Here is a 173,028-nt window from a genome sequence, read left to right as displayed (position 1 = left end):
GTGCTCCGCACGACGGTCGCCCACTGACGTGCTCCGCACGACGGTCGCCCACTGACGTGCTCCGCACGACGGTCGCCCACTGAACGTGCCCCGGGCGACGTCCGTTTGCGGTACAAGGAAACCGTCGGAGTCCCGGGCAGTGTGAGTCTTACCCCTGGTATCGAGCGGTGGGTGCAGATGCCGTGATCAGTAGCCGGTCCTGACCGCGTTGATACAGAGTCGACCGAACTTCGCACCCTGTCGCATTCATGATGGTGTGCGACGTCTCGGGCACGTTCTGGGGGCACACGGCCATCACCAGCATGTCGGCTGGCAGCGAGGCGAGTCGGCTTCGCAGCTCTCCAACCGTCATCGGCGTCGACTCGTGTTCAACCCAGGTGGGATCGCTCATGTCGCCACCTTGCACCAACAACCAGCAGAGGGAACCAGCGGCCTGCCGAGGGTTGTCCCGATTGACGCCGCCCCGACGAGCGAGACAAAAATCACCAGCGTGTGCCGCCTCCTTTGCGGGTGCCCGGTGAACAGAGGTTGACGTCGATCGATCAGTGCTTGCTCCGGGCGTCCTTGGCCACCCAGTCCTCGACCGCCTGGACTGGACACGACGGCCGTTGCCCACGACTCAACTCCTCACGATGGCGCACTCGAGAACCTCTCGAAGGATTTGCTCGGCGCTCTCCTCAGCGCTGAGGGCGGAGGTGTCAAACCACCAGCCGAGGTCGCCGAACCCGCCGCGCATCGCGGCCCGCAGCTCGTCGTACCCCTCGAAGAAGAACTGTTCCTCCGGCGAACGGATCTGGTTGCGGTACCGACACGTCTCGCTACCCGGATCTAGGACGACGAGCAGAAGACGGTGAGGTACCAGCGCTCGGCGGAAAGTCTCGAGCTGCTCACCGTCCGGTAGGACGATGTCGATGACGGGAGTGAATCCGGCAGCGGCGAAGTTTCCCGACAGAGCGCACAGGTTCGCGTTGAGGAGCCGAACTTGCCGGGCTGCCTCATCCGCCGGCTCACCGAGAGGCCAGACGTAGCCGCTCACGACCAGCGTGCTGACGAAGTACGCGTCGAGGAGTGCCGACCGTGAGAGCTGCTGAGCGACCAGTCGCGACACCGTGGACTTGCCGGCGCCGGGCGCCCCCGTGATGAGGACGCACGCTTGACCACCGTCGAGGCCCCGTCCGTCCCTGGGCAAGTCCGCACTCACCCGAGGACCGTACTGCCGACCCACCTGACGTGGCCCCGCACGAGGGTCCAATCGCGGTGACGGTCCGGCACACTCAACTTGTGTCTACCAACTTCGCCCACCACGGCTCGGACGGCGACTACTTCGCCGCCCACGTCGAGACCGACATGTAGAACTCTCACGTCGATCGACCGACGATGCTCAGCCTGATCGGTGACGTCGCCGGGCAGCGGATCCTCGACGCCGGATGCGGCGCGGGCCACTACGCCCGTGCGCTGGTCGAGCGTGGCGCTTCCGTCCTCGGCATCGACGGCAGCGCCACACTGGTCAGCCACAGCCGAGCCCGGCCCGGGAACCGGGCCGAGGTGCGTCAGCACGACCTCGACGAGGGTCGTCGTGCCGTGCGGCTGGCACCAACCCGTCCTTTGTCGCGTGCCGATCCACTGTTCAGCTCGACGAAACCCACCTGGCGACGGTTGAGCCTGAACCGTCCGAGAAGGATGAGCTGCCGGCCGTTACGGTCTGCACCTCAGGAGCGGCCGGACCGACGCCGCCTGCCGAGGCCTTGTACAGCGGCCTGCTCGATGGAGAGCTTGGGCGGGTGATCGGGATAGACCTCGTCAAGATCACTCTGGCCATCGCGAACGAGGCGATAGGGTTTCAGTAGGGTCCGCGTCAGCTTTCGAATTCGCGATTTCAACCAAGCCACGAGCTTCTCCCGTCGGTTGCCTCTCAGGCAGCGTAGACCCGCCCCCCTCTTGGAGAAGCGACGAATGCGCCGACGGGGGGTGGCAGCAGTCCATCTCCGGCTACGTTGGTCTGGTGCTCCCGACGAAGCGGCTCGTGGTCGTGGCAGCCGTCGTCCCCGCGATCCTGGCACTTCCTCTGGCGGGCTGCTCCCACCCTTCGCGTGCGGACCGCCAGCCGCAACTCATCATCGAGCCGACGGCGACCGACCTCGACCGGCCTGTGACGATCCGGGTCGCAGGGCTGGCCCCAGCCGAGATAGCGACGCTGCAGCTCACATCGACAGACGGAACCGGGACCGTGTGGGCGAGCCACGCCGACTATGTCGCCGACCAGCACGGCACAGTCGACGTCACTACGGCCGCCGCGACGAACGGCACGTACTCCGGCACCGACCCCATGGGGCTGGTCACCTCGATGCAGCCCACCACCACCCCCGCCGGCTACCGATGGCCCAGGACTCCGAGCCCGTTCACCGCGACGGTCACCGCGGCCGGAAAGACCGCGACCTCGGCCTTCACCCGGACGCTGGTCCACCCCGGCACCACGATCGAGTACATCCAGCCGACCGTCGCGGCGAAGGGCTTCTCCGGGCTTTACGCCACCAGAACAGCCGAGAAGAAGACCAGGCACCCGGCCGTCTTGTTGATCGGTGGCTCCGAGGGCGGCAACGACGAGCAGGTCACCGCGGCAGCGTTCACCTTGCACGGCATGTCCGCGCTCAGCATCGCCTACTTCGGCGCACCCGGACTGCCGAAGACCCTGTCCAAGATCCCGCTCGAGTATTTCGCCAACGCCCTGACCTGGCTGCGCTCCCAGCCCGGCGTCGACCCCGATCGAGTGTGGGTTGCCGGCACCTCCCGTGGCTCAGAAGCCGCCCAGCTGCTCGCCGTCTACTATCCGGGCCTAGTGCACGGCGTCATCGCAGGCTCGCCGTCCAACGTCATCAACTGCAGCTACCCGACCGGCCAGAAGCCCTGCGACGGCGCCGCCTGGACCTACCACGGCAAACCCTTGCCCTACAGCTCTGACTTCAACAACCCCACCCCGAGCGACAACCCAGAAGCAGTGATACCGGTGGAACGCATCCATGGCCCAATGATCATCGTCTGCGGCGGAGCCGACCAGGTGTGGCGCTCCTGCCTGCTGAGCCGAGCCATCCTCAGCCGGCGCAAGACCCATCACACGACCTACACCGACCACCTCTACTCCTACACCGACGCCGGACACGGCATCGGCAACCTGCTCCCCGACAGCATCGCCACCCCGCTGCCCGAGCTCGAGGGGAACACGCAAACCGCCAACGACCAACCCCTACAGAACCTCTGGACCAAGATCACCGGCGTCCTCGGGTCGAGCTGAAGACCGGCACTCGAGCACTCCCACCGCTCCCGAACAAGCCGCCCTACGGCCGATCTCGGTCACGTAAGGCATTGAACCGATGGTGCCGGTGAAGGTGATGCTCACGGCGCTCTGGCTGAGTCCCACGAGTGGTCTCTCGAGCACCGATCACCGGAACGGCTCGTTCACACCAGCTGCGCCCGCACGGGGTCTTCCATTGATCGTGCCCCGCACGACGGTCGTCCACTGAACGTGCCCCGCACGCCGGTCGTCCACTGAACGTGCTCCACACGAGGGTCGGCCAACGGCGACAATCCGTGCCACCCAAGGCGGAGGGTCAGGGAGCAGCTCGCGCCGGTCGATCAACGATGTGGGCTACGAGCTGGTCGGGCAGTGGGGCCATGCCTGGGCCGCCGGCGGTGAGCCAGGAAGACAGGATCTCGAGCTGTGTGCTGTCCACCAGGCCGAACCACACCGGACGGGCGCCCGCCGCCCGCGCTTGCGGGGAGGGGTGCACGACGACCACGTTGGCCTCCTCGCACGGGCCCAGGCACTCCGACTGCCTCCAGGCGAGGCCGTGCTCGTCGGTGAGCTCAGACAGGCGAGCGAGCTGAGCGGCGTGGTCGACGTCAGGGCGCGCCTTCTTGGTGCCGCAGCAGCAGCCGCGGCAGATCGTCAGACGCACCCGCGGCTCACCGGCCTCGTCCCACCCGGTGAGGTCGTGTTCGGTTTCACGACAGCCACCTCACATCGTGGGCAGCGTGAGCAGGTCACCGGTCCAGCGTCCGTCGGCGCGTGCTTGCAGGCTCTTCGTCCCGACCCGGTCGGCGGCGGTGACGGCGACCTCGAGTCGGCGCCCCTCGTGATCGACGACGACGGTGCTGCCGTCGTGCTCGATGAAGGTGACGAATTGGGCGACGGTGTTGCGGTGCAGCATCCCGTCGACCTTGCCGGTCCACCAGAGAGCCGAGGGCTTCACGTGCCCGGGGCCGCCGACGAGCTCGACACCGCGCAGCACCACCTCGACCTCCGCCCCTGCAGCGATTGCCATGGCGATCGCGTCAATGCTCGAGTTAGTGGGCACGGGCGTCGACTTCGTAGGAGGTGTTGATGGACTCGAAGAAGTTGACCAGCTGCAGGGTGTCGTTGGCGGTGGCCATCCACTTCGCGGGGTTCGCGACGCCGTAGGCGGGGTCGAAGCCGAGCTCCTCGAGGCGGCGGTCAGCGAGGTACTTCACGTAGGTGTTGATGTAGTCGGCGTTGAGCCCGAGGATCCCGTGCGGGAGCAGGTCGCGGTTGTAAGCCTCTTCCATGGTCACGGCGTCGATGATCATCGCGCGGATCTCGTCGGCGAAGTCCTCGTCGGCGACCTCGGGGTTCTCCTCGAGGACGGTGAGGATCAGATTCATCCCGAACTTCAGGTGCAGGCTCTCGTCGCGCACGATCCAGTCGATGAGCGACGCGAAGTTGCGCAGCAGGTTCCGCTGGCGGAATGACAGCGCGACCATGAAGCCGGAGTAGAACCAGATCCCCTCGAGGATCACGTTGTAGGCGACGAGGTTGCGCACGAAGTCGCGCTTGCCTTCGACGGTGGTGATGTCGAGAGTCTGCTCGGTCATCCGACGGATGTAGCGGACCTCGAACTCCTCTTTCGCAGCCATGGAGGCCACGGTGACGTGCGACTCGTAGGCGGCGGTGCGGTCGATGGGGAAGGTCTCGAGGACGTACTCGAAGGCCATGCAGTGGTTGGCCTCCTCCCACATCTGCTTGGCGAGGTAGAGGTGGGTCTCGGCGGCGTTGACGTAGGGGTAGACGCCGAAGGCGAGGGCCTTGTTGACGAGCAGCTCGTTGGGGTTGAAGTAGCTCATCAGGTGGGTGAGGGCGTGGCGCTCCTCCTCGCTCATCCGCCCGAAGTCGGCGAGGTCCTCGCCGAGCTGGACCTCGTGGGGGAACCAGGTGTTGGCCACGGCCTGGTTGTAGAGGTCGTAGGCCCAGGGATAGGTGACGGGCTTGAGCAGCAGGCCCTCGGTGATGCCGGAGCCGAGGATGCCCGTACGGGTCGAGGTCGGGGCGGGTGCGGTGGTCGTCATGGAAGTGTCCTTGGGAGGTCGGGGCGACAGGCTGTTCGCAGGCGGCGTGGGCTACTGGCAGGAGTCGCACTGCAGCCGCTCCATCGGGTCGACCGGGCACGCCGCTCCACCGACCGGATCGAGTTCGAGAGCCGGCGAGGCCGGGACGGGGACCAGCGCGGCCGGCTGCGCCACCGCGGTGACCGCGGCTGCGGCGGGAACGCTGGTCCGGGCGGCGCCAAACCCGCGTCTTGTCGGAGTCGTGCCGGTGGTGGGCTGGATCTGCTCGGCCTTGTTGACCTTGACGGTCGACTGTTCGGCGGTGTGCCGGGGCTTCATGTGCAGGTAGTAGGTGGTCTTGACGCCCATCTCCCAGGCGGCGGCGTAGAGGTCGGCCATGGAGGAGACGTCGCGGTCGGCGAGGTAGATGTTGCGGCTGATGGCCTGGTCGATCCACTTCTGCGCCCGCGCGGCGACGTGCAGGAACGCGTACGGGCTGAGCTGGAACGACGTCTGGTAGACGGCCTTCAGGTCTGCGGGGACGGCGTCGATGTCGGTGAGGTCGCCCTGGCGGGCGAGCAGGTCGTCGCGGACCTGCTCCCACAGTCCGAGGGCGTTGAGGTCGGCGACGAGGTTGCGGTTGACCTCGAGGAACTTCCCCGACGCGGTAGCCCTGCTGAAGATCTGGCTGAACTGCGGGTCGATGCCCGGGGTGGTCCCGGCGACCAGCCCGATCGACGCGGTCGGCGCGATGGCCAGCAGGGTGGCGTTGCGCATCCCGCCGGCGACCTTGATGCGCAGCGCCTCCCAGTTCAACCGGCTCGTGCGGTCGACCTTCACGGGCGTGCCGCGGTCGGCCTCGAGCGCCTCGAGGGTGTCGACCGGCACCCGGCCGCGTGACCAGCCGGACCCGGCGAAGTTCGGGTAGGCGCCGCGCTCGCGGGCCAGGTCGGCGGAGGCGTCGATGGCATGGAAGCTGATGAACTCCATCAACTCGTCGATCAGCGCGTACGCCTGCTCGCTGGCGTAGGACCAGCCGAGCCGTTCGACGACGTCGGTGAAGCCCATGACTCCGAGCCCGACGGCGCGGTTGCACTCGTTCGAGCGCTCCGACTCCGGCACCGAGGACAGCGTGATGTCGATGAGGTTGTCGAGCTGCCGCACCGCGGAGCGGGCCGAGGTGCGCAGCCGGTCCCAGTCGATGGTCGGACGTGCCGAGGGGTCAGCGTCGAGGGCCGGCACGAGGTGGGTGGAGAGGTTGATCGAGGCGAGGTTGCAGACGGCGACGTTGTCGCGGTCCTGCGGCAGGCAGACCTCGGTGCACAGGTTCGACAGGTGGATGGTGCCGGTGTTGTCGTTCAGGGCGCGGGTGTTGATCGTGTCCTTCCACGTCAGCCATGGATGCGACGTCGTCTGCAGCGAGATCAGGATCGCCTGGTACTGCTCGCGGGCGCGGATCTTGGTGAACCGGCGCAGTTGACCGGCCTCGGCCATCGCGACGTACTCGGCGTAGCGACGCGAGAACGCCTTCCCGTAGAGCTCGACGAGATCGGGGGTCTCGAGGGGGTCGAACAGGTACCAGTCGGCGTCGGCGGCGACGCGGTGCATGAACTCGTCGGAGATCCAGACCGCGGTGTTCGCGGTCCGGGTGCGGCGGTAGGGGTCGCCCGAGTTCTGCCGCAGGTCCAGGAACTGGGCGAAGTCGAGGTGCCAGTTCTCCATGTAGAAGCACAGCGCGCCGAACTTCTTCCCACCCCGCGACACCGCCCGTAGCGTCGAGTCGATCGTGTGCATGAACGGGATCGGACCGGTCGAGGTGGTGCCGTTGGACCGGATCGGCGATCCCTCGGATCGCAGTCTGCTCACCGACAGCCCGATGCCGCCGGTGCCCTTGGTCAGCCACATGACGTCGCGCACGGTCTTGCCGATGTGCTCGATGTCGTCCTCCATCTGCACCACGAAGCAGTTCGACAGCTGCGCATACGAGGTGCCGGCGTTGACCAGCGTCGAGCCGGCCGCGAGGTACTCCAGGCGTGACATCGAGTCGTAGAAGCGCAGCGCCGCCTCGGTCGGGTGGTCCTCGTTCAGCGCGAGGCCCATCGCCACCCGCATCCAGAAGAACTGTGGCACCTCGAGCGGGCGGCGCACCCCGCGGGCGTCGGGCGCCTCGGTGACGAAGTAGCGGGTCCGCATCGTCTGCACCCCGACGTAGCGCAGCAGGTCGTCGCGCGTCGGGTCGAGCGCCGCGGCAAGCCGGTCGAGGTCGAACACCTCGAACAACCGGGTGTCCAGCAGGCCGCGGGCGACGCCGCGCTCGACGTAGCCGGCGAAGAACTCCTGGTGCAGCTGCCGGACCGCGTCCGCGTCCGCCTCCCCGAACAGGTCGTGGGTCTGACCGAACACTGCCTTGTGCAGCGTCTTCACCAGCAGTCTCGCGGCGATCGTGTCGAAGGCCGGGTCCTCCTTCACGTTGCCCAGCGCGACCTGGATCACCGCCTCGTCGAGCTGCTCGGTCGTCATCCGATCGAACAGCACGATCTCCAGCTCCGAGGCGATCTGCGTCGCCCGCGTCACCGCGTCGTCCAAGCCCCGCGCGGCCGCCTCGATCGAGCGGGCGACCTCGTAGCCGTCGTACGGCTCCAACGAACCGTCCCGCTTCGTCACCCGAACCGTCGTGCTGCTCGTGCTGGTGGTGGTGGTGGTCATGTCGTGCTCCCTCGCGTCGAGACCGACGCCGACACCCAGGTACGCCAAAGGGATGGAGCAGCAGCCCGACCGAGGGTCGGGTCCGCGGTCCAGCCCTCCCACGAGGCTGCCGACGAACACCTCAGAACCACTCCGAGGCGGCAGCGGGCAGGTCTTCGGACTCGTGGGCAAGACCCTGAACTCAGGGCCGGACCTACCGGCCGTCGCTTCCCAGGACTTGTGCCCCAGTGCTTCTGACGGCTTTCGTTCCCACTCACCGCTGCGGGGCAGTCCCGGACTCACACCGGGTTCCCTCTTACGACAACCGCCCTGGCTGGGCAGCCGAACCAGCTACCAGAGCACCATATATGGAAACCACGCGGTTGTAACTACCTAGATGTGGTGTCGCTGTACCCGTTGAGTGCCCCCGCGCGGCGCCCTACACGCGCACGCGCCGTTCTCGGCTGCCTGATATGGCTGACGCCGCGACGAGCCCACCGAGACCGAACCTCTCCTCCAGCCCATACGGAGACGTCCTTTTCTCACTAGAAGGGGTAAGCGCAGGGAGTGAGACATCGGCGGCCCACCCACGGGTGCCCGGTAGCCGGTCCTCCACTGAACGTGCCCCGCACGAGGGTCGTCCACTGGGTCGTGCTCCGCACGGGAGTCGTCATGGGACCTACGAGGGTGCACGGAGGACTGCCGGTTGATCGGGTTTCGTAATACGATATGAGGGTGGATGTGACTGAGACGATCAACGGGGTTCCCGTCACGGAGGAGCAGATTGCCGCCTGGGCTGCGGAGGCCGACGCCGGCTACAACGCCCAGGACCTGAAGAGGCGTGGGCGCGGCAGACCCGGTCGAGGCGCCGAGCCGTCGCAAGTCGTCGCTCTGCGGCTTACGGCTACCGAGCTCGCAGAACTCGACGCTCGAGCTACACGTGAGGGAAAGTCTCGATCCGAGGTCATCCGCGAGGCATTGGCGACATCGGCTGCGTGAGGGTCCACAGGTCCGCTCTCAAGCACGGAGTACAAGAGCGCGACGCCATCCAGGCTGCGAGCTGGCCCCTCTGGATCGAGGACCTCGACGACGACACTCCGCTCGACAACTTCGGCTCGGTTTCGACAGCGTCGGCCGTCTCCTGGAGACGGTCGTTCTCGTCTTCGACAGCGGCAACGAACTCGTCATCCACGCCATGAAGGCCCGCCCTCAGATGTACGACCTCTTGCCGTAGAGGCCTCGCCCCAACACCTCGGAGCATTGCGCGACGAATCCTTGCGTGCCCCGCACGAGGGTCGTCCACTGGTCGTGCTCCCGCACGAGGATGGCCGCTTTCGGTCCCATCCGCCGAGTCGGAACCTGAGCGCGCCCTTGCAGCGATCGGACTGGGCCTTCGAGCCATTCCGACGACGAGACTGTGGGCTTGCAGTGGTCCATGTAGCTACAGCAACCACTTCGTCACCGACATCTGCCTCTACTCGGACAGAACGCCCCATCTGGGTCACTTGCCGAGTGGTGCTGTAGGTCCCGAGATCGGACAGCTCGACAGGTGCTTCGCTTGGATGACGGTCAGTTTCGGCTGCTTGCCCCGGAGGTGGCCCTCAGCTCTTACGACCTGCATCCTTTCCCGGGTTCGCATCCGGATCAGGTCGGACTCGAACTCGGCGACCATCGCCAACACGTTAAACAGCAGCCGTCCGACCGGGTCGGACGGGTCGTGGACCGAGCCGCCCATGCTGAGCGGGACGCTCTTTGCGGTCAGCTCAGCCAAGATGTCGCGGGCGTCGGGCCACCGGGCCAGCCGGTCCAGCTTGGTCACCACGAGAGTGTCACCGGCACGGCACGCGGCGAGCGCAAGCTCGAGCCCGGGCCGGTCGCGGTTGGTGCCGGTCAGGCCGTGGTCGACGTAGATGCGGTCGTCACCGACACCAAGGACGCGGAGCGCGTCTCGTTGCGTGGTGAGATCTTGGCTTTCGGTCGAGACTGGGGCGTAGCCCCCAAGAAGTGTGTTCATCTCACGGGGATGACCTGGTCCGCTCCCGCGGTCAAAATCAAGCCCGCAAACCACCAGCGGTACCCAACCAGCGACCGCAGAAGGGTCGGCCACTGGCTCGCGTCCCCCGCACCAGGGTCCGTCTCTGACGTGCTTCCCACGAGGGACGGCCTGCGGTACTTGTAGTCCGCATATTGCGCTGCGAGCCGGTCAAGGAAGGGGCCGGAGCTTGAAGATCAAGATGCCGAGGTACCTATTCATCCATGCTTGCTTGTGGGGATACCGCTGGCGGGCGTCTTCTGGCAGCTGCGGCTCGGCGGCACTCTCGAGCCATAGACCGGCGGCGCTGAACTCGTTGAGCAGATCCGAGATCGTGTAGGGACGCTTGCTAAGTGTGATCTGGTCGTTCCAGCCGTTGGAGTAGGAGTAGTCGGCGCTGGAAAAGTACTCCTCGCCGAGTGACGTTCCGTTTTTCTCGGCCCGCTCGACGGCGTAGCGGATGGGCTGTGTCCTGCTAAGGAGGATGAATCCGTCCTTGGCCAGCATCTTCCGCGCCGATCGGAGGGTGCGGACAGGGTCGGTGGAGTAGCCGAAGGACTGAAGGAACAAGATCCGGTCGAAGGTGCGGCCGGCCAACTCAGAGACGGAGCCGAGCTCAGACAGGTCGCCTTTAACCAGGCTCAAACCGGCTGTTGGTGTGAGGAAGTTGTCGCTGATGTCGAGGCCCACACAGTTGAGGGCGCCGTCCTCGACGAGTTCGATGAGCTTGCCGCCGTTGCCGCAGCCCACGTCGAGCACCGACTTGCTGGTGACGTCGCCGAGGAGTCTGCGTTGCGCCGGCCACTCCGTCAGCCGATCCAACGAGTCCTCACGGGCCCTCGCACGCTCGTAGTCCGAAGCGAGTCTCGACCAGGCTAGTGCCTGATCTCGGACTTCGCTGTCGGTCGAAATACCCAGATCCTCCGCGCCTCCCGCTGTCACCCGACGAAGGTAGCCCCCGTCGCTGCGAGGTCGGGTGCGGCGATTCGCAATCCACGGGTCGTCGCGTCCTGCTCGCGACTACTGCCCTCCGGTCGAGCGCGGGTACGCGTCGCGCGCCCGAGCGCTTCCAGCGACTGTGTCTCGAGCCTTCCACAGCTGGCCGTTACCGCACTGGTCGCGCTGGACGCCGACCCGCACGTGCACGTGAGCACCTGGTTGGTCGTTCTCGCAGAACGGTCGCTCTGCGTGCTCCGCACGAGCGTCGTCCACTCAACGTGCTCCGCGCGACGGTCGTCCCTTGAACGTGCTTCGCACGAGGGTCGGGTACCGGGTGCGACCTGTGCATCTTCTGGTCGAGCGGGAGGATTCGTCATCGGCTCTCATCATCGCGTCGACGGCGGTCGGCCGCCACAATCTGAGCGCTGCTGGCTCGAGACCTGGCTGGAGACGCTGCAGCAGCGAGTCGAGCACGACGACGCACCGTTACACCCGGCGCTGATCGACCTGGGAGACCTGATCGACGCCAACCCGATGGTTCGGATGTACGTCGAGCGGATGCTCAGTGAGGAGCCTCAAGGCAAGCCCTAGAGCCGTCGGCACCTCCACAACGTGCCGCAGCTCCTCCGGCTGATGAATGGTGTTCTGCGCTCGGCGCCGAGTTCAGCGCGGAGGCGATGGTCATCACGCCGCTCAACGCTGTCCTGGATTGGGCGATGGGCACAACTGCGGGCTTCGCCGCATTCCGCGACCCGCAGGTCAACGCGGCGCTGAAGAAGGTGTTGCGTGCCTGGTGCGAATTCCTCGATGGCCCCGCGTCCCTCTACGTGCTCAACGACTCGGAGTCAGGCTGGATGGCCCAGGCCGCGCGAGAGGCGGTCGGCATGGAGCAGTACGAACACGACCCGGACGCGGAGCACTGAGGTTTCATGTCCTGGAATGACTTCTTTACACGACGCTTCCACGAGGGCGAGCCACCGGTCGCCGCGCCCAGGGACGACAGGGTCATCGTCAGCCCGTGCGAGTCGACACCGTACGGGATCAGCGCCGACGTCCGGCGGCAGGACCAGTTATGGGTCAAGAATCAGTCGTATTCACTACTGGACATGCTGGCCGGCGACCCGTCTGTCGATGACCTCGTGGGCGGCACCGTCTACCAGGCCGCAGGTCGTCCTGGGCTACCACCTCGCCAAAGGCGAGGAGTTGGGCTGCTTCCAGTTCGGCGGGTCGACCTACTGCCTCGTCCTCGGCCCCGGGTCGTCGACCAGCTCGCCCTGAGTGCGGTACCACAGCCTCACGATCCCGACGCGCCGCTGGTGAAGGTATGTACGCAGATCCTCCGAGCCAGCTGATTCCCGGCCGGAGGCTGGGCTGGCGCACCGAGACCGCAATGACGACGAAGCTCGTCCCCGACGCCTTCCAGCAGGCCACCTGGACCCGCGGAATCGCTGAAGCTTCGACCGCTGGCGTGCCGGCGATAGGCTGAGGACTGCCGGAGGTACTTCGTGTGAGGTCAGTCAAACACTTGCCGTCCGGGATGTACGACTATCCCGGTCTTGTCCTCGAACCAGAAACTCGGTCCCCATGAACACCCGCCACGCATCTCGTGCCCCGTTTGCGGCCACACTGCCTTCTCACCGGCCACTGCCCGCGGGCGGCTGGCTGGGAGCTGCTTCTCCCGTTCTTCCTGTGGCTCTGGAGGTGCCGCCGCCGGTCCCGCAGCTCGGCTTCTCCAGGTTGCTGGTTCGCCCGGTCGGCGTGAGAGGTCCGGTGTGACGGGCGTCGACTTGGCGGCGGCCCGCGGCAACATGCTGCTGGACCGGTTGGGGAATGCCGAGCTGGCCGAGCTGCTCGCGGAGGCTGCCGAGGTCGAGCTGGTCCTCGGCGCCGTCTTGTACCAGCCGGGCCGGCGCGTCGAAGCCGTCCACTTCCCCCTGAGTGGGGTGATCTCGCTCGTCACCGACCTCGGCGAAGGAGATGTTGTCGAGGCGGCCACCGTGGGCGATGAAGGAATGTCGGGGATCTCGGTGTACCTCGGCGCGGGCGCCCCTACCGAACGTGCGTCGGTTCAGGTGGCCGGTCGTGCCGTCACCCTGAGCGCCGATGCGTTCGGTCGGGCCGCCGCCGCCGTGGACGGTCCGCTGTACGCGACGATGCGCCGCTACACCCAGGCCCTGTTCATCCAGCTCGTCCGCAACGCCGGCTGCAACCGTGTCCACACCGTCCGCCAGCGCACGGCCCGCTGGCTGTTGACCACTCAGGATCGGATGCACTCGCCCACGTTCGAGCTTACGCAGCACTTCCTCGCCCAGATGCTGGCCGTGCGACGGGCCTCGGTCAGCGGAGAAGCTCGCAGCCTCGCCGCCGACGGCTGCATCACCTACGTCCGTGGCGTGCTCACCGTCTTGGACCGGGCGCAGCTGGAGTCCTACGCCTGTACCTGCTACCAGGTCGTCCGTGACGCCACCGAGCAGGCTCTCCACCCCCCGAACCGCTTGCGGTGACTCCGGTCCAACCGACCGCCGGAGACCGCTCCAGGCGGGCTTCGCCTTGTCTTATGTACGGTAAGGAACACACGGTGAAGGCTGGGGAACGCGGGCCGCGCCAACCGGGAGGAGCGGCTCGTTGAGCTCCAGGAGACCACCGCGCATCGCATGCGCTCCTCGGCTGCCGCCCTCCCCGACAGCCAGCGGATGCGTGCCCGGGCTGACCGGCTCAGCGACCGAGCCCGCACCTACCGCCGCCGAGCCCAGCGGCTCCGCGATACCGGCACGGTTGAGCTCGACGAGGAGACCGCCTAGCGACCCGGAGGCGCCTCACCAGCCAGTCGACGTCAGCGCCGCCATCTGACAGGCCTCGAATGTCCGGTAGCGGACATGTCCGCTACCGGACATAACTGAACCCTTGTACCCAGTCAGGCCGCCGTTCTAACCTCATCGTGTTGTCGGAGGCCATGAACCCCCGAGCATGGTCTCCGACACACCAGATCGAGTCTGCGGTTACCTGAACCCCCGAGCAGGTAACCGCAGACTTTTCTTCGCTACCCCAAGGTCGTGCCGTCAGGTGTCGGGGAAGCCCCCGGCGCACTCGGGAGGAATCGATGGGTTATGGCCCTACGGTCGTAGTGCACAAGCCCTACCTTCAGGTACTCGACCGGGTGCGGAGCGCGTTGGCGGAGCAACACGTCACGATCCTTACCGAGACCGACGTCAGCAGGCTTCTCGGCGACCGGCTGGGCGTAGAGATGCCGCCTCAGACCGCGCTCGGAGTGTCCACGCCAGCTCTGCTTCGCGCCGCGCTCGAGGTCGAACCGTCGATCGGGCTGTTGGTTCCCAGCACCATCGTGGTCCGCGCCGAAACCGCCTACGTCACCGTCGTCGAAGCCGCTAACCCTCGGCTGCTGGTCGCCACCACAGGTGACCCAGTCCTCGAACCGGTGGCCACCGACATCACCGCTCGCCTGGCCGCCGCCTTCGGCCTCCTGGCGCAACCCATCGAGTCGTTCCGCTTAGCTGCCCCGGCTTCGATTCTCGGTAGCGGAGGTCACGGGGAGTAAGTACCACCGACGACTGCCAGATCCTCGCAGCGAGACGCGGAGGCAGGCGGCCGCTCGTGGAGACGTTGGCCACCGCCTCGGCAAGGCGGACCGGTTCGGGTGGAACGCCGCCATGTCGGGTGACGCTCGTTGCGGGCTCCGCCGTGCCCTCCACCAGCCCTCCCGAGCGTCCTCCCCTGGTCGTGCGCCTCACGAGGGTCGGCTTACGCCCATCCCGGTCGGGGTCACGAGAACGCGGTCCGATGCGTATGCACCCAGGCAATCTCGGCGGCGTTTCGATTCAACGCACCATCGGCCACCCACGAGCGTTGCGGCTCCTGACCCGCCTGAGCCAGCTCGAGCATCCGGTCTGAGGTTGCTCTGATGGCCGCCGTGACGGCGTCGGCGATGTCGAACTGACGAAGGTTGCCGTAAGCGTCGGCGAAAGCCTGCACGCGCCTGCGACGGTCGGGCACCACGGAGAAGTGATGCCAGTCGAGCACGAACTCGTCGCGGCGTAGCGGCCCGAACCAGTGGAGGGCATAAGCGACATCGTTCACCCGGGGCGCCGGATGCAGGTAGTCCCAGTCGATGAGTCCGACAGCTTCCTGGTCCCGCCAGACGAAGTTCCAGGGACCCGGGTCCCCGTGACAGAAGCCGATGTCGTCGCCAGCCACGGGAGGTGCACCCCAGACTGCGTCCGCAGGTGGGGTCCAATCGAGCCCAGCATCATGGACGGTGCGCAATAGCCGAGCTGCGGAGACGAGGCCTTGCTCGCCATGCTGGTGAAACCACCCCTCACCGCCTGACGCCCCGTCGATGTGGCGCAGCGTCTCCACACCGTCGCCAAGACCGATGGGTTCTGGGACGCACTCAGGCCCCTTGCCGCGAAGATGACGGAGGAAGCTATGAGCGGTTTCACTGCCCGCCGACGCCGGGCGCGTGACGACGCCAGCGTCAATAGTCACCGGACGGGCCTCGACGTTAGCCAACGTGGCGCGCCCCGCTGCGTCCATCGCGGCCTGTGCATCGGCGTCCACCTGCTGACCATCACACGCCTCAGCTGTCAGCAGCAACCAGTCGGCGCCCCGCAAACCCGCTGCCGACACCGAGCCGGCCGGGGGGCTGGTGCACGAGTAGCTGACATCTGGTCTGTGGTGCCCAGGGCCACCGCTGGAGCAGGAGCAGCCTCCCCTACCATCCGCTGCTCTAGCAGCTGGCGCTACAGGCTCCTGGTGACGAGTCGAAGCAGGTTACTGCGTGAGGTGATGGTCGAGACGGGTACCACCCAGTCTGAACTGTCCCGGCTCAGCGGCGTGCGTCAACCGAGCATCAGCGGCTTCCTGTCGGATCGCGTCCACCTGAGCGACGAGCAGCTCGACCGGCTCCTGTCCTGCGTGGGCCGCCGCCTCGAGGTCGTCCGTCGACGCGTCGTTCCCAACTCACCCGCTCCGAGACCCGGTCATGGCAGCACCACCGCAGACTCTCCACGCAACTCAACCGCAGCAGCTTCGAGCAGTGGCAGCCAACAATGGACCGCAACCTGGACAGCCTCCGAGATCGGATGACCGGTCAGCCGCACGAGCGCAACCTCCAACGGTGGCGCGAGCTGGTCGACAGCAGCGACTTGCCAGGACTCCATCGCGTCCTGACCGGTCTCGATCGCGGCTCGATCGAGATGCGCGAGGTCTCCCCTCTGTCCGGCCTCCTTCCTGACGAGGTGCGCCGCGACGTGCTGCGACTGGCCGGCTGATGCGGCGAGAGCAACTGGAGCACGCCATCCGTACGGCCTGCCAGATCCTCGGCCATCCTGAAGTCATCGTGGTTGGCTCGCGCGCCATCCTCGGCCGTAAGGGGCGGGCTGGATCGGGCCGGAGTAATCCTCGGACGGAGCACCTGCCTCAACGGCAAGAGTGCAGATCCGCCGCGGTGACCAGGCGACCTTTGGCTCGGGCTTGGTACGGCATGCGCCCAGGCCTTCTCGACGATGCTCTCAACGGCCACGACGGTGTAACAGGTGGTGTAACACCACCAGCGCGTGCACCGGGACCCGAAAGAAGGTGTTCACGCTCACAAACGAACGTGTGGGGGCCACGCCAGGCGGGTCGATCTCCCCGCCACGGAAGAGGTCACTGTTCGATACCAGTATCGCCCACCATGGCGTCGCCGAGATCGGCCCTGGCGCGGAGTCACGGCGGTCGATCAGCGGGGACGTTGGCTGCGCACGAATCCCGTCTCGTAGGCGACGACAACAGCCTGCACGCGGTCGCGGACGACCAGCTTGGTCAGGATCCGGGCGACGTGGGTCTTGACGGTCGTCTCCGCGACCACTAGCTCCATGGCGATCTCCTGGTTGGACAGGCCACGGGCGAGCAGGCGGAGCACGTCGAGCTCGCGGGCCGTGAGCGGCGCGAGCCGGGCCGGAATGCCGGGCGTGCTGACGGGCTCGGCGAACCGCTCCACCAGCCGTTGGGTGATGGACGGCTCGATCAGGGAGTCCCCGGTGGCGGCGGCCCGGACGGCGGCGACCAGGCGGGACGAGGGGGCGTCCTTCAGCAGGAAGCCGGCGGCGCCGGCGCGGAGGGCCCGGTACACGTACTCGTTCTGGCCGAAGGTAGTGAGCACGACGACAGTCGGCGGGCTGGGCCGCCGGAGGATCTGCTCCGTCGCGGCCAGGCCGTCGAGCTCGGGCATCCGGATGTCCATCAGCACGACGTCCGGCTTCGCGAGGGCCGCCTGCCGGACTGCCTCGACGCCATTCGTCGCCTCGGCGACCACCTCGAGATCGCCCTCGGACTCCAAGATCACCCGGAAGCCGGTTCGGACCAGCTCCTGGTCGTCGGCGATGAGGACCCTGATCACCCGCTCATTCTGTCGGTTCTCCACCTCGTGCGGCTCCTCCTCGAGGATGACGCGACGCCCCGAGCTCATCCTCGCTGCCGACGCCGACGACAGGCCCGGTCCGCGAGCGTGAGAGGAGCAACGGAGCCAACCGGGTTCCGGCTCGAGAGGAACAGAGATGGACACCACCAAGAACATCAGGCCCCTGGACTACGTGCTCACCGCAGCCATGGTCGCGCTCGGCGTCTTCATCGGGGTCGAGAACGTCACCGCCGGCCCCAACGCCGACGTGGCGCACCCGCTCGACTCGCACTCACCGCTGATCGTCGCGGTCTTCATCGTCGCCGCCCTGCCGATCCTCTGGCGGCGTCGCCACATCCTGGCCGCGGTCGGCGTGTCGACGGTCGTGCTGGCCATCAGCCTGCCGGCGTTCGGCTGGATCACCCGCTGCGGGTTCGCGTTGCCCCTGTCGGTCGCGATGGCCTACGCGGTGGCGCGCTTCGCCGGCAGCCGGCGCCACCAGGTCGTCGGCCTGGTCGGCATCCTCGCTCACCAGGTCCTCACGCTGGTGCACGACTCCTCCACCGGCGGCTTGAACGCTCTCGCGATCTCGGTGCCCGCGGCCGCGATCTGCTACGGCACCGGACTTCTCGTGCAGCGTGGCGCGAGGAGCACCGCGGAACCTACGCTGAGCAGCGCCGAGCATGTCCACGCCTGAGAGGTCGAGCGATGCGTGAGGGCTGTCGCAGGGTCTTCCAGGGCGTCCGTCCGGTCGACGGCGTCATCGCGGGGGCCCTGACCACTCTGGCGGTCTGGCTGATGGTCGAGAACGTCCGCATCTCCGACCAGCAGCTGGCCGCCGCCATCACCGACGGCAGCATGGTGCATCCGATGTCGTCCCACTCCTGGTTGATGCTGCCGGTCTTCCTCCTCGCCGCCCTGCCGGTGCTGTGGTGGCGCCGCAGCGTCGTCGCGGCCACCGGCATCGCCCTCGCCGTGATGGTGCTGCATGACGGGGTCTTCGGTTGGGTGACCCGGTGCGGCGCCGGACTGCCGCTGGCGTTCGTCCTGGCCTACCTCGGGGCGGTTGCCCTGGAGCGCGGCCGGGCGGCGGTGGTGCTGGTGCTCGCCAGCCTGCTGACCGCCGCAGTCCTGGTGGTCGACTCGACGACCGGCTTCGGAGCGTTCGTCCTGGCCTTCCCGATCGTGCTGATCGTCTTCGCGGTGGGCCGCGCGGTACGCCACCGAACGGTCCTGAGCGCCGAGCTGACCGCTCGGACAGCCCAGCTGCGGCAGCTGCGGGACGAGCGGGTGGCCCTTGAGGTCGCCGACGACCGGGCCCGGCTGTCCCGGCAGCTCGACGAGCTGCTGCAGGAACGCCTCGGCCAGCTGGCGACGGCGGCCGAGTCGGGCCAGCAGCTGAAGCCCGGCCAGGCCCGCGCGCTGCTGGAGTCGATCGAGACCGACGGACGCGCGACCCTTGACGAGATGCGGGAGATCGTCGGCCTGCTGCGAGGCGGTGACGTCGCGCTCGCCCCGGCGCCCACCGTGACCCATCTCGACGCGGTGCTGGCTCGGCACACCCGCGCGGACTCCCGGCTGAGCGTGACCGGTGACCCACGCTCCCTGCCCGCGACGGTCGAGCTGTCGGCCTACCGGATCGTCGAGCACCTGGTCGACGTGCTGGCCGACGAGCCCAGCTCCCGCATCGACGTCGGGTTGCGCTTCGACGACCACGCCCTCGAGATCCGGGTCCGGGGGCCGGTGGACCGCTCAGCCGACCTCAAGGCCGCGGTGGCGCGGGCCCGCGAGCGCACGACGTTCCTCGGCGGCTCGCTTGAGGTGAAGGTCAGCCGGGGCCAGGCCAGCGCCCTGGCCCAGCTCCCGGTGCTGGGCTAGCTGTGGCCAGGCTGGCCCCCCTCGAGCGGACGGGGATCGCGCTGGCGGTGCTCCTTCTCGTGGTGCTGCCGACGGCGCTGCATGGATGGCCGACGACGCTGCCCGGCAACCTGTTCGCCGCGCTGGTGGCGGGCGCCGGGCTGGCGCTGGTGGGCTGGCGCAGACCGCGTACCGCCTCGGTGACCGCGCTCGGCCTGCTGCTCGCCGCTAGCGCGGTCGGCGGCTACTTCCCCGACTCGGCGCTGCCGATCTACTCGGTCGCCTTCGCCGTGCTCGCGCTCGGCTGGTCCAGGCGAGCGGCGTGGGTGGTGGCCGCCTGCGGCGCCGCCTACGTGCTGGCGTTCTCCGTCCTGACCGCGATGGACAGCTGGGTGGCGGCGATCATCTTCACGCTGCCCCCTTTCGCCACCGGCACCGCGCTCCGGCTGCGCAGAGAGACCGCCGATGAGCTGGCGGCGCGGCTGCTCGAGCTCGAGGAGGAGCGGGAGCTGTTCGCCGAGATCGCCCTGAGGCACGAGCGGACGCGGATCGCCAGCGAGCTGCACGACATCGTCGGGCACGCCATCAGCGTGATGGTGATCCAGGCGGCCGCCGGGCAGCGCCTCGTGGACGCCGAGCCGGAGCGCGCCCGGGCCGCGTTCGCCGCCATCTCGGAGTCGGCGCGGCAGGGCAGCCTGGACCTGGAACGGCTCATCGACCTGCTGTCGCGCAGCGACGGTCTCGATGATGGCGGGCTCGAGGGGGGCGCTCCCGACCTCTCCGTCGTGGACGAGGTGGTCACCCGCGCGAGCCGCAGCGGGCTGAGCGTCAGCTGCCGGTTTGACGGCGACCGCGACCGGGTCCCGGCGCCGGTCGCGCACCTGGCCTTCCGGGTGGTGCAGGAGAGCCTGACCAACGCGCTCCGTTACGCCCCGGGCGCCGACGTGCGGATCGTGATCAGCGTCGACGACTGCGACCGTGGTCTGGCCGTCCGGGTCGAGAACGACGCCGGCGAGCAGCGCGGCGGCTCGCTCATCGGGACCGGCCGGGGCCTCATTGGACTGCGGCAGCGGATCCGCCGGGTGGGCGGGCAGTTCAGTGCTGGCGCCACCGGCGCCGGCGGGTGGGTGGTCGAGGCCCGGCTGCCGGGACCGGTCTGACCGGCGGGCGCCGGGCCAGGTCCCGTCGGCAGGCTCGATACTGGGTCCCGTCTTTTCCCACGAGCAACGAAGCTGAGGTCCCGACATGCGTGGCGTCTACCTGCCCGGCAATTCCACCACCGAGCTCCGCGAGCTGGCCGACCCCGAGCCTGGACCCGGCCAGGTGCTGCTGGCGATGCGGGCCTCGACGGTCTGCGGCTCCGACATCCGGGCGATCTACCGCGAGCACCTCCAGGGCGATCCGGCGGAGATGTACCAGGGCGTCGTCGCCGGCCACGAGCCGGCCGGTCAGGTCGTGGCGGTCGGCCCGGGCGCGGTCCGGATCGCCGTCGGGGACCGGGTCTGCCTCTACCACATCAGCGGCTGCGGCCAGTGCGACGACTGTGTCCGCGGGTACCAGATCAGCTGCTCGTCGCCCCGGCGGGCGGCGTACGGCTGGCAGCGCGACGGCGGCCACGCCGACCTGATCCTGGCCGAGGAGCGGGACTGCATCGTGCTGCCCGACGTCGTCACCTTCCTCGACGGCGCCTGCGTGGCCTGCGGCTTCGGCACCGCGTACGAGGGTCTGCTCCGCGCGGCGGTCAGCGGTCGGGACGCCCTCGCCGTGGTCGGGCTGGGGCCGGTCGGGCTGGCCGCCGGCCTGCTGGGCGGCAAGCTCGGGGCCACCCCGCGCGTCGGCTTCGACCCCAGTCCGGAGCGCCGGGACCTCGCCGTCCGGCTCGGCGCGGTCGACGCCGCCTTCGCTGCCGACCGGGTCGATGACGCCCGGACGGCGCTCGGTGGCGGCGCGCACGTCGCCATCGACTGCTCGGGCAGCGAACCCGGACGGGGCACCGCCGTCGCCGTGACCCGCGCGCGGGGCCGGGTGGTGCTCGTGGGTGAGGGCAACGGGATGACCGTGCCCGAGGTCAGCCCGACGTTGATCCACCCGTCGATCACGATCATCGGGTCCTGGGTCACCAGCCTCGAGCACATGCGCGAGCTGGTCGAGCGCCTCCCTTACTGGGACCTGCACCCGGAGGTGGTGGTCTCAGACACCTTCGGCCTCGCCGACGCCGGGGCCGCGTACGCCCTGGCCGATGCCGGCAGATCGGGCAAGATCGCGCTGGTTCCGTGAGCTCGGGTCAGCAGGATCGATCCTGACGGGTAGTCGCGTCAGGATCGATCCACGTGGGTTGCGGTCAGCTCGCGGCGGTCTTCACAGCCCTCCGCAGCAGCGTCGCGATGGTCGTGGCCGCCGCGCCGGCAGCGCTGGTCACGGCGTACTCCGTCGGCCAGAGGTTTCCGTCGTCCAGCCGCGCCACGTCACTGAAGCCGAGCGTCGCGTACCGGACGCCGAACTTGGCGGCCGGCTTGAAGAAGCACACCAGCCTGCCGTCCCCGTCGACGTAGGCGGGGAACCCGTACCAGGTCTTCGGGCGCAGGTCGGGCGCGGCCTCGCCGACGAGGGTGTGCACCCGTTCCGCGAGCACGCGGTCCCCGTCCGCCATGGCGGCGATCGCGTCGAGGCATGCCTGGGCCTCGTCCGCCTTCTTCGCGCCGACGCGGCCCGAGGACCGCAGCTCATCGGCTCGGGCCTTCATGGCGGCCTTCTCGGCGGCGCTGAAGCCGGTGCTGTTCGTGGTGCCCATGGCGACCTCTTCTCCTGCTGCGGTTGCTGGTACTCCTTCGACGGGCTGGCCGCCCTGGATGTGACGGCTCGGCCGGTCCCGAGGACCGCGGGTAGCGTGGCGACGGTGACCGTGTCCGAGCCCGACCCCGAGACCGAACCCGCCCCCCGACGACTCCCCCGGGGCGGTGACCTCGCCGTGGTGGGTGGGCGGATCGTGCCGGTGGTGGGCGAGGTGGTCGAGTCGGGCACCGTCCTAGTCCTTGGCGGGGTGGTCGCCGCGGTCGGCGCCGACGTCGACGTGCCCGAGGGGTTGCAGGTCATCCGGGCCGAGGGCTCGTGGGTGCTGCCGGGCTTCGTCGAGTCCCACGCCCACGTCGGGGTGCACGAGGAGGGGCTTGGCTGGGCCGGCTCCGACGGCAACGAGCTGACCGACCCGGCTGGGGCGCGCTTCCGGGCTCTGGACGGGATCAACCCCGCCGACGAAGGCTTCCGGGACGCCCTGGCCGGCGGGATCACCGCGGTGGTGGTCAAGCCCGGCTCCGGCAACCCGATCGGCGGCCAGACCGTCGCCCTCAAGACGTGGGGCCGGATGGTCGACGAGATGGTCCTCGCCGAGCCGTGCAGCGTGAAGTCGGCGCTCGGGGAGAACCCGAAGCGGGTGTACGGGGAGAAGAAGCAGACCCCGTCCACCCGGCTGGGCGTCGCCTCGGTCATCCGGGACGCCCTGCGTGACGCCCAGGACTACGCGGCTCGGCGAGCGGCCGCCGCGGCCGAGGGCAAGCCGTTTGACCGGGACTCCAACGCCGAGGTGCTGGTCCGGGTGCTGGACGGCGAGCTGCCCTGGTGCCAGCACTGCCACCGGTCCGACGACATCGCCACCGCGATCCGGCTGGCGGAGGAGTTCGGCTACCGGCTGGTGGTCAACCACGGCACGGAGGGCCACCTGCTGGCCGACGTGCTGGCCGAGCGGCACATCCCCGTCATCATCGGGCCGCTGTTCACCTCGCGCAGCAAGGTGGAGGTCAACCTCCGCGACCTGCGCAATCCCGGCCTGCTCGACCGCGCCGGCGTGACCATCGCCATCACCACCGACCATCCGGTCGTCCCGATCAACTTCCTCGTCTACCAGGCGATCCTGGCCGTCAAGGAGGGTCTGGACCGCGGAGCCGCCCTGCGGGCGCTCACCATCAACCCGGCCCGGATCCTCGGCCTGGACGCCCGGGTCGGCTCGCTGGAGGTGGGCAAGGACGGCGACCTGGTGATCTGGGACGGCGACCCGCTGGACATCATGAGCCGGGCCCGCACCGTCGTCGTCGAGGGTCGGCGGGTCTACGACTTCGACGAATCGCTCGGCCGCGGGGTCACCGTCGACCCCTATCGTCGCGCGGGCGCCTGACCTTATCGGCGTCCGGCCCTGAGAAACTCATTCCAGTTCGGGACCGAGGTCGGGCCCACCGCCTGAACGGCCGTGGCCGGCTCGAACTGGACTGAATTTCTCAGGGAGTCAGCCCGGTAGCTCCAGCGCCGACGCGAGGGGGACCCCCGGCCGGTAGGCCAGGTGGGTGAAGCTCGGGGCGTCGAGGACGGTGAGATCGGCCGGGGCGCCGACGACGAGGCGTCCGACGTCGGTCCGGCGCAGCGACGCCGCGGCGGTCGCCGTCGCGGCGAACAGCGCCTGGGCCGGGGTCATCCCCAGCTCGCGGACGGCAAGAGCGATCACGAAGGGCATCGAGCTCGACGCGCAGGTCCCGGGGTTCCAGTCCGTGGCCAGGGCCACCGGGACGCCGGCCGCCAGCAGCCGGGCCGCGTCGGGGTAGGGAGAGCGGGTGCTGAACTCGACACCCGGCAACAGGGTGGCGACCGTGGTGGCGCGGGCGTCGGCGAGCGCCCCCACGTCGGCGTCGCTCAGGTGGGTGCAGTGGTCGACGCTGGCCGCGCCGAGCTCGACGGCCAGCCGGACGCCGGGACCCGGGGCGAGCTGGTTGCCGTGCACCCGCAGCCCCAGGCCGGCGGCGGCCCCGGCGGTCAGCACGGCTCGCGCCTCGTCCTCGTCGAAGGCGTGCGGCGAGGCCGGCTCGCAGAAGACGTCCACCCAGCGCGCGTACGGGGCGGCGGCGGCCAGCATCTCGCCCGTGACCAGGGTGAGGTAGTCCGCGCGGTCCGCGCCCGCCGGGACGACATGGGCGCCGAGGAACGTGGTCTCGCTGGTGACCTCGCCGGCCAGCCGCAGGGCCCGGACCTCCTCGGTCACGCTCAGGCCGTAGCCGCTCTTGATCTCCACCGTCGTCGTGCCCTGGCGGCGCAGCTCGGCGACCCGATGGGCGAGCAGCCGGCGCAGCTCGTCCTCGCCCGCGGCCCGGGTGGCTTCGACGGTGCTCGCGATGCCGCCGCCGTCATAGGACTCACCCCCCATCCGGGCGACGAACTCCGCGCTCCGGTCACCGGCGAAGATGAGGTGGGTGTGGGCGTCGACGAACCCGGGGACGACGCTGCGGCCCTCGAGGTCGATCCGCCGGTCGCACGCCGGGGCCTGCGAGGCGGGGCCGATCCAGCCGATCAGCCCGTCCTCGGCCACCAGCGCGGAGCGGTCCCGCCGGCCGAGGCCGTCCGGCCCGGTGCCGTCGCAGGTGATGAGCTCGGCCATACCGGTGACGAGGGTGCTCAGCACCGCTCCTCCCACAGGTCGCCCAGCGCGGCCGCGAGCAGCCGGGCGGGGTCGCCCAGCCGGTGCCGTCCGTCGCGGACCACCGTCTCACCGGCGACGACGACCCGGTCGACGTCGGCGCCCGTCGCGGCGAAGATGATCTGCTCCGGCTCGGCCCCGACGGTCCGGACGGAGTCGCCGCGGACCACGACGAAGTCGGCCGAGGCACCGACGGCCAGCCGCCCGTCCCCGTCGCGGCCCAGGCTGGCGTAGCCATTCGCGGACCCCGCGGTGACCAGCTCGGCCGGAGTGAAGCAGCCCCGTCGGCCGGAGGAGAGCCGCTCGTTCAGCTCAAGCCCCCGCAGCTCCTCGAACGGGTCGACCACGGCGTGGCTGTCCGACCCCAGGCTGACCGGGCTGCCGGCCCGGGCCAGCGCGGACGCCGGGCCGAGGCCGTCGGCCAGGTCGCGTTCGGTGGTCGGGCAGAAGCAGGCGGTGACCGTCGCGTCGCCGAGCAGAGTCACGTCGCCGTCGGTGGGGTGGGTGGCGTGCACGGCCGTGGTCTGCGGGCCGAGCAGCCCCGCGTCGGCCAGCAACCGGGTGGGGGTGGCGCCGTAGCAGGCCAGCGCGGCCGCGTTCTCGGCAAGTTGCTCGCTGAGGTGGACATGCAGCGGGCCGTCGGTCCGGACTGCAGCCAGCTCGGTTAGGGCGCGCGGTGAAACGGCCCGGACCGAGTGCGCGGCCGCGCCCACGACGACGTCGCCCCGGGGTGCGAAGTCCGCCACCCGTTCGGCCCAGCCGTCGACCGAGCCGTCGGAGAACCGTCGCTGCACCTCGTCCAGCGGCAGGTGGCCGTCGGGCCCCAGACCGCCGCTGAGGTAGCAGACGTCGAGCACGGTGAGCCGGATCCCGGCCTCGGCCGCCGCCTGCACCAGGGCCGCACCCATCGCGTTCGGGTCGGCGTACGGGCGGCCGTCCGGGCCGTGGTGCAGGTAGTGGAACTCCCCCACGGCCGTCCAACCGGCGAGCACCATCTCCGCGAAGGTGGCCCGGGCCAGCGCCAGGTAGCGGTCCGGGTCGAGCCGGCGGGCGACCGCGTACATCTGGTCCCGCCAGGTCCAGAAGCTCCCACCCCCGGAGTGGGTCCGGCCGCGCAGCGCCCGGTGGAACGCGTGGCTGTGCCCGTTGGCCAAGCCGGGCAGGGCGACCCCGTGCAGCATCTCGTCGCCGGGCTCGGCAGGGCCGACCTCGACCGAGGTGAACCGACCGTTCGCCACCACCAGCCGCACCCCGGCCCGGCACCCGTCCGGCAGCCAGGCGTGCTCGACCCAATAGGCCTGCGGCATCAGCCCTCCCGCAGCGGGATCCGCACCCCGTGGTCGGCGGCGACCTGTTCGGCGCGCTCGTAGCCGGCGTCGACGTGCCGGATGACGCCCATCTCCGGGTCGTTGCGCAGCACCCGGGCCAGCTTCTGCGCCGCGAGCGGGGTCCCGTCGGCCACCGAGACCTGACCGGCGTGCAGCGACCGGCCGATACCGACGCCGCCGCCGTGGTGGATCGAGACCCACGTGGCGCCGGAGGCGGTGTTGACCAGCGCGTTCAGCAGCGGCCAGTCCGCGATCGCGTCGGAGCCGTCGAGCATCGACTCGGTCTCCCGGTACGGGCTGGCCACCGAACCCGCGTCCAGGTGGTCCCGGCCGATGACGATCGGCGCGCTCACCGCGCCGGAGGCCACCAGGTCGTTGAAGGCCAGGCCGGCCCGGTCCCGCTCGCCGTGGCCGAGCCAGCAGATCCGGGCGGGCAGCCCCTGGAACGCGATCTTCTCCCGCGCGCCGCGCATCCACTTCTGCAACCGGTCCTGGTCGGGGAACAGGTCCATCACGGCCCGGTCGGTGACGTCGATGTCGCGAGGGTCGCCCGACAGCGCAGCCCAGCGGAACGGCCCACGGCCCTCGCAGAAGAGCGGCCGGATGTAGGCCGGGACGAAGCCCGGGAAGTCGAACGCGCGGGCGTAGCCACCCTGGCGGGCCTCGTCGCGGATCGAGTTGCCGTAGTCGAAGACCTCGGCGCCCGCGTCCTGGAAGCCCACCATCGCCTCGACGTGGCGGGCCATCGAGTCCCGGGCCATCTCGGTGAACTCGGCCGGCTTGGCCGCCGCCATCTCGGCCCAGTCGGCCAGCTCGACCCCGACCGGCAGGTAGGCCAGCGGGTCGTGGGCGCTGGTCTGGTCGGTGACGATGTCGATGGCCACGCCGCGGCGCAGCAGCTCGGGGAAGACCTCGGCACAGTTGCCGACGACCCCGATCGAGCGGGCCTCTCGAGCGTCCTTGGCGGCGAGGGCCAGCGCGACCGCAGAGTCCAGGTCGTCGGCGACCTCGTCCAGGTAGCGGTGCTGGCGGCGCCGTTCGAGCCGGGCGCGGTCGACGTCCACGATCAGGCAGACACCGTCGTTCATGGTGACCGCGAGCGGCTGCGCACCGCCCATCCCGCCGCAGCCGCCGGTCAGGGTGAGCGTGCCGGCCAGGCTGCCGCCGAAGCGGAGCTCGGCGACGGCGGCGAAGGTCTCGTACGTGCCCTGGACGATGCCCTGGGTGCCGATGTAGATCCACGAACCGGCCGTCATCTGGCCGTACATGGTGAGGCCCAGCTGCTCGAGCCGACGGAACTCCGGCCAGGTGGCCCAGTCCCCCACCAGGTTCGAGTTGGCCAGGATCACCCGGGGCGCCCACTCGTGGGTCTGCATCACCCCGACAGGCCGGCCGGACTGCACCAGCATCGTCTCGTCCGGCGCGAGGGTGGTGAGCGTACGCACCATCGCGTCGTAGGAGCGCCAGTCCCGGGCGGCGCGACCGGTGCCGCCGTAGACCACCAGGTCGTCGGGGCGCTCGGCGTTCTCGGGGTCGAGGTTGTTCATCAGCATCCGCAGCGGAGCCTCGGTCTGCCAGGACCGGGCGGTCAGCGCGGTGCCGCGGGGAGCGCGGACAGGTCGGGCGCCTTCCATGGTGGATCTCCTTCGCTGGTGGTGGGTCGGGGTTCGGTTACTTCAGGGGGCCCGTGACGGCCTCGACGGCGGCGAGCAGACCGCCGGTGGCGACGAGCTGGACGCAGGTCTCGATCTCAGGGGCCAGCCAGCGGTCGGGACCGGGGCCCTCGACCCCGGCGGCGCGGAGGGCGGCGACCGCCGCCGCCGTCGCGGGGGCGGGAACCAGCGGCGAGCGCAGGTCCAGGGCGCGGGCGGCGACCATCAGCTCGATCCCCAGCACCCGGGTCAGCCCGTCGACGGCCCGGCGCAGCTTGCGGGCCGCGGACCAGCCCATCGAGACGTGGTCCTCCTGCATCGCCGAGCTGGGGATGGAGTCGACCGAGGCCGGGACGGCCAGCCTCTTCAGCTCCGAGACCACCGCAGCCTGGGTGTACTGGGCGATCATCAGCCCGGAGTCGACGCCGGGGTCGTGGGCGAGGAAGGGCGGCAGCCCGTTGCTACGGGCAGCGTCCAGGTGCCGGTCGGTCCTCCGCTCGGCGATCGAGGAGAGGTCGGCGACGGCGATGGCGAGGAAGTCGAGCACGTAGCCGACGGGCGCGCCGTGGAAGTTGCCGTTGGACTCGACCCGACCGTCGAGGGTGACCACCGGGTTGTCGACCGCCGAGCACAGCTCGACGTCCGCCACCCGTGCCGCGTGGTCGACGGTGTCGCGGACCGCCCCCGCCACCTGGGGCGAGCAGCGCAGCGAGTACGCGTCCTGGACGCGGGTGCAGCCGCCTGGCTGTCCGGGCACCAGCCGGTGGCTCTCCCGGATCGGGCTGCCGCTGAGCAGGGTGCGCAGGTTGGCGGCCGAGGCCACCTGGCCGGGATGGGGCCGCAGCCGCTGCAGGTCGGCGGCGAAGACGTCGTCAGTGCCGAGCAGCGCCTCGACGCTCATCGCCGCGGTGATGTCGGCCACCCGCAGCAGGGCCCGGAGGTCCGCGATGGCGAGGACGAGCATGCCGAGCATCCCGTCGGTGCCGTTGATCAGCGCCAGCCCCTCCTTCTCGGCGAGGACGACCGGTCTCAGACCCGCCTCAGCCAGCGCCTCCGCGGCGGGCCGCCGGCGGCCGGACGCGTCCCGCACCTCGCCCTCACCGGTGAGCACGAGGGCACAGTGGGCCAACGGCGCGAGGTCGCCGGAGCAGCCGAGACTGCCGTGCTCGTGGACCACGGGCGTCACTCCCGAGTTCAGCAGGTCGACGTAGGCCGTCAGGGTCCCGACCCGGACGCCGGTGCGGCCGGTAGCCAGGGTCGCGGTCCGCAGCACCATCAGGGCACGGACGACCTCGCGCTCGACCTCCGGGCCGGAACCGGCCGCGTGCGAGCGGACCAGGCTGCGCTGCAACGCGAGCCGCTGGCCGACGGCGATGTGCCGGGTGGCCAGGGCGCCGAACCCGGTGGAGACGCCGTAGTGCGGGTTGACGTCCTCGGCCAGGGCCTCGACGATCTTCCGGCTCGCGGCCACCTCGGCGCGGCTGTCCACCGAAAGGGTGACCCGAGCATCGTGCCGGGCCACCGCGACGACGTCCGCCGGTGCGACCCCGCCGGTGCCGATCTCGATCTCGAGCTGCTCCATGCCTCCCATCGAACCGCCGGCCGGAGCCCCGCCGCCAGGTCCGCCGCCCGGAATCTGTCCCGCCAGTGAGACAGTGATCACGTGCCGGACTCTCCCGCCGCTGCTCGGGCCCTCCAGCTGCTGACCCTGCTCGGCGGTCAGGCCGAGCCCCTCGCCGCGTCCCGGATCGCCACCGACCTCGGGCTGGCCCGCTCCACGACCTACCGGCTGCTCGCGGTCCTGGCCGACCAGGGGTACGTCAGCTACCTCCCCGAGAGCCGTACCTACGGGCTCGGCGTGGCCGCGTACGAGCTGGGCTCGGCCTACTCGAGGCAGGCGCCGCTGGCCCGGATCGCCCGTCCGCTGGTCCGACGGCTGGTCGACCGGACGGGAGTCAACGCCCACCTGGCGGTCCTCTCGGGCCGCGACGTGCTCTACGTGATCGAGGAGCGGGCACCCGGCCGGCCGGCTCTGGTCACCGACGTCGGTGTCCGCCTGCCGGCGCCGGTGACGGCCAGCGGTCTGGCCCTGCTCGCGGCGCTCCCGACGGCTCAGGTGCGGGCCCTCTTCCCCGACGCCAGCGCCCTCACAGGGTCGGCCGCTGGTGCCGCTACCGCGTCGAGCCCGGCGACCCCGACGGCCCTGCGTCGGCTGCTGGTCGACGTCCGGCGTCGGGGTCATGCGGTGGAGCAGGGCTCGGTGACCAGCGGCCTCTCCTCGGTCGGGCGGGCGGCGCTGGACCACACCGGCCACCCCGTCGCCGCCGTCGCCGCCACCTACCCGGACGATGCGACGGATGGACCGGCTCGAGCCGAGCTGGTCCGGGCGGTCACCGGAGCGGCCGAGCAGTTGACCCGTCGGCTCAGCCTCCGCACGCACTGAACGGTGTGCGCGGGTCACTCGAGCCACCTCACAAACTTGTGACGATCTTGTGACCAGGCTGAGAGCGGTTTCAGGTATCGCGCTCGCTCCGTCCCCCTCTAGGTTTCCGATGTCGACCGGCACCGGCGCGTGCCGGAACGAACTGGTCGACCAGATCTGGAAGGTGTCTCGATGACCCGAGCTCGGTTACGGAGCCGCAGGACCGTCGCAGCAGGGAGCGCCCTGCTGCTGGCCGTCCTGGGCGGCTCCCTTGCCGCCCCCGCCCACGCCGCACCCGTCACCCCGCGGGTGGTCCCCGACTGTCCGCAGACCGTGCCGGTGGGCTCGGTGACGACGGGCATGGTCGGTCAGGGCCTCACGGTGGTGACGGGGACGACACCCTCACCGTTCAAGGTCGAGGTGCTGGGCGTGATGAAGAACGGCATCGGCGCCGGCCGCGACCTGATCATGATCAAGGTCTCCGACCTCCCGGGTGAGCACGTGATCGACCAGGGAGCCGGTATCTGGGCCGGCATGTCGGGCTCACCGGTGTACGTGGACGGCAAGCTGTTGGGCGCGGTCTCGTACGGCTTCACCCTGGCACCCTCCCCCATCGGCGGACTCACCCCCGCCGCCGACATGGCTCCCCTGCTCGACCTCGGCGGAGCCGCCGCGCGGCGGCCCGCCCAGCAGACCAACGCCAGGCTCAAGCTGTCGACCGCGGCGCGCAAGCAGCTGGCGGCGAAGGCCGGCACGTCGACCCCCAAGGGCACGCTGCAGCCCATCGTCACCCCCTTGGGCGTGAGCGGACTCTCCTCCGGTCGCGTCGACCGGCTGCAGTCGGACCTGACCAGTGCGGGTCGGACCTACAAGGCCTACGCGGCGGGAGGCCACTCCGGGTCCGCCGCGGGCGGCACGCCCACGGAACGGCCGGAGGCCGGCGGCAACTTCTCCTACAGCATCTCCTCGGGTGACGTCGACGCCTTCGGGACCGGCACCACCACGCTGGTCTGCGGTGACCAGGCCCTCGCCTTCGGTCACCCGATCGACCTGGCCGGACCGGTCAGCTACACCGCGAACAACGCCGACTCCCTGGCCATCGTCCAGGACAACACCTTCGGGTCGTTCAAGATGGCCAACCTCGGCGCGCCGATCGGGACGCTCGACCAGGACCGCACCGAAGGCGTCCGGGCTGACCTGACCAAGACCCCGGACACCACCACGGTGACCACCGTGACCGAGAACCGGGACACCCGCGCCTCCCGCACCGGGACCACGCAGGTCTCCGACCCGAAGTCACTCTCGGGCCTGCTGCCCTACATCGTCTTCGCCGGCCAGGACGCCGTCTTCGATGAGTGGAACGACGGCATCGCGAGCAGCAACTGGACGATCAGCGGCACGCGGGCCGGCGGGAAGCCCTTCTCGCTCAGCCGGGCCAACTCGTGGGCCTCGCGCGACGACGTGACGATTTCCCCGGCGATCGACGTCGCGTCGGCGGTCGACCAGCTCGTCAACAACGACTACGAAGCCGTCACCATCGACAACATCAGCTTCGCCTCCACCATGAAGACCAAGTACCGCCAGCGTCACATCACCGTCATGTCGGTCTCGGTGAACGGGGGCAAGTTCACCCAGGCGAAGCGGCTCAACCTCCAGGTGGGCGACACGCTGAAGATCCACGTCGGGATGAAGGAGTACCGGGGCACCGGTACCCACTTCCTGACGCTCGGCATGACCGTGCCGAAGAAGGCCCGCGGCCAGGTCGCGAGCCTGTCGGTGATCGGCGGTGCGGCGCTGAGCGACTTCGGTGACTTCGACGAGGAGGGGTGCCTGTTCGACGACGAGTGTGGAGACTCCGACAGCGCAAACGGGTCGCTGAACAAGGTCATCTCCTCGATCAAGTCGGCTCCCCGCAACAACGCCGTGGTCGCCGAGCTCAGCTACGACGACGACGACGAGGGCTCGACCGTCACGGCCGCCAAGACCAGCAAGCTGGACACGCTGACCGTCACCGGCGGCCGCGACATCCTGGTCCGGGTGCGCTGACCGGCTGACCCGCTCGACCTGCTGCGCCTCGTCCCTTTCCGGGGCGAGGCGCAGCGTCGTTCGGTCGACGTGTCGGGCGCTCATCCCGGTAGGGTGAGCGTTCCCGGCGCACTGCGGCGTCCGGACCGACCAGCTGTGCTCCGGAGCCCCCTGCCGATGGCGACCTTGAGTGACGTGGCCCTGCGGGCCGGCGTCTCCGTCAGCGCGGTGTCGCGGGTGTTGAGCGACGCCCCGGAGGCGCGGGTCAGCCCGCAGACCCGCGAACGCATCCGTGCGGCAGCGCGCGAGCTCAACTACCGGCCCAACTTCGCCGGTCGGGCGCTGAAGTTCTCCCGCACCGACGTCATCGCGCTGGTGGCGCCCGACCTGACGAACGCCTTCCTGACCGAGCTGGTGCTGGGCGTGGAGGAGGAGGCGGCGCGCTGCGGCTACATGCTGCTGCTCGGCCGATCCGAGGACCTCAAGCCGGGCGGGGAGATGGTGAGCCGGCTGGTCGGGGAGGGACGGGTGGACGGGATGCTCGTCCAGGTCGGGGACACCAGCCGGCTCGAGGACCTGCAGGAGCTGGTCGACGCGGACCTGCCGGTGGTGTTCATCAACTCGGTCGAGGCGGGCCACGCCAGCGGCGTCGTCCTCGACGACGAGCGCGGGGCCGGCATGGCCACCCAGCACCTGCTGGAGCTCGGGCACCGCGACATCGGCCTGCTGGGCGGGCTGCCGCACACCTGGACCGCCCGCCGCCGACGCGCCGGCTTCCTGGCCACGATGCGGGCCGCCGGGGTTCCCGCCGCCCGGAACTGGATGACCACGCTCGGCTACACCGCGCAGCAGGGCCGCGACGCGCTGCGCCGGGTGATGACCCGCCCCGCCGCCCCGACCGCGCTCGTGGTGGCGAACGTGAACGCGGCCATCGGAGCGCTGCAGGAGGCGCGTCGGCTGGGCCTGGACGTCCCCGGCGACCTCTCGGTCGTGGCCGTGCACGACGCCTGGACCGCCGAGAACACCTGGCCCCCGTTGACCGCGGTGAAGATGCCGATGCACCAGCTGGGCCAGGCGGCCGTCCGGGCCCTGTACAACCGGCTGCACGCCCTCCCCGTCGAGGACCACGTGGTCGCCGACCCCGCTCCCCGGTTGATGCTGCGGGAGTCCACCCGCTTCCTCAGCGCTCCCTGAGGGGTCGGCTCACCAGGAGTGGGCCTGCGGCGAGCGACCCTTGCCGATCTTGCGGCCCCGGTTGATGTCGAAGATGTCGTCCAGGCGGGCCATCGCGGACTCGTCCAGCGCCAGCGCGGCCGCCCGGTCCAGGCCGTCGAGCTGCTGAGGAGTGCGGACGCCGACGATCGCCGAGCTGACGGCCGGGTGCTGCAGGACCCAGGCGGTGGCCACGACATGCTCCGGCTCCCCGATCTCGCGGCAGAGCGCCGAGAAGTCGACGAACTGGGAGTTGCCCGAGCCGAGGGAGATCCCGTACTCCTCCTCGACCTGGCGGGTCCGGGACCCGTCGAAGGACTGCGTCTTGCCCGTCAGCAGGCCACCGCCCAACGGCATGTAGACGATCACGCCGACGCCGAACGCCTGGGCCGCGGGCAGCACCTCCATCTCCGGCACCCGGCTGAGGAGGTTGTACTGGGTCTGCTCGGAGACGAAGCCGGTGAAGCCGCGCTGCCACGCCTGCAGCTGGGCCCGCGCCAGGCCCCAGCCGGAGTAGTTGCTCGAGCCGGCGTAGAGCACCGAGCCGTCGGCGACGACCCGCTCGTAGGTCCCCCACAGCTCCTCCGCCGAGACCTGCTCGTCGATGTGGTGGATCTGGTAGAGGTCGACGCGGTCGGTCCGCAGCCGGCGCAGTGAGTCGGCCAGGTGCTTGCGCACCTTGTAGGCCGAGAATCCCTGCTCGGCCCGGGCGGCACCCAGGTCTCCCATCGGGTGGTAGACCTTCGTGGCCAGCACGATCTCGTCCCGCACCCCCGGACGGGCGGCGAGCCAGCTCCCGATGATCTCCTCCGAGCGCCCCCGGCCGGCGTCCCCGCCGTAGACGTTGGCGGTGTCGATGAAGGTGATGCCCATCTCGACCGCCCGGTCCAGGATGGCGTGCGACTCCTCCTCCGTGGCTTTCGGGCCGAAGTGCATCGTGCCCAGGCAGATGCGGCTCACGCTCATCGCCGAACGGCCGAGCTTGGTGTACTCCATCGGGGGTCCTCCTCGTCGAGGTCGACGGTCCGACCATGCCGCGTTCACCCCAAACCGGCAGTCCTCGGACCTTTGCGCCCCCATTCTTGCCTCGGAGCGAGGTCAAGATCAAGCGTTTGCTCTTGGTCCCTCCGGCTGCAGCGTTGGAAGAGAAATTGCTCGAGGGTCAGTCCTTGACACGGGGGCAGGAGCGGGTCAACGATCAGACCTACGAGGTCTGACGTGTGTCCCACGTCACCTTCGCGCCGCCCACCCGGTCGGCGAGGACAACGCTGTCTGCCGAGGAGTGCTGTGCGAATCTCTCGTCTCACCAAGATCGTGTCGGCGGCCGCGGCCACCGTCCTGCTGGCTGCCTGTGGTAGCGGAAGCGGGGGTGGTGGGGGCACCAGCTCCACCGGCTCCGGTGACCAGCCCGTCGAGCTGACCTGGTTCATGTGGTCGGGCTCGGACGTCGAGAAGAACGCCTGGCTCCACGTCGGCGACATGGTCACGGCGAAGTACCCGAACATCAAGATCAAGTTCGAGACCACGCCGTTCAACGACTTCTGGACCAAGCTCACCACCCAGGCGGCCAGCGGTGGTGCCGCCTGCATCATCGGCCTGCAGGGCCAGCGCGCCCCCCAGTTCGGCAGCCTGCTGGTGCCGCTGGACGACTACATGGCCAAGGAAGGCGTCAAAGCCGCCGACTACGTGCCGAGCATCACCCAGGGCCTGCAGTACGACGGCAAGCAGGTCGCGCTCCCCTACGACGTCGGTCCGTTCGTCGTCTTCTACAACAAGGACGCCTTCAAGGCCGCCGGCCTCAAAGAGCCCAAGCAGGGCTGGACGCAGGAGGAGTTCCTGGCCGACGCCAAGGCCCTGACCAAGGCCCCGAAGTACGGGTTCTGGGCCCAGAGCGACATCAGCGCCGTGATGCCGTTCGTACTGAGCTCCTCCGGCAAGGCCGCCGTCAACGACGCCGGCAAGCTCGACGTGAACAACCCGGAGTGGAAGGCCAGCGTGCAGATGTACACCGACCTGGTGAGCAAGGACAAGGTCTCCCCGCAGATTCCCAGCGCGAACTCCTCCAGCGCGTCGGCCAACCAGTTCCTCGCCGGCAACGCCTACATGTCCCTCGACGGACCCTGGGACCTGATCAACGCCCGGGCCCAGGCCAAGTTCAAGGTCGGCATCGCCCCGATGCCGACCGGCGCAACCGGTTCCAAGACCTGGTCCGACGGCTCCGGCTTCGGCGTCACCCAGAGCTGCAAGAACCCCGACGAGGCGTTCAAGGCAATCAGTGTCATCACGGGCAGCGAGGCCGAGCAGTACCTCGGTACCCAGGGCAGGGCGTACCCGGCGCTGATCTCGGCGCAGGAGTCCTGGTACAAGGGCAACAACACCGAGGACGTGAAGCCCGTCATGGACTACGCCCTGGAGAACTCGGTGCCCTTCAGGACCACCGAGACCTGGCAGCAGGTCACCACCGTCTACGCCAAGCAGGCCGTGGCCACCTACAACGGCCAGGGCACCGTCGATGACCTGCTGAGCCAGACCCAGCAGCAGGGCGACTCCTGATCGACCCCCTCGCCCCTGAGCTCGTCGACGGCCTCTCGACGAGCTCGGGGCGGGGGGGCAGCCTTTTCCGGCCGTCAGTGAGAGGACCTCGTCCATGGCTCTACCCGTCAGCACCATCTCCACGGCTGGCACCGCGAGTGCGGCCCAGATCAGGCGCGGGCGCCGGGGGGACGGCGCTGCTGCCGCAGGGTTCCTGTCCCCCAGCCTGATCGGGCTGCTGGTCTTCACCACGTTCCCGATCCTGGCGTCCCTGGCCCTCAGCTTCTACAACTGGCCGGTCCTGGGCCGGCACACGTTCGTCGGCCTGAAGAACTTCCAGACCCTGCTGCACAAGCCCGAGTTCCTGACCGCGATCGGCAACACCTTGCTGTTCGTGGTGCTCTACGTCCCGCTGAACATCGTGATCTCGCTCGGCCTGGCCGTCTGGATCAGTCCGCGGATCAAGGGCCGCGGCTTCTACCGCACCCTCTTCTTCATCCCGGCCGTCACCCCGGTGGTGGCCAACGCAGCGATCTTCTCCCTCATCCTCTCCCCCAACGGCCTGATCGACTCACTGTCGCAGACCTGGCTGCACCGGCAGGCCCCGAACTTCCTCGGCTCCACGACGTGGGCGATGTCTGCGGTGGTGCTGTTGAGCATCTGGCAGGGCTTCGGCTACAACATGCTGGTCTTCTCCGCCGCCCTGGACGCCGTGCCGCAGACGCTGAGCGAGCAGGCGTCCCTGGACGGCGCCGGCAACCTCGCCCGCTTCTTCCGGATCATCCTGCCGCTGCTCACGCCCTCGATCTTCTTCGCCGTGGTGCTGACCCTCATCTCGTCGTTCCAGGTGTTCACGCAGGCCTACGTGCTGACCGGCGGCGGACCGGGTAACAGCACCACCACGATGGTGGTCTACCTGTACGAGCAGGGTTTCCAGTTCTTCAAGCTGGGCCTGGCCTCAGCCATCGCCTGGGTGCTCTTCGTGATCATCCTGGTGATCACCATCTTCCAGTTCATCGGCCAGAGAAGGTGGGTCAACTATGACCAGTGACGTCGTCCCCGTCGGGGTGCGGGACCTGCCACCGTCGGAACAGACCAGCCCTGCGCCGGTGGACCGACCCCGTCGTCGTCGCGGGCGGGCGTCGCTGGTGGTCTCCCAGAGCCTGCTGACCGTGGTCGCGATCGTGTTCCTGCTGCCGCTCATCTGGATGGTGCTGTCGGCGTTGAAGGGCAGCGCGGAGGTCTTCACGGTGCCCCCGAAGCCGTTCGGCGAGCACATCATGTTCGGCAACTTCCGTGAGGCCTGGAACTACCTGCCGTTCGGTCGCTTCATCCTCAACACCCTCTTCGTCGCCGGGGTCGGCACCTTGATCACCCTGGTGGCCTCGGCGATGTCGGCGTACGCCTTTGCGCGGCTGCACTTCCGGATGCGCGAGCAGCTCTTCGTGCTCTACCTCAGCACGCTGATCGTGCCGCAGGAGGTGATCGTCATCCCGATGTTCTTGATCATGCAGCAGCTGGGCTGGGTCAACTCCTACAAGGCGCTGATCTTGCCGTGGGCCTTCACCGCGTTCGGAACCTTCCTGCTGCGTCAGTTCTTCCTGACCATCCCCATCGAGCTCGAGGAGGCGGCCAAGATCGACGGCGCCGGCCACGTGCGCATCCTGACCAGCATCATCGTGCCCATCGCCGCTCCGGCCTTTGCCGTGCTCGCTGTCTTCACCTTCATCAGCTTCTGGAACAGCTTCCTGTGGCCGTTGATCATCATCAACGACACCAACCAGATGACGGTCCCGCTGGGGCTGCAGCTCTTTCTCGGCCAGCAGGGTCAGCGCTGGGAGCTGCTGATGGCGGCCGCCACGATCTCGATGGTCCCCACGGTCCTGCTCGTGCTGGCGCTGCAGAAGTACCTGGTCCGCGGGATCGCGCTCTCCGGTCTGGGCGGGCGATGACCCTCGACCCGGCGTTGGAGCCCCCCGTCTCCCGCTGGCCCCTGCACGCCGCGCTGCCCCCGTTCCGGGCTCCCTCACGGCGGACCCGGACCAGCGTGACCGATGACGCGATCACCCGGATCCGGCACATGATCCTGACCGGTGAGCTGGCTCCGGGGGACAAGCTGCCGCCCGAGTCCGACCTCGCGGCCGAGCTCGGACTGTCCCGGACCTCGCTGCGGGAAGCCGTCCGCGCCCTCACCCTGCTGGGGGTGATCGACACCCGCCAGGGCGACGCCAGCTACATCACCAACCTCGGCCCCGAGCTGCTCCTCAACGCGCTCGGCCTGGCCATGGACCTCCAGCGCGAGGACACCATGGCCGACCTGGTCGGTGTCCGCCGCATCCTCGAGCCCTCGGCGACCGCCATGGCCGCCAGCCGGATCACCGGTCCAGAGCTCGACCACCTGCGGACGCTGATCCGGCCCGAGCTCAGCGAGGAACAGGCCCGGGAGGCCGTCGAGCTGGACTGGGAGTTCCACCACGCGATCGCCCGCGCCTCCGGCAACGAGCTGCTGGTGGCCCTGCTGGACGGCCTGACCGCCCCCACGATGCGGATGCGGACGTGGCGGGGGCTGTCGGTGCCGGGGATCATCGAGCGCACCGTCGCCGAGCACGAGGCCATCGTCGGGGCGCTGGAGGACGGCGACGTCGAGCTGGCCCGGGCGACCGCCACGGTGCACGTCGCCGGCGTCGAGGCCTGGGTCCGCGCCCTGCCCCCCGGCTGGAGCACCCAGGCCGCGGCCGAGGTATCGATCCAGACCACCCGTTTCCACCGAGGCGAAGGAGCCCGATGACCTCACCGACCACGACCCCGCCCGAGACCGACATCTGGGCAGACGTCTCACGCCCGCTGCCGGCCTGGGTGCCCGAGGCCAAGCTCGGCATCTTCATCCACTGGGGCGCCTACTCCGTACCGGCGTGGGCCGAGCCCAGCGGTGCGCTGGGGGCGGTACCCGAGGAAGAGTGGTTCGCCCACAACGCCTACGCGGAGTGGTACGGCAACACCATCCGGATCCCGGGCAGCCCCGCGGCCGAGCACCACCGGGAGACCTACGGGGACGCACCCTACGACGACTTCCTGGACGCCTGGAAGGTTTCGAGGTTCGACCCGGCGGCCTGGGCGCAGCTCTTCGCCGACGCCGGAGCCGCGTACGTGATCCCGACCACCAAGCACCACGACGGCATCGCGCTGTGGGACGCCCCGGGCACCGGGACCCGCAACACCGTGCACCGCGGCCCGCGGCAGGACCTGGTGGGCGCACTTGCCGACGCCGTCCGGGCCGAGGGGATGCACTTCGGGGTCTACTACTCCGGCGGCCTCGACTGGAGCGTCAGCTCGTTCGGCCCGCACACCACCGGCGCCGAGGTGAGCGGGCTGAGGCCGAACGACGCCGCCTACAACGCCTACGCGTTGCTGCACGTGCGCGACCTGATGCAGCGGTACTCCCCCGACGTGCTGTGGAACGACATCAACTGGCCCGACTCGGGCAAGCGCACGGGCGCGTGGTCGTTGCACGAGCTCTTCACCGACTTCTACGCCGCCAACCCCGACGGGGTGGTGAACGACCGCTGGGGCGAGACGCACGCGGACTACCGCACCAGTGAGTACGAGCACGGCACCGACATCGAGACCGGCACGAACTGGGAGCAGTGCCGAGGCCTCGGCTTCTCCTTCGGCTACAACCAGCTCGAGGACACCGATGTCGTGCTGTCCGGTCACCAGCTGGCGCGGCTCCTCGGCGACGTGGTCTCCCGCGGCGGCCGGCTGCTGCTCAACGTCGGCCCGACGGCCGAGGGCGAGATCCCGGCGATCCAGCAGGAGTCGCTGCGCTCCCTCGGCCGCTGGATGGCCGCAGTGGGCACGACCGTCCGCTCCGCCTCGCGCTGGGACTCCCCCGCCGCACCGGCCGGAGACGACCCCTGGGTGCGCTGGCTCTCCACGCCCGACCACCTCGTCGCGCTGGTCGACCAGATCGGCACCACCCCGCTCGCCCTGCCCGCGGACAGGGCGGCCCTCGACCGGGCCGAGGTGCTCTACGGGACGGGCTCGGTGACCCGCTCCGACGCCGGACTCGAGGTGCGCATCGACGAGCTCGCCGACGGCCCCGCGGTGGTCATCATCCCCTGGTGACCCCTCCCCCGACTTGTCAGCGTCGAGGATTGCTCGGGCGACCGCCGGCCCTGACAGGTCGGTGGCCGGCGGTGGGGGCGTCGGGGCGCAGCAGGCCCTCGGACCGCAGCTCCTCCCAGACCCCGACGGGGACGTCGCGGGCGTAGTGGTCGAGGTTGGTCCTCACCTCGCCGGCGGTGCGCATGCCCAGCGTGACGTTCACGACGGCCGGGTGGGCCAAGGGGAACGCGATGGCCGCAGCCGGAAGCGTCGTCGCGTGCCGTCCGCAGACCGCGGCGATCCGACGGGCCCGGTCCAGCAGCGCAGGCGGCGCGGGCGCGTAGTCATAGGCGGCGCCGGCGGCCGGCTCGGCGCGGGCCAGCAGGCCGGAGTTGAAGACGCCGACGGCCACCACGGACTTGCCGAGCTCGGTGGCGGCCGGCAGCACGTCGTCGAGCCCGGACTGGTCGAGCAGGGTGTAGCGACCGGCCAGCATCACCACGTCCGCGGCGGTCTCGCGCAGGAACCTGGTGAGCATGGCCGTGCTGTTCATCCCCGCCCCGATGGCCCCGACCACTCCCGCGTCGCGGAGCTCGGCCAGGGCCGGCATCGCCTCGTCGGCCGCCTGCGGCCAGTACTCGTCCGGGTCGTGCACGTAGACCACGTCCAGCCGGTCCAGGCCGGTGCGGGCCAGCGTGTCCTCGATCGAGCGCCGGACGCCGTCCCGGCTGTAGTCGCGGACCCGGCGCAGGTCGCCCGGCACTTCGAAGATGTCGTCGTCCCGGCCCGTGGGGTGCTCGTTGGCCACCAGCAGCCGACCCACCTTGGACGACACGACACACTCGGCGCGGGGGCGGCCGCGCAGCCCCCGGCCCAGCCGCCGCTCCGACAGGCCCAGCCCATAGTGCGGTGCGGTGTCGAAGTAGCGGAGACCGCCGTCCCAGGCTGCCGTCACGGCCTCGGTCGCCACCTCCTCGGGAGTGGCGGTGTACAGGTTGCCGATCACCGCGGCACCGAAGCCCAGCTCGGTCAGGGCGACCCCGGTCCCCCGGATCGGACGGCGGCGCAGGACGGTCTTCGGCGACTCGGTCATGCACTCATCCTAGGGTGCGCAAACGTTTGCCTTGGACCGGTGCCGCGCCCTAGACTTCCCCAGCACGCTCGACGACGAGGAGAACCCATGACGGACCAGCAGGACCTGGAACGGATCGCGGCCGTGATCGAGACCGGGCCGTACAGCGACACCTGGGAGTCGTTGGCGGCGTATGAGGTGCCGCGCTGGTTCGCCGAGGCCAAGTTCGGCATCTTCCTGCACTGGGGCGTCTACTCCGTGCCCGCCTTCGGCAACGAGTGGTACGCGCGTCACATGTACGTGGAGGGCCGCCCCGAGTTCGAGCACCATCGCGCCACCTACGGCTCGCAGGACGAGTTCGGCTACGCCGATTTCATCCCCTCCTTCACCGCCGACGCGTACGACCCCGACGCCTGGGCCCAGCTCTTCCGCGAGGCGGGCGCCCAGTTCGTGGTCCCGGTCGCCGAGCACCACGACGGCTTCGCCATGTACGACTCCGGCCGCAGCCGCTGGAAGGCCACGGCGATGGGCCCGCAGCGCGACGTCCTGGGTGAGCTGGCGGAGTCGGTCCGGCGCCAGTCGATGGTCTTCGGGGCCTCGAGCCACCGGGCCGAGCACTGGTGGTTCATGAACGGCGGCACGCTGAGCCCCTCCGACGTGCTGAACCCCGCGACGGCTGACTTCTACGGGCCGGCCCAGTCCCAGGCCATGCAGCCCAACGACCAGTTCCTGATCGACTGGTTCCTGCGCACGATCGAGATCATCGACACCTTCGAGCCGCAGGTGCTGTGGTTCGACTGGTGGATCGAGCAGCCGGCCTTCGAGCCCTGGCTGCGCAAGATCGCGGCCTACTACTACAACCAGGCCGTCCGCTGGCACCGCGGCGTGGTCATCCAGTACAAGTACGAGGCGTTCCGGCCCGGTACCGCCGTGTACGACATCGAGCGGGGCGCGCTGGGCGGCATCCACCCGACGGTCTGGCAGAACGACACCTCGGTCTCGCGGAACTCGTGGTCCTGGATCGAGGACCACGACTACAAGAGCGCGGACGAGATCCTCGCCGAGCTGGTCGACGTGGTCAGCAAGAACGGCGTGCTGCTCCTGAACCTCGGACCGAAGCCCGACGGCACCATCGCCGAGCCCGAGCAGCAGCTGCTGCAGACGATCGGCCGCTGGCTGGGCGTCCACGGCGAGGCGATCTACGGCACCCGGCCCTGGCAGATCGCGGCCGAGGGGCCGACCGAGCAGCGCAGCGGCTACTTCACCGACTCCTCCGCCACCCGCTACACCGCGTCGGACTTCCGCTTCACCTCCCGCAAGGGCGTCGAGGGCGAGTTCCTGTACGCGACCGCGCTCGACTGGCCGGCCGACGGACAGCTCCGGGTGGCCAGCTTCGGCAGCAACGCCGGCCTGGTCGGCGGCGCAGTCGCGGACGTGACCGTGCTGGGCCACTCGGGCGAGCTCGCCTGGTCCGTCGATCCCGACGCCCTGCACGTCACCCTGCCCGCCGACCGGCCCAGCAGCTTCGGCGTCACCGTCCGCGTCGAGGTCGCCCCCGCCGAGCCCGGCAAGCGCCGCACCGGCTTCCACCTCTGACCCGGGCGCTTCGCGGGCCACGCCACGCGCCTTGACACGCTCAGGGCGCGGAGTGGCGACCGCTCAGGCCGACGACGGCCGCGCCGACGAGGCTGATGAGCACCGCGAGCCAGGTGGTCCAGGACGGAGAGGAGGGGTCGGTGAGCAGGCTCAGGACGGCGGCGGTCAGCACCTGGCCGGCCACCGCGAAGACGCCGACCACGAGCACGCCGTGGATCCGGACGGTGACGCTGGAGGCCCAGATGAAGCCGATGCCGCAGAGCCCTCCGAGGTAGAGCCACGGCCGGGCGGGCAGCCCGCTGACCCGGCCGGGCAGAGCCAGGGTGACCAGGAGGAACACCAGCAGCCCCAGGGTGCCGACGAAGAAGTTGTTCCAGGTGGTGACCCAGGAGCCGAACCGGGAGGCGACCCGGCCGTTCATCCCCTGCTGCAGGCTGTTGGCCGCGCCGGCGACCAGCGGGAGGGCGGCGAGGACCACGAAGACCGCGGTCAGCGGCAGCGCGCTGAGCATGCCGGCACCGGAGACGGCCACCGCCAGCACGGCCATGGCGGCACCCACCAGCCGACCCGCGCTCAGCTGCGCCGGTGCGTTCGGACCCCAGCCGCGGTGGTCGACCAGCAGCGCCATCACCGCCTGGCCGGCCACGAAGCAGAGCACGAAGAACGTGATGCCCAGTGCCCTGGCCGCGATGCCCTGGGACGCGACGAAGAACGCACCACCCAGCCCGCCGACCACCAGCCAGAGCGGCACCCGGCGTCCGACGACCGCCCGCAGCAGGTCCACCACGCCGCGTCCGATGGACCGCCGGGCCAGGGCCAGCACCGTCAGCACCACCAGCCCGCCGCCGAAGCTGATCACCGCCGCCAGCGCCACCGCCCGCAGCCCGGTGCCGAGCCGGCCGGCGAGGTCGCCGTTGACCTCCGACTGCAGCGCGATCAGGGCACCGCTGCCCAGCATCATCGGCAGTGTGACCCACCACCGCAGCGGCTGGGCCGGCGACGCAGCGCTCGACGGCAGCTGCCCCGAGGCGGGCGGACGGGCGGCCGGCGCGTGCGACATCGAGCGGGCTCCTGGAAGGACGGAGGGGTCGGCTCGCCGATGGGCCGAAGGGCTCCCCCATGCTCGCAGAACGTCGAGCCTGGCTCTGCCTGGTGCTCGCCGAACCGCGGGCGCGGCCCCGCAGGTCTCAGCCGGCGACGTAGCCCTCGAGCTGGTCGCGCTCGAACTGCAGCTGGGAGATCTGGGACTTGACCAGGTCCCCGATGCTGACGATGCCCGCCAGCTCGTGCTGGTCATCCAGCACCGGCAGGTGGCGGATCCGCCGGTCGGTCATCTCGTTCATCAGCAGCTCGACGGTGTCCGCCGCCGAGCAGCTGTGGACGTCGGTGGTCATGATCGCCGCGACCGAACCCGTCAGGAAGTCGGTGCCGTGGCTCAGCCGCCGGATCACGTCGCGCTCGGAGACGATGCCGGCGATCGTCCGGCCGTCCGTGGACACCACCACGGCACCCAGGTTGCGACGGTCCAGCAGAGCGACGAGGTCGGCGACCGAGGACTCCGGCCGGACGGAGACCACGTCGGAACCCTTGACGCTCAAGATGTCCTGGATCCTCATCGCCGCCTCCCGCTCCGAGGCTAGCCCTCAGGCGCCCCGCCGGACAGCCCTTCCCGGCCTCAGCCGGCCTCGGGCGTGACGGCCCGCTGGGCGTCGACCAGCCCGTACCCGTCCAGCGCGGTGTAGCCGGCGCCCAGCTTGTTGACCAGCACCACGGTGATCTTCTTGCCCTTGGTCGGGTAGGCCGCGAACTTCATGCCCTTCGGCGATCCCGTACCGGCCGGCAGGAAGGTCTCCCCGCCCAGCTCGTCGGCCCCGTTGCCCTCGCGTGAGGAGCCGAGGCCGGAGACCACGAGATCCCGGTCGACCCCGAACTGGAGGGTCTGGCCGCGCTTGATCCCTTTGCTGAAGGTGACCAGCATCCGGTGGTACTGGCCCTTGGCGGTGCCGCCGGGGGCGGAGTACGTCGCCTTCACGGTGCTGCTCGTGAGCCCGCCGGCGGTGGCCCCGACCGTGAAGGGGAAGCCGTCACCGGAGAACGACGGCCGGCCGTCGAACTTCCGCGGGTCGAACACGATGCCCGCCGACGTGGAGCCGCTGTTCCCGAGCGCCGTGGGGCTGGCGCCCTCGCCGTAGAAGCGGATCGCCCGCAACGGCACCTTGCCGGTGTAGCTGATGGTGAAGAAGCGCCGGTCGTACAGCGAGCCGGCCACCAGGCTGGACTCCGAGCCCTGCGCACCCGACGCGCTGACGGTCAAGCCGCCCACTGTCCCGGCGGAGTGGTTCGGGTCGAGGTCGTGGGGGTAGGCGGACTTCTCCAGCCGGGTGCGCATCGCGGTCGGCCGGACCGACTCGGGGCCGCCGGCCTTCTCCAGCACCAGGGCCGCGATGGCCGCGGCGTGCGGAGCCGCCGCGCTGGTACCGAAGAAGTTCGGCCGCGAGTCGGCGTCCCGAGGGCTGTCCTGGCCGAAGAAGGTCGTGTTACCGCCGTCCGCGCTGGCGATCTGGGGTACCCGGCGACGCTGGAGCTTGTCGTAGCGCTGCCCCTCGGAGTCGAAGAACACGGCCAGGTTGCCGCCGGCGGAGGTGTAGTACTCGGGCAGGTACGGCCGGAACGGGTCGTACGCGGCCACCGCGGTGGCGCCCTTGGCCGCAGGGTGGCCGAAGATGGCCGGCGCGAGCGGGTTCACGTACTCGTTGAGGTAGGCGTCCCCGAACAGCACGGTCCGCAGCCGGGTCGCGCCGACCTTGCCGGTGCCGGAGCGGGAGATGACCATCTGGATGTCGGTCGTCTCGTCGAAACCGCTGAGCGCGGCCAGCTCCGCCGGGCGCCCGCTGAGGGTGTTGAGGTCGGCGGAGGCGAAAAGGAAGTTGCCGTCCTGGTCGAAGAACAGCGCGTTGTAGTCGGTGCTCACCTTCGACGCCGAGATGACCGGCCGGACGTCGACGGTGAAGTCGCCGGTGGCGTCGGCGTAGCCGGAGACCGTGATCGTGTAGGTCCCCGCCTGGGTCAGCTTGGCGCCCAGCACCTCCGGCGACGAGCCGGTGTCGACCGTGCCGAGCTCGGTGCCGTCGGGCGCGCTGACCGTCAGGACCAGGTCGGTGCTGCCCGAGGGGATGGCGTCGGTGCGGAACTCGACGGTCTTGCCCACCTGGTCACGGGTGGCGGTGAAGGACAGCTCGGGCGCCGGGTCGTCCGCGGTGACCGCCCCGGTGCCGGTGAAGATCGGAGCCCCGTACCGCGCTCCGTCGAGGTCGGTCGGGTCGTCCCACTGCAGGTCGACCGAGCCGCCGGCCGCGCCGATCCGCAGCGTCTGGGCCACGTCGACGCCGGTGCCCACGTGCATGTCCTGCAGCCCGCCGCTGTAGTAGGAGGGGTCGACGTCGGAGAAGTCCAGGTTCGTCCCCTTCAGCCCCTGCGAGAGCGAGACGAGGTGGCTGGTCCCCGACCAGGCCTGCTGCTCACCGGCGTTGCCGGCGGCGCTGAAGTACTGGACACCCTCGGCGGCCACGTGGTCGATCGCGTCGTTGAGGACGGAGTCGGAGTACATCGGCTCGTCCAGGTAGGTGATGTCGTCGACGAGGACGTCGGCGCCGCAGCGGCCCGACTTGTCGGCGAGCAGGCGCACGTTGTCGGCAAAGCCCACCAGACCCGTGTACGCCGTGGCGAAGCACAGCTTCGCGGCCGGCGCGACGTCGTGGACGATCTGCAGCATGCCGCGACCCTCGTCGTAGACGGGGCTGCTCTCGTCATCCGGGGTGTCCTCCAGCACGACGACCGGCTGGGGACTGTCCGCGTTGCCGGTACCCGGGAGGTCGCCCGAGGCGACGTCGTCGGCCGCATGGATGGTCAGCGGCTGGCCCCCGACGTCGGTGGTCGCGGTGTCGTAGGAGTCGGAGAGGGCGCCGACGGTGATGCCCGCACCCTTCACCCCGGTGGCCTGGACCTTGTCCACCTGCTGCAACGCCACCCCCTGGGAGGTCACGGCACCGGCCCGTACCTGCGGCCTGACGGCCTGGGCCAGCGTCCCCGTTCCGTCCAGGGCGGCCAGTGCGGACACCGCGTCCAGGGCGACGAAGCCCTCCAGGGTGCCCCGGCTGCGGTCGACGGCCTGCACCTGCAGACCCAGGGCCGAGGCGCGGCGACGGAAGTCGGCGCGGTCGACGCCGGCCTGCGGCGTGAGGTCGACGAGCACCCGGCCGTCCGCGTCACGGATGGTGAGGGCGTCCTGGTCCAGGTGAGGTCCGGGGACCGCCCGCCGGCTCGTCGCACCGGCCCGCTGCACGAGCCGGCCGAGACCGTTGCCCAGGGCGCGGTCCGCACTCTTGCCGGTCGTCGGACCGAGGGGCGCCGCCTCCGTCCGCGTCGCCGGGACGACGGCCGAGAAGCCCACCGCCACCACGAACACCATGGCACCTGTTGTCCAGCGTCGAGACCGCAAGGTCACGTCCCATCGTCGAGTTCGGTACGGCGTCGGACCCCCGGCCGCCCCCACGGGACGGTAATACCTGAAGCAGCTCCGGCCCTACTCGGGGACGGTCACGTTTGGGTGTCGGCGGCACCCGGCAGAGTGGGCGGGTGCCCAGCCCCGACCTCGCGGAGTCCGCCGTCCTGCTGGTGCTCGGCGTGTCGTGGCCAGACCGGCAGGCCCACCTCAGCGTGCAGGAGCTCGACACGGGTAGGACCGCCGGCTGCCTCTGAAGGATCGACGCCTGGGTTTCACCACGGTGTCGGCCGGCCCCTGGTGCACCGGCTGGTACGACCTCGACGGGGCTGGTCGTCGGCCGTGCCCCGGCCGCCGGCCGGCCGTCGGCTCGCGCCAGTGCGCCGACTGCGCGCTGCGCGACCAGTTCCGCTTCGTGCACCACGGCCACACCGGCGGCTACGTGCCGGCCGCGCTCGAGCCGGTGCTGGCCGCACCGCACCTGCTGTACCTCGCGACGTTCGCGGACGGCTTCACCAAGGTCGGCACCGCGGCGGAGCACCGCCGGACGGGCCGGATCGACGAGCAGGGCGCCGTCCTCGCCAGCTACGTGGCCGCGACGACCGACGGCCGGGTGGTCCGGGAGGCGGAGGACCTGGTCACCGCCGAGCTCGACGTCCCGCAGCACCGACGCCGGGCCGCCAAGGTCGCCGCGCTGGCCCGGCCGGCCGAGCGGGCGCGCGTCCGGACGCGGCACGCCGAGACGGTGCAGCAGGTGTCGGCCCTGCTCGCCCGCGCCGGCCTCGGCCCTGGGCTCATGCCCCTGGACGAGCCGTGGACCCCGCCGTCCGACATGGGGGTGCTGGCCGGCATGCCGCCCCAGGGCAGCTGGGTGGAGTACCCGTCCGACCTGCGCAGCGGCGGTCACGGCCTGCTGGTGGAGGCCTGCGCCGGGTCCGCCGTGCTGGCCCGGACCCGCCCCGGGCCCGACGCCGGCCGCTACCTGGTCGACCTCGGCCGGCTGACCGGCGCGCGGATCGTGCCGGGCGACGTCGACTCGCCCGAGACCGAGGTCCAGGAGCCGCTGTTCTGAGCGTCGCCCCTCAGACCTGCGCCCTGCCCTCCCCCAGGGTCCGACGCCACCCGCGCCCGGCGTCGAGGACGAAGGACAGGGTGACCATGCCGACGGCCAGGACCAGGTGCAGCACGTTGTCCGCGTCGTCGAAGGGGACGAAGTTGGCGGCCGACTGGTACTCCACGACGATGCCGTACAGGAACAGCGCGAGGTAGACGAGTCCGCCGTAGAGCAGGAAGTTGCGCGCGGCCAGCGGCGTCCGGGCGAGGACCAGCCCGGCGACACCGAAGACCAGGTGCACCACGTTGTGCAGCACCGACACTTGGAAGACGCCGAAGAGCTGGGCCCCGGACATGTGCGAGGCGAACTGCAGCTGGGAGTAGCCGGTCGTCACGCCGGGCACGAGGCCGAGCACCCCGACGAGCAGGAAGACCAGCCCGACCAGGACCGACCCTCGCTGCACCGGCGCCCGGCCGGCCTTGACGCCGCTCGCGGCTCGGTTGTTCTGCGTGGTCATCGTCATCCCTCTCTCGTTGCTCCCCCGGTCTCGACGAGTCGGACCCGGGCTGCCCTGGGTTCCCGGTGGAGCCACTCCAGGGATGCGTACCCGAGCTGTTGCAGTTTGACACAAGCGACTACTGACGCGAGAGTAGTCCGGTGTCGTCCATCCGCCTCTTCGTGCTCGACACCCTCGAGCGCCACGGCGAGGTGCACGGCCACCAGCTGCGGCTGCTGGCCGAGCAGGAGCACGTCCACCTCTGGACCGACATCTCGGTCGGCGCGCTCTACGGGGCGATCAAGCGGCTGGCGGCCGAGGGACTGGTCGCCGAGGTGCGCACCGAGCGTCCAGGCTCCTACCCCGAGCGTCAGGTGTACGGCATCACCGACGCCGGTCGGACGTCGCTGGCCGAGCTGCGGCGCAGCACGGCTGAGCACGTCGCGTTCAAGCCGGACCCGTTCGACCTCGCGCTCAGCCGTCCCGACCCTGACCGGCTCGACGAGCTCGCCGGCGTGGTGGCGGGCCGGCTGGAGGCCCTGCAGGCACTGCTGGCCGAGACCCGGCGCAACAACGAACGCGCCCGGCCCTACCTGAGCACCGGCGAGGCGCACGCCATGGCGCACCGTGAGCACCGCCTCACCGCCGAGATCCGGTGGCACCACCAGCTGCTCGCCGACATGCCCGACGTCGTCGCCGACGAACGGGCCCGCGCCCTCTCCCCCGAGACCCTTCCCACCGCTGCACTCCCGAAGGACATCCGATGACCAACCAGACCCGGGTGGCGCCGACCACCGCCGCCCCGCGCCGCTCACGCGTCGATCCCCGCCGTTCCTGGCAGGCCCTGGCCGTGCTGCTGGCCGGCATGTTCATCGCCCTGCTGGACACGACGATCGTCAACGTCGCCCTGCCCACCATCCGCACCAGCCTGGACGCGTCGGAGTCGACGCTCTCCTGGATCATCTCGGGCTACGCGCTGGCCTTCGGCCTGGCCCTGATCCCGGCCGGCCGGCTCGGGGACCGGCTGGGCCACAAGTGGGTCTTCTTCACCGGCGTGGCGCTGTTCACCCTGGCCAGCGCGGCCTGCGGGCTGGCCCAGTCCGACACCCAGCTGGTCGTGTTCCGGATCGTGCAGGGGCTGGCCGGCGGCATCTTCGTGCCCGCGGTGACGGCGTTCATCCAGCTGCTGTTCCCCGGCCGGGCCCGCGGCAAGGCGTTCGCGGTGATGGGTGCGGTCCTCGGTGTCTCGTCGGCCCTCGGTCCCATCGTCGGCGGCCTGATCATCGAGGCGTTCGGCAACACCAGCGGTTGGCGGCTCGTCTTCGGGGTCAACCTGCCGATCGGCGTCGCCACCCTGATCGCGGCCGCGCTGCTGCTGCCGTCCCGGGACGAGGTGCCGACGTCCGCACCCACCGGGATCGACCTGGTCGGGCTGCTGCTGCTCAGCGCCGGACTGGTCGCCCTGCTGGTGCCGCTGATCGAGGGCCAGGACAAGGGGTGGCCGCTGTGGACCTACCTGACGCTGGCGGGCGCGGCCGTGCTGCTCGTGGGCTTCGCCCTCTGGGAGATCGGCTACACCCGGCGGGGCGGCAGCGCGCTCGTGCCGCCGCACCTGTTCAGCCACGCGGCGTTCACCGGCGGCGTGGTGCTGGCCCTGGTCTACTTCGCGGCGTTCACCAGCATCTTCTTCACCATCTCGCTGCTGTGGCAGAGCGGGCTGGGCCACACCGCGCTGCAGTCGGGCGTCGTCTCGATCCCCTTCGCCATCGGCAGCATCATCGCGTCGTCCTCGAGCAACCGGCTGAGCGAGCGGCTCGGCCGCAACGTGCTGGTCATCGGCACCGCGATGCTGCTCATCGGCCTGGTCTGGGTGTGGCTGCTGCTGCGGAACACCTCGCCGTCCGACCTGAGCCACTGGGACCTGCTGCTGCCGTTGTTCGTCGCCGGGCTCGGCAACGGCGCGTTCATCGCGCCCAACGCGCAGTTCATCATCGCCACGGTCGACCGCTCCGAGGCCGGTGCCGCCAGCGGCGTGGTCTCCACCGTGCAGCGGGTCGGCAGTGCGGTGGGCATCGCGATCATCGGCAGCGTCCTCTTCGGCTCGCTCGTCGTCCGTGGTCCCGGGGCGGACGCCCTGGCCACCGGCTTCGTCGACGCGGCCGCCAAGGCCATGGCCGTGAGCTGCGCCTTCGCCCTGGCCGCGCTGCTGCTGGTCTTCGCCCTGCCGAAGCGCACCACGGCCGGCGGCCCGCCGGTCCCCCGCGGGGAGTGAGCGGGGGCGCACCTAGCCGTAGGTTGTTCAGCATCATGTCCGAGCATCCTGCCACCCTGGCCCGCGTCGGATCGCTCGACCTCACCTGGGCCGGCGGCGGTCCGGTCGAGGGGCCGGTCGACGAACGCGACGCCGACGGGTACGCCGACCTGCGGACCTACGCCACCATCGGCGACGGCCGCACGATCGCGCTGGTCGCCCGCGACGGGCGGATCGACTGGCTACCGCTGCCCGACGTCAGCTCCGTCGCGGCCTTCGGAGCCCTGCTCGACGCCGAGAACGGCGGTAACATCGGGCTCTGCCCGACGACGGCGTTCTCCGCCGGCCGCCGGTACGTCCCGGGGACGAACGTCCTCGAGACCACCTTCACCACCGCCACCGGCTCGGTCCGGGTGACCGACTCCCTGAACACCGGCGTCGCCGGGCGGCTGCCGTGGGCTGAGCTGGGGCGCCGGATCGAGGGCGTGGACGGCGAGGTGGAGCTGCGCGCCGAGGTCGCCCCGGGCACCTTCTTCAACCAGGCGTCGCCCTGGGTGCACAGCACCGTGCACGGCAAGGTCCTCCGCGTGGACGGGCTGACGCTGGCCGTCCGCACGCTCGCGGACGCCGGTGTCGAGGTCGACGACCGCCGGATTGGCGCGACCTTCCGCACCTCTCCGGGCTCCCGGCACCTGCTGGGCCTGGTCGCCACCGAGCGCGAGGCGCTCACCCTCGTCGAGCCGGAGGCGATCGACGAGGGGATCGACCGCACCGTTGCGAACTGGCGTGCCTGGAGCGGCACCTTCTCCTGGGACGGGCCGTGGCAGCCGGCGGTCGAGCGCAGCGCGATGGTGTTGAAGCAGCTGATCTACGCCCCGACCGGCGCGCTCGCCGCGGCCGCCACCACCTCGCTGCCGGAGTCGCTCGCCGGCGGCAAGAACTGGGACTACCGCTTCGCCTGGATCCGGGACACGGCGTACGCCCTGACGGCCCTGTTCCGGTTCGGCGTCCGCGAGGAGACCCACAGCGCGATCAGCTGGCTGCTCCGCACCATGCGGGAGTTCTCCGACGAGCCGGCGGTCTTCTACACCCTGGGCGGTGGTCTCGCGACCGACCAGCCCACCCAACGGGACTCACCCGGATGGCGCGGCCTCGGCCCCGTCGTCCGGGGCAACGGGGCCCGTGACCAGCTGCAGCTGGGGGTGTTCGGCGACGTCTTCAGCATCGTCCAGCTCTACGTCGACCACGGCAACGTCCTCGACGACGAGAGCGGCCGGCTGCTGACCCTGATCGCCGACCGGGCCTGCGACCGCTGGCGCAGCCGCGACTCCGGTATGTGGGAGCTGCCCGAGCTCCAGCACTTCACCACCTCCAAGCTCGGCTGCTGGCAGGCCCTGCACCAGGCGGCACACCTGTCCGAGATCGGCCAGCTGCCCGGATCGGCCGACCGCTGGCGCAGCGAGGCCGAGGAGATCCGCGCCTGGGTCGACCGTCACGCCTGGTCTGAGGAGCTCGGCGGCTACGAGTGGTACCCGGGTAGCGGCAAGCTCGACGCCTCGATCCTGCTGCACGCGATCAGCGGCTTCGACCGCGGCGAGCGCATGTCGGCCACCCTCGACGCCGTGCGCCGCGAGCTCGGCGCAGGACCGCACCTCTACCGCTACTCCGGGGCCGCCGACGAGGAAGGGGTCTTCGTCGCCTGCTCGTACTGGATGGTCTCGGCCCTGCAGCTCGTCGGCCGCGAGCAGGAGGCCGCTGAGTTGATGGAGGAGCTGATGGCGGCCCCGAACGACGTCGGTCTGCTCGCGGAGATGATCGAGCCGGAGTCCGGCGCCTTCCTCGGCAACCTGCCCCAAGCCCTCAGCCACCTCGCCCTGCTGAACGCCGCCATCACCGTGCATACGGGCAACCGGTGATCGGCCCCGCTCACCGTCTCAATCAGCGGACACGATTCTCATCAACTGAGATTTCAATTTGATCCGGGGAGTCGGACGGCCGACTCTGGCAGGGTGCCCACGTCCGAGTTCCTGCGCGCCCGTCCCCGTCCGGTGCGCGCAGCAGCGGGACGACCGTCGGGGCTGACGGCTCGACGCTTCATCGACCTCAGCCTGACCGCCTCCATGATCTGTCGACGCGGTTGCCGCTGAGAGCCTGCAACGGCCGAGGCCCGTGCCCCAGACGCACGAGCCGCGCCACCCCGACGGAAAGACATCGATGAGCCCCGACAGCCCCGCCTCACCCGCAGCCCGCGCTTCGACTGCGCCGCGCGCCAAGACGCGACGGGTCAAGGGTGAGGGCCAGTGGGCCCTCGGTTACCGGGAGCCCCTGAACGCGAACGAGCAGTCCAAGAAGGACGACTCGCCCCTCAACGTCCGGGCCCGGATCGAGAACATCTACGCCCACCGCGGCTTCGCCTCGATCGACCCGGGTGACCTCCGCGGACGGTTCCGCTGGTACGGCCTCTACACCCAGCGCAAGCCGGGGATCGACGGCGGCAAGACCGCCACCCTGGAGCCGCACGAGCTGGACGACGAGTACTTCATGCTGCGGGTCCGGATCGACGGTGGCGCGCTGACCACCGAGCAGCTGCGCGTGATCGGCCAGATCTCGGTGGACTTCGCGCGCGGCACGGCCGATGTGACCGACCGGCAGAACGTGCAGCTGCACTGGATCCGGATCGAGGACGTGCCCGAGATCTGGCGCCGGCTCGAGGCCGTCGGACTCAGCACCACCGAGGCCTGCGGTGACTGTCCGCGGGTCATCCTGGGCTCGCCGGTCGCGGGCATCGCCGCGGACGAGATCATCGACCCCACGCCGGCCATCCGCGACATCGCGGAGCGCTACATCGGCGACCCGCAGTACGCGAACCTGCCGCGCAAGTTCAAGACCGCCATCACCGGCGTGCCCGGCCAGGACGTGGTGCCCGAGGTCAACGACATCGCCTTCGTCGGCGTCGAGCACCCCGAGCACGGTCCCGGCTTCGACCTGTGGGTCGGGGGCGGGCTCTCCACCAACCCGATGCTGGCCGTCCGGCTCGGCGCCTGGGTCCCCCGCGAGGAGGTGGCCGAGGTCTGGGCCGGGGTCTGTGGGCTGTTCCGCGACTACGGCTACCGCCGGCTGCGTACCCGGGCCCGGATCAAGTTCCTGGTGGCCGACTGGGGCCCGGAAAAGTTCCGGCAGGTCCTCGAGGACGAGTACCTGCACCGCGCGCTGGTCGAGGGACCTGCGCCCGCGGTGCCCACGGTGACCGGTGACCACGTCGGGGTGAACCGGCAGAAGGACGGTCGCTGGTTCGTCGGCCTGGCCGCCGCGGCCGGTCGCACCAACGGCGCCGACCTGCTCCGGCTGGCCGAGATCGCCGAGGCCCACGGGTCCACCCGGATCCGGACGACGCCGATGCAGAAGCTGCTCGTCCTGGACCTCGAGGAGGACCGGCTGGAGTCCCTGCAGGCCGCCTGCGAGACCGTCGGTCTCTCCGCCCGGCCCGATGGCTGGCGCCGTTCCGTGATGGCCTGCACCGGGATCGAGTTCTGCAAGCTGGCCATCGTGGAGACCAAGGCCCGGGCCGTCCGCCTGGTCGACGAGCTCGAGACCCGGCTCGGCGCCATCGAGTCCCCGATCACCGTGCACCTGAACGGCTGCCCCAACTCCTGCGCCCGGATCCAGGTCGCCGACATCGGGCTCAAGGGTCAGCTCGTCCCCGGCCCGGGCGGCCAGCAGGTCGAGGGCTTCCAGGTCCACCTGGGTGGCGGACTCGGCATGGACGCCGGCTTCGGCCGCAAGCTGCGCGGCCACAAGGTGACCGCCGACGAGCTGCCCGGCTACGTCGAGCGCCTGGCGAAGACCTTCGTCGCCGAGCGCGGCGACGGGGAGCGCTTCGCCCAGTGGGTGGCCCGCGCCGACGAGTCGGTGCTGTCATGACCGCCGCCCCACCCCCGGGGGCCGGCCATCAAGAACGCCAGGCCGTCATGCACTGCCCGTACTGCGCGGAGGAGACGTTGTTCCCGCGGGAGCAAGGCTGGGAATGCCGGAGCTGCCTGCGGGCGTTCTCCGTCACGTTCCTCGGTCTGGTGACGGGCCGGGGCCAGACGCAGGAGGCTCACCCATGAGCACCACCCTCGACCTGTCCGACGTGGCGGTCCAGGCCAACCACGACCTCGAGGGCGCGACCGCGCTGGAGATCATGGGCTGGGCCTACGAGCAGTTCGGCTCCGGCCTGGTCGTCACCTCCTCGATGGCCGACACCGTGATGGTCTCCCTCGCCGAGCGCGTGGCCCCGGGGATCGACGTCGTCTTTCTCGACACCGGCTACCACTTCGTGGAGACCATCGGCACCCGCGACGCCGTCGCGGCCGTTCACCACGTCAACCTGATCAACGTCACCGCCGAGCAGACTCCTGCCGAGCAGGACGCGACCTGGGGTCGTGACCTCTTCGCCCGCGACCCCGACCAGTGCTGCGCCTTGCGCAAGGTCGCCCCGCTGGGCCGGGCGCTCGAGCCGTACGCCGCCTGGGCCACCGGCCTCCGCCGCGCCGACTCCGCGTCCCGCGCGAACACCCCCATCGTGTCCTGGGACGCCCGTCGGCACCTGATCAAGGTCGCACCCATCGCCACCTGGAGTGACGCCGACGTGGCCGACTACATCGAGACCAACGCCCTGATGGTCAACCCGCTCCTCGACGACGGCTACGCCTCCATCGGCTGCGAGCCGTGCACCCGGCGCAGCGTGGGCGGCGACGTCCGCTCCGGCCGCTGGGCCGGCCTGGGCAAGACCGAGTGTGGGATCCACCTGTGAGCGCCACGACCGCGACGGCCGCCCCCGCATCGGGTGTCGAGACCCGGCCCGGGGCCACCCTCTGGTTCACCGGTCTGCCGTCGGCGGGCAAGTCGACCATCGCGCACGCTCTGGCGGAGCGGCTGCGCGCCGACGGACACCGCGTCCAGGTCCTGGACGGCGACGAGGTCCGGCCGCACCTGTCCGCCGGTCTGGGCTTCAGCCGCACCGACCGGGACATCAACGTCGCGCGGATCGGCTGGGTCGCGCGGCTGCTGGCCGGTCACGGCGTGGTCGTGCTGGTGCCGGTGATCGCCCCCTACGCGGCTGCCCGCGACGGCGTCCGGGCCGCGCACGCGCAGGCCGGCGTGCCCTTCGCGGAGGTCTACGTCTCCACGGCGCTCTCGGTGGCCGAGGACCGCGACGTCAAGGGTCTCTACGCCCGCGCCCGGGCCGGTGAGATCAGCGGCATGACCGGGGTCGACGACCCCTACGAAGCACCGGCGAGTCCCGAGCTGGTGCTGGACACCGCACAGATCGACCTCGACGCCGCCGTCGAGCAGGCCGACGCCCTGCTGTCCGCCCTTGGGGCGACCCGCAGCCGAGAGGACCAGCGATGACGAACCCCGCCCCCGAAGCGGGTCTGGCCCCCGATGTCCTGCGGCCGCTGAGCGAGCTGCAGGCGCTGGAGTCCGAGTCCATCCACATCATCCGCGAGGTCGCGGCGACCTTCCGGGCGCCGGTGATGCTCTTCTCCGGCGGCAAGGACTCTGTCGTCATGCTGCACCTGGCGGCGAAGGCGTTCTGGCCGGCGCCGATCCCGTTCACCCTGCTCCACGTGGACACCGGCCACAACTTCCCCGAGGTGCTGGACTACCGCGACCAGGCCACGGCCTTCTACGGCGCGAGACTCGCGGTGGCCTCGGTCCAGGACTACATCGACGACGGCCGGCTGCGCGAACGCCCGGACGGCCAGCGCAACCCGCTGCAGACCGTGCCGCTGCTCGACGGGATCACCAACGGCAAGCACGATGCGGTTTTCGGCGGCGGGCGACGTGACGAGGAGCGGGCCCGGGCCAAGGAGCGCGTCTACTCCCTGCGCGACGAGTTCGGCCAGTGGGACCCGCGCAACCAGCGCCCCGAGCTCTGGTCGCTCTACAACGGCCGGCACCTGCCCGGCGAGCACGTCCGGGTGTTCCCGCTCTCGAACTGGACCGAGCTCGACGTCTGGGACTACATCGAGGCCGAGAAGATCGCGCTGCCGTCGATCTACTACGCCCACGAGCGCGAGGTGATGCTGCGGGACGGCATGTGGATCGCGGTCACCCCGGTCACGCCGGTCACCGACGTCGACGAGGTGGAGCGCCGTTCGGTGCGCTACCGCACGGTCGGCGACATGAGCTGCACCGCGGCCGTGCTGTCCGACGCCACCACCGTGGCCGACGTGATCACCGAGGTCGGCCTCAGTGTGCTGACCGAGCGCGGAGCGACGCGGGCCGACGACCGGCTCAGCGAGGCCGCCATGGAGGACCGCAAGCGAGAGGGCTACTTCTGATGACCACGGTTCCCGGCCTTCGACAAGCTCAGGGCGGTCCGGGGCTGCGTCCCCGCGTCGGCCGCTGGGTCACCCCCAGCGGCAGCGGCCGTCGGACGCTGCTGCGGCTGGCCACCGCCGGCTCCGTCGACGACGGCAAGTCCACCCTGGTGGGCCGGCTGCTCTTCGACACCGACTCCGTGCTCACCGACACCCTCGACCACGTCGAGCAGGTCAGCCGCCGCAAGGGTCTGGCCACCGCCGACCTGGCGCTGCTCACCGACGGCCTGCGCGCCGAACGCGAGCAGGGCATCACCATCGACGTCGCCTACCGCTACTTCCACACCCCGGCGCGCAAGTTCATCCTGGCCGACTGCCCCGGGCACGTGCAGTACACCCGTAACACCGTCACCGGCTCGTCCACCGCGGACGTGATCGTGCTGCTGGTGGACGCGCGCAAGGGCGTCGTCGAGCAGACGCGCCGGCACCTGGCCGTCGCCTCGCTGCTGCGGGTGCCGCACGTGGTGCTGGTGGTCAACAAGATCGACCTGGTCGACTACTCCCAGGAGGTGTTCGACCGGATCGCCACCGACTTCGCGGTCCTGGCCCGCAGCCTCGGCGTCGGCGACAGCCACTGCATCCCGGTCTCGGCGACCGAAGGCGACAACGTCGTCCGCCGGTCGTCCCGGACGCCCTGGTACGAGGGCCCGACGGTGCTCGGCTACCTGGAGACCGTGGACGACACCCCGGTCGCGGTCGGCGCGGACTTCCGCTTCCCCGTCCAGTACGTGATCCGGCCGCAGCAGGCGGCGCTGGCCCCCTGGGCCGCCTCGGCGCCCGCCGTGGACGGCGACTACCGCGGTTACGCGGGCAAGGTCGAGTCGGGTCGGGTGCGCGTGGGCGACGAGGTCGTGGTGCTCCCCCGCGGCTCGCACACCACGGTGGTGGCCATCGACACCGCCGACGGCCCGCTGCAGGTCGCGGTCGCCGGGCAGTCGGTGACGCTGCGCCTGGACCACGACATCGACGCCTCCCGCGGAGACATCTTCGCCGCCACCGACGCCCCGCCGGCGCCGGTGCGGGAGCTGACCGGCACGGTCTGCTGGCTGGCCGAGCGCGAACTCACGGTGGGCGCCCGCGTGCTCGTGCAGCACGGGACCTCGCTGACGAAGGCCATCGTCCGCGACATCGACGGCGCGCTGGACCTCGGCGACACCGGGGTGCCGACCTGGCAGCCGGCGACCCGGCTGGGGCTGAACGACATCGGCCGCGTCCGGGTGGCGCTGGCCGCGGCCCTGCCCGTCGACCCGTACCGCGAGCACCGGACCACCGGCGCGTTCCTTCTCGTCGACGAGGCCGACGGCTGGACCCTCGGCGCCGGCATGGCCGGCGCCTCCGCGATCTCCGGCAGCGTCACCACCTCAAGCAACGCCACCACTCCCGAGAGGCTCCGCCCATGACCGCGCTCGATGGTCGCGCTCCGCGCTCCAGGGCCCTGAGCTCCGCCCGATCTCAGTCGTTCGTCCCGATTCCGGACGACCGGCTCCCGCGCCCGATGAGCCAAGCGCGTCGCCTGGAATCGCTCCTCACTCCCGAGAGGCTCCGCCCATGACCGCACCAGCACTCGTGCTCCTCGGCTACGGCAGCAGCGATCCCCGGGTCGCCCGCGTCAGCCAGCGGATCAAGGCCGCGCTGCTGGAGATCCGGCCGACGCTGGATATCGAGGTCGCGTTCCTCGACCACGGCACGCCCAGCGCGCCGCAGGTGGTGTCCCAGCTGGCGCTGCGCGGGGCGAGCGAGGTCGTGCTGGTCCCGCTGCTGCTGTCCGACGCGTTCCACGCCGCGCTCGAGGTGCCGGCCGTGGTAGCCGCCGTCCGTGCGGCGCACCCCGGTCTCCGGGTTCTCGCGTCCCGGCCGATCGGACCCGAGGCGTCGCTGCTCTCGGTGATCGACCGCCGGCTGCGCGACGCCCTGCGGTCACGCCGGATCAGCGAGCTCGACGGCCTCGTCTTCTCCGCCGCCGGCAGCCACGATGTCCGCAGCAACGCCATCGTCGCGCGCCGCGCCCGCCAGTGGGCCACCCACCACCGGCTGCCGTGCGTCACCGCGTTCGCCGTCGCCTCCGGCCCCACGACGGCCGAGGCCATCCGAACGCTGCGCGGCCAGGGCCGTCGCCACATCGCCGTCGGCAGCTGGTTCCTCGCCCCGGGGCTGCTCTTCACCCATCAGGCCGAACTGGCCTACGAGGCCGGCGCCGTCGCCGTCGCCGATCCGATGGGTGCCGAGCCCGAGATCGCCGAGGTCGCCCTGGTCCGCTACGTCGTCGCGGCCATGGAGCTCGTCGAGCTCGGCGAAGACGCGGATACCGAGGTCGAGGAGCTGCCCGCCCGCCATCTCTCGGTGGTCAGCGCCTGACGCCGCTGCTCGCTACGGGTGGTCAGGTCGCCGCGAGGCGGACCTTCTCAGCGGCGACGTCGAAGCCGGCGGGGGGCCACGCGAGGTCGAGGGCGCGCAGGTGCTCGACCAGCAGCTGGGCCACGGCCCAGTTGCGGTACCACTTCCGGTCCGAGGGGACGACGAACCAGGGTGCGCGCTGGGTGCTGCAGCGCTCCAGCACGGCCTCGTAGGCCTCGACGTAGGCGAGCCACTTGCTGCGCTCGTCGACGTCGCCCGGGTTGTACTTCCAGAACTTCGTCGGGTCGTCGAGCCGGGCGGCGAGCCGCTCCTTCTGGGTGGCGCTGGAGATGTGCAGGAAGCACTTGATCACCGTGGTGCCCGCAGCGACGAGCCCGTCCTCCCAGGCGTTGATCTCCTCGTAGCGCTTCGACCAGACCGACTCCTTCACCAGCGAGTTGACCCGGACGGTCAACACGTCCTCGTACTGGGAGCGGTCGAAGATGCCGATCATGCCGGGGGCCGGCAGCTCGCGCTCGATCCGCCACAGGTACGGGTGGGCCCGCTCCTCCTCGTTCGGGGCCTTGAACGCCTTGATGTGCACGCCTTGCGGGTCGACCATCCCGATCGCGTGCCGGATCACGCCACCTTTGCCGGAGGTGTCCATGCCCTGCAGCACGACGAGCACCTTGGGCGCGTCGACCTCTCCCGAGCGGCCGGCCGCGTACAGCCGCTCCTGCAGGTCCGAGAGCTCAGGCTCCAGGGCCGCCGTCCGGGCCTCGGCGTCGGACTTGCCACCCTCGAAGCCCGTCGTCGCCGCGCTGTCCAGCTCGCCGAGGTGCACCGTCCCCGCGGGCAGCCGCAACAGCTCGCTCAGCGGTTGGGTGACGGGTACGGGTCCGGCCTTCGAGCTCTTCTTCGCCATGCGGTGATTGTGCCAGGGTGAGGCGGTGCCCAGGCCCTCGATCCAGCTGCTCTACTCCGTCGACGACCCCTCCGCCCGAGGCGAGCTCAGCGATGACGACCTCGTCCGGCTCTACCGCTATCCCGGCGACGGCCGTCGGCGGCTGCGGACGAACTTCGTGTCCTCCCTCGACGGCTCGGTCCAGGGGCCTGACGGCCGCTCCGGCGGCCTCGGCACCGCAAGCGACTCCTACGTCTTCGCCCTCCACCGGGCACTCGCCGACGCCGTCGTGGTGGGCGCCAGCACCGTCCGGGAGGAGAGCTACCGCTCCATCGACCTGCAGCCCTGGCAGTCCGAGCTGCGGGAACGGCTGGGCCTGGCGCCCTACCCCGCGCTGGTGATCATCTCCGGCCGGGCGCAGCTCGATCCCGTGATCGCCCAACCAGAGCAGGGAGAAGGCGGCCCTGTCATGATCATCACCACCTCCGGCAAGCCTGAAGATGATCTTGCTCCTCTTCGGGACGCCGGCATCGAGGTCGTCGAGTCGGGCTCGACGGTCGAGCTCGCGGCGGCGCTGCAGGTGCTCGGAGCCCGGGGCTGGTCACGACTGCTGTGCGAGGGCGGCCCGGGCCTGCACCGCGACCTGCTCGCCGCCGGGCTGGTGGACGAGCTGTCGCTGACCCTGGCTCCGGTGGCGGTCGGCGGTCAGGGGATGCGTTCGACCAGCGGCGACGCCCTGGACCCGCCGCGGTCGTTCGACCCGACCTTCGTCCTGGGCGGCGAGGACGGGACTCTCTTCACCAGCTACCGAAGCCGGGACTGACCGGTGACCGCAGCCCCCGAACGCCATGACCTCCTCGACCAGCTGACCCGTGCCGTCGCTTCCGTCGACGCCCTGGTGGCCGGCGTCCGGCCGGAGCAGTGGTCGGCGCCGACCCCGTGCTCGGAGTGGACGGTCCGCCGGCTGGTCGGGCACCTGAGCGGGATGAACCGGGTCTTCGTCGCCCTGCTCGCCGGGCAGCGACCGCCGCGGCCAGGAGAGGCCCCCGAGGACGCCGACCCGGTCGCGGCCTTCCGGACCTCAGCGGCGTCCCTCCAGACGGCGTTCGCGGCGCCGGGCACGCTCGAGCGCACCTTCGCCGGTCCGATGGGTTCCGCGACCGGTGCGGAACGGCTGCAGATCCGGCTCTACGACCTGCTGGCCCACGGCTGGGACCTCGCTGTCGCGACCGGACAGCCCGTCGCGATGCCCGAGGACGTGGCTGAGCACGCGCTCACCTTCGTCCGGGGCCAGCTGAGCGACGACGCCCGCCCCGGACGGTTCGACGCCGCCCGACCCGTCGCCGACGACGCGCCGGCCATCAACCGGCTGGTGGCGTTCCTGGGTCGGGCGGTATCGGCCTAGGCCCGGCCGGCTCGGGGCCAGACGATGCCGGTGAACGAGGCGGAGAAGGCGTCGTGGCTGCGCCGGATGGACTCGAGCTCCGGGAGCGTGCTGTGGTCCTGCTCGAGGAACAGGTAGTCCAGGTGGGGCAGCGCCGCCGCGGCGTCGACGATGTCCTGGATGGGCAGCATCCCGGTCCCGATCTCGGTGAAGCAGCGGGTGTCCTTGCGCTCGTCGAAGACCCCCATGTCGATGTCCTCCGTCCGCGACACGACGCCGTCGAAGAGGTCGAGCGGCTGCGGCGAGTGCTCGGGGAAGTCCTTCTGGTGCAGCAGGATGACCCGCTCGGGAAAGCGCCTCATCCAGTCCACCGGGTTCTGGCCGCCGCGGTACATCCAGTAGGTGTCGAGCTCGAGGAAGACCAGGGCCGGGTCCGTGTGCTGCAGGATCAGGTCGTAGACGTAGTCGTCCCCGCAGCGCTGGAACTCCTGGAAGTGGTTGTGGTAGTAGAACCGCATGCCGCGCTCCCGGGCCAAGGCGCCCACCTGGTTGAAGACCTCGCAGCGCCGCAGGACGAAGTCCCGGTCCCCGTAGGGGTAGAACTCGATGTCGCAGCCGACCTGGGTGTTCCCCAGCTCGGCCTGGTAGTCCAGCGCCCGCGGCAGGATGTCGAGGTGCAGCGGGTTGAGGTGGCAGCCGACGATGGACAGGCCCAGCTGGTCGAGCTGGTGGCGGAGCTCGGGCGCCCGGACCCCGAAGCCGACGCCGGGGTCCTCCCTCGCGCGGTGGTTCGCCGCCTCGAGCCGGGTGAACCCCGCCTCGGCGAGCTGGGTCAACGTGCCCCAAGGATCGCCGGCCAGGGCCCGGCGGACCGAGTAGAGCTGCAGACCGACCCGCACGTCCATCCTGGCCACCTCTCCTCGTCGGGTCCGGTGGGGACGGGCGCCTCCAGCGTGGTGCCCCCAGTGTTGCGGGCCCCGCCCGGGAGGGCTACAGCAGGTTCTCGGCCACCCTCGCCGCCCGCTCGTAGGCCTGCTTCTCGGTCCAGGACGCCAACGCGTCCCGCCGCGCCGTCTCCCGGATGCGCGCGGCGATCTCGCGTCGGATCCGCTCCTCGAACTGGCGGACGTCGTCCCCGACCGCGTAGTCGAAGTCACGGGTGCTGGCGGACTCGCCGTCCGGACCGTGTGCGGCCCGCTCGAGGGTCATGAGGGCTCCTGGGGTACTCGCGGAGCTGGCTGCCCCCGCGCGTCCAGCCTGGCCTCTCGGCGTCGTCGCTCGATCTGGTTCTGCTCACGATCGACTCAGGATCTCCTCAGGTCTGTCACGCGCACCGCCCTGCTCGACGGCGCCAGCCTCGGGCGCGGACCGGGATCGCCTGGCTCCCGGGCGTCCAGTTGAGGATACTGGACCGTTCCATGAAGTCCTCGGTGCTGATGTCGCCGCGGGCGAAGCGCTCGGCCAGGATGACCTTGGCGGCCTCCTCGGGCGAGCGGTGGGTGCCGAAGGCCGGCAGCTGGAGCCTGCCCTGGCGGTGGAGGACGAACAGCGTCAGCGCGGCGAGCGCGAGCAGCATCCCGAAGCCGCCGAAGAAGGGCAGCAGGGACAGGCCGCCGCCCATGCCGTAGGGAACGTGACCATCGTGAGGAGGCATGCGGTCGGGACCTCTCGGGAGGGGCCGCTGGTCAGCGGCGACGGGGGTGGGTCGGGTCGGTCGAACCGGTTCTCGGTCCGTCCGACCGGTCGTGGTCACCATCCTGGTCGCGGCAGCGCGTTCACACATCGGCTCAGCTGCTGACCGGCGGCTGCGCCCGCCGGCGTAGCCGCCCTACGCCCGTGGGCGTAGCGGCGCTCACAGGCGCTGCACACCTGCAGGCCCTGACCAGAGGATGACGCGAGAGTCTGCGTCGGGTTCCGGGCGGTCCTGCGGTGACCGCTCCCCGTCAGTCCCGACGCCCGGCCTCCGGCGGCTCCGCCTCGTCCAGCTGTTCGCTCTCCCGGGTCGCGGCGGTCATCCGGCTGGGCTGGACCCGCGCCGGTTCGCCCGGCATCTTCGGGTAGTCGGGCGGGTAGGGCATCTCTGCGCCGCCGTACCGACCCGTGCCCAGGTCGCGCACGTCCCTCTCGTACAGCTCGAGCGCACCGTCCAGCCGGCCGGGCGGGCTGTCGTACATGGACGCCCAGACGTCGCCGACCTCAGCGAAACGGGCCAGCATCGTGGGGATGGTGAAGTCCTCGGGGTGGGCCTCAGCCAGCTCGTCCCAGGTGAGCGGGGCCGACACCACGGCGGTCGGCGTGGGCCGGATCGAGTAGGCCGAGGCGATGGTCCGGTCGCGCGCCATCTGGTTGAAGTCGACGAAGATCCGCTCCCCGCGCTCCTCCTTCCACCAGTTCACCGTCACGTGGTCCGGCATCCGGCGGGCCAGCTCGCGGCCGACGGCGATCACGGCGTGCCGGGCCTCGACGAAGCCGTGCTCGGGCTCGACCGGAACGAAGACGTGGACGCCCCGGCCGCCGCTGGTCTTGCAGTGGCCGGTCAGACCCACCTCAGCCAGCACCGCACGCAGCTCGTACGCGGCCCGGACGGCGTCGGCGAAGGTGGTGCCGGGCTGGGGGTCCAGGTCGATCCGCAGCTGGTCGACCCGGTCGGCGTCGGCGCGGGTGACCGGCCACGGGTGGTAGCGCAGCGTGCCCAGGTTGGCCATCCAGACCACCGTGGCCAGCTCGGTGGCACAGACCTCGTCCGCCGTCCGCCCGGACGGGAACGCGACGGTCATCGTCTCCACCCACTCCGGCATGCCCCGCGCCGGCGCCCGCTTCTGGTAGAACGCCTCGTGGTGGGAGTCGGTGCGGGTGCTCAGCGTCACGTCCGGGCGGTAGCCGCCCGGCCAGCGCTCCATGGTGACGGGCCGGTCGCGCAGGGCGTAGAAGATGCCGTCCCCTACCGCCAGCACGTACTCGACCACGTCGCGCTTGGTCAGTCCGACCTCGGGAAAGTACAGCTTGTCCGGGCTGGTGACCCGGACCGTGCGGCCGCCCACCTCGATCTCCAGCGCAGGGGTCGGCATGGGGCGAGCATAGTGAACGACAACCGGAACAACGGGCCGCGGGACCGACGTTGCCTGTGCAGACATCCGAGGAGGAAACATGACTGACGTGACGAGCAACAACCCCGCCGGACAGGTCGGCAAGGTGGTCAAGTCCGAGGACCAGTGGCGCGCCCAGCTGAGCCGCCAGGAGTACCACGTGCTGCGCGAGGCGGGTACCGAGCGGGCCTTCACCGGTGAGTACACCGACACCAAGACCGAGGGGGTCTACTCCTGCCGGGCCTGCGGGGCCGAGCTGTTCCGCAGCACCACCAAGTTCGACTCGCACTGCGGCTGGCCGTCCTTCTACGCACCGCTGGCCGAGGACCGCGTCCGCTACATCGAGGACCGCTCCATGTTCATGAAGCGGGTCGAGGTGCGCTGCGCCACCTGCGACAGCCACCTGGGCCACGTCTTCGACGACGGCTACGGCACCCCCACCGGCCAGCGCTACTGCATCAACTCGGTCAGCCTGAAGCTGGAGCCGGCCGCGGGCTGAGCCCCGACAGGCTCAGGGAACGACTACCAGAGGGCGACGATGTCGGCGAGGTCGCGGCGGCGTCCGGTGTAGAAGGGAACTTCTTCGCGGGTGTGCCGCCGGGCCTCGGCGGCACGCAGGGCCCGCATCAGGTCGACGATGCGGTGCAGCTCGGGTGCCTCGAAGGCCAGGATCCACTCGTAGTCCCCCAGAGCGAACGAGGAGACGGTGTTCGCCCGGACGTCGGGGTAGGGCCGGGCCAGCATGCCGTGCTCGGCGAGCATCTGACGCCGCTCGGCGTCCGGCAGCAGGTACCACTCGTAGGAGCGGACGAAGGGGTAGACGCAGAGGTAGGACTGCGCCTCCTCATCGGCCATGAAGGCCGGCACGTGCCCCTTGTTGAACTCCGCCGGCCGGTGCAACGCCAGCTGCGACCAGACCGGCTCGAGGTGCGCGCCCAACGAGGAGCCGCGCAGGGCGTGGTAGGCGTCCTGCAAGGTGTCCGAGGACGGCGCGTGCCACCAGACCATCAGGTCGGCGTCGGCGCGCAGGCCGGCGACGTCGTACCAGCCGCGGACCACGAGGTCGGCCTCCGCGCCCACCTTCTCGACCGCCCGCACAGCGTCGACGGCGTGGTCCGCCGCAGGACCCTCGACCGTGCCGGTCCGGCGGAACACCGACCACATGGTGTAGCGGATGGTGTCGTTGATCTCCCGCGCCTTCATCTCCTGCTTCCTTCCAGTTGATCGTGCTCACTGACCTGTTGATCATGGTCGGCGCGACCAAGATCAGCGATGATCTTGGTCGCCGCCGCGTCCGCAGACGCCAGACAGGCGGCGATTCCCACCCCGTCGAGCGCCGCTCCGGCCACGGCGAGACCCGGCAGCCCCGCCAGCTCCCCGAGCAGCGCCGCGACGAGCTCGCGGTGGCCGACCAGGTACTGCGGCAGGCCACCGCCCCACCGGGTCAGCCTGGCCCCGAGCAGCGTGACCCCGGACCAGCCGGGCAGCGTCCGCGCCTCGGCGAACGTCCGCCCCGTCAGCGCGCGGTCACCGAGCTGCAGCAGCTCAGCCTCACCGGAGCGCCCGACGCTGGCCCGGACCACGGCGACCCCGCTCCCCCACACCTGCTCGGTCTGGCGCCGGACCCAGTCCCACTTGACCGAGGAGTGGGTCAGCGCCTTGATCGTGGGCAGCTGGCCGGGCGGCACCAGCACGCCGGAGCTCGTCGTCGCCAGGCCGCGGACGACCAGCGTCACCACCGCCACGGACGCGTACGGAATGGCACCGTACGCCGCCGCCGACGGCACCAGGCCAGCAGCCAGCCGGCCGGCGGGGCCGGCGGGGACGGCCAGCAGCACCGCGTCCGCGGTGAGGGTCTGCGGCTCCGCCGCCGAGCCCGTCACCAGCCGCCAGGACCCGTCGGCGTCGCGTCGGAGCTCTCGTACGGCCGACCCGGGCCGGAGCCCCACCCCGCGCCGCTCCAGGTCCGTCACCAGCGCCGTGACCAGGCCGGACACCCCGCCGACCAGCCCGGCGAACACCGGCGTCGTGACGCCGGGACGCAGCCCGGCCCGCGCGTGTTCGAGCAGCGAGCCGCCGGCCCGGGCCCGCGCGAAGAGGTCGGGCGCCACGGCGGCGAAGGACAGCTCGCGCGGACGTCCGGCGTAGACGCCACCGAGCAGAGGTTCGAGGAGCCGGTCGGTGACCTCGGCGCCGAAGCGCTCGTCGACGTACGCCCCGATGGCCAGGTCACCGGTCAGGGGCGGCGCCGGCCGTTCCGGCTCGGCCGCGGCGTAGGCCAGGCCCTCGGGCGACAGCAGCCCGGCCAGCGCCGGGACGTCGACCGGAACGCCCTGCAGCGACGGCGGCATGGCCACGAGCCGGCCGCCGACCAGCAGCTGGGGCTTGGCGGAGGTCGGGTGCACCTGCTGCGGGGTCAGCCCCAGCTCGGCCACCAGCGCAACGGCTTCCGGGCGCCGGGCCAGCATCGACTCCGCCCCCGTGTCCAGCCCGAGCTCGACGCCGGCTTCGCCGAGAACCGTCCGGTCGAGCTTGCCGCCCCAGCGGGGCGACTGCTCCAGCACGGTGACGCCGGCGCCGGCCAACGCCAGGCGGCGAGCCGCGGCGAGTCCGGTGACCCCGCCGCCCACCACGACGACGCTGGTCACGGCGACCCTCGCCCGTCCGCGGGCTGCGCGCCGGCCTCGCGCCGCAGCTTCGGCCCCTCCTCGTGCACCAGGTCGACGATTCGTCCGAGCACGGCCGGGTCGGCGTCCGGCGGCACCCCGTGACCCAGGTTGAAGATGTGGCCCGGCGCGAGGGCGCCCGAGCGGACCACCGCACGGACCCGCTCGGCGAGCACCGGCCACGGGGCGCCGAGCAGCGCGGGGTCGAGGTTGCCCTGCACCGCGTAGGCGGGCCCGATCCGCCGGCTGGCCTCGGACAGCGGCAGCCGCCAGTCCACCCCGACGACGTCGGCGCCGGCCGCGCCCATCAGCGGCAGCAGCTCGGCGGTGCCCACGCCGAAGTGGATCCGCGGCACACCCAGCTCGGCCATCCGCTGCAGCACCCGGGCCGCGTACGGCTGGGCGTAGCGGCCGTAGTCCTCGGCGGAGAGGCTGCCGGCCCAGGAGTCGAAGAGCTGGACCGCACTCGCGCCCGCCGCGACCTGGGCGGCGAGGAAGCCGGCGGAGATGTCTGCGAGCCGGCGGCACAGGGCGTCCCACAGCTCGGGATCGCCGACCATCAGCGACTTCGTCCGGGCGTAGTCCTTGCTCGGCCCGCCCTCGACCAGGTAGCTGGCCAGGGTGAAGGGCGCTCCGGCGAAGCCGATCAGCGGCACCTCCCCCAGCTCGCGGACCAGGATCTGCACCGCTTCGGTGACGTAGCCGACGTCGGTGGGCTCGACCGGCCGCAGGGCGGCGAGATCGGCCTCGCCGGCGAACCGGTGGGCCATCACGGGTCCGCGGCCGGGCACGATGTCCAGCTCCACCCCGACCGCGAGCAGCGGCACCATGATGTCGGAGTAGAAGATGGCCGCGTCCACACCGTAGCGGCGCAGTGGTTGCAGGGTGATCTCGGCCACGAGATCGGGCCGCGCGCAGCTCTCGAGCATGGGAATGCCCTCGCGCACGCGGCGGTACTCGGGCAGCGAGCGACCGGCCTGCCGCATGAACCAGACCGGCACCCGGTCCTGGAGCTGCTGGCGCCGGGCCGCGGCGAGGAAAGGCGACGACGCCGGGCTCAGGCGGGCGGAGCCGGGGTCGAGGAGCACGCCCCGAATCCTGTCACGGCCGGCGAAACCGGCGCGTCGGCGCGTCGGCGCGGTCGGTCGGGAGGCTGAGCATAGTCTCATCGGGTGGCGGCCCGTAGCGATGTGGTTCCTGCTCCGGACGCCTTTCGGCGGGCCGTGCAGGAGCTCATGACGGCGCCCTGGCGGCCCGAGCTGGTGGTGGAGGAGATGCCGGCGCCGACCCGGATCTCCCCCTTCGCGGCGGCCGTCACCGCCGAGGTGGTGGTGGGCGGTGAGGAGGTGGGCAGCGGCCGGCTGGTCCTGTTGCACGACCCGGCCGGCAACGCGGCCTGGGAGGGCACCTTCCGCTGCGTGACCTTCGCCCGCGCCGACGTCGACCCGGAGATGGTGACCGACCCGCTGCTCGCCCGGGTGGGCTGGTCGTGGCTGCTGGAGGCGCTGGCCGCACACGGCGCCGAGTACGGAGCCCCGAGCGGCACGGTCACCTCCGTGGCGAGTGAGTCCTTCGGTGGCATGGCCGAGGAGGCGCCGCGGGCCGAGATCGAGGTGCGCGCGTCCTGGACGCCCCAGCTCGACGACGGGAGCGGTCTCGGCGCCCACCTCGCCGCCTGGGCTGAACTACTGTGTACGACGGCGGGACTTCCCCCGCTGCCCGCCGGCGTGGTCCCGATGCCTTCCCGGCGCAACCCGCCGAGCCGAAGCCCCCGGAGACGTTGACCCCGACCGAGCTGACCCAGACCGAGCAGGATCCGACCGCAGTGGCCGTTCCCCATGACCTCAGCACGGACGAGGCCGAGGTCGAGGTTCCGCTGCTCACCGAGCCGGCGGACGGCACGCCCGAGGTCGTCACCACGGCCGAGGGTCTGGCCGCCACCATCGCCGCCCTCGCCGGCGGCACCGGTCCGGTCGCCGTCGACGCGGAGCGAGCCCACGGCTTCCGCTACAGCCAGCGGGCCTACCTGATCCAGCTCCGGCGCGCCGGCTCGGGCACCCACCTGGTGGACCCCATCGCCTTCGGTGCGCCCGCCGACCTGTCGGCCCTCGGGGCCGCGATCGACGGAGCGCAGTGGGTCATCCACGCGGCCAGCCAGGACCTCCCGTGCCTCTACGAGGTCCAGATGCTGCCCCGCACCCTGTTCGACACCGAGCTCGCCGCGCGCCTGCTCGGCTACCCGCGAGTGGCGCTCGGCACCATGATCGAGCTGTTCTTCGGCGTGCGGCTGCTCAAGGAGCACTCGGCCTCGGACTGGTCGAGCCGCCCGCTGCCCGCCGAGTGGCTGACCTACGCCGCCCTGGACGTCGAGCTGCTCGTGGAGCTGCGCGACAAGCTGGCCGCCGAGCTGGTGGAGACGGGCAAGGACGAGTGGGCCCGGCAGGAGTTCGCCGCCCTGGTCGCCGGCGCCAGCATCCCGCCCGAGCCCCGGGTCGACCCGTGGCGACGCACCTCCGGCATCCACCGCGTCCGCAGCCGTCGCGGCCTCGGCTACGTGGCCGGGCTCTGGTCCGCCCGGGACGAGATCGCCCGCTCGACCGACCGTGCGCCGGGAAAGATCCTGCCGGACCTGGCCATCAGCGAGCTGGCCGCCGCCCGGGTGCCGGACCGGGTCGCGCTGCGTCAGATCCCCGCCTTCAGCCGGCGCCAGGCCAAGCGCTACGAGAGCAGCTGGATCCAGGCCCTCGAGGCCGTCACCGCCCAGCCGGACCAGGCCATGCCGCCGCTGCACGTACCGCACGACGGGCCGCCCCAGGCCCGGCTCTGGGCCGCGCGCGACCCCGAGGCTGCGGCCCGGCTGACCGCCGTCCGGGAGGCGCTGACCATCAAGGCCGGCGAGCTCGGGCTGCCGGTGGAGAACCTGCTGACCCCGGACCACCTGCGACGCCTGGCCTGGCGGCCCCCGCAACCGGTGACGGAGGAGTCCGTGGACGCCGCCCTGGCCGCCTCCGGCGCCCGCCTCTGGCAGCGGGAGCTGACCGTGCCGTTGCTCACGCCGCTGCTGGCCGGACCCCCGCCGGAGGACCTGCCGGTCCCCTGACCGCGGAGGGCCGGCTGACTGGCTGGCGCCTAAGTTACTCATGAGTAATATGGCCGACATGCCACGTGGATCCCGTGAGGTCGTCTTCGTCGACGGCGTTCGAACCCCCTTCGGAAAGGCGGGGTCGCTCTACGCCGAGACCCGCGCCGACGACCTGGTCGTGAACTGCATCCGGGAGCTGATGCGACGCCACCCCGAGCTGCCGCCCGAACGGGTCGACGAGGTGGCGGTCGCGGCCACCACCCAGGTCGGTGACCAGGGCCTGACCATCGGCCGGACCGCCGCGCTGCTGGCCGGGCTGCCCAAGTCGGTGCCCGGCTTCGCGATCGACCGGATGTGCGCCGGCGCGATGACCGCGGTGACCACCACTGCGTCCGGGATCGCGTTCGGGGCCTACGACGTCGCCATCGCGGGCGGCGTGGAGCACATGGGACGGCACCCGATGGGTCAGGGGATCGACCCGAACCCCCGGATCGTCGCGGAGAAGATCGTCGACCAGTCCGCGCTGGTCATGGGCTCGACGGCGGAGAACCTGCACGACCGCTACCCGGCCATCACCCGCGACCGGGTGGACGCCTTCGCCGCCCTCAGCCAGCAACGCGTCGGCCAGGCGTACGCGGACGGCGTCATCCAGGAGTCGCTGGTCACCGTGGCCACCCGCAGCAGCGAGCACGGCTGGGGGCTGGCCACCGTCGACGAGCCACCGCGGCCGGGCACGACCACCGAGACCCTCGCCGGCCTGCGGACCCCCTTCCGGCCCCACGGTCGGGTCACCGCCGGGAACGCCGCCGGACTGAACGACGGGGCCACCGCCTGCCTGCTCGCCGCCGAGGACACCGCCGCCGAGCTGGGACTGCCCGTGGCGATGCGGCTGGTCGGCTTCGCCTTCGCCGGCGTCGACGCCGAGGTGATGGGCGTCGGCCCGATCCCGGCGACCGAGAGAGCGCTGGCTCGGTCCGGACTGAGCATCGAGGACATCGGCGCGTTCGAGATCAACGAGGCGTTCGCGGTCCAGGTGCTGGCCTTCCTCGACCACTTCGGCATTGACGCCGAGGATCCTCGGGTCAACCCGTACGGCGGGGCGATCGCCCTCGGCCACCCGCTGGCCAGCTCCGGCGTCCGGCTGATGATCCACCTGGCCCGGCAGTTCCGTGAGCGTCCCGAGGTGCGGTACGGCATCACCACCATGTGCATCGGCCTGGGCATGGGCGGCACGGTGATCTGGGAGAACCCCCACCACTCCCCCGAGTCGTCGGACGCGGGAGACCACTGATGCAGTCCTCCGAGCTGGACCGGCTGATCGACGAGGCCTCCGATGTGGCCGCCGGTGAGGTGGTGACGCACGCCCACAGCCGGGACGTGCTGCTGCCGCACGCCGGTCGGACCGCGGTGTTAATCACCCTCGACAACGGCGCCGACCACACCAGGCCCAACACCCTCGGCCCGCGCGGCCTGGGCGAGCTCAAGCTCGCGATCGAGGCGGCGACCGCCCGTGAGGACGTCGCCGCGATCGCCGTGACGGGTAAGCCGTTCGTCCTGGCGGCCGGCGCGGACCTCAGCGGGCTGCCCCGGATCACCGAGCGCGAGCAGGCCCGGTCCATCGCCCAGATCGGGCACGGGGTCTTCGACCTGCTGCACCGTGCGGTTCGTGACGACGGGGCCAGGGTGCCTACCTTCGCCTTCGTCAACGGCCTGGCGCTGGGCGGCGGCCTGGAGGTGGCGCTGCACTGCGACTACCGCACGGTCTCCGCGGCGGCCGCCGGCATCGGGCTGCCGGAGTGCTTCCTCGGCATGTTCCCTGGCTGGGGCGGCGCCTACCTGCTGCCCCACCTGGTCGGGGCCGACCGCGCCGTCAGCGTCATCGTCGAGAACGCCCTCAACCAGAACACGACGCTGACCGGAGCCCAGGCTCACGGGCTCGGCATCGCCGACGCGCTCTTCGAGGGCGCCGACTTCCTCGAGCGCTCGCTCGACTGGGCTGGGCAGGTCGTGGAGGGTTCGCTCACCGTCGAACGACCCGAGGTCGACCGCGGCGAGGCGTGGGACGCGGCCGTCGCCCGTGGCCGGGCCTTCGCCGACGCCAAGGTGGCCGGGGCGGCGCCGGGACCGTACCGGGCGCTGGACCTGATCGAGGCAGCGAAGACGGCCGAGAGGACCGACGCCTTCGCCGCCGAGGACGAGGCGCTCGCTGAGGCGATCATGAGCCCGGAGCTGCGGGCCGGGCTGTACGCCTTCGACCTGGTCCAGAAGCGGGCCCGCAAGCCCGCCGGGGCGCCGGACAAGGCGCTCGCCCGCCCCGTGACCAAGGTGGGGGTGGTGGGCGCCGGCCTGATGGCCAGCCAGCTGGCGCTGCTCTTCCTGCGGCGGCTCGAGGTGCCGGTGGTCATCTCCGACCTGGACGCCGAACGGGTGCAGCGCGGCCTGGGCTACCTGCACGCCGAGATCGACAAGCTGCTGGGCAAGCACCGGATCTCTCCCGACCGGGCGAACCGGCTGCGGGCGCTGGTCTCCGGCACCACCGACCTGGCCGACTACGCCGACTGCGATTTCGTGATCGAGGCCGTCTTCGAGGAGCTCGGGGTCAAACAGGCCGTCTTCGCCGATCTGGAGCTCCACGTGAGCCCGGACTGCGTGCTGGCGACGAACACCTCCTCGCTCTCGGTCAGCCAGATGGCCGCCGAGCTCGACCACCCGGAGAGAGTGGTCGGCTTCCACTTCTTCAACCCGGTCGCGGTGCTGCCGCTGCTGGAGGTCGTCCGGGCCGCACGAACCGACGACGCCACGCTGGCCACCGCGCTCGCCGTGGCCAAGAGCCTGAGGAAGAACGCCGTCCTGGTCACCGACGCGCCGGCGTTCGTGGTCAACCGCCTGCTGACCCGGCTGACCAGCGTGCTCTTCACGGCCGTCGACGAGGGCACGCCGGTGACGGTGGCGGACGCGGCGCTGCGTCCGCTCGGGCTGCCGATGTCGCCGATGGTGCTGCTGCAGCTCGTCGGTCCGGCCATCGCACTGCACGTCGGGGAGTCGCTGCACGAGGCGTTCGGCGACCGGTTCCCGGTGTCGCCGAACCTCCAGGCCCTGGTCGCGGCGACGAAGCCGGGCATCTACGACTGGACGCCGGAAGGTCTGCCCTACGTCTCGGACGAGACGGCTGCGCTGTTCTCCGTCGGGGACTCTCCCAGCACCGCCGAGCAGGTCCGGGAGCGGGCGCTCGACGCGCTGGCCGAGGAGGTCGGGCTGATGCTCGCCGAGGGCGTGGTCGCCGCGCCGATGGACGTCGACCTCTGCCTGATCCTCGGCGCCGGCTGGCCGTTCCACCTCGGCGGGCTCACCCCGTACCTGGACCGCGAGGGCGTCTCCGAGCGTGTCCTCGGCCGCCGGTTCCTGCCTCCGGGCGTCGCCTCGGTGGGCTCAGGGCCGCGGCAGGGGTAGCCCGAACTGGGTCTGGACGCCGCGGGAGAAGAGCACCGAGTCTGGCGGTTGGGCCGCCAGCCCGGGAAAGCCGGCGACGGCGAGCAGGTCGTCCTCGAGCTCGAGCACCTGGGCGCGGACCAGCGGCCACCGGCTGTGGGTGTTGGGCAGGTACCGGGTTGCACCCCAGGCTCGGGTGTGCAGCGCCCAGCGGGCGGTGAGGAAGTCGGCCAGCGGGTCGTCGACCACCGTGTCCGTACCGACCCGGACGACGACCCGGCTGCGGGCTCCCCGCGGAGCGGGCCAGCGTCGTCGGCTGGTGTAGGTCAGCTCGTCCCCGCGCCGGTCGACCCTCATCCGGGACCAGGTGTAGTTGAGGCCAAGAGCCAGCCGCGCGCCCAGCACGAAGGCGAGCCGCTCGGACTCGAGCGAGGCGAAGACGACGCCACGACGACCGGCGCCGTCGACCGCGTAGAGCCGGACGTTGGTCTCAGCGAAGGATCCCACGTACGGCAGCGGGTGGCCGCGTCCGAAGCCCGCCCCACGCATCCGGAACGGGATCAACCCCACCCAGGCGGAGCCGTCGAAGAGGTCGGGCCGGGTGCCGGAGGGCAGCAGCGCTGCCGTCTGGTCCGGGTCGACCCGCCAGTGGAGGAACGTCAGGTCCGCCCAGAACTGGTCGAGGACCGCTCGTCCGGGCAGCGGCCTCGCCACCGGGTCGACCGGCGGCAGCTCGTCCTCGGTCGGAGGCATCAGGCTCAGCGGCCGTCGACCGCCGGCTCGTGAGGCTCGCCGGCCCGACCCTGAGGCTCGGGATCAGCCTCCTGGTCCGGGTCGCTCTCCCGGCTCAGCGTGGCCTCGACGGCGTACCGGGCGATCGACTGCGCAGTCAGGCCGAGCTCCTCCAGCAGCTCCGACCGGCTGCCGTGGGTCAGGAACTCCTGGGCGATGCCGAACTCTCGCAGCGGGGTGCGCACGTCGGCGAACCGCAGCTCCTGCGCCAGCCGGGAGCCGCAGCCGCCCACCACGCCGTTGTCCTCGATGGTGATCACCAGCTCGTGCTCGGCCGCCAGCTCGACCAGGGCCGGGTTGACCGGCAGCACCCAGACCGGGTCGACGACCGTGACGCCGATGCCCTGGTCGGAGAGCCGTTGACCCACCGCGACGGCCGTCCCCACCAGCTGTCCGATACCGACCACCAGCACCCGCGGCTGGTCGGTCCGGACCAGCACGTCGACGCCGTCGCGGTGGTCCGCGGCCGGCAGCTCCTCGGGCACCGGGTCCTTGGAGTAGCGGACCACGCTCGGGGCGTCGTCGATGGTCACCGCGCGGGCCAGGGCCTCGCGGAGCCGGGTGGCGTCGCGAGGCGCGGCCAGGTGCAGCCCGGGCACCAGCTGGGCCAGCGACATGTCCCACATGCCGTGGTGGCTGGCTCCGTCCGGACCGGTGACGCCGGCGCGGTCGAGGACGAAGGTGACCCCGCAGCGGTGCATGGCCACGTCCAGCAGCAGCTGGTCGAACGCGCGGTTGAGGAACGTCGCGTACAGCGCGATCACGGGGTGCAGCCCGCCCATCGCCATCCCGGCGGCCGAGGTCACGGCGTGCTGCTCGGCGATGCCGACGTCGAAGAAGCGCTCCGGGAAGGCGGCGGCGAAACGGTGCAGTCCGGTGGGGTAGGTCATCGCCGCGGTGAGGGCCACGATCCGCTCGTCGGCCTCACCGAGTCGGACCAGCTCGGTGGAGAAGACCTCGGTCCAGGTCTGGCCGCCCTTGGCGCCCAGCGCCACCCCGGTAGTGGCGTCGATCTTGCCCACGGCGTGGAAATGGTCCTCCTCGTGGTTCTCCGCCGCGGCGAAGCCGTGCCCCTTGTGGGTGAGGCAGTGCAGCAGCACCGGGCCGCCGTACTGCTTCGCCTGCGCCAGCGCCCGCTCGACGGCCGCCTCGTCGTGGCCATCGATCGGCCCCACGTACTTCAGGCCCAGGTCGGAGAACATGCCCTGGGGCGCGAGCACGTCCTTCAGCCCGCTCTTGATCCCGTGCAGCACGTCGTAGGCCGCCGTGCCCACCAGCGGGGCCTTGCTGACGCTGCGCTTGACCAGGTCGAGCACCTGCTCGTAGCGCGGGTTCGTCCGCAGCCCGGTCAGGTGCTTGGCCAGACCGCCGACCGTCGGGGTGTAGGAACGGCCGTTGTCGTTGACCACGATGACCAGCGGCAGGTCGTCCGACGCTGCGATGTTGTTGAGCGCCTCCCAGGCCATCCCGCCGGTGAGCGACCCGTCGCCGACGAGAGCGACGACCGTCCCGGGCTGGCGCTGCAGCCGCTTGGCCTTGGCCAGACCCTCGGCGTAGGACAGGGCCGTGGAGGCGTGGGAGTTCTCGACCCAGTCGTGCTCGGACTCGACCTGGCTCGGGTAGCCCGACAGCCCGCCGCGTTGGCGCAACGTCGGGAACAAGGCCTGCCGTCCGGTCAGGATCTTGTGCACGTAGCTCTGGTGGCCGGTGTCGAAGACCATCGGGTCGCGGGGGGAGGTGAAGACGCGGTGCATCGCGATGGTCAGCTCGACCACGCCCAGGTTGGGCCCGAGGTGGCCGCCGGTCTGGCTGACGTTCTGGATCAGGAACGCCCGGATCTCCGAGCTCAGCTGCTCCAGCTGGTCACCGTCGAGCGCTCGTAGGTCCTCGGGGCTGTGAAGGGAGCTCAGCAGTCCGTAGGCGCGTGACATGGGTCGAGTTTACGTGCTGGTCGCTCCGGGGGTGGTCGCTCACCCGCCCACGCGCGCCACAGCACGGTCACAGCCTCGGCCGGAAGACCTGGCCTCGGAGCGCCTCCTCCACCAGATTTACGGCGCGCGTCGTCCGGGCCAGCCGCGCGGACTGCTCGAGCCAGGCTTCGGCCGCCGACTCGACCACCTCGACCGCGACCAGACCCTGCAGGCTGGTCCGGACCGCCGCCAAGCCCTCCTGAGCGGCTCTGGCCTGCCCCGCCACGAAGTGGACGGCGAAGCGGGCCAGCACCGGCGGGTGTCGGCGCAGCACGGCGTACGCCCGGAAGTCCGCCGGGCAGCAGTCGAACAGGAACGCGGTCGCCGTGGCCTCCCAGTCGGGCGCACCCGGCGGCCGGACCCCGTCGGGCCAGCCCGCAGGCGTGAACGCGGTCATCGCCGTTGCCATCGTTCGTACATGTGTTCTATTGTAGCGGAGTGACCCCCCGCACCGTGTTCATTACCATCAGCCCGTGACCGACATCGTCTGCCAGATCGTCCGCGACGAGATCGAAGCCGCCGTCGTCCTCCGCGACGAGCAGGTGGTCGCGTTCCTGGACCACCACCCGGTGTTCAAGGGCCACGTGCTCGTCTCGCCGGTGCAGCACGTCGACACCCTGCTCGAGCTGCCGACCGCGTTGATGGTGCCGCTCATGAGCGCCGCCCAGCGGGTCGCCCGGGCTCTCGGCGAGGCGGTCGGGGCGCAGGGGACGTTCGTCGCGGTCAACAACGTCGTCAGCCAGTCCGTACCGCATCTCCATGTGCACGTGGTGCCGCGCAGCAAAGGGGACGGGCTGCGAGGCTTCTTCTGGCCGCGGACCCGCTACGCCGACGGCGAGATGGCGGCCTACGCGGAGCTGATCCGGGAGCGGCTCGCCTGACGGGGAGGTCGGCCCTCAGCCGGCGGGCTGGACCGGCGGCTGGCCGGTGACCTTGGCCACCGTCTCGTCGTCGGCTCCGAGTCGTCGCAACGACGACACGAGCTTGCGGGTGGCTGACCGTGACTGCACGACGGGCTTGGTCACGATCGATGCGCGTGCCTTCGCGATGTTGCCGGGCGCCATGGCTCTCCCTCTCCTGGACTTGCTCTCGATGGTACCGGTCATCGGACCTGGTGGAGCAGAGTCGAGGCGGTGAAGTTGAGCAGGCCGAGGACCTCGTCGCTCTGGAGGTCGGCGAACCGTCCCTCCGGGCCGTCCAGGGCGACGCAACCGACCACGGTGGCGCTCGGGCCCGCGTCGTCGATGATCGGTGCCGCGACCACCACGGCGTACTTGTCGCGTACGTCGAGGTACTCGGCGTAGCTGAGGCCCTGTCTGATCTCCGCGGGCACGGACTCCCACTCCTGCTCGGTCGGCGAGCCGAGGTCGCGGTACATCTGGGCGACGTCGACGGCGACGACCTCACCCTTGGCCACGCAGGCACCGATCACCCCCTTGCCGGGGCGCCAGCTGACGTGGGAGGCCACGGGCCGCCGCGACGGCCGCACGCGCTCGACCCGGACGAGGCGGGTGCCGAAGGGCCACCACCACCGTCGCCGGAGCCGGTACGCGGCCACGCCGAGGTCTCGGTAGTCCAGACCGTGCCCCACCTGGTCCACGATCGCCCAGGCGACCGCCTCCAGCGAGATGGCGGCGAGCTCGCGACGCTCGGCCAGCCGCCGCCCTCGCCACTCCCCCCAGGCCGACCCGATGGTGGTGATGGCCGCCAGCGCCGCCGAGGTGACCACGCTGGCCACCAGCACCCGGGTGGACGCGTGCAGGACGCGGGAGCCGTTCAGGGCGAGCACTGCGCCCGCCATGGCCGCGAGCAGCGCCGCGAGCGTCTTGGCCAACGCCTTGGTCATCGACACCTCCTCCCCTTCGGCCTCCCGGACGGCTATCCGGACAGCAGGGACGATACGAGGTGCCACTGACAACTCACTGACAGGCCAGGACCGAGCAACGGACACGCCACAGCCGAGCTGCACGACGACGTGAGGGGGAACAGAGGGAAGCGGCCCGCTCGTCCCCCAACGTCGGACCGCTTCCCCGTTCCGGGTCGACCGCAGCCGTCACGCCGCGGTCGTCGGGGGCAAGGAAGGACGCGGCGCCGTTCCTTCGGGCTCACAGGAGCCCGACAGGATGCGGCAGTACGGTCCTCGGACTGCTGAAGATTCACACGCCGGTCGACCACGTTCGACACGATCGGCGGAAATGTTGGTCAATCCTCAGGGCGCCCTCAGACTGCCACGTGCGGTTGAGCGGCCGCAGGCGGGGTAGCCAGAGCGAGGTCGGCAGCTACCAGGGCGCAGGCCCGGATCGGGGAACCGTGACGAGTCACAGCCTCGTGCGCTGCAGCACCGAGCGGCTCCTGGGGCACGCCGCCCAGCAGCATCCCGTCACCGGCCCCGACCCGGTCGTCCCGGTCGCCCGGTGGCGCGCCCACCTGCCGCTCACCGACCGCACCACCTGCTGGCGCACCCGGCTGCCCGACGGCTCGGTCCTCGAGTGGTGCCTCGAGGTGGAACCAGGCGCTCACGGCGTCCTCGCCCACCTCTCCGCGGCGCCGGTCGCCGGCCGTCTGACCTGGCTGCCCGGGCCGGTTCAGCGGTTGGCGCTCCGCCGCTGGACCGAGCACGAGCTGACGGCGCTGGCCCGGGCCGTGGAGGCCGGGAGCACCGTCGGCCCGCGTCGCCGCTGGGCTGCGATCGGGTAACGACGGCGTTCCCGGGGACCGGCAGGCGTTAGGTTGTCGGCCATGCGTCGCCGGGTCCTGCTCCGAGCTCTGGTCGGAGCCGTGTTCCTGCTGCTGCTCGGGACGTCGGTCTCCGCCGCCCCGGCCGTGCCCGAGGTGCACTTCACGGCGGCCGGTGACTTCGCCCAGACCACCAACACCGGGTCCGTCCTCACCGCTCTGGCCGCCACCGGCGGTGACGCCACTCTCGCGCTCGGGGACATGTCCTACGGCGCGGTCGGCGGCGAGCAGGGCTGGTGCGACTTCGTGACGTCGAAGATCGGGACGGGCTACCCGTTCGAGCTGCTGTCCGGCAACCACGAGTCCAACGGCCTCAACGGCAACATCAACGACTTCTCCGCCTGCCTGCCCAACCAGCTGCCCGGCGCCGTCGGCACCTACGGCCAGCAGTACTACGTCGACGTGCCGGCCGGCCGCCCGCTCGTGCGGATGATCATGATCTCGCCGGGGCTGACCTACCCGGACGGCACCTGGGACTACTCGGCCGGCTCGGCCCGCTACCAGTGGACCGCCCAGGCCATCGACAGCGCCCGCAGCTCCGGCGTGCCGTGGGTGGTCGTCGGGATGCACAAGCCCTGCGTGACCGTCGGCAAGTACGCCTGCGACTCCGGCTCCGACCTCTTCAACCTGCTGCTCAGCAAGAAGGTCGACCTGGTCCTGTCCGGCCACGAGCACAGCTACCAGCGCACCCACCAGCTCGCGCTGTCGACCAGCTGCGCCACCTTCACCCCCGGTACCTACAACCCCGGTTGCGTGGCCGATGCCGACTCGAGCTTCGCCGCCGGCGCCGGCACCGTGGCGATGGTCGTCGGCACCGGCGGGCAGCTCCTCTACGACGTCGACGCGGCCGACCCCGAGACGCGCTACTTCGCCTCGTCCTCGGGGCTGAACAGCAACCCGACCTACGGCTTCCTGGACGTGCACGCCACGGCCGACACCCTGCGCGCCTCGTTCGTCAGGGCGGCCGGCGGCACGCTGGCGGACTCGTTCACCCTCACCCGCCGTCCAGCCCCCACCAACGTCGCCCCCGTCGCGTCCTTCACCTCCAGCTGCCCCGCCCTGAGCTGCACGTTCGACGCGGCCGGCTCGAGCGACCCCGACGGCACGATCGCCTCCTACGCCTGGAACTTCGGCGACGGTTCCACGGGTACCGGCGTCGCACCCGGCCACAGCTACGCCACCCCCGGCAGCTACCCGGTCACCCTGACCGTCACCGACAACGGCGGGGCCACCGCGCAGCGGACGGCGAACGTCGCTCCCACCGCCCCGGCGACCACCACCTACGTGGACGACCAGTTCACCCGTACGGTCACCGGCGGCCTCGGCAGCGCGCCGACCGGCGGCGCGTGGACGACGAGCGGGTCCGCGTCCAACTACGCGGTCGTCAACGGCGTGGGCACCGTCAAGCTTCCCGTCGGCAGCGGTCCCCTGGCCTCGCTGAGCTCGGTCTCGGCGGCAGGTACGGACGCCCGGCTGGCCTTCGGCACGGACGCCGTGCCGACCGGCAGCGGCCTCTACGTCAGCACCTACGGCCGGCGGGTCACCGGCCAGGGCGGGTACGCGGCCAAGACGCGCATCCTCAGCAGCGGCGCCGTCGGCCTCGCCCTCGTCCGGACACCGGCGACCGGCAGCGACGTGTCGCTCGCTGCCGAGACGACGGCGGCCGGCCTGACCTACGCGCCCGGGGACACCCTGAACGTCCGGGTGCAGACGACGGGGACCTCCCCGACCACCGTCCGGGCCAAGGTGTGGAAGGTGGGGACGCCGGAGCCGACGACCTGGGCCCGCTCGGCGACCGACTCGACGGCCGGACTGCAGGCGGCCGGGTCGGTCGCGATCGGCCCCTACCTCTCCAGCTCGGCGACCGCACCGGTCACCCTGAAGCTCGACTCCTTCGTGGTCAGCGCCCCCTGAGTCGCACCTGAGCGTCGTTTCGGCCGGCTGGGGTCGGGGACCCCAGCAGAGGACCAGACCGCGTTGAGCCCTTGCGTGGTCGCGCTGGGACCGGTGTCCCGCCCACCACTCCGTCCAGGAGTTCCAGGTTCTTCCCCAAGCAAGAGCTGCAGTTCAAGGCCAAACCCGACAAGACCGATGCCCTCTACGCCCGGAAGCTGCAGGAGGTGCTCGGCGGCCCGTCCGGCGAGATCACCATCGCCATGCAGTACGGCTTCCAGGCTTGGAACACCCGCATCCCGGGCAAGTGGCGTGCCCTGCTGTTCGGGATCGGCTCGGAGGAGTTCGGCCACGTCGAGATGCTGGCGATCATGATCGCCCAGCTGCTCGAGAAGGACCCGAATGCCGACCAGCAGGCGACGGTCGACTCCGATCCGGTGATGGCGGCGGTGATCGGCGGCACCGACGTGCAGCACGCCATCGTCGCCGGCGCCGGCACCCGCGCGGTCGACAGCAACGGCAACCCCTGGCAGGGCAGCTACATCACCGCCAGCGGCAACCTGCTCGCCGACTTCTACGCCAACGCCAACGGTGAGATGCAGGGCCGGGTGCAGGCCGCGCGCCTGTTCCACATGACCGACGACAAGGGCGTCAAGGACCTGCTGAGCTTCCTCGTCGCCCGCGACACCATGCACCAGAACCAGTGGCTCGCCGCCATCGCGGAGCTGCAGGCCGGGGGCCTGGAGCAGCTGCCGGTACCGAGCAACTTCCCGCAGAAGCTCGAGCACTCCGAGGTGGCCTACCAGTACCTCAACTTCTCCGACGGCAAGGCGGCCGCCGAGGGCAGCTGGGCCTCGGGCCCGACCCCGGACGGCAAGGGCGAGTTCACCTACCACGACGGGCCGACCACCTCGGCCCCGATGCCCCCGCCCACCCAGCCGGACCCGCGCCTCTACGGCACCGACCCCAAGCCGAACGTGGTGGAGAAGGTCACCGCCGCCGTGCAGGACGTCACCGGTCACTAGGGCGATGTGCAGGGGCTCGGAGCCGACTTGTCAGAAGCCAGTTGTCCCATGGGGCAACTGGCTTCTGACAACTCGGGGAGGGGTGGTGGAGGAGGTGGGGTCAGCGCAGGACAAAGGACCAGGTGCCGCCCGACAGGGCGGCGGCCAGGCTGAGGGCGGCAAGGGCGACGCCGCAGCCGACCGTGAGCCATTCCGCCGGCCCGAACGGGGACGGCCGGGCCCAGGTGCGCGGCGTAGGACCATCGAAGCCCCGGGCCTCCATCGCGGTGGACAGCCTGGTGCCCCGGCGGACGGCCAGCACCAGCAGGGCGAGCGCCTGGCCGACCAGCCTCCGGAGGCGTCCGGAGTCAGCGACCCCGCGGGCGCGCCGGGCCAGCTCGAGGGAGCGCCAGTCGGAGACGAACAGCCCGACCAGCCGCAGGCCCGCCAGTCCCCCGAGGACGAAACGGCTCGGCAGCCCGAGCCGCTGGGCGAGCCCGTCGGCCAGGTCGGTCGGGTCGATCGTGGCGAACAGCACCACGGCCGGGAGCGCGATCGCCACCAGGCGCAGCATGGTGGCCAGCCCGATCGCCAGCGAGCCCTGGGTGACGTGGACGAAGCCGAGCTCCAGGTAGCTGGCGCCCGAGGCGCGGCCGTACAGAGCCATGGTCACCCCGGCCAGCGGCGCGGCCAGCCAGACGGTCACGGTGCGCCGCCACAGCCCGCTCGAGCGCAGGCCGGCCGCCCAGAAGAGCACCAGCTCACCGGCCACCGCGACGGCCGCGGACAGCCAGTCGAGGCTGAGCAGCAGGCACACCGTCAGCACGGCCAAGCCGGCGATCTTGGCCACCGGGTTCACCGTGAAGATGCGTTGCGGGCCGGGCTCGAAGGTCAACAGGCTCATTGCTGACCGCTCATCGGTCTCGGCTCATGTGGGCTGGCCCGTCCGGAGGCCACCGGCCGGCAGCAGGGCGAGCTCGGTGTCGGCCACCGCGGTGACGAAGTCGAGGTCGTGGGTGACCGACAGCACCGTCCGGCCCTCGTCCAACAGGTCACCGAGCAGCCGGACCAGCTCGGCCCAGGTGAGCGCGTCCTGGCCGAAGGTCGGCTCGTCCAGCACCAGCAGGGACGGCGAGGTGGCGAGCACCGTGGCCACCGACAGCCGCCGCTTCTCCCCACCCGACAAGGTGAACGGGTTCGCCCGGGCCAACCGGCTCAGCCGCAGCCGCTCGAGCAGCTCACCCGCCCGCCGCCGACCGGCCTCGTCCAGCCGTCGGGTGGCGCGCAGGCCCACCTCGAGCTCGGCCTGGACGGAGCTGGTCAGGAACTGGTGCTCCGGCTCCTGAAACACGACGCCGACGCGCTCGACCAGCTCGCGCGAGCGCCACCGGTGCGGGTCCGGTCCCGCGCCCGCGGCGAGCAGCGGGGCGGCCCGGACCCGACCCGCCAGGGGGGGCAGCAGCCCGGCCAGCGTCAGGGCCAGCGTCGACTTGCCGACGCCGTTGGCCCCGGTCAGCGCGACCGACGAGCCCGCCGTCAGCGCGACCTCCAGCTCGCTGCGGACCACGCGTCCTTCGCGGCCCACCGTCAGATCCTCGGCGCTCAGCAGCGTCTCCGCGTCGCGGGCCGGCTTCCGGGTCGGTACCGACGGCGGGTGCCCGGGCACCCACACTCCTCCGGCGGCGAGCTCACGACCGCGAGCGGCCAGCACCTCAGCCGGCGACCCGTCCGCCAGCACCCCGGCCGGACCGAGCACGACGACGCGGTCGACCAGCGGCAGCCAGGTCGCGATGCGGTGCTCCACCACGACCAGCGTGGCCGCGGTGCGCCGCAGCACCCGCTCGACGGCGTCGCGGACCTTGCGGACACCGTCCGGGTCGAGGTTGGCCGTCGGCTCGTCCAGCAGCAGCAGGCCCGGCTGCATCGCGAGGACGCCGGCCAGGGCCAGCCGCTGCTGCTGCCCGCCCGAGAGCCTGACCGTGGGGTGGTCGAGCCGCAGAGCCAGCCCGACCGCGTCCAACGCGTCATGGACGCGGGTCCAGATCTGCTCGCGCGGGACGCCGAGGTTCTCACACCCGAATGCGACGTCGTCTCCGACGCGGGCCAGGATGACCTGCGAGTCGGGGTCCTGCAGCACCAGGCCGGCCCGGCCGCGAGCCAGCCGCGGGTCCAGCCCGTCGAGGGTCAGCCGACCCTGCTCCTCACCGGCCTCCTCACCGCCGAGGACGCCGGCCAGAGCGTGCACCAAAGTGGACTTGCCGGCCCCGGAAGCACCGAGCAGCAGCACCCGCTCCTCCGGCTCGACCACCAGGTCGAGGTCGCGGAGGGCCCAGGCCCGGCGCCCGGCGTGCCGCCAACCCCAGCCCTGCGCGACGACCCGAGCCGGCACCTAGACCAGCTGCCGCGTGTTCCGACCGGCGGCGAAACGGCTCAGCGCGCCGGTGCCGGCCAGAGCCCGGACCGCCAGCCAGGAGAGGGTGCCGGCGAGCACGGCCCCGCCGAGGATCGCGCTCACGGTGAACACCGTCGCGAAGAGTGAGCCGCTGCCGGCGTAGTAGGCGTTCAGCTCGAACACCGCGAGACCGGCTCCGGCCCCCGCCCCGGCCAGCCAGGCCACCGGGAGCCGGAAGACGCGGTAGCCGAAGATCGCGAAGACGATCTCGGCCCCGAGGCCCTGGACCAGGCCGGAGACCAGGGTCAGCAGGCCCCACTGGCCGCCGATCAGCGCCTCGACGACCGCGGCGAGCAGCTCGACGTAGATCGCCGCGCCCGGCTTGCGGACCAGCAGCCCGCCGAGCACCGCGCCGACCAGCCAGACCCCCTCGGTGAAGGCGCTGGCCCCGGGCAGCAGGGCCTTGAGCGGCGCCTCCAGGCCGGTGTAGGCAAAGCCCCAGACGAAGAAGACCACGCCGAGGGCGACGCCGATCACGCTGGCCACGACAATGTCCACCACCCGCCAGCGCCAGGTGCGCGGAGCGCGGGGGGGAACGGTCGCGGTCTCGTCGGTGGAGGTGGTGCTCATCAGATGTCCTCTCCTGAGGACACGGGGAATGGTCAAGAGGGCCTCCCTGCGCTGGCATGACCCAGATCAGGTTCGACGGTCGAAGGTTGGAGAACCTTCCTCTCAGCCCGGCTACACCGGACTCCCGTGTTCGCTGACCACCCTACGTCAGCGTGGCCGGAGGATTGGCGTCGGCGTCAGCGCGAGGGGTGGTGCGGCGGTTCGTGCGGGTTCTGCGGGTCGTGCGGGTCGTGCGGGTCCTGCCGGTCGTACCGGTCGTGCGGGTCGTGCGGTTGGCCGGACCGGCATCAGCTGTTCTGGGCCTCCCAGGTGAGAGCCATGGCCGCGGTGCCGCCCTGGGTGGAGTCGGGCGCGTTGGCGGCGAGGGTGTAGTCGATCTTGTAGGTGCGGGACTCGTTCGCGGTGCCGGTCGGGGTCCACGCGCCGACGCCGGTGGCGTAGCTGGTGGCCGTCGAGCCGAAGCTGTCGGCGGTGCCGCTGAAGACGCTGGAGCTGGTCGCAGCGGCGGTGAAGCCGGAGCAGGAGCCGAAGCTGCCGCCGGTGCCCTGGGTGATCGTGAGGTTGATCGAGGAGGCGAGCGCCTTCGTGGTGGTGGCGTTGGTGGCGTACAGCTTGACCGAGGAGGCCAGCGAGCCGGTCGAGGTGACCACGATGCACTTGCTGCCGGTGGAGCCGGGCTTGAGGTTGGTGGCGGAGAACATCGCGGCGTTGCTGTCGTCGTCGGTCAGGTTGACGGTGCCCGAGGACCAGTTGCTGGTCGGGTTGGTGGTGGTGGCCGAGTAGGCGGAGTAGGAAGCCTGCGAGACGACGATCCCGGAGGCGATCAGGGCCACGGGGATGACGGCGAGCTTGGCGATCTTGGCGGCGCGGGCGGTGGGGCGGGCGGCGGAGGTGTTGGACATCGGGGGGCTCCTGAGGCTGGGTGTTCGGTCCGGATCTGGTCCGGTCGGACGCTGCGTCCGTGCTGAGAACATTGCCGCGACAGCCTCAGTGACACCGGTGTCAAGCACGCAGACCTCGCTCAGGAGGACCTCAGTTGTGGAGCCACCTCGTGGCTTCCTCAGGATCGGCTCAGGGCTGACGGTCGGGGTCGCCCAGGCCCAGCCGGAGGGACCGCTCGGTCACTCCTCAGCGGCTACCCGGCGCGCCGCAGCGGTCTCTCGGCCCGGCTGCCAGACGACCTTGTGGGTGCCGTCACAGAAGGGCATCAGCCCGCTGTGGCCGCAGCGGCACAGGGCCACCGTGCGCCGGCGTCGGGGTAGCGGCGTCCCGTCGGGCTGCACGATCTCGACCTCCCCGCGGACCAGCGCCGGCCCGCCAGGGTAGATCGTGATCTGCGCATCCCGGTCCCGCCCGCCACCAGAAGTCACGTCGGGGAGGTACCCGAGGGCCGACGCGGCAAACGCGCCCGGCCTGTTTCGGGCCCCTGTCCGCGCCGACCGGGCGCGGTTCGCCGGCTGGACAGAGGGTAGGAACTCCACCATGCAACGACGCACATCGCCGTCGGAGTCGACCGCGGGCCGAGCGGGCGGTACCCCACAGGCGCGGGGCCCGCTGAGCGCTCAGCTGCTCTACGTGCTGGGCGAGGACCCCACGCCTGCACCACGGCTGGCGGCGGCGGCACGCCGGCTGGTGGCCGGGTCACCGGACGTCCTGGCCGACGACGACCTGCAGCTCACGTTGCTGGTCCTGCACGAGCTGCACCACCAGGGTTGGCCAGGCGTCGACGACCACTGGGAGTGGCACCCCGACCTGGTGGCGCTGGCCGCCGTGCTCGAGGACGCGACCGAACAGGCCCTGCGGACGCTGGTCGCCGACCGCCTGCCCGAGCTGCCGGACCCGGCCGACGTGCCGGACGCCCTGGGCGCCGTTGTCCGCGCCGACGACGGGCCGAGCCTGTCCCGTCGGCTGGCCCGGAGCGGCACCCGTGAGCAGTACGCCGAGTACCTGGTGCACCGCTCCGTCTACCACCTCAAGGAGGCCGACCCCCACACCTGGGCGATCCCCCGGCTGGCCGGTGCACCCAAGGCCGCCCTGGTGGAGATCCAGGCCGACGAGTACGGCGGCGGGCGGCCGGAGTGGATGCACGCGGCTCTCTTCGCCGACGCGATGCGCGGCCTCGGGCTGGACGACCGCTACGGCCGTTACGTCGACGACGTCCCGGCCCTGACCCTGGCCTGGGCCAACACGATGACCCTGTTCGGCCTGCACCGGCGCCTGGTCGGCGCGGCCGTCGGCCACCTCGCGGCGCTGGAGATGACCTCGTCGCAGCCGATGAGGCGCTACGGCAACGGGCTGCGCCGCCTCGGCCTCGACGAGTCGACCACCCGGTTCTTCGACGAGCACATCGAGGCCGACGCCGTGCACGAGCAGATCGCGGCGCACGACCTGGCCGGCCGGCTGGCCCTGGACCGGCCCGAGCTCGTCGCCGACATCCTCTTCGGCGCGGCCGCCGCCCTCGCCATCGACGCGGCCCTGGGCACCATGCTGGTCACCGCATGGGACGCGGGTGGCTCCGCTCTGCGGCCGACGGTCGAGCCCCTTGACCGTGCTCTCCAGCAGGTCTGGCAGCAGCCCGTCCGCCTGGCGCAGGACTGACCTACGCCGACACCCGCCGGCCCGCGGGCCCGCGGGCCCGTACGATCAGCCGGTGCCCCTCTCGCACCTGATGCCCGGACTGGCCCTGGTCGAGCTCGCCGTCGGGCTGCTGCTGATGGTCCTCGGGCTCGTCCTGCTGCTGCGCGACCGCCGCCGCCGCGCCGAGTGGCCAAGCTATCCCGGCCGGGTCGTGACCAGCAGGCTCGACGACGGCAAGATCCGCTACCAGGTGACCTACCGGCGCGACGGCCGGGAGGCCACCTTCTGGAACCGCTACTACGCGGTCACCGACCCGGTCGGCCGCGAGGTCGAGGTGCTGGTGAACCCCGACGACCCGGACGACGCGCTGGTCAGCGCAGGGAACGGCGGCGGCAGCCGGGTCGGCCTCGGCCTCGCCGCCTTCGGCCTCTTGGTCGTGGTGCTGAGCAGGCTCTGAGCCGAGCCGGCCCGCTCAGCTCCGGGACGAGCCTCAGCGCTTGAGCAGCGACCTCAGCACGTACTGCATGATCCCGCCGTTGCGGTAGTAGTCCGCCTCGCCCGGGGTGTCGATCCGGACCGTCGCCTCGAAGACGACGTCCCCCGCCTTCACGGTCACGGTCGTCGGGGTGGCCCCGTCATTGAGCGCGGTGACGCCCGTGATCGAGATCGTCTCCTCCCCGGTGAGCCCGAGCGACGCCGCGCTGGCCCCCTCGGGGAACTGGAGCGGCAGCACGCCCATCCCGATCAGGTTCGAGCGGTGGATGCGCTCGTAGGACTGGGCGATGACCGCCTTGACCCCCAGCAGGGCCGTGCCCTTGGCCGCCCAGTCGCGCGAGGAGCCCGAGCCGTACTCGACGCCGGTGAGGATGACCAGCGGGGTCCCCTCGGCCAGGTAGTGCTCGGAGGCCTCGTAGATCGTGCTGACCGGGCCGCCGTCGAGGGTGAAGTCCCGGGTGAAGCCGCCCTCGGTGCCCGGCGCCAGCTGGTTGCGCAGCCGGATGTTGGCGAAGGTGCCCCGGATCATCACCTCGTGGTTGCCCCGGCGGGACCCGTAGGAGTTGAAGTCACCCCGGGCCACCCCGTGCTCGCTCAGGTAGGCACCGGCCGGGCCGTCGGCCTTGATCGAGCCGGCCGGGGAGATGTGGTCGGTCGTGATCGAGTCACCCAGCAGCAACAGCACCCGTGCGCCACTGATGTCGGTCACCGGCTGCGGCTCGGCGGGCATCCCGTCGAAGTACGGAGGCTTGCGCACGTACGTCGAGTCCGGGTCCCAGGCGAAGACCTGGCCCTCCGGCGTGGGCAGCGACTGCCACTGCTGGTCGCCCGCGAACACGTCCGCGTAGGACTCGAGGAACATCTCCTGGCCGATCGCGGAGCCGACGACCTCAGAGATCTCGGCCTCGGTGGGCCAGACGTCGCGCAGGTAGACGGGCTCGCCCTTCTCATCGGTACCGAGCGGGTCCGACATCAGGTCGATGTCCATCGTGCCCGCGAGGGCGTACGCCACCACCAGCGGCGGAGAGGCCAGGTAGTTCATCTTGATGTCCGGGTTGATCCGGCCCTCGAAGTTGCGGTTGCCCGAGAGCACCGCGACCACCGCGAGGTCGCTCTGGTTGACGGCGGCGCTGACCTCGGGGATCAGCGGACCGGAGTTGCCGATGCAGGTGGTGCAGCCGTAGCCGACCAGGTTGAAGCCGATCTTGTCCAGGTACGGGGTGAGGCCGGAGCGGTCGTAGTAGTCGGTCACGACCTTCGAGCCCGGGGCGAGCGTGGTCTTGACCCAGGGCTTGCGGCTCAGCCCGCGCTCAACCGCCTTCTTGGCCACCAGGGCCGCGCCGATCATCACGCTCGGGTTGGAGGTGTTGGTGCAGGAGGTGATCGAGGCGATGGTCACCGCGCCGTGGTCGAGCTCGAAGGAGCTGCCGTCCTCGAGGGTGACCCGGGTGGGCTTGGAGGGCCGGCCGATATCGGCAGCGACGGCCTCGCCGAACTCCTGCGGGTCCTCGGCGGCCTCGCCGGAGTGGCTCGGGCTGTCCGAGGCCGGGAAGCTCTCGGCCGAGGACTCGTCGACCCCGGTCAGGTCGTCCGGCACGTACGCGGTGAGCGCCTCGCGGAAGCCCTGCTTGGCGTGGGCGAGCACGACGCGGTCCTGCGGACGCTTGGGCCCGGCGATGCTCGGGACGACCGTGGAGAGGTCCAGCTCGAGGTACTCGGAGTACACGGGCTCGCGGTCGTCGTCGTGCCACAGTCCCTGGGTCTTGGCGTAGCTCTCGACGAGGGCGATCTGCTCCTCGCTGCGCCCGGTCAGCCGCAGGTAGTCCGTCGTCAGGCTGTCGATCGGGAAGACGGCGATGGTCGAGCCGTACTCGGGGCTCATGTTGCCGATGGTCGCCCGGTTGGCCAGGGGCACCGCGGAGACACCCGGCCCGTAGAACTCGACGAACTTGCCCACCACCTTGTGCTGGCGCAGCATCTCGGTGATGGTCAGCACCAGGTCCGTGGCGGTCGCGCCCTCGGGCATCACCCCGGACAGCTTGAATCCGACGACCCGCGGGATCAGCATCGAGACGGGCTGACCGAGCATGGCCGCCTCCGCCTCGATCCCGCCGACGCCCCAGCCGACGACGCCCAGGCCGTTGACCATCGTGGTGTGCGAGTCGGTGCCGACACAGGTGTCGGGGTAGGCGTAGGTGACGCCGTCGCCGCCATCTGTCGACACGGTGCGCGGGAAGATCACCCGGGCAAGGTGCTCGATGTTGACCTGGTGCACGATGCCGGTGCCGGGCGGCACGACCTTGAAGTCGTCGAACGCGGTCTGACCCCAGCGCAGGAACTGGTAGCGCTCCCGGTTGCGGCCGTACTCGATCTCGACGTTGCGGGCGAAGGCGTCGGAGGTGCCGAAGACGTCGGCGATGACGGAGTGGTCGATCACCAGCTCGGCCGGGGCGAGCGGGTTGATGAGGCTCGCGTCGCCGCCGAGGTCGGCCATCGCCTCGCGCATGGTGGCCAGGTCGACCACGCACGGCACGCCGGTGAAGTCCTGCATGATCACCCGCGCCGGGGTGAACTGGATCTCATGGCTCGGGTCGGCCGTCGCGTCCCAGCCGGCCAGCTCACGGATCTGGTCGGCGGTGATGTTCGCGCCGTCCTCGGTCCGCAGCAAGTTCTCCAGCAGGATCTTCAGGCTGTACGGCAGGAGGTCCGAGCCCTCGACGGCGTCCAGCCGGAAGATCTCGTACGACCGCTCCCCCACCTCCAGCGTCGCCCTCGCACCGAAGCTGTCGACACTCGTGCCGTCACCCATCATGCCTCCTCGCAAGCAAAGTATCTTGACGTCAAGATATCACGCTGACGCGTGCCCGTGACCTGTGTCCAGCCTCCCTCATCGCGACGGCGTCGACCAGGCAAGGGTGCCCTTGCTCGGGCGGCACCGCCCCTAGAAGGCCGGGTGCGGCAGCGCCCCGACCGCGGCCACGACGACCAGGTCGAGGACCACCAGGCCGCCGACGAGCACCCAGGGCCAACGCGTCGGCCGGCCGGCCCGGCTCAGCAGGTTCACCAGGAGCCAGGCCAGCGTCGCCAGGGCGACCGCAGCGGACAGCGCCGCGGCGACCACTCCGGGCCCGAAGACGGCCGTGTGGCTGGTGGCCGGCCCCTCCCGCGAGGGCAGCAGGTAGTGCGTGGTGGCCCCGTCCAGGGCGACGGGCACGGCGAGCAGGGCCACGAGGACCAGCAGGGCGGCCAGGCCCAGTCGCCACGGTCGACTCATCGGCCCAGTCTGGCGGGCCGACGAGGTCAGTTCGGCCCCTGGGGGGCCAGGATCGCCACGCACTCCACGTGCTGGGTCATCGGGAACAGGTCGAACCCCCGGATGTCGACGGCGGCGTACCCGAGGCGCGCGGCGGTGCCCAGGTCGCGCGCCAGGGCCGCCGGGTCGCACGCGACGTAGGCCACGGCGCGGGGGTGACGGTCGAGCAACGCCGCCATCACCTGCTTCCCGGCCCCGCTGCGCGGCGGGTCGAGCACCACCAGGTCGGCGCGCCGGGGCAGGCGGGCGAGACCGCGCTCCACCCGGTCGGCGCGCAGGTGCACCCGCTCGGACACGTCGCCCAGGTTCTGACGGGCGGTCAGGATGGCCCGGTGGCCGAGCTCGAGGCCCCACACCTCACAGCCCGCGTCGGCCAACGCGCCGGCGAACAGCCCGACCCCGCAGTAGAGGTCGAAGGCCCGCTCGCCCTGACGAGGCTCCAGGCCCTCGAGCACGGCGGCCACCAGCGTGGCCGCGGCGGCCGGGTGCACCTGCCAGAAGCCGTCGGCCGCCACCGTCCAGCTGCGTCCGGCGGCCTGCTCGGTCAGCTCGGCCGATCCCTGCTGCACCCGCCCGTCGAGCAGCAACGCGTTCTGCCCGGGTGCGGCGGCGGTGACCAGCTCGCTGCCGGTCGGCCAGCGCTGCCCGACCACGGTCGGGGTCCGCCGGTCCGCGATCGGGCAGCCGTCGGCGGGCAGCACGACCAGCTCGTGGGAGCGATGGCCGCGCAGGGCCGCCCGTCCCTCGTCGTCGACGTGGTAGCGCATCCGCGTCCGCCAGTGCAGCCCGTCGACGGTCTCCGGCGTGCTGACGCCGACCACCTCGCCCCTCCAGTCGATGTCGGCCAGGCGCTGCAGCTGCTCGGCCACCACGGCCGTCTTCAGCCGGCGCTGGGCGTCCAGGTCCACGTGCTGGAAGTCGCAGCCGCCGCACAGCCCGGGCCCGGCGACCGGGCAGGTCGGCTCGACCCGGTCCGGGCTGGGCCTTACGACCTCCACGGCGTCCGCCCGCCAGAACGAGGCGTGGCTGTCGTCGGTGACCCGGACGAGCACCCGCTCACCGGGCAGGGTGTGCCGGACGAACAGCACCCGGCCCCGCTCCTGGCCGGGCTCGGGGTCGAGCCGGGCCACGCAGTGCCCGCCATGCGCGACCGGGCCGACGTCCACCGGACCGAGCAGCCGGCCGCCCGTGCGGGTCGGGGTCGTCGACGGGCTCACCGGCGGCGGGCGTTGCCGGTGAGGCTTTCCCGCTCCAACCGTTCCTTGGCCTTGCCCGAGGAGGCCAGCAGGTAGGGCACCGAGGTGACCATCACGCCGGGGGTGAAGAGCAGCCGGCCCTTCAGTCGCAGCGCGCTCTGGTTGTGCAGGATCTGCTCCCACCAGTGACCGACCACGTACTCGGGGATGTAGACGGTGACGACGTCGCGCGGGCTCTCGGTGCGCACGTTCTTCACGTAGTCCAGGATCGGGTTGGTCACCTCCCGGTACGGCGAGGCGACGACCTTGAGCGGGACGGGGATGCCCGCCTGCTCCCACGCGTCGACGAGCCGAGCGGTCTCCTCCTCGTCCACGTCGACGGTAATCGCCTCCAACGAGCTCGGCCGGGCCGCCTTGGCGAAGGCCAGCGCCCGCAGCGTCGGCCGGTGCAGCTTGGAGACCAGCACGATCGCCCGCACGCGGCTGGGCAGCATCCGGTCCTGGCTGGAGTCCCAGGCCGTCTCCTCGGCCACGCTGTCGTAGTGCCGGCGGATCGCCTTCATCAGCACGAAGATCGCGGCCATCGCGATGATGGCGATGTAGGCGCCCTGCAGGAACTTGCTGAGCAGCACGATGACCAGGACCGTGCCGGTCATCGTGAGCCCGACCGCGTTGATCACGCGCGAGCGACGCATCCGGCGCCGGGTGGCCGGGTCCGTCTCGCTCTTGAGCAGCCGCGTCCAGTGCCGGAGCATGCCCAGCTGGCTGACCGTGAACGAGACGAACACCCCGACGACGTACAGCTGGATCAGGCTGGTGACGTCGGCCTTGAAGGCCACGATCAGCACGATGGCCATCACCGCCAGGACGAGGATGCCGTTGCTGTAGGCGAGCCGGTCGCCGCGGGTGTGCAGCTGCCGCGGCAGGTACCCGTCCCGGGCCAGGATCGAGCCCAGCACGGGGAAGCCGTTGAACGCGGTGTTCGCGGCCAGGAACAAGATGATGAAGGTCGAGGCGATCACGAAGTAGAAGCCCGGCCGGAAGCCGGAGAACACCACGTCGGCCAGCTGCGCGATGCCGGTCTTCTCGATCACGTCGACCCGGGCACCGTTCAGCGTGTAGTACGAGCGGCCCGCGTCGATCAGCTTGAGCCCGGTGAGGTGGGCCAGCACGACGACCCCGATCACCATGGTGACCGCGACCCCGCCGAGCAGCGCGAGCGTGGTGGCCGCGTTCTTGCTCTTCGGCTTCTGGAAGGCCGGCACGCCGTTGCTGATCGCCTCCACCCCGGTCAGCGCGGCACAGCCCGAGGAGAACGTCCGGGCGAGCAGCGCGACCATGGCGAAGCCGGAGAACGCCGCGTACTTGGGGTCCGGCGCGATGCCGTACTGGGCGCTCTCGGCCACCAGCGGCTGCTTCAGCACCAGGATGCGGAACAGCCCGTAGGCGACCATGACGATGATGCCGAACATGAAGCAGTAGGTCGGGACGGCGAACACCCCGCCGGACTCGCGCACCCCGCGCAGGTTCAGCGCCATCAGCACGACGACCGCGACCGAGGCGGCCAGGGCCTCATGGCCGTCCAGGAAGTGCAGGAACGGGACGGATTTGGCGTTGGAGACTCCGGAGGAGATCGAGACGGCGACGGTGAGCACGTAGTCGACCAGCAGCGCGCTGCCCACCGTGAGTCCGGCGTTGGCGCCGAGGTTGGTGGTCGCGACCTCGTAGTCGCCACCGCCCGAGGGGTAGGCGTGCACGTTCTGCCGGTAGGAGGCGACCACGACGAGCATCACCACGGCGACCGCGATCGCGATCTTCCACGAGAACGAGTAGGCCGCCAGCCCCGCGAGGGACAGCGTCAGCAGGATCTCGTCCGGCGCGTACGCCACCGAGGACAGCGCGTCGGAGGCGAAGACGGGGAGCGCGATCCGCTTGGGCAGCAGCGTCTCGCCCATCTGGCTGCTGCGCAGCTTACGACCGACCAGCAGACGCTTGCCGATGTCCGACAGGGTGGCCACGCAGACAGACTCTCACAACCCGTGGCACCGTCCCGCAGCGTCGAGGCGGGTGCGGCGTGACCGCGGAGTGACCGCGGCCTGACCGCGCACACCGCGCCCGCCCGGGTCACTAGACTCCCTCGGGTGCACATCGTGATCATGGGCTGCGGCCGCGTCGGCTCCAGCCTGGCCAGGAGCCTGGAGAAGCGGGGTCACACCGTCGCGGTCGTGGACATCGACGCCGACGCGTTCCGCCGGCTGGGTCCGGACTTCGTCGGCCGGTGCGTCAAGGGGGTCGGCTTCGACCGCGAGGTGCTGGTCGAGGCGGGCATCGAGGGTGCGGACGGCTTCGCCGCGGTCTCCAGCGGGGACAACTCCAACATCTTGTCCGCGCGGGTGGTGCGCGAGAACTTCAACGTCACCAACGTCGTGGCCCGGATCTATGACCCGGGACGCGCCGAGGTCTACGAGCGGCTGGGCATCCCCACGGTCGCCACGGTCCGCTGGACCGCCGACCAGGTGCTGCGTCGGCTGTTGCCCGCCGGCTCCGAACCGCACTGGCGCGACCCTTCGGGCTCGGTCCGGCTGATGGAGGTGCACGTCGACCGCGGGTGGGTCGGCCGCACCCTCGCCCAGATGGAGGAGGCGACGGAGGCCCGGATCCCGTTCCTGTTCCGGCTGGGCTCGGGCATGGTGCCCAAGCCGAAGACCGTCTTCCAGGACGGTGACCTGGCCTACGCCGCGGTGGCCGACGCCCGGCTGGCCGAGGTCGAGGCCGTCCTGGGCAGCCCCCCGGCCAAGACCGACTGACCGCCCCTCCCAACGTCTCGTCCCTGATCCCAGCTAGGAGCACACATGCGGGTGGCCATCGCCGGAGCCGGCAACGTCGGCCGATCGATCGCCGGCGAGCTCGTCGAGAACGGCCACGAGGTGCTGCTGATCGACAAGAACCCGCGCGCCATCAAGTCCGACACGCTGCCCGAGGCCGAGTGGCTGCTGGCGGACGCGTGCGAGCTCTCCTCGCTGGAGGAGGCCGGCATCGACACCTGTGACGTGGCCATCGCCGCCACCGGGGACGACAAGGCCAACCTCGTGATGTCGCTGCTCTGCAAGACCGAGTTCGGCGTGCCCCGCACGGTCGGCCGGGTGAACCACCCGAAGAACGAGTGGCTCTTCAACGAGGTCTGGGGCGTGGACGTCGCCGTCTCGACCCCCCGGCTGATGTCGGCCCTGGTCGAGGAGGCCGTCACCGTCGGCGACCTGGTCCGGTTGCTCACCTTCCACGAGGGTGCGGCCAACCTGGTCGAGATGACCCTGCCCAACGACTCCCCCACCGTCGGCATCCGGATCGCCGAGCTCGACTGGCCCGGCGACGTCGTCCTGGTGGCCATCATCCGCGACGGCCACGCCCAGGCCCCCGACTCCGACGGCGCCCTCGAGGGCGGCGACGAGCTGCTCTTCGTGACCGCACAGGACTACGAGCAGCAGCTGGCCGACATGCTCTCCCCCCGCCAGGGCACCGTCGCCGTGGCCAAGCTCACCCCGCCGCGGGTCCAGACCATCTAGCCCCGGCCGCGGCCGCCCTCCGGGCGACCGACCTCGGCCAGCGGGGCGGCACCACCAGCCTGACGGTCACTTCACAGCCCGTGGATCCTCGGCGCGCCGCTCCCAAGGGTGTGTTGCGGGCCGTAGGGCTGTGAAGTGACCGTCAGGAAGGGTGACCGGCCGCAGGAGGTTCGGGGGCAGGGCGGCGCGGGTGCGGGGTCGGCCTGGGGGGCCGGGTCAGGCTGCAGGGCCGTCGAGCAGCTCGTAACGGGGGTTGTAGACCAGGCGCTTGCCCTCGTGGCAGCTGATCCGGCCCCAGATCTTGATGGTGCGACCGGGGTCGATGCCGGGGATCTGACGGCGGCCGAGCCAGAGCAGGGTGACGGCGCCGGAGCCGTCGCGGAGCTCGACCTCCAGGGCCGGGTGCCCGGCGCGCGGGGTGATGGTCACCGTGGCGACCGTGCCGGTCAGTGCGACCTGCTGGCGGTCCTCACACGTCAGGATCGGGACCGCGCCCTCCTGGCGCACCTGCTGCTGCAGCTCCTCGGACTCGAGCTCGGCGTTGGAGGACCCGAGCCGGCGGAGGGCACGCTGGAGCCTGCTCTCCTTGATCGGCTTGGCGGCGGTGGACACGGTGCTCCTCGAAGGTCTGGGTGGTGGATCGGTGACACGTGGAACCTCCAGCATCCCACCGCGGGCAACGTCTGTCAGCCCGCCGCGGAACCAGAGGACGCGAGGCTCAGGCGGTGGCCTCGTCGTCGACCTTGTCCTCGCCGACCAGGTTCTGCGGCATGGTCAGCGGCAGCAGGTCGCCGGGGGCCATCGCCTCGTCGCCACGGCGGACGACGATCGCTCGGAAGGCGTTCAACAGCTCCGCGACGGGGGACTCCAGTCCCTCCTCGAGCGCAGCCTGGCCGTAGACGATCCCGCGCAGCAACCAGCGCGGGCCCTCGGCCACCCACATCCGCGACGGCTGGTAGCCCTGCTCGCCCTCGGGAGTGGTCACCGGGATGTAGCGGCGCAGCTCGACCCCGAACGGGCCCTCGGCGAGCGAGGCCGTCCCCCCCATCTCGACCGCGCTGCCCATGATCTCGTCCCGGAGCTCGCTCCAGAGCCCGCCGCTGCGGGGGGCGGCGTAGGCACCGACCTCGAGCGCGGACTCGCCGTGCAGCAGCATCGCCGAGACGATCTGCTGGGTCTCCTCCGACATCTGCAGCCGGAGCTCCGCGCCCGGGAAACCGGTGATGATCATCGCGCCCAGGTCGATCCGTGGGGCCTCCGACGTCCCGGTCAGGTCGTCGACCTCGCTGACGTCGTGGGGACCCTCGCCCCGCCACTCGCCTGCGTCCAGGCCGTCGACGTCGAGCTGGTCCTCACCGCTCTCCTCCGACGCAGGGTCCACCTCGTCGGAGCCTTCGGGGTCGGACGCCTCGTCGGCGGCTTCGGCGTCGGCGACCAGGTCGCTGTCCTCGGCCTCGTCGACGCGCTTCTTGTTGCGGCGGAAGATCACCGCGCCAGTATTCCCCCGGTCGACCCGTGACCGCCAATTCCCCGGACCGACCCCGGCAGCTCCTCGACCACCACGAACTCGGCCCGGCGGACGGCCGAGACGACGAGCTGCGCGATGCGGTCACCGGCCGCGAAGGCCACTGCGCGGTCGCGGTCGGTGTTCAGCAGGCAGACCAGGATCTCTCCGCGGTAGCCGGCGTCGACGGTCCCCGGGGCGTTCAGCACGGTGACCCCGAAGCGCGCGGCCAGTCCCGACCGGGGGTGCACGAAACCGGCGTAGCCCTCCGGCAGTGCCAGCGCCACACCCGTGCCCACCAGGCGTCGCTCGCCGGGGGCGAGGCTGAAGGCCTCGACGCAGCGCAGGTCGGCCCCCGCGTCCCCGGGGTGGGCGTAGACCGGCAGCTCCGCGTCCGCGTGCAGCCGTCGGAACAAGACCTCGACGTCGCTCACGCCGGCGAGCCCGCTCCGGCCCCCGCCGGGGACTCCGTCCCAGACCCTGTCCCGGCCGAGGTGACGAGCGCGGCGGCGAGCCGGGCGGGGTGCCGGGTGGAGACCAGCCAGTACGGCACCGGGTCGTCCGGGTCGTCCAGCACGATCGCCACCGACGTCGCGACGTACGGCTTGAGCACCAGGTGCGCGCGGGCGTCAGCCTCGACCCCGGCCCGCCGGTCCGTCGCGGCCCGGTCCAGCACCTCGACGGAGGCGAGGTAGGAGCGTTCGATCACCGCCCGGCCGACCCGGAGCTCGGTGTCGTCGACGGCCACCACCACCGCCGTCGTGGTGAACACCAGCGCGGCGACCCCCATGCTGAGGACGCCGACGCCGATCCCCCAAGCCGGCCCGAGGTAGAAGCCGATGGCGGCCAGCAACGACACCGCGAACAGGGCAGCCAGCACCCACCAGGCCACCGGCACGGTCAGGCGTTCGCGGAAGTGCATGCGGGTAAACCTACGCGGCCCGAGGCCGCCGGCGCAGGACACTAGGATCGCCCTGAGCGGCGCACCGACGCCGGATCAACGACCGGAAGGCGACACCCATGGGTGCGTCAGAGAAGCTGCTCTGGAAGCTCTACGTCGGCGTCATCGGCGCCGTGACCACGATCGTCGCGCAACGGCTGGTCGCGACCGGCTGGAAGGCGGTGACCGGCGACAAGCCGCCCGCGCCGACAGACCCGGAGATCAGTAACGTCGAGGCGGTCAGCTGGGCGCTGGCGAGTGGGGTCGGCGTCGGCGTCACCCAGCTGCTGGTGAAGCGGACGGCGGCCAGGCGGTGGGCGGCCCGGATCGGTCAGCACACCCCGGACGGTGGCAAGGTCAAGATCAAGTTCTGAGACCGAACCGGAGGACCACCGTCTTTGCGGGACCGGGCTCGGATCACCGCCTCGCGTCCCTGAGGACGCGAGGCGGTTCTCTGTCCGGACCGACTGCCCCCAATCAGTCCGGCACATCCCAAGGTGTCGCGGCGGGGCAGGCTGCCTCCGGTCGACGGATGATCATCGGCCCGGAAATGAGAACTGGCCTGCACCCTGAGCCGCGGGGACTCAGACGTGCAAGCCAAGTTGATCATGCGTCCGGGCCCGGAGGCCAGGAACTCTACGCAATCGTGACCTAGTCGGTGGTCACTGCTAGCCGGCGCAGTCGAAGCAGAACTCGTCGCCGTTCGCCCGCTCCTCGGCGATCTGGCTGCGGTGCCGGACCAGGAAGCAGCCGGCACAGGTGAACTCGTCGGACTGCCGGGGCAGCACCCGGACGGTGAGCTCCTCGTGCGACAGGTCGGCGCCGGGGAGCTCGAAGGCCTCGGCGGCCTCCGCCTCGTCCTCGTCGACCTTGCCGGAGTTCTTGTCGTTGCGTCGGGTCTTCAGCTCTTCGATGCTGTCTTCGTTCAGCTCTTCGTCGGTCTTGCGAGGGGCGTCGTAGTCAGTCGCCATCTCATTCCTTCCGGGGCGTGGACCGCCCAGCTTTCGTTGCTCGCCACACGGTTGTACGCGATTCGCGAGCGCATGCCTATCACACCGAACCCACTCGGCGCGGGCCTGCGGCTCTCGCGCCCCCTACAACGCAGCCGGACGCGTGAAATTCCCGCCCCTGAGGTGGGTGTCCAGGAAGCTCAGCACGGCCTCGTACCAGACCACCGCGTGCTGCGGCGAGAGCACCCAGTGGTTCTCCTCGGGGAAGTACAGGAACCGGTGCGGCAGCTCCTCGGGCGGCCCGTCGAACCCCGTCACCAGGGCCCGCCACAGGCCCAGCCCCTCCGAGATCGGCACCCGGTAGTCGCGGTCGCCGTGCACCACCAGCATCGGGGTGCGGATCTGGTCGGCGTGGGCCGACGGTGAGCTGCTCGCCCGCATCCCGGGCGTGAGCTCGGTCTCCCAGGCCCACGGGCTGTCGGTCGTGCGCAGGAAGCTCTCCAGGTCCCACAGGCTCGCGTGGCTGACCAGGCAGCCGAAGCGGTCGGTGTGGCCGGCGAACCAGTTCATCAGGTAACCACCGAAGGAGCCGCCCATGGCAGCCGTCCGCCCGGCGTCGATGTCGGGACGCTGCACCACGAGGTCGGTGATCGTCATCAGGTCGGTGTAGGGGGTACCGCCCCAGTCGGTCCAGCCGCGGGCGATCATCGCCTGGCCGTAGCCGGTGGACAGAGCCGGGTCGGGCAGCAGGACCGCGTAGCCCTGCGCCACCAGCAGCCAGGGGCACCACCGCCACGACCAGCAGTTCCAGGAGGAGAACGGTCCGCCGTGAGCCCACAGCACGAGCGGGGCCGGGGAGCTGCGGGCGGCGGTGGTCGGGGTCAGCAGGTAGCCGCGGACCCGGGTACCGTCCGCCGCGAACACCTCGATGTTCTCCATCCGACCCGGCAGGATCGGGTACTCGACCGGTCGGGGCAGCACCGTGACCGCTCCGGCCCCGAGGTCGATCGCGACCACCGAGCCGGGGTCGGTGTAGTCGCTGCGCAGCGCGTAGAGGGCCTTGCCGTCGTGGGACAGCCGGACCGAGGTGTGGGCGCCGAGATCGGTCAGCCGGCGGCGACGGCGGCCATCGGCCACCTCGACCGCGTAGACCGGCGCCTGGCCGTTCTCGTCGACGGTGACGTAGACCACCGAGCCGTCGGCCGAGAACGTCTCCGGGCTCGGCCACCGGTCCCAGTCGGCGGCCAGCACCGCGCCCTCACCGGTTGCGACGTCGACCAGGTAGAGCCGCTGGTCGGCCGGCTCCTCGGCCGTCCCGCGCCACCGGCGGACGCAGACCACCTGCCGGCCGTCGGCGGAGAGGCGGGCGCTGTGGAAGTCGTGCTCCTCGTCGGCGGCGGCCAGGATGCGCGGCTCGGCTCCCGGCTGCTCGAGGTCGAGCAGCGCGACCGAGGTGCGGAGCCCGCCGCGCGACACCGGGAGCGACCAGGTCACCACCGCCCACCGACCCGACGCGTCGAGGTGCGGCGTGGAGTCCAGCGCCCGGCCCGGGATCGCGAGCACCTGCAGCCGGTCGGGCTCCAGCCCCGGCCCGCTCCGGCCCGGGGCGGCGACGTCACCCAGGTCCGCGGTCAGCAGCCGCGGCTCCCCCGGCCCGAGGTCGTGGTCCCAGTGGCGCACCGGACCGGCTTCGTGCAGCAGGGCGGTGATCTTGCGGTCGCGGCGGGCCGCGCGGACGGCTTCGTCATCGGCCACCGTGGTCGCGGCCGGCATCAGGTCGGCGCCGAGCACCACGCGGGCGCTGTCCCGGGCTGTGGTCACCGAGCTCCAGCCGCCGTCCCGGCTGGTGAGCTCGTAGGCCTCGCCGCCGCCCGCGGGCAGGCACCACAGGGCCCGCCGCTCCTCGGTCGCGGATCCGCTCACCGCAGGCCCGGCCGGCACCGCCCGCTTGGAGGTGAACAGGAACCGGCCGTCCGGCAGGTACGCGGCGGCACCCTCGCCCTCGACCGAGCGGGTCAGCACCCGGGGTGGCGTCGCCCCGGTGACGTCGAGCTGCCACCAGGCGGACCGGTAGCCGGTGGCGTCGGCGTCCAGGGTGGCGGTGGCGACCACCACCTCACCGCCCGGACCGGTGACCAGGTCGGTCAGCCGGGGCAGGGCCACAAAATCCTGCAGGTTGTGCCAGGGGTTCGTCTCCGCGCTCATCCGGCCGCTCCGACGACCGCGGCCCCGGGCACCGCTGGCGCCAGCGCCGACGCGTCCGTCGGCACCTGGCACAGCGCGCGCCGGTCGGGCTGCCGCGCGTTGAGGCAGCAGTCGGGCTGGCAGTCGTACCAGCCGACGACGCCGCCCCGGACCACCGGCCGGTCCGGCTGCTCCTCCCGGGTCGCGGCGGCGCGCTCGGTCAGCAGGTCGACGAGACCGGCGACGAAGGCCGGGTGGGTGCCCGCCGTCGCCGCGCGGGCGAACGGCAGACCCAGCTCGGCCGCGGTCTCGGCCGCCTCGGTGTCGAGGTCGTAGATGACCTCCATGTGGTCGGAGATGAAGCCGATCGGGACAACGACCACGGCGGGCACGCCGGCGGCCTTCAGCTCGGCGAGGTGGTCGTTGACGTCCGGCTCGGCCCAGGGCTGGCTCGGCGGCCCGGAGCGGGAGCAGAAGGCGAGGTCGCCGGCGTAGGGGCGACCGAGGCGCTCGCTCACCTGCCGGGTGACCTCGGCGGCCACGGCGAGGTGCCAGTCGACGTAGGCCCCGGCCTCGCTGCGCGGCGGCGGTCCGGAGCTGGCCGCCATGGTGCTGGGGATCGAGTGGGTGACGAAGACCAGCCGGGCGCCCTCCCCCGGCTCGCCGAGGGAGTCCAGCGCGGCCAGCGTGGCGTCCACGGACGCGGCGACGAAGCCCGGGTGGTCGGAGTAGTGCCGGATCTTGTCCACGGTCACGCCGAGCTCCGCGGCGCCGCCCTGGACGGCGTCGTAGAGGTTCTCGCGGTACTGACGGCACGAGCTGTAGGACGGGTACGCGCTGGTCAGCACGGCCAGCACCCGGCGGTGCCCGGCGGCGGCGAGGGCGGCCACCTCATCGCTCAGGTACGGGTCCCAGTTGCGGTTGCCCCAGTAGAGCGGAGTGGCGATGCCACGGCCGTCGAGCTCGGTGCGCAGCGCGCCGAGCAGGGCGCGGCACTGCTCGTTGATCGGGCTCCGGCCGCCGAAGAGGAAGTAGTGCTGACCGACCTCGACCAGCCGTTCCCGCGGGATCCCGCGGCCGCGGGTGACGTTCTCGAGGAACGGCACCACGTCCTCAGGCTGCTCGGGACCACCGAAGGAGACGAGCAGGACCGCGTCGTAGGGGTCGAGGACGGCGGCAGGGTCGAAGTCGCCCGCGCCCTGTACGGTCGGGGCGCCAGGCTCGGTCTCGGTCACCCGAGAATCTTGTCAGAGGAGGAAAAACGTGCCCGCCGGCCTGACCGCCTACCGCACGGTGCTGACGGACGCGCCGGCGCGAGCGTTCAGCCTGGCCGGTTTCGTGGCCCGGATGCCCATCTCGATGACCACCATCGGCATCGTGCTGCTGGTCTCGCTGAGCACCGGCTCGTTCGGCCGGGCGGGTCTGGTCGCCGGCATCAGCACCGCCGCCGGAGCGGTGAGCGCGCCGCTCTGGGGACGGACCATCGACCGGGTAGGCCAGGCCCGCGTGCTGGTCACCACCAGCCTCACCTTCACCACCGGCCTGGCGCTGCTGGCGGCGAGCGTGCTGGCCGGCTGGCCGCTGGCCCTGACGCTGCTGGCCGCGGCGGTCGTCGGCCTGGGCTTCAACTCCTCCGGGGCCGCCGTCCGGGCCCGGTGGAACCACCGGCTGCAGGGCTCGCCGCTGCTGGAGACCGCCTTCGCGGTCGAGGCGGTGCTGGACGAGGTGATCTTCATCGTCGGGCCCGTCCTGGTGACCTTCCTGGCCACGGCCGTGCACCCGGTCGCCGCGCTGGGCACGAGCGCGGCGCTGGGGTTGGTGGGCTCGTTCGTCCTGGCCAGCCGTCGGAGCACCGAGCCGCCCCGGCACCCCCGTCGCGCAGCCGCGGCGGCACCGGCCCGGCTGAGCCCGACGGCGCTGCTGCCGATGGTGTTCGCCTCGGTGGCGCTGGGCGCGATCTTCGGCGGGATGGAGGTCGTGGTGGTCGCCTACGCCACCGAGTCCGGGCTCCTTCCCTACGCCGGCGCGTTCCTGATGGCCTGGGCCGTGGGCTCGCTGGTCGCCGGGGTGGTGGTGGGCACGATCACCTGGCGCCGGCCCCCCGCGTTCCGGTTCCGCGTCGGCGCAGCCGCGCTCGCCCTGTCCCTGGTGCCGTTGCCCCTGGTCGGGGCACCGGCGCTGGTCGCCGTGCTGCTGACGGTCAGCGGGATGGCCATCGCCCCGACCATGATCGCCTCGGTGGGCGTGACCCGCGCGCTCGTACCCCAGGCTCGGCTGACCGAGGCGCTGGGCTGGAACTCCACCGGGCTGGCCGCCGGGCTCGCTCTCGGGGCCTCCGTCCTGGGCCAGCTGGTGGACCGCGGAGGCCCGCAGCTGGGCTTCACCGGCGTCGTGGGTGCCGGGGTGCTGCTGATCCTCGCCGCCCTCGGGGTCCGCAGCAGAGGGTAGGAGAGGCCGAGCGCGGACGCTTCAGTCGAGGTAGGCGGCCAGCGAGTCGGCGACCGGAGCCGGGACGAAGCCGGTGGCCTCGATCTTGGCCAGGTTCAGGGCGCTGTGCCGGGGGCGCGGCGCGAGGGTCTTGCCGGCACGGTACTCCGCCGTGGTCACCCGGGTCACGTCTGAGACGGGCCGGCCGTGGGCGGTGAACACCGCGGTCGCGACGTCGGCCCAGCTCATCACCTCGCCGCCGCCGCTGATGTTGTAAGTCCCGTACGGGGCCCCGATGCTCAGCAGGTGGTCGACGGCGCGGGCGATCTCGGCGGTGAAGGTGAGCCGGCCGTACTGGTCGTCGACGACGCCGGGCGCGATGCCGCGGTCGGCAAGCGAGGCCATGGTGGAGACGAAGTTCTTGCCCGCACCGATCACCCAGCTGGTCCGCAGGACGTAGTGAGCCGGCAGGGTGGCGACCAGCGCGTCGCCCGCCGCCTTCGTCTGGCCGTAGACCCCGAGCGGTGAGAACGGCTCGTCCTCGGCGTGCTCGGTGGCTGTGCCGTCGAAGACGTAGTCCGAGGACACGTGCACCAGGGTGCAGCGGTGCTCGCGGGCCGCGGTGACCAGCGCAGCCACCCCGCTCACGTTGGCGGCCCAGGCGGCCGCGCGCCCCTCGTCGGTCTCCGCCGCGTCGACCGCGGTGTAGGCGGCGGCGTTCACGACCACCCCGTACGGGGAGAAGTCGAACGCCGCGACCGAGGCCGGGTCCGCGAGGTCCAGCGCCGCCCGGGTGACCCCCGTCGCCTCGGGCCAGGCCTCCAGCAGCGCCCGTCCCAGCTGGCCGCCGGCCCCGACCACGAGCGTGCGGCGCGGACGCATGGGCACCACGTCGGCCAGCCGCGGGTGCGCCCGGTCGGCGTCGGAGAGCTCGGCCTGCTCCAGTGGGATCGGCCAGCCGATGGCCAGCGTCTCGTCAGCCAGGTTGACGAAGGTGTAGGAGTCCTTGGCCGCCAGGCTCCAGTGGTCGTTGACCAGGTAGGAGTAGGCCGTCTCGTCCTCGAGGGTCTGGAACGCGTTGCCGACCCCGCGCGGCACGAAGACCGCCGTCTCGGGTCCCAGCTCGAGGGTCACGCAGGTGCCGAAGCCAGGGCCCGGACGCAGGTCGACCCAGGCGCCGAAGATCCGCCCCCGGGCCAGCGAGACGAACTTGTCCCACGGCTCGGCGTGGATGCCCCGGGTGGCGCCGGCCGCGGTGTTGAACGAGACGTTGTTCTGCACCGGCCCGAAGTCGGGGACGCCGAGGTCGGTCATCTTGCGGCGCTGCCAGTTCTCCTTGAACCAGCCGCGGTTGTCGGCGCGGACGTCCAGCGCGACCACCAGCAGGCCGTCGATCGCGGTGGGGGTGACGCTCAAGGCAGCCACCGGCGTCACTGGCCCTGGGTCGCGTACTTGGCCTCGGTCTCGGCCTTCTGCGGACGCCACCACTCCTGGTGAGTCCGGTACCACTCGATGGTGGCGGCCAGGCCGGCCCTGAAGTCGGGGTAGGCCGGCGCCCAGCCCAGCTCGGTGCGCAGCTTGGTCGAGTCGATGGCGTAGCGGAGGTCGTGTCCCGGTCGGTCGTTCACGTGGTCGTAGGCGTCGCGTGGCTGGCCCAGCAGCTCCAGGATCGTCTCGACGACGTCGCGGTTGTTGAGCTCCCCGTCCGCCCCGATCAGATAGGTCTCCCCGATCCGGCCGTCGTCGAGGATCCTCAGGACGGCCGAGCTGTGGTCGTCGGCGTGGATCCAGTCCCGGACATTGGTGCCGGCGCCGTACAGCTTGGGCCGGCCCCCGTCGAGGACGTTGGTGATCTGGCGCGGGATGAACTTCTCGACGTGCTGGAACGGCCCGTAGTTGTTGGAGCAGTTGCTGATGGTGGCCTGGACGCCGAACGAGCGGACCCAGGCGCGGACCAGCAGGTCCGAGCCCGCCTTGGTCGAGGAGTAGGGGCTCGACGGGTTGTACGGCGTCGACTCGGTGAAGCGCTCCGGGTCGTCCAGCTCCAGGTCGCCGTAGACCTCGTCGGTGGAGATGTGGTGGTAGCGGGTCTCGGAGTGCCGGACCGCTTCGAGCAGGGTGTAGGTGCCGATCAGGTTGGTGGTGAGGAAGGGCGACGGGTCCAGCAACGAGTTGTCGTTGTGCGACTCGGCCGCGAAGTGCACCACCACGTCGCAGTTGGCCACCAGCTGCTCGACCAGCCGGGCGTCGCAGATGTCGCCCTGGACGAAGGTGAAGCGGTCCGGCGGCAGACCCTCGACCGAGCGGGGGTTGCCGGCGTAGGTGAGCAGGTCCAGCACCGTCACCGTGTCGTCGGTGTGGTCGAGCACGTGACGGACGAAGTTCGAGCCGATGAAGCCCGCTCCGCCGGTCACCAGGTAGGCGGTCATCGGCTCAGCCGATCCGCCGGCAGCAGCGCGGCTCTGTGGTGACGTCGGGACGCAGGGGGGCCGGAGGGGGTCGCCATGGCCGACATCCTAGGAGACGGGCGGCACGTTGCCGGCGCGTTCGTGCGTCTCGCGCAGCCGGATGACAGACTCGGGCCCCATGCGAGGCATCATCCTGGCCGGCGGTTCCGGCACCCGGCTGCACCCGGTCACGCTGGGCATCAGCAAGCAGCTCGTCCCGGTCTACGACAAGCCGATGATCTACTACCCGCTGTCCACGCTGATCTTCGCCGGCGTCCGCGACGTGCTGGTGATCACCACCCCGCACGACGCGCCCGGCTTCGAGCGGCTGCTGGGCGACGGGTCGCAGTTCGGCATCTCGATCAGCTACGCCACGCAGCCCTCGCCGGACGGTCTGGCCCAGGCGTTCGTGATCGGGGCCGACTTCATCGGCAACGACCACGTCGCCCTGGTGCTGGGCGACAACATCTTCTACGGCCCCGGGCTGGGTACGCAGCTGCAGCGCTTCGCCACCGTCGATGGTGGCGCGGTCTTCGCCTACTGGGTGGCCGAACCGAGCGCGTACGGCGTGGTCGAGTTCGACGCCGACGGCCGGGCGATCTCGTTGGAGGAGAAGCCGGCGCAGCCGCGGTCGAACTACGCCGTGCCCGGCCTCTACTTCTACGACAACGATGTGGTGCCCGTGGCCCGGGGTCTGGCCCCCTCGCCGCGCGGGGAGTACGAGATCACCGACGTGAACCGGCACTACCTGGAGGCCGGCAAGCTGCAGGTCGGCGTGCTGCCCCGCGGGACGGCCTGGCTGGACACGGGGACGTTCGAGTCGATGAACGACGCCAACAACTTCGTCCGCACGATCGAGGCCCGGCAGGGGCTCAAGGTCGGCGCGCCGGAGGAGGCGGCCTGGCGGCAGGGCTTCCTCACCGACGACGAGCTCGAGGAGCGGGCGACGAAGCTGCTGAAGTCCGGTTACGGCACCTACCTGGTCGACCTGGTCCAGCGCCACCGGCAGACGCTCTGACGGCCACAGCGGCGGAGAGCCCGGCTCAGGGCGGCCACACCCTCGGGGCGGTGCTGGCCGGGATCGTCACGGCGCTCGTCGGCTTCTCCTCCTCGTTCGCGGTGGTGCTCTCGGGCCTGGCCGCCCAGGGCGCGAGCACGAGCCAGGCCGCGTCCGGGCTGCTGGTGCTCAGCCTGGCGATGGCGCTCGGGATCGTGGTGCTGGCGCTGCGGTACCGGATGCCGCTCACGCTGGCCTGGTCCACGCCGGGCGCCGCCCTGCTGGCCAGCGGCCACGGTGGGACTCCCCGCTGGTCGGCCGCCGTCGGGGCGTTCCTGGTGGTGGCCGCGCTGACCGCGCTCACCGGGTTCTGGCCGTGGCTCTCGCGGCAGCTGGCGGCCATCCCCATCGCCATCGCGAACGCGATGCTGGCCGGGGTCCTGCTGCCCATCTGCGTCACCGCGTTCGCCACGGTGGGGCGGACTCCGGGATACGCCCTGCCCATCCTGCTCACCTGGCTGGTCGGCTACGCGTTCATGCGGCGCTGGGCCGTGCCCCTGGCCCTGGTCGCGGCCCTGGTCGTGGTGGCTCTGACCCTCGACGAGGCCCCGACGACGGGCGCCCTGGTGCCCCACCTGAGCTGGACGACGCCGACGTTCGACTGGCGGCTGGTCGTCGGCCTGGCCGTGCCGCTGTTCCTGGTCAACATCGCCTCCCAGTACGCGCCGGGCGTCGCGGTGATGAGCACCTACGGCTACCGCGTGCCGTGGCGGCCGACGATGGTGGTGACGGCCGGCGTCTCGGCCCTCGCCGCCCCGTTCGGCGGCCACGCGGTCAATCTGGCGGCCATCTCCTCCGCGCTGGCCGCCTCCCCCGAAGCCCACCCCGACCCGCGCCGGCGGTGGATCGCCGCCGTCTCCGCTGCCGGCGGCTACGTGGTCCTCGGTCTGGCCTCGGCCGCCGCCGCGTTCGTGCTGACCCACTCCCCCACCGGGCTGGTCATCACCGTGGCCGCGCTGGCGCTGCTGGCCCCGCTCGGCAACGCGCTGCATCAGTGCCTGGCCGTGCCCGAGGACCGCGAGGCCGCGGTCATCACCTTCGTGGCCACCGCGTCGGGCCTCAGCCTGTTCGGGGTCGGGGCGGCGTTCTGGGGCCTGGCCTCCGGCCTGGTCGTGCGGACCCTGCTCCGCGCCGTCCGGGCCCGACGGCCGGCCTAGAACCTCGGGTCCTGGGGCATGGACGGGTCAGGCAGACTGGGGCCACGCCCAGTCCGACGTCCTGCTGATCTCCGGGGCCGGGCGGTTCGCCGACCCGTGGCACCCGTTCCCGGAGACCTCCGCCGCGCTGACGGCGGCGCTCCAGGCCCGCGACTGCAGCGTCGAGCTCAGCGAGGACGCCGACGCCGCGGCGGCTGCCCGGAGTACGACACTCGAGGCCGGGCTGCCGACCCTGCCGGTGCACTCGACGCGGACTGCGTTTCCGGAGTGGCCGCTCTGGCTTGAGATCGCCGGCGGCGGCTGGACCTTCGGCACCACCTACCATCCCGACTACGCGGCGGCCGAGGTCCAGGCACGGCGCGACCACCCGATCACCGCCGGACTGGACCGGCTGAGCATCACCGACGAGCGCTACACCGCGCTCCGGGTGTCCGAGACGTCGCAGGTGTTCCTCGAGCACGAGGAGGACGGCGTCCGGCACCCGCTCGCGTTGACCCGCACCGGTCGGCCGGTCACCGGTCCTGGCCGAGGCGCTGGGTCACGACGCCGCCTCCTACGCCGCCGCCGGTCGGGCTCAGCTGCTCGAGCGCGAGCTGGACTGGCTGCTCTTCGCGGCCCCGGCCTAGTCAGGCCCGTCCGGGTCAGGCGCGCTCCGGGTCAGGCCGGCGGCTCGTCGTGGCCCGACTCCTCGGCCTCGTCGGCCTCCTCCTTGGTGTGGTGCACCGCCCCGTCGGCGTGCTCGGGCGGGCCGTAGACGGTGTAGAGCACCAGCGGGTTGGGGCCCGTGTTGACGAAGTTGTGCTTGGCGCCGGCCGGCACGCAGACCAGGTCACCCTGGGCGACCTTGCGCTTGCTGCCGTCGACGGTCGCCTCACCGATCCCGCTGACGAAGGTGAGGATCTGGTCGGTGTCGGGGTGGACCTCCGCGCCGATCTCGCCGTCCGGCGGGATGGTCATGATGACCAGCTGGGTGTGCTCGCCGGTCCACAGGACGCGGCGGAAGTCGGGATTGGTCTCGGCCTCGGTGGCGATGGTGAGGTGCTTCATACCTCCACTTCTACCCGATGGCCCTCACCCGACACCGCCGGCCCTCAACTCCTGGGCTTCCTCGGCCACCCGCCGACCTGGGGGACCTCCAGCGGCGGCCGCGAGCCGAAATCGATCTCGAACGTCGGGTACTCGGGTTGCGGGCAGGGGTCGCCCCGGTACCCGAGCCGTAGGTAGAAGGGAGCCGACCGGGTCTCGTGGGCCTGCCACTCCAGGTAGCGGACGCGTCCGCCCGCCCAGTCGACGACGGCAGCCATCAACGAGCGGCCCAGGCCCTGCCGGCGGACGGCCGGGTCGACGTAGAGGTCATGCAGCCGCGCCGTACGGTGCTCGTCCCCGGTCCGCACGTGGGTGCCGCGGTCCTGCGCCGCCGCGTACCCGACGAGTCGGTCACCCGCGTGGCATCCCACCAGGGACCAGCACGGATCCCGCCGAAGTCGCTCGAACCTTGCTCGCGCCGCCGGCTCCTCGGACCCGGTGCCCATCGCCTGCAGCATCGGCCACAGGGCCGGCCACTCGGCCGTGACCAGCGGCCCGACGAGCCCGGCCGCCGTCACCGGCGGCCCCGCCGCGCCCTGAGGTAGTCGGCCACCACGTACTCGCCGAGCCGGCCGATGTCGGGAGTGAAGACGCGGCCACCCGCCCGGCGGGCGATGGCGTCCACGAACCGGGCCAGCCCCTCGTCGTCGCCGAGCATGAACGTGTTGAGCGTCGCGCCGTAGCGACCGAGCTCGTCGACCTGGGCGATGGTGGCCCGCAGCGTCTCCGTCGTGGTCGGCCAGCGGAAGTACGCGCCGCCGTCGCCGGTCAGGTGAGCGGTCGGCTCGCCGTCGGTCACCACCAGCACCACCGGCTCGGCGTCAGGATGCCGCCGGAGGTGGCGGGACGCGATCAGCAGGGCGTGCTGCAGGTTGGTGCCCTGCAGCATCGTCGGCTCGATCTCGGCCAGCTCGACCGGAGACAGCCGCTGGGCCGTGCGGTTGAAGCCGATCACCTGCAGCGCGTCCTGCCGGAACCGGGTCTCGATCAGGTGTTGCAGCGCCAGCGCCGTCTGCTTCATCGGACCCCAGCGGCCGTCGGCGAACATCGAGTACGACAGGTCGACGCACAGCGCCACCGCGGCGCTGGTCCGGCGTTCGGTCTCGGTCACCTCGAAGTCCTCGACGTCGAGGGTCACGCCCGTGTTCCCCGCGCCTGCCGAAGGGCCGAGACCGGATCTCCGCAGCGCGTTCGCGACCGTACGGGAGGCGTCGATGGGCAGCTCGTCGCCGAACTCCCAGGGTCGGGTCAGCCCGGTCGGCTCGTCGGCCGCGCCGGTGCGGTGGTCCTCGTGGTCGCCGTGACCGGCGGCGGCGATCTGCGCGAACACCCGCTTCAGCGCCGTCTGACCCAGCCGACGAACCGCCCGGGGCGTGAGCCGCAGCCCGTCGTCGGTCCGGGTCAGGAAGCCCTGCTCCTCCAGCTCGCGCTCGAGGTCGCGCAGCCCCTGGAAGTCCCGCAGCGCCTCGTTCCCCAGCCGCTTCTCGAGGGTGTCCACGTCGACGTCGTCGAGGGTGGCGCCCGAGTAGCCCTGGGCCAGCTGGTTCTCCAGCGCCTCCAGGTCGGCGAGCTCGGCGACCGCCTCGACGGCCTCGCTGTAGCCGAGCGACGCACCCCCGGGCCGCATCCCGGCGTCGGAGTCGCGGTCCAGACCGGGCCGCAGCGAGCGCAGGTTGTCCGACAGCTGGGCCATCTCCGAGGCCAGGTCGGCGTCGCCGAGCGCCTGGCTCATCAGCTGGCCGAGCTGCTCGCGCTGCTCCGGGCTGAGGGACGCCATCATCCGCTGGGCCGCCGCCTGCCGTCGGGCGAGGTCGTCGATGAGCTCCTCGACCGTCTCCGGCTGTTCGGGGAAGAACTCCCCGTGACGCGCCATGAAATCCGCGAACTGGTCGGTGGTGTCCTCCTGCCGGGCGTGGGCGGCGAGCAGGGCGTTCAGGTCGGCCAGCATGTCCTTGACCCGCGCCATCGCCTCCGGGTCGGGCGACTCGAGCGCCTGCTTCATGCCGGCGAACTGGGCGTCCAGCACCTCGCGCCGCAACATGTCCTGGATGGCGTCGTAGGTGGCCTTGGCCTCGGGCGAGGTCCACTCGTAGGAGTCGAGTGCCCGGACCGCGCCGGCCACGTCGTCGGGCAGCGTGTCCAGCTCCATCTCCGCCATCCGCGCCTCGTCGCCCTCGGCGCCGGCCAACGCCTCACGCTCGGCGGCCAGCGCCTGGTCGAGTGCGGCCCGGACCTGGTCGAGCGTGCCGCCGAGGTCACCGCGTCGTCGCGCCGCCGCCCGAAGCTTGCGCAGCTTCTGGGCCAGCTTGTCCAGGCCGCCACGGCCGTCCAGCCCGCGGCGCATCAGGTCCCGCAGCGAGTCCCTGACGTTCCCCGCCGACATCACGTCGCTGCCGATCTGGTCGATCGCCGCCCGGACGTCGTACGGCGCCGCGAGCGGGTCCGGCCCGCCCCGCCACGGGCCGTAGCGGACGTTGCGGTGCGGATCGGGGCTCTCGTAACGCTCAGCGCTCACGACGTCAGCCTAGGTCGGGTTGGAAGTAGCTAGTCAGGGTTCTCCGCGCTCGGAAACCGTGACTGGCTACTGACGGCGGGGCCGAGTGCCCACCGGTCCCGCCGCCGGTCGCGCTGGAGGCCGTCGGCGCGAGCGGCGGACATCCGTGACAAGAGGCGTCGGCGATGACGGCGGACGTCACCGCTGTCCGCGCGGACCACTATCAGACCAGCACGCTCGAACAGCTCCTCACGGACGTTGTCGGCGCGGTGCTGGTCCCGGTCGCGGTGTCCGCCCTGGATCCCCGACCCCGTCCAGGTCGATCCGTCGTACTCAAGGACAAGTCCCGCCTCGACGTCGAGCAGATCAGGGATGCCGAGCGGGCGCCCACCGAGGTCGGTGACGGGACGGTTGACCAGAGGGCAGGGGAACCCGAGCTCCGCTGTGTAGAGCAGACGTAACCGCGTCTCCCAGGTGCTGCGGACGCCGGGACGGGCGAGCTCGACGGCTCTCCGGACGAGAAGGCCGCCACGCTGACCCGGTGCTGGCGCCAACTGACGGCGCTCGACCAACCCAGCGGCGAGCATCGCATCCAGAGACACCACCGCCTCCGTCAGGTCGTGAGCGTCACGGATCAGGTCGAGCGTCGTGCGTTGCGGTGTGGTGACCGGGATCCCAGCACGCAGGATGACCTCCCCGGCACCCAGCCCCCGCTGGACGTACCGCCGACCCGGCGCAGTCGGCCGGTGCAGGCCCGGAGGCAAGCAGATCATCACCGGCAGCGCCTCCAGGGCGAGGTCGTCAAGCCCGTCGAGGAGGTCGGCCCCGCAGGCGTGTCCTGCTGCCCAGCCGCCGATCGCCGCCCTTGGAGGTAGGACCGCTGCGGCCTCGACGATTCGCTGAGCCGGCGTGTGAGGCACACCGGACGGGACGTAGCACCCGCGGCTGGTCCGACGCCAGCCGGGACCGTTGAGAACGTGCCAGGTCAGCCCGTCTGCCTCGAGCTCAGCCACCGGTCGTGGCCGGACAGCGGTCCGTTGCTCGCGTTCAAATCGTCCCACCGGGGCAGCATGCTGGGCGCGAGTGCCCCGTGCGAGTTGTCCACAGACCTCTCCTGGGACCTAGTAGCCAGTCTCGCTCATCGAGCTCTCAGGAGCGTGACTGGCTACTGATGACCGGCTCAGGCCGCGCCGTAGACCGTCCGGCCGTCGACGGTCTCCTTCTCGATCCGGCGAGTGAGGTGCAGGCCCTCGAGCACGAACTCGACGGCGGAGGCAACCTGACCGCGGCTGGCGGCGTCGCCGTAGCCCAGCCGGTCCAGCACCTTGGACAGCCCCGAGACGCTGCCCAGCTGGGTCAGCAGCTCGCGTGCGGGCACCAGCTCGCCGGTCTCGACAACCGCGCCCTCGGCGAAGACGCCGGTGAAGCCGGCCAGGTCGAGCCCGCCGAGGCGGTCGCGGAAGGTGGCGGCGACAGCGAGCCGCAGCAGGTGGTCGAGGACGGCGCGCTCGCGGCCCTCCTCGCCCATCTCGAACTCGACCTTGCCCAGCAAGGTCGGCAGCACCACGCCGATGTCGCAGATCCGCGCGACCGCCTCGTCGTCGCCGGTCCGGGCCGCCCGGCGCAGGGCCGAGGCCGACACCGCCTCCGCGGCCGCGATCGTGAACCGGGCCGACACCCCCGAGCGCTGGTCGACCGAGGTGGAGCCGCGCAGGTTGGCGGTGAAGCGGGCCAGCACCTCCAGCAGCGGGTCGCCGACCTCGGCCACCACCTCGGCCTCCTGGCGCAGCAGGGCCACCTCGTCCCCCAGCTCGGTGAGGTAGTGGGTGCGGATCTCGGCGCCGAAGCGGTCCTTCAGCGGGGTGATGATCCGGCCGCGGTTGGTGTAGTCCTCGGGGTTGGCCGTCGCCACCAGGAACAGGTCCAGCGGCAGCCGCAGGGAGTAGCCGCGGACCTGGATGTCGCGCTCCTCGAGCACGTTGAACAGCGCGACCTGGATCCGCTCGGCGAGGTCCGGCAGCTCGTTGAGGCCGAACACGCCCCGGTTGGCCCGCGGGACCAGGCCGTAGTGCACGGTCTCGGGGTCGCCGAGGGTCCGGCCCTGGGCGACCTTGACCGGGTCGACGTCGCCGATCAGGTCGCCCACCGAGGTATCCGGCGTGGCCAGCTTCTCGGTGTAGCGGTCGTCGCGGTGCCGCCAGCTGAGGGGCAGGTCGTCGCCCAGCTCGGCGGCCAGCGCCTGGCAGCGGACGCAGACGGGCGCGTACGGGTCGTCGTGGATCTCACACCCCTCGACGTCGGGGCTCCACTCGTCGAGCAGCTGCACGAGCGTGCGCATCAGCCGCGTCTTGCCCTGGCCGCGCTCGCCGAGGAGCACGAGGTCGTGCCCGGCCAGGATGGCGCCCTCGAGCTCGGGCAGGACGCTGTCGTCGAAGCCGACGATGCCGGGAAAAGCGGTCTCGCCGGCCCGTAGCCGGGCGAGGAGATTGGTACGGAGCTCGTCCTTGATCCCGCGGGTGGTGTGGCCCGACGCCCGCAGCTGACCCAGGGTCGTGGCGGCGGGGGCGGTCGGGGTGGAGGGGTTCGCCTCGGTCATGGGCGAAACCCTACGACCGGGCCTCAAGGGCTCGCCTCCCCCGAGGAGGCGACGGCGGACGATAGGTTGGGCACTCACACGTCCGTCTGAGGAGCCGCCACAACCGATGCGCAGCGCGCGACTGGTGGGACCCGGCCCCGAGGGCACCTCGCTCATCCTGGCCGACGAGGACGGGGAGGAGCTGTCGCTCACGGTCGACGACCGGCTGCGGGAGGCCCTCCGTCCCCCTCGCCGCCCCCGGCACGAACCACTGGAGACCCCGATGGACAGCTCACTCAGCCCCCGCGACATCCAGACGCGGATCCGGGCCGGCGAGACGCTCGAGGACGTCGCGCAGGCCGCCGGTGTCGCCTACGAGCGGGTGGAGCGCTTCGCCGCGCCGGTGCTGGCCGAGCGCGAGCACATCGCGCTGGTCGCCCTGTCCTGCCCGGTCCGGCGCCGGGGCGAGACGTCGGGCCACCGGCTGCTCCGGGCCACGGTGGCCGAGCGGCTGCTCAAGCGGGGCGTGGACGCGGACACCGTCGACTGGGACGCCCACCGGCTGGCGGACGGGCGCTGGGGCGTCACCGCGAGCTACGAGCTGGCCGAGGAGCGTCAGCAGGCCGCCTTCATCTACGACCTGCGCGGTCGCTACTCCGTCGCTGCCGACGAGCTGAGCCGCTGGCTGATCGGCGAGGAGGCACCCGGGACGACCGGCCGGCGTCGGAGCGTGGAAGCCGCCGACGAGCCGACCATCGACCTCAGTGACGAGCTGGCCCTGGTCCGCGTCGTCCAGGAGTCCGCGCCCGAGCCCGCGACGCCGTCGCCTGACGACCTCGGCGCGCTGAACGCCCTGCTCGAGGAGGACACCGACCTGCCGCCGGTCCGGACGCTGCGGTCCGTGCGCCCCGAGGAGTCGGGCCCGGAGGAGTCGGGCCCGGAGGAGTCGGGCCCAGAGGAGTCGGGCCCGGACGACCTCCGGTCGGAGGATCCCGAGCCGGCGGAGCCGGAGCCCGAGCCGGAGCAGCCGGACGCCGACGTGGCGGATCCCGGTCCGGGACACTCCGAGCTCGGGACGCTGTACGCGATGCTCGGCTCCGACGGCTACAGCGAGGACTCCCCTCGCGTCTACGCCGGCCTGAGCGACGCCTCGGCGGTGCCCGAGACCGCCGGCGGCGGCTGGGAGCCGGCCATCGTCGTCAACTACCCCGTCGAGCCGAGCCCCGCCGAGGAGGCCGACCTGCCGGCCGCCGAGCACCCGGACCGCACCCAGGTGCCGATGGACGACCTCGCGTCGGTCGAGCTCGGCAGGCCGGTCGACGAGGCCGGCGACGACCAGCCGCCCGGCACCGACGAGCCGGCGCCGCCGTACGCGCGGACCGACGAGGCCGACCGGGCACAGGAGAACGAGGAGTTCCAGCTCTCGGAGCCTCCGACGCCCAAACCGGCCAAGCGCAAGCGGGCGGCCGTCCCGAGCTGGGACGAGATCATGTTCGGTGGGCCCAAGCCCCCCGCCTGACCTCGACCCCGCGCCAGATCAACGGTCGAGCGGCGACAGCTCCTCGTCGTCGCGCTCGAAGGGCAACGGGTCCGAAAGCGTGGCTCGGGCCACGGCCCGGGTCACCCGTCGGCGGTGGTGCATCCGGCAGAGCACCTCGTAGGCGACCAACGCGACCGGCTCGCCGACGGCGGTCGTGTCCCCGACCAGCACCTGCTCTCCTTCGAGGACCATCACCCCGTCGACCGTCCGGGCGTTGTGGGTGGCCCGCTCGCCGCACCAGCACAGGGCCCGGACCTGCAGCAGCTCGATCTTGTCGGCCAGCTCGACCAGCCGTTGCGAGGCGGGGAACAGCCGGGTCTGGAAGTCGGTCAGGATGCCGACGGCCATCACGTCGATCTGCAGCTCGTCGACGATCCGGGCCAGCTGGTCGACCTGGACCGACGCGTAGAACTGCGTCTCGTCGCAGATCAAGTAGTCGACCCGCTCGCCGCCCGTCAGCTGGCCGACGACGTAGTCCCAGAAGTCGAAACCCCGGGTGACCTCGATGGCCGGCCGGACCAGACCCAGCCGGGACGAGATCGTGGCCTCGCCCGCCCGGTCCTGGGAGGTGAACAGACGACCGAGGCGGCCTCCGGCGGTGTGGGTGTAGTCGAGCTGTAGCGCCAGCGTCGACTTGCCACAGTCCATCGGACCGGTGAAGTAGAGGAACTCGGCCACCCGCTGATCCTGCCATCCGGGCACCTCCGAGCCTCGGACGCCGAGCGGTGAGAAATCGACCGACCCTGTCCCGACCTGGCTCTAGGGTGTCGCTCAATCCCGTCCGAGGAGGTCTGCCCGATGATCATGACGTGTCCGGAGCCTGTCGAAGGGCCACCCACCACCGCGCTGCCGGCTCTGTCCAGCCGCGTCCGGGCCGTCCGCTCCTCGGTGATCCGCGACCTGCTGGCCCTCACGGAACGGCCGGGCGTCATCTCCTTCGCCGGGGGTCTGCCAGCGCCGGAGCTGTTCGACCTGGAGGGGGCTCACGCCTCCTTCGATGCCGTCCTGGCCGGCCGGGGCGCGGGCGAGGGCTCCGCCGGTGGCCGGAGTGCCCTGCAGTACTCCCCCACCGAAGGCAACCGGACGCTGCGGGAGCAGGTGGCTGCCCGCTACAGCGCACGTGGACTCCCGACCGAGGCCGCGGACATCCTGATCACGACCGGGTCCCAGCAGGGGTTGAGCCTGCTCTCGACGGTGCTGGTCGACCCCGGCGACGTCGTGCTGGTGGAGAGCCCGAGCTACCTGGCGGCGCTCCAGTCCTTCGCCCTGGCCGGCGCTCGGCTGGTCGCGGTCCCCTCCGGGGATGACGGCATCGACCTCGACGCCCTGGCGGGCCTGGCCGCCCGGCTGCAGCCGAAGGTGCTCTACACCGTGCCGACCTTCCAGAACCCGACCGGCCGGACCCTCGACGCGGAGAACCGCCGCGGGGTCGGCGCAGCCGCCGGGCGGTACGGGTTCCGGGTGCTCGAGGACGACCCGTACGCCGAGCTCCGCTACTCCGGCGACGCCGCGCTGCCGATCGCCGCGCTGGCCGCGCCGGGCCAGGTGGTGAGCACCGGCAGCTTCTCGAAGATCCTCGCGCCCGGTCTGCGGCTGGGCTGGGTCCGCGCCGACCCCCGGCTGCGGGCCGGTCTGGTGGTGGCCAAGCAGGCCGCCGACCTGCACACCTCCACCGTGGACCAGGCCGCGGCGGCGCACTACCTGTCCTCGGACCGGCTGGTCCCCGCTCTGGACCGCTCCCGGGACGCCTACCGGCTGCGCCGCGACGCCCTGCTGAGCGGACTGCCCGCCGCGCTGCCGCCCGGCAGCCACTGGACCAGCCCGGACGGCGGCATGTTCGTCTGGGCCACCCTGCCCCCGGGCTGGGACACCACGGCCCTGCTGACCACGGCGCTCGCCCACGACGTCGCCTTCGTCCCCGGCGCCCCGTTCTTCCCGGCCGACCCCGACCCCGCGACGATGCGGCTGTCCTTCACCACGTACGGGCCCGACGCCATCGCCGAAGGGCTGCGGCGCCTGTCGGCCGCGGTCGGTGCCGCCGGGTAACCTCCGGCCATGGAGAACACGAGCCCCCGCTCGGCGCCTCTGCTCTTCCGCCGGGACGAGGACTTCGCGCCACCCTTCGCCTCCGACGACCCGTTGCGGCAGCAGGACAGCCCCCTCGCCGCGGAGCCCGTCTGGGTGGTCACCGACTGGGCAGAGGCCCGCAGCGTGCTGGGCGACGCCGAGCACTTCAGCCGCGGCCGGGTCGAGGTCCGCGGGATGGATCCCGAGCGCAGGGCCAAGCTGCGGGCCGGGCAGCTGCTGGCCCAGGACCCGCCCGACCACACCCGGCTACGGCGGATGCTGACCGGTGAGTTCACGGTCAAGCGGATCAAGGGTCTGGAGCCGCGGATCACCGAGATCGTGGACGAGCACCTGGACCGGATGGAACAGCAGGGCCCGCCGTCGGACCTCGTAGCCGACTTCTCCCTGGCCATCCCGTCGCTGGTGATCTGCGAGCTGCTCGGGGTGCCGTACGAGGACCGCGAGGCCTTCCAGGAGCGGGCGGCGACGGTCATCGACTTCACCCTCCCGGACGAGGAGCGGCGCCGGGTCAGCGACGACTCGCGGGCCTACATGGGCGGGCTCGTCGACCGGCACCGGGCCGATCCGGGCGACGACCTGATCAGCCGGCTGATCGTCCGGCACGCCTCCGACGGCGGGGCCGACGACCTCAGCGACGACGAGCTGGTCGGGATCGGCAACCTGCTGCTGATCGCCGGCCACGAGACGACGTCCAACATGCTGGCTCTCGGCACGCTGGCCCTGCTGCGCCGACCGGACCAGCTCGCGGTGCTCCGGGACGAACCCGACTCGGTCCCGCGGGCGGTCGAGGAGCTGCTGCGCTACCTGAGCGTCGTGCACACCGCGCTGCCTCGGGTGGCGACGACCGAGGTGACGGTCCACGGCACCACGGTCGGTGAGGGTGACCTCGTCGCCGTCTCGCTGCCGGCGGCCAACCGGGACCCCGAGCTCACCGCCGGCGGTGACGCCCTCGACGTGCGTCGCGAACCCACCAACCACGTCGCCTTCGGCCACGGCATCCACCACTGCCTGGGCGCACCGCTCGCCCGGGCCGAGATGCAGATCGCCTTTCCGGCCCTGTTCCGCCGGTTCCCCCGGCTGGCCCTGGTCGACCAGGGCCGCCCCGCGTACCGCGAGCAGACCTTCATCTACGGTCTGACCGAGCTGCCGGTGACCTGGTGAGAGGGACGCAATGAGGGTCGAAGCCACGCCGGAGGTCTGCATCGGCGCCGGCAACTGCGTGCTGGCCGCGCCGGACCTGTTCGACCAGGACGACGACGGCACCGTGCAGGTGCTGCAGGCCGAAGTCCCGCCCGGCCAGGAGGACGAGGCGCAGGAGGCCGTCGAACGCTGCCCCGCCCGGGCGCTGGCGCTGGGCTGAGCCGGTCATGGCGACCGCGCGCGACGGATCACCCGGGCCCGCCAGGGTTGTTGGGTGAGTGACTGCCGCGACTACCCGGCCGCTACTCACCCAAACGACCGCGAGCCCCGATGTGGCTCAGCCGACCAGCAGCGGGACCAGCATCTCGGCCGCGGTCAGCGAGCCGTGCATGCCGACCAGGCTGAGCTCGCGCGGGAACTGCCGGGTCATCACCGCCCAGGAGTCGCGCAGGGCGACCAGGACGTGGCCGTAGCGTTCGCGGACGTCGTCGGCGACCGGGCCGAACCAGCCCTCGTCGACGGCCTCGTCCCGGGTCCGTACCCAGGCCCGGTCCCCCAGCAGGTCGCGCCAGCGGTCGGCAACGGCCACCGGTGAGTCGTCGTCGACGTAGAGCTGACGGAACCGGCCCTCACCGGCGAGCGCGGAGACCCCGGCCATCAGCTGGGCCTCGTCCTCGGCGACCACCTGGCGGCTGCTCGGGACGTCGACCATGCCGTGGTCGCCGGTGACGACCAGCACGACGTCGGCGGGCAGTGCGTCCCGGAGCCGCTCGCACATGGCGTCGACGCGGATCAGCTGGCGCAGCCAGTCCTCGGAGTCACAGCCGGACGTATGGCCGACGTGGTCGAGCTGCCGCTCGTAGGCGTAGACCAGGCTGCGCTCACCGCGGGCGGCGGCGGCCTGGACCAGCCCGATCCGGGTCTCCTCGGCGCGCTCGTGCTGGAAGGGGACGAAGCGGGCCCCGCGCAGCGCCGCCTCGGTCAGTCCACTGCCCGCGAAGCGTTCCAGACCGACGGAGCTCACCGAGACCCCGGCCGCCACGGCCTGCTCGAAGAAGGTCGGCCGGGGCTGGACGGCGCGGGCCAGCAGGTCGGACTCCCACGTGAGGGCGTTCAGGATCTCCCCGGTCTCGGGAATACGCGAGGTGTAGCCGACCATCCCGTGCTGACCGGGCGGCAGCCCCGTCCCCAGGCTGGTCAGGCTGGTCACGGTGGTGCTGGGCACCCCCGCCGTGATGGAGCGGCCCCGACCCAGCATCCCGGCCAGGAACGGCACCTCTCGGGAGGCCCGGCGCAGCAGGTTCCAGCCCAGCCCGTCGACGAGCACCACCACGTAGCGGGCCGACGCCGGCAGGTCCAGCGGGTCGTGCTCGTGTCCGGGGACGCCGAGGTGGTGACCGATACCGGGCATCAGCTCGGCCAGGCTGGCCGACCCGTAGGCCGGGAGCACCTGCCCGGCCAGCGTCGACCTCGTCGCGGCGGAGGTCACACGGGTCTCGCCGGCGCGGGGTCGGTCGGCTGGGGGCGTCTCATACCGCGGCCGCGCGCTGCAGCCCGCTCGAGAACTTCACCAGCCGGGCCACCCGGTCGGCTCCGTCCGCCGCCGCGCTCATCCGGACGGTCAGGTCGTCGCCCACGAGCGCGCCGGTGTACCCGTGGTCGGCCTCGCACTCCGGGTCGGGGCAGCTCGCCTGCTCGAGGTCGAGTCGACGGACCGCGCCCCAGCCGACCGAAAGCCAGGTCTCGGCCACCTCGGTGGACCCCGGCCGGTAGGACTCCGGCCGGCTGACCACCCGGGTCAGCACCACGGTGTTGATCTTGGTCAGGGCCACCGACTCGGTCGAGGATGCCGCCGCGATCCCGGTCAACGGCGGTTCGGCCGGCTGGTCGTCGGTGTGCCCCACGATCAGCCGCGTCGGCGTCAGCACGAGCACGGTGACGTGACGATGGATCTCGTCGTGGGCGAACGTCGTCTCGTGGTGGACCACGAAGTCCACCAGCTCCTCCTCCGCCACGGAGAGGATCACCGCCTCCTCGACCAGATCCGGGAAGTACCCGCACGCCTCGATGTCGGCCCGCAGGTCCCTCCGCATCGATCCAAGCCTCATGACCAGCATCCTGCCACGGCTCGGCAGGCCCGATGGCACCATCCACAGCCCGCTCGGGTGGCCCTCCCGCACTCAGGCGGACGCCGAAGGCAGCGCTGGGTCGCTGGGTCGATGTCCCCGGTGCGGTCTGGACGACCGAGCGAGCAGACACGCCTTTCCGTCTGTGAGGGAAGGAGGAAGACCGCACCTGAGGGGGACATCGGGCCCGGCGCCAAAATTACAGAGTCCTGGCCATGGGGTCGCGGCGGTCGTCGGTGGGAGCGGTGAAGATGCGGGCGCCGAGGACGGACATGGCGTTCAGCGAGGCGACGCAAGGGCTGAGGGAGACCGAGGCGAGCTGCGGCAGGTCGTCGGCCAGCTGGGCGACGCGGTGCAGCAGGTCCTCGATGCCGCCGATGTGGACGCCGGGGCTGCCGTGCCGACCGAACAGGGTGGGCGCGGCCTTGAGGTCGCGGACCATGGCGGCGGCGTCGGTGGTGGTCAGCGGCGGCACCCGGTAGACCGTGTCGCCGAGCAGCTCGGTGGGGATGCCCTCGAGGCCCATCGAGATCAGGGGGCCGAAGGCGGCGTCCTCACGGCTGGTGACCACGAGGGCGACGCCGGGCGGCGCCATCACCTGCACCACCGGCTCGCCCACGGCGCCGACGCGGTCGCCGAGACCGAGCTCGCGGACGAGGCTGTCGAGCTCGGACCAGGCGTGGGCCAGGTCGTCGGCGTCGGCCAGGCTGCGGTGTACGTTCGCCTGGTCGGGGCGGCCACGGACGGTCGCGGCGGTGGCCTTGAGAGCGACGTTCCAACCGAGGTGGTCCGCGACGGCGGTCGCCTCCTCGAGGCTGGCCACCGGATAGCGCCGGACCAGCGGGATGCCGTACGCGGCCAGCACCTCGGCGGACTCCTCGTCGGTCAGCTCGCGGCCCTGGGGGTGGCCCGACAGCACCCGGTGCACCACGCGCTTGGCGCGCAGGATGTCGGGGTCGAGCAGCGGCACCGCGCCGGGGTCGCGCTCGCGCCAGTGGGCGTACGCGGTGAGGGCGGCCAGCGCGTGGATGGCGTCGGCGGGGGCGTCGAAGCGGGGCAGCTGCCCCGGCCGGTCGGCCTCGTCCTCGTGGACCGTCGGCAGGTGGAAGTCCAGGAACACCCCGACCAAGGGCTTGTCGCCCTCGGCCGCGATCGCGTCGAGCGCGTCGATGACGTCCTCGGTGCCCTCCTCGTACACGTTGACGGCGGCGCAGACGATCGAGTCGCACGAGGGGTCGGCCAGGGCGGCCCGGGCGGCGGCCACGAACTCCTCCGGGCTCGCCTCCGACCGCAGCAGGACGGGCTGGGCGTCGGTGAGCAGCCCGACCGAGGTGGTGGTGTGCACCATCTGCTGGCACAGGGTGAACGAGTTGGTGATCAGCCGGATCTGGGAGCCGCGCGGCAGCGGCTGGCGGGCGGCGATCTTGGCGATGTCGAACATCGCGCCGCGGCGGTGCACCACCATCACCCCGGCCTGCCGGAAGAGGGCGTCGACGGCCTCGTCCGGGGCGTGCGCGAGGCCGCTCCTGACCCCGGAGTGGCTGGAGCGGCTGGTCCGGCCCGGCTCGATGACCACGACCGGCTTGCGTCGGGTCAGCCGCCGGGTGATCCGGGAGAACTTGCGCGGGTTGCCGATGGAGTCCAGCGAGAGCAGGCACACCCGGGTGGTCTCGTCGTCCTCCCAGTACTGCATCACGTCGTTGCCGGTGACGTCGGCGTAGTCGCCGGTGCTGATGAAGGAGGACAGGCCGAGATCCTGGCGTAGCGCCCGGTTCAGCAGCGCCACCCCCACGGCGGCGGACTGACAGAAGAGGCCGACCGAACCCTGCCGCGGCATCGGTCCGGGCGTGGAGTTGAGCTCCACCTCTGAGTGGGTGTTGATCAGGCCGAGGGCGTCCGGGCCGAGGGCGCGGATGCCGTAGGCCCTCGCGAGATTGACCACGGTGTGGTTGTCGTGCGGGCTGTAGTCGGTGCCGGTCAGGACGACGATGCCGTGCGCGCCCTTGTGCGCCGCGTCGATCACCACCCCGCCGAGCTGGGAGGTCGGGACGGAGAGGATCGCCAGGTCGAGGCGTCCGGGCGCGGTCGCGATCGAGCTGGCCGTGCGTACGCCCGCGACGGGCGCCTGGTCGGAGCTGACGGCGGTGATGTCGCCCCGGTAGCCGGCCCGCAGCATCGCGTTGACCATCCCCTGCACCCGCCGGCCGCCGCCGTAGACCACGACGCGCTCGGGGTGCAGCAGCCGGTGCACGGACGCGCTCTCGGCCCGGTGCTCGCGCCGCTCCATCACCCCGACCGAGGTGTCGGTCGGCAGGATCGGGAACTCGACGCTGAGGACACCGTCCTCGATCCCCTTCGACACCCGGTAGCCGGCGTCGGCGAAGACCTGCGCCATCCGCCGGTTCTCCGGCAGCACCTCGGCGACGAAACCGACGATGCCCCGCTCGCGCGCCGCCTCGGCCAGGTGCTCCAGCAGCAGCTGGGCGATGCCGCGGCCCTGGTGCGCGTCCTCGATCAGGAACGCGACCTCAGCCCGGTCGTCCTCGGTCCGGTCGAAGCGGCCGACGCCGATCATCTCGTCGCCCAGGGTGAGGATCAGCGCGACCCGGTCCACGTAGTCGACCTCGGTGAACCGCTTGACGTCGCGGTTGCTCAGCCGGGGGTACGGGGCAAAGAAGCGGAGGTACTTCGACTCCGGCGACACCCGCTCGTAGAAGGCGATCAGCTTCTCGGCGTCGGCCGGCACGATTGGCCGCAACCGGGCCACCCCGCCGTCGGTGAGCACCACGTCGGCTTCCCACTCGCGCGGGTAGCCCGGGGGGAGCTCCAGCTGGCTGACGGACACGGGCCAAGCCTAAGCGTCGCCGGTGACAGCCAGGTGAACCCTCGGATGCGGACGAGGACCCGTCGCCCACCAGAACGGGCGGCCCCGACGGCGGCCGGCACGTCACCGACGTCCAACGCCAGCCGCACCGTCAGGACGGCCGCTGGACCCCCGAGATCACCGAGGAGCAGCGGCACCAAGGCCACGCCGGATGGCAGAAGGCCATCTCGCGCACGCTGGACTGGGTCCGTGCCTCGAGGCGCCGGGCCCGACCGGCGCTTCAGGTGCAGTCCTCCTCCCTCAGCAGACGACGAAAACCGTGTCGCGCTGCCACGGCATCCAGACTGCACCGCGCCCCGCACGAGGGCGCCCCCGCATCTGGACGACCTTTTGGGCTGGGACGAGGCCGACGCCGCCCGGCTCGGCGCCCCCGATGTCCGGCCGGCGCGTCCCCCCGCTCCCTGAGCTTGTCGAAGAGCTTGACCCCGTCCACCGCTTCGACAATCTCGGGGGGCGGTGGGTAACGTCGCGGGCATGACGCTGCCGTCGATGAACCGACACCTCAGGGCGGCCCGCGATTTCCTCGTGCAGCACCGCGACGACTATGACACCGCCTACGCCGGGTTCAGCTGGCCGGAGCTGCCGCTCTTCAACTTCGCCACCGAGTGGTTCGACGGGCTGGCCGAGGAGAACCCCGACGGGCTCGCGCTGTGGGTGGTCGACGGCGAGGCCGAGACCCGGCTGACCTTCCGCGAGCTGGCGGACCGGTCCGTCGCCGTGGCGCAGTACCTGCACCACCTCGGGCTACGCCGCGGGGAGCGGGTGCTGGTCGTCCTTGGCAACGTCGTCCCGCTGTGGGAGGTGATGCTCGGGGCGATCCGGCTCGGCGCGGTGCTCATCCCCGCCACCCCCCAGCTCTCCCCCGCCGACCTGGCGGACCGCGTCAGCCGCGGCGACGCCCGGCTGCTGGTCGCCGACGCCCGCGACACCGACAAGTTCGCCGACCTCGAGCTGCCGCTCGGCAAGCTGGCCGTTGGCCCGGCCGGCGCCGGGGGTGTGCCCGCCGGGTGGCTGGACTACGCCGAGGTCGCGGACTTCCAGCACGCCGACCGGTACCTGCCCGGGATCAGCCGGGGCGCCGACCCGGTGCTGCTCTACTTCACCTCCGGCACCACCGCGCTGCCCAAGCTGGTCGAGCACACGCAGACGTCCTACCCGGTCGGCCACCTCTCCACCCTGTACTGGATGGGCCTGCGTCCCGGCGACGTCCACCTCAACATCTCCTCACCCGGCTGGGGCAAGCACGCCTGGAGCAACTTCTTCACCCCGTGGCTGGCCGGAGCCACGGTGCTGGTGCACACCTACACCCGCTTCGACCCGGCCGAGCTGCTCGAGGTGCTGCTCCGCTGCCGGGTCACCACCTTCTGCGCCCCGCCCACGGTGTGGCGGATGCTCGTGCAGACCGACCTGGCGTCGGTCCGGACCGAGCTGCGCGAGTGCCTGTCCGCCGGCGAGCCGCTCAATCCCGAGGTGATCGAACGGGTGCGCAGCGCCTGGGGTCTCACCATCCGCGACGGCTACGGCCAGACCGAGACCACCGCCCAGGTCGGCAACCCGCCCGGCCAGCCCCTCACGCCCGGCTCGATGGGCCGGCCGCTGCCCGGCTACGACGTGGTCCTGGTCGACCCGGCCACCGGTGAGGAGAGCGAGAGCGAGGGCGAGCTGTGCCTGCGGCTCGACCCCCGGCCGGTGGCGTTGATGAAGGGCTACAAGGCCACCGCCGACGCGATGGACGACGAGCTGAACGCCGAGTCGTTCACCGGCGGGGTCTACCACACCGGTGACGTGCTCAGCCGGGACGAGCACGGCTACCTGACCTACGTCGGCCGGGCCGACGACGTCTTCAAGTCCAGCGACTACAAGATCAGCCCGTTCGAGCTGGAGTCGGTGCTGATCGAGCACCCGGCCGTGGCCGAGGCCGCCGTCGTCGCCGCACCGGACGAGATCCGGCTGGCCGTGCCGAAGGCGTACGTGATCCTCGCGGCCGGGCAGCAGCCGGACGCCGACACCGCGCGGGCGATCCTCGGCTACGCGCGGGAGCACCTCGCCCCGTACAAGCGGGTACGGCGGCTGGAGTTCGGCGAGCTGCCCAAGACCATCAGCGGCAAGATCCGCCGGGTGGAGCTGCGCGAAGCCGAGGCCGCGCGCGGCGAGCGAGCCGAGGGTGAATACCGGGACTCCGACTTCACCTGGTGAGCCCTTGCCGGGCGATCCGCCTCCGCTCGGGCAGAATCGCCCAGGTGAGCGAGCAGCATGGCGCGTAGTTCCCGCAGCGCACCCCCCGCCGACGACGACTTCGTCGAGCGGATCCTCGACGTCGACGTCTCCTCGGAGATGCAGACCAGCTTCCTCGAGTACGCGTACTCCGTCATCTACTCCCGGGCGCTGCCCGACGCCCGCGACGGGCTCAAGCCGGTCCAGCGGCGGATCCTCTACTCGATGAACGAGATGGGCATCCGCCCCGACCGCAGCCACGTGAAGTGCGCCCGCGTCGTCGGTGAGGTGATGGGCAAGTACCACCCGCACGGCGACACCGCGATCTACGACGCCCTGGTGCGGACCGCGCAGCCGTGGACGATGCGGCTGCCGATGGTCGACGGGCACGGGAACTTCGGCTCGCTCGACTCCGGGCCCGCCGCCATGCGCTACACCGAGTGCCGGATGGCGCCGGCCGCGCTCTCGATGACCGAGGGCCTCAACTCCGACACCGTCGACTTCAAACCCAACTACGACGGCAAGGACGTCGAGCCGACCGTGCTGCCGGCCGCGTTCCCGAACCTGCTCGTCAACGGGGCCAGCGGCATCGCCGTGGGCATGGCCACCAACTGCGCCCCGCACAACCTGGTCGAGGTGGTCCAGGCGCTCCGGCACCTGATCCGGCACCCGGACGCGGACGTGGACGCCCTGATGCGCTTCATCCCGGGCCCCGACCTGCCGGGAGGCGGCAAGATCATCGGGCTCGACGGGGTCCGAGACGCTTACCACACAGGGAAAGGCTCGTTCCGGGTCCGGGCCACCGCCCGGATCGAGCAGGTGCACCCGCGTCGCAAGGGCATCGTGATCACCGAGCTGCCGTACATGGTCGGACCGGAGCGGGTGATCGAGCAGATCAAGAACCTCGTGACCGCCCGCAAGCTGCAGGGCATCGCCGACGTCAAGGACCTCACCGACCTGACGACCAACGGAACCCGCCTGGTGGTGGAGATCAAGAACGGGTTCAATCCCGAGGCGATCCTCGAACAGCTCTACAAGCAGACCAAGATCGAGGACAACTTCGCGATCAACGCCGTCGCCCTGGTCGAGGGCCAGCCCCGGACGCTGAGCCTGCGCGAGCTGCTCACGGTCTACCTCGAGCACCGCTACGAGGTGACGCGGCGCCGCACCGACTTCGCGCGCCGCAAGGCCGCCGACCGGCTGCACCTGGTCGAGGGGCTGATCACGGCCATTCTCGACATCGACGACGTCATCGCCATCATCCGGGGCAGCGACGACACGGCGGCGGCCCGCAGCCGGCTGCGCGAGGCGTTCGACCTCAGCGAGGTGCAGGCCAGCTACATCCTGGAGATGCCGCTCCGGCGGCTGACCCGCTTCTCGACCCTCGAGCTGGAGACCGAGCAGAGCGCGCTGGGGGCCGAGATCGCCGAGCTGACCGCGATCCTGGAGGACCGTGACCGGCTGCGGACGCTGGTCGGGGACGACCTGGCCGCGATGGCCAAGACGCACGGCTCGCCGCGGCGGACCATCCTGCTGGCCGCCAGCGGGGTGGTCACCACCGCCGCGGCCCCGCTCGAGGTGGCCGACGACCCCTGCTGGGTGCTGCTCTCCTCGAGCGGGCTGCTGGCCCGGACGGCCCACGCCGAGCCGCTGCCCGAGGGCGGCGACCGCTCGAGCCACGACGTGGTCATCAGCAAGATCATCGGCACCGCCCGTGGTGATCTCGGGATGATCACCAGTGCAGGCAGGTTGATCAAGATCAACTCACTCGACCTGCCCACCGTCCCGACCACGGCCAATGCGCCCAACCTGCAGGGCGGCACCCACGTCAGCGAGCTGGTCACCCTGGCGGGCGACGAGCAGCCGCTGGCCCTGACCACGCTCGTCCCCGACTCCCTCGGCCTGGCTCTGGGGACCGCGTCCGGGGTGGTGAAGCGCGTCAATGCCGAGGTGCTGGCCCGGGACTCCTGGGAGGTGATCCGGCTCGAGCCCGGCGACCGGCTCGTCGGGGCCGTCGAGCTGGCCAGTGCGGAGGTCGACCTGGTCTTCGTCTCCAGCGACGCCCAGCTGCTGCACTTCCCCGCGGCCGCAGTCCGACCGCAGGGGCGGTCCGGCGGCGGCATGGCCGGCATCAAGCTCGGCCCGGGCGCGAGTGCGGTCTTCTTCGGTGCGGTGTCCGTCGGGACCGGGCCGACCGGCGGCCGCGAGGAGGGCGCGCTGGTGGTCACCGTGGCCGGCAGCTCCGCGGCCCTGCCCGGCACCGACGCGGGCACGGTCAAGGTGACGCCCTTCACCGAGTACCCGGCCAAGGGACGGGCGACCGGCGGTGTCCGCTGCCACCGGTTCCTCCGCGGCGAGGACGCGTTGCTGCGAGCCTGGGCCGGACCGGCGCCCGCGCACGCCGCCGCGGCCAGCGGCGCCCCGGTCGAGCTGCCGCCCGCGCAAGGTCGACGCGACGGTTCCGGCACCCCGGCCGGTCAGCCGATCGCCGCGATCTCCTCGCCGCGATCCTGACACGCTCGATGTCAGTCGACCCCCTTAGGCTGCTGCCCGTGACCGACCCGAGCACCCCGTCCGAGGGCTTCGACGACCTGCTGGCCCGCAACGCCGACTACGCCGCGGGCTTTGCCGACGGCGGGCTCGAAGGCGTCGCCCGGGCCGGTGTCGCCGTGGTGACCTGCATGGACTCACGGATCGAGCCGCTGGGGATGCTCGAGCTGGGTCTCGGCGACGCCAAGATCATCCGGACACCGGGTGGACGGCTGACCCCGGACGCGCTGGTGGGTTGCGTTCTCGGCGTCCACCTGCTCGGGGTCGAGCGGATCCTGGTCGTCCCGCACACGCGCTGCGCGATGGCCAGCGGCGAGGACGCCGACCTCCTGGCCCGGGTCAGGGCCACGACCGGGGAGGACCTGGGTGAGATGCACCTCGGCGCCTCGACGGACCAGCGGGCCCGGCTGCTCGAGGACGTCCTCGCGCTGCGCGAGAACCCGCACCTCGCCGGGCGGGCCCTGGTCGGCGGCTTCCTCTACGACGTCGACAACGGCACCCTCACGCAGGTGGTCTGACGTGGCCACCCACTTCTACCGCCCCTCCGAAGGGCACCGGCTCAAGCACGATCCCTTCAATGCCATCGTCGCGCCGCGGCCGATCGGCTGGATCTCGAGCCGCTCGGCCGACGGGGTCCGCAACCTCGCGCCGTACAGCTTCTTCAACGCGTTCAACTACACCCCGCCGATCGTCGGCTTCTGCAGCACCGGCTACAAGCACTCGGTCCGCAACGTCGCCGAGACCGGTGAGTTCACCTGGAACCTGGTCAGCCGGCCGCAGGCCGAGGCGATGAACGCCACCTCCGCCACCGATGACGTCGACGAGTTCGAGCTGGCCGGTCTGGCCGGCGCACCCTCGGTGGAGGTCGCGCCGGAGCGGGTGGCCGGCGCCCCCGTCAGCTTCGAGTGCGTCCTCACGCAGCTCATCCGGCTCGCCGACCGGCGCGGAGCCGACGTCGACGCCTGGCTGACCCTCGGTGAGGTCGTCGCGGTGCACATCGACGAGTCGCTGGTCGCCGACGGCACCTACGACACGACCGCAGCCCGGCCGGTGGTCCGCTCGGGCGGGCCCAGCGCCTACTACGAGATCACGGCCGACCGCCGCTTCGACCTGGTGCGGCCGCAATGAGCCGCGTTGTGGTCGTCGGCTCGGTGAACCTCGACGCGACACTGCAGGTCGAGCGCATCCCCGGCCCTGGCGAGACCGTCGCGGCCAGGGCCGCGCGGGTCTCGGCCGGCGGCAAGGGGGCCAACCAGGCCTGTGCGGTCGTACGCGCTGGTGCCGGCTGCCTGATGGTCGGCGCGGTGGGAGACGACCAGGCCGCCGTCATGCTCACCCGAGAGCTGGAAGGACGCGGGGTCGAGCTGGACGGCCTGATGCGGCTGCCCGACGTCCAGTCTGGCGGGGCCACCGTCCTGGTCGACGACGCCGGCGAGAACTGCATCGTGGTCGTCGGCGGCGCCAACGCCGCCCTGACCGCCGAACAGGTCACGGCCGGGCTGCGCCAGGCCACCGACGTCGGGGCGGTGCTCACCCAGGGTGAGCTGAGCGTCGCCTGCGTCGAGGCTGCCGCCGCCTGGTCGATCGCCGCGGGCGTCCGCTTCGTGCACAACCTGGCGCCGTACCGGACGGTCTCGCCCGAGCTGCTCGCGGTCTGCGACCCGCTGGTGGTCAACGAGCACGAGGCTGCCGACCTCGCCGCCGAGCTGGGCAGCACGACCGAGGACGTCGACGAGCTGCTGGCCCTGCTGCGGGGGCACTGCCGGTCGGTGATCATCACCCTCGGAGGAGCCGGCGCGGCCTACTCCTCCCCCGCCGGCTCCGGCCGCCGGGCCTCGGACAAAGTGACCGTGGTCGACACCACCGGCGCCGGCGACGCCTTTGTCGGCGCCGCCATGGCCAGCCTGCTCACCGACGACGACCTGGCCCGGGCCTGCGAGGCCGGTGTCGCCTCAGGCGCGGCCGCCGTCCAGCACCCGGGCGCCCTGCCCCCTCTCTGAGCTCGACCAGCGCTCCCGGGTGAGCCGGTACTGGCGGAACTCGGCGCCGCCGTAGCTGACCTCGCCGTCGGGGAGGAACCCGAACCGGGACAACACTCGCTCTGCGCGGCGGCTCAGCGGCAGCGCGATCAGGACCTCGCCGAGGCCGAGCTCGCCGAAACCGCGTCCGAGCGCCTGCTGGAGCACCGCCGAGCCGTGGCCCCACCACGGGGGCGCGAGCACCAGCGCGAAGTCCTCGCCCGCCGGCTCCCGCTGGAAGCCGCACCAGCCGGCGAACTCGCCGTCGACCAACACCGCCCAGGGCCCGTGGCCGTTCGACACCCACTGCCCGTCCTTCGCCGCGACCCAGGCCGCGGCCGTCTCGGCGGTGAAGGAGGACGCCAGCGGCATGTGCGGTGCGTTCCGCGGCTCGTTCAGCAGGGCCAGCACCTCCTCCAGCGGCACCTCGGTCAGCCGGACGAGCTCGATCACGCGTCGATGGCGGCGGCGTCGAGGGAGTAGGCACCGTCGACGATGAACTCCCGGCGGGGAGCCACCTCGTTGCCCATCAGCATCTCGAAGACGGTCTCGGCCATCAGGCCGTCGTCGACGGTCATCCGGCGCAGGGTGCGGTGCCGCGGGCTCATGGTGGTGTCGGCGAGCTGGTCGGCGTCCATCTCGCCCAGGCCCTTGTAGCGCTGGGGCTCCTTGAAGGTGAGCCCCTTCTTGGTCAGCTCGGCGGCCCTGCGCTGGTACTCGGCGTCGGAGTAGGTGTAGATGTACCTCTCCATTCCCTTGCGCGGGTTGGTCAGCTCGAAGCGGTGCAGCGGCGGGACGGCGGTGAAGACCCGGCCGGCGTCGACCAGCGGACGCATGTACCGGAAGAACAGCGTGGCCAGCAGGCAGCGGATGTGGGCGCCGTCGGAGTCGGCGTCGGCCATGAAGACGATCTTGCCGTAGCGGGCGGCGTCGAGGTCGAAGCTGCGACCGCTGCCGGCCCCGACCACCTGGATGATCGACGCGCACTCCAGGTTCTTCAGCATGTCCCCGACGGAGGCCTTCTGCACGTTGAGGATCTTGCCGCGGATCGGCAGCAGCGCCTGGAACTCCGCGTTGCGCGCCAGCTTGGCCGTGCCCAGGGCCGAGTCGCCCTCGACGATGAACAGCTCGGAGCGGTCGACGTCGCTGCTGCGACAGTCCACCAGCTTGGCCGGCAACGAGGACGACTCGAGCGCGTTCTTGCGCCGCTGCGCCTCCCGGTGGGCCCGGGCCGCCACCCGCGCGCGGGACGCGCCGACCACCTTCTCCAGCACCGCGCGGGCCTGCGCCTTCGGACCGGCCTTGGTGGCGTTCAGGAAGTCCCCCAGCTCGCGCTCGACCACCTTCGCGACCAGTCGCGACACCGCCGGCGTACCGAGCACCTCCTTGGTCTGGCCCTCGAACTGCGGCTCCGCCAGCCGGACGGTGACCACAGCCGTCATCCCCTCGAGCACGTCGTCCTTGGTCACCTCCTCCCCGGCCTTGAGCAGCCGCTTCCCCGACAGGACGCCGCCGACGGTCTTCGTCAGCGCCCGCTCGAAGCCGGCCACGTGGGTGCCACCCTTGGGTGTGGCGATGATGTTCACGTAGGACTGAAGCCTGGTCTCGTAACCCTCGCCCCAGCGGACGGCGATGTCGACGTCCAGCTCGCGCTCGACGTCGGTGGGCTCCATGTGGCCGGCGTCGTCGAGCATCGGCACCGTCTCGGTGAAGCGGTCGACGCCCTGCAGCCGGACCACGTCGATCAGCGAGCGGTCGGGCGCCAGGAACTCGCAGAACTCGCTGATGCCGCCCTCGTGCCGGAACGTCTCCTCCAACACCTCAGGCGTCCGGGCGTCGGTGACCCGCAGCGCCAGCCCCGGCACGAGGAAGCTGGTCTGCCGGGCCCGGTTGTGCAGGTCGGCGAGCGAGAGCTCCGCGCCGGGCAGGAAGATCTGCCGGTCGGGCCAGTAGGTCACCCGCGTGCCTGTGGTGCCCTTGGGGGCACGGCCGAGCTTGCGCAGCGACCCACCCGGGGTGAACGCCGCCTGCGGCCCGTCCCCCGCGAACCCACCCGGCACGCCGCGGCGGAAGGACATGCCCCAGGTCGCCCCCATCCGGTCGACCTCGACGTCCAGCCGGGCCGCCAGGGCGTTCACCACCGACGAGCCGACGCCGTGCAGGCCGCCGGTCGCGTTGTAGGAGCCGGCCCCGAACTTGCCGCCCGCGTGCAGCTTGGTGAAGACGACCTCGACCCCGGACAGTCCCGTCCGCGGCTCGAGGTCCACCGGGATGCCTCGCCCGTGGTCGGTCACGGTGATGCCCGCATCGGGCCGCAGCACCACGGTGATGTCTCGACCGTGTCCACCGAGTGCCTCGTCGACGGCGTTGTCGATGATCTCCCAGAGGCAGTGCATCAGCCCCCGGGTGTCGGTCGAGCCGATGTACATCGCCGGCCGTTTGCGGACGGCCTCCAGGCCCTCCAGGACGAGGAGGTGCCGGGCCTCGTAGTCACGGTTCTCGGGGGCGGGGCTGGCGGGAGACACGCCGCGAGCGTACCGCCGGGGCCCGGTTGCCCGGCGCACGTAGGCTGACGCATCCGACCAGGTGTCGGGCTCCGAAGAGGAGGCAAGACCCGGCGCCGGCAACGGCCGGGGCATTTGTTACACAAGAGTCATGGGCTCGAGACGGGAAACGGAACAATCGGGCCCTGGTTGGATGTTGACTAGGCAGCAGGGACCGACTCCCGTCGGCCAAGCACCACCTGCTCGGCCCCATCCCGGGGTAGGTTCCACACCAGTATGAGGATCAGTTGATCATCAGGAAGCGAGGCCGATCGTGAGCACCTCAGTCATCGAAGGCGCCGAGTTGACTGCCGCCGATCGTTGCGATCGGTGCGGCGCACAGGCCTACGTGCGTGTCACTCTGGCCAGCGGGTTCGAGCTCCTTTTCTGTGCTCACCACAGCAAGGAGCACGCGGACAAGCTGCGTCAGGTGGCGCTGGAGATCCACGACGAGTCCGAGCGCATCAAGTAGCTCCGATACCCATCAGCCCGACCCCTCCCACCTTCGCGGTGCGAGGGGTTGTGTTGTCTCCGGACCCACCTCAGTCTTCGGACCCAACTCAGTCTTCGGGACTTTTGCGCAGCCTCAGGGCTGGTTGTCCCGCCACCAGCGGGCGAGCTCGCGGTCACTGGTCAGGCCAGTCCGCTCGTCGTAGCTCGGGTTGCGCTCCATGATGCGCGAGAGCCGCTCCTGCTCCCGGGGCGGCGCCCACCAACCGGGGCGGACCCGGGTGCGGCGCTCGAGCCGGGAGGCCAACAGCTCGGCACCCCGGCCCGCGCCGGCCACGGCCAGGCAGACGAACACGGTCACCAGGAGCACCCAGGAGACGGCCAAGGGGGGAGCCTTCCGAACGAGGACGGGACTGCGGCAAGCAGCACTTCACCCGTGGGCCGACCAGTTCGAGCACGTCCCCCGGTTGGTGCGGCGGTGCCGGCCGACGACCCCCCGATCGCGGCCGGCTCCGCCCGGCAAGCGAACTTGCCGATCAGAAGTACAACAGACCCTCCGCCGCCGACGCAGGGGTTTGACCGGTCGTGTCCGGTACTGGCCATGTCCTAATGCGGACACTCCTCCGGAGCCTCTCCCGAGGTGGCCCTAGAGGCCGTTCCGCAGGGCGTCGAACAGCCGGTCCAACCGGACGCGGTGGTCCTGGACCACGACGGCCGACGGCTCCGCGGCCACGAGGCGACGCGCGGTCTGCACCAGGACGGCAGCGTAGCCGGCCAGGACGAGCGCGGCGAGCAGCGTCGGGTCCCCCTCGAACGACGGGTCGTGCTCGAGCTCCTCGACGAGCGTCTGCTGCAGCTCGGCGGCGATTCCCCGGGCCCGGCCGACCAGGGCGGGCGAGGCCGCGACCGTACGGAAGAACGGCACCGAGCGGTCGTCCAGGCCAGAGAGCGGATGCTGCTCCTCAGCAAGCCGGACCGTCATCGCCTGAAGCGACGTGAGCACGTCCACCCCCGACGGACGGTCCTGGACGGCCGCGCGCAGCAGGTCGGCGGCGTCGACGGAGCGGTCGAGGTAGAGGTCCTCCTTGCGCGGGAAGTGGTTGAACACCGTCACCGTCGAGACCCCGGCCTCCCGTCCGACCTCGGCGACGGTGACCTCGTCGAACCCGCGCTCGAGAAACAACCGGGCAGCCGCCTCCGCGATCCGGACCCGGGTCTGCGGTCCGCCCCGCTCGCTGGTCCTGGGCACCGGCACTCACTTCCTCATCTGATCGACTTGTGTAACTAAACTTAGTGACATAACTTAGTCCTATGACCGACGCCATGCGCACCGACATTGTCCCCGACGACCACCGTGCCGGTCCGTTCCACCGCTCGCCCCAGACGCTGCGCGAGGCCTGGGTCGCCCTGACCGGGCTGGCGGCGGTGTTCCTGTTCGAGATGGTGGACAACTCGATCCTGAACGTCGCGCTGCCCACGATCGGCCGTGACCTGCACGCCTCCACCACCGGCCTTGCGTGGGTGACCGGCGCGTACGCGGTGGTCTTCGGCGGGTCGATGCTCGCCTTCGGCGCCGTGGCCGACCGGTTCGGCCGCCGCCGGATCATGCTCGTCGGGCTGGTCCTGCTCGGCGTGACCAGCCTGGCCACGGCCGTGGTCACCACGTCGGTCCAGCTGATCGCCGTCCGGATGGCCATGGGCGTCGCCGCGGCGATGACGACCCCGGGCTCGATGGCGCTGGCCTTCCGGCTGTTCGACGAGGACCGCCTACGCGTCCGCGCCCTCACCCTGATCTCGACGGTGGGTCTGGTGGGCCTCGCGGTCGGCCCGACCGCCGGTGGGTTCGTGGTCGCCGTAGCGCCCTGGCAGGTGCTGCTGCTGGTCAACGTGCCGGTCGCGGCGCTCGCGGTAGTCGGCATCCGGGTCGGCATCCCCGCCGACGACCCGGCCGAGCTGCACCGGGACCCGGTCGACCTCGTCGGCGCCGTGCTGGCCACCGTGAGCATCGTGACCGCCCTCGTCGCCCCGACCCTTTTCGTCGACGGCGGCGTCCGGTCGTGGTGGCCGTGGGCGATGACCGTCACGGCCGTCCTGGCCGCCGTCCTCTTCGTCGTCCGCGAGCGATCCGCGCGGTTCCCGCTCCTCGACCTCACCCTGGTGGGGCACCCCCTGGTCTCCAGCGGGCTGGCATTCAAGGCCGCGACGGGTCTGGCGACCGCCGGCCTGGGCTACCTGGTGACGCTCCAGCTACAGCTCGCCTGGGGCTGGCGGCCGGCCCTCGCCGCCCTCGGGCTGCTGCCGCAGGTGGTCGTCCTGATCGCCGGCGGAGCGTTCGTCGACCCGTTCGTGCGGCGCGTCGGCCTGGAGCGGGCCGCCTGGCTCAGTGCCATCGCGGTCGTCCTCGGCCTCGCCGTCTACGCCTGCCTGAGCCCCCTCGACTACCCCTGGGTCGCTGCCGCCCTTGTCCTCGTCGCGGCCGGGATGCGGGTCGTCGGTGTCGTCGCCGGCACCAACGTCCTGCGCGGTCTGCCCGCCGACCGCACCACCATCGGTGCCGCCCTGGTCGACACCTCGACCGAGGTCGCCTCCGGCGTCGGCATCGCCGTCGCCGGCACCCTTCTTGCCGCCCTCTTCACCGGTGCGCTGCTGGGATCGCCCTGGAGCAGCCAGCAGGCCGCCGAGTTCACCGCGACCGTCCGGGTCGCCGGACTCACCCTGACCGTGGTCGCCGCCGCCCTGGTCGGCTGGGGCGTCTCCCGCGGCCGGCACGCCGCGGCCCGGCGGTAGTCGGGACCTCCGGCCAGAGCCGTACGGCGGGCTGGTGACGGGGTCGGACGAGCGGCTTGAGACCCTGGACGGGTCAGCTCGAGCCGGAGGACGGAGCCGCTCGAGGACTCCAGAGAAGTGAGAGGCAGTTCGGCATGCGCATCGTCCAGGTAGGTCTCGGGGGCTTCGGTCGGGACTGGGCCACCCACGCCATCCCACTCGTCCCCGAGGTGGAGGTCGTGGCCACGGCCGACGTCTTCGCCGGCTCCCGGGAGCTGGCCATCGCGGCCGGGCTGACGACCGAGGAGCGCTGCTACCCCACGGTCGAGGCGGCCCTCGAGGCGACCGATCCCGAGGCGGTGCTGGTCACCGCCAGCCTGGTCGGCCACGTCCCCGCGGCCAGGACAGCCCTGGAATCGGGTCGACACGTCCTGATCGAGAAGCCGTTCGCGCCCAGCATCGCCGACGCCAAGGAGCTGATCGCCCTCGCCGACGCGCGGGGCCTGACCGTCGCGGTCAGCCAGAACTACCGCTTCTTCCCGGCGGTGCGGGCGGTGCAGAAGATCGTCGCCGAGCAGACCTACGGCGACCTGCACGCGGTCGCCGTCGACTTCCGCCAGAGCTCAGGAGGCGACGGCGTGGTCAAGCCGCACCACGCGCTCGAGGAGCCGTTGCTGGTGGACATGTCGATCCACCACTTCGACCTGATCCGCACCGTGCTGGGCCGGGAGGTGACCACGGTCGACCTCCGCACCTGGGACCCGTCCTGGTCGCTGTTCACCGGCCCGTCGGAGGGGGCGGGGCTGATCGAGTCCTCACCCGACCTGGTGACGAGCTACCGGGCCAGCTGGGTGAGCAGCGGCGTCCGCACCGCCTGGGCCGGGGAGTGGCGGATGGACTTCGCCGACGCCGAGGTCTGGTGGACCAGCCGCGGCGACGGCTCCGAGGGCTGGCGCTCCGACGAGGTCCGGGTACGCCGGGGCGAGACGGTCGAGAAGCTGGCCCTACCGACCGTGCCGCGGGTCGACCGGGCCGGCAGCCTGACCGAGTTCGTGACCGCCATCGCGGAGGGCCGCGAGCCGCTCATCTCCGGCCGCAACAACCTCGGCAGCCTGGCCACCACCTACGCCGCCGTCGAGTCGGCCCGGACCCGGCAGCCGGTACCGCTGGCCGACTGGCTCTGAGCACCGGCTCGGCGGTCTCAGTCCTGGGCGGCGAGCAGCAGGGTAGCCAGCGGCTCGAGGATCGTCATGAGCTCGTCGAGCTCCTCCGGCTCGAGGCTCTCGTACGGTCGGGCCGCGAGGTCATCGGTCAGCGACTCCACCCGCTGCTTGACGGCGCGACCCGCCTCGCTCAGCCACGTGTCGTCGCCGATCAGGCCGCGGTCGCGCATCCCGTCGATCACGGCGGCGAGCTGGGCCGCCGGGAGGTGGTGGATGCGCCCGAACTTGTCCGCCGGCAGCCCCAGGTCGAGGGCGGCCAGGACGTGCGCCTCGAGCCCGCCGACCCCTTCGACCATCAGGGCCGCGATGTGCCCGTCGCCACGGTGCTCCCGCAGCAGGGATGCGGCCCAGAACATCCGGGCGACCACCTCCCCGGGGACCGGGAGGGCGCGCAACGCGGCGTACATCGGTCGTCCCTGGGTCGGTGCGCTCGTCGCGGCCCTGGTCAGCAGCTCCGTGCCGCGCGCCAAGGCCGGACCGTCAACGCGGATGCCGAGGATCCGCCGCAGCGCCTTGACACAGCCCTCCTGGCGGGCGGCGATGGCCGCTTCGGGGGTGGTGGTGCGCCACACCTTCGGGAGGTGGCGCGCCACCTCGCCCGGGGCGAAGTTGTAGAAGAGCGCGTCGACCACCTCCGCTGTCGGCAGGCCCAGCGGCGCCGCCCGTCCGGCGAAGTAGGTGTCCCAGTAGTTGGTGAAGCCCAGGGCGAACATGGCCTCGTTGGGCTCGTCGGCAGAGTAGGGAACCATGCCGATCGGCTCGACGAGTGCGAACATCCGGCGGGCCATCGAGTTCATCCTCACTCCTTCTGCTGCGGCGCAGCACCCCTGGCGGGTACCGCTACCAGTTGGACGACCGTGGCCCGCGGAACTCATCGGGCAGCGCGCCGTGAAGGACAGCAGGTGCTGACGTGGCGTCAGCTGGAGCAGCGTGTGAATTCCGCTGGCGCTCGCGCGTGCCCCTTCGCTACGGTGCCTCCCAGCAGCAGGGTTGCCCCTGCCCTGAGATCTCCGGAGGTGGACCGTGCCCACGTTCGCCGGTGTCAACCACTTCGCCCTGAGCGTCACCGACCTCGACCGCAGCACCCGCTTCTACACGGAGGTCCTGGGCCTGGTCGCGGTGCTCGACTTCGGCTACGGCCGGGTGTGTCTGGACCGGCGGTCCGGCTTCAGCGTCGGACTGGTGCACCACCCCGGCAGCACGCTCGAGCCGTTCTCCGAGCTGAACCCCGGCCTGGACCACCTGGGCCTCACCGCCGAGTCCCGCGACGAGCTCGTCTCGTGGCAGGAGCGCCTGGAGGCGTTGGGCGTGCCGCACAGCCCGATCCAGGACACCGAGCTCGGTCACCACCTCAACTTCCGCGACCCCGACGGGATCGCGCTGGAGCTCCAGGCACCCCGCGAGGTGTACCGGCAGATCGTCGCCCAGCTGCGCGGCGGCCAGGTGCCGGACGAGGTCCTCCTTGCCCAGGCCGCCCAGATCCTGGGGGCCCAGCTGGTGGTCGGCGCCGACGTCGGCTAGGTGGCAGCCCGATCGGGCACCCGTTCCGTCGACTGACCTGGAGGCGCTCAGACCGCGCGAACCCGGGCGAGGCTCGCCCGTGCGTGGGCGTCGTCCCAGCAGACGGCGGCCTCCCAGGCGTGCGAGGCCTGCTCGGCGATGTCGTAGACGCTCTCCGACAGCGCTGCCGCGTTGTCGGGCAGCACCAGGTCGAGGTCGGGGACGTCGACGTGCGCCTCGTCCCAGTCGATCAACGCGACCCGGTCGGCGGTGATGCGGATGTTGCCCGGATTGGGGTCGCCGTGGACGACGCAGCACTCGCGACCGACCAGCCGCGCCCAGGCCGCGCGGCACCGGGTGACGCCTTCGACGGGCATGGCGCCAAGGTCGACCTTCGTGCCGGTCCGCGCCTGCAGCAGGTCGGTCGACGAGCGCCATCCCGGACGCTGCGGCCACCCCGGCGTCAACCGGTGCAGCTCGCGCAGCGTCTCGGCGACGCGGCGCCAGTCGGACCCGGACTGCGGTGGTCCGCCCTCGACGTAGGTCATCACCACCAACCCGTCCGCGTACAGCTGGCCATCGCTCGTGGCGATCGGCACCGGGACCATCAGTCCTTCCCGGTCGAGGTGGCGTAGCAAGTCGGTCTCCCAGGCCAGGTCGGCGTCGCTCCGACTGCCGAGGCGGCCGACTGCGAGCTGTCCCCTGACGCGCACGCTCCAGACCTGGTTGGCGACGCCGCCCTTGAGCGGCTCGACGAGGTCGACGTCCTCACCCCACTGCGCGAGCGCCTCCCACCCCATGACTCGCATCCTCCCAAAGCCTCTGACCCCGCCAGTCGGGACCACCGCGCTCTCCTGGGTGAGTGACTGCCGCATAGTCGCGGCACTCACTCACCCAGAAGCCGTGCGGCTCGAGACGGTGCGGCGGTTAGGCTGCGAGGGTGAACGACCGCGACCCTCAGTGGAGGCCGCCATCCCCGGTCAGCGACCGTGGCATCCCCTCAGCGGCCGCGCCGGCTCCGCGGCGGGCGTCCTTCCTGCCCGAGACGGCGCCGGTGCCGGCGGCACGGACCGGGTGGCGCGGCACGCTGAACCGGCTGGGCATCAAGGTGGCGCCGAGCGCGGAGGAGCTGCGGTACGCCGAGGACGTGGCCGTGGTCAGCAGGCACTGGGTGGGGCCGAAGACGATCGTGGTGGCCAACGGCAAGGGCGGCAGCTCCAAGACCCCGGTAGTGATCGGCCTGTCGGCGGTGTTCGCCCGCTACGGCGGCGGCGGGGTGTGCGCGTGGAGCAACCACCAGATGCGTGGGACGTTGGGCTGGCACACCGTGCAGGACCCGCACGCGGCGACGACCCAGGACCTGCTGGCGGCCGCTCCCGCCCTGCTGGAGGCGGCGGGACAGATCGGCGACCTGGCGCGGTTCGTGCACCACCAGCCGCACGACCGCTACGACGTGCTGCAGGCGGACCCGACGAAGACCTCCGACAAGCAGCGGTTCGACCACCACGCCGTGGACACCATCCACTCCGTGCTGTCCCGCTTCTACCGGGTGATCGTGATGGACTCCGACAACGACGAGTCGACGGTGCACTGGCGACGGATGATGGACCACGCCGACCAGCTGGTGGTGGCGACGACCACCGACGACATCCGCGCCGAGACCGGGCGGCTGATGCTGGAGGACCTGCGCGGCCGCGGGCCGCACGCCAGCCGGCTGGCCGAGAACGCCGTCGTCGTGGTGTCCCAGGCCCATCAGGACGAGCCGCCGGCCGCCGGGGTGGCGGCGAAGTTCACCGAGTACGGGCTCCCGGTGGCGACGATCCCCTACGACCAGGGCATGAAGAGGCTCAAGATCACCTACGACGGACTGACCCCGGCCACCCGCCGCGCCTACCTGGCCGCTGCGGCCCTGGTCGCCCGCTCCCTGCACGACTGACGGCGTACGCCCCGGCGGGCCCGCTCGTTCGCCGGTTGTCGGCCCGGACTGGTAGACATTCCTCCCGTGAAGGACAGAACTCCCGCCGGTCAGCGCACCTCCGTCTACGCCCTGCTGAGCGACCTGCTTCCCGTGCTGAGCCCGGGGTCGAGCCTGGATCAGGAGCGGGACGAGGTGCTGGTGCCGTTGGCGGGGGCCCGGGCCCGGGTGTCGACGGCGACCCTGCTGACGGCCTGCGCCACGGAGCGGGAGCGACGCTGGCCCCAGGTGGTGGAGACCTGGCTCGCGGGGGTCGACCGTCAGCTCGCTGACGCGGCGTCGGAGGGTCAGGTGGACCCCCACCGGCTGCGGGTGCAGGCCGTCCCTCGCGGCGACGACGCCGGTGCCGGCGTCAGAGCGGGCTTCAACTCCGCCTTCGACCTGCTGGTCGTGGAGGATCGCGCCGGCGCGTCGCGTCGGCTGCTGCCGCTCGACCTCGAGGGTCTCGGCCTCAGCGCCGAGGAGGCGGTGCGGGCGGGCCTCGACGCCACGATCGGCGAGGTGCTGGTCCGGCTGGACGTCCGTCCGCACACCCTGCCCGGCGGCGGTGAGATCCGGATGGCCAGCGCCGACGGCGTCCCCTACGTATCGGCGGGGATCACCTCGGTGCGTCAGCTGGCCGGGGCGGACAGCCCGTACGGCACCTTGGTCGGCGTGCCGCGGCACTCGATGATCGTCCTGCAGCCCGTCAGCTCGCGCTCGGTCCTCGACGGCCTGCCCGTGCTCGCGGACCTGGTCGGCTCGATGTTCGACAGCGCGACCGACCGGTGCGCCCGTGCGGTCTACTGGTTCGTCGGCGCCGAGGCGTACCCGGTCGGCGCGACCGCGAGTGCGGACGGGCGGCCCTCGCTCAGCCTGCCCCCGCAGCTGGAGTCGGTCGTCGCCTCGCTGCCGGACTGACTCACGCTCGGGCCTGACCCGGCAGGACCGACCTCCCTCACGGTTCCGGGTTGGGAACCTTCAGCTCGGCCAGAGCGGCGGCGCGCTGCTCGCGCAGGTAGCCGAGCGCAGCCGCTCGGCCCCCGGTCTCCCACGCCGCCACGAGCGGCTCATGCCAGTCCGCGATCGCGGTGGCCTGGACGGACCTGGCCCACTCGGCCGCCTCGCGGGCGGGCTCGACCGGGGACCCGGATTCGAGCAGCACCCGCCACCCCGGCACCTCGAACCACCGGCGCGGTGGGAGGCGTTCGCCGAGGGGAAGGGCGAACTGCTGCTCGGCGTCGGCGGCAAACCGCTCGACGCTCCACGGCTCGACCAGCGGCAGGACGTCACCGACGACGAACTGCTCGATCTGATCCTCGTGCTCAGGGTCGGTGAGATCGAACTGCCTGGGTCCATGACGCCGGGTGTCGCTGCTCAGACCGACCCGCAGTGCGGGGTGGAAGGGACCCTGCACCAGGGGAGTGGCCCCGCCCATCAGGTGCGGACGGTCGCTACCTCGCACCCGGGACAGGCCCACCCAGACCAGCACCCAGTCCGCAGGCTGGCGCACGAGCAGCGCCTTGACGCCACGGCCAGCCACCGCCCACTCGCCGGGCAGCCGCTCACCGAGCCGGGCGGCCACTCCGGTCCACCGCTTCGCGGTCTCATCCACCACGGCGCAGCCCTATCGAGCAGGAGCCGGGGCCGGGGCCGCAGGCGCGGCAGGCGCGGCAGGGACGGTCGGCCGCAGCGTCTCCGAGGGACCCAGCGGTGCGAGCCAGCCCTGCACCCTGGCCTCCCACGCCGTGCTGATCCCCGCCTTGCCGGTCTTCAGGTCGATCACCCGCACCACCTCGTGCCCGCCCGCGGCCGTCGTCCGCTCGATCACGATGTCCGGGCGGATGGAGCCGGGAGTTCCGGTCGGAACCTGCTGACCGGTGGCGTCGAACGAGATCTCCGGCCGGATCCGGTACCCGCTGTCCGGCCCGACGAGGGTGTCCCCGTTGGCCCTCAACCATTCCGCGAGCTCGGTGTGGGCGTAGCTCCCGAGACGCTGCGGGGTGGCGGCACTCCCCTCGCGGGCGACGCGGTCGACCGCGTGCTGCCAGGCGACGTCGGTCTCGTGCTGCAGCTGCGGCCCGATGTCGGTCCGGATCTGGTCCACCTGGGCCCGGACCACCGGGTCGGACTTCGCCAGCTGCGGGTCGTTGACCGGCGTGGTGTCCGCCGGGTGGTGGCCGCCCGTACCGGCGCCACCGTCGGTCCCGCCACCGACGGTCCCACTACCGGCAGTCGGGCCCTCGGCGGTGTGCCCCGGGGCCGCAGTCGGGCCGTCGGTCCCGGTGCCCGAGCCGCCGCCGGGGTGGCCGGGAGAGGTGGTCGACCCGTCGTTCACCGGCGTCCGGTCGGGGACAGTCGTGTCCTGGCCCGGGCGGAGCGGGGCGTCCTCGCTCGGACCGGCTGGGGTGCGGTCTACGGGCTGGTCGCGGGCGGGCGGCACGTCGACCGGGTCGTGGCCGCTGCCGGGGACGTCGGTCGAGACGTGGTCGCGACCGACCACCGGGATCTCGACCTCGACGGGCCGGACGTGGACCGCGCCGTCCAGGTCCGCGGTCCTCGCCAGGCGGGCGAGCGCCTCCATGGTGGGACCGGACAGGACGCGCAGTCCCTCGGCGGCCTTGGTGGCGAGGTAGAGCGGGTCGGTCACCTTGACCACCGTCTCGGCGACCCGTCCGAACTTGCCGAGGCTGCCGAGCTTGGTGGGGGCGACGAAGAAGGTGGCGATGTTGAAGCCCGACTCGCCCAGCGTGCGCCAGCCGTTCTCCTTCCACTTGTGGAAGGGGTCGTCGGCGTACGCGTCGATGCCGACCCAGCTGGCGACGCCGGCCGCGGTCGCCATCTGGCTGTCGCGGATGAACGAGCCCACCGGTCCGGGGATCTGCGTGGCCAACCCGGTGCCCAGGGGTCCCATCGTCGCGGCGCCCACCACGAACATGCCCAGCCCCTTGAACGTCTGGCCCATGGTGGACCAGGAGTGGTCCCAGTTCCAGTCCCACAGGTCGCTGCCCGGCTCGTAGCTGAAGCCGGCGAAGCCGGCCAGTCCGCCGACGAGGGAGCTGACCCCGTCGCCGATGCCGTGCACGATGCTCTCGCTGCAGTCCTCCTTGCGCTCCACCGTCTGGCCCCAGGGCATGGCGGCGTTGTCGGGGATCTGGTCGACGCCGTAACCCTGCCCCCCGTTGGCCTCGCTCGCCGCGCTGATGTGGGCGTGGCCGTAGACGTCGTAGATGGCGTTCGCGCACGTGCGCTCGGCCGCCCACAGCGCCTCCTGCTGGTCGTTGGTGCGCCGGATCAGGGCGTTGTTGGCGTCGACACTGGCCTGGTCCTCGTTCCAGTCGACGGTCGTCGTCATGGTCTCGCCCTTGAAGTGGGTGGTCTTCTCCACCCCGTGGGCGATGCCGGCCAGGAACGTCTTGGCGTCCGAGCGGATGGTCGCCACAGCGGCCTTGATGGTGCGCACCTCCTCGGCGAAGGTCTCCAGAGCCGTCGCAACCGTGCCGACGTCGGTGCCGAACTCCTCGGCGTCGGTCTTGACCGGGTTCATGGCGGAGAAGAGGGTCGCGTCCTCGGGGGCGTCGTAGGAGGCGGAGAGCTTCTGCCAGGCCGTCAGGACCGTCCCGCCCTGGGTGCTGACCCCGGTACCCACCTTTCGCATGTGCGCCGCGGCAGACGTGATCGTGTCCGGGGACATCGAGTCCCCGGGCATGGTGGTCGTGCTGATCGCATCAGGCATGACGTGTCCTTCCGCCCCGGCGCGGGACGACGTGTCGAGCGGTGTCCCCGGGTGAACGGTGTCCGCGGGTCAGGGATCGATGGGCAGGGCGTTGGCGTTGCCTACTTGGGGATCTTGCTGATCCGGGCTCGCGACGCGTTGGTCTGGTAGGTGGCGACCATCTCCTCGTCACCGTGCACGTACGCGGTGGTCGCGGCGGCAGCGCCGGTCAGACAGGCGTTGACCCGTTGGCCGAGAGCCTCCAGCCGCTTGTCCTGCACCTCGAAGAAGCCGTTCAGGGCCGGGATGATGGCGCCGCTGCCGCCGCATCCGCTCCCTGCGGCCTTCACGGCGCCCCCCAAGGGCTTGAGCAGGGTGGCGAACTCCTCCGCGTCGTGCTCGGTCGCGGTGAGGACCTTCTTCACCCCGGCCGGGTTGATGTCGTACTTCGTCACGGCTCGGCTCCCACCCTCAGATGTTCGAGACGGCGTTACCGGCGTGGCGGAGGGCCGTCAGGGCGGTCTCGTCGTTCTGCTCCAGCGACAGGCGCAGCACCTTGATGGTGTCCCTGACCTCCTGGGCCTTGGTGTTCCAGCGGATCTCCTTGGCCCGGTACTCCTCGGAGACGTCGGTGGCCTCGTAGTGCGCCATGGCGGCCTTGACCTGCTGGTCCCGCTGGTTCAGCAGAGCCTCCAGCAGGCTGGCCACCCGGTTGAACTCGCCCTGGGACTCCCCCGAGCTGACGGTGTTGAACGCGCGGTCTCCCTGACCGACCGAAACTCCCTGCGGCATGGCTGGCTCCTTCGTCGAAGTGTGGACGTGCGAACAGCGGCCCGCGCGAGGCGCGGGCCGGAGGGTCGGTCAGTGCCCGCCGCTGAAACGAGCGGCGTCGAAGTTGACCGACGACATCAGGCCACGGGTCTCGTCGGCCTGCTGCTGCTCACCGGTGACGAACGCACTGTCCATCCCTCCGACGCCCTGCAGGACCGAGGCCAGCGCCTGGTTGAGACCGACGGCGATCTCGTCGGCCCGACCCTTGAACTCCAGGAACGCGGCCTTGCCCGCCCCCTGGAAGTCGTTCTGCACCGGGTCCCCGGCCCGCGCCAGCTGCCGGACGTGGCTACCCAGGTCGTCGTTCGACGACGAGGTCTGCTTGGCCAGAGTCGACAGCGTCTCGGCGCCCATCGCGAATTTCATGTTCCTGCTCGTCCTCCCCTAGAGCGACGATCCCCTGGCTGGGCCGTCAAGACGGTCCACGCTAACCAACGCGGAGGTCGAGGCCAACGTCTTCGTCCACATTTCCTTCTGAGCTCCTGCCTTCCTCCTGCCTGCCTGTGAGCAGGATCACGCGGGTTCCCGGAGTGAGGGGGTCCGAAGCCGTGGCTGCACGTATCTCATCGCTACCGGCCGCCGAAAGGTCCGGTTTCGGGGGCCTGAGCTGGGCCATGCAGTAAGTTTCGTTCCCGTCGGGAGCAGCCCGGCCCTGCTCGACCGGCTGAGCATTCCCCACCGCGAGGAGGTCCCCCGTGCCCGCAGCCCTCCTCGGAGCGCACAGCTGCGGACGGTGCGGCGGGGAGCAGGAGTCCGGCGGCACCTGCGCCGACTGTGCGGCTCGCTGGCTCCCCGCCGCGGACGCGGCGATCGACCTGAGGACCACGCTCGCCCTGACCGGAGTCGTCGAGGCCGGCCCCGGTCGGCGGCGGGCCGCCCGGCTCCTGGACCTGCTGCCCCCGCTCGCCCTGCTCGTCTGGTTCCTGACCACGCTCGACCACCGGGCGATCGTCCCGTGGCCTGTGCCGCTGCTGACCGCGGTGGCCGTGGCGCTCGGCGAGGTCGCGCTGCTGACCCTGGTCGGGCGGACGCCGGCCCGCCGGCTGCTGGGGCTGCGGACGGTCGACGAGCTGACCGGGACCCCGGTACGCCCCGTCCGGCTGGCCCGGCGGCTGGTGCGCAGCGGCCGGGCGGACCTGCTCTGCGCCGACCTTCGGCGGGGACGTGACCCGGTAGCCGTCGGACCGGTGGCCGCGCCCGGGCGCCCGGTGACCGGTTCGGCTCCCCTCGCCCGGGCGATGCCGACCGACAGGACGGCGTCGGGCCCGAGCACGCCGACGACCAGTTCACGCCCCTCGGTGAACGGTGTCCTCTCGGTGGACGTCGTGCTGGAGGGCGGGGTGCGGCACGAGGTCAGCAACGCGCTGCTGGTGGGCCGGAGCCCTGCCGACCCCACCGACGCCGGCCGGCCGCTGCTGGCCTGGCCCGACCTGTCACGCCGGCTCGCCAAGACCCACCTGCTGCTGGAGTGGTCGGGCCAACAGCTCGGCGTCACCGACCTCGGCTCCGCGACCGGGACGGCCGTGGTCGGGCCCGGCGGGGCGCGGCAGCTGCTGCTGCCCGGCATCCGGACCGACGTGGCGGTCGGCTCGCTCATCCTCTGCGGCGGCCGCAGCATCAAGGTGGTGCCGCATGGCTGAGGAGAGCCGGGACGTGCCGGTCGTCGGGATCGGCCACCCGTTGGCCGACCAGGTCGGCGGGGCCGACTCGGACGCCTGGGTGCTGACCGAGAGCCGGGCGCCGGTGATCCACCTCAACCCGCTCCGGGTCAACCTGCTCGCCACGGCGGCCCGGGACGGCCGCCGCGTCGTCCTCGCCACCGACGAGCACTCGGTGCTCACCCCGGCGTTCGCCGCGGTCTGGCGCAAGGCCGGCGCCACCTGGGTGGTCCGCGAGGCCCGCGGGGGCCTGCGCAGCGGCTTCACCGGCCGCCGGCTCGCCGGGGTCGAGGACTCCTGGCGACTGCCCCCGCCGGTCGAGGTGGACGAGGTGTCGGTCAACCACCTGCGGCCGGCCACGCTGGGGGCGCTGCAGCTGACGGCCTTCGTCTCCAGCCGCCATCCCGCGCGCGACTCGACGCTGCTCGGCGGTCCGGTGGCCGAGCTCGCGGAGGCCGGCCTCGGCGCTCCGCCCCTCCTGTGGGGACGTCACGAGCCCCTGATGTCGCCCTGGGACCGGCAGGCGCTGACCCGTGACGTGCGGGCACAGATGCCCGGGGAGACCGCCGTCCTCGCCGGCGGACCGGGACTCGCCGCGGTAGTCACCGCTCAGCGGACGCGCCACGGCGTGGAGGAGATGACCACCGCCCACCTCGCCCTGCGACCCACCGACGCCGGACAGCTCGCCGAGCTCCGGACCGGACTGAACGGTGTCCTGGACCGGCTGGCGCAGACCTCGATGCCGCTCGTCGCCCTGCTGCTGGCCCGCCCGGGCCGGACCGACCTGATGGTGCCGCCGCTGCTGGCCCCGCCGCAGATCCCGCTGGCCCTGCTCGTAGGGGCCCCGGCCGTCCGCAGCTTCGGTCTCGATGCCGGGGCGCTGCGGGAGCGCTTCGGCGCACAGGTCGTCGGCCGACCCCGGCTGCCGGCCCTGCTCTTCGACCTCGGCACCATGGAGCCCGGGGCCTGGCGCCGGCTCGACGACATCCTGGCCGCGTTCGACCCCGAGCAGCTGCGGCTGGCGCTGGGGCTGGCCGCCGAGCCGTTCGCCACGTGGTCCACGGGCCCCGCCACCGACGCCGAGCCGACGCGGCGGCCGACGAGCCCGGGGGGTGAGCGCGATGCCCAACCGTGACCTGATCCTGCTGGAGACCGTCAAGACCCACCGCGCGCGGCTCACGTCGGCCTTCGTCTTCGGCGAGCTCGCGGAGCGCCGGCTGGCCAACGACAACGTCCGACGCCTGATCGGCGGGCTGGTGCTGGCGGCTGTCCTCTGCGCGGGGTGCGTCGGCTTCTCCTTCATCTCCTCGATCCGGGGCAGCCAGGCCGCCACGGCGCGTCAGCAGGCGGGACTCGGTCCGGCTACGGGTCCGGTCGTCGCCGCCGACACCTTCGACCGCGACGTCACCGACGGCTGGGGCACGGCCGAGCGGGGCGGCCGGTGGCGCCTGGTCGGCGCGGGCTCCGACCACGCGGTGGCCGACGGCGCGGCGCTGGTGCAGCTGCCCGAGGGCCAGCTCCGCGGCGGCTACCTGCCCGAGCAGCTGCTCGACCGCTCCGACCTGACCGTCACCCTGCAGCGGCAAGACGCCGCCCGGAACGGCAGCGTCTCGGCGGCGGTGATCGGACGGCGGGTCAGCTCCGGTCAGGACTACCGGGCCGACGTCGTCCTGGCCGCCGACGGCCGGGTGGCCCTGTCGCTGAGCCGGCACGCCGACCCGACCGTCTCCGGCGGGCCCGCGGAGGACATCTCCTCCACGGTGATCCTGCTGGGGGCCGACGAGGACACCGAGGCCGACCCGCAGCCGCTGTCGGTGCGGGTCCAGGTGACCGGTGCCGGACCCACCACCGTCCGCGCCAAGGCCTGGCTGGCTGCCGGGGCCGAGCCGAGTGGCTGGACGGTGACCGCCGACGACAGCACTGCGGGGCTCCAGCGTCCCGGCTCCGTCGGCCTGGTGGCGGTCCGGACCGACGGCGCCGACCGCCGGACCACCCTCGCGGTGTCCGACGTCGTGGCCCGAGTGGCGCCCTGAGAGGCCGTGACATGACCACCTTCACCCGCCTCACGGTGGTGGGCAGCGCCCGCAAGGCCGAGCTCGTGGTTCCCGACGACGAGTCGATCGGGGGCCTGATCCCCCGGCTGATGGAGCTGCTCGAGGAGCCCCTGGGGCCGGTCGCGCGGCCCCTGACCCTGGTCCGGGCCACCGGCGAGCAGCTCGACGCCGCCCTGTCGGCAGCCGAGCAGGGCCTCGCCGACGGCGAGCAGCTGCGGCTGGTCCGGGCCGACGACGCCCCTCCCCCGCCGGAGGTCGCCGACGTCACCGACGTCGTGGGCGACTCCTACGCCGACCGTCGGGGACGCTGGACGGGCACCGCCCGGGAGGCGCTGGGGTCGGTCGTCGTGGGGGCCGCCGCCTGCGTGGCGCTGCTGGTCGATCCGCCGTCCGCCACGGCCGACCTGGTGCTGCTGGTGGTCGCGGTCGCCGGAGCCGTCCTGCTCGGTCGGCTCGGCCACCGCTGGCCGTGCCTGGCGCTGACCGCGGCGGCGGCGGGAGCCGCGCTGCCCGTCGGCTGGGCGCTGCTCGGCGGCGCGACAGGCCCGGCCGACTGGCCCGCCCGCTCGGCGGTCGCGTGGGTGCTCGTCTGGGGCGTCCTCGGCTTCGGCGTCGGGGCCGGCCTCCGCCGGCGTGCGGCGGCGGCCGGGGCCGCGCTCGGTGCCGTGCTGGGCGCGCTGCCGCTGGTCCTGGTCGCGCTCGGGACGGAGCGGGAACCAGCGGTGGCGCTGACCGCGGTCGCGGCGTCGGTGGTCTGCGGGCTGCTGCCCTGGTACGCGCTGTCCTCCTCGGGTCTGTCCGGGCTGGACGACCAGGTGCTGGCCGGGCGGCCCAGCCGGCGGAGCTCCGCGCTGCGCACCGTCGGGGACGCCTACCACTCGCTCAGCTGGTCCGCCGTCGCCGTCGCCGGCGTGCTCGGGGTCACCTCCGCCCTGCTGCTGGCCGGCCGGGACCGGTGGACGCTGGCCCTGGGTCTCGCGGTCACGGTGCTGACCGCCCTGCGCACCCGCGTCTTCCCGCTCGTGCTGCAGCAGGTCCCGCTGGCCCTCGCCGCCGCGTCCGCTACCGCAGTCGGGCTGCTGTCCCGGCGCGGGCTCGGCCCCAGCCAGGTCGCCGGAGCGCTGGCCGTCCTCGCCGTCGTGGTCGTGGTGGCGGTCGGGGTCCGTCCCGCGGCCCACCAGCGAGCCCGGCTGCGTCGCTGGGGCGACGTCGCAGAGGGGGTCGCCGTCGTGTCCCTGCTGCCGCTGCTGCTCGGCGTCTTCGGGGTCTACCACGACCTGGTCGAGGCCTTCCGGTGAGCGTCGCGCTCGGGCAGGCCCGGTCACCGCTGCCGAGCCTGCTGAGCACGGGAGCCGCGGTGGCCGGTCTCAGCGGGGCCGACGCGGCCGTGCGTGCCGCGCTGCCGCTGAGCCGTCGGGTCGGGATCGTCGCCCTCGCCGGGGGCAGCGGGACGACCACCACCACGGCCACGCTGGCCAGCCTGCTGGCCCGGCGGCGCACCGGGATGGTGCTGGGCGTCGACGCCGCCGGCGGCACCCTCGGGTTGGCCCGCCGCACGGCCGCCGAGGAAGCAGACCCGACCGCCGTCGAGGCTGCTGCAGCGCGTCGGCTGAGCGCCCGGACGGCCGCCGACGCGTGCGCCGGCCTGCCCAGAACCGCGTCCGGACTGCACGTGCTCGACCTCCCGGGCCCGGGCGGCCGCGCCGCCTCGGTAGGGACGTGGGCCGGAGGCGTCGCGCCCATCTCGCGCTTCTTCGACCTGGTGGTCACCGACTGGGGGGTCCGCAGCGCCGAGGACGACCTGGCTGAGATCGCCGCCGGCAGCCACCTGCTGGTGGCCGTCTCCCGCTCCGAGCGGTCGGCGACGGCGGCGGCAGCGGCCGTGCTCGACGGGCTCGACGGGCTCGACGGGCTCGACGGGCTGGAGAGGCTCGAACGGCGCGGCGGGCCGCGGACCCTGCACGCCGTCGTCGACCTGGCCCGCAGCCCCGACCGGGTCGTGCCGGCGCTGCGACGGACGTCGAGCCGGCCGGTCCTGCTGCTGCCGTTCGAGCCGGAGCACGCGCGGACCGCGACCCCGACCAGCCGTCGCTACCGCCGCGGCACGCGGGTGGCCGGCATCGCCCTGGCCGTGGCCGTGGTCACCGAAGCTGTCGCCAGCCAGGCGGCGGTGGTGCGGGCGTGACGCGTCACCTCGTCCACCGGCCGGCGCGGCTCACCGAGCCGTTGCGGCCGGCCCCCGCGGAGACGATCTCCGCGCCGCCGGCGATGACCGACGGCCAGGTGGGGGGCGCCGCCCTGCACACCCTGCTGCCGGTTCTCGGCGCCCTGTCCTCGGTGACCATGATCGTGGTGCTGCGCAACAACAACCCGCTGTACCTCGTCGTCGGCGCCCTGCTGCTGGTGGTCGCCCTCGTCGGCGGCGTCGGCTTCGCCCTGTCCCAGCGCGGCACCGCGGCCCGGAACCGGCGCAGCCAGCGCGAGCTCTACCTGGACTACCTCGAGCGGCTACGGGCCAGCATGCGGGGGCGCGCCCGTGCGGTCCGGGCCGAGGCGGTCAACCTCGACCCCGAGCCGGTGGCCCTGCCCGAACTGATCCGCGACCAGGGCCGGCTGTGGGAGCGCCGGCGCTCCGACCCCGACTTCGGCCGGGTGCGGATCGGGCTGGGCGACCGGCCGTGGTTCGCGCTGACGGTGCCGCCGGAGGAGAACCCGGTCAGCCCGTACGACCCGATCATGCTCGCCGAGGCCGAGGCGGTGTCGCAGCACTACTCGGTGGTGCTGGGCGTCCCGGTGACCGTGGAGCTGGGCCGACCGGGCGCGGTCTCGGTGATCGGGGACCGCGACGACGTGCTGGCCGTGGCCCGCTCCCTGGTGCTGCAGCTCGCCGCGCTGCACTCCCCCGACGACGTGCTGCTGGCCGCCTGCTTCCCGGCGGAGGCGGCCGCGCAGTGGCGCGGCTTCGACCTGCTGCCGCACGTGGTCGACGAGCAGCTGCTGGACAGCGGCGTGCCGGCTCGGCGGGTGGCGTCATCGGTCGCGGACCTGCAACGGCTGCTCGGCGCGGAGCTGGCGGACCGGGCCCAGTTCGCCGCCGCGGCCAAGCGCAGCCTCGGCCGGACCGACGGCACCCCGAACCGTCGGCTCATCATCCTCTGCGACGACTACGGCCACCCTGCGTCGACCCTGACCGTGCCCGATGCCGACCTGAGCCTGGCTGACCTGCAGGTGAGCGTCGTCCACCTGCTGAGCGACCGGCTGCACGAACCGTCGGAGGTGCACACCCGGATCATCGTCGCCGACGGCCAGGCAGAAGTCGCCGACCTGCACCGTCCGGGACCGACCGAGGAGCTCCCCGCCCCGGTGGCCGCGGCCATCGACCGGCCCTCGGTCGACCTCGTCGACACGGTGGCCCGCCGGCTGACCCCGCTGCAGCTGAGCCGGAGCCGGGCCGAGCAGGACGACGCCGGGAACGGGATCGAGATCACCGAGCTGCTGGGGATCACCGACGTCGCCCAGGTCGGTCCGGAGATCTGGCGGCCGCGTTCCTCGCGGGACTTCCTCCGCGTCCCGATCGGCCTGGACGACTACGGTGCGCCGCTGCTGCTGGACCTCAAGGAGTCGGCGCAGCTGGGGATGGGGCCGCACGGCATCTGCATCGGGGCCACCGGCTCGGGCAAGAGCGAGATGCTGCGGACCCTGGTGCTGGCGCTGGCGCTGGCCCACCCGCCCGAGGACCTGAGCATGGTGCTCGTCGACTACAAGGGCGGCGCCGCGTTCGCCTCCTTCGCGCCGCTGCCGCACGTGGCCGGCATCATCGACAACCTCGCCGACGACGCCCAGCTCACCGAACGGGCCCGGACCAGCATCGCCGGAGAGGTCGTCCGACGTCAGGAGATGCTGCGGGACGCCGGGTCCTCGCCCTCCATCAGCCACTACCGCGAGCTGCGGCGGACCCGACCGGAGCTGCCGCCCATGCCGCACCTGTTCGTGGTCATCGACGAGTTCGGTGAGCTGTTGACCGCCGACCCGGAGTTCGTGGAGCTGCTCATCTCGATCGGCCGGATCGGCCGCTCCATCGGGGTCCACCTGCTGCTGTCCAGCCAGCGGATCGAGGCGGGACGGCTGCGGGGGCTCGACACCTACCTCTCCTACCGGATCGGGCTGCGCACCTTCTCGGAGTCGGAGAGCTCGGTGGTCCTCGACACCAAGGACGCGTTCCACCTGCCGGCGGTCCCCGGCTACGGCTACCTCAAGGTCGACACCTCCATCTACCGCCGGTTCCGCTCCGGCTACGTCTCCGGACCGGCCGAAGGCCCCACCCGGGGCTCCGGTGTCGAGGAGGTCGAGCACGTCGGACCACGGCTGCTGCCGACCTACAACACCCTGCAGCAGGCGGACGGCGAGAAGGGCGAGGCCGAGCTGACGGTGCCGTCGGTGGGCCGCCCGCTGGTCGTGGAGTGCGTCGAACGGCTGCGGACCGGGTCGGCCGGACGCGAGGTCTCCCCGGTCTGGCTACCGCCGCTGCCCGACCGGCTCGCCCTGGCCCGGGTGATCCCCGACGAGCTCGACCCGGACCGCTCCGGTAGGGGCGGACGCGGACTGCGGGTGCCGGTGGGGCTGCTGGACGACCCGGCCAAGCAGCGTCAGGAGCCGTGGGTGCTCGACCTCAGCCGGGCCGGCGGCCACGTCGCGGTGATCGGTGCGCCAGGTACCGGCCGGACCAACGTCCTGCGCACGCTGGCCACCTCCCTGGCCCTCACCCACTCCCCGCGGGAGGTCAACGTCTACGGGATGGACCTGACCGGCGGTGGGCTGCGGCGGATCGAGCGCTTCCCTCACGTGGGCGGCGTGGTGACCCGGGCCCACCCGGACCGGCTGTTGCGGCTGCTGGAGGAGCTGACCGGCATGCTCGCCGTCCGGGAGGCGGTCTTCCGCGACCGCTCGATCGACTCCGTGGCCGAGATGCGCGCCCAGCACGCGGCCGGCCGCATCCCCGAGCTGGTATCGGCGGAGGTGGTGGTGCTGGTCGACGGGGTGTCCCAGCTCCGTACCGACTTCGAGCAGCTCGAGCCGGCGATCTTCGACCTGCTGCAGCGCGGCGGCAGCTTCGGCATCCACCTCGTCCTGGCCCTGACCCGCTGGAACGACATCCGGATGGCCCAGCAGCCCCTGATCGGCACCCGCTTCGAGCTGCGGCTCAACGACCCGTCCGACTCCACCATCTCGCGCAAGCTGAACGCCACCCTGCGGGCCGACCAGCCGGGACGGGCGATCACCGAGGGCGGCCGGTTCGCGCAGCTGGCGTTGCCCGTCCTCGACGACACCGCCGAGGAGGACCTGGGCAGCTCACTCGAACAGCTGGCCGAGCGCTACGCCGCCGGCTGGCAGGGTCCGGCGGCGGCCCCGATCCGGCTGCTGCCGACCGATCTCGACCCCGGCGACCTGCCGGACGCCCTCGACGAGCCCGACGCCGTGCCGCTCGGCCTCCGTCAGGACACGATGGAGCCGGCGCTGCTGGAGCTCGGCCGCGCCGACCAGCACCTGCTGGTCTTCGGGGACACCCGGTCGGGCAAGACCACCGTGCTGCGGACCGCCGTCCGCGGCCTGCTGGAGCGCTACACCGCCGACGAGCTGGTGATCGCGGTGATGGACCTCCGGGGCGAGGTGGCCGCCGAGGTGCCCGACGACTACCTGGGCGGTCACGCCTCCACCGCCACCATGGCGCGCGGCCTGGCCTCGGCCATCGCCACCGAGCTGGAACGCCGGCTCGACCCGGGATCGGCCGCGGCTGCCGCGGACGGCGCGGGCTCCTCAGGTGGCGAGGGCCGGCCACGGATCGTCGTGGTGGTCGACGACTTCGACATCCTGGCCTCGGGCGGGACCGAGCCGCTCAAGCCGTTGCTGCCGTACCTGCCCTCGGCCCGCGACCTCGACCTGCACGTGTTGCTGACCCGTCCGGTCGCCGGGGCCAACCGGGCGATGTACGACCTCACCCTGCAGACCCTGCGGGACACCGGCGGCACCCTGCTGCTGATGTCGGGCGAACGCGGTGAGGGACAGATCGTCCCGGGGGTCTACGCCGAGCAGATGGTGCCCGGTCGGGGACGGCTGGTGCGGCGCGGCGAGCGCCCGCGCGTCGTGCAGGTCGCCAACACCGCGGCCGGGAGGGACTCCGATGCCGCGTGAGCTGACGCTGGTCTCGACCGGCCCGGTCACCACCGCGTTGCTGGTCGAGGCGGCGGTGGGAGTGGACGGCGCGCTGGTCCCCCGGCTGCTGTTCGGCGGCTGGGCCACCCAGCTCGTCGACGTCCACGACGTCCCCGTCCTGACCATCGAGCTGTCCCGCCAGGCCGAGGACGTGAGCGACCTGGAGCGGCTGATCGGCGGCCTGCCGTCCGGCGGCCCGCTCTGGTGGACCGAGATGACGGCGCCGTGGGGACCGGCCGGCGGGCCCGGGACGGCCATCGCCCAGGCTCTCGGCGTGTTGCTGGGGGCCCGGCTGGTCGTCGCGGACGGCCGATGACCGGGCCGGCGCAGCGGGTGCTGGTGGCCGGGACGGGCGGCGGTGTCGGCACGACGACGCTCACGGCCCTGCTCTTCGCCCGACTGCGCGACCGCAGTGGCGGAGCGCCCCGGCTGCTGGACCACACCGGCGGCAGCCTGGGAGCCCGGCTGCCCGACGGCGACGAGGTGCGGCTGGTCGACGAGCTCGTGAGCCTGCACGACCTCGGTCCGCTCGCCCTCGCGGCCGGGGTCCCCGCTCTCGCCGACCCGGCGGCGGTGCTGGTGGTGGTGAGCGCGGCCACGCCGGTGGGCGTCGAGCTGGCCGTCGCAGCCCGGACGGCCGTCGGCGACCTCACCCCCGAGGCGCTGTCGCGAACCGTGCTGGTGCTGGTCGAGGTGTTCGGCCGGCACCGGCTCCGCCGCGAGCTGCGAGCCCTGACCGGCGGCCCGCAGCCCGCCGACGTGCTGGTGCTGCGGGAGGACCCGGCGCTGGCCGCCGGCGGCCGGATCCGGCTCTCCCGGCTCTCACCGGCCACGCTCCGCTCGACGGCCGCGCTCCTCGACGCGGCGCTCCCCGAACGGGTGCCGCTCCCGCCGTTGCGCTGAGGGCCTCCGCCTCAGAGCCCGGAGTACTGCTCCCAGGTGGTCACCGGCACGCGGTACCGGGCCGGTGTGTTGTCGCTCTTGTGGCCGCTCAGGCCGTTGCGGCCGACGAGGTAGTCACCGACCTGGTCGCGGTTGGTGTACCTGCCGTCGCGCTGCCAGACGTCGGTGTCGCCGATGGCGACGGCGTGGATGTGGGCGCCCCAGCAGCCCCCGCACTGGCTCGGGGTCCGCAGCCAGGCCGCGAACCCGACCTTGCGCAGCGCCTGCACGGTCCGCCACCGCCGACTCGTCGACATCCCCTTCACGCTGACGTCCACGACCCCGCCGCCGTCGTGGGTGCCGGCCGAGCTGGCGGCGCAACGCGCCTTGACCAGGCCGCAGTAGGAGCCCTGGGCCAGCCGGAGCTTCCAGGGCACCAGCGCGTCGCCGGCGACCAGCATCGACTTGGTCCGGGTGTTGACCCGGACCCCGTAGTAGGAGTCCTTGCGGCTGCCGACCTGCACGACGTGGGCCACGGTGAAGCGACCGGCGCCGAGGATGGCGAGTGACTCGGGCCCGGGGAGGCCGTTGGCGTCGATGGTCCGATACCCCAGCGAGCGCTGGAACTTGATGTAGGCCTTGGTGGTGGCCCGTCCGTACTCGCCGTCGACGTCCACCCGGAAACCGCGCTTGGTCAGGGCTTGCTGGACGAGCTTGGTGGACGCGTCGTCCCCCAGCACCGGCTGATTGCCGCGGTAGCCCTCGGCCTGCGCGGCGGCGTCCACAGCCGCCATGTCGACGACGGGCAGCGTCCTGGCGGCGGCCGCGGCCTGCTGGGTGGGCCACGCCGCCGCCAGTACCGCGAGGGCGAGGGCCGCGGCGACGGTGAGGGTGAGGGTGAGGGTGAGGGTGAGAGTGAGAGAGGCGAACCTGCGGGTCACGGGCGACGTCCAGTTCCTGGTCAGGCCCCGAGTTCGTGCCGAGCGGCACAGACCGAACCCTAAGCGGCGACGAGCCGATCCGCAGACGCCGCTGGTGATCATCTTCACGATCCGGTCACCGGGTGTGCCGGAGCGGCTACTGGCTACGCTGGTCCGAGCCGCTCACCGTCCGGGTCAGCGCAGCTCGACCGAGAGGTGGTCGGTGTCGCCTCGCGACCCCCGCTTCGGCAGCAGGCTGACGGCCCGTCAGACCGTCGCGGTCCTCCTGGCCGTCGTCGCGGTGGTCTGGCTCCTGGTCAACGGCCCGGTGGAGGGCCCGATCCTGGTCGTCTTCACCCCCGCCCACGGACTCTCGACCGCCGACCTGCCGTCGCTGGCCGCGCTGGCGGTCGCGGTGGCCCTGTTCTGGCCCCGCCGGCGAGGGTGAGCCCCCTCAGCCGTCCGAGGCGGTCAGGGCCCGCGGGACCAGGACGACCGGAACCGGTGAGCTGCGGACGATCTTGGCGGCGTGCGAGCCGAGGAAGAACCGGCTGACCGCCGAGCTCGAGGCGCCGATGGCCAGCAGGTCGCCCTCGGCCCAGTCGATGTCGCTCAGCGCGGCCGCCCACGAGTCGCCCTGGCCGAGGACGGTGGGGACGGGGCGGCCCAGTGCACTGCCGATGTCGCCCTCGAGGCCGGCGACCCACTCGCGGGCGACCAGCTCGTCCGCCGCCGACGAGACGACGCCGGGGAACACCGTCTCGGGGCGGACGGCGAAGCAGGCGACGCGGATCCCGGCCCCGATCCGGTCGGCGACCGCGGCCGCCCGGCCCAGCAGGTCGCTGTCCCCGTCACCGCGACCGAACGCCACGGTGACGCGACGGACCACCGTCTCGGCGCGGGCGACGAACCCCCGCGGCGCGAGGGTGACGGGCACCTCCGTGCTGTGCAGCAGCCGGTCGGCCACCCCGCCCAGGCTGACGCGTCCGTAGCCGCCGGCCGAGGACGACCCGAGCACGACCTGACGGGCCTCGTGGTCACGGGCCACCGCGAGCAGCCCGGCCGGCACGGACGGGTCGTGGCGGACGAGGTAGTCCACCTCCAGGTCCTCCGGCAGCCGGGCCCGGGCCGAGGCCAGCACCGCCTCGGCCATCTGTTCGGCGAGGGCCAGGAACTCGGCGTCGCCGCCGTACGCGCTCGGCGGCCACGGCCGCGGCACCACCGAAACGACCACCAGCCGCTCCTGCGCCGACCGCGCCAGCATCGCGCCCAGGTCGAGGGCGGGTGCCCCCCGCTCGCCGGCGGCGAGGCCGACGAGGATCGTCACGGCTGCCGTCCCGGGCGCGCGTCCCGGCCCGGGCCTCGACGCTCAGGCACGGGCGGGGGCGGACGCGACGACGACGTGGGTCACCGGGATGTCGTAGGCCTCCCGGGCCCGGTCGACCACGTCGTAGCGCAGCCAGGCGGAGCGGTCCTCGGGCAGGGTGCAGATGACCAGCCGGTCCGGGTGGAACTGCTCGACCGCCGCGGCGAGGGCCCGGAGCGGCCGGTAGTCACCCAGCGCGCCGTCGGCGTCGAGGTGCTCGGTCCGCAGCTGGACGAGCGTGCGGTCCAGTCGCGCCTGCGCGGCCTCGGTGGTGGCCTGCCAGACGAAGGCGGCACCCTGGTGCATCGCCTGGCCGGTGTCGATGGGGTTGGCCGGTACGCAGACGAAGTACTGCGCGCTGCGCTCCCGGTCGATGGTGGTGAGCTCGTCCATCAGCTCCGAGCCCTCGACGGTCTCGTTGGCCAGCACCAGCACCCGCTCGGGTGCCGCCGCGGCCGTCCCGGGCGCGGCCCCCTGGTCAACGGACTCGCGCGGGGCCCGGTTGCGCAGGCCCCGGGTGGCGAAGTAGAGGACCAGGACCAGTGCCCAGGCGCCGAGGCTCAGGAACAGCTGGATCCGGACGTCGGCCTGCAGCCCCATCTGCAGCAGGACCAGGACGATCGCGACGACGACCAGGATGGACAAGACCGGGAAGGCCCACATCTTGACCGTCAGCTTCTCGGGGCTGGTGCGCCTCCGGAGCACGATCTGGGAGATCGCGATCAGGAGGTAGACGAACAGGATGATCGCGCCGGAGGAGTTCAGCAGGAACAGGAAGACCGTGTCCGGGGAGACCGCGGCGGCGATGACGCAGAGGAAGCCGACCACGCTGGAGCCGAGGATGGCGGCCATCGGCACGCCCCGCCGGTTCACCGTCATCAGCCCGACCGGGGCCTCGCGCCGGGCGGCGAGCACGAAGAGCATCCGCGAGGAGGTGTAGAGACCGGAGTTGAGGCAGGACAGCACCGCCGTCAGGACGACCGCGTTCATGATGTGGTCGGCGTAGGGGATGCCCATCTCCTTGAACGCCGAGACGTAGGGGGACGCGGTCAGGCCGGCGGAGTTCCACGGCAGGATGACCGCCAGCAGGAAGATCGAGCCGACGAAGAAGATCGCGATCCGCAGGATCACCGAGTTGGTGGCCTTGGCGATGGACTTGCCCGGGTCCGGGGACTCGGCGGCGGCGATGGTGGCCACCTCGGCGCCGACCATGGAGAAGATCACGACCACGATGCCGGCCACGATGGCCCCGCCGCCCAAGGGGAAGAAGCCGCCCTGAGCCGTCAGGTTGCTGAAGTCGAACGACTTGTTCGGCCAGGCGCCGATCACGTAGAGCACGCCGAGCACCAGGAAGATCACGATCGCCGCGACCTTGATGCCGGCGAACCAGAACTCGAACTCACCGAAGGAGGAGACCGAGAACAGGTTCGTCGCCGTCATCAGCGTCATCAGGATCAGCGACATCAGCCACAGGGGGACGTTCGGCAGCCAGTACTGCAGCACCCCGGCCCCGGCGACGGCCTCGAAGCCGATCACGATCACCCAGAAGTACCAGTAGAGCCAGCCGACCGAGAAGCCCGCCCAGCCGCCCAGCGCCTGCCGCGCGTAGTCGGCGAACGAGCCGGTCGAGGGGTTGGCCGTGGCCATCTCCCCCAGCATCCGCATCACCAGGATGATCAGCACGCCGGTGACGGCGTAGGTGAGGAACGCGCCCGGACCTGCCTTGGCGATGACCTTGCCCGACCCGACGAACAGGCCCGCGCCGATCACGCCACCCATCGCGATCATGGTGAGGTGCCGCTGCTTGAGGCCCTTCTTGAGCTCGACCGGTGCGTTCACGTGCGACCCCTGAGGTCCGGTCAGGCGCAAGGCCTGACGGTGTCGGTGGCCGTGGGAGGTGACGACCACCGGTGGTGCTGGGCCTCATCCAACCCGCCGGGACGTGAGGAGTCCAGGCCCCGCGCCGCCGGCGATGTTCCGATTAGGAGTCGCCGTCGTCGGTGAGCAGACCGTTCCGGGCCGCCCGGGCGACGAGGTCGCGGACTCTCTCGACGCGTCCGCAGTCGGCGTCGATCTGGGCCTGGCGTTCGGCCACGAAGGCCAGGCCGAGCTCGAGCCGGGCCTGCTCGGGGACCCCGGCCCGGGCCGGGTTGAGGATCGTCAGCTCCTCCTCGGCCAGGTGGTGGCCGAGCACGCGGCTGAGCTCCTCCACCGCCTCGTCGAACTCCTCGCCGGTGACCTCGGTCAGCTCCAGCACGTCCAGCAGCGCCTGGTGACCCTCGGCGTGCTCCTCCTCTCCGTGCTCGGCCGCGTGCGCGCCGATGGCGTGCTCGGAGCGCAGCGTCGGGTAGACGTGGCGCTCCTCGGCCTCGGCGTGGGCGACGTGCAGCGTCGCCAGGGCGTGCCGGACCGCGTCGCGGTCGGAGCTGGAGTCGCGGAGCTGACGCAGCAGCGCCTCGAAGCGCACGTGGTCGGCGAGGATCAGCGCGACGACGTCGCCGGCGACCGGGCGACCCAGGTCGATCGGCTGCGGATCGCCCGTGGTGGCCGCGCCGGAGGTGGAGGTCATGTCGGGCACGCTACCGGTGGACCCCGGGCCGTCGACGGGGCCACGTAGGTTCGCCCTGTGGGGTACACGCGCGCCGAGCTGGAGAGCCACCGCGACGGGTCGGTGCCGGACCTGGCCGGGCCGGGGCTGCGGCTGCTGTTCGTCGGCATCAACCCGAGCCTGTGGACCGCGGCCACCGGTACCCACTTCTCCCATCCGGGCAACCGCTTCTACCCCGCACTGCGCCAGGCCGGGATCCTCGAGCACGACATCGACCGCGCGACCGGGATGACGCCGCAGGACCGCGAGGCCGTGGTGGCCCGCGGCGTCGGCCTCACCAACCTGGTGAACCGGGCCACGATCCGCGCCGACGAGCTCGACCCCGCGGAGCTGCGGGCCGGCCGCCTGCGGCTGACCGCGTTCGTGGCGGCGCACGGGCCGGAGGTGGTGGCGGTGGCCGGGGTCACCGCGTACCGCCAGGCCTTCGGCCGGCCGAGGGCCCGCGCCGGTGAGCAGCCCGAAGGCCTCGAGGGCGCCCGGCTGTGGGTGGTGCCGAACCCCAGCGGGCTCAACGCCCACGATACGACCGCCACCCTTGCGGCGGCCTACGCCGAGCCGGCCCGGGCCGCCGGGGTGATCTGAGCGCCGGGTGTGTTGAGATGGTCGCCATGAGTCCCGCCCTGGCCTACCCGATCGTCCAGCGCACGCTGGGCAACGGCCTGCGGGTGGTCGCCAGCCCGGACCACGGCAGCCCGAGCGTCGCGGTCAACCTCTGGTACGACGTCGGCTCGCGCGACGAGCAGCCGGGTCGGACCGGTTTCGCCCACCTCTTCGAGCACCTGATGTTCCAGGGCTCGGCCCACGTGCCCTCCGGCCAGCACATCGGCCTGCTGCAGGCGGCCGGCGCCTCGGTGAACGCCACCACCTGGTTCGACCGCACCAACTACTTCGAGACGCTGCCGACCGGCGGGCTCGACCTGGCGCTGTGGCTGGAGGCCGACCGCCTCGGCGGGCTGCTCGACACGATGACGCAGGAGAGCCTGGACAACCAGCGCGAGGTGGTGAAGGAGGAGAAGCGGCAGCGCTACGACAACGTCCCCTACGGCGACGTGATGGAGCACCTGATCCGGCTCACCTTCCCCGAGCAGCACCCCTACGGCCATACCACGATCGGCTCGATGGACGACCTGAACGCCGCGACGCTGGAGGACGTGCAGCACTTCTTCCGCACCCACTACCTGCCCAGCAACGCCGTCCTGTCGATCGTCGGCGACATCGAGCCGGAGCAGGCCTTCGAGCGGGCCGAGGCGTACTTCGGGCCCCTGCACGGCGGCCAGAAGCCGGCCAAGTCCGTTCCCGAGCCGCTGCCGCCGCTGACTGGCACCGAGCGGCTGGAGACCAGCGCCGACGTGCCGGCCGCCTCGGTCTACCTGTCCTGGCGGCTGCCGGCCCGAGGCACCCGGGAGTTCGACGCCGTGGACCTGGCCTTCTCCGTCCTCGGTCACGGCCAGACCTCCCGGCTGCACCGCCGGCTGGTCCGCGCCGCCGAGCTCGCCGAGAGCTCGGGCGCCAGCACCCTCGGCCTGATCGGCGGCAGCTCGTACGGCTTCGCCTACGGCCGGGCCCGCGACGGCGTCGAGATCGAGCAGGTGGAGGCGGAGCTCGCCGCGGAGGTCGACCGGCTGGTGAGCGAGCCGCCGACCGAGCAGGAGCTGCGTCGGGCCAAGGCCCAGTACGAGCGGCACTGGCTGCACGAGCTCGCCCGGATCGACTCCCGCGCCGACGCGTTCGGTGAGTTTGCGACCCTGCACCGCAACCCGGCGCTGGTCAACACCCGGATTCCCGACATCGAGTCGGTGACCCTGGACGAGCTCGTCGACGCCGTCGGGACCGTCTTCCGCAGCGACCAGCGCGCGACCCTGGTCTACCGTCAGGAGTCCTCATGAGTGGGAGCAGCACGTCGCCCGGAATCCTCCTCACGTCCGAGAGGCTCCGCCCATGACCACCGTGACCACCCCGCCGCCGGTCGGTCCTCCCGGGCTCTGGAGCTTCCCGACGCCGGTCCGCGGCACGCTGAGCAACGGCATCAGCACGCTCACCTACCACCGGCCCGGTCAGCACGTCGCGGCCGTGCACCTGGTGCTGGACCTGCCGCTGGACGCCGAGTCCCGTGAGCTCGAGGGGGTGGCGACGATGTGCGCCCGCGCCCTCGACGAGGGCAGCCGCCAGCACCCCGGCGAGGAGTTCGCCGAGCTGATGGAGACCGAGGGCGCCGGTTTCGGCGTCGACCTGTCCCTCGCCGGCACCCAGGCCGTCCTCGACGTCCCGGTGTCGCGGCTGGACCGGGCGCTGGAGCTGTTCGCCGAGGCCGTGACCTCGCCCGCCCTGGCCGACAGTGACGTCAGGCGCCACGTCACGCTCCGGCTGGCCGAGATCGAGCAGACCCAGGCCAACTCGGCCCAGGCCGCCACCCACGCGTTCCGGGCCACGATCTTCGACCGGGCCAGCCGCGCCTCGCGGATGAACGGCGGCGAGCGCGAGACGGTGGCCGCCGTCACCCCGGAGGCTGTCCGGGACTTCCACCGGCGCTGCTACGGCCCGGCCGGCGCCACCCTGGTGCTGGCCGGCGACTTCGGGGAGGGCTTCGGCGAGGACCCGGTGGCGCTGGCCGAGCGGCACCTCGGCGGCTGGCGAAACGACGAGCAGCAGCGGACGGACCACCGCCCCCCGCAGCCGGGGCCGCGGCGGCTGACCGTCCTCGACCGGCCCGGAGCCGTGCAGGCCGACGTCCGCCTCGGGGCGTACGGGATCGACCGGCTCGACCCCCGGTGGGCCGACATCAGCGTCGCCAGCTACGCCATGGGCGGGGCGTTCCTGTCCCGGTTGAACGCGGTGCTGCGCGAGGACAAGGGCTACACCTACGGCGTCCGGATGAACTTCGGACCGCTGCGGTCGGCCGGGTCGTTCGCCGTCCAGGGGTCTTTCCGGACCGAGGTCGTCGCGGACGCTCTGGCGATCACCCGCGAGCTGCTGCCCGTCGCGGCCCAGCCCTTCACCGCCGACGAGGTCCGCGAGGCCGTCGCCTACTTCGTCGGGGTCTCACCGCTGCGCTACGCCACCGCCGACGGCGTCGCCGACCAGGCCGCCACCCAGGTGCTGGCCGGGCTGCCGGAGGACTACGTCGACCGGTCGCTGGCCGCCCTGGGCGACGTCACGCCGGACTCGGCCACCGCGGCGTATGAGTCACTGGTCCACCTCGACGAGCTCAGCCTGGTGGTGGTCGGCGACGCGTCGGTCATCGCCGAGCCCGTCCGGGCCGCCGGCTTCGACGTCGAGGTCCGCCCCGCCCCCTGAGCTGTCGGTCCGTAGGCACCCGCAACCCCTGCGAGGCCCTCGACGAGCTCGGGACGCGACACGCTCACGCCACCCGAGCCTGTCGAGGTCACGCAGGCCTCACGCGCGCCTGAGCCTGTCGAAGGCCTCGAAGAGGTTGCGCCAACGCCGCTCAGACCCATCAGGGCCCCTCAAGCCCGCCCGGGCTACCGGCCCATGGCCTTGAGGGCCCGGGCGGTGGCGTCCTGGGCGTCCTTGATCCGGTCCTGGTAGGTGCCGAGGTCCCCGGCCGTCAGCGCCTTCTGCGCCGCGGCGAACGCCGTCTGCGCCTCGTTCAGCGCCTTCGTCGCCGCGGCGCTGTTCGGGGTCTGGGTGCCGGTCCCGGGATCGGTCTGGGTCGGGTCCTCGCCCTCGCCGGTACTGGCGCCCGAGTCGCCCTTGAAGACCGAGTCCAGCGCCTCCTGCAGGGTGTCCCCGATGCCCACCGACTGACCGAAGCGGACCACCACGAAGGTGAGCGCCGGGTAGGCGCCGCTGCCGCTCGGCCGCTGGGTGTAGACCGGCGTCACGTACAGCAGCCCGCCACCCACCGGCAACGTGAGCAGGTTCCCGAAGGTGGCCGTGGCCGAACCCTGCTGGTTGTAGGAGCGCAGCCGGGTCGCCACCGCCTCGTTGGTCTGCATCGCGTTGAAGGACTGGCCCGGACCGTCGATCTGGGACGTGTCGGACATGGTCAGGATCCGGATCCGGCCGTAGTCAGGACTGGCGGCGTCGGCGTTGACCGCCATGTAGGCCGCCAGGTTGGCCCGTCCCTTGGGCACGTAGGCGCTGGTCAGGGAGAAGATCGCCGACGGGTCCTTGGGCCACTTCACCGACAGGTAGAACGGCGGCTCCTTCAGGGTGCTGCTGTTCTTGACCGGGTCGTTCGGCACCTCCCACTGGGCCGAGGTCTGGTACCACAGCTCCGGGTCGGTGACGTGGTAGCGGGCGAGGATCTCGCGCTGCACCTTGTACAGGTCCTGCGGGTAGCGGAGGTGGGCCAGCAGCTCGGCCGGGATCGACGTCTTGGGCTGGACCACACCCGGGAACGCCTTCTCCCAGGTCTGCAGGACCGGGTCGGCGGTGTCCCACTGGTAGAGCTTCACGGTGCCGTCGTAGGCGTCGACCACGGCCTTGACCGAGTTGCGCATGTAGTTGACCTCGGTGTCGGCCTGGGCCACCACCGTGCCGTTGGGCGTCGCGGTCTGGGAGTCCGAGGTCACCGACTTCAGCCCGAGCCGCTTGCTGTTCGGGTAGGAGTTCGAGGTGGTGTAGCCGTCCACGACCCAGACGATGCGACCGGCCACCACAGCCGGGTACGCGTCCCCGTCCACGGTCAGCCAGGGTGCGGCCTTCTGCACGCGCTCCCGCGGGGTGCGGTCGTAGATGATCTTGGAGGCGTCGTTGACCCGGGACGACAGCAGGATGTTGACGTCGGCGAACTTGGCCGCGTAGAGCAGCCGGTGCCAGAGGCTGCCGACCTTCACTCCGCCGGAGCCGTCGTAGGTGAAGTTCTGCTGCGCCCCGTTCTCGCCACCACCTGGGGTGTCGAGCTCGACCGGAGGGGTGCCGGCCGGTGCACCCACGATCGAGTAGCCCTGGTCGAGGGACTCACCGAAGTAGATCCGGGGCTCGGCCTCGGCCAGCTCGCCCGTGGGCGGGATGCCTTGGGCGATCCAATCCGGCTCGCCGCCGGACTGGCGCCGGTTGCCGTAGGCGGCGACCAGGCCGTAGCCGTGGGTGTAGACGGTCTTGAGGTTGTTCCAGTTCTGCGCCGGGACGCCCTGCTGGTTCATCTCCCGCACCCCGACCACGGCGTCGGTCTCGGCGCCGTTGATGGTGTAGCGGTCGACGTCGAGGGTGTCGGGGAAGGAGTAGTAGCCGCGCACCTGCTGCAGCTGCTCGAACGCCGGACCGACGACGCTGGGGTCGATCAGCCGGATGCCGGGCAGCGCCTCGGCGTCGGACTGCAGCTGGCCCGCGGTGGCCGAGGTCTTGGCCGAGTAGCTGGTCACCTCGGCCTGGTCCACCCCGTACGCAGCCCGCGTCGCGGCGATGTTGTTGGCGATGTAGGGACGCTCCTTGACCGCCTCGTTGGGCCGGACGCTGAAGTACTGCACCGCCCCGGGGTAGACGACGCCGAGCACGATGCCGGACAGGACCATCAGGATCAGCCCGATGGTGGGCACCACCCAGCGGTGCAGCACGGCGTTGGCGAAGAAGAGGACCGCGCAGATCCCGGCGATGACGGCCAGGATCGTCTTCGCGGTGACGGTGGCGTGGTCGGCGGTGTAGTTGATGCCGGTCAGCAGCGGGTGGTCGGCGATCTCCTGGCCGTAGCGGTCGAACCAGTAGCTGATGCCCTTCACGACCACGGCCAGACCGATCAGCACCGAGAGCTGGGCCTGGGCGCCCGACGTGCCGCCCCGCCGGGCACCGGAGAAGCGCAGCCCGCCCATCACGTAGTGGACGACCGCCGCGACCACGATCGCGAAGCCGAGCACGGTGAAGAGGAAGGACAGGGCGAAACGCCACCAGGGGTAGCGGAAGACGAAGAAGGAGATGTCCCGGTGGAACTGCGGGTCCTGCACCCCGAACGGGGTGGAGTTGCGCCACGCGAGGTAGGTGTAGATCTGCCCGCTGGCCGCGCCGCCGGCGAACAGGCCGGTCAGCACGGCGAGCACGACGACGATCACCACGAACTTCGACTCGAGCAGCTCGCGGTACCGCTCGAGCAGGGCGCTGCTGGCGGGCCCGGTGCGGAAGCGGGGCCGAAGCCGGTACGCGACGGCGGCGCTCGCGGCGACGGCGGCGGCCATGATCAGCCCGAACGAGGCGAACAGCCCCACCCGGGTCAACAAGACGGTGTTGAACACCTTGCCGAAGGAGAAGGAGCGGTACCATAGCCGGTCCGTCCAGACGCTGGTGTAGATCGCGAACAGCACGACCAGCACCGCCACGATCACCAACGTGGGCAGGATGGCACTGCGGCGTCCTGCGGTCCGTACGGTACTCAACTACTCTCCTCGCCTCCCGTGCCCTCAGGGCACGGCCGAAAAACCTGTCTTGTGCATGAGCCACGGCTGGGCAGGGGCTGTGGTTCCCGCCCGACCGTCAGACCAGGGTATGCGCCAACGCCGTCCCGAGTCCCGGTACGAGGTCCGCCGCGCCCAGCAGCTCCTCCGGCGCGGACACCAGCCGGGCGACGCCGTGCACGTGGCCGGCACGGTCCGCCCCGACCACGACCCGGATGTCCTGACGGGCCGGATGAGCCGCCACGTAGGCCGCCGCCGCCGCCGGGTCGTCCGGCAGCTCACCCTCCCGGCCGGCGGGCAGGAAGGTCCGTTCCGCGCTCAGCGCGCAGCCGAAGACACTGTCGGGCCACTCGAGGCCGGCCAGGTCGCCGAGCAGGTCCCCGGTCGGGGCGAACTCCTCCTGCTCGACCGCGGTGAGCGCGCCGGGCGCGGCCCCCTGGGCGGTGGTCCGCATCCCCAGCTCGGCGGCCAGCGCCGGCTCGGCCGCCGCGAAGACGTCGGTCAGGACGAGGGCGAACAGTCGGGGGGGCTGGTCCCAGCCGGCGCCACCGACGTAGCGCTCGAGCTCGACCAGGGCCGCCAGCAGGGCCTCCTGCTGCTCGGGCGCCGGCACCGCCGGCTCGCGGGGGCCGGCCATCAGCAGTGTGGGACGCGGTCGGCGCCCCCCGGGGTCGCGAGGGTCTGCAGGGCCGCGACGGCGTCCTCCAGCGTGGCGACCTTGACGAGCGTCATCGTGGTCCGGACACCGGCGAGGTCGCCGCAGTTGGGGGCGGGCACCAGGAACACGTCGGCACCCGCGCTGTCCGCGCCGGCGATCTTCTCCTGGATGCCGCCGATGGCTCCGACCTCACCGTCGGGGGTGATGGAACCGGTGCCGGCGACATGCCGACCGGCCAGCAGCGGGCCGTCGGTGATCTTGTCGTAGATGGCCAGCGCGAAGACCAGGCCGGCGCTGGGACCGCCGATCTCCTGGCCGAGGTCGAAGGAGATCTGGGGTGTATAGCGGTAGCCCGTGCCGATGGTGATCCCGACCACCGGGATGGTGTCGGCCGTGCCGGACTGCGCCGCGCGGACCGTCACCGTGACCGGCACCCGCTGCCGGATCACCCGGAAGCGGACGTCGTCGCCGGGCCGGTGGGCCCGGATCTGCGCGCTGACCGCCTTCTGGTCCGGGGTCGGCACCCCGTCGACGGAGGTGACCAGGTCGCCCGGCAGCAGGAGCCGGTGCGCCGGCCCGCCGACGGTGACTGAGTAGATGGCCGGCATCTCCGTGACGGGCTGGTCGTCCGCGCGCAGAGCGGCGACCACGGCGTCGTCCTGGGCGGTCTCCATCAGGTCGGCGTCCTCGTGCTGCACCTCAGCCGCCGACTTGCCCGGGGCGTAGACCGCGTCCCGCGGCAGGGCGTCGTGGTGCGGCAGCCAGTACGCCACCAGCGCCTGCGGCAGGCTCAGCCGCGCGTCCGCGGGAGTGACCGACACGACGGTGAGGTCCAGCCGGCCCGAGGTGGGGTAGGTCGTCATGCCCTGGACCTTGATGATCGGCTCCGTGCCGACGTCGCCGAGGGTGTCGTGGGTGTCCCCCGGACCCCACGTGATGAAGGGTACGGGGACCATCACCAGCAGCACGGCCAGCACGACGAAAGCCAGGGCCGAGACGAACGCGGTCCAGGTCTGACGGGTCACGGGGAGCTCTCACCGGTCTGGGGCAGGCCGACCCACTCGGCCTCGCCACCGACGAAGAGCTGTTCCTTCCAGATCGGCACCTGGGCCTTCAGGTCGTCGATCAGCTCCGCGCAGGCCGCGAGGGCCGCGGCGCGGTGGACCGCACCCGCCGCCACGACCACGGCGAGGTCGCCGACCTCGAGGTGGCCCACCCGGTGCTCCACCGCCAACGCCACGAGGTCGTGCCGCCCGGCCACCTGCGTCGCACAGCCCTGCAGCACCGAGCCGGCGGTGGGGTGGGCGGTGTAGTCCAGCGACACCACCTCGTGACCGCCGTCGTGGTCGCGGACCACGCCGACGAAGAGCGCGACCCCGCCCACCTCGGGGCCGCGGACCAGGCCCAGCAGCCGGTCGACGCTGATCGGGCCGGTGCCGATGCTCGCCTCGCGCACGACCCCCGCGACCGCACGCCCGAGCGCCGGACCCGTGGTCGGTCCCGCCGACGCCCCAGCCGAAGTCATGTCCCGACCCTAACCGAGGCGACTGACAGTCCCCGGCCTGCCAGCGACCCCGAGCCACGTCGTCGGCGAGCGCGGCGGGGTTGTGCCGTGAGCGAAGCGAGTGCCGCAGCCGGGTCGGCTCAGGAGCGGGCCGCGTACGGTTGAGTTCGTTGCACGCGCCCGGTTCGACCGGGCCCGACGTCAGGAGTGGGAATGGCCGAGGACACCCAGCCCGGGGCAGCTGACGGTCCGGACGACCCGTTCGGCGAGGGCGTGACGCCGGAGTCCGGCGCCGACCCGCGGCCCGGCGCTGCCGGGACCCCCTCCCCCAACGCCGGCTGGCAGCTCGGCGGTCCCTCACGATCGCCCGCCAGCGGCGGCAGCGGGGCCGGCGGGAGTGGGAGCGGCGAGAGCGGGGCCGGCGGCACCGGCGGCGGAGATCCGGCCAACCCGTTCGAGGCGCTCTTCGGGGCGATGGGCGGGGGTGGCGACATGAACGCGCTGGTCCAGCAGCTGCAGAGCGCCTTCTCCATGCTCGGTGGCGGCGCGGGCGGGGGTGGCGGACTGTTCGGCCAGGGCGCCCCCGAGCCCGGCTCCGGGGTCAACTGGGAGGTCACCAAGAACACCGCGCGCAGCACGGTCGCCTCGCTGGGCCCCGACCCCACTCCGTCCGGCGCTCAGCAACGGGCCCTCGGTGAGGCCGTCTCCATCGCCGAGGTCTGGCTGGACGAGGCCACGACCTTCCCCCGGGTCACCACCACCGTCGCGGCCTGGAGCCGCGCGGAGTGGATCGAGAACACCATGCCGACCTGGCGGCGCCTGGTGGAACCGGTCGCCACCCACATCGCGGACGCGATGGGCAACGCCCTGACCCTGGGCGGTGAGGAGGCGGGCTCGCTGCCCGGCATGGCCGGGATGGAGCAGATGCTGCGCCCGATGCTGCGGAGCTCGGGCGCCTCGATGTTCGGGCTGCAGCTGGGCCAGGGGCTGGGCCAGCTGGCGGCCGAGGTGGTCGGGGTGACCGACATCGGTCTGCCCCTCAACGAGCCCGGTCACGTGGCCCTGCTGCCCACCAACGTCGCCGCCTTCGGCGAGGGGCTCGAGCAGAGCGGGACCGACGTCACCCTCTACCTCGCGCTGCGCGAGTGCGCCCGGCAGCGGCTGTTCGCCTCGGCGACCTGGCTGCGGGAGCAGATGCTGGTGCTCGTCGAGCAGTACGCCCAGGGCATCACCATCGACACCTCCGCGCTGGAGCAGGCCGTCGGCCAGATCGACCCCAACAACCTCGAGGAGCTGGGCGCCACGCTGGAGGGCGGGCTGTTCGAGCCGCAGAAGACGCCGGAGCAGCTGGCCACCCTCGAGCGGCTGGAGACCATGCTCGCCCTCGTCGAGGGCTGGGTGGACGAGGTGGTCACCCAGGCCACCGCCAAGTGGGTGCCGGCGGCGGCAGCGCTGGCTGAGACGGTCCGTCGCGCCCGGGCCAGCGGCGGCCCGGCCGAGGCGACCTTCGCCACCCTGGTGGGGCTCGAGCTGCGCCCGCGACGGATGCGGGACGCGGCGAACCTCTGGGCGGCGGTGCGCGAGTCCCGCGGGGTCGAGGGCCGCGACGCCGTCTGGGCCCACCCCGACCTGCTGCCGACCAGCGCAGGTTTGGACGACCCGCTGGGCTTCGTCGCGGGCGAGGGACCGCAGACCGC

General features: G+C 71.9%; 160 protein-coding genes and 2 riboswitches (1 of these 162 cut by a window edge). Of the genes, 82 read left to right on the top strand and 78 right to left on the bottom strand.

All coding sequences use genetic code 11. From position 1 onward, the window contains the following. Nucleotides 1-619: 619 nt before the first annotated feature. The gene (locus ACFE7W_RS14160) at nucleotides 620-1,201 is read right to left on the bottom strand and encodes an AAA family ATPase (RefSeq protein WP_375425557.1); all 582 of its coding nucleotides are present in this window, start codon (nucleotides 1,199-1,201) and stop codon (nucleotides 620-622) included. 29 nt (nucleotides 1,202-1,230) lie between these two features. Here ACFE7W_RS14160 and ACFE7W_RS14155 point away from each other — a divergent pair, with 29 nt between their 5' ends. The 3 genes from ACFE7W_RS14155 to ACFE7W_RS14145 all read left to right on the top strand — a co-directional run bounded on the left by ACFE7W_RS14155 (nucleotide 1,231) and on the right by ACFE7W_RS14145 (nucleotide 3,289). Further along, on the top strand, nucleotides 1,231-1,353 hold the full coding sequence (locus tag ACFE7W_RS14155) for a hypothetical protein (RefSeq protein ID WP_375425449.1): 123 nt from the start codon (nucleotides 1,231-1,233) through the stop codon (nucleotides 1,351-1,353). Between the two features lie 24 nt (nucleotides 1,354-1,377). Next, complete coding sequence (locus tag ACFE7W_RS14150) at nucleotides 1,378-1,785, top strand: class I SAM-dependent methyltransferase (protein ID WP_375425448.1); 408 nt, start codon at nucleotides 1,378-1,380, stop codon at nucleotides 1,783-1,785. A 217-nt stretch (nucleotides 1,786-2,002) separates the two neighbouring features. After that, nucleotides 2,003-3,289, top strand: a complete 1,287-nt coding sequence (locus ACFE7W_RS14145) for an acyl-CoA thioesterase/BAAT N-terminal domain-containing protein (protein ID WP_375425447.1) — start codon at nucleotides 2,003-2,005, stop codon at nucleotides 3,287-3,289. A gap of 316 nt (nucleotides 3,290-3,605) precedes the next feature. Here the strand turns inward: ACFE7W_RS14145 and ACFE7W_RS14140 are convergent, their stop codons facing one another. From ACFE7W_RS14140 to ACFE7W_RS14125, 4 genes are read right to left on the bottom strand one after another with little or no spacing between them, the layout of a single operon-like run. Further along, a complete protein-coding gene (locus tag ACFE7W_RS14140; RefSeq protein WP_375425446.1) occupies nucleotides 3,606-3,953 on the bottom strand; it encodes a (2Fe-2S) ferredoxin domain-containing protein in 348 nt (115 codons plus the stop codon). A gap of 60 nt (nucleotides 3,954-4,013) precedes the next feature. Then, a complete protein-coding gene (locus ACFE7W_RS14135; protein ID WP_375425445.1) occupies nucleotides 4,014-4,319 on the bottom strand; it encodes a hypothetical protein in 306 nt (101 codons plus the stop codon). Nucleotides 4,320-4,341: 22 nt separating this feature from the next. Then, a complete protein-coding gene (locus ACFE7W_RS14130; protein ID WP_375425444.1) occupies nucleotides 4,342-5,358 on the bottom strand; it encodes a ribonucleotide-diphosphate reductase subunit beta in 1,017 nt (338 codons plus the stop codon). Nucleotides 5,359-5,409: 51 nt separating this feature from the next. Beyond that, nucleotides 5,410-8,043 (bottom strand): ribonucleoside-diphosphate reductase subunit alpha, encoded by a 2,634-nt coding sequence (locus tag ACFE7W_RS14125; RefSeq protein ID WP_375425443.1) that lies wholly within the window; start codon nucleotides 8,041-8,043, stop codon nucleotides 5,410-5,412. Between the two features lie 128 nt (nucleotides 8,044-8,171). Next, a riboswitch (cobalamin riboswitch) is annotated at nucleotides 8,172-8,389 on the bottom strand. Nucleotides 8,390-8,751: 362 nt separating this feature from the next. On the opposite strand from ACFE7W_RS14125, the gene ACFE7W_RS14120 reads away from it, so the two are divergent. Further along, complete coding sequence (locus ACFE7W_RS14120) at nucleotides 8,752-9,021, top strand: ribbon-helix-helix protein, CopG family (RefSeq protein ID WP_375425442.1); 270 nt, start codon at nucleotides 8,752-8,754, stop codon at nucleotides 9,019-9,021. A 502-nt stretch (nucleotides 9,022-9,523) separates the two neighbouring features. Here the strand turns inward: ACFE7W_RS14120 and ACFE7W_RS14115 are convergent. Both ACFE7W_RS14115 and ACFE7W_RS14110 read right to left on the bottom strand, forming a co-directional pair. Next, nucleotides 9,524-10,129, bottom strand: coding sequence for a recombinase family protein (locus ACFE7W_RS14115; protein WP_375425441.1), 606 nt, complete (start codon nucleotides 10,127-10,129; stop codon nucleotides 9,524-9,526). Nucleotides 10,130-10,225: 96 nt separating this feature from the next. Beyond that, complete coding sequence (locus ACFE7W_RS14110) at nucleotides 10,226-10,996, bottom strand: class I SAM-dependent methyltransferase (protein ID WP_375425440.1); 771 nt, start codon at nucleotides 10,994-10,996, stop codon at nucleotides 10,226-10,228. Nucleotides 10,997-11,670: 674 nt separating this feature from the next. Here ACFE7W_RS14110 and ACFE7W_RS14105 point away from each other — a divergent pair. The 4 genes from ACFE7W_RS14105 to ACFE7W_RS14090 all read left to right on the top strand — a co-directional run bounded on the left by ACFE7W_RS14105 (nucleotide 11,671) and on the right by ACFE7W_RS14090 (nucleotide 14,549). Next, nucleotides 11,671-11,916, top strand: a complete 246-nt coding sequence (locus ACFE7W_RS14105; RefSeq protein ID WP_375425439.1) for a phophatidylserine decarboxylase associated domain-containing protein — start codon at nucleotides 11,671-11,673, stop codon at nucleotides 11,914-11,916. Between the two features lie 6 nt (nucleotides 11,917-11,922). Continuing rightward, the gene (locus tag ACFE7W_RS14100; RefSeq protein WP_375425438.1) at nucleotides 11,923-12,345 is read left to right on the top strand and encodes a phosphatidylserine decarboxylase; all 423 of its coding nucleotides are present in this window, start codon (nucleotides 11,923-11,925) and stop codon (nucleotides 12,343-12,345) included. A gap of 420 nt (nucleotides 12,346-12,765) precedes the next feature. Further along, the gene (locus ACFE7W_RS14095) at nucleotides 12,766-13,497 is read left to right on the top strand and encodes a Crp/Fnr family transcriptional regulator (RefSeq protein ID WP_375425437.1); all 732 of its coding nucleotides are present in this window, start codon (nucleotides 12,766-12,768) and stop codon (nucleotides 13,495-13,497) included. Nucleotides 13,498-14,117: 620 nt separating this feature from the next. Beyond that, nucleotides 14,118-14,549, top strand: coding sequence for a DUF302 domain-containing protein (locus ACFE7W_RS14090; RefSeq protein ID WP_375425436.1), 432 nt, complete (start codon nucleotides 14,118-14,120; stop codon nucleotides 14,547-14,549). Between the two features lie 224 nt (nucleotides 14,550-14,773). Here the strand turns inward: ACFE7W_RS14090 and ACFE7W_RS14085 are convergent, their stop codons facing one another. Continuing rightward, entirely contained in the window at nucleotides 14,774-15,568 is a 795-nt protein-coding gene (locus ACFE7W_RS14085; RefSeq protein ID WP_375425435.1) for a phosphotransferase, read from the bottom strand. A gap of 524 nt (nucleotides 15,569-16,092) precedes the next feature. Between ACFE7W_RS14085 and ACFE7W_RS14080 the strand changes: the two genes are divergently transcribed. After that, complete coding sequence (locus ACFE7W_RS14080; protein ID WP_375425434.1) at nucleotides 16,093-16,281, top strand: hypothetical protein; 189 nt, start codon at nucleotides 16,093-16,095, stop codon at nucleotides 16,279-16,281. A gap of 449 nt (nucleotides 16,282-16,730) precedes the next feature. Here the strand turns inward: ACFE7W_RS14080 and ACFE7W_RS14075 are convergent, their stop codons facing one another. Next, nucleotides 16,731-17,390: a response regulator transcription factor gene (locus ACFE7W_RS14075; RefSeq protein WP_375425433.1), complete on the bottom strand. Its 660-nt coding sequence runs from the start codon at nucleotides 17,388-17,390 to the stop codon at nucleotides 16,731-16,733. A 157-nt stretch (nucleotides 17,391-17,547) separates the two neighbouring features. Here ACFE7W_RS14075 and ACFE7W_RS14070 point away from each other — a divergent pair, with 157 nt between their 5' ends. From ACFE7W_RS14070 to ACFE7W_RS14055, 4 genes are all read left to right on the top strand, one after another. After that, nucleotides 17,548-18,087 carry a hypothetical protein gene (locus tag ACFE7W_RS14070; protein ID WP_375425432.1) on the top strand — a complete coding sequence of 180 codons (540 nt, stop codon included), beginning with the start codon at nucleotides 17,548-17,550 and terminating at the stop codon, nucleotides 18,085-18,087. Nucleotides 18,088-18,098: 11 nt separating this feature from the next. After that, the gene (locus tag ACFE7W_RS14065) at nucleotides 18,099-19,268 is read left to right on the top strand and encodes a hypothetical protein (protein WP_375425431.1); all 1,170 of its coding nucleotides are present in this window, start codon (nucleotides 18,099-18,101) and stop codon (nucleotides 19,266-19,268) included. A 2-nt stretch (nucleotides 19,269-19,270) separates the two neighbouring features. Continuing rightward, complete coding sequence (locus tag ACFE7W_RS14060; RefSeq protein WP_375425430.1) at nucleotides 19,271-20,407, top strand: sensor histidine kinase; 1,137 nt, start codon at nucleotides 19,271-19,273, stop codon at nucleotides 20,405-20,407. Between the two features lie 85 nt (nucleotides 20,408-20,492). Beyond that, nucleotides 20,493-21,524: an alcohol dehydrogenase catalytic domain-containing protein gene (locus ACFE7W_RS14055; protein WP_375425429.1), complete on the top strand. Its 1,032-nt coding sequence runs from the start codon at nucleotides 20,493-20,495 to the stop codon at nucleotides 21,522-21,524. Nucleotides 21,525-21,588: 64 nt separating this feature from the next. Here ACFE7W_RS14055 and ACFE7W_RS14050 read toward each other — a convergent pair whose 3' ends face one another. Beyond that, nucleotides 21,589-22,038, bottom strand: coding sequence for a hypothetical protein (locus ACFE7W_RS14050; protein WP_375425428.1), 450 nt, complete (start codon nucleotides 22,036-22,038; stop codon nucleotides 21,589-21,591). Between the two features lie 105 nt (nucleotides 22,039-22,143). On the opposite strand from ACFE7W_RS14050, the gene ACFE7W_RS14045 reads away from it, so the two are divergent. Beyond that, nucleotides 22,144-23,415: an amidohydrolase gene (locus ACFE7W_RS14045; RefSeq protein ID WP_375425427.1), complete on the top strand. Its 1,272-nt coding sequence runs from the start codon at nucleotides 22,144-22,146 to the stop codon at nucleotides 23,413-23,415. A 108-nt stretch (nucleotides 23,416-23,523) separates the two neighbouring features. On the opposite strand, the gene hutI is transcribed toward ACFE7W_RS14045, so the two are convergent. The 4 genes from hutI to hutH are packed head-to-tail and all read right to left on the bottom strand — an operon-like array spanning nucleotide 23,524 to nucleotide 29,264. Further along, nucleotides 23,524-24,687, bottom strand: a complete 1,164-nt coding sequence (gene hutI / locus ACFE7W_RS14040; protein WP_375425426.1) for an imidazolonepropionase — start codon at nucleotides 24,685-24,687, stop codon at nucleotides 23,524-23,526. Continuing rightward, nucleotides 24,681-26,009 carry a formimidoylglutamate deiminase gene (locus ACFE7W_RS14035; RefSeq protein ID WP_375425425.1) on the bottom strand — a complete coding sequence of 443 codons (1,329 nt, stop codon included), beginning with the start codon at nucleotides 26,007-26,009 and terminating at the stop codon, nucleotides 24,681-24,683. The genes hutI and ACFE7W_RS14035 overlap by 7 nt, the downstream gene beginning before the upstream one ends. Further along, on the bottom strand, nucleotides 26,009-27,664 hold the full coding sequence (locus ACFE7W_RS14030; protein ID WP_375425424.1) for a urocanate hydratase: 1,656 nt from the start codon (nucleotides 27,662-27,664) through the stop codon (nucleotides 26,009-26,011). Before ACFE7W_RS14030 ends, ACFE7W_RS14035 begins: the two co-directional genes overlap by 1 nt. 37 nt (nucleotides 27,665-27,701) lie before the next feature. After that, nucleotides 27,702-29,264, bottom strand: a complete 1,563-nt coding sequence (hutH, locus tag ACFE7W_RS14025) for a histidine ammonia-lyase (protein ID WP_375425423.1) — start codon at nucleotides 29,262-29,264, stop codon at nucleotides 27,702-27,704. A gap of 81 nt (nucleotides 29,265-29,345) precedes the next feature. Here hutH and ACFE7W_RS14020 point away from each other — a divergent pair, with 81 nt between their 5' ends. The 3 genes from ACFE7W_RS14020 to ACFE7W_RS14010 all read left to right on the top strand — a co-directional run bounded on the left by ACFE7W_RS14020 (nucleotide 29,346) and on the right by ACFE7W_RS14010 (nucleotide 33,323). Continuing rightward, nucleotides 29,346-30,125 (top strand): IclR family transcriptional regulator, encoded by a 780-nt coding sequence (locus ACFE7W_RS14020; RefSeq protein ID WP_375425422.1) that lies wholly within the window; start codon nucleotides 29,346-29,348, stop codon nucleotides 30,123-30,125. Nucleotides 30,126-30,296: 171 nt separating this feature from the next. Beyond that, nucleotides 30,297-32,150, top strand: coding sequence for a SpoIVB peptidase S55 domain-containing protein (locus ACFE7W_RS14015; RefSeq protein WP_375425421.1), 1,854 nt, complete (start codon nucleotides 30,297-30,299; stop codon nucleotides 32,148-32,150). 156 nt (nucleotides 32,151-32,306) lie between these two features. Beyond that, nucleotides 32,307-33,323, top strand: coding sequence for a LacI family DNA-binding transcriptional regulator (locus ACFE7W_RS14010; protein ID WP_375425420.1), 1,017 nt, complete (start codon nucleotides 32,307-32,309; stop codon nucleotides 33,321-33,323). A gap of 9 nt (nucleotides 33,324-33,332) precedes the next feature. On the opposite strand, the gene ACFE7W_RS14005 is transcribed toward ACFE7W_RS14010, so the two are convergent. Continuing rightward, the gene (locus ACFE7W_RS14005) at nucleotides 33,333-34,337 is read right to left on the bottom strand and encodes an aldo/keto reductase (protein ID WP_375425419.1); all 1,005 of its coding nucleotides are present in this window, start codon (nucleotides 34,335-34,337) and stop codon (nucleotides 33,333-33,335) included. A gap of 291 nt (nucleotides 34,338-34,628) precedes the next feature. Between ACFE7W_RS14005 and ACFE7W_RS14000 the strand changes: the two genes are divergently transcribed. The 5 genes from ACFE7W_RS14000 (at nucleotide 34,629) to ACFE7W_RS13980 (ending at nucleotide 39,998) form a co-directional block, all read left to right on the top strand. Then, nucleotides 34,629-35,894: an ABC transporter substrate-binding protein gene (locus ACFE7W_RS14000; RefSeq protein ID WP_375425418.1), complete on the top strand. Its 1,266-nt coding sequence runs from the start codon at nucleotides 34,629-34,631 to the stop codon at nucleotides 35,892-35,894. Nucleotides 35,895-35,988: 94 nt separating this feature from the next. Beyond that, nucleotides 35,989-36,924: a carbohydrate ABC transporter permease gene (locus ACFE7W_RS13995; protein ID WP_375425417.1), complete on the top strand. Its 936-nt coding sequence runs from the start codon at nucleotides 35,989-35,991 to the stop codon at nucleotides 36,922-36,924. Continuing rightward, nucleotides 36,914-37,825: a carbohydrate ABC transporter permease gene (locus ACFE7W_RS13990; protein WP_375425416.1), complete on the top strand. Its 912-nt coding sequence runs from the start codon at nucleotides 36,914-36,916 to the stop codon at nucleotides 37,823-37,825. Before ACFE7W_RS13995 ends, ACFE7W_RS13990 begins: the two co-directional genes overlap by 11 nt. Beyond that, entirely contained in the window at nucleotides 37,822-38,661 is an 840-nt protein-coding gene (locus ACFE7W_RS13985; RefSeq protein WP_375425415.1) for a FadR/GntR family transcriptional regulator, read from the top strand. The genes ACFE7W_RS13990 and ACFE7W_RS13985 overlap by 4 nt, the downstream gene beginning before the upstream one ends. After that, the gene (locus ACFE7W_RS13980; protein WP_375425414.1) at nucleotides 38,658-39,998 is read left to right on the top strand and encodes an alpha-L-fucosidase; all 1,341 of its coding nucleotides are present in this window, start codon (nucleotides 38,658-38,660) and stop codon (nucleotides 39,996-39,998) included. The genes ACFE7W_RS13985 and ACFE7W_RS13980 overlap by 4 nt, the downstream gene beginning before the upstream one ends. Before the next feature lie 16 nt (nucleotides 39,999-40,014). On the opposite strand, the gene ACFE7W_RS13975 is transcribed toward ACFE7W_RS13980, so the two are convergent. After that, nucleotides 40,015-41,070, bottom strand: a complete 1,056-nt coding sequence (locus tag ACFE7W_RS13975) for an aldo/keto reductase (RefSeq protein ID WP_375425413.1) — start codon at nucleotides 41,068-41,070, stop codon at nucleotides 40,015-40,017. A gap of 87 nt (nucleotides 41,071-41,157) precedes the next feature. Here ACFE7W_RS13975 and ACFE7W_RS13970 point away from each other — a divergent pair, with 87 nt between their 5' ends. Continuing rightward, entirely contained in the window at nucleotides 41,158-42,645 is a 1,488-nt protein-coding gene (locus tag ACFE7W_RS13970) for an alpha-L-fucosidase (RefSeq protein ID WP_375425412.1), read from the top strand. A 40-nt stretch (nucleotides 42,646-42,685) separates the two neighbouring features. Here ACFE7W_RS13970 and ACFE7W_RS13965 read toward each other — a convergent pair whose 3' ends face one another. The 3 genes from ACFE7W_RS13965 to ACFE7W_RS13955 all read right to left on the bottom strand — a co-directional run bounded on the left by ACFE7W_RS13965 (nucleotide 42,686) and on the right by ACFE7W_RS13955 (nucleotide 47,149). Next, the gene (locus ACFE7W_RS13965; protein WP_375425411.1) at nucleotides 42,686-43,705 is read right to left on the bottom strand and encodes a DMT family transporter; all 1,020 of its coding nucleotides are present in this window, start codon (nucleotides 43,703-43,705) and stop codon (nucleotides 42,686-42,688) included. A gap of 127 nt (nucleotides 43,706-43,832) precedes the next feature. Beyond that, nucleotides 43,833-44,261: a CBS domain-containing protein gene (locus ACFE7W_RS13960; RefSeq protein WP_375425410.1), complete on the bottom strand. Its 429-nt coding sequence runs from the start codon at nucleotides 44,259-44,261 to the stop codon at nucleotides 43,833-43,835. A gap of 59 nt (nucleotides 44,262-44,320) precedes the next feature. Then, nucleotides 44,321-47,149, bottom strand: coding sequence for a S8 family serine peptidase (locus tag ACFE7W_RS13955; RefSeq protein ID WP_375425409.1), 2,829 nt, complete (start codon nucleotides 47,147-47,149; stop codon nucleotides 44,321-44,323). Nucleotides 47,150-47,280: 131 nt separating this feature from the next. On the opposite strand from ACFE7W_RS13955, the gene ACFE7W_RS13950 reads away from it, so the two are divergent. Together ACFE7W_RS13950 and ACFE7W_RS13945 are read left to right on the top strand one after the other, a co-directional pair. Continuing rightward, nucleotides 47,281-47,403 (top strand): hypothetical protein, encoded by a 123-nt coding sequence (locus tag ACFE7W_RS13950; protein WP_375425408.1) that lies wholly within the window; start codon nucleotides 47,281-47,283, stop codon nucleotides 47,401-47,403. A 26-nt stretch (nucleotides 47,404-47,429) separates the two neighbouring features. After that, entirely contained in the window at nucleotides 47,430-48,218 is a 789-nt protein-coding gene (locus ACFE7W_RS13945) for a hypothetical protein (RefSeq protein ID WP_375425407.1), read from the top strand. Between the two features lie 10 nt (nucleotides 48,219-48,228). Here the strand turns inward: ACFE7W_RS13945 and ACFE7W_RS13940 are convergent, their stop codons facing one another. Further along, nucleotides 48,229-48,723, bottom strand: coding sequence for a DUF4383 domain-containing protein (locus ACFE7W_RS13940; RefSeq protein ID WP_375425406.1), 495 nt, complete (start codon nucleotides 48,721-48,723; stop codon nucleotides 48,229-48,231). 134 nt (nucleotides 48,724-48,857) lie between these two features. Here ACFE7W_RS13940 and ACFE7W_RS13935 point away from each other — a divergent pair, with 134 nt between their 5' ends. The 9 genes from ACFE7W_RS13935 (at nucleotide 48,858) to ACFE7W_RS13895 (ending at nucleotide 59,670) form a co-directional block, all read left to right on the top strand. Beyond that, on the top strand, nucleotides 48,858-49,463 hold the full coding sequence (locus ACFE7W_RS13935) for a PadR family transcriptional regulator (RefSeq protein ID WP_375425405.1): 606 nt from the start codon (nucleotides 48,858-48,860) through the stop codon (nucleotides 49,461-49,463). Further along, nucleotides 49,460-50,968 carry an MFS transporter gene (locus tag ACFE7W_RS13930; RefSeq protein WP_375425404.1) on the top strand — a complete coding sequence of 503 codons (1,509 nt, stop codon included), beginning with the start codon at nucleotides 49,460-49,462 and terminating at the stop codon, nucleotides 50,966-50,968. Before ACFE7W_RS13935 ends, ACFE7W_RS13930 begins: the two co-directional genes overlap by 4 nt. Nucleotides 50,969-51,003: 35 nt before the next feature. Continuing rightward, complete coding sequence (locus tag ACFE7W_RS13925) at nucleotides 51,004-52,863, top strand: glycoside hydrolase family 15 protein (RefSeq protein ID WP_375425403.1); 1,860 nt, start codon at nucleotides 51,004-51,006, stop codon at nucleotides 52,861-52,863. 298 nt (nucleotides 52,864-53,161) lie between these two features. After that, nucleotides 53,162-54,868, top strand: a complete 1,707-nt coding sequence (locus ACFE7W_RS13920) for a nitrite/sulfite reductase (protein ID WP_375425402.1) — start codon at nucleotides 53,162-53,164, stop codon at nucleotides 54,866-54,868. A gap of 184 nt (nucleotides 54,869-55,052) precedes the next feature. Then, a complete protein-coding gene (locus tag ACFE7W_RS13915; protein WP_375425401.1) occupies nucleotides 55,053-55,742 on the top strand; it encodes a phosphoadenylyl-sulfate reductase in 690 nt (229 codons plus the stop codon). Beyond that, nucleotides 55,739-56,341, top strand: coding sequence for an adenylyl-sulfate kinase (gene cysC, locus ACFE7W_RS13910; protein ID WP_375425400.1), 603 nt, complete (start codon nucleotides 55,739-55,741; stop codon nucleotides 56,339-56,341). Before ACFE7W_RS13915 ends, cysC begins: the two co-directional genes overlap by 4 nt. After that, nucleotides 56,338-57,276: a sulfate adenylyltransferase subunit CysD gene (cysD, locus tag ACFE7W_RS13905; RefSeq protein WP_375425399.1), complete on the top strand. Its 939-nt coding sequence runs from the start codon at nucleotides 56,338-56,340 to the stop codon at nucleotides 57,274-57,276. Before cysC ends, cysD begins: the two co-directional genes overlap by 4 nt. Beyond that, the gene (locus tag ACFE7W_RS13900; RefSeq protein ID WP_375425398.1) at nucleotides 57,276-58,715 is read left to right on the top strand and encodes a sulfate adenylyltransferase subunit 1; all 1,440 of its coding nucleotides are present in this window, start codon (nucleotides 57,276-57,278) and stop codon (nucleotides 58,713-58,715) included. The genes cysD and ACFE7W_RS13900 overlap by 1 nt, the downstream gene beginning before the upstream one ends. Nucleotides 58,716-58,863: 148 nt before the next feature. Next, the gene (locus ACFE7W_RS13895; protein ID WP_375425397.1) at nucleotides 58,864-59,670 is read left to right on the top strand and encodes a sirohydrochlorin chelatase; all 807 of its coding nucleotides are present in this window, start codon (nucleotides 58,864-58,866) and stop codon (nucleotides 59,668-59,670) included. A gap of 22 nt (nucleotides 59,671-59,692) precedes the next feature. Here ACFE7W_RS13895 and ACFE7W_RS13890 read toward each other — a convergent pair whose 3' ends face one another. Further along, nucleotides 59,693-60,574 carry a PPK2 family polyphosphate kinase gene (locus ACFE7W_RS13890; protein WP_375425396.1) on the bottom strand — a complete coding sequence of 294 codons (882 nt, stop codon included), beginning with the start codon at nucleotides 60,572-60,574 and terminating at the stop codon, nucleotides 59,693-59,695. Between the two features lie 25 nt (nucleotides 60,575-60,599). On the opposite strand from ACFE7W_RS13890, the gene ACFE7W_RS13885 reads away from it, so the two are divergent. Next, nucleotides 60,600-61,376: a dihydrofolate reductase family protein gene (locus ACFE7W_RS13885; RefSeq protein WP_375425395.1), complete on the top strand. Its 777-nt coding sequence runs from the start codon at nucleotides 60,600-60,602 to the stop codon at nucleotides 61,374-61,376. Nucleotides 61,377-61,379: 3 nt separating this feature from the next. Continuing rightward, a complete protein-coding gene (locus ACFE7W_RS13880; RefSeq protein WP_375425394.1) occupies nucleotides 61,380-61,958 on the top strand; it encodes a TIGR03086 family metal-binding protein in 579 nt (192 codons plus the stop codon). Here the strand turns inward: ACFE7W_RS13880 and ACFE7W_RS13875 are convergent. The 4 genes from ACFE7W_RS13875 to ACFE7W_RS13860 form a co-directional block, all read right to left on the bottom strand. Next, nucleotides 61,955-62,842: a sugar phosphate isomerase/epimerase family protein gene (locus tag ACFE7W_RS13875; RefSeq protein ID WP_375425393.1), complete on the bottom strand. Its 888-nt coding sequence runs from the start codon at nucleotides 62,840-62,842 to the stop codon at nucleotides 61,955-61,957. The genes ACFE7W_RS13880 and ACFE7W_RS13875 overlap by 4 nt on opposite strands. 85 nt (nucleotides 62,843-62,927) lie before the next feature. Next, a complete protein-coding gene (locus ACFE7W_RS13870; RefSeq protein WP_375425392.1) occupies nucleotides 62,928-63,146 on the bottom strand; it encodes a hypothetical protein in 219 nt (72 codons plus the stop codon). A gap of 115 nt (nucleotides 63,147-63,261) precedes the next feature. Further along, a complete protein-coding gene (locus ACFE7W_RS13865) occupies nucleotides 63,262-63,591 on the bottom strand; it encodes a hypothetical protein (RefSeq protein ID WP_375425391.1) in 330 nt (109 codons plus the stop codon). Between the two features lie 289 nt (nucleotides 63,592-63,880). After that, nucleotides 63,881-65,005, bottom strand: a complete 1,125-nt coding sequence (locus ACFE7W_RS13860; RefSeq protein ID WP_375425390.1) for a DNA polymerase domain-containing protein — start codon at nucleotides 65,003-65,005, stop codon at nucleotides 63,881-63,883. 79 nt (nucleotides 65,006-65,084) lie between these two features. Between ACFE7W_RS13860 and msrB the strand changes: the two genes are divergently transcribed. Then, nucleotides 65,085-65,522 carry a peptide-methionine (R)-S-oxide reductase MsrB gene (gene msrB / locus ACFE7W_RS13855; RefSeq protein ID WP_375425389.1) on the top strand — a complete coding sequence of 146 codons (438 nt, stop codon included), beginning with the start codon at nucleotides 65,085-65,087 and terminating at the stop codon, nucleotides 65,520-65,522. Between the two features lie 23 nt (nucleotides 65,523-65,545). Here msrB and hemQ read toward each other — a convergent pair whose 3' ends face one another. The 3 genes from hemQ to hemE are packed head-to-tail and all read right to left on the bottom strand — an operon-like array spanning nucleotide 65,546 to nucleotide 68,777. Continuing rightward, nucleotides 65,546-66,226 (bottom strand): hydrogen peroxide-dependent heme synthase, encoded by a 681-nt coding sequence (gene hemQ, locus ACFE7W_RS13850; RefSeq protein ID WP_375425388.1) that lies wholly within the window; start codon nucleotides 66,224-66,226, stop codon nucleotides 65,546-65,548. Beyond that, nucleotides 66,223-67,671, bottom strand: a complete 1,449-nt coding sequence (gene hemG, locus ACFE7W_RS13845) for a protoporphyrinogen oxidase (RefSeq protein ID WP_375425387.1) — start codon at nucleotides 67,669-67,671, stop codon at nucleotides 66,223-66,225. The genes hemQ and hemG overlap by 4 nt, the downstream gene beginning before the upstream one ends. After that, nucleotides 67,668-68,777, bottom strand: a complete 1,110-nt coding sequence (hemE, locus tag ACFE7W_RS13840; protein WP_375425386.1) for a uroporphyrinogen decarboxylase — start codon at nucleotides 68,775-68,777, stop codon at nucleotides 67,668-67,670. The genes hemG and hemE overlap by 4 nt, the downstream gene beginning before the upstream one ends. An 84-nt stretch (nucleotides 68,778-68,861) precedes the next feature. Between hemE and ACFE7W_RS13835 the strand changes: the two genes are divergently transcribed. From ACFE7W_RS13835 to ACFE7W_RS13820, 4 genes are read left to right on the top strand one after another with little or no spacing between them, the layout of a single operon-like run. Then, on the top strand, nucleotides 68,862-69,473 hold the full coding sequence (locus ACFE7W_RS13835) for a DUF3000 domain-containing protein (protein WP_375425385.1): 612 nt from the start codon (nucleotides 68,862-68,864) through the stop codon (nucleotides 69,471-69,473). Nucleotides 69,474-69,514: 41 nt separating this feature from the next. After that, the gene (locus ACFE7W_RS13830) at nucleotides 69,515-70,789 is read left to right on the top strand and encodes an HRDC domain-containing protein (RefSeq protein ID WP_375425384.1); all 1,275 of its coding nucleotides are present in this window, start codon (nucleotides 69,515-69,517) and stop codon (nucleotides 70,787-70,789) included. A gap of 58 nt (nucleotides 70,790-70,847) precedes the next feature. Next, a complete protein-coding gene (locus ACFE7W_RS13825) occupies nucleotides 70,848-72,062 on the top strand; it encodes a thiolase family protein (protein ID WP_375425383.1) in 1,215 nt (404 codons plus the stop codon). Continuing rightward, nucleotides 72,062-74,221: a 3-hydroxyacyl-CoA dehydrogenase NAD-binding domain-containing protein gene (locus ACFE7W_RS13820; RefSeq protein ID WP_375425382.1), complete on the top strand. Its 2,160-nt coding sequence runs from the start codon at nucleotides 72,062-72,064 to the stop codon at nucleotides 74,219-74,221. The genes ACFE7W_RS13825 and ACFE7W_RS13820 overlap by 1 nt, the downstream gene beginning before the upstream one ends. Here the strand turns inward: ACFE7W_RS13820 and ACFE7W_RS13815 are convergent. The 3 genes from ACFE7W_RS13815 to ACFE7W_RS13805 all read right to left on the bottom strand — a co-directional run bounded on the left by ACFE7W_RS13815 (nucleotide 74,201) and on the right by ACFE7W_RS13805 (nucleotide 77,359). Then, entirely contained in the window at nucleotides 74,201-74,953 is a 753-nt protein-coding gene (locus ACFE7W_RS13815) for a YqjF family protein (protein ID WP_375425381.1), read from the bottom strand. The two genes, ACFE7W_RS13820 and ACFE7W_RS13815, sit on opposite strands and share 21 nt — an antisense overlap. Before the next feature lie 5 nt (nucleotides 74,954-74,958). Continuing rightward, nucleotides 74,959-76,923 carry a 1-deoxy-D-xylulose-5-phosphate synthase gene (gene dxs / locus ACFE7W_RS13810; RefSeq protein WP_375425380.1) on the bottom strand — a complete coding sequence of 655 codons (1,965 nt, stop codon included), beginning with the start codon at nucleotides 76,921-76,923 and terminating at the stop codon, nucleotides 74,959-74,961. A 67-nt stretch (nucleotides 76,924-76,990) separates the two neighbouring features. Beyond that, the gene (locus ACFE7W_RS13805) at nucleotides 76,991-77,359 is read right to left on the bottom strand and encodes a hypothetical protein (protein ID WP_375425379.1); all 369 of its coding nucleotides are present in this window, start codon (nucleotides 77,357-77,359) and stop codon (nucleotides 76,991-76,993) included. Nucleotides 77,360-77,435: 76 nt separating this feature from the next. Between ACFE7W_RS13805 and ACFE7W_RS13800 the strand changes: the two genes are divergently transcribed. Beyond that, a complete protein-coding gene (locus tag ACFE7W_RS13800; RefSeq protein ID WP_375425378.1) occupies nucleotides 77,436-77,843 on the top strand; it encodes an HIT family protein in 408 nt (135 codons plus the stop codon). Between the two features lie 15 nt (nucleotides 77,844-77,858). Here the strand turns inward: ACFE7W_RS13800 and ACFE7W_RS13795 are convergent, their stop codons facing one another. Next, nucleotides 77,859-78,026, bottom strand: a complete 168-nt coding sequence (locus tag ACFE7W_RS13795) for a hypothetical protein (RefSeq protein ID WP_375425377.1) — start codon at nucleotides 78,024-78,026, stop codon at nucleotides 77,859-77,861. A 38-nt stretch (nucleotides 78,027-78,064) separates the two neighbouring features. Continuing rightward, nucleotides 78,065-78,808, bottom strand: a complete 744-nt coding sequence (locus tag ACFE7W_RS13790) for a hypothetical protein (protein WP_375425376.1) — start codon at nucleotides 78,806-78,808, stop codon at nucleotides 78,065-78,067. 464 nt (nucleotides 78,809-79,272) lie between these two features. Between ACFE7W_RS13790 and ACFE7W_RS13785 the strand changes: the two genes are divergently transcribed. The 3 genes from ACFE7W_RS13785 (at nucleotide 79,273) to ACFE7W_RS13775 (ending at nucleotide 82,616) form a co-directional block, all read left to right on the top strand. Further along, a complete protein-coding gene (locus ACFE7W_RS13785) occupies nucleotides 79,273-79,659 on the top strand; it encodes a hypothetical protein (RefSeq protein ID WP_375425375.1) in 387 nt (128 codons plus the stop codon). Between the two features lie 42 nt (nucleotides 79,660-79,701). Then, entirely contained in the window at nucleotides 79,702-81,612 is a 1,911-nt protein-coding gene (locus tag ACFE7W_RS13780) for a PKD domain-containing protein (RefSeq protein ID WP_375425374.1), read from the top strand. A gap of 71 nt (nucleotides 81,613-81,683) precedes the next feature. Next, nucleotides 81,684-82,616, top strand: a complete 933-nt coding sequence (locus ACFE7W_RS13775) for a manganese catalase family protein (RefSeq protein WP_375425373.1) — start codon at nucleotides 81,684-81,686, stop codon at nucleotides 82,614-82,616. 100 nt (nucleotides 82,617-82,716) lie between these two features. On the opposite strand, the gene ACFE7W_RS13770 is transcribed toward ACFE7W_RS13775, so the two are convergent. From ACFE7W_RS13770 to ACFE7W_RS13750, 5 genes are all read right to left on the bottom strand, one after another. Next, nucleotides 82,717-83,499, bottom strand: a complete 783-nt coding sequence (locus ACFE7W_RS13770; protein WP_375425372.1) for an energy-coupling factor transporter transmembrane component T family protein — start codon at nucleotides 83,497-83,499, stop codon at nucleotides 82,717-82,719. Nucleotides 83,500-83,523: 24 nt separating this feature from the next. Continuing rightward, on the bottom strand, nucleotides 83,524-84,984 hold the full coding sequence (locus tag ACFE7W_RS13765) for an ABC transporter ATP-binding protein (RefSeq protein ID WP_375425371.1): 1,461 nt from the start codon (nucleotides 84,982-84,984) through the stop codon (nucleotides 83,524-83,526). Continuing rightward, nucleotides 84,985-85,617 (bottom strand): ECF transporter S component, encoded by a 633-nt coding sequence (locus ACFE7W_RS13760; protein ID WP_375425370.1) that lies wholly within the window; start codon nucleotides 85,615-85,617, stop codon nucleotides 84,985-84,987. 26 nt (nucleotides 85,618-85,643) lie between these two features. Then, nucleotides 85,644-85,755: riboswitch (TPP riboswitch) on the bottom strand. Nucleotides 85,756-85,904: 149 nt separating this feature from the next. After that, nucleotides 85,905-86,519 (bottom strand): hypothetical protein, encoded by a 615-nt coding sequence (locus ACFE7W_RS13755; RefSeq protein ID WP_375425369.1) that lies wholly within the window; start codon nucleotides 86,517-86,519, stop codon nucleotides 85,905-85,907. A 219-nt stretch (nucleotides 86,520-86,738) separates the two neighbouring features. After that, on the bottom strand, nucleotides 86,739-86,987 hold the full coding sequence (locus tag ACFE7W_RS13750) for a CDGSH iron-sulfur domain-containing protein (RefSeq protein ID WP_375425368.1): 249 nt from the start codon (nucleotides 86,985-86,987) through the stop codon (nucleotides 86,739-86,741). 112 nt (nucleotides 86,988-87,099) lie between these two features. On the opposite strand from ACFE7W_RS13750, the gene ACFE7W_RS13745 reads away from it, so the two are divergent. Both ACFE7W_RS13745 and ACFE7W_RS13740 read left to right on the top strand, forming a co-directional pair. Continuing rightward, nucleotides 87,100-88,215 carry an iron-containing redox enzyme family protein gene (locus tag ACFE7W_RS13745; RefSeq protein WP_375425367.1) on the top strand — a complete coding sequence of 372 codons (1,116 nt, stop codon included), beginning with the start codon at nucleotides 87,100-87,102 and terminating at the stop codon, nucleotides 88,213-88,215. A 52-nt stretch (nucleotides 88,216-88,267) separates the two neighbouring features. Next, nucleotides 88,268-88,651, top strand: coding sequence for a DUF3592 domain-containing protein (locus ACFE7W_RS13740; RefSeq protein ID WP_375425366.1), 384 nt, complete (start codon nucleotides 88,268-88,270; stop codon nucleotides 88,649-88,651). A 33-nt stretch (nucleotides 88,652-88,684) separates the two neighbouring features. Here ACFE7W_RS13740 and acnA read toward each other — a convergent pair whose 3' ends face one another. The 4 genes from acnA to ACFE7W_RS13720 form a co-directional block, all read right to left on the bottom strand. Continuing rightward, complete coding sequence (gene acnA, locus ACFE7W_RS13735; RefSeq protein WP_375425365.1) at nucleotides 88,685-91,498, bottom strand: aconitate hydratase AcnA; 2,814 nt, start codon at nucleotides 91,496-91,498, stop codon at nucleotides 88,685-88,687. 132 nt (nucleotides 91,499-91,630) lie between these two features. Further along, nucleotides 91,631-91,963, bottom strand: a complete 333-nt coding sequence (locus ACFE7W_RS13730) for a hypothetical protein (RefSeq protein WP_375425364.1) — start codon at nucleotides 91,961-91,963, stop codon at nucleotides 91,631-91,633. Nucleotides 91,964-91,989: 26 nt separating this feature from the next. Beyond that, a complete protein-coding gene (locus ACFE7W_RS13725; protein WP_375425363.1) occupies nucleotides 91,990-93,219 on the bottom strand; it encodes a class I SAM-dependent RNA methyltransferase in 1,230 nt (409 codons plus the stop codon). Beyond that, a complete protein-coding gene (locus ACFE7W_RS13720; RefSeq protein WP_375425556.1) occupies nucleotides 93,216-95,153 on the bottom strand; it encodes an APC family permease in 1,938 nt (645 codons plus the stop codon). The genes ACFE7W_RS13725 and ACFE7W_RS13720 overlap by 4 nt, the downstream gene beginning before the upstream one ends. 201 nt (nucleotides 95,154-95,354) lie before the next feature. Here ACFE7W_RS13720 and ACFE7W_RS13715 point away from each other — a divergent pair, with 201 nt between their 5' ends. Together ACFE7W_RS13715 and ACFE7W_RS13710 are read left to right on the top strand one after the other, a co-directional pair. Next, nucleotides 95,355-96,005, top strand: coding sequence for a potassium channel family protein (locus tag ACFE7W_RS13715; protein ID WP_375425555.1), 651 nt, complete (start codon nucleotides 95,355-95,357; stop codon nucleotides 96,003-96,005). A gap of 45 nt (nucleotides 96,006-96,050) precedes the next feature. Then, nucleotides 96,051-96,761: a potassium channel family protein gene (locus ACFE7W_RS13710; RefSeq protein ID WP_375425362.1), complete on the top strand. Its 711-nt coding sequence runs from the start codon at nucleotides 96,051-96,053 to the stop codon at nucleotides 96,759-96,761. A 216-nt stretch (nucleotides 96,762-96,977) separates the two neighbouring features. Here ACFE7W_RS13710 and ACFE7W_RS13705 read toward each other — a convergent pair whose 3' ends face one another. From ACFE7W_RS13705 to ACFE7W_RS13690, 4 genes are all read right to left on the bottom strand, one after another. Further along, complete coding sequence (locus ACFE7W_RS13705; protein ID WP_375425361.1) at nucleotides 96,978-97,373, bottom strand: OB-fold nucleic acid binding domain-containing protein; 396 nt, start codon at nucleotides 97,371-97,373, stop codon at nucleotides 96,978-96,980. Nucleotides 97,374-97,479: 106 nt separating this feature from the next. Next, the gene (locus tag ACFE7W_RS13700) at nucleotides 97,480-98,250 is read right to left on the bottom strand and encodes a DUF3710 domain-containing protein (RefSeq protein ID WP_375425360.1); all 771 of its coding nucleotides are present in this window, start codon (nucleotides 98,248-98,250) and stop codon (nucleotides 97,480-97,482) included. Further along, the gene (gene dut / locus ACFE7W_RS13695; RefSeq protein ID WP_375425359.1) at nucleotides 98,247-98,699 is read right to left on the bottom strand and encodes a dUTP diphosphatase; all 453 of its coding nucleotides are present in this window, start codon (nucleotides 98,697-98,699) and stop codon (nucleotides 98,247-98,249) included. Before dut ends, ACFE7W_RS13700 begins: the two co-directional genes overlap by 4 nt. After that, nucleotides 98,696-99,187 carry a DUF3093 domain-containing protein gene (locus ACFE7W_RS13690; RefSeq protein WP_375425358.1) on the bottom strand — a complete coding sequence of 164 codons (492 nt, stop codon included), beginning with the start codon at nucleotides 99,185-99,187 and terminating at the stop codon, nucleotides 98,696-98,698. The genes dut and ACFE7W_RS13690 overlap by 4 nt, the downstream gene beginning before the upstream one ends. Nucleotides 99,188-99,285: 98 nt before the next feature. On the opposite strand from ACFE7W_RS13690, the gene ACFE7W_RS13685 reads away from it, so the two are divergent. Continuing rightward, nucleotides 99,286-99,579, top strand: coding sequence for a DUF4235 domain-containing protein (locus ACFE7W_RS13685; protein ID WP_375425357.1), 294 nt, complete (start codon nucleotides 99,286-99,288; stop codon nucleotides 99,577-99,579). Nucleotides 99,580-99,873: 294 nt separating this feature from the next. Here the strand turns inward: ACFE7W_RS13685 and ACFE7W_RS13680 are convergent, their stop codons facing one another. From ACFE7W_RS13680 to ACFE7W_RS13670, 3 genes are all read right to left on the bottom strand, one after another. Then, the gene (locus tag ACFE7W_RS13680; protein WP_375425356.1) at nucleotides 99,874-100,176 is read right to left on the bottom strand and encodes a DUF4193 domain-containing protein; all 303 of its coding nucleotides are present in this window, start codon (nucleotides 100,174-100,176) and stop codon (nucleotides 99,874-99,876) included. A 123-nt stretch (nucleotides 100,177-100,299) separates the two neighbouring features. Beyond that, nucleotides 100,300-102,360: a S9 family peptidase gene (locus tag ACFE7W_RS13675; protein ID WP_375425355.1), complete on the bottom strand. Its 2,061-nt coding sequence runs from the start codon at nucleotides 102,358-102,360 to the stop codon at nucleotides 100,300-100,302. Beyond that, nucleotides 102,357-103,574, bottom strand: coding sequence for a ferrochelatase (locus ACFE7W_RS13670; protein ID WP_375425354.1), 1,218 nt, complete (start codon nucleotides 103,572-103,574; stop codon nucleotides 102,357-102,359). The genes ACFE7W_RS13675 and ACFE7W_RS13670 overlap by 4 nt, the downstream gene beginning before the upstream one ends. A gap of 28 nt (nucleotides 103,575-103,602) precedes the next feature. Here ACFE7W_RS13670 and ACFE7W_RS13665 point away from each other — a divergent pair, with 28 nt between their 5' ends. Beyond that, nucleotides 103,603-104,787, top strand: a complete 1,185-nt coding sequence (locus tag ACFE7W_RS13665) for an MFS transporter (RefSeq protein ID WP_375425353.1) — start codon at nucleotides 103,603-103,605, stop codon at nucleotides 104,785-104,787. A 21-nt stretch (nucleotides 104,788-104,808) separates the two neighbouring features. On the opposite strand, the gene ACFE7W_RS13660 is transcribed toward ACFE7W_RS13665, so the two are convergent. Beyond that, entirely contained in the window at nucleotides 104,809-106,200 is a 1,392-nt protein-coding gene (locus ACFE7W_RS13660; RefSeq protein WP_375425352.1) for a sugar nucleotide-binding protein, read from the bottom strand. Continuing rightward, nucleotides 106,197-107,195 carry a dTDP-glucose 4,6-dehydratase gene (rfbB, locus tag ACFE7W_RS13655; RefSeq protein WP_375425351.1) on the bottom strand — a complete coding sequence of 333 codons (999 nt, stop codon included), beginning with the start codon at nucleotides 107,193-107,195 and terminating at the stop codon, nucleotides 106,197-106,199. Before rfbB ends, ACFE7W_RS13660 begins: the two co-directional genes overlap by 4 nt. A gap of 157 nt (nucleotides 107,196-107,352) precedes the next feature. Between rfbB and rfbA the strand changes: the two genes are divergently transcribed. Both rfbA and ACFE7W_RS13645 read left to right on the top strand, forming a co-directional pair. Next, nucleotides 107,353-108,231: a glucose-1-phosphate thymidylyltransferase RfbA gene (gene rfbA / locus ACFE7W_RS13650; protein ID WP_375425350.1), complete on the top strand. Its 879-nt coding sequence runs from the start codon at nucleotides 107,353-107,355 to the stop codon at nucleotides 108,229-108,231. 50 nt (nucleotides 108,232-108,281) lie between these two features. Beyond that, the gene (locus ACFE7W_RS13645) at nucleotides 108,282-109,427 is read left to right on the top strand and encodes a benzoate/H(+) symporter BenE family transporter (RefSeq protein ID WP_375425349.1); all 1,146 of its coding nucleotides are present in this window, start codon (nucleotides 108,282-108,284) and stop codon (nucleotides 109,425-109,427) included. 657 nt (nucleotides 109,428-110,084) lie between these two features. On the opposite strand, the gene ACFE7W_RS13640 is transcribed toward ACFE7W_RS13645, so the two are convergent. Genes ACFE7W_RS13640 through ACFE7W_RS13630 form a run of 3 tightly spaced genes read right to left on the bottom strand, consistent with a single transcriptional unit; the run spans nucleotide 110,085 to nucleotide 113,028 of the window. Continuing rightward, nucleotides 110,085-110,474, bottom strand: coding sequence for a cupin domain-containing protein (locus ACFE7W_RS13640; protein ID WP_375425348.1), 390 nt, complete (start codon nucleotides 110,472-110,474; stop codon nucleotides 110,085-110,087). 44 nt (nucleotides 110,475-110,518) lie between these two features. Continuing rightward, complete coding sequence (locus tag ACFE7W_RS13635) at nucleotides 110,519-111,031, bottom strand: GNAT family N-acetyltransferase (protein WP_375425347.1); 513 nt, start codon at nucleotides 111,029-111,031, stop codon at nucleotides 110,519-110,521. Further along, nucleotides 111,028-113,028 (bottom strand): VWA domain-containing protein, encoded by a 2,001-nt coding sequence (locus ACFE7W_RS13630; RefSeq protein ID WP_375425346.1) that lies wholly within the window; start codon nucleotides 113,026-113,028, stop codon nucleotides 111,028-111,030. Before ACFE7W_RS13630 ends, ACFE7W_RS13635 begins: the two co-directional genes overlap by 4 nt. Before the next feature lie 164 nt (nucleotides 113,029-113,192). Between ACFE7W_RS13630 and ACFE7W_RS13625 the strand changes: the two genes are divergently transcribed. Further along, complete coding sequence (locus tag ACFE7W_RS13625) at nucleotides 113,193-113,468, top strand: hypothetical protein (protein ID WP_375425345.1); 276 nt, start codon at nucleotides 113,193-113,195, stop codon at nucleotides 113,466-113,468. 719 nt (nucleotides 113,469-114,187) lie between these two features. On the opposite strand, the gene ACFE7W_RS13620 is transcribed toward ACFE7W_RS13625, so the two are convergent. Continuing rightward, nucleotides 114,188-115,603 carry a sigma 54-interacting transcriptional regulator gene (locus ACFE7W_RS13620; protein WP_375425344.1) on the bottom strand — a complete coding sequence of 472 codons (1,416 nt, stop codon included), beginning with the start codon at nucleotides 115,601-115,603 and terminating at the stop codon, nucleotides 114,188-114,190. A 106-nt stretch (nucleotides 115,604-115,709) separates the two neighbouring features. Here ACFE7W_RS13620 and sepH point away from each other — a divergent pair, with 106 nt between their 5' ends. Continuing rightward, nucleotides 115,710-117,101, top strand: coding sequence for a septation protein SepH (gene sepH, locus ACFE7W_RS13615; protein ID WP_375425343.1), 1,392 nt, complete (start codon nucleotides 115,710-115,712; stop codon nucleotides 117,099-117,101). 18 nt (nucleotides 117,102-117,119) lie between these two features. On the opposite strand, the gene ACFE7W_RS13610 is transcribed toward sepH, so the two are convergent. Further along, on the bottom strand, nucleotides 117,120-117,800 hold the full coding sequence (locus tag ACFE7W_RS13610) for a thymidine kinase (protein ID WP_375425342.1): 681 nt from the start codon (nucleotides 117,798-117,800) through the stop codon (nucleotides 117,120-117,122). Between the two features lie 120 nt (nucleotides 117,801-117,920). Here ACFE7W_RS13610 and ACFE7W_RS13605 point away from each other — a divergent pair, with 120 nt between their 5' ends. Genes ACFE7W_RS13605 through ACFE7W_RS13595 form a run of 3 tightly spaced genes read left to right on the top strand, consistent with a single transcriptional unit; the run spans nucleotide 117,921 to nucleotide 120,570 of the window. Further along, entirely contained in the window at nucleotides 117,921-119,168 is a 1,248-nt protein-coding gene (locus tag ACFE7W_RS13605; protein WP_375425341.1) for a PLP-dependent aminotransferase family protein, read from the top strand. A gap of 9 nt (nucleotides 119,169-119,177) precedes the next feature. Then, on the top strand, nucleotides 119,178-120,371 hold the full coding sequence (locus ACFE7W_RS13600) for a cytochrome P450 (protein ID WP_375425340.1): 1,194 nt from the start codon (nucleotides 119,178-119,180) through the stop codon (nucleotides 120,369-120,371). A gap of 10 nt (nucleotides 120,372-120,381) precedes the next feature. Then, complete coding sequence (locus ACFE7W_RS13595) at nucleotides 120,382-120,570, top strand: ferredoxin (protein WP_375425339.1); 189 nt, start codon at nucleotides 120,382-120,384, stop codon at nucleotides 120,568-120,570. A 117-nt stretch (nucleotides 120,571-120,687) separates the two neighbouring features. On the opposite strand, the gene ACFE7W_RS13590 is transcribed toward ACFE7W_RS13595, so the two are convergent. From ACFE7W_RS13590 to ACFE7W_RS13580, 3 genes are all read right to left on the bottom strand, one after another. Then, entirely contained in the window at nucleotides 120,688-121,839 is a 1,152-nt protein-coding gene (locus ACFE7W_RS13590) for an alkaline phosphatase family protein (RefSeq protein ID WP_375425338.1), read from the bottom strand. 40 nt (nucleotides 121,840-121,879) lie between these two features. Then, entirely contained in the window at nucleotides 121,880-122,458 is a 579-nt protein-coding gene (locus ACFE7W_RS13585) for a DUF5998 family protein (RefSeq protein WP_375425337.1), read from the bottom strand. A 217-nt stretch (nucleotides 122,459-122,675) separates the two neighbouring features. Then, entirely contained in the window at nucleotides 122,676-125,321 is a 2,646-nt protein-coding gene (locus ACFE7W_RS13580) for a GNAT family N-acetyltransferase (RefSeq protein ID WP_375425336.1), read from the bottom strand. Nucleotides 125,322-125,834: 513 nt separating this feature from the next. Here ACFE7W_RS13580 and ACFE7W_RS13575 point away from each other — a divergent pair. From ACFE7W_RS13575 to ACFE7W_RS13555, 5 genes are read left to right on the top strand one after another with little or no spacing between them, the layout of a single operon-like run. After that, nucleotides 125,835-127,556, top strand: a complete 1,722-nt coding sequence (locus tag ACFE7W_RS13575) for an AMP-binding protein (protein WP_375425335.1) — start codon at nucleotides 125,835-125,837, stop codon at nucleotides 127,554-127,556. A 57-nt stretch (nucleotides 127,557-127,613) separates the two neighbouring features. Beyond that, nucleotides 127,614-130,088 (top strand): DNA topoisomerase (ATP-hydrolyzing) subunit A, encoded by a 2,475-nt coding sequence (locus tag ACFE7W_RS13570; protein WP_375425334.1) that lies wholly within the window; start codon nucleotides 127,614-127,616, stop codon nucleotides 130,086-130,088. 38 nt (nucleotides 130,089-130,126) lie between these two features. Beyond that, nucleotides 130,127-130,642 carry a beta-class carbonic anhydrase gene (locus ACFE7W_RS13565; protein ID WP_375425333.1) on the top strand — a complete coding sequence of 172 codons (516 nt, stop codon included), beginning with the start codon at nucleotides 130,127-130,129 and terminating at the stop codon, nucleotides 130,640-130,642. A 1-nt stretch (nucleotide 130,643) separates the two neighbouring features. Further along, nucleotides 130,644-131,252, top strand: a complete 609-nt coding sequence (locus ACFE7W_RS13560) for a flavin reductase family protein (protein ID WP_375425332.1) — start codon at nucleotides 130,644-130,646, stop codon at nucleotides 131,250-131,252. Then, nucleotides 131,249-132,124, top strand: coding sequence for a ribokinase (locus ACFE7W_RS13555; RefSeq protein WP_375425331.1), 876 nt, complete (start codon nucleotides 131,249-131,251; stop codon nucleotides 132,122-132,124). The genes ACFE7W_RS13560 and ACFE7W_RS13555 overlap by 4 nt, the downstream gene beginning before the upstream one ends. On the opposite strand, the gene ACFE7W_RS13550 is transcribed toward ACFE7W_RS13555, so the two are convergent. Both ACFE7W_RS13550 and ACFE7W_RS13545 read right to left on the bottom strand, forming a co-directional pair. After that, a complete protein-coding gene (locus tag ACFE7W_RS13550) occupies nucleotides 132,077-132,595 on the bottom strand; it encodes a GNAT family N-acetyltransferase (RefSeq protein ID WP_375425330.1) in 519 nt (172 codons plus the stop codon). The two genes, ACFE7W_RS13555 and ACFE7W_RS13550, sit on opposite strands and share 48 nt — an antisense overlap. Then, nucleotides 132,592-134,667: a type IIA DNA topoisomerase subunit B gene (locus ACFE7W_RS13545; RefSeq protein WP_375425329.1), complete on the bottom strand. Its 2,076-nt coding sequence runs from the start codon at nucleotides 134,665-134,667 to the stop codon at nucleotides 132,592-132,594. Before ACFE7W_RS13545 ends, ACFE7W_RS13550 begins: the two co-directional genes overlap by 4 nt. A 289-nt stretch (nucleotides 134,668-134,956) precedes the next feature. On the opposite strand from ACFE7W_RS13545, the gene ACFE7W_RS13540 reads away from it, so the two are divergent. Further along, nucleotides 134,957-135,157 (top strand): hypothetical protein, encoded by a 201-nt coding sequence (locus tag ACFE7W_RS13540; RefSeq protein WP_375425554.1) that lies wholly within the window; start codon nucleotides 134,957-134,959, stop codon nucleotides 135,155-135,157. 114 nt (nucleotides 135,158-135,271) lie between these two features. Here the strand turns inward: ACFE7W_RS13540 and ACFE7W_RS13535 are convergent, their stop codons facing one another. Next, the gene (locus ACFE7W_RS13535; RefSeq protein WP_375425328.1) at nucleotides 135,272-135,520 is read right to left on the bottom strand and encodes a hypothetical protein; all 249 of its coding nucleotides are present in this window, start codon (nucleotides 135,518-135,520) and stop codon (nucleotides 135,272-135,274) included. Between the two features lie 261 nt (nucleotides 135,521-135,781). Beyond that, entirely contained in the window at nucleotides 135,782-136,384 is a 603-nt protein-coding gene (locus tag ACFE7W_RS13530) for a TetR/AcrR family transcriptional regulator (protein WP_375425327.1), read from the bottom strand. 62 nt (nucleotides 136,385-136,446) lie between these two features. Here ACFE7W_RS13530 and ACFE7W_RS13525 point away from each other — a divergent pair, with 62 nt between their 5' ends. After that, the gene (locus tag ACFE7W_RS13525; RefSeq protein ID WP_375425326.1) at nucleotides 136,447-137,922 is read left to right on the top strand and encodes an MFS transporter; all 1,476 of its coding nucleotides are present in this window, start codon (nucleotides 136,447-136,449) and stop codon (nucleotides 137,920-137,922) included. 134 nt (nucleotides 137,923-138,056) lie between these two features. Next, nucleotides 138,057-139,085 (top strand): Gfo/Idh/MocA family protein, encoded by a 1,029-nt coding sequence (locus ACFE7W_RS13520; RefSeq protein WP_375425325.1) that lies wholly within the window; start codon nucleotides 138,057-138,059, stop codon nucleotides 139,083-139,085. 17 nt (nucleotides 139,086-139,102) lie between these two features. Here the strand turns inward: ACFE7W_RS13520 and ACFE7W_RS13515 are convergent, their stop codons facing one another. Continuing rightward, nucleotides 139,103-139,921, bottom strand: coding sequence for a MarR family transcriptional regulator (locus ACFE7W_RS13515; protein ID WP_375425324.1), 819 nt, complete (start codon nucleotides 139,919-139,921; stop codon nucleotides 139,103-139,105). 226 nt (nucleotides 139,922-140,147) lie between these two features. Between ACFE7W_RS13515 and ACFE7W_RS13510 the strand changes: the two genes are divergently transcribed. Continuing rightward, on the top strand, nucleotides 140,148-140,645 hold the full coding sequence (locus ACFE7W_RS13510; RefSeq protein ID WP_375425323.1) for a VOC family protein: 498 nt from the start codon (nucleotides 140,148-140,150) through the stop codon (nucleotides 140,643-140,645). A 47-nt stretch (nucleotides 140,646-140,692) separates the two neighbouring features. Here ACFE7W_RS13510 and ACFE7W_RS13505 read toward each other — a convergent pair whose 3' ends face one another. Further along, nucleotides 140,693-141,424: a phosphotransferase enzyme family protein gene (locus tag ACFE7W_RS13505; protein WP_375425322.1), complete on the bottom strand. Its 732-nt coding sequence runs from the start codon at nucleotides 141,422-141,424 to the stop codon at nucleotides 140,693-140,695. Between the two features lie 140 nt (nucleotides 141,425-141,564). Here ACFE7W_RS13505 and ACFE7W_RS13500 point away from each other — a divergent pair, with 140 nt between their 5' ends. Both ACFE7W_RS13500 and ACFE7W_RS13495 read left to right on the top strand, forming a co-directional pair. Then, the gene (locus ACFE7W_RS13500) at nucleotides 141,565-142,560 is read left to right on the top strand and encodes an ATPase (RefSeq protein WP_375425321.1); all 996 of its coding nucleotides are present in this window, start codon (nucleotides 141,565-141,567) and stop codon (nucleotides 142,558-142,560) included. Nucleotides 142,561-142,626: 66 nt separating this feature from the next. After that, the gene (locus tag ACFE7W_RS13495) at nucleotides 142,627-143,499 is read left to right on the top strand and encodes a hypothetical protein (RefSeq protein WP_375425320.1); all 873 of its coding nucleotides are present in this window, start codon (nucleotides 142,627-142,629) and stop codon (nucleotides 143,497-143,499) included. A 37-nt stretch (nucleotides 143,500-143,536) separates the two neighbouring features. On the opposite strand, the gene ACFE7W_RS13490 is transcribed toward ACFE7W_RS13495, so the two are convergent. The 5 genes from ACFE7W_RS13490 to ACFE7W_RS13470 all read right to left on the bottom strand — a co-directional run bounded on the left by ACFE7W_RS13490 (nucleotide 143,537) and on the right by ACFE7W_RS13470 (nucleotide 147,490). Beyond that, the gene (locus ACFE7W_RS13490) at nucleotides 143,537-144,196 is read right to left on the bottom strand and encodes a hypothetical protein (protein WP_375425319.1); all 660 of its coding nucleotides are present in this window, start codon (nucleotides 144,194-144,196) and stop codon (nucleotides 143,537-143,539) included. 9 nt (nucleotides 144,197-144,205) lie between these two features. Beyond that, the gene (locus ACFE7W_RS13485) at nucleotides 144,206-146,314 is read right to left on the bottom strand and encodes a hypothetical protein (RefSeq protein ID WP_375425318.1); all 2,109 of its coding nucleotides are present in this window, start codon (nucleotides 146,312-146,314) and stop codon (nucleotides 144,206-144,208) included. A 101-nt stretch (nucleotides 146,315-146,415) separates the two neighbouring features. Continuing rightward, a complete protein-coding gene (locus tag ACFE7W_RS13480; protein ID WP_375425317.1) occupies nucleotides 146,416-146,748 on the bottom strand; it encodes a DUF6507 family protein in 333 nt (110 codons plus the stop codon). Between the two features lie 16 nt (nucleotides 146,749-146,764). Next, on the bottom strand, nucleotides 146,765-147,085 hold the full coding sequence (locus ACFE7W_RS13475; RefSeq protein ID WP_375425316.1) for a hypothetical protein: 321 nt from the start codon (nucleotides 147,083-147,085) through the stop codon (nucleotides 146,765-146,767). Nucleotides 147,086-147,154: 69 nt separating this feature from the next. After that, the gene (locus ACFE7W_RS13470; protein ID WP_375425315.1) at nucleotides 147,155-147,490 is read right to left on the bottom strand and encodes a WXG100 family type VII secretion target; all 336 of its coding nucleotides are present in this window, start codon (nucleotides 147,488-147,490) and stop codon (nucleotides 147,155-147,157) included. A 329-nt stretch (nucleotides 147,491-147,819) separates the two neighbouring features. Between ACFE7W_RS13470 and ACFE7W_RS13465 the strand changes: the two genes are divergently transcribed. From ACFE7W_RS13465 to ACFE7W_RS13430, 8 genes are read left to right on the top strand one after another with little or no spacing between them, the layout of a single operon-like run. Beyond that, nucleotides 147,820-148,764, top strand: coding sequence for an RDD family protein (locus ACFE7W_RS13465; protein WP_375425314.1), 945 nt, complete (start codon nucleotides 147,820-147,822; stop codon nucleotides 148,762-148,764). Next, nucleotides 148,757-149,917: a DUF6177 family protein gene (locus ACFE7W_RS13460; protein WP_375425313.1), complete on the top strand. Its 1,161-nt coding sequence runs from the start codon at nucleotides 148,757-148,759 to the stop codon at nucleotides 149,915-149,917. The genes ACFE7W_RS13465 and ACFE7W_RS13460 overlap by 8 nt, the downstream gene beginning before the upstream one ends. Then, nucleotides 149,904-150,815 carry a hypothetical protein gene (locus tag ACFE7W_RS13455; RefSeq protein ID WP_375425312.1) on the top strand — a complete coding sequence of 304 codons (912 nt, stop codon included), beginning with the start codon at nucleotides 149,904-149,906 and terminating at the stop codon, nucleotides 150,813-150,815. The genes ACFE7W_RS13460 and ACFE7W_RS13455 overlap by 14 nt, the downstream gene beginning before the upstream one ends. Nucleotides 150,816-150,826: 11 nt before the next feature. Next, a complete protein-coding gene (locus tag ACFE7W_RS13450; protein WP_375425311.1) occupies nucleotides 150,827-152,134 on the top strand; it encodes an EsaB/YukD family protein in 1,308 nt (435 codons plus the stop codon). Continuing rightward, the gene (locus ACFE7W_RS13445; protein WP_375425310.1) at nucleotides 152,131-153,021 is read left to right on the top strand and encodes a hypothetical protein; all 891 of its coding nucleotides are present in this window, start codon (nucleotides 152,131-152,133) and stop codon (nucleotides 153,019-153,021) included. The genes ACFE7W_RS13450 and ACFE7W_RS13445 overlap by 4 nt, the downstream gene beginning before the upstream one ends. Next, nucleotides 153,018-157,025, top strand: coding sequence for a type VII secretion protein EccCa (gene eccCa / locus ACFE7W_RS13440; protein ID WP_375425309.1), 4,008 nt, complete (start codon nucleotides 153,018-153,020; stop codon nucleotides 157,023-157,025). The genes ACFE7W_RS13445 and eccCa overlap by 4 nt, the downstream gene beginning before the upstream one ends. Continuing rightward, complete coding sequence (locus ACFE7W_RS13435) at nucleotides 157,015-157,362, top strand: hypothetical protein (RefSeq protein ID WP_375425308.1); 348 nt, start codon at nucleotides 157,015-157,017, stop codon at nucleotides 157,360-157,362. The genes eccCa and ACFE7W_RS13435 overlap by 11 nt, the downstream gene beginning before the upstream one ends. Then, complete coding sequence (locus ACFE7W_RS13430) at nucleotides 157,359-157,949, top strand: hypothetical protein (RefSeq protein WP_375425307.1); 591 nt, start codon at nucleotides 157,359-157,361, stop codon at nucleotides 157,947-157,949. The genes ACFE7W_RS13435 and ACFE7W_RS13430 overlap by 4 nt, the downstream gene beginning before the upstream one ends. 11 nt (nucleotides 157,950-157,960) lie before the next feature. Here ACFE7W_RS13430 and ACFE7W_RS13425 read toward each other — a convergent pair whose 3' ends face one another. Further along, entirely contained in the window at nucleotides 157,961-158,869 is a 909-nt protein-coding gene (locus tag ACFE7W_RS13425) for a peptidoglycan-binding protein (RefSeq protein ID WP_375425306.1), read from the bottom strand. 202 nt (nucleotides 158,870-159,071) lie between these two features. Between ACFE7W_RS13425 and ACFE7W_RS13420 the strand changes: the two genes are divergently transcribed. Beyond that, nucleotides 159,072-159,296 carry a hypothetical protein gene (locus ACFE7W_RS13420; protein ID WP_375425305.1) on the top strand — a complete coding sequence of 75 codons (225 nt, stop codon included), beginning with the start codon at nucleotides 159,072-159,074 and terminating at the stop codon, nucleotides 159,294-159,296. 6 nt (nucleotides 159,297-159,302) lie between these two features. On the opposite strand, the gene ACFE7W_RS13415 is transcribed toward ACFE7W_RS13420, so the two are convergent. From ACFE7W_RS13415 to ACFE7W_RS13405, 3 genes are all read right to left on the bottom strand, one after another. Next, a complete protein-coding gene (locus ACFE7W_RS13415; protein ID WP_375425304.1) occupies nucleotides 159,303-160,175 on the bottom strand; it encodes a universal stress protein in 873 nt (290 codons plus the stop codon). A 42-nt stretch (nucleotides 160,176-160,217) separates the two neighbouring features. Continuing rightward, nucleotides 160,218-162,053, bottom strand: a complete 1,836-nt coding sequence (locus tag ACFE7W_RS13410; protein ID WP_375425303.1) for an amino acid permease — start codon at nucleotides 162,051-162,053, stop codon at nucleotides 160,218-160,220. Between the two features lie 142 nt (nucleotides 162,054-162,195). After that, a complete protein-coding gene (locus ACFE7W_RS13405) occupies nucleotides 162,196-162,783 on the bottom strand; it encodes a hemerythrin domain-containing protein (RefSeq protein ID WP_375425302.1) in 588 nt (195 codons plus the stop codon). A 57-nt stretch (nucleotides 162,784-162,840) separates the two neighbouring features. Here ACFE7W_RS13405 and ACFE7W_RS13400 point away from each other — a divergent pair, with 57 nt between their 5' ends. Genes ACFE7W_RS13400 through ACFE7W_RS13390 form a run of 3 tightly spaced genes read left to right on the top strand, consistent with a single transcriptional unit; the run spans nucleotide 162,841 to nucleotide 166,116 of the window. Continuing rightward, nucleotides 162,841-163,404, top strand: a complete 564-nt coding sequence (locus ACFE7W_RS13400; protein WP_375425301.1) for a mismatch-specific DNA-glycosylase — start codon at nucleotides 162,841-162,843, stop codon at nucleotides 163,402-163,404. Between the two features lie 26 nt (nucleotides 163,405-163,430). Continuing rightward, nucleotides 163,431-164,708, top strand: coding sequence for a M16 family metallopeptidase (locus tag ACFE7W_RS13395; protein ID WP_375425300.1), 1,278 nt, complete (start codon nucleotides 163,431-163,433; stop codon nucleotides 164,706-164,708). Nucleotides 164,709-164,760: 52 nt separating this feature from the next. Further along, complete coding sequence (locus tag ACFE7W_RS13390) at nucleotides 164,761-166,116, top strand: M16 family metallopeptidase (protein WP_375425299.1); 1,356 nt, start codon at nucleotides 164,761-164,763, stop codon at nucleotides 166,114-166,116. A gap of 185 nt (nucleotides 166,117-166,301) precedes the next feature. Here the strand turns inward: ACFE7W_RS13390 and ACFE7W_RS13385 are convergent, their stop codons facing one another. The 4 genes from ACFE7W_RS13385 to ACFE7W_RS13370 all read right to left on the bottom strand — a co-directional run bounded on the left by ACFE7W_RS13385 (nucleotide 166,302) and on the right by ACFE7W_RS13370 (nucleotide 171,352). Beyond that, complete coding sequence (locus tag ACFE7W_RS13385) at nucleotides 166,302-169,151, bottom strand: UPF0182 family protein (protein ID WP_375425298.1); 2,850 nt, start codon at nucleotides 169,149-169,151, stop codon at nucleotides 166,302-166,304. A gap of 97 nt (nucleotides 169,152-169,248) precedes the next feature. Next, nucleotides 169,249-169,806, bottom strand: a complete 558-nt coding sequence (locus ACFE7W_RS13380) for a PPA1309 family protein (protein WP_375425297.1) — start codon at nucleotides 169,804-169,806, stop codon at nucleotides 169,249-169,251. Then, entirely contained in the window at nucleotides 169,806-170,852 is a 1,047-nt protein-coding gene (locus tag ACFE7W_RS13375; RefSeq protein WP_375425296.1) for a PDZ domain-containing protein, read from the bottom strand. The genes ACFE7W_RS13380 and ACFE7W_RS13375 overlap by 1 nt, the downstream gene beginning before the upstream one ends. Beyond that, on the bottom strand, nucleotides 170,849-171,352 hold the full coding sequence (locus ACFE7W_RS13370; RefSeq protein WP_375425295.1) for a molybdenum cofactor biosynthesis protein MoaE: 504 nt from the start codon (nucleotides 171,350-171,352) through the stop codon (nucleotides 170,849-170,851). Before ACFE7W_RS13370 ends, ACFE7W_RS13375 begins: the two co-directional genes overlap by 4 nt. A 192-nt stretch (nucleotides 171,353-171,544) precedes the next feature. Between ACFE7W_RS13370 and ACFE7W_RS13365 the strand changes: the two genes are divergently transcribed. Further along, nucleotides 171,545-173,028 carry the 5' portion of a zinc-dependent metalloprotease gene (locus ACFE7W_RS13365; protein ID WP_375425294.1) on the top strand. The gene runs 82 nt beyond the window's last position, so 1,484 of the gene's 1,566 nt are visible here — the first part of the coding sequence; the start codon lies at nucleotides 171,545-171,547; the stop codon falls past the right edge of the window.

Source organism: uncultured Friedmanniella sp. (genome assembly GCF_964244285.1).
In the GTDB taxonomy this organism is placed as follows: domain Bacteria; phylum Actinomycetota; class Actinomycetes; order Propionibacteriales; family Propionibacteriaceae; genus Microlunatus.
This window is presented reverse-complemented; position numbering and strand designations above follow the sequence as displayed.

Coding starts and splice junctions, on each gene's coding strand:
- ACFE7W_RS14150 (WP_375425448.1), top strand. CDS start 1,378: ATGCTCAGCCTGATCGGTGACGTCGCCGGGCAGCGGATCCTCGACGCC.
- ACFE7W_RS14135 (WP_375425445.1), bottom strand. CDS start 4,319: ATGGCAATCGCTGCAGGGGCGGAGGTCGAGGTGGTGCTGCGCGGTGTC.
- ACFE7W_RS14130 (WP_375425444.1), bottom strand. CDS start 5,358: ATGACGACCACCGCACCCGCCCCGACCTCGACCCGTACGGGCATCCTC.
- ACFE7W_RS14125 (WP_375425443.1), bottom strand. CDS start 8,043: ATGACCACCACCACCACCAGCACGAGCAGCACGACGGTTCGGGTGACG.
- ACFE7W_RS14120 (WP_375425442.1), top strand. CDS start 8,752: ATGAGGGTGGATGTGACTGAGACGATCAACGGGGTTCCCGTCACGGAG.
- ACFE7W_RS14105 (WP_375425439.1), top strand. CDS start 11,671: ATGGTCATCACGCCGCTCAACGCTGTCCTGGATTGGGCGATGGGCACA.
- ACFE7W_RS14100 (WP_375425438.1), top strand. CDS start 11,923: ATGTCCTGGAATGACTTCTTTACACGACGCTTCCACGAGGGCGAGCCA.
- ACFE7W_RS14080 (WP_375425434.1), top strand. CDS start 16,093: ATGACCGGTCAGCCGCACGAGCGCAACCTCCAACGGTGGCGCGAGCTG.
- ACFE7W_RS14070 (WP_375425432.1), top strand. CDS start 17,548: ATGGACACCACCAAGAACATCAGGCCCCTGGACTACGTGCTCACCGCA.
- ACFE7W_RS14065 (WP_375425431.1), top strand. CDS start 18,099: ATGCGTGAGGGCTGTCGCAGGGTCTTCCAGGGCGTCCGTCCGGTCGAC.
- ACFE7W_RS14055 (WP_375425429.1), top strand. CDS start 20,493: ATGCGTGGCGTCTACCTGCCCGGCAATTCCACCACCGAGCTCCGCGAG.
- ACFE7W_RS14050 (WP_375425428.1), bottom strand. CDS start 22,038: ATGGGCACCACGAACAGCACCGGCTTCAGCGCCGCCGAGAAGGCCGCC.
- ACFE7W_RS14035 (WP_375425425.1), bottom strand. CDS start 26,009: ATGCCGCAGGCCTATTGGGTCGAGCACGCCTGGCTGCCGGACGGGTGC.
- ACFE7W_RS14030 (WP_375425424.1), bottom strand. CDS start 27,664: ATGGAAGGCGCCCGACCTGTCCGCGCTCCCCGCGGCACCGCGCTGACC.
- hutH (WP_375425423.1), bottom strand. CDS start 29,264: ATGGAGCAGCTCGAGATCGAGATCGGCACCGGCGGGGTCGCACCGGCG.
- ACFE7W_RS14015 (WP_375425421.1), top strand. CDS start 30,297: ATGACCCGAGCTCGGTTACGGAGCCGCAGGACCGTCGCAGCAGGGAGC.
- ACFE7W_RS14010 (WP_375425420.1), top strand. CDS start 32,307: ATGGCGACCTTGAGTGACGTGGCCCTGCGGGCCGGCGTCTCCGTCAGC.
- ACFE7W_RS14005 (WP_375425419.1), bottom strand. CDS start 34,337: ATGGAGTACACCAAGCTCGGCCGTTCGGCGATGAGCGTGAGCCGCATC.
- ACFE7W_RS13995 (WP_375425417.1), top strand. CDS start 35,989: ATGGCTCTACCCGTCAGCACCATCTCCACGGCTGGCACCGCGAGTGCG.
- ACFE7W_RS13990 (WP_375425416.1), top strand. CDS start 36,914: ATGACCAGTGACGTCGTCCCCGTCGGGGTGCGGGACCTGCCACCGTCG.
- ACFE7W_RS13985 (WP_375425415.1), top strand. CDS start 37,822: ATGACCCTCGACCCGGCGTTGGAGCCCCCCGTCTCCCGCTGGCCCCTG.
- ACFE7W_RS13980 (WP_375425414.1), top strand. CDS start 38,658: ATGACCTCACCGACCACGACCCCGCCCGAGACCGACATCTGGGCAGAC.
- ACFE7W_RS13975 (WP_375425413.1), bottom strand. CDS start 41,070: ATGACCGAGTCGCCGAAGACCGTCCTGCGCCGCCGTCCGATCCGGGGG.
- ACFE7W_RS13970 (WP_375425412.1), top strand. CDS start 41,158: ATGACGGACCAGCAGGACCTGGAACGGATCGCGGCCGTGATCGAGACC.
- ACFE7W_RS13965 (WP_375425411.1), bottom strand. CDS start 43,705: ATGTCGCACGCGCCGGCCGCCCGTCCGCCCGCCTCGGGGCAGCTGCCG.
- ACFE7W_RS13960 (WP_375425410.1), bottom strand. CDS start 44,261: ATGAGGATCCAGGACATCTTGAGCGTCAAGGGTTCCGACGTGGTCTCC.
- ACFE7W_RS13940 (WP_375425406.1), bottom strand. CDS start 48,723: ATGACGATGACCACGCAGAACAACCGAGCCGCGAGCGGCGTCAAGGCC.
- ACFE7W_RS13930 (WP_375425404.1), top strand. CDS start 49,460: ATGACCAACCAGACCCGGGTGGCGCCGACCACCGCCGCCCCGCGCCGC.
- ACFE7W_RS13925 (WP_375425403.1), top strand. CDS start 51,004: ATGTCCGAGCATCCTGCCACCCTGGCCCGCGTCGGATCGCTCGACCTC.
- ACFE7W_RS13920 (WP_375425402.1), top strand. CDS start 53,162: ATGAGCCCCGACAGCCCCGCCTCACCCGCAGCCCGCGCTTCGACTGCG.
- ACFE7W_RS13915 (WP_375425401.1), top strand. CDS start 55,053: ATGAGCACCACCCTCGACCTGTCCGACGTGGCGGTCCAGGCCAACCAC.
- cysD (WP_375425399.1), top strand. CDS start 56,338: ATGACGAACCCCGCCCCCGAAGCGGGTCTGGCCCCCGATGTCCTGCGG.
- ACFE7W_RS13900 (WP_375425398.1), top strand. CDS start 57,276: ATGACCACGGTTCCCGGCCTTCGACAAGCTCAGGGCGGTCCGGGGCTG.
- ACFE7W_RS13895 (WP_375425397.1), top strand. CDS start 58,864: ATGACCGCACCAGCACTCGTGCTCCTCGGCTACGGCAGCAGCGATCCC.
- ACFE7W_RS13890 (WP_375425396.1), bottom strand. CDS start 60,574: ATGGCGAAGAAGAGCTCGAAGGCCGGACCCGTACCCGTCACCCAACCG.
- ACFE7W_RS13875 (WP_375425393.1), bottom strand. CDS start 62,842: ATGGACGTGCGGGTCGGTCTGCAGCTCTACTCGGTCCGCCGGGCCCTG.
- ACFE7W_RS13870 (WP_375425392.1), bottom strand. CDS start 63,146: ATGACCCTCGAGCGGGCCGCACACGGTCCGGACGGCGAGTCCGCCAGC.
- ACFE7W_RS13865 (WP_375425391.1), bottom strand. CDS start 63,591: ATGCCTCCTCACGATGGTCACGTTCCCTACGGCATGGGCGGCGGCCTG.
- ACFE7W_RS13860 (WP_375425390.1), bottom strand. CDS start 65,005: ATGCCGACCCCTGCGCTGGAGATCGAGGTGGGCGGCCGCACGGTCCGG.
- msrB (WP_375425389.1), top strand. CDS start 65,085: ATGACTGACGTGACGAGCAACAACCCCGCCGGACAGGTCGGCAAGGTG.
- hemQ (WP_375425388.1), bottom strand. CDS start 66,226: ATGAAGGCGCGGGAGATCAACGACACCATCCGCTACACCATGTGGTCG.
- ACFE7W_RS13825 (WP_375425383.1), top strand. CDS start 70,848: ATGCCACGTGGATCCCGTGAGGTCGTCTTCGTCGACGGCGTTCGAACC.
- ACFE7W_RS13820 (WP_375425382.1), top strand. CDS start 72,062: ATGCAGTCCTCCGAGCTGGACCGGCTGATCGACGAGGCCTCCGATGTG.
- ACFE7W_RS13815 (WP_375425381.1), bottom strand. CDS start 74,953: ATGCCTCCGACCGAGGACGAGCTGCCGCCGGTCGACCCGGTGGCGAGG.
- dxs (WP_375425380.1), bottom strand. CDS start 76,923: ATGTCACGCGCCTACGGACTGCTGAGCTCCCTTCACAGCCCCGAGGAC.
- ACFE7W_RS13805 (WP_375425379.1), bottom strand. CDS start 77,359: ATGACCGCGTTCACGCCTGCGGGCTGGCCCGACGGGGTCCGGCCGCCG.
- ACFE7W_RS13795 (WP_375425377.1), bottom strand. CDS start 78,026: ATGGCGCCCGGCAACATCGCGAAGGCACGCGCATCGATCGTGACCAAG.
- ACFE7W_RS13790 (WP_375425376.1), bottom strand. CDS start 78,808: ATGACCAAGGCGTTGGCCAAGACGCTCGCGGCGCTGCTCGCGGCCATG.
- ACFE7W_RS13780 (WP_375425374.1), top strand. CDS start 79,702: ATGCGTCGCCGGGTCCTGCTCCGAGCTCTGGTCGGAGCCGTGTTCCTG.
- ACFE7W_RS13770 (WP_375425372.1), bottom strand. CDS start 83,499: ATGAGCCTGTTGACCTTCGAGCCCGGCCCGCAACGCATCTTCACGGTG.
- ACFE7W_RS13760 (WP_375425370.1), bottom strand. CDS start 85,617: ATGAGCACCACCTCCACCGACGAGACCGCGACCGTTCCCCCCCGCGCT.
- ACFE7W_RS13755 (WP_375425369.1), bottom strand. CDS start 86,519: ATGTCCAACACCTCCGCCGCCCGCCCCACCGCCCGCGCCGCCAAGATC.
- ACFE7W_RS13745 (WP_375425367.1), top strand. CDS start 87,100: ATGCAACGACGCACATCGCCGTCGGAGTCGACCGCGGGCCGAGCGGGC.
- acnA (WP_375425365.1), bottom strand. CDS start 91,498: ATGGGTGACGGCACGAGTGTCGACAGCTTCGGTGCGAGGGCGACGCTG.
- ACFE7W_RS13730 (WP_375425364.1), bottom strand. CDS start 91,963: ATGAGTCGACCGTGGCGACTGGGCCTGGCCGCCCTGCTGGTCCTCGTG.
- ACFE7W_RS13720 (WP_375425556.1), bottom strand. CDS start 95,153: ATGGGCGAGACGCTGCTGCCCAAGCGGATCGCGCTCCCCGTCTTCGCC.
- ACFE7W_RS13715 (WP_375425555.1), top strand. CDS start 95,355: ATGGGCTGCGGCCGCGTCGGCTCCAGCCTGGCCAGGAGCCTGGAGAAG.
- ACFE7W_RS13710 (WP_375425362.1), top strand. CDS start 96,051: ATGCGGGTGGCCATCGCCGGAGCCGGCAACGTCGGCCGATCGATCGCC.
- ACFE7W_RS13690 (WP_375425358.1), bottom strand. CDS start 99,187: ATGCACTTCCGCGAACGCCTGACCGTGCCGGTGGCCTGGTGGGTGCTG.
- ACFE7W_RS13685 (WP_375425357.1), top strand. CDS start 99,286: ATGGGTGCGTCAGAGAAGCTGCTCTGGAAGCTCTACGTCGGCGTCATC.
- ACFE7W_RS13680 (WP_375425356.1), bottom strand. CDS start 100,176: ATGGCGACTGACTACGACGCCCCTCGCAAGACCGACGAAGAGCTGAAC.
- ACFE7W_RS13675 (WP_375425355.1), bottom strand. CDS start 102,360: ATGAGCGCGGAGACGAACCCCTGGCACAACCTGCAGGATTTTGTGGCC.
- rfbB (WP_375425351.1), bottom strand. CDS start 107,195: ATGACCGCCTACCTGGTGACCGGCGGAGCGGGCTTCATCGGCTCGAAC.
- rfbA (WP_375425350.1), top strand. CDS start 107,353: ATGCGAGGCATCATCCTGGCCGGCGGTTCCGGCACCCGGCTGCACCCG.
- ACFE7W_RS13640 (WP_375425348.1), bottom strand. CDS start 110,474: ATGAAGCACCTCACCATCGCCACCGAGGCCGAGACCAATCCCGACTTC.
- ACFE7W_RS13625 (WP_375425345.1), top strand. CDS start 113,193: ATGACGGCGGACGTCACCGCTGTCCGCGCGGACCACTATCAGACCAGC.
- ACFE7W_RS13620 (WP_375425344.1), bottom strand. CDS start 115,603: ATGACCGAGGCGAACCCCTCCACCCCGACCGCCCCCGCCGCCACGACC.
- sepH (WP_375425343.1), top strand. CDS start 115,710: ATGCGCAGCGCGCGACTGGTGGGACCCGGCCCCGAGGGCACCTCGCTC.
- ACFE7W_RS13605 (WP_375425341.1), top strand. CDS start 117,921: ATGATCATGACGTGTCCGGAGCCTGTCGAAGGGCCACCCACCACCGCG.
- ACFE7W_RS13600 (WP_375425340.1), top strand. CDS start 119,178: ATGGAGAACACGAGCCCCCGCTCGGCGCCTCTGCTCTTCCGCCGGGAC.
- ACFE7W_RS13595 (WP_375425339.1), top strand. CDS start 120,382: ATGAGGGTCGAAGCCACGCCGGAGGTCTGCATCGGCGCCGGCAACTGC.
- ACFE7W_RS13585 (WP_375425337.1), bottom strand. CDS start 122,458: ATGAGGCTTGGATCGATGCGGAGGGACCTGCGGGCCGACATCGAGGCG.
- ACFE7W_RS13575 (WP_375425335.1), top strand. CDS start 125,835: ATGACGCTGCCGTCGATGAACCGACACCTCAGGGCGGCCCGCGATTTC.
- ACFE7W_RS13570 (WP_375425334.1), top strand. CDS start 127,614: ATGGCGCGTAGTTCCCGCAGCGCACCCCCCGCCGACGACGACTTCGTC.
- ACFE7W_RS13555 (WP_375425331.1), top strand. CDS start 131,249: ATGAGCCGCGTTGTGGTCGTCGGCTCGGTGAACCTCGACGCGACACTG.
- ACFE7W_RS13525 (WP_375425326.1), top strand. CDS start 136,447: ATGACCGACGCCATGCGCACCGACATTGTCCCCGACGACCACCGTGCC.
- ACFE7W_RS13520 (WP_375425325.1), top strand. CDS start 138,057: ATGCGCATCGTCCAGGTAGGTCTCGGGGGCTTCGGTCGGGACTGGGCC.
- ACFE7W_RS13515 (WP_375425324.1), bottom strand. CDS start 139,921: ATGAACTCGATGGCCCGCCGGATGTTCGCACTCGTCGAGCCGATCGGC.
- ACFE7W_RS13505 (WP_375425322.1), bottom strand. CDS start 141,424: ATGGGGTGGGAGGCGCTCGCGCAGTGGGGTGAGGACGTCGACCTCGTC.
- ACFE7W_RS13485 (WP_375425318.1), bottom strand. CDS start 146,314: ATGCCTGATGCGATCAGCACGACCACCATGCCCGGGGACTCGATGTCC.
- ACFE7W_RS13475 (WP_375425316.1), bottom strand. CDS start 147,085: ATGCCGCAGGGAGTTTCGGTCGGTCAGGGAGACCGCGCGTTCAACACC.
- ACFE7W_RS13470 (WP_375425315.1), bottom strand. CDS start 147,490: ATGAAATTCGCGATGGGCGCCGAGACGCTGTCGACTCTGGCCAAGCAG.
- ACFE7W_RS13460 (WP_375425313.1), top strand. CDS start 148,757: ATGGCTGAGGAGAGCCGGGACGTGCCGGTCGTCGGGATCGGCCACCCG.
- ACFE7W_RS13455 (WP_375425312.1), top strand. CDS start 149,904: ATGCCCAACCGTGACCTGATCCTGCTGGAGACCGTCAAGACCCACCGC.
- ACFE7W_RS13450 (WP_375425311.1), top strand. CDS start 150,827: ATGACCACCTTCACCCGCCTCACGGTGGTGGGCAGCGCCCGCAAGGCC.
- ACFE7W_RS13435 (WP_375425308.1), top strand. CDS start 157,015: ATGCCGCGTGAGCTGACGCTGGTCTCGACCGGCCCGGTCACCACCGCG.
- ACFE7W_RS13430 (WP_375425307.1), top strand. CDS start 157,359: ATGACCGGGCCGGCGCAGCGGGTGCTGGTGGCCGGGACGGGCGGCGGT.
- ACFE7W_RS13405 (WP_375425302.1), bottom strand. CDS start 162,783: ATGACCTCCACCTCCGGCGCGGCCACCACGGGCGATCCGCAGCCGATC.
- ACFE7W_RS13395 (WP_375425300.1), top strand. CDS start 163,431: ATGAGTCCCGCCCTGGCCTACCCGATCGTCCAGCGCACGCTGGGCAAC.
- ACFE7W_RS13390 (WP_375425299.1), top strand. CDS start 164,761: ATGACCACCGTGACCACCCCGCCGCCGGTCGGTCCTCCCGGGCTCTGG.
- ACFE7W_RS13380 (WP_375425297.1), bottom strand. CDS start 169,806: ATGGCCGGCCCCCGCGAGCCGGCGGTGCCGGCGCCCGAGCAGCAGGAG.
- ACFE7W_RS13370 (WP_375425295.1), bottom strand. CDS start 171,352: ATGACTTCGGCTGGGGCGTCGGCGGGACCGACCACGGGTCCGGCGCTC.